At 67.6% G+C, this 228,457-nt stretch carries 205 protein-coding genes and 3 tRNA genes (2 of these 208 only partly in view); 96 read left to right on the top strand and 112 right to left on the bottom strand.

Features of this window, described 5'->3' with window-relative positions:
- Positions 1-101, bottom strand: partial view of a TonB-dependent receptor domain-containing protein gene (locus tag CAP40_RS08680; protein WP_086128974.1) — the 5' end (the start) only. Its footprint begins 2,578 nt before the window's first position; 101 of the gene's 2,679 nt are visible here — the first part of the coding sequence; its start codon is at positions 99-101; the stop codon falls past the left edge of the window.
- Between the two features lie 230 nt (positions 102-331).
- Between CAP40_RS08680 and folE the strand changes: the two genes are divergently transcribed.
- The 4 genes from folE (at position 332) to CAP40_RS08660 (ending at position 3,770) form a co-directional block, all read left to right on the top strand.
- The gene (folE, locus tag CAP40_RS08675) at positions 332-952 is read left to right on the top strand and encodes a GTP cyclohydrolase I FolE (protein WP_086128973.1); all 621 of its coding nucleotides are present in this window, start codon (positions 332-334) and stop codon (positions 950-952) included.
- The gene (locus tag CAP40_RS08670) at positions 952-1,716 is read left to right on the top strand and encodes an SDR family NAD(P)-dependent oxidoreductase (protein WP_086128972.1); all 765 of its coding nucleotides are present in this window, start codon (positions 952-954) and stop codon (positions 1,714-1,716) included. The genes folE and CAP40_RS08670 overlap by 1 nt, the downstream gene beginning before the upstream one ends.
- A complete protein-coding gene (locus CAP40_RS08665; RefSeq protein WP_086128971.1) occupies positions 1,709-2,059 on the top strand; it encodes a dihydroneopterin aldolase in 351 nt (116 codons plus the stop codon). Before CAP40_RS08670 ends, CAP40_RS08665 begins: the two co-directional genes overlap by 8 nt.
- 124 nt (positions 2,060-2,183) lie before the next feature.
- The gene (locus CAP40_RS08660) at positions 2,184-3,770 is read left to right on the top strand and encodes a hypothetical protein (protein WP_144034286.1); all 1,587 of its coding nucleotides are present in this window, start codon (positions 2,184-2,186) and stop codon (positions 3,768-3,770) included.
- Here the strand turns inward: CAP40_RS08660 and CAP40_RS08655 are convergent.
- From CAP40_RS08655 to CAP40_RS08640, 4 genes are all read right to left on the bottom strand, one after another.
- Complete coding sequence (locus CAP40_RS08655) at positions 3,767-4,324, bottom strand: hypothetical protein (RefSeq protein WP_086128969.1); 558 nt, start codon at positions 4,322-4,324, stop codon at positions 3,767-3,769. The two genes, CAP40_RS08660 and CAP40_RS08655, sit on opposite strands and share 4 nt — an antisense overlap.
- Positions 4,324-4,665, bottom strand: a complete 342-nt coding sequence (locus CAP40_RS08650; RefSeq protein WP_086128968.1) for a hypothetical protein — start codon at positions 4,663-4,665, stop codon at positions 4,324-4,326. Before CAP40_RS08650 ends, CAP40_RS08655 begins: the two co-directional genes overlap by 1 nt.
- Positions 4,666-4,760: 95 nt before the next feature.
- Entirely contained in the window at positions 4,761-6,419 is a 1,659-nt protein-coding gene (leuA, locus tag CAP40_RS08645; protein WP_086128967.1) for a 2-isopropylmalate synthase, read from the bottom strand.
- Positions 6,420-6,583: 164 nt separating this feature from the next.
- Positions 6,584-6,820: a hypothetical protein gene (locus CAP40_RS08640; protein WP_086128966.1), complete on the bottom strand. Its 237-nt coding sequence runs from the start codon at positions 6,818-6,820 to the stop codon at positions 6,584-6,586.
- Between the two features lie 283 nt (positions 6,821-7,103).
- Between CAP40_RS08640 and CAP40_RS08635 the strand changes: the two genes are divergently transcribed.
- The 4 genes from CAP40_RS08635 (at position 7,104) to CAP40_RS08620 (ending at position 10,472) form a co-directional block, all read left to right on the top strand.
- Positions 7,104-7,361: an SWIB/MDM2 domain-containing protein gene (locus CAP40_RS08635; RefSeq protein WP_086128965.1), complete on the top strand. Its 258-nt coding sequence runs from the start codon at positions 7,104-7,106 to the stop codon at positions 7,359-7,361.
- 87 nt (positions 7,362-7,448) lie between these two features.
- Positions 7,449-7,628 (top strand): hypothetical protein, encoded by a 180-nt coding sequence (locus tag CAP40_RS08630; protein ID WP_086128964.1) that lies wholly within the window; start codon positions 7,449-7,451, stop codon positions 7,626-7,628.
- A 53-nt stretch (positions 7,629-7,681) separates the two neighbouring features.
- A complete protein-coding gene (locus CAP40_RS08625) occupies positions 7,682-8,845 on the top strand; it encodes an NAD(P)/FAD-dependent oxidoreductase (RefSeq protein WP_086128963.1) in 1,164 nt (387 codons plus the stop codon).
- Positions 8,846-9,101: 256 nt separating this feature from the next.
- Positions 9,102-10,472 (top strand): methyl-accepting chemotaxis protein, encoded by a 1,371-nt coding sequence (locus CAP40_RS08620; protein ID WP_086128962.1) that lies wholly within the window; start codon positions 9,102-9,104, stop codon positions 10,470-10,472.
- 65 nt (positions 10,473-10,537) lie between these two features.
- Here the strand turns inward: CAP40_RS08620 and CAP40_RS08615 are convergent, their stop codons facing one another.
- The gene (locus tag CAP40_RS08615) at positions 10,538-10,930 is read right to left on the bottom strand and encodes a helix-turn-helix domain-containing protein (RefSeq protein WP_086128961.1); all 393 of its coding nucleotides are present in this window, start codon (positions 10,928-10,930) and stop codon (positions 10,538-10,540) included.
- An 80-nt stretch (positions 10,931-11,010) separates the two neighbouring features.
- Here CAP40_RS08615 and CAP40_RS08610 point away from each other — a divergent pair, with 80 nt between their 5' ends.
- The 5 genes from CAP40_RS08610 (at position 11,011) to CAP40_RS08590 (ending at position 17,819) form a co-directional block, all read left to right on the top strand.
- On the top strand, positions 11,011-11,856 hold the full coding sequence (locus CAP40_RS08610; protein ID WP_086128960.1) for an SDR family oxidoreductase: 846 nt from the start codon (positions 11,011-11,013) through the stop codon (positions 11,854-11,856).
- Between the two features lie 226 nt (positions 11,857-12,082).
- Entirely contained in the window at positions 12,083-13,783 is a 1,701-nt protein-coding gene (locus tag CAP40_RS20755; protein WP_256924088.1) for a DEAD/DEAH box helicase, read from the top strand.
- Entirely contained in the window at positions 13,780-14,238 is a 459-nt protein-coding gene (locus CAP40_RS20750; protein ID WP_256924087.1) for a YaiI/YqxD family protein, read from the top strand. The genes CAP40_RS20755 and CAP40_RS20750 overlap by 4 nt, the downstream gene beginning before the upstream one ends.
- Positions 14,239-14,289: 51 nt before the next feature.
- A complete protein-coding gene (locus CAP40_RS08595; protein ID WP_086128958.1) occupies positions 14,290-16,752 on the top strand; it encodes an aminotransferase class I/II-fold pyridoxal phosphate-dependent enzyme in 2,463 nt (820 codons plus the stop codon).
- Positions 16,749-17,819 carry a glycosyltransferase gene (locus CAP40_RS08590; protein WP_086128957.1) on the top strand — a complete coding sequence of 357 codons (1,071 nt, stop codon included), beginning with the start codon at positions 16,749-16,751 and terminating at the stop codon, positions 17,817-17,819. Before CAP40_RS08595 ends, CAP40_RS08590 begins: the two co-directional genes overlap by 4 nt.
- A 43-nt stretch (positions 17,820-17,862) precedes the next feature.
- Here the strand turns inward: CAP40_RS08590 and CAP40_RS08585 are convergent.
- The 4 genes from CAP40_RS08585 to CAP40_RS08570 all read right to left on the bottom strand — a co-directional run bounded on the left by CAP40_RS08585 (position 17,863) and on the right by CAP40_RS08570 (position 19,468).
- A tRNA-Arg gene (locus CAP40_RS08585) sits at positions 17,863-17,939 on the bottom strand.
- Positions 17,940-17,985: 46 nt separating this feature from the next.
- The gene (locus CAP40_RS08580; RefSeq protein ID WP_086128956.1) at positions 17,986-18,444 is read right to left on the bottom strand and encodes a DUF1178 family protein; all 459 of its coding nucleotides are present in this window, start codon (positions 18,442-18,444) and stop codon (positions 17,986-17,988) included.
- Positions 18,445-18,459: 15 nt separating this feature from the next.
- Positions 18,460-18,717 (bottom strand): glutaredoxin 3, encoded by a 258-nt coding sequence (grxC, locus tag CAP40_RS08575; RefSeq protein WP_086128955.1) that lies wholly within the window; start codon positions 18,715-18,717, stop codon positions 18,460-18,462.
- A gap of 34 nt (positions 18,718-18,751) precedes the next feature.
- Entirely contained in the window at positions 18,752-19,468 is a 717-nt protein-coding gene (locus CAP40_RS08570) for a ComF family protein (RefSeq protein WP_256924086.1), read from the bottom strand.
- A gap of 72 nt (positions 19,469-19,540) precedes the next feature.
- On the opposite strand from CAP40_RS08570, the gene CAP40_RS08565 reads away from it, so the two are divergent.
- Positions 19,541-20,392 (top strand): methyltransferase domain-containing protein, encoded by an 852-nt coding sequence (locus CAP40_RS08565; protein ID WP_086128954.1) that lies wholly within the window; start codon positions 19,541-19,543, stop codon positions 20,390-20,392.
- 73 nt (positions 20,393-20,465) lie between these two features.
- Here the strand turns inward: CAP40_RS08565 and CAP40_RS08560 are convergent, their stop codons facing one another.
- Positions 20,466-22,178 (bottom strand): right-handed parallel beta-helix repeat-containing protein, encoded by a 1,713-nt coding sequence (locus CAP40_RS08560; RefSeq protein WP_086128953.1) that lies wholly within the window; start codon positions 22,176-22,178, stop codon positions 20,466-20,468.
- Between the two features lie 60 nt (positions 22,179-22,238).
- On the bottom strand, positions 22,239-22,646 hold the full coding sequence (locus tag CAP40_RS08555; RefSeq protein ID WP_086128952.1) for a (deoxy)nucleoside triphosphate pyrophosphohydrolase: 408 nt from the start codon (positions 22,644-22,646) through the stop codon (positions 22,239-22,241).
- Between the two features lie 61 nt (positions 22,647-22,707).
- Between CAP40_RS08555 and CAP40_RS08550 the strand changes: the two genes are divergently transcribed.
- The 3 genes from CAP40_RS08550 to CAP40_RS20415 all read left to right on the top strand — a co-directional run bounded on the left by CAP40_RS08550 (position 22,708) and on the right by CAP40_RS20415 (position 23,598).
- Positions 22,708-22,896 (top strand): Flp family type IVb pilin, encoded by a 189-nt coding sequence (locus CAP40_RS08550; RefSeq protein WP_086128951.1) that lies wholly within the window; start codon positions 22,708-22,710, stop codon positions 22,894-22,896.
- Between the two features lie 131 nt (positions 22,897-23,027).
- Positions 23,028-23,195 carry a Flp family type IVb pilin gene (locus CAP40_RS08545; RefSeq protein ID WP_086128950.1) on the top strand — a complete coding sequence of 56 codons (168 nt, stop codon included), beginning with the start codon at positions 23,028-23,030 and terminating at the stop codon, positions 23,193-23,195.
- A 250-nt stretch (positions 23,196-23,445) separates the two neighbouring features.
- Entirely contained in the window at positions 23,446-23,598 is a 153-nt protein-coding gene (locus CAP40_RS20415; RefSeq protein WP_179187993.1) for a hypothetical protein, read from the top strand.
- A gap of 2 nt (positions 23,599-23,600) precedes the next feature.
- On the opposite strand, the gene CAP40_RS08540 is transcribed toward CAP40_RS20415, so the two are convergent.
- The 4 genes from CAP40_RS08540 to CAP40_RS20410 all read right to left on the bottom strand — a co-directional run bounded on the left by CAP40_RS08540 (position 23,601) and on the right by CAP40_RS20410 (position 27,498).
- Positions 23,601-24,548 (bottom strand): acetyl-CoA carboxylase carboxyltransferase subunit alpha, encoded by a 948-nt coding sequence (locus CAP40_RS08540; protein WP_086128949.1) that lies wholly within the window; start codon positions 24,546-24,548, stop codon positions 23,601-23,603.
- 112 nt (positions 24,549-24,660) lie between these two features.
- Complete coding sequence (locus CAP40_RS08535) at positions 24,661-25,566, bottom strand: tyrosine-type recombinase/integrase (RefSeq protein ID WP_256924085.1); 906 nt, start codon at positions 25,564-25,566, stop codon at positions 24,661-24,663.
- Complete coding sequence (locus CAP40_RS08530; protein WP_256924084.1) at positions 25,563-27,380, bottom strand: hypothetical protein; 1,818 nt, start codon at positions 27,378-27,380, stop codon at positions 25,563-25,565. The genes CAP40_RS08535 and CAP40_RS08530 overlap by 4 nt, the downstream gene beginning before the upstream one ends.
- A complete protein-coding gene (locus CAP40_RS20410; protein ID WP_167298226.1) occupies positions 27,361-27,498 on the bottom strand; it encodes a hypothetical protein in 138 nt (45 codons plus the stop codon). The genes CAP40_RS08530 and CAP40_RS20410 overlap by 20 nt, the downstream gene beginning before the upstream one ends.
- Before the next feature lie 75 nt (positions 27,499-27,573).
- On the opposite strand from CAP40_RS20410, the gene CAP40_RS08525 reads away from it, so the two are divergent.
- Positions 27,574-28,113: a shikimate kinase gene (locus tag CAP40_RS08525; RefSeq protein WP_086128948.1), complete on the top strand. Its 540-nt coding sequence runs from the start codon at positions 27,574-27,576 to the stop codon at positions 28,111-28,113.
- A complete protein-coding gene (gene aroB / locus CAP40_RS08520) occupies positions 28,110-29,198 on the top strand; it encodes a 3-dehydroquinate synthase (protein ID WP_086128947.1) in 1,089 nt (362 codons plus the stop codon). The genes CAP40_RS08525 and aroB overlap by 4 nt, the downstream gene beginning before the upstream one ends.
- Here the strand turns inward: aroB and CAP40_RS08515 are convergent.
- Positions 29,195-31,129, bottom strand: a complete 1,935-nt coding sequence (locus tag CAP40_RS08515) for a TonB-dependent siderophore receptor (RefSeq protein WP_086128946.1) — start codon at positions 31,127-31,129, stop codon at positions 29,195-29,197. The genes aroB and CAP40_RS08515 overlap by 4 nt on opposite strands.
- A gap of 133 nt (positions 31,130-31,262) precedes the next feature.
- Between CAP40_RS08515 and CAP40_RS08510 the strand changes: the two genes are divergently transcribed.
- The 3 genes from CAP40_RS08510 to CAP40_RS08500 all read left to right on the top strand — a co-directional run bounded on the left by CAP40_RS08510 (position 31,263) and on the right by CAP40_RS08500 (position 36,175).
- Positions 31,263-32,111, top strand: a complete 849-nt coding sequence (locus CAP40_RS08510; protein ID WP_086128945.1) for a LytTR family DNA-binding domain-containing protein — start codon at positions 31,263-31,265, stop codon at positions 32,109-32,111.
- Positions 32,112-32,262: 151 nt separating this feature from the next.
- Complete coding sequence (locus CAP40_RS08505; RefSeq protein WP_256924081.1) at positions 32,263-34,230, top strand: PAS domain-containing sensor histidine kinase; 1,968 nt, start codon at positions 32,263-32,265, stop codon at positions 34,228-34,230.
- A gap of 70 nt (positions 34,231-34,300) precedes the next feature.
- Positions 34,301-36,175, top strand: coding sequence for a M1 family metallopeptidase (locus CAP40_RS08500; RefSeq protein ID WP_086128943.1), 1,875 nt, complete (start codon positions 34,301-34,303; stop codon positions 36,173-36,175).
- Between the two features lie 33 nt (positions 36,176-36,208).
- Here the strand turns inward: CAP40_RS08500 and CAP40_RS08495 are convergent, their stop codons facing one another.
- From CAP40_RS08495 to radA, 10 genes are all read right to left on the bottom strand, one after another.
- Complete coding sequence (locus tag CAP40_RS08495) at positions 36,209-36,871, bottom strand: methyltransferase (RefSeq protein ID WP_179187991.1); 663 nt, start codon at positions 36,869-36,871, stop codon at positions 36,209-36,211.
- The gene (locus CAP40_RS08490) at positions 36,829-37,167 is read right to left on the bottom strand and encodes a DUF423 domain-containing protein (protein WP_086128942.1); all 339 of its coding nucleotides are present in this window, start codon (positions 37,165-37,167) and stop codon (positions 36,829-36,831) included. Before CAP40_RS08490 ends, CAP40_RS08495 begins: the two co-directional genes overlap by 43 nt.
- Positions 37,164-37,541: a diacylglycerol kinase gene (locus CAP40_RS08485; protein ID WP_086128941.1), complete on the bottom strand. Its 378-nt coding sequence runs from the start codon at positions 37,539-37,541 to the stop codon at positions 37,164-37,166. Before CAP40_RS08485 ends, CAP40_RS08490 begins: the two co-directional genes overlap by 4 nt.
- Entirely contained in the window at positions 37,538-39,322 is a 1,785-nt protein-coding gene (locus tag CAP40_RS08480) for a monovalent cation:proton antiporter-2 (CPA2) family protein (RefSeq protein WP_086128940.1), read from the bottom strand. The genes CAP40_RS08485 and CAP40_RS08480 overlap by 4 nt, the downstream gene beginning before the upstream one ends.
- Positions 39,322-39,747 (bottom strand): iron-sulfur cluster assembly scaffold protein, encoded by a 426-nt coding sequence (locus CAP40_RS08475; protein WP_086128939.1) that lies wholly within the window; start codon positions 39,745-39,747, stop codon positions 39,322-39,324. The genes CAP40_RS08480 and CAP40_RS08475 overlap by 1 nt, the downstream gene beginning before the upstream one ends.
- Positions 39,748-39,811: 64 nt before the next feature.
- Complete coding sequence (locus tag CAP40_RS08470) at positions 39,812-40,288, bottom strand: hypothetical protein (protein ID WP_086128938.1); 477 nt, start codon at positions 40,286-40,288, stop codon at positions 39,812-39,814.
- Positions 40,285-40,845 carry a CvpA family protein gene (locus CAP40_RS08465; protein WP_086128937.1) on the bottom strand — a complete coding sequence of 187 codons (561 nt, stop codon included), beginning with the start codon at positions 40,843-40,845 and terminating at the stop codon, positions 40,285-40,287. The genes CAP40_RS08470 and CAP40_RS08465 overlap by 4 nt, the downstream gene beginning before the upstream one ends.
- A gap of 62 nt (positions 40,846-40,907) precedes the next feature.
- Positions 40,908-41,471: a lipocalin family protein gene (locus CAP40_RS08460; RefSeq protein ID WP_086128936.1), complete on the bottom strand. Its 564-nt coding sequence runs from the start codon at positions 41,469-41,471 to the stop codon at positions 40,908-40,910.
- A 41-nt stretch (positions 41,472-41,512) separates the two neighbouring features.
- A complete protein-coding gene (locus CAP40_RS08455) occupies positions 41,513-42,064 on the bottom strand; it encodes a hypothetical protein (RefSeq protein WP_256924080.1) in 552 nt (183 codons plus the stop codon).
- A gap of 86 nt (positions 42,065-42,150) precedes the next feature.
- Positions 42,151-43,521: a DNA repair protein RadA gene (radA, locus tag CAP40_RS08450; protein ID WP_086128935.1), complete on the bottom strand. Its 1,371-nt coding sequence runs from the start codon at positions 43,519-43,521 to the stop codon at positions 42,151-42,153.
- Positions 43,522-43,701: 180 nt separating this feature from the next.
- Between radA and CAP40_RS08445 the strand changes: the two genes are divergently transcribed.
- Positions 43,702-44,853 carry a glycosyltransferase family 1 protein gene (locus tag CAP40_RS08445; protein WP_086128934.1) on the top strand — a complete coding sequence of 384 codons (1,152 nt, stop codon included), beginning with the start codon at positions 43,702-43,704 and terminating at the stop codon, positions 44,851-44,853.
- A gap of 29 nt (positions 44,854-44,882) precedes the next feature.
- Here the strand turns inward: CAP40_RS08445 and CAP40_RS08440 are convergent, their stop codons facing one another.
- Both CAP40_RS08440 and CAP40_RS08435 read right to left on the bottom strand, forming a co-directional pair.
- A complete protein-coding gene (locus tag CAP40_RS08440) occupies positions 44,883-45,200 on the bottom strand; it encodes a DUF2218 domain-containing protein (protein ID WP_373384893.1) in 318 nt (105 codons plus the stop codon).
- 77 nt (positions 45,201-45,277) lie between these two features.
- The gene (locus tag CAP40_RS08435; protein WP_373384887.1) at positions 45,278-45,874 is read right to left on the bottom strand and encodes a PadR family transcriptional regulator; all 597 of its coding nucleotides are present in this window, start codon (positions 45,872-45,874) and stop codon (positions 45,278-45,280) included.
- A gap of 252 nt (positions 45,875-46,126) precedes the next feature.
- On the opposite strand from CAP40_RS08435, the gene CAP40_RS08430 reads away from it, so the two are divergent.
- The 4 genes from CAP40_RS08430 to CAP40_RS08415 all read left to right on the top strand — a co-directional run bounded on the left by CAP40_RS08430 (position 46,127) and on the right by CAP40_RS08415 (position 49,186).
- Entirely contained in the window at positions 46,127-47,464 is a 1,338-nt protein-coding gene (locus tag CAP40_RS08430) for a replication-associated recombination protein A (protein ID WP_086128932.1), read from the top strand.
- Positions 47,461-47,808, top strand: coding sequence for a hypothetical protein (locus tag CAP40_RS08425; RefSeq protein WP_086128931.1), 348 nt, complete (start codon positions 47,461-47,463; stop codon positions 47,806-47,808). Before CAP40_RS08430 ends, CAP40_RS08425 begins: the two co-directional genes overlap by 4 nt.
- Before the next feature lie 29 nt (positions 47,809-47,837).
- Entirely contained in the window at positions 47,838-48,701 is an 864-nt protein-coding gene (locus CAP40_RS08420) for a hypothetical protein (protein ID WP_086128930.1), read from the top strand.
- A gap of 119 nt (positions 48,702-48,820) precedes the next feature.
- Positions 48,821-49,186, top strand: a complete 366-nt coding sequence (locus CAP40_RS08415) for a hypothetical protein (protein WP_086128929.1) — start codon at positions 48,821-48,823, stop codon at positions 49,184-49,186.
- A gap of 8 nt (positions 49,187-49,194) precedes the next feature.
- Here the strand turns inward: CAP40_RS08415 and CAP40_RS08410 are convergent, their stop codons facing one another.
- Both CAP40_RS08410 and CAP40_RS08405 read right to left on the bottom strand, forming a co-directional pair.
- Entirely contained in the window at positions 49,195-49,845 is a 651-nt protein-coding gene (locus CAP40_RS08410) for a DsbA family oxidoreductase (RefSeq protein ID WP_086128928.1), read from the bottom strand.
- Positions 49,846-49,905: 60 nt separating this feature from the next.
- The gene (locus CAP40_RS08405; RefSeq protein WP_086128927.1) at positions 49,906-50,235 is read right to left on the bottom strand and encodes a hypothetical protein; all 330 of its coding nucleotides are present in this window, start codon (positions 50,233-50,235) and stop codon (positions 49,906-49,908) included.
- 185 nt (positions 50,236-50,420) lie between these two features.
- Between CAP40_RS08405 and CAP40_RS08400 the strand changes: the two genes are divergently transcribed.
- The 5 genes from CAP40_RS08400 to CAP40_RS08380 all read left to right on the top strand — a co-directional run bounded on the left by CAP40_RS08400 (position 50,421) and on the right by CAP40_RS08380 (position 57,231).
- Positions 50,421-50,798 (top strand): BlaI/MecI/CopY family transcriptional regulator, encoded by a 378-nt coding sequence (locus CAP40_RS08400; protein WP_086128926.1) that lies wholly within the window; start codon positions 50,421-50,423, stop codon positions 50,796-50,798.
- A 2-nt stretch (positions 50,799-50,800) separates the two neighbouring features.
- The gene (locus CAP40_RS08395; RefSeq protein WP_086128925.1) at positions 50,801-52,546 is read left to right on the top strand and encodes a M56 family metallopeptidase; all 1,746 of its coding nucleotides are present in this window, start codon (positions 50,801-50,803) and stop codon (positions 52,544-52,546) included.
- Positions 52,547-52,636: 90 nt separating this feature from the next.
- Positions 52,637-53,581: a hypothetical protein gene (locus CAP40_RS08390; protein ID WP_086128924.1), complete on the top strand. Its 945-nt coding sequence runs from the start codon at positions 52,637-52,639 to the stop codon at positions 53,579-53,581.
- A 21-nt stretch (positions 53,582-53,602) separates the two neighbouring features.
- Positions 53,603-55,651: a TonB-dependent receptor plug domain-containing protein gene (locus CAP40_RS08385; protein WP_086128923.1), complete on the top strand. Its 2,049-nt coding sequence runs from the start codon at positions 53,603-53,605 to the stop codon at positions 55,649-55,651.
- Positions 55,651-57,231 carry a serine hydrolase gene (locus CAP40_RS08380; protein ID WP_086128922.1) on the top strand — a complete coding sequence of 527 codons (1,581 nt, stop codon included), beginning with the start codon at positions 55,651-55,653 and terminating at the stop codon, positions 57,229-57,231. Before CAP40_RS08385 ends, CAP40_RS08380 begins: the two co-directional genes overlap by 1 nt.
- A 25-nt stretch (positions 57,232-57,256) precedes the next feature.
- On the opposite strand, the gene CAP40_RS08375 is transcribed toward CAP40_RS08380, so the two are convergent.
- On the bottom strand, positions 57,257-58,003 hold the full coding sequence (locus CAP40_RS08375) for a siderophore-interacting protein (protein WP_086128921.1): 747 nt from the start codon (positions 58,001-58,003) through the stop codon (positions 57,257-57,259).
- Positions 58,004-58,166: 163 nt separating this feature from the next.
- On the opposite strand from CAP40_RS08375, the gene CAP40_RS08370 reads away from it, so the two are divergent.
- The 6 genes from CAP40_RS08370 to CAP40_RS08345 all read left to right on the top strand — a co-directional run bounded on the left by CAP40_RS08370 (position 58,167) and on the right by CAP40_RS08345 (position 63,472).
- Positions 58,167-58,979 carry a helix-turn-helix domain-containing protein gene (locus CAP40_RS08370; RefSeq protein WP_086128920.1) on the top strand — a complete coding sequence of 271 codons (813 nt, stop codon included), beginning with the start codon at positions 58,167-58,169 and terminating at the stop codon, positions 58,977-58,979.
- A gap of 146 nt (positions 58,980-59,125) precedes the next feature.
- Complete coding sequence (locus CAP40_RS08365; protein ID WP_306298556.1) at positions 59,126-59,479, top strand: YbaN family protein; 354 nt, start codon at positions 59,126-59,128, stop codon at positions 59,477-59,479.
- Between the two features lie 74 nt (positions 59,480-59,553).
- Positions 59,554-59,629, top strand: a tRNA-Thr gene (locus CAP40_RS08360).
- Between the two features lie 73 nt (positions 59,630-59,702).
- Positions 59,703-61,271, top strand: coding sequence for a toll/interleukin-1 receptor domain-containing protein (locus CAP40_RS08355; RefSeq protein ID WP_086128918.1), 1,569 nt, complete (start codon positions 59,703-59,705; stop codon positions 61,269-61,271).
- On the top strand, positions 61,268-61,873 hold the full coding sequence (locus CAP40_RS08350) for a nucleotide synthetase (RefSeq protein WP_086128917.1): 606 nt from the start codon (positions 61,268-61,270) through the stop codon (positions 61,871-61,873). The genes CAP40_RS08355 and CAP40_RS08350 overlap by 4 nt, the downstream gene beginning before the upstream one ends.
- Before the next feature lie 18 nt (positions 61,874-61,891).
- On the top strand, positions 61,892-63,472 hold the full coding sequence (locus CAP40_RS08345) for a tetratricopeptide repeat-containing protein (protein WP_086128916.1): 1,581 nt from the start codon (positions 61,892-61,894) through the stop codon (positions 63,470-63,472).
- Here CAP40_RS08345 and CAP40_RS08340 read toward each other — a convergent pair.
- The 9 genes from CAP40_RS08340 to CAP40_RS08305 form a co-directional block, all read right to left on the bottom strand.
- Positions 63,469-64,119, bottom strand: a complete 651-nt coding sequence (locus CAP40_RS08340) for a Crp/Fnr family transcriptional regulator (RefSeq protein WP_179187989.1) — start codon at positions 64,117-64,119, stop codon at positions 63,469-63,471. The two genes, CAP40_RS08345 and CAP40_RS08340, sit on opposite strands and share 4 nt — an antisense overlap.
- A 51-nt stretch (positions 64,120-64,170) precedes the next feature.
- Positions 64,171-64,854: a response regulator gene (locus CAP40_RS08335; protein ID WP_086128914.1), complete on the bottom strand. Its 684-nt coding sequence runs from the start codon at positions 64,852-64,854 to the stop codon at positions 64,171-64,173.
- Positions 64,851-67,511, bottom strand: a complete 2,661-nt coding sequence (locus tag CAP40_RS08330) for a sensor histidine kinase KdpD (RefSeq protein WP_086128913.1) — start codon at positions 67,509-67,511, stop codon at positions 64,851-64,853. The genes CAP40_RS08335 and CAP40_RS08330 overlap by 4 nt, the downstream gene beginning before the upstream one ends.
- The gene (gene kdpC / locus CAP40_RS08325; RefSeq protein WP_086128912.1) at positions 67,508-68,107 is read right to left on the bottom strand and encodes a potassium-transporting ATPase subunit KdpC; all 600 of its coding nucleotides are present in this window, start codon (positions 68,105-68,107) and stop codon (positions 67,508-67,510) included. Before kdpC ends, CAP40_RS08330 begins: the two co-directional genes overlap by 4 nt.
- Positions 68,108-68,230: 123 nt before the next feature.
- Positions 68,231-70,243: a potassium-transporting ATPase subunit KdpB gene (kdpB, locus tag CAP40_RS08320; protein WP_086128911.1), complete on the bottom strand. Its 2,013-nt coding sequence runs from the start codon at positions 70,241-70,243 to the stop codon at positions 68,231-68,233.
- Positions 70,244-70,254: 11 nt separating this feature from the next.
- A complete protein-coding gene (kdpA, locus tag CAP40_RS08315; protein ID WP_086128910.1) occupies positions 70,255-71,955 on the bottom strand; it encodes a potassium-transporting ATPase subunit KdpA in 1,701 nt (566 codons plus the stop codon).
- A 12-nt stretch (positions 71,956-71,967) separates the two neighbouring features.
- Positions 71,968-72,057, bottom strand: coding sequence for a K(+)-transporting ATPase subunit F (gene kdpF / locus CAP40_RS08310; protein WP_086128909.1), 90 nt, complete (start codon positions 72,055-72,057; stop codon positions 71,968-71,970).
- Positions 72,058-72,068: 11 nt separating this feature from the next.
- Entirely contained in the window at positions 72,069-72,206 is a 138-nt protein-coding gene (locus CAP40_RS20405; RefSeq protein WP_179187987.1) for a hypothetical protein, read from the bottom strand.
- Positions 72,166-72,459, bottom strand: coding sequence for a hypothetical protein (locus CAP40_RS08305; RefSeq protein ID WP_086128908.1), 294 nt, complete (start codon positions 72,457-72,459; stop codon positions 72,166-72,168). Before CAP40_RS08305 ends, CAP40_RS20405 begins: the two co-directional genes overlap by 41 nt.
- Positions 72,460-72,651: 192 nt before the next feature.
- Between CAP40_RS08305 and CAP40_RS08300 the strand changes: the two genes are divergently transcribed.
- Positions 72,652-74,550, top strand: coding sequence for a potassium transporter Kup (locus tag CAP40_RS08300; protein ID WP_086128907.1), 1,899 nt, complete (start codon positions 72,652-72,654; stop codon positions 74,548-74,550).
- Between the two features lie 195 nt (positions 74,551-74,745).
- Here CAP40_RS08300 and CAP40_RS08295 read toward each other — a convergent pair whose 3' ends face one another.
- From CAP40_RS08295 to CAP40_RS08245, 11 genes are all read right to left on the bottom strand, one after another.
- The gene (locus CAP40_RS08295; RefSeq protein ID WP_086129374.1) at positions 74,746-78,072 is read right to left on the bottom strand and encodes a TonB-dependent receptor domain-containing protein; all 3,327 of its coding nucleotides are present in this window, start codon (positions 78,070-78,072) and stop codon (positions 74,746-74,748) included.
- A gap of 676 nt (positions 78,073-78,748) precedes the next feature.
- The gene (locus CAP40_RS08290; RefSeq protein WP_086128906.1) at positions 78,749-79,783 is read right to left on the bottom strand and encodes a LacI family DNA-binding transcriptional regulator; all 1,035 of its coding nucleotides are present in this window, start codon (positions 79,781-79,783) and stop codon (positions 78,749-78,751) included.
- 82 nt (positions 79,784-79,865) lie between these two features.
- A complete protein-coding gene (locus CAP40_RS08285) occupies positions 79,866-81,434 on the bottom strand; it encodes a carboxylesterase/lipase family protein (protein ID WP_086128905.1) in 1,569 nt (522 codons plus the stop codon).
- Complete coding sequence (locus tag CAP40_RS08280; protein ID WP_086128904.1) at positions 81,431-82,759, bottom strand: methyl-accepting chemotaxis protein; 1,329 nt, start codon at positions 82,757-82,759, stop codon at positions 81,431-81,433. Before CAP40_RS08280 ends, CAP40_RS08285 begins: the two co-directional genes overlap by 4 nt.
- 45 nt (positions 82,760-82,804) lie before the next feature.
- Positions 82,805-83,812 carry a sugar kinase gene (locus tag CAP40_RS08275; protein ID WP_086128903.1) on the bottom strand — a complete coding sequence of 336 codons (1,008 nt, stop codon included), beginning with the start codon at positions 83,810-83,812 and terminating at the stop codon, positions 82,805-82,807.
- Complete coding sequence (gene kduD / locus CAP40_RS08270; protein WP_086128902.1) at positions 83,809-84,564, bottom strand: 2-dehydro-3-deoxy-D-gluconate 5-dehydrogenase KduD; 756 nt, start codon at positions 84,562-84,564, stop codon at positions 83,809-83,811. Before kduD ends, CAP40_RS08275 begins: the two co-directional genes overlap by 4 nt.
- Positions 84,565-84,704: 140 nt before the next feature.
- A complete protein-coding gene (kduI, locus tag CAP40_RS08265) occupies positions 84,705-85,547 on the bottom strand; it encodes a 5-dehydro-4-deoxy-D-glucuronate isomerase (RefSeq protein ID WP_086128901.1) in 843 nt (280 codons plus the stop codon).
- 15 nt (positions 85,548-85,562) lie between these two features.
- Entirely contained in the window at positions 85,563-87,011 is a 1,449-nt protein-coding gene (gene uxaC / locus CAP40_RS08260; RefSeq protein ID WP_086128900.1) for a glucuronate isomerase, read from the bottom strand.
- 16 nt (positions 87,012-87,027) lie between these two features.
- Positions 87,028-88,338: an MFS transporter gene (locus CAP40_RS08255; protein WP_086129373.1), complete on the bottom strand. Its 1,311-nt coding sequence runs from the start codon at positions 88,336-88,338 to the stop codon at positions 87,028-87,030.
- 44 nt (positions 88,339-88,382) lie between these two features.
- Positions 88,383-89,186, bottom strand: coding sequence for a 2-keto-4-pentenoate hydratase (locus tag CAP40_RS08250; RefSeq protein WP_306298555.1), 804 nt, complete (start codon positions 89,184-89,186; stop codon positions 88,383-88,385).
- A gap of 285 nt (positions 89,187-89,471) precedes the next feature.
- A complete protein-coding gene (locus tag CAP40_RS08245) occupies positions 89,472-90,887 on the bottom strand; it encodes a glycoside hydrolase family 28 protein (protein WP_256924079.1) in 1,416 nt (471 codons plus the stop codon).
- 198 nt (positions 90,888-91,085) lie between these two features.
- Between CAP40_RS08245 and CAP40_RS08240 the strand changes: the two genes are divergently transcribed.
- The 3 genes from CAP40_RS08240 to CAP40_RS08230 all read left to right on the top strand — a co-directional run bounded on the left by CAP40_RS08240 (position 91,086) and on the right by CAP40_RS08230 (position 99,344).
- The gene (locus CAP40_RS08240; protein WP_086128898.1) at positions 91,086-94,853 is read left to right on the top strand and encodes a LamG-like jellyroll fold domain-containing protein; all 3,768 of its coding nucleotides are present in this window, start codon (positions 91,086-91,088) and stop codon (positions 94,851-94,853) included.
- 14 nt (positions 94,854-94,867) lie between these two features.
- Positions 94,868-96,352 (top strand): DUF885 family protein, encoded by a 1,485-nt coding sequence (locus CAP40_RS08235; RefSeq protein ID WP_086128897.1) that lies wholly within the window; start codon positions 94,868-94,870, stop codon positions 96,350-96,352.
- A gap of 112 nt (positions 96,353-96,464) precedes the next feature.
- Positions 96,465-99,344, top strand: a complete 2,880-nt coding sequence (locus CAP40_RS08230) for a TonB-dependent receptor (protein WP_086128896.1) — start codon at positions 96,465-96,467, stop codon at positions 99,342-99,344.
- 62 nt (positions 99,345-99,406) lie between these two features.
- On the opposite strand, the gene CAP40_RS08225 is transcribed toward CAP40_RS08230, so the two are convergent.
- Both CAP40_RS08225 and CAP40_RS08220 read right to left on the bottom strand, forming a co-directional pair.
- Entirely contained in the window at positions 99,407-100,750 is a 1,344-nt protein-coding gene (locus CAP40_RS08225) for an MFS transporter (RefSeq protein WP_179187985.1), read from the bottom strand.
- Positions 100,751-100,790: 40 nt separating this feature from the next.
- A complete protein-coding gene (locus CAP40_RS08220) occupies positions 100,791-102,020 on the bottom strand; it encodes a TetR/AcrR family transcriptional regulator (protein WP_144034285.1) in 1,230 nt (409 codons plus the stop codon).
- 120 nt (positions 102,021-102,140) lie between these two features.
- On the opposite strand from CAP40_RS08220, the gene CAP40_RS08215 reads away from it, so the two are divergent.
- Both CAP40_RS08215 and CAP40_RS08210 read left to right on the top strand, forming a co-directional pair.
- Complete coding sequence (locus CAP40_RS08215; protein WP_256924078.1) at positions 102,141-104,438, top strand: TonB-dependent receptor; 2,298 nt, start codon at positions 102,141-102,143, stop codon at positions 104,436-104,438.
- A 12-nt stretch (positions 104,439-104,450) separates the two neighbouring features.
- The gene (locus CAP40_RS08210) at positions 104,451-105,320 is read left to right on the top strand and encodes a tyrosine-protein phosphatase (protein WP_086128892.1); all 870 of its coding nucleotides are present in this window, start codon (positions 104,451-104,453) and stop codon (positions 105,318-105,320) included.
- 61 nt (positions 105,321-105,381) lie between these two features.
- On the opposite strand, the gene CAP40_RS08205 is transcribed toward CAP40_RS08210, so the two are convergent.
- From CAP40_RS08205 to CAP40_RS08195, 3 genes are all read right to left on the bottom strand, one after another.
- Positions 105,382-105,467, bottom strand: a tRNA-Leu gene (locus CAP40_RS08205).
- 104 nt (positions 105,468-105,571) lie between these two features.
- Positions 105,572-106,204: a DUF1826 domain-containing protein gene (locus tag CAP40_RS08200; RefSeq protein ID WP_086128891.1), complete on the bottom strand. Its 633-nt coding sequence runs from the start codon at positions 106,202-106,204 to the stop codon at positions 105,572-105,574.
- A 3-nt stretch (positions 106,205-106,207) separates the two neighbouring features.
- Entirely contained in the window at positions 106,208-107,005 is a 798-nt protein-coding gene (locus CAP40_RS08195; RefSeq protein ID WP_086129371.1) for a phosphatase PAP2 family protein, read from the bottom strand.
- 201 nt (positions 107,006-107,206) lie between these two features.
- Between CAP40_RS08195 and CAP40_RS08190 the strand changes: the two genes are divergently transcribed.
- Complete coding sequence (locus CAP40_RS08190) at positions 107,207-109,234, top strand: S9 family peptidase (protein WP_086128890.1); 2,028 nt, start codon at positions 107,207-107,209, stop codon at positions 109,232-109,234.
- A gap of 105 nt (positions 109,235-109,339) precedes the next feature.
- On the opposite strand, the gene CAP40_RS08185 is transcribed toward CAP40_RS08190, so the two are convergent.
- The 3 genes from CAP40_RS08185 to CAP40_RS08175 all read right to left on the bottom strand — a co-directional run bounded on the left by CAP40_RS08185 (position 109,340) and on the right by CAP40_RS08175 (position 113,052).
- Complete coding sequence (locus CAP40_RS08185) at positions 109,340-109,774, bottom strand: DUF805 domain-containing protein (protein WP_086128889.1); 435 nt, start codon at positions 109,772-109,774, stop codon at positions 109,340-109,342.
- Positions 109,775-109,846: 72 nt separating this feature from the next.
- Positions 109,847-111,355: a YifB family Mg chelatase-like AAA ATPase gene (locus tag CAP40_RS08180; protein WP_086128888.1), complete on the bottom strand. Its 1,509-nt coding sequence runs from the start codon at positions 111,353-111,355 to the stop codon at positions 109,847-109,849.
- 98 nt (positions 111,356-111,453) lie between these two features.
- The gene (locus CAP40_RS08175; protein WP_179187983.1) at positions 111,454-113,052 is read right to left on the bottom strand and encodes a glycoside hydrolase family 18 protein; all 1,599 of its coding nucleotides are present in this window, start codon (positions 113,050-113,052) and stop codon (positions 111,454-111,456) included.
- Positions 113,053-113,197: 145 nt separating this feature from the next.
- On the opposite strand from CAP40_RS08175, the gene CAP40_RS08170 reads away from it, so the two are divergent.
- From CAP40_RS08170 to CAP40_RS08140, 7 genes are all read left to right on the top strand, one after another.
- Positions 113,198-113,521: a hypothetical protein gene (locus CAP40_RS08170; RefSeq protein WP_179187981.1), complete on the top strand. Its 324-nt coding sequence runs from the start codon at positions 113,198-113,200 to the stop codon at positions 113,519-113,521.
- An 87-nt stretch (positions 113,522-113,608) separates the two neighbouring features.
- Positions 113,609-113,743: a 50S ribosomal protein L34 gene (rpmH, locus tag CAP40_RS08165; protein WP_086128886.1), complete on the top strand. Its 135-nt coding sequence runs from the start codon at positions 113,609-113,611 to the stop codon at positions 113,741-113,743.
- A gap of 17 nt (positions 113,744-113,760) precedes the next feature.
- On the top strand, positions 113,761-114,093 hold the full coding sequence (gene rnpA / locus CAP40_RS08160; RefSeq protein WP_086128885.1) for a ribonuclease P protein component: 333 nt from the start codon (positions 113,761-113,763) through the stop codon (positions 114,091-114,093).
- Positions 114,094-114,172: 79 nt separating this feature from the next.
- Positions 114,173-114,385 carry a membrane protein insertion efficiency factor YidD gene (gene yidD, locus CAP40_RS08155; RefSeq protein ID WP_086129369.1) on the top strand — a complete coding sequence of 71 codons (213 nt, stop codon included), beginning with the start codon at positions 114,173-114,175 and terminating at the stop codon, positions 114,383-114,385.
- Positions 114,386-114,407: 22 nt separating this feature from the next.
- The gene (gene yidC, locus CAP40_RS08150) at positions 114,408-116,111 is read left to right on the top strand and encodes a membrane protein insertase YidC (protein ID WP_086128884.1); all 1,704 of its coding nucleotides are present in this window, start codon (positions 114,408-114,410) and stop codon (positions 116,109-116,111) included.
- Positions 116,112-116,128: 17 nt separating this feature from the next.
- Positions 116,129-116,746 (top strand): ribosome biogenesis GTP-binding protein YihA/YsxC, encoded by a 618-nt coding sequence (gene yihA / locus CAP40_RS08145; protein WP_086128883.1) that lies wholly within the window; start codon positions 116,129-116,131, stop codon positions 116,744-116,746.
- 13 nt (positions 116,747-116,759) lie between these two features.
- The gene (locus tag CAP40_RS08140; protein ID WP_086128882.1) at positions 116,760-117,098 is read left to right on the top strand and encodes a gamma-glutamylcyclotransferase family protein; all 339 of its coding nucleotides are present in this window, start codon (positions 116,760-116,762) and stop codon (positions 117,096-117,098) included.
- A 7-nt stretch (positions 117,099-117,105) separates the two neighbouring features.
- Here the strand turns inward: CAP40_RS08140 and CAP40_RS08135 are convergent, their stop codons facing one another.
- On the bottom strand, positions 117,106-117,879 hold the full coding sequence (locus CAP40_RS08135; RefSeq protein ID WP_086128881.1) for a hypothetical protein: 774 nt from the start codon (positions 117,877-117,879) through the stop codon (positions 117,106-117,108).
- 112 nt (positions 117,880-117,991) lie between these two features.
- Here CAP40_RS08135 and CAP40_RS08130 point away from each other — a divergent pair, with 112 nt between their 5' ends.
- Together CAP40_RS08130 and CAP40_RS08125 are read left to right on the top strand one after the other, a co-directional pair.
- Positions 117,992-119,128, top strand: coding sequence for an acyltransferase family protein (locus CAP40_RS08130; protein WP_256924077.1), 1,137 nt, complete (start codon positions 117,992-117,994; stop codon positions 119,126-119,128).
- 38 nt (positions 119,129-119,166) lie between these two features.
- On the top strand, positions 119,167-120,759 hold the full coding sequence (locus CAP40_RS08125; RefSeq protein ID WP_086128880.1) for a methyl-accepting chemotaxis protein: 1,593 nt from the start codon (positions 119,167-119,169) through the stop codon (positions 120,757-120,759).
- A gap of 231 nt (positions 120,760-120,990) precedes the next feature.
- On the opposite strand, the gene CAP40_RS08120 is transcribed toward CAP40_RS08125, so the two are convergent.
- Genes CAP40_RS08120 through CAP40_RS20395 form a run of 3 tightly spaced genes read right to left on the bottom strand, consistent with a single transcriptional unit; the run spans position 120,991 to position 124,369 of the window.
- On the bottom strand, positions 120,991-122,271 hold the full coding sequence (locus CAP40_RS08120; RefSeq protein ID WP_086128879.1) for an MFS transporter: 1,281 nt from the start codon (positions 122,269-122,271) through the stop codon (positions 120,991-120,993).
- Positions 122,268-122,711, bottom strand: a complete 444-nt coding sequence (locus tag CAP40_RS20400; RefSeq protein WP_179187979.1) for a MarR family winged helix-turn-helix transcriptional regulator — start codon at positions 122,709-122,711, stop codon at positions 122,268-122,270. Before CAP40_RS20400 ends, CAP40_RS08120 begins: the two co-directional genes overlap by 4 nt.
- Before the next feature lie 41 nt (positions 122,712-122,752).
- Positions 122,753-124,369 carry a hypothetical protein gene (locus CAP40_RS20395; protein WP_179187977.1) on the bottom strand — a complete coding sequence of 539 codons (1,617 nt, stop codon included), beginning with the start codon at positions 124,367-124,369 and terminating at the stop codon, positions 122,753-122,755.
- Positions 124,370-124,615: 246 nt separating this feature from the next.
- On the opposite strand from CAP40_RS20395, the gene CAP40_RS08110 reads away from it, so the two are divergent.
- Both CAP40_RS08110 and CAP40_RS08105 read left to right on the top strand, forming a co-directional pair.
- Complete coding sequence (locus tag CAP40_RS08110) at positions 124,616-125,278, top strand: glutathione S-transferase family protein (protein ID WP_086128877.1); 663 nt, start codon at positions 124,616-124,618, stop codon at positions 125,276-125,278.
- Between the two features lie 34 nt (positions 125,279-125,312).
- The gene (locus CAP40_RS08105) at positions 125,313-125,927 is read left to right on the top strand and encodes a glycoside hydrolase family 19 protein (protein WP_086128876.1); all 615 of its coding nucleotides are present in this window, start codon (positions 125,313-125,315) and stop codon (positions 125,925-125,927) included.
- 25 nt (positions 125,928-125,952) lie between these two features.
- Here CAP40_RS08105 and CAP40_RS08100 read toward each other — a convergent pair whose 3' ends face one another.
- Positions 125,953-126,402 (bottom strand): cupin domain-containing protein, encoded by a 450-nt coding sequence (locus CAP40_RS08100; protein WP_086129367.1) that lies wholly within the window; start codon positions 126,400-126,402, stop codon positions 125,953-125,955.
- A 14-nt stretch (positions 126,403-126,416) separates the two neighbouring features.
- Between CAP40_RS08100 and dapE the strand changes: the two genes are divergently transcribed.
- The gene (dapE, locus tag CAP40_RS08095) at positions 126,417-127,547 is read left to right on the top strand and encodes a succinyl-diaminopimelate desuccinylase (RefSeq protein ID WP_086128875.1); all 1,131 of its coding nucleotides are present in this window, start codon (positions 126,417-126,419) and stop codon (positions 127,545-127,547) included.
- Positions 127,548-127,584: 37 nt separating this feature from the next.
- Here the strand turns inward: dapE and CAP40_RS08090 are convergent, their stop codons facing one another.
- The 4 genes from CAP40_RS08090 to CAP40_RS08075 form a co-directional block, all read right to left on the bottom strand.
- Positions 127,585-129,261, bottom strand: a complete 1,677-nt coding sequence (locus CAP40_RS08090; protein WP_086128874.1) for a bifunctional diguanylate cyclase/phosphodiesterase — start codon at positions 129,259-129,261, stop codon at positions 127,585-127,587.
- A gap of 81 nt (positions 129,262-129,342) precedes the next feature.
- Positions 129,343-129,909 (bottom strand): Smr/MutS family protein, encoded by a 567-nt coding sequence (locus tag CAP40_RS08085; RefSeq protein ID WP_086128873.1) that lies wholly within the window; start codon positions 129,907-129,909, stop codon positions 129,343-129,345.
- Positions 129,906-131,240: a murein transglycosylase A gene (locus CAP40_RS08080; protein ID WP_086128872.1), complete on the bottom strand. Its 1,335-nt coding sequence runs from the start codon at positions 131,238-131,240 to the stop codon at positions 129,906-129,908. Before CAP40_RS08080 ends, CAP40_RS08085 begins: the two co-directional genes overlap by 4 nt.
- Positions 131,241-131,250: 10 nt before the next feature.
- Positions 131,251-131,895 (bottom strand): Tim44/TimA family putative adaptor protein, encoded by a 645-nt coding sequence (locus tag CAP40_RS08075; protein ID WP_144034284.1) that lies wholly within the window; start codon positions 131,893-131,895, stop codon positions 131,251-131,253.
- Positions 131,896-132,069: 174 nt separating this feature from the next.
- On the opposite strand from CAP40_RS08075, the gene secB reads away from it, so the two are divergent.
- Both secB and murJ read left to right on the top strand, forming a co-directional pair.
- A complete protein-coding gene (gene secB, locus CAP40_RS08070; RefSeq protein WP_086128871.1) occupies positions 132,070-132,582 on the top strand; it encodes a protein-export chaperone SecB in 513 nt (170 codons plus the stop codon).
- 64 nt (positions 132,583-132,646) lie between these two features.
- Positions 132,647-134,206 (top strand): murein biosynthesis integral membrane protein MurJ, encoded by a 1,560-nt coding sequence (gene murJ, locus CAP40_RS08065; protein ID WP_086128870.1) that lies wholly within the window; start codon positions 132,647-132,649, stop codon positions 134,204-134,206.
- Positions 134,207-134,209: 3 nt separating this feature from the next.
- On the opposite strand, the gene CAP40_RS08060 is transcribed toward murJ, so the two are convergent.
- On the bottom strand, positions 134,210-134,515 hold the full coding sequence (locus CAP40_RS08060; protein WP_144034283.1) for a hypothetical protein: 306 nt from the start codon (positions 134,513-134,515) through the stop codon (positions 134,210-134,212).
- A 173-nt stretch (positions 134,516-134,688) separates the two neighbouring features.
- On the opposite strand from CAP40_RS08060, the gene trpS reads away from it, so the two are divergent.
- The 3 genes from trpS (at position 134,689) to CAP40_RS08045 (ending at position 137,297) form a co-directional block, all read left to right on the top strand.
- Positions 134,689-135,678, top strand: a complete 990-nt coding sequence (gene trpS, locus CAP40_RS08055; RefSeq protein ID WP_086128868.1) for a tryptophan--tRNA ligase — start codon at positions 134,689-134,691, stop codon at positions 135,676-135,678.
- 232 nt (positions 135,679-135,910) lie between these two features.
- Positions 135,911-136,945, top strand: coding sequence for a CAP domain-containing protein (locus tag CAP40_RS08050; protein WP_179187975.1), 1,035 nt, complete (start codon positions 135,911-135,913; stop codon positions 136,943-136,945).
- A gap of 91 nt (positions 136,946-137,036) precedes the next feature.
- Positions 137,037-137,297 (top strand): hypothetical protein, encoded by a 261-nt coding sequence (locus tag CAP40_RS08045; RefSeq protein WP_086128866.1) that lies wholly within the window; start codon positions 137,037-137,039, stop codon positions 137,295-137,297.
- 141 nt (positions 137,298-137,438) lie between these two features.
- On the opposite strand, the gene dnaA is transcribed toward CAP40_RS08045, so the two are convergent.
- The 3 genes from dnaA to mutM all read right to left on the bottom strand — a co-directional run bounded on the left by dnaA (position 137,439) and on the right by mutM (position 140,435).
- The gene (gene dnaA, locus CAP40_RS08040; RefSeq protein ID WP_218822122.1) at positions 137,439-138,803 is read right to left on the bottom strand and encodes a chromosomal replication initiator protein DnaA; all 1,365 of its coding nucleotides are present in this window, start codon (positions 138,801-138,803) and stop codon (positions 137,439-137,441) included.
- Positions 138,804-139,261: 458 nt separating this feature from the next.
- Entirely contained in the window at positions 139,262-139,525 is a 264-nt protein-coding gene (gene rpsT, locus CAP40_RS08035) for a 30S ribosomal protein S20 (RefSeq protein WP_086128864.1), read from the bottom strand.
- A gap of 100 nt (positions 139,526-139,625) precedes the next feature.
- Positions 139,626-140,435 carry a bifunctional DNA-formamidopyrimidine glycosylase/DNA-(apurinic or apyrimidinic site) lyase gene (gene mutM, locus CAP40_RS08030; RefSeq protein ID WP_086128863.1) on the bottom strand — a complete coding sequence of 270 codons (810 nt, stop codon included), beginning with the start codon at positions 140,433-140,435 and terminating at the stop codon, positions 139,626-139,628.
- A 90-nt stretch (positions 140,436-140,525) separates the two neighbouring features.
- Here mutM and CAP40_RS08025 point away from each other — a divergent pair, with 90 nt between their 5' ends.
- The 11 genes from CAP40_RS08025 (at position 140,526) to CAP40_RS07975 (ending at position 150,505) form a co-directional block, all read left to right on the top strand.
- A complete protein-coding gene (locus CAP40_RS08025) occupies positions 140,526-141,257 on the top strand; it encodes a class I SAM-dependent methyltransferase (RefSeq protein WP_086128862.1) in 732 nt (243 codons plus the stop codon).
- 121 nt (positions 141,258-141,378) lie between these two features.
- Positions 141,379-142,914, top strand: coding sequence for a 2-polyprenylphenol 6-hydroxylase (ubiB, locus tag CAP40_RS08020; RefSeq protein ID WP_086128861.1), 1,536 nt, complete (start codon positions 141,379-141,381; stop codon positions 142,912-142,914).
- A complete protein-coding gene (locus CAP40_RS08015; RefSeq protein WP_086128860.1) occupies positions 142,911-144,026 on the top strand; it encodes a hypothetical protein in 1,116 nt (371 codons plus the stop codon). The genes ubiB and CAP40_RS08015 overlap by 4 nt, the downstream gene beginning before the upstream one ends.
- Positions 144,023-144,493, top strand: coding sequence for a hypothetical protein (locus CAP40_RS08010; RefSeq protein WP_086128859.1), 471 nt, complete (start codon positions 144,023-144,025; stop codon positions 144,491-144,493). The genes CAP40_RS08015 and CAP40_RS08010 overlap by 4 nt, the downstream gene beginning before the upstream one ends.
- The gene (gene coaBC, locus CAP40_RS08005) at positions 144,490-145,671 is read left to right on the top strand and encodes a bifunctional phosphopantothenoylcysteine decarboxylase/phosphopantothenate--cysteine ligase CoaBC (RefSeq protein WP_086128858.1); all 1,182 of its coding nucleotides are present in this window, start codon (positions 144,490-144,492) and stop codon (positions 145,669-145,671) included. Before CAP40_RS08010 ends, coaBC begins: the two co-directional genes overlap by 4 nt.
- Positions 145,661-146,473 carry an alpha/beta hydrolase gene (locus CAP40_RS08000; protein ID WP_256924076.1) on the top strand — a complete coding sequence of 271 codons (813 nt, stop codon included), beginning with the start codon at positions 145,661-145,663 and terminating at the stop codon, positions 146,471-146,473. Before coaBC ends, CAP40_RS08000 begins: the two co-directional genes overlap by 11 nt.
- Positions 146,473-146,919 carry a dUTP diphosphatase gene (dut, locus tag CAP40_RS07995; protein WP_086128857.1) on the top strand — a complete coding sequence of 149 codons (447 nt, stop codon included), beginning with the start codon at positions 146,473-146,475 and terminating at the stop codon, positions 146,917-146,919. The genes CAP40_RS08000 and dut overlap by 1 nt, the downstream gene beginning before the upstream one ends.
- Entirely contained in the window at positions 146,916-147,281 is a 366-nt protein-coding gene (locus CAP40_RS07990; RefSeq protein WP_086128856.1) for a hypothetical protein, read from the top strand. Before dut ends, CAP40_RS07990 begins: the two co-directional genes overlap by 4 nt.
- Positions 147,278-148,033, top strand: coding sequence for a molybdopterin-synthase adenylyltransferase MoeB (locus CAP40_RS07985; RefSeq protein ID WP_086128855.1), 756 nt, complete (start codon positions 147,278-147,280; stop codon positions 148,031-148,033). The genes CAP40_RS07990 and CAP40_RS07985 overlap by 4 nt, the downstream gene beginning before the upstream one ends.
- Positions 148,034-148,101: 68 nt before the next feature.
- Positions 148,102-149,100 carry an NAD-dependent epimerase/dehydratase family protein gene (locus CAP40_RS07980; protein WP_086128854.1) on the top strand — a complete coding sequence of 333 codons (999 nt, stop codon included), beginning with the start codon at positions 148,102-148,104 and terminating at the stop codon, positions 149,098-149,100.
- A 58-nt stretch (positions 149,101-149,158) separates the two neighbouring features.
- On the top strand, positions 149,159-150,505 hold the full coding sequence (locus CAP40_RS07975; RefSeq protein WP_086128853.1) for a nucleotide sugar dehydrogenase: 1,347 nt from the start codon (positions 149,159-149,161) through the stop codon (positions 150,503-150,505).
- A 111-nt stretch (positions 150,506-150,616) separates the two neighbouring features.
- Here the strand turns inward: CAP40_RS07975 and galU are convergent, their stop codons facing one another.
- From galU to CAP40_RS20745, 3 genes are all read right to left on the bottom strand, one after another.
- Positions 150,617-151,489: a UTP--glucose-1-phosphate uridylyltransferase GalU gene (gene galU, locus CAP40_RS07970; RefSeq protein ID WP_086128852.1), complete on the bottom strand. Its 873-nt coding sequence runs from the start codon at positions 151,487-151,489 to the stop codon at positions 150,617-150,619.
- Positions 151,490-151,569: 80 nt separating this feature from the next.
- Entirely contained in the window at positions 151,570-152,622 is a 1,053-nt protein-coding gene (locus CAP40_RS07965; protein ID WP_086128851.1) for a M48 family metallopeptidase, read from the bottom strand.
- Between the two features lie 10 nt (positions 152,623-152,632).
- Positions 152,633-152,761, bottom strand: coding sequence for a hypothetical protein (locus CAP40_RS20745; protein WP_256924075.1), 129 nt, complete (start codon positions 152,759-152,761; stop codon positions 152,633-152,635).
- 284 nt (positions 152,762-153,045) lie between these two features.
- Between CAP40_RS20745 and CAP40_RS07960 the strand changes: the two genes are divergently transcribed.
- Both CAP40_RS07960 and CAP40_RS07955 read left to right on the top strand, forming a co-directional pair.
- The gene (locus CAP40_RS07960; RefSeq protein WP_144034282.1) at positions 153,046-153,279 is read left to right on the top strand and encodes a hypothetical protein; all 234 of its coding nucleotides are present in this window, start codon (positions 153,046-153,048) and stop codon (positions 153,277-153,279) included.
- Between the two features lie 134 nt (positions 153,280-153,413).
- Positions 153,414-154,160, top strand: a complete 747-nt coding sequence (locus CAP40_RS07955) for a metallophosphoesterase family protein (RefSeq protein ID WP_086128849.1) — start codon at positions 153,414-153,416, stop codon at positions 154,158-154,160.
- Between the two features lie 14 nt (positions 154,161-154,174).
- Here CAP40_RS07955 and CAP40_RS07950 read toward each other — a convergent pair whose 3' ends face one another.
- Positions 154,175-155,584: a sorbosone dehydrogenase family protein gene (locus CAP40_RS07950; protein ID WP_144034281.1), complete on the bottom strand. Its 1,410-nt coding sequence runs from the start codon at positions 155,582-155,584 to the stop codon at positions 154,175-154,177.
- On the opposite strand from CAP40_RS07950, the gene CAP40_RS07945 reads away from it, so the two are divergent.
- Positions 155,568-157,232: a hypothetical protein gene (locus CAP40_RS07945; RefSeq protein WP_144034280.1), complete on the top strand. Its 1,665-nt coding sequence runs from the start codon at positions 155,568-155,570 to the stop codon at positions 157,230-157,232. The genes CAP40_RS07950 and CAP40_RS07945 overlap by 17 nt on opposite strands.
- Here CAP40_RS07945 and CAP40_RS07940 read toward each other — a convergent pair.
- The 4 genes from CAP40_RS07940 to CAP40_RS07925 form a co-directional block, all read right to left on the bottom strand.
- The gene (locus CAP40_RS07940; RefSeq protein WP_086129364.1) at positions 157,189-158,484 is read right to left on the bottom strand and encodes a glycosyltransferase family 4 protein; all 1,296 of its coding nucleotides are present in this window, start codon (positions 158,482-158,484) and stop codon (positions 157,189-157,191) included. The two genes, CAP40_RS07945 and CAP40_RS07940, sit on opposite strands and share 44 nt — an antisense overlap.
- Positions 158,484-160,124, bottom strand: coding sequence for a heparinase II/III family protein (locus CAP40_RS07935; protein ID WP_086128846.1), 1,641 nt, complete (start codon positions 160,122-160,124; stop codon positions 158,484-158,486). The genes CAP40_RS07940 and CAP40_RS07935 overlap by 1 nt, the downstream gene beginning before the upstream one ends.
- A gap of 27 nt (positions 160,125-160,151) precedes the next feature.
- Positions 160,152-161,438, bottom strand: coding sequence for a sugar transferase (locus tag CAP40_RS07930; protein WP_218822121.1), 1,287 nt, complete (start codon positions 161,436-161,438; stop codon positions 160,152-160,154).
- Positions 161,439-161,596: 158 nt separating this feature from the next.
- Positions 161,597-162,949 (bottom strand): lipopolysaccharide biosynthesis protein, encoded by a 1,353-nt coding sequence (locus CAP40_RS07925; RefSeq protein WP_086128845.1) that lies wholly within the window; start codon positions 162,947-162,949, stop codon positions 161,597-161,599.
- Positions 162,950-163,244: 295 nt separating this feature from the next.
- Between CAP40_RS07925 and pseI the strand changes: the two genes are divergently transcribed.
- Positions 163,245-164,291, top strand: a complete 1,047-nt coding sequence (pseI, locus tag CAP40_RS07920) for a pseudaminic acid synthase (RefSeq protein ID WP_086128844.1) — start codon at positions 163,245-163,247, stop codon at positions 164,289-164,291.
- A gap of 18 nt (positions 164,292-164,309) precedes the next feature.
- On the opposite strand, the gene pseG is transcribed toward pseI, so the two are convergent.
- From pseG to CAP40_RS07850, 14 genes are all read right to left on the bottom strand, one after another.
- Entirely contained in the window at positions 164,310-165,473 is a 1,164-nt protein-coding gene (gene pseG, locus CAP40_RS07915; RefSeq protein ID WP_086128843.1) for a UDP-2,4-diacetamido-2,4,6-trideoxy-beta-L-altropyranose hydrolase, read from the bottom strand.
- Positions 165,424-165,942 (bottom strand): UDP-4-amino-4,6-dideoxy-N-acetyl-beta-L-altrosamine N-acetyltransferase, encoded by a 519-nt coding sequence (gene pseH / locus CAP40_RS07910; RefSeq protein ID WP_218822120.1) that lies wholly within the window; start codon positions 165,940-165,942, stop codon positions 165,424-165,426. The genes pseG and pseH overlap by 50 nt, the downstream gene beginning before the upstream one ends.
- A 15-nt stretch (positions 165,943-165,957) precedes the next feature.
- A complete protein-coding gene (locus CAP40_RS07905) occupies positions 165,958-166,674 on the bottom strand; it encodes a cytidylyltransferase domain-containing protein (protein ID WP_144034279.1) in 717 nt (238 codons plus the stop codon).
- Positions 166,675-166,696: 22 nt separating this feature from the next.
- Entirely contained in the window at positions 166,697-168,025 is a 1,329-nt protein-coding gene (locus CAP40_RS07900) for a glutamate-1-semialdehyde 2,1-aminomutase (RefSeq protein ID WP_086128841.1), read from the bottom strand.
- A gap of 3 nt (positions 168,026-168,028) precedes the next feature.
- A complete protein-coding gene (locus CAP40_RS07895; protein WP_086128840.1) occupies positions 168,029-168,937 on the bottom strand; it encodes a Gfo/Idh/MocA family oxidoreductase in 909 nt (302 codons plus the stop codon).
- Between the two features lie 3 nt (positions 168,938-168,940).
- Entirely contained in the window at positions 168,941-169,798 is an 858-nt protein-coding gene (locus CAP40_RS07890) for an aldo/keto reductase (RefSeq protein WP_086128839.1), read from the bottom strand.
- The gene (gene pseC / locus CAP40_RS07885) at positions 169,795-170,961 is read right to left on the bottom strand and encodes a UDP-4-amino-4,6-dideoxy-N-acetyl-beta-L-altrosamine transaminase (RefSeq protein WP_086128838.1); all 1,167 of its coding nucleotides are present in this window, start codon (positions 170,959-170,961) and stop codon (positions 169,795-169,797) included. Before pseC ends, CAP40_RS07890 begins: the two co-directional genes overlap by 4 nt.
- On the bottom strand, positions 170,961-171,959 hold the full coding sequence (gene pseB / locus CAP40_RS07880) for a UDP-N-acetylglucosamine 4,6-dehydratase (inverting) (RefSeq protein ID WP_086129361.1): 999 nt from the start codon (positions 171,957-171,959) through the stop codon (positions 170,961-170,963). Before pseB ends, pseC begins: the two co-directional genes overlap by 1 nt.
- Before the next feature lie 61 nt (positions 171,960-172,020).
- Positions 172,021-173,271 (bottom strand): UDP-N-acetyl-D-mannosamine dehydrogenase, encoded by a 1,251-nt coding sequence (wecC, locus tag CAP40_RS07875; protein WP_086128837.1) that lies wholly within the window; start codon positions 173,269-173,271, stop codon positions 172,021-172,023.
- Positions 173,268-174,437 carry a non-hydrolyzing UDP-N-acetylglucosamine 2-epimerase gene (wecB, locus tag CAP40_RS07870; RefSeq protein WP_086128836.1) on the bottom strand — a complete coding sequence of 390 codons (1,170 nt, stop codon included), beginning with the start codon at positions 174,435-174,437 and terminating at the stop codon, positions 173,268-173,270. The genes wecC and wecB overlap by 4 nt, the downstream gene beginning before the upstream one ends.
- 104 nt (positions 174,438-174,541) lie before the next feature.
- Positions 174,542-176,704: a bi-domain-containing oxidoreductase gene (locus CAP40_RS07865; RefSeq protein ID WP_086128835.1), complete on the bottom strand. Its 2,163-nt coding sequence runs from the start codon at positions 176,702-176,704 to the stop codon at positions 174,542-174,544.
- A gap of 63 nt (positions 176,705-176,767) precedes the next feature.
- A complete protein-coding gene (locus CAP40_RS07860) occupies positions 176,768-177,541 on the bottom strand; it encodes an AglZ/HisF2 family acetamidino modification protein (protein WP_086128834.1) in 774 nt (257 codons plus the stop codon).
- 3 nt (positions 177,542-177,544) lie between these two features.
- Positions 177,545-178,153, bottom strand: coding sequence for an imidazole glycerol phosphate synthase subunit HisH (gene hisH / locus CAP40_RS07855; protein ID WP_086128833.1), 609 nt, complete (start codon positions 178,151-178,153; stop codon positions 177,545-177,547).
- Positions 178,150-179,283 carry an N-acetyl sugar amidotransferase gene (locus tag CAP40_RS07850; protein WP_086128832.1) on the bottom strand — a complete coding sequence of 378 codons (1,134 nt, stop codon included), beginning with the start codon at positions 179,281-179,283 and terminating at the stop codon, positions 178,150-178,152. The genes hisH and CAP40_RS07850 overlap by 4 nt, the downstream gene beginning before the upstream one ends.
- Before the next feature lie 299 nt (positions 179,284-179,582).
- On the opposite strand from CAP40_RS07850, the gene CAP40_RS07845 reads away from it, so the two are divergent.
- The gene (locus CAP40_RS07845; protein ID WP_179187971.1) at positions 179,583-180,692 is read left to right on the top strand and encodes a hypothetical protein; all 1,110 of its coding nucleotides are present in this window, start codon (positions 179,583-179,585) and stop codon (positions 180,690-180,692) included.
- Positions 180,685-181,719: an acyltransferase gene (locus tag CAP40_RS07840; RefSeq protein WP_086128830.1), complete on the top strand. Its 1,035-nt coding sequence runs from the start codon at positions 180,685-180,687 to the stop codon at positions 181,717-181,719. Before CAP40_RS07845 ends, CAP40_RS07840 begins: the two co-directional genes overlap by 8 nt.
- 2 nt (positions 181,720-181,721) lie before the next feature.
- Here the strand turns inward: CAP40_RS07840 and CAP40_RS07835 are convergent, their stop codons facing one another.
- From CAP40_RS07835 to CAP40_RS07800, 8 genes are all read right to left on the bottom strand, one after another.
- Positions 181,722-182,954 (bottom strand): hypothetical protein, encoded by a 1,233-nt coding sequence (locus CAP40_RS07835; protein ID WP_144034277.1) that lies wholly within the window; start codon positions 182,952-182,954, stop codon positions 181,722-181,724.
- 2 nt (positions 182,955-182,956) lie between these two features.
- Entirely contained in the window at positions 182,957-185,155 is a 2,199-nt protein-coding gene (locus CAP40_RS07830) for a polysaccharide biosynthesis tyrosine autokinase (protein WP_086129360.1), read from the bottom strand.
- Positions 185,156-185,196: 41 nt separating this feature from the next.
- Positions 185,197-185,883 carry a polysaccharide biosynthesis/export family protein gene (locus CAP40_RS07825; RefSeq protein ID WP_256924074.1) on the bottom strand — a complete coding sequence of 229 codons (687 nt, stop codon included), beginning with the start codon at positions 185,881-185,883 and terminating at the stop codon, positions 185,197-185,199.
- Between the two features lie 109 nt (positions 185,884-185,992).
- Complete coding sequence (locus CAP40_RS07820; protein WP_144034275.1) at positions 185,993-187,399, bottom strand: O-antigen ligase; 1,407 nt, start codon at positions 187,397-187,399, stop codon at positions 185,993-185,995.
- Between the two features lie 97 nt (positions 187,400-187,496).
- Positions 187,497-188,891 (bottom strand): hypothetical protein, encoded by a 1,395-nt coding sequence (locus CAP40_RS07815; RefSeq protein ID WP_144034273.1) that lies wholly within the window; start codon positions 188,889-188,891, stop codon positions 187,497-187,499.
- Between the two features lie 52 nt (positions 188,892-188,943).
- Positions 188,944-189,564, bottom strand: coding sequence for an FKBP-type peptidyl-prolyl cis-trans isomerase (locus CAP40_RS07810; protein WP_086128825.1), 621 nt, complete (start codon positions 189,562-189,564; stop codon positions 188,944-188,946).
- A gap of 93 nt (positions 189,565-189,657) precedes the next feature.
- The gene (rpsU, locus tag CAP40_RS07805; protein ID WP_010545388.1) at positions 189,658-189,864 is read right to left on the bottom strand and encodes a 30S ribosomal protein S21; all 207 of its coding nucleotides are present in this window, start codon (positions 189,862-189,864) and stop codon (positions 189,658-189,660) included.
- 146 nt (positions 189,865-190,010) lie between these two features.
- The gene (locus CAP40_RS07800; RefSeq protein WP_086128824.1) at positions 190,011-190,577 is read right to left on the bottom strand and encodes a DUF3617 family protein; all 567 of its coding nucleotides are present in this window, start codon (positions 190,575-190,577) and stop codon (positions 190,011-190,013) included.
- A gap of 89 nt (positions 190,578-190,666) precedes the next feature.
- On the opposite strand from CAP40_RS07800, the gene CAP40_RS07795 reads away from it, so the two are divergent.
- The 3 genes from CAP40_RS07795 (at position 190,667) to CAP40_RS07785 (ending at position 194,140) form a co-directional block, all read left to right on the top strand.
- Positions 190,667-191,953 carry an MFS transporter gene (locus tag CAP40_RS07795; protein WP_086128823.1) on the top strand — a complete coding sequence of 429 codons (1,287 nt, stop codon included), beginning with the start codon at positions 190,667-190,669 and terminating at the stop codon, positions 191,951-191,953.
- A 179-nt stretch (positions 191,954-192,132) separates the two neighbouring features.
- Positions 192,133-192,873, top strand: coding sequence for a response regulator (locus tag CAP40_RS07790; RefSeq protein WP_086128822.1), 741 nt, complete (start codon positions 192,133-192,135; stop codon positions 192,871-192,873).
- A gap of 4 nt (positions 192,874-192,877) precedes the next feature.
- The gene (locus CAP40_RS07785) at positions 192,878-194,140 is read left to right on the top strand and encodes an ATP-binding protein (protein ID WP_256924073.1); all 1,263 of its coding nucleotides are present in this window, start codon (positions 192,878-192,880) and stop codon (positions 194,138-194,140) included.
- 75 nt (positions 194,141-194,215) lie between these two features.
- Here the strand turns inward: CAP40_RS07785 and CAP40_RS07780 are convergent, their stop codons facing one another.
- From CAP40_RS07780 to CAP40_RS07770, 3 genes are all read right to left on the bottom strand, one after another.
- Positions 194,216-194,605: a response regulator gene (locus tag CAP40_RS07780; protein ID WP_086128821.1), complete on the bottom strand. Its 390-nt coding sequence runs from the start codon at positions 194,603-194,605 to the stop codon at positions 194,216-194,218.
- Between the two features lie 74 nt (positions 194,606-194,679).
- Entirely contained in the window at positions 194,680-197,139 is a 2,460-nt protein-coding gene (locus CAP40_RS07775) for an ATP-binding protein (RefSeq protein WP_086128820.1), read from the bottom strand.
- On the bottom strand, positions 197,139-198,476 hold the full coding sequence (locus CAP40_RS07770) for a bifunctional diguanylate cyclase/phosphodiesterase (protein ID WP_256924072.1): 1,338 nt from the start codon (positions 198,474-198,476) through the stop codon (positions 197,139-197,141). Before CAP40_RS07770 ends, CAP40_RS07775 begins: the two co-directional genes overlap by 1 nt.
- A 550-nt stretch (positions 198,477-199,026) precedes the next feature.
- On the opposite strand from CAP40_RS07770, the gene CAP40_RS07765 reads away from it, so the two are divergent.
- The 3 genes from CAP40_RS07765 to CAP40_RS07755 are packed head-to-tail and all read left to right on the top strand — an operon-like array spanning position 199,027 to position 202,563.
- Positions 199,027-200,343, top strand: coding sequence for a UDP-glucose/GDP-mannose dehydrogenase family protein (locus tag CAP40_RS07765; RefSeq protein ID WP_086128818.1), 1,317 nt, complete (start codon positions 199,027-199,029; stop codon positions 200,341-200,343).
- 25 nt (positions 200,344-200,368) lie between these two features.
- Positions 200,369-201,193, top strand: coding sequence for a carbon-nitrogen hydrolase family protein (locus CAP40_RS07760; protein WP_086128817.1), 825 nt, complete (start codon positions 200,369-200,371; stop codon positions 201,191-201,193).
- Positions 201,190-202,563, top strand: coding sequence for a glutamate--cysteine ligase (locus CAP40_RS07755; protein ID WP_086128816.1), 1,374 nt, complete (start codon positions 201,190-201,192; stop codon positions 202,561-202,563). The genes CAP40_RS07760 and CAP40_RS07755 overlap by 4 nt, the downstream gene beginning before the upstream one ends.
- Positions 202,564-202,609: 46 nt before the next feature.
- Here CAP40_RS07755 and CAP40_RS07750 read toward each other — a convergent pair whose 3' ends face one another.
- Positions 202,610-202,849: a hypothetical protein gene (locus tag CAP40_RS07750; RefSeq protein ID WP_086128815.1), complete on the bottom strand. Its 240-nt coding sequence runs from the start codon at positions 202,847-202,849 to the stop codon at positions 202,610-202,612.
- A 199-nt stretch (positions 202,850-203,048) separates the two neighbouring features.
- On the opposite strand from CAP40_RS07750, the gene CAP40_RS07745 reads away from it, so the two are divergent.
- The 4 genes from CAP40_RS07745 to nagA all read left to right on the top strand — a co-directional run bounded on the left by CAP40_RS07745 (position 203,049) and on the right by nagA (position 206,702).
- Positions 203,049-203,729: a LuxR C-terminal-related transcriptional regulator gene (locus tag CAP40_RS07745; protein WP_086128814.1), complete on the top strand. Its 681-nt coding sequence runs from the start codon at positions 203,049-203,051 to the stop codon at positions 203,727-203,729.
- Positions 203,730-203,813: 84 nt separating this feature from the next.
- Positions 203,814-204,707 (top strand): BadF/BadG/BcrA/BcrD ATPase family protein, encoded by an 894-nt coding sequence (locus CAP40_RS07740; protein WP_086128813.1) that lies wholly within the window; start codon positions 203,814-203,816, stop codon positions 204,705-204,707.
- A complete protein-coding gene (locus tag CAP40_RS07735; protein WP_086128812.1) occupies positions 204,697-205,578 on the top strand; it encodes an N-acetylmuramic acid 6-phosphate etherase in 882 nt (293 codons plus the stop codon). The genes CAP40_RS07740 and CAP40_RS07735 overlap by 11 nt, the downstream gene beginning before the upstream one ends.
- Positions 205,575-206,702: an N-acetylglucosamine-6-phosphate deacetylase gene (gene nagA, locus CAP40_RS07730; RefSeq protein WP_256924071.1), complete on the top strand. Its 1,128-nt coding sequence runs from the start codon at positions 205,575-205,577 to the stop codon at positions 206,700-206,702. The genes CAP40_RS07735 and nagA overlap by 4 nt, the downstream gene beginning before the upstream one ends.
- A 100-nt stretch (positions 206,703-206,802) precedes the next feature.
- Here the strand turns inward: nagA and rfbB are convergent, their stop codons facing one another.
- Both rfbB and rfbA read right to left on the bottom strand, forming a co-directional pair.
- On the bottom strand, positions 206,803-207,888 hold the full coding sequence (rfbB, locus tag CAP40_RS07725) for a dTDP-glucose 4,6-dehydratase (protein WP_086128810.1): 1,086 nt from the start codon (positions 207,886-207,888) through the stop codon (positions 206,803-206,805).
- The gene (rfbA, locus tag CAP40_RS07720; RefSeq protein WP_086128809.1) at positions 207,885-208,784 is read right to left on the bottom strand and encodes a glucose-1-phosphate thymidylyltransferase RfbA; all 900 of its coding nucleotides are present in this window, start codon (positions 208,782-208,784) and stop codon (positions 207,885-207,887) included. The genes rfbB and rfbA overlap by 4 nt, the downstream gene beginning before the upstream one ends.
- Before the next feature lie 170 nt (positions 208,785-208,954).
- Between rfbA and cysD the strand changes: the two genes are divergently transcribed.
- The 4 genes from cysD (at position 208,955) to CAP40_RS07700 (ending at position 214,004) form a co-directional block, all read left to right on the top strand.
- Positions 208,955-209,896, top strand: coding sequence for a sulfate adenylyltransferase subunit CysD (gene cysD, locus CAP40_RS07715; RefSeq protein WP_086129358.1), 942 nt, complete (start codon positions 208,955-208,957; stop codon positions 209,894-209,896).
- Positions 209,897-210,017: 121 nt separating this feature from the next.
- Entirely contained in the window at positions 210,018-211,931 is a 1,914-nt protein-coding gene (cysN, locus tag CAP40_RS07710) for a sulfate adenylyltransferase subunit CysN (RefSeq protein ID WP_086128808.1), read from the top strand.
- A complete protein-coding gene (locus tag CAP40_RS07705; protein ID WP_086128807.1) occupies positions 211,928-212,644 on the top strand; it encodes a 3'(2'),5'-bisphosphate nucleotidase CysQ in 717 nt (238 codons plus the stop codon). The genes cysN and CAP40_RS07705 overlap by 4 nt, the downstream gene beginning before the upstream one ends.
- 208 nt (positions 212,645-212,852) lie before the next feature.
- Positions 212,853-214,004: an SET domain-containing protein gene (locus tag CAP40_RS07700; RefSeq protein ID WP_086128806.1), complete on the top strand. Its 1,152-nt coding sequence runs from the start codon at positions 212,853-212,855 to the stop codon at positions 214,002-214,004.
- Positions 214,005-214,092: 88 nt separating this feature from the next.
- Here CAP40_RS07700 and CAP40_RS07695 read toward each other — a convergent pair whose 3' ends face one another.
- Both CAP40_RS07695 and CAP40_RS07690 read right to left on the bottom strand, forming a co-directional pair.
- A complete protein-coding gene (locus CAP40_RS07695; protein WP_086128805.1) occupies positions 214,093-215,943 on the bottom strand; it encodes a CHASE4 domain-containing protein in 1,851 nt (616 codons plus the stop codon).
- Positions 215,943-217,814 (bottom strand): EAL domain-containing protein, encoded by a 1,872-nt coding sequence (locus CAP40_RS07690; protein ID WP_373384876.1) that lies wholly within the window; start codon positions 217,812-217,814, stop codon positions 215,943-215,945. The genes CAP40_RS07695 and CAP40_RS07690 overlap by 1 nt, the downstream gene beginning before the upstream one ends.
- Positions 217,815-217,981: 167 nt before the next feature.
- Between CAP40_RS07690 and CAP40_RS07685 the strand changes: the two genes are divergently transcribed.
- The 3 genes from CAP40_RS07685 to CAP40_RS20390 all read left to right on the top strand — a co-directional run bounded on the left by CAP40_RS07685 (position 217,982) and on the right by CAP40_RS20390 (position 221,407).
- Positions 217,982-218,851 (top strand): CoA ester lyase, encoded by an 870-nt coding sequence (locus CAP40_RS07685; RefSeq protein ID WP_086128803.1) that lies wholly within the window; start codon positions 217,982-217,984, stop codon positions 218,849-218,851.
- A gap of 61 nt (positions 218,852-218,912) precedes the next feature.
- Positions 218,913-221,054, top strand: coding sequence for a PAS domain S-box protein (locus CAP40_RS07680; protein ID WP_086128802.1), 2,142 nt, complete (start codon positions 218,913-218,915; stop codon positions 221,052-221,054).
- Positions 221,051-221,407 carry a response regulator gene (locus CAP40_RS20390; RefSeq protein ID WP_179187937.1) on the top strand — a complete coding sequence of 119 codons (357 nt, stop codon included), beginning with the start codon at positions 221,051-221,053 and terminating at the stop codon, positions 221,405-221,407. Before CAP40_RS07680 ends, CAP40_RS20390 begins: the two co-directional genes overlap by 4 nt.
- Before the next feature lie 97 nt (positions 221,408-221,504).
- Here the strand turns inward: CAP40_RS20390 and CAP40_RS07670 are convergent, their stop codons facing one another.
- Positions 221,505-228,457, bottom strand: partial view of an Ig-like domain-containing protein gene (locus tag CAP40_RS07670; RefSeq protein ID WP_086128800.1) — the 3' portion only. 415 nt of this gene lie beyond the right edge of the window; the window shows 6,953 of its 7,368 coding nt (coding positions 416-7,368); its start codon lies beyond the right edge, outside the window — the gene reads right to left on this strand; the stop codon is at positions 221,505-221,507.

Raw genomic sequence — 228,457 nt, 5'->3', positions numbered from 1 at the left:
TCGTCCGGCGCGGGTGCCGCCGTCGTCTGCTGCTGGGCAAAGGCGGGCGTCGCGAGGAACAGCGTGAGCGCAGTCGCCGCGAGCAGGTCGAGCTTCTTCATCGGGTGCATCCCCCTCCTTGGGCGCCGGCCGGCTCCTACCGGTCACGGCGTTGCTTTTATCGCCAGCGAAACTAACGCTGCATTTTTCAGCCCGTCAACGGGGATAAGGGCGGGAACTCCGCAGTTTCCTGCCGTTTTTCTCGATGAGATACAGTTGAGCCACACCCGGTTTCTGCAAGAACCGCAGATGCCGTAGCGTAAAGACCGAAAGTCGCGAGGAAGAGAAGAAAATGGTGCATGATCACGAGGGGCCCGAAGATGGCGACATCGTTGCGCCGTCGGCCAAGATTCCGGTCCCCGCCGAGGTTTCGGACGCGATCCGCACGCTGATCCGCTGGGCCGGCGACGATCCCGGGCGCGAGGGACTGCTCGATACGCCGCAGCGCGTCGCCCGCGCCTGGAAGGAATATTGCCAGGGCTATGACGAGGACCCTGCCCATCACCTCAACCGCGTGTTCGAGGAAGTGGGGGGCTATGACGACATCGTGCTGCTGAACGGCATCCCGTTCCAGTCGCATTGCGAGCATCACCTGGCGCCGATCACCGGCAAGGCGTCGATCGCCTATCTGCCCAAGGACCGCGTCGTCGGCATTTCCAAGCTCGCCCGCGTGCTCCACGGCTTCGCCAGCCGGCTCCAGGTGCAGGAACGGCTCACCGCGCAGGTGGCGGACTGCATCTGGGACAAGCTGCGGCCCCAGGGCGTCGCCGTCGTGATCGAGGCGACGCATGGCTGCATGACCGCGCGCGGCGTGCGCACGCCCGGCGTCGGCATGGTCACCAGCCGGATGATGGGCGTGTTCCGCGACGACGAGCGCAGCCGCCAGGAAGTGCTCAAGCTGATGGGCTATTGATGCGGGTTCTCGTCACCGGCGGCGCAAGACGGATCGGCGCGGCGATCGCCCGCCGGCTGGCGCTGCGCGGCCATGCCGTGGCGATCCACCATCACCATGCCCCCGACGAGGCCGAGGCGCTGCGCGCGCAGATCGAAGCCGAGGGCGGCACCGCCTGCGTGGTGAGCGGCGAACTGGCCGAGGCGAAGACCGCTCCCGCGCTGATCGCGGCAGCCCGGCAAGGTCTGGGCGGCGCGGTGGAAGGGCTCGTCAACAACGCCTCCCAATTCGCCTGGGACGCCCTGCCCCTCGCCGATTTCGCGCTGCTCGACCGGCACATGCGCGTCAATTGCGGCGCCCCCGTCGCGCTCGCTTCGGCGCTGGCGGCGCAGGACGATCTCGACGAGGGCGCCGTGGTCAACCTGCTCGACCAGAAGCTCGCCAACCTCAATCCCGATTTCCTCACCTACACGCTCAGCAAGGCCGCGCTCGCCACCGCGACCGAGCTGCTCGCCCGCGGCCTCGCGCCGCGCATCCGGGTGAACGCGGTCTCGCCGGGCCTCACGCTCCCCAGCCTCGACCAGACCGCCGAGGAATTCGCCGGGCACGCCCGCCAGAACCTGCTCCAGCGCCCCGTCGCGCTTGCCGACATCGCGGCCACGGTCGAGCATCTGCTCACCGCCCGCAGCATCACCGGCCAGAATGTCTTCGTCGATTGCGGCCAGCGCTTCCTCCAGCGCGACGGCGACGTGATGTTCGAGGGGCGGGAGCGCCCGCATGGCTGAATATGCCATCCTGCTCGACGGGCTCGAAGTGGCGATGGGCCTGGGCATCCACCCCGAGGAACGCGCCGCGCCCCAGCGCGTGACGCTGCATGTCGCGATGACCTGCCGCTATCCCGCGCCGCCGGAGGACCGGATCGACGCGGTGGTGGATTACGACTTCCTGCGAACCGGCATCCGCAAGCTAGTGGAATCGCGGCATTTCGAGCTGCAGGAGACGCTTTGCGAGCAGATCGCGGCGCTGGCGCTCAAGGATCCGCGGGTGGTCCGCGTCACCGTCCGCTCGATGAAGCTCGACATCTATCCCGATGCGCGCATCGGCTGCGAGATCGTCCGGACACGCTAACCCCCGCCAACCGATAGCCTCGTTCCGGACCTAATTCCCGGAGCCTCTCCGTTTCGCGATCCCGTGCGCTTTGATAATCTCCATTGCGCGGGCCGTCTCCGGCGGCCCGCAAGGGGGAATCGCAATGCTATCCTGGTGCAAGCCGGCTTTGCCGCCGATCGCGGCCGCCCTGTCGCTCCTGTCGGCAAGCCCCGCGCATGCGGCGGGCAACCCGCAGCTCGAACTCTGCAACCAGTTGCCCCAGCATCTGGGCGAGCAGGAGAAATGGCGACTGAAACAGGCGCTGACCGAAAGCTTCCCCGTCCGCTTTTTCGACACGCTGTCGAAGGTCCGCATCGAGGAGACGGTCGACGAGTATCTGCTGGGCCCCCAGGCGCGCGCCCCGATCGGCGGGCAGGGAACGCCCAGGATCATCGTCCCGGCCGGCTTCCTTCCCCGGCAATGCCGAATGCTGCTCCTCCAGGCGTATCACCTGTCCGGCAACATGCGTGGCGAAGACACGGTAAGACCCGCCGCCCAGGCCTGTATCCGCCGTGGCGGAGGATGGTCCAGTTGCCTCGATGCAGCGGTGACCGCCCATCTCGCACAGGCCCGCCCGATGCCCTGGGAACCGAGCGACGCCGATGGATTGACGATCGAACAGTTCCTGACCGGCCTGCCCTGGCTGAGCGCGCAGTTTCTCATGGCGCACGAAGCGGCGCATCTCGTCCTGGGAAACCAGAACCAGAACACCGAGCTCGAGGCCGATCTGCTCGGGCTCCAGTCGGTGATCAGCAACGGCACTTTGCCGATCGGATTGCTGTCGAGCTTTGCCACGACTTCGCTGATCGATGAGGTCGTACCGGCCGATCTGCACGGGTCGAGTGCCTGCCGCGCGTCGCGCTCGCAGCAACTCACGCGCCGCCTGCTGCCCAAGGTCCTCCTGCTGTCCGTGGCACTGATCAAGCCGGACAAGTTCAAGGCCGCCCAGGCCAATTCCGATCTCAGCGATTCCACCAGCCTGTTGATGGTTCCCGTCGGGAATTGCACGCCCTATTCGCCCGGGCGCTTCGATGCGATGGAGCGGGATCTGGATGACCTGCTGGTGATATCCCGGCGATCCGTCGAGGCGGCCAATGCCGGCACCCCCTATTACCTTGCCGCGGCGCTCGATGCATTCTCCCCGCGCACGCCCGACGGGATGAAATGGAAGACCGTCATGCTGTTCGTGGGCGTGATGCGCGGGTCGATGACCGGCACCTTCGATATGGCGGCCGGGCGCCAGTATCTCGCGAAGATGGAACCGCTGTTCGGCAAGGTCGACCTGACCAGCCTTGCGCCCAACAACTATGCCGCTCTTGCATATCTGCGCGCGATGTCCTGGTACATGAACCGGCCTGCCGGGACGAGCGCGGTGGCCAATGCCCGCGAACTGGTGGTCCGGTTCAATGCCGCGCAACGATACCTGCCGCTGGACGGCACCGTCCTGGAGGTGGCCAAGATGGGTGTCGCCAACAAGGATATCCCCGCCATGGGGGTATTGATGGCCGCGCTGAGCTTCTCGCTGGCCCGGATCATCGCCGAAGGATGCGGCGACCCCGAAAGGATGATGAAGACCTTCGAGGCCATCAATCCCGCCATGGTCGGTTCGGATCGCGCCGCTGCCTGTGTCGAGCTCCGCAATTCCTCGATCGCGTCGCAAGTGAAGGACTTTGGCTGGACCGCGAATTAGTTCGGGCCGCATTTCCCGGCATAGGCCAACAGCGCTGCGCCATAGTTGTCGCCAAGGTTCTGCCGCAGCTCAGGCAGGCCGACCAGATAGACATGGCAGGCAAAGTCGTGGATGTCGCCCTTGAACCACAGATCTACCATCTGCGCGTCGCAAAGATTGTTGGTCGCACAACTCGCGATATCGGTATAATAATCCGTCAGCTTCTGCAGATCCGCGCGAACCTCTGGTGGAATGTCCTGGGCCGGATAGGGCTTGCCGGCGAGGCGTGCGACATATGCCTTGTCGTAAATGGCGCGCCCATCGGTGAAATATTTGTTCACGCGCTGCTGCGGCCCCCGCAGGGCTTCGTCATATTTCATCGCCAGAAGCGACGCGGTCATTTCCTGGCGCCGCATGTGCTCGGCATCGCTCCGCCCCGCGAAATAGATCCAGACCATCACGGCAACCGTCACCACCACGGCGACGTCGGCACCGATCCGGATCCAGTCGATCACCGGCGCCCAGCCGCGCCGTGCGGGCGGAGCATGCATCGCGCCGATCGGGGGAGTCGTCATCAGCGACGCCCCCCGCAGGGCGAGAGGTAGAGCGCAACCTTGCCCGGCCGCGAGAAGTCGGCGATCCCCGTATTCGGCCGACGCGCCTGCCTTAGGCATTTCAGCTCGGGAACGGTCAAGGGCAGGATGCGCTCGCCCGGCGGCACGGGATAGGAACCCTGCACCAGCGAGGGTGGGCAGGTGGTGAGGTCGATCACCACCTTTCCGGAGGCCAGGCGCACTTCGTCCAGATGCTGCATCAGGCACCGATAGGCGCGGCGCTCGAGCAGCACCGGCTGGGCACGACGCTGAACAACCGGCTCGCCGTCGCCCATCAGGGCAACAATCAACGTCAGGATCATTCATCCCCCCTTCGATCGCTGCCCTGATCCTAGTTCCGCCACGCGATTCGGGACAATCGCAAACCGTTGCCGATTCGGAACGAACCCCGGTGCGCTCAGGCCCGGTTCGCCGCGCTGAGCACCGCGCGCACCGATGCCGTCGCGATGTCGGCATCGATGCCGACGCCGAACACCGTGCGCCCCTCGGCGGTACGGCATTCGACATAGGCGGCGGCCTGCGCATCGGCGCCATGGCCGATCGCGTGCTCGCTATAGTCGACGACGTCGAGCGCCGGCCCGGTCGTGCCCGCCAGCGCGTCGATCACGCCCGAGATCAGGCCGTTGCCGCGGCCGGAGATCGAGCGCGCCTCCCCGTCCACCGCGATGCGACCGACGAACACGCGCTGCCCGGCGGCGCCGGTCTCCTCGTAGTCGACCAGCGCGAAGCGATCCCCGGCGCCCGGCAGATAGGTCTGCTCGAAGCGGCCCCAGATGTCGGCGGCATTGAGCTCGCGGCTGGTCTCGTCGGCCAGTGCCTGGACGTGGCGCGAGAAATCGGCCTGCATCCGCTTGGGAAGCTTCAGCCCCTTGTCCTGCTCGAGCACCCAGGCGACGCCGCCCTTGCCCGATTGCGAGTTGACGCGGATCACCGCCTCATAGTCGCGCCCCAGATCCTTGGGATCGATCGGCAGATAGGGCACGTCCCAGATCTCGTCATTGCGCGCTTCCTGCGCGGCGAAACCCTTTTTGATCGCGTCCTGATGGCTGCCAGAGAATGCCGTGAACACCAGGTCGCCGGCATAGGGGTGCCGCGGATGGACGGGGATCTGGTTGCAATATTCGACTGTCTGGATCACCTCGTCGATGTTCGAGAAATCCAGCCCCGGATCAACGCCTTGCGTATACATATTGAGCGCCAGCGTGACGATGTCGACATTGCCGGTACGCTCGCCGTTCCCGAACAGACAGCCCTCGACACGGTCCGCGCCCGCCAGCAGCCCCAATTCGGACGCGGCGACGCCGGTGCCGCGATCATTGTGCGTGTGCAGGCTGATCACCACCGTCTCGCGGCTTCGGATGTTTCGGCAGAACCACTCGATCTGGTCGGCATAGATGTTGGGCGTCGCCGCCTCGACCGTCGCCGGCAGGTTGAGGATCAGCGGGCGCTCGGTGGTCGGACGCAGCACGTCCATCACCGCCTCGCAGACCTCGACCGAGAAATCGAGCTCGGCGGTGGAGAAAGTCTCCGGGCTATACTCGAAATGCCAGTCGGTATCGGGCTGCTTGGCGGCCTCGTCGCGCAGCACCTTGGCGCCGGCGACCGCGATGCCCTTGATCTCTTCGCGGCTCATGCCGAACACGATGCGGCGCCATGCCGGCGAGACGGCGTTGTAGAGATGGACGATCGCCTGCTTGGCGCCCTTCAGGCTCTGGAAGCTGGTCTCGATCAGGTCCTGGCGCGACTGGGTGAGCACCTGGACGATCACATCGTCCGGGATCCTCTCCTGCCGAACCAGGCTCGAGATGAAATCGAACTCGGTGGCGCCGGCGCTCGGAAAGCCGACTTCGATCTCCTTCACGCCCACCTTGCAGAGCAGTTCGAAGAAGCGGGTCTTCTTCTCGGCGTCCATCGGGTCGATCAGCGCCTGGTTGCCGTCGCGCATGTCGGTCGACAGCCAGCGGGGCGCCTTGGTGATGGTGCGGCTCGGCCATTGGCGGCCGGGCAGGTTCACCTGGGGAAACGGACGGTATTTGATACTCGGATCGCGCAGCATGACAGCTCTCTCTCGGCTGGAGACTAGGGTTCAGACCTGTGAAATGCCCTTAGGGGCGTGCGCGTGCGCGTCCGGCCCCTAAGGGCGGATAAGTCGCAGTCCGAGAAGCGCGCGAGCCGTCATGATGGGTTCCCCTTAGACAAGCCCGCGCGGCCTTGTCCACCTCACATTGTGTTTGCGGCGGCCGTAGTATCGCTATTCGTCACTTCGTCCGCCGCGGCAGCGGCGGCATTGGCAACAGCGGCCGGCGTGGCTTCCTCCGCCGGCGTCTCGCTCGGCCTGGGGCTCGGCGTGGCGACGATCTCGGCCATGGGCGGCGGGTCGGAATAGTTGGTGCCGGTGGTTCCCCCGCCACCGCAGCCCGCCAGAATCAGCAACCCGCCGAGCACCAGACCGCGCATCCCGCTCTCCCCTTTCGCCGTGAAATCCCACGATAGCACGGCAATTTCCCCTCTCCTACCGGCCGTTTAACCCCAGTTATCCCCGAAATATCGCTCCCGGAGCCCGTCTCGGCGCATCTGCTCTCTAGACAGACGCGTTTTGTCACGATCAAAGGGTTGCAGGTGAGGACGAATGCTCTCACCGCGGTACATCGTAGGCACGAAAAGCGGCGAAAGGGTTCGCACACGCCGCTGGCGCCCACGAAGGCATAGCCCGTCCAGGGCAGGAACAGGAGAAGACTTTATGGCCGAGACCAAAGCACGCGGCGGTATCGCCAAGCCGGTGACCCCTTCGCCCGAGCTGGCCAAGATCACGGGCTCCGCGGACCTTCCGCGCAGCGAAGTCGTCAGCAAGCTGTGGGACTATATCAAGAAGAACAACCTGCAGAACCCGGCGAACAAGCGCGAGATCCTCGCCGATGACACGCTGCGTCCGATCTTCGGCACCGACAAGGTGACGATGTTCGAGATGAACAAGCACATCGCGAAGCACGTCAAGTAAGCCGGCCGGGGCCATGAGGCCCTGCCGCTGAACATGCGAAGGGCGGGTTCCCTGGGGGAGCCCGCCCTTTTGCTTCAGGAGATACCAATGGCCGAACGTTTCGAACGCCACCGCCAGCCCTGGCGCCCAGACGAGGTCCAGAAGCTCCACACGCTGGCCAAGAAGGGCATGGCGCTGAAGGCCATCGCCAAGGCGCTCACTCGCAGCGAGGAATCGGTGAAGGAGCGCGCCAAGCTCGACGGGCTCAACATCGCCAAGCTCCACTAGCCTGGGGAACGCCGCCGCTTGCCGCAGGCCGAACAACTGCTAGGCCCGCCGCAATGTACGACGCGATCATCCTGGGAGCCGGCGCCGCGGGGCTCATGTGTGCGCTCACCGCCGGCCAGCGGGGCAAGCGCGTGCTCCTCGTCGATCACGCCGATGCGCCGGGCAAGAAGATCCTGATCTCGGGCGGCGGCCGCTGCAACTTCACCAATCTCGGCACCGCGCCCGATCGCTATCTCTCGCAGAACCCGCATTTCATGAAGTCCGCGCTCGGCCGCTACACCGCGCAGGATTTCCTCGACCTGGTCGAGCGCCACCGCATCGCCTGGCACGAGAAGACACTGGGCCAGCTCTTCTGCGACGGTTCCGCACGCCAGATCGTCGACATGCTGCTCGACGAATGCGCGCGCGGCCAGGTGGAGATCCGGTTAGGCGACGCGCCACGGGTCGAGCATGCCGATGCCCGCTGGCAAGTCGCCTGCGGCAAGCGCATCGCCACGGCGCCCGCGCTGGTGCTCGCCACCGGCGGTCCCTCGATCCCCAAGCTGGGGGCGACCGGCTTCGCCTATGACTTCGCCCGCCGCTTCGGCCTCAAGGTCGTCGAGCCCCGCCCCGCCCTCGTCCCCCTCACGCTGAGCGGCGAGGAAGCGCTGTTCCGCGAGCTTTCGGGCGTCTCGACCGAAGTTGTCGCCGGCGCCGGCAAGGCGCGCTTCCGCGAGGCCGCGCTGTTCACCCATCGCGGCCTGTCCGGGCCCGCGATCCTCCAGGTCTCGAGCTATTGGCGCCACGGCGAGAGCATCGGCATCGATTTCCTGCCCGATGCCGCGCCCGGCTGGCTGCCCGCCGCCAAGCGCGCCCGCCCCCGCGCCACCCTGCGCAAGCTGCTCGGCGAGGCGCTGCCCACCCGCCTGGCCGAGGCGCTGGCCGAGAAGCTCGCCTTGCCCGGCGAACTCGCCAACACCGCCGATCGCAAGCTCGAGGACGCGGCCCGCCGCCTCGCCGACTGGCGCTTCGCCCCCAGCGGCACCGAGGGCTTTGCGAAAGCCGAAGTCACCATCGGCGGGATCAGCACCGCGGAACTCAGCTCGCAGACGATGGAAGCGCGCAAGGTGCCCGGCCTCTACGCGATCGGCGAAGCGGTGGACGTCACCGGCTGGCTCGGCGGCTATAACTTCCAATGGGCCTGGGCGAGCGGCCGCGCCGCGGGGCTCGCGCTCTAGCGCCCGGGAACCGGTTCGAGCGCTGCCGGAAAAGCCGCCCGGACATGATTTCCTCGCACACCCGGCACGTGACGCATGATCCCATCGATCATGTCGGAAATATTATGACGTTTCCCGGTGTCAAATTTCACAGACAAAATAATGTTTCCGCGATGTGTCTCCTACAAAGGGCTTGTCCGATCCCGCTTCCCGCGCGGCCGGTCGAGCAACTGGCCTCCCGGGCCGTATCTCCCGGAGGCCGTGTAGGAGGATTCCGATGCACTGGTTCCAGGCCATCGCGCCTATCCGTCTCAAGCTGTACGTCGCCTTTGGCTCGCTGATCGGCGTCATGGCGCTGGTCGCGCTCGTCGCCTTCGTCGCGCCTTTCCTGGTGGCGGCTCCGATCGTCGTGCTGCTGATCGGCGGCGCCGCGATCCAGTGCGTCCGCTATCGCGCCGCGATCGCCGATCCCTATGTCACCACCGTGGTCCGCATGGAGGCGCTCGCCGCCGGCGACCTCGCCAGCCCGATCCAGTTCGGCGATTATCGGGACTGTGTCGGCCGCATGACCAGGGCGATGGTGATCTTCCGCGACAACGCGGCCGAACAGGCCCGCCAGGCCGAGGAACAGTCGATCGCGGTCACCCATCTCGGCGCCAGCCTCGCGCGCCTCACCCATGGCGACCTCACCGCAGAGATCGGCCAAGGCTTCCCCACGGGCTATGCCGAGATCAAGACCAACTTCAACGCCGCGCTCGCCGCGTTGCGCGGGCTGATCGGCGCGGTCACGGAGAGCGCCGGTACCATCCAGACCGGCTCGAGCGAGATCGCCCAGGCCGCGGAGGACCTCGCCCGCCGGACCGAGGCCAATGCCGCCAGCCTGGAGGAGACTTCGGCCGCAGTCACCCAGATGGACCTGCGCCTCAAGGCCACCGCCGAGGCCGCCGGCCGTACCGTCACGCGCGCCGACGACGCCATCGCCACCGTTGCCGGCGGCCGCGGGATCGCCGACGAGGCGGTGCAGGCGATGACCCGGGTCAGCGACAGCGCAAAGGGCATCGACAGCGTGATCGAAGGCCTGGACAAGATCGCTTTCCAGACCCGCGTGCTCGCGATGAACGCCGCGGTCGAAGCGGGCCGTGCCGGCGAGGCGGGGCGCGGCTTCGCGGTCGTCGCCGACCTGGTCTCGGCGCTCGCCATGCGGGCGGAGGAAGAGGCCGGCCGCGCTCGCGAGCAGCTTACCGCCACCCAGGCCGATATCGGCACCGCCGTCGGAATGGTCCGCAAGGTCGACGGCGCGCTCGCCGACATTTCGGGCGATGTGGGCGAGGTCCATGCGCTGCTCGGCCAGATGGCGGGCGACAATCAGGCCCAGGCGGCCGCGATCACCCAGATCAGCACCGCCATCGGCGACATGGATCGCGGTACCCAGCAGAACGCCGCGATGGTCGAGCAAACTTCGGCGGCGGCACGCAACCTTACCGGCGAAGTCGCCGCGCTCGGCGAACAGGCGGCGAAGTTCGACGTCGGCGCTTCGCCGCGGGCCGGCCTGCCCGCGCGGGCCCGGACGCCGCCAAAACCTCATACCGGCGGCGCCTCCATCAGGCCGGCGCCGGCAGCGCCCGCCAATGACTGGGCGAGCTTCTGATCCAGCCGCGAGGGCGCCCGCACCCGGCGCCCTCGTTCCTGCCACCCTCGATCGGTCGCGGGGGGTTATTCCGCTGCCAGCCGCGCCGCGCGCTCCTGCGCGATCCGGGGCATGCTCGCCTCGATCCAATCGGCCAGGCCGCGCACCTGCGCCGCCGCCTCGCGTCCCATCGGGGTCAGGCTGTACTCGACGTGCGGCGGCACCACCGGATAGGCGACGCGATCGACCAGCCCGTCGCCCTCCAGCCATTGCAGCGTCTGCGCCAGCATCCGCTCGCTCACCCCGCCCACCTTGCGGCGCAGTTCGCTGAAGCGATGCGTGCCGCCTTCCAGCGCGATCAGGATCAGCACGCCCCATTGGCTGGTGATGTGCCGCAGCACCTCGCGCGAGGGGCAATCGGGCGACATCAGGTCGCCGCGCCGCACGCGAACCGAAAAGGGCTCAACGAGTTTTTCCATACTTACATTTATGTATGTACTTACGATTAGTAAGCAAGGTCAATATCTGGATGCCCGTCCCCAAGGAAGGAACGGATCCAATGACCATCGCCATCACCGGAGCCACCGGCCAGCTCGGCCGCATCGTCGTCGAGAAACTCAAGGAGAAGCTGCCCGCCGGCGAGATCGTCGCGCTTGCCCGCAATCCGGAAAGGGCCGGCGATCTCGGCGTCGAGGCGCGCCGCTTCGATTATGACCGGCCGGAGACGCTCGCCCCCGGGCTCGCCGGCGTCGACACGTTGCTGCTCATCTCGTCGAGCGAAGTGGGCAAGCGCGGGCCGCAGCATACGGCGATCGTCGCGGCCGCCCGGCAAGCCGGCGTCGGCCGCATCGTCTATACCAGCCTGTTGCGGGCCGACACCACGCCGCTGAGCCTGGGCACCGAGCATGCCGAGACCGAGCGGGCGATCGCCGCCTCGGGGATCCCGCACACCTTCCTGCGCAACGGCTGGTATCTCGAAAACTATGCCGCCTCGGTGCAGGGCGCGCTGGCGCACGGCACGCTGATCGGTGCCGCCGGCGAAGGCCGCATCGCCGCCGCGAGCCGCGCGGACTATGCCGATGCCGCGGTCGCCGTGCTGCTCGGCACCGGCCATGACGGCAAGACCTATGAGCTGGCCGGCGACACTGGCTTCACGCTCGCCGAACTCGCCGCCGAAGTCTCGCGCCAGGCCGGCCGCGACATTCCCTATCGCAACTTGCCCCAGGCCGATCATGCCGCCGCGCTGGCCGGCGCGGGCGTCCCTGCTCCCTTTGCCGAAATGCTCGCCGCCTGGGACATCGATATCGCGAACGGCGCGCTGTTCGACGATGGCCACCAGCTCTCGCGGCTGATCGGCCGGCCGACGACCGGCCTGGCGGACGGCGTGAAGGCGCTGATCGGCTGACCGCCCTCCTTGCGTCCCCGCTCCTTTTCCGTCGGCGCGCGCATGGGTGAGCGCCGACGGAGTCGGTATTCGCGAGTCGCCATATCCGCGGCCGACAACCGAAATCCGCGGAGAACCGCCATTTAGTTGCTCAACCGCTCGCCTGGACGACACAAAGCGACGCCGCCGGCGATCAACCCTCTTTTCCCTTGCGATGCGGGCCCGGCGAGCCCATGTGCGGGGCCTCATGTCATTTGCCGATCTCCCTGCGCTTCTCGCCGAAGCGCTCGCAGCGCGTGGTTATGCCGCGCCCACGGCCGTCCAGGCCGCCGTCATCGCTCCCGAGGCCGCGGGCCGCGACCTCATCGTTTCCGCCCAGACGGGATCGGGCAAGACCGTCGCCTTCGGCCTCGCCATGCATCCCGAGCTGCTCGGCGAGGACGGCCGCATCGAGCCGACCCGCGAACCGCACGCCCTGATCATCGCCCCCACCCGGGAGCTGGCACTCCAGGTAAGCCGCGAGCTCATCTGGCTCTATGGCCCCACCGGTGCGCGCATCGCCACCTGCGTCGGCGGGATGGACGCCTCCAAGGAGCGCCGCCAGCTGAGCTATGGCGCCCATGTCGTCGTCGGCACGCCGGGCCGCCTGCGCGACCATCTCGAACGCGGCGCGCTCGATCTCTCGGCGCTGCGCGCCGTCGTCCTCGACGAAGCCGACGAGATGCTCGACATGGGCTTTCGCGACGATCTGGAGGCGATCCTCGACGGCACGCCCGAGACGCGCCGCACGCTGCTCTTCTCGGCGACCATGCCCAAGCCGATCGTGGCGCTCGCCAAGCGCTACCAGAAGGACGCGCTACGTATCTCGACCGTCGGCGAGGATCGCGGGCACGGCGACATCAGCTATCAGGCGATGACCGTCAGCCCTTCGGACATCGAGCATGCAGTGATCAACCTGCTGCGCTTCCACGAGGCGGAGACGGCGATCCTGTTCTGTGCGACGCGCGACAATGTCCGCCACCTCCATGCCAGCCTCGTCGAGCGCGGTTTCGCGGCGGTCGCGCTGTCGGGCGAGCATAGCCAGAACGAGCGCAACCACGCGCTCCAGGCGCTGCGCGACCAGCGCGCGCGCGTCTGTGTCGCCACCGACGTGGCGGCGCGCGGCATCGACCTGCCCACGCTCACCCTGGTGGTGCATGTCGAGCTGCCGCGCGATGCCGAAACGCTCCAGCACCGCTCGGGCCGCACCGGCCGCGCCGGCAAGAAGGGCACCGCGGTGCTCATCGTCCCCTATCCGCGCCGGCGCCGCGTCGAGATGATGCTCAAGGGCGCGCGCATCCCGGTCGAATGGGTCGAGGTGCCGAGTGCCGAGGCGATCCGCGCGCAGGATCGCGAGCGGCTGATCGCCGCCCTGCTCGCGCCCGTGGAGATCGAGGAAGAGGATGCCGCCATCGCCGAGCGCCTGCTCGCCGAGCGCAGCCCCGAGGAACTCGCCGCCGCGCTGGTGCGCGCCCATCGCGCCGCGCTGCCCGCGCCCGAGGAACTCAGCGACCGCAGCCATTCGGACCGGCGCGAGGAGCGCCAGGCCGGCCAGCACCGCCCCGGCTTCGACGACGTCGCCTGGTTCCGCATGGATATCGGCCGCCGCCAGAACGCCGATCCGCGCTGGATATTGCCGCTGATCTGCCGCCGCGGCCACATCACCAAGGCCGAGGTAGGCGCGATCCGGATCGGGCCGAACGAAACCGCCTTCCAGATACCGCGCGCTCTGGCGGCCAAGTTCCTCAGCGCCGTGGCCCGTTCCGCCGAGGGCGACGACGATGTCCGCATCGAGCCGTCGGAAGGCCCGGTGCAGGGCGCCCGTCCACAGCGAAACGGCCCGAACCGCCCCAACTATCAGGCCAAGCCGCACCGCAAGGGCCCGCCCCGGGGTCACGCGCCCAGGTGAAGGTCCTCGTCGACGCCGATGCCTGCCCGGTGAAGGACGAGGTCTACAGGGTCGCCTGGCGGCACGAGGTGCCGGTGGTGATCGTGAGCAATGCATGGCTGCGCGTGCCCAAGCACCCGCTCGTCAGCCGCCAGGTGGTGAGCGACGGCTTCGATGCCGCCGACGACTGGATCGCCGAACGGGCCGGCGCGGACACGGTGGTGATCACCGCCGATATCCTGCTGGCCGACCGCGCGCTCAAGGCAGGATCGAAGGTGCTGGCCCCGAACGGCAAGCCATTCACCACCAGCTCCATCGGCGCGGCGATCGCGACCCGGGCGATCATGGCCGATCTGCGCGCCGGCGGCGACCAGATCGGCGGCCCCCGGCCCTTCTCCTCCGCCGACCGCTCGACCTTTCTCCAGGCGCTCGATCGCGAGTTGGTGGCGCTGAAGCGCACCCTTACGCAATATTAGGAGACCATCGCGCATAGCTTCGGCATCGGGATGAGGGACCTTGCCGGGGACATGCACGAATTTCCGCTGATCGCGCCGCGGCCACCGCGGCTGAGCAAGCTGACCGAGGCGCTGCGATCCATCGAGGCGCGCGGCGTCTACAGCAATGGCGGCCCGGTCGTCCGTGAATTCGAGAGCCGGGCAGTCGCCGAACTGTTCGGCGGCCAGGGCGCGGCGCTGGCGGTCAACAATGCCACGATCGGCCTGATCCTGGCCATCCGCCAGGCGGCGGAGGGCCGCAGGGGCAAATATGCCCTGATCCCGAGCTTCACGTTCGCCGCCACCGCACATGCCGCGATCTGGGCCGGGCTGACGCCGATCCTCATCGACAGCAACCCCGCCGACTGGGCGGCATGCGCCGAGGCCGAGGAAGCCGCGCTCGCCCGCCATGCCGGCGAGATCGCGGTGCTCGTCCCCTACGACACCTTCGGCACCTGCATCGACCTGGCCCGCTACGCCCGGCTTTCGGAACAGCATGATGTCGGCGTCGTGGTCGATGGCGCCGCCTCGCTCGGCAGCCTCGACGCCGCCGGCCGCGGCTTCGGCACCGGCGCCACCTTCGCCAGCGTCTTCTCGATGCACGCGACCAAGACCTTCGCAACCGCCGAGGGCGGGCTCGTCTATAGCGCCGACGCCGAGCGGATCGACGCGCTGCGCCGCATGCACAATTTCGGCTTCGGCCTCCCGCGCTCGGCGACCGAGCCGGGCACCAACGCCAAGCTGCCTGAAGTGCTTGGCCTGCTCGCGCTCGCCAAGCTCGACGAAATCGATGCGGTTGCCGAGCATCGCGCCGCGCTCGACCGCGCCTACCGCGCCTGTCTCGGCGACGCCGTCACGCTGCAGGCGACCAGCGCCGCCCGCCAGGTCGCGCAGTTCATGCCGATGCTCCTGCCGCGAGGCATCGATCGTGCCGCCGTGATCGCGGAACTCGCCGGCAAGGGCATCGGCAGCGGCCATTATTTCGCGCCGCACCTCGCCCAGCAGCCCTATTTCCAGCGCGAGAGCCTGCTGTATCCCACGCCCGTTGCCGACGATCTCGCCGCCCGGATGCTCTCGCTTCCGGTCACCGACGCCATGACCGAAGCCGGTGTCGCCACCGTCTGCGACGCCCTCCATGCCGCGCTCCGCAAGCCGCACATCGTCGTCCCCGCGCCGCAGCCCAAGGTTCTTTCCACGGTCCTGGTCGGCGGCGGCCCGGCCGGCATCGCCTTCCTCATCTCGGCGAGCAAGCGGGGCAAGCTGCGCGAACTCGGCGCCGGCCTTGCCGTGATCGAGCGCGGGCCAAGCCTCGGCGCCGGCCAGCTGCCCAACTATGCCATCACCTCGGACAGCACCGCCGAGACCTTCCTCAGCGCGGTGAAGGACAATCCCGAACCGGGCATCGCCGCGCTGATCGATCACCCCGCCGCACGCGAGATCGCCCGCTATGCCGGCAAGCTCGGCGTCCCCCTCCATCGCACCGGCCCCTTCCTGGAGGCGATGGGCCAGCGCATCGGCGCGATCCTGGCCGAGAGCGGCGGCCGCGTGCACACCGGCCACGAAGTGCTCGACAGCCGCCGTACCGCCGCCGGCCTGTGGCAGACCCGCATCCGCGATCTCGCCACCGGGGCCGAACGCGACCTGCTCTCCAAGAACATCGTCCTTGCCACCGGCGGATATCAGTCGGCCAGCGACATTGCCGCCGCCACGGTCGCCGGCGCGCAGCTGGGCGAGCAGGCCGGCGAACGGCTGATGCTGTGCGACGACATGCTGCGCACTGGCGGCATGGAGCGGCTGCGCGCCCGCATCGCCCATAGCCGTGCCCCGCGCATCGCGATCATCGGCGCCTCCACCTCGGCAATCGCCTCCGCCGTCCTCCTCCTCAAGTCCGACATCCCGTTCGGCGCCGAGAGCCTGAGCCTGCTCCACCGCGAGGCACTGCGCCCCTGGTATCCCAATGCCGAGGCGGCCCATGCCGACGGCTTCACCGATTTCGGCCCCGACGACATCTGCCCGCTTTCGGGTTTCGTCTATCGCCTGGCCGGCTTCCGGCTCGAAGCGCGCGAGCTGGTGCTGCGCATGCTCCGCATCGGCGGCCGTACCCCCGATCCCCGCGTCCGGCTCCACCAGCTTGCCGGCCCGGATCCCGCGGCCGCCCGCATCCTCGCCGAAGCCGATGTGATCGTCGCCGCGCTTGGCTATCGCCCGCACGCCCTGCCCTTGTTCGACGCGGCGGGCCAGCGCATCGCCCTTGCCGCCCACGCACCGGGCCGTCCGCGCCTGGCCGACCAGCTCTGCCGCGTCAGCGACGCGGACGGACAGCCGCTGCCCGGCGCCTATGGCATCGGCCTCGCCGCCGGCTTCGTCCCCGAAGGCAGGCTGGGCGGCGAGAAGAGCTTCAAGGGCAAGGCCAACGGCCTGTGGCAGTGGCAGAACGATGTCGGCCAGCTGATCGTCGACCAGCTGCTCGGCCAGGCCGTGAGTCTCGCCGCATGAACGGCCTGCCCGCCCCCGCGATCTCGGTCATCATGCCGGCCTATAACGGTGCGGCCTGGATCGGCGCGACGATCGACTCCGTCCTGGCCCAGGACTTTGCCGACTGGGAGCTGGTGATCGTCGACGACTGCTCGACCGACGACACCCGCGCCCTGCTCGCCACCTTCACCGATCCGCGCATCGCCATCCTCCATGCCGAAGCCAATGGCGGCCCCGTCCTCGCCCGCAACCAGGCCTTCGCCACGGCGCGCGGGCGCTACATCGCCGGGCTCGACCAGGACGATCTGTGCAAGCCCGGCCGCTTCGCCGCGCAGGTCGCCCATCTCGACGCCAATCCCGGCACCGTGCTCGTCGCCACCGCGGCCGAACTGCTCGAGGACGGCCGCCTCACGCCCTGGCCGGGCGATCGACCGCTCACCCCGGCGACCATCGACTGGCTGCTCCTCACCCAGAACCCGCTGGTCTGGTCCAGCGTCATGTTCCGCGCCGAGGCCGCGCGGCTGCTCGAGCCGTTCGAGCGCCCGCAGGTGCGCTACGCCGAGGATTTCGACCTCTATCACCGGCTCGGCCGCTTCGGGCAGATCGCCCGGCTCGACGAGGCCCAGCTCCTCTATCGCTGCCACCCCGGCGGCGCCTCGAAGCGCTATGCCGAGATGATGGCCGCCAGTGCCGCGCGCGTGCTCGCCGGGCGCTATGCCGGCGTGTTCGAGCCCGAGGCGGTGCAGGCCAATGCCGAGCTGGTGGTGCGCTATTTCATGGCGCGCGAGCCGGTGCCCGACCTCGGCACGCTGAGCCGCCTCTCGCGCATCCTCGCCGCGCTCCATGCCGACCATGTCGCCCGCACGCCGCTCACCCGGCAGGAGCGGATCGAAGTGGACGGCGAGCATGCCCGCCTCTGGTGGCTGGTCGCCCGCCCCGCGCTGCGCCAGGGCGCGGTGACGCTGCGCGAGGCGATGGGCGTGCTGCCCGATGGCGTGAACCTGCCGGCCAACGATCCGGACCGGCTGATCTCGCCGTTGATCGGCCGGGTGCGGGCGATCGGGCGCGGGCTCGGCGTGGCGCTGTAGGGCGAACGCGCGCCTGAGCTTGTGCGAAGGCCTTCCAACAAAATGGTGCCCCGGGAGAGACTCGAACTCCCGACCTGCGGTTTAGGAAACCGTTGCTCTGTCCTGCTGAGCTACCGGGGCACAATTGGGTTTCGGAGGCGCGTCGTATCGGGCCCGGCGCGGCCGGTCAATTGCAGGCCTCGGGCGGGACCACCGGTAGCGGCAGCGGGGCGACGGGGACGCCTTCCTCGATCAGCGCCTCGGCTTCGGCGCGGGAGGCCTGGCCGTGGATCGGCGCGGCCGGCGCCTCGCCCAGATGCATTGCGCGCGCCTTGTCGGCAAAGGCGGTGCCCACCCATTGCGAACCCTCGAGCAGCTTCGCCTGCGCGCCAGCCAGTGCAGCCATGGCGGCCTTGAGCATTTCGGGCGGGAGTGCCGGCTGCCCCCGCTCGGCCGGGGCGGGCGTCGGCACCTGGTTGCCCTTGGTGCCGACATTGGGCGCCATCACTGCCTTGGCGACCTCCGCGCTGCCGCACATCGGGCAGGCGACCAGCCCGGCGGCGCGCTGGCCTTCATAGGCCGCGCTCGACCCGAACCACGCCTCGAAGACATGGCCGGCGCCGCATTTGAGGTCGAAGACGATCACGGGCGCCCGATCCCGTCAGGCAGCGAGCAGCGGATCGAGCCCGCCCCGCGCGTCGAGCGCCGCCAGGTCGTCGGATCCGCCGATATGCTTGCCGGCAATGAAGATCTGGGGGACGGTGGTGCGGCCATGGGCGCGATCGACCATCTCGGCGCGGCGCGGGCCGCCCATCGAGATGTCGATCTCCTCATATTCCGCGTGCTTGCCGTCGAGCAGCGCCTTGGCGCGGTAGCAATAGGGGCAGAACGCCTTGGTGTAGATTTCGATCTTGGGCATTGCCGGATACACCTGTGGTCGTGCCGGGCGCTTGTCAATCCGCGCCCTCTCCTTCTGCCAGAACGCGCGCCCAGCACAGAAGGATCACCCGCGCCGCGCCGCCGCGCTTGAGCGCCCGAACACAGGCACCGGCGGTGGCGCCGCTGGTATGGACATCGTCGACCAGCATCACCGTCCTGCCGGCAAGGCGCGCGCGGGCATCCGGCGCGAGCGCGAAGGCACCGGCGACCGCTCTTGCACGGGCCGGCGCACCGAGACCGCGCAGCACCGGCGTGGCCTTTACCCGGCGCAGCAGATCGGGCGCGAACGGCACGCCATGCGCCCGGGAGAGGGAGGCTGCGATCAGCCCGGCCTGGTTGTAGCCGCGCGACCAGAGCCGCCAGCGATGGAGCGGCACCGGGACCAGCAGTTCGGCCTCAGCCGGCATCAGCCGGGCCATGGCGCGCGCCATGGTGGCGGCGCAGGCGAGCCGTCCCGAATATTTGAGCTTGAGCGCGATCGCCCGCGCCACCTCGCCATAGGCGACTGCGGCGCGCACGCCGTCATGCGGCGGCGGATCGGCGATGCAGGCGGCGCAGCACGCGCCTTCGCCCCGGTCGTGATCGAAGGGGGCGTGGCAGGCGGCGCACCAGGGCGGGCCGAGGAAGCGGAGGCTGGCCCAGCAGGCGGCGCAGAAGCGATGGTCCGCCGGCGTGATCGTGCCGCAGCCCGGGCAACGCGGCGGCAACGCGAGATCCGCGATGTGGCGCATGGGAGCGCAATAGTCGCGGAACCGGGCCATGCCTGCCTTGTCCCCGGCGGCGCGGCGGCGCACAAGCGCGCCATGCCCCATAATGGACCCAGCGATTCCTCCGAGATTTTCGACCGCGCCCTGCGCCGCAAGCGCCGGGACCGCGCCGCCCGCCACTATGAGGGGTTCGTGCGCGAGCACATGCTCGAGGGGATCCAGGACCGGCTGGCGGCGGTGACGCGCGCGTTCGGCGACGTGCTCGACCTGGGCAGCTTCGGCGGCGGCTTCGAACTGCCGGGCGCCCGCGTCACCCGGATCGATGCCGGTGCGCGTTTCGCCACGATGGCGGGCGGCATCCAGGCCGATGAGGACCGCCACCCCTTTCCCGAGGCGAGCTTCGATCTGGTCGTGAGCGTGGGCGTGCTCGATCAGATCAACGACGTGCCGGGTGCGCTCGCCCTGGCGCGCCGGGCGCTCCGGCCCGATGGGCTGTTCCTCGGCGCGTTCCTGGGTGCGGGCACGCTGGCGACTCTGCGCGGCGCCTTTCTCAAGGCCGAAGCGGAGCGGCCGGCCGCGCGCTTCCACCCGCAGATCGACGTGCGCGCCGCCGGCGACCTGCTCACCCGCGCCGGCTTCGCGCTGCCGGTCGCCGATGTCGAGACGCTGACGGTGCGCTATGGCAGCATGTTCTCGCTGCTCCGCGACTTGCGCGGCATGGCGGCGACCAACCTGTTGCCCGGCACCCCGCCCCTCACCCGCAATACGCTGGCCGGGGCCGCCCAGGCCTTTGCGGAGCGCGCCGATCCGGACGGCAGAACGGCGGAGCGCTTCGAGATCGTCTATCTGACCGGCTGGGCACCGGACGAATCACAACCCAAGCCGGCACGACGCGGCAGCGCGACGACGAGCCTGGCCGAGGCCTTGCGGGTGAAGCAGCAGGGCTGAGAGGGAGAACCATCTCGGCAGGGGAGGTAAGTCCGGCGCCGTCGGGCGCCGGACACAGTCCTTCAGACGCGCATCATCGCACCGACGCCTGCCAGCCGATGTTCAGCGTTCGGTTCGCTGCCACAGCCGCCAAAGCGTCGATCGAGAAGGAGAATCCGGTAGCGGTGACGTTGTACACGCTCACCGATACGGGCCGCTCGCCATCGGCAAGCGCATTTCCGTTCTGCAGACCGGCGATAACGACCGGCGCGTTCTCGAAGCGCAAGGGGAAAACCACGGTCCCGACGGCATTTCGGGCCGCACTTGCGATCGCTGCGCTTGCAGTCCCGACCTGCATCGACGGGAAATAGATATCGACACCGTAGATCGATCGATGCTCGATCCGGTTGCCTGTATTCTCCAGCAAAGCACCGGTAACGGACGAAGGATAGCTGTAGAGACCGAAAGCCTGAGTCTTCGTCCCCTGAATATCGTCGCAGATATTACCCTGAACCACATTATCCAGGCAATATTCCGCGAGCGCTATCCCGCCCCGATTGGAAATCGTCACCCCAGCTTGATTGTTGGCTATCGCGATATTGCCGCTGATCACGCCGGCCTGCTGCCGCACGAACATGAACCCATTCAACTGGCAGCCATCCGCCATGTTCCCGATGAAGCTGTTGTTGCGAGAAACGGCCTGGGGATAGGGTTGCACGCTCGTCAGATCGTCAAGAAAGCCATAGCCGCAGTCCTTGAAGAGGCAGCCGAGCACTTGGTTTCCGCTGGGCGCTGCCATGCCAGCGTGACGAAAGCGCATGCCAGCATTCGAGCAATGGATCGCCACGCAGCCCTTGAATCGGTGGCCCGTGCTCGGATTCACCGCGAAACCACTGCCCGAGGATTCAGCGCGGCTAGCGGCACCGATCGCGAAGCAATCCGTGAATTCGCAATAATTGGCGTTTACGTAGAAACCGTCATCGCTCCAGCGTGAAGCACGGCAATTCTCATAAGTGCCATAGTCGGTAGCGACGTAATAGCTGGTGAAGCAATTGTCAGAGATCGTGTCGCGCACCGTCGAACGATCGGTTGCCATCGTAATACCGCGCGGAGCGCCCGAATTCCCCGCCGCGTTCCACGACCGCGCGTTATAGGTAACGCAGCGCGCGATGAGATTGTTGTAATCTGCAACACCCGCCACCGTGCCGGCCATTACGATTCCCGTGGCGGTATCGGAAACCAGACAATCCTCGACCGAAGAGTTCCAGATGTTTATCAAGGAAATGCCGTTCTTCGCATAGTGACTCGCGCCATCCGCGATCGGCGTGGAATAGATGCCCCGCACCGTCATTCCGGCAACGCGCACATTTTCATATTCGCCGCCGCTCAGCGTCGTGACGATTCCGCCGGCCCCGACCATATCGTCCCAAGCAGCAACGGTTCCAATCTGGGTTATCGTCGTCTTGCGCATGCCCTTCCCGATCAGAGCCACCTTCGATTGAAGAAGGATCGGGGACCCTACCGCGTAATTCCGTGCATCGAGTGCCACCACGCCGCCGCCGGCCGCATTCGCCGCCGCAATGGCCGCATTGATCGCGGATGCATCGTCGGTGACCCCGTCACCCTGCGCGCCAAACTGCTCGGGCCGGATAGTGAAGCGCAACTCCTGCTGCACCTGGGTCGGGACGGCAGACAAGCCATCCTGCTCAAAACCGATTTGCGCAGCACCATTCGATGCAGCCAATTCCTCTACTGTGACATACGCCATATGTTTCTCCTGTCCCGACACGATCCGCCAAAGGAACATTTGGAGAACATATAGAATCCTACAATTCAACAGGGCCTATCCAGCCCCTGCCGCCAATCCTCAGCCCCTCCCCACCAGCGCTTCCACCAGCGGCACGTCGGCCGGCGGCATCGCCATTCCCCGCATCTCCGCCGGCGTCACCCAGCGCAGCGCGGTCGCGTGGTGGGCTGCGGGTTCGCCCTCCCATGCCCGCAGCGTGTAGAGCAGCAACAGCAGGTGCCGCCCTCCCAATGGCTCGCTGGCAAAGGCAAGCGGCGTCAGGCCGGATGGGTCGAGCGAAATCCCCAGTTCCTCGTGGAGCTCGCGCGCCAGCGCCGCTTCGGGGCGCTCGCCGGGCTCGATCTTGCCGCCCGGAAACTCCCAGAGTCCGGCCATCGGCTTGCCCGGCGGGCGCTGCTGGAGGAGCACGCGGCCGCGATCATCGATCAGGGCGGCTGCCACGACGAGCAACATATCAGAAGCAACCATCAGCTTTTCGTTAAGCCTCTTCGGCTAGATTGTTGCCATCATTGGAGAAGAAGCGCCCACAATGCGAGCCCTTGTACGAGCGATCCGCGATGTGATGCACGACCGCCGCGCAGCGACCGCAGTGGAATATGGCTTCATCCTCGCGCTCATCGTAATCGCAATGATGGCCAGCCTGATGAGCGTTGCCAACACCACCACGGACATGTGGAGCAACGTCAGCAACAAGGTGCAGGCGGCCACGCAATCCTGATCTTGGTTACGGCATCGTAACACTCGGTCTTAGCCGTTTCTTTACTTCCCCTCCGTAGTTTCAAGCTGCCGAACCGGAGTCTCCGGTGAGGCCGGGTGAATGAAGCAATCCTTGAACACTGGAGACCGGTTATGCAGAAGATTCGCAACTTCCTGAAGAATTCGAAGGGTGCGACCGCCATCGAGTACGGCCTGATCGCCGCTCTGATCGCCGTCGCCGCGATTGCCGCCATGCAGGGCCTCGGCAACTCGCTGAAGTCGACCTTCACCAACGTTTCGGCGAGCATGAAGGTCTCGTAAGCCTTCTGCCGAAGCGAACGAAAACGGGCGGCGGGACCTTGGTTCCGCCGCCCTTTTCTTGTGCGCGCGGCGTCGCGCGAGCGCACCATTCCTGCCGGAAGAGCCTCGTATAAGCTCGGGCGCGCGTTCGCGCTTGCGAACCCTGACGGGTTCGAGGCGGCGACCTTCGAGCATACCCTGGTAGTTTTCCTGAACCCCGGCGAACGGGCCGCTTCACCCGGCGTACAGCCGACTCTCCTATAAGGAAGGAATGAAGCAGCTTTCCTCCAAAAAGGCGGTGACGCGGATCGAGCTGGCGGTGGTCGCGTTCCTGGCGCTCTGCGCGGTGCTCGCGGTCGTCCAGGGCCTGGGCATGATCGGCGCGAGCATGGCCGCCGCCGAGCACATCGCCCCGGTCCGCTAGCGTCAGATCCGGCCCATCGCCAGGAACTTGGCACGGCGGGCCTGGCGCAGGCTCTCGGGCGACATGCCGTCGAGCTTCTTCAGCGATTCCTCGATCGCATCCCCCAGGGCATGGATGGCCACACCGGGCTCGCGGTGCGCACCGCCCAGCGGCTCGCCGACGATCCGATCGATCACCTTCAGTTCCTTCAGATGCTGCGCGGTGACCTTCATCGCCTCCGCCGCCTCCGCCGCCTTGTCGGCGGTGCGCCACAGGATCGAGGCGCAGCCTTCGGGCGAGATCACCGAATAGACCGCATGCTCCATCATCAGCACGGTGTTGCCCGCGGCGAGCGCGATCGCCCCGCCCGAGCCGCCCTCGCCGAGGATCGACGCGACCAGCGGCACGCCCAGATTGAGGCACGCCTCGGTCGAGCGTGCGATCGCCTCGGCCTGGCCGCGCTCCTCCGCCTGCACGCCCGGGAAGGCGCCCGAAGTGTCGACCAGGGTGATCACCGGCAGATGGAACTTGTCGGCAAGCGCCATCAGGCGGATGGCCTTGCGATAGCCCTCCGGCTTGCCCATGCCGAAATTATGCTTGAGGCGGCTGGCGGTGTCGTCGCCCTTCTCATGGCCGATCACCATCACGCGGCGCCCGCGAAAGCGGCCCAGGCCGCCCTGGATCGCATTGTCGTCGGCAAAGGCGCGGTCGCCTCCCAGCGGCATGAACTCCTCGATCAGGCCGGCGACATAATGCTTGAAGTGCGGGCGCTCGGGGTGGCGGGCGACCTGCGTCTTCTGCCACGGCGTGAGCCTGGCATAGGTGTCCTTGAGGAGCTTCTCGGCCTTGGCCTGGAGCGGAGCGATCTCCGCATCGATGTCGACGGCGCCGCCCTCCGCGGTCTGGCGCAGTTCGTCGATGCGGGTCTGAAGCTCGGCGATCGGCTTCTCGAAGTCGAGGAAAGTGGTCATCGCTGCGCGGGCTAACCTTGGCACGGAGCTACGTCAACGAGCGGCTGCGTTCGGCGATCCCGTTGTGAGGCGCCACACCTCCTCCATGGCCCGGCACAGCGGCAGTTGGCGGCTAGTCGCGCTTGCCCAGCGCTTCGCCCAGGGGATGGCGCTGGTTGACCAGGTCGACCAGCCGGCGGCTGTCGACATGGGTGTAGATCTCGGTCGTCGCGATATCGGCATGGCCCAGCATCGCCTGCAGCGCGCGCAGGTCCGCCCCGCCCTCCAGCAGATGGGTGGCGAAGGCATGGCGCAGGACGTGGGGGCTGACGCGGTCGGGCGGAATGCCCGCCTCCCCGGCCAGCGCACGAACGAGCTGGTAGAGCCGGACGCGCGAGAGATGGCCCTTGCCCGAAGGAAAAAGAAAGGGCCGGTCGGCCGCGACATGCGCGCGCCAGGCGGCAACGGCGGCGCGGGCGCGGTCCGAGATCGGCACCAGTCGCTCGCGCCCGCCCTTGCCCTTGAGGATCAGATAGGGCCGGTCGGGCGCCACGGCGTTGCGCGGCAGGGACACCAGCTCGGTGGCGCGCAGGCCGGAGCCATAGAGCAGCTCGATCAGCGCCTGGAGCCGCAGGTCGTTGGGATCGGGCGGCACGCGGGCGATGCGATCGGCGATCGCGGCGAACATCCGGTCGATGTCCTCGATGCTGAGCAGCTTGGGCAAGGCCCGGGCGGTGCCGGGGCGCGGCAGCGCGGCCGAGGGATCGTCCTTGCGAAGCCCCTCATCGGCAAGAAAGGCATAGAAACGGCGCAGCGCCGCCGATTTGCGGGCAACGGTGGCGCGCGCGAGCGGCTGCCACTCGGCGCCGAGCCGCTCCAGCTCGGGCCGTTCTGCGCCGCCGAGCCCGCCACCGAGGAACTCCGAGGCGAGGCGCAGATCGGTGCCATAAGCGGCAATTGTGTTGGCAGCGGCGCCCAGCTCCGCCTGCATCATCTCGAGGAAGCGCTCGATCAGCGCCCGGTCTTCGGACGCGCTCAAGCCGACCGCGTGACCGCCTCCACGGCGATCATCCGCGCATAGCTGGTCATTCCCGCGGCGCGCATCGCCGCGACGATGTGGAACAGCGCCTCGGGAGTCACATTGTCCCAGACGCGCGACTGCATGCCGACCGCGGCGAGCAGCGCGACCATCGCCGAATCGCCGCGCCGGCCAGCGGCGTCGATCGCACGGGTCCAGTCGTTCTGCGCGCCGATCTGCACTTCGAGCGCCTGGGCGCCGCGGCGCGCGTCGCTGCTCTCGAAACGGCCAAGGCCGGCGAGCCCGGCAAAGGCCAGCTGCGCGCGGCGCTGGCCGGCGGCATCCTTGAACGCATCGAAATCGCCATAGGCGACCGGCCCCTGCGCCCCCGGATCGCCAAGCGCGAGCAGGCCCCAGGCGATGCTGCCGCGCGGCACCACCTGGCGCCACTCCATCGCCTTCGATTCATAGCCGGCGGAAAGCATCGAGGCGATCAGCTTCTCGGGCTCCTCCACCTTGGCATCGGCCGGAATCCAGGAGGCGGCGCGCGCGGTGAGGATCAGCCGGGCATATTGGGTGCGCGGCGTGCTCGCCTCGGCCCAGAGCGTGCGGATCGCCTTGATCCGGTCCCCCACGTCGCCGTCGGTATAGGCGGTGCGCAAGTCGCGGGCGACGCCGCCCTCGGTGGTGTTCGCATCGTCGCCCTCCGCGATCTCGCTGTAGAGATCGACGAGGCCGGCGCTGGAGAACACGCCGGCGGTGGCGGCCAGCTCGGCGGCGGCGGCGCGCTGGCGCGGCGAAAGCTGTGGGGCGAGCGCCTGCCAGTAGCGGACCTGCGGGCCGGCGGTGCCGTAGAGCGAAGCGGGGACTTCCTGGCCGGTCGCGGTGGCCAGGCCCCAGCGCCAGGCGGTCAGCCGCGTGATGCCGCCCCATTCGAGCGTTACCGCGCGGCGCCCCTGCGCGCCGGTGCCGAGCACCTTCTCGGCCAGAAGATTGTCGATATCGCTGGCCGGCGTGCCGCCGCGCGCCTGGTCGAGCAACTGGCCCGCCTCGTTGGGCTTGCCGGCGAGCCCGGCGCACATCGCCCGGGCGAGCGCCCAGCCGCGCTGCTGGATATATTGGTTGCCGCGCTCGGCGATCGGGCAGATGCCGCCCGGATCGGCGGTGGCGAGCGAAACCTGCATCGCCACCTGGAGCATCCGCGTCGTGTAATTGTCGCCATCGACGTCGTTCACCACGGCGCGCGCGGCATTGGCCTCGCCCATGCGCAGCAGCAGCCAGGCGCGTTCGGCGGCGAAATCGGCGCCGTTGATGTGCCGCGGCGTGTCGAGCGGGGACATCAGCGCGCGGCGGAGCGCGATCGACGCCCAGCGCGAGGCCACCGGCGCGCGCAGGCGCTGCATCAGCACCGCAAGCGTGCGGCCATCGGCATTGCCGAAGCCCTTGGCGGGGAACGGCGTGTTGCCCGCCGCGAGCACGCCGACGCGGTTCAGCGAATGTTTCGCGAAGTCGGGCAGCTCGTAGCGCGAGAGATCGACCGGACCGGTGGCCGCCAGGTCCTCGACCGCGCTGGTGTTGGAGAGCGTGGTGTCGCCACCGGGCGCAGGCACGCTCGGGATCGGCGCGGCGCCGGACGCGCCGGGAGCCGTCGCGGCGGGCGCCGTCGCGGCCGGCGCGGGTGCGGGACGCGGCGCCGGCGTGGGCGCCGGCTCGTCGAAGCCAGGCGGCAGCAGCGATTCGGGCTTGTCCTGCTGCCCCAGCGCGGGCACCGCCGCGCCGGCCAGCAGCAACGCCCCGAAGGCGATGTGGCGGCGCTTAATTCGCGAGATTGTCAAGCGGGACCACCTTCTCCATGCGCACCGGCTCCTTCTTCGTCTCGCGGCCCGCGAGAAAGAAGAGGCCGCCGACCAGGACGACGAGAATGACGATCAGCGCAACGATCAAGCGGGACATGAAAACGGGTCCGGAAATTGTGACTTCGCGGGCCTTTTGCCCGAGACCCGCCCTCGCTGTATAGCCCTTCCGAACATGTTACAAACGCAGGCAGCGAATACCGCGTGGACGGGCAAGGCCATCGTCCTGATCGGCCTCATGGGTGCGGGCAAGACCACGGTCGGCCGGCGTCTGGCGCAACGCATGCGCCTGCCCTTCGTCGACGCCGACCATGAGATCGAGGCGGCCGCGGGCATGACCGTGGCCGACATCTTCGAGCGTTTCGGCGAAGCGCATTTCCGCGACGGGGAGCGGCGGGTGATCGCCCGGCTGGTCGATGGCGCCCCCAAGATCATCGCCACGGGCGGCGGCGCGTTCATGAACGAAAGCACGCGCGCGCTGATCCTGGAGCATGCGATCGCGGTGTGGCTCGATGCCGAACCGGCGGTGCTGGCCGACCGGGTCCGCCGCCGCGACACCCGCCCCCTGCTGCGCGGACGCGACCCCGAGGCGGTGCTCACCGAACTCGCCGCGATCCGCAATCCCTATTACGCGCTTGCGCCGATCCGGGTGCCCAGCATAGCAGCGCCGCACGACACCACCGTCGACGCGATCCTGAAGGCCCTGCACCTGTGACTATCGTCCCCGTCGCGCTCGGCGACCGCAGCTATGACGTCCGCATCGAAGCGGGGCTCCTCGGTCGCGCGGGCGAAGCGCTCGCTCCGTTCGACAGGGGTCGACGCCGCGTCGTCGTGACCGACCGGAACCTCCTGCCGCATCTCGCCACGCTGCAAGCGAGCCTGGGATCAAGCGAAGCGATCGTCCTGCCGCCCGGCGAGGGCACCAAGAGCTGGGGACAGCTGGAGGCGCTGCTCGACCGGCTGCTCGAGCTGGGGGTGGAGCGCGGCGACCATGTGATCGCGCTCGGCGGCGGGGTGATCGGCGACCTGGTCGGTTTCGCCACTTCGGTGCTCAAGCGCGGCTGCGGCTTCGTCCAGATCCCCACCACCCTGCTCGCCCAGGTCGACAGCTCGGTGGGCGGCAAGACCGCGATCAACACGCGCGCCGGCAAGAACCTGGTCGGCACCTTCCACCAGCCGGCCATGGTGCTGATCGACCCGCAGGTGCTCGACACGCTGCCGGCCCGCGACTTGCGCGCCGGCTATGCCGAAGTGGTGAAATACGGGCTGATCGACGATTTCGCCTTTTTCGAATGGTGCGAGGCCAACGCCGCCGCGCTGCTCGCGGGCGATCCGGCCGCGCGCGAACATGCCATCGCCCATTCGGTGGCGGCCAAGGCGCGGATCGTCGCGGCCGACGAGCGCGAGACCAGCGGCATGCGCGCGCTGCTCAACCTCGGCCACACCTTCGGCCATGCGCTGGAGGCCGAGGCCGGCTTTTCCGACCGGCTGCTGCACGGCGAGGGCGTGGCGGCGGGCATGGCGCTCGCCTTCGGCTTCTCCGCCACCAAGGGCATCTGCCCCGGCCAGGATGCCGAAAGGGTTGCCGCGCACCTGGCCGCGGTCGGCCTGCCGGATGGGCTGAAGGCGGCGGGGATCACCGCCTCCGGTGCGCGGCTCGTGGAGCACATGCTCCACGACAAGAAGATGAGCGCCGGCACCCTGCCCTTCCTGCTCGCGCGCGGGATCGGGCGGACGTACCTCGACAAGGATGTCGACCTTGCCGAAGTGGCGGCGTTCCTGGACGCGCAGGAGCGCTAAAGCTCGCTCGTCAGCGTCAGGGTCAGCGTGCGCGGGGCGATCGGCGTGATCAGCCCCGAACTGGCCGGATTCCAGGCGAAGCGATCGGTCAGGTTGGTCACGCGCGCGCGCAGCGTCATCGGATGGCCGCCGATCGCGAAGGCCTGGCGGAGCCCCAGGTTGAACAGCGCATAGCCGGGCAGCGCGACGCCGTTCTCGCGATCGGCATAGCGCGCGCCGCGAATGTTCACGCCGCCATCCACCGTCAGCCCCTCCACGCCGGGCACGCGCCAGGTGAGGTTGGCAAGCGCGGTCACGCGCGGGCGGCCGATCGGGCGGACGCCGATCACGCCGCGATCCACCAGCTCGCCGTCGATCCTGGCATCGAGCCAGGTCGCACCCAGCACCGCATTCAGCCGCGACGTGAGCGGCCCGGCCAGCGACAGCTCCACGCCGCGATGGCGCACCGTGCCGACGAAATCGAACGCGCCCGTGGCATCGATCCCCGGCGTCGGCTTGGACAGGTCGAACAGGCCGGCGATCAGCGTCGGCCCGCCGGCAAAGCCATATTTCAGCCCCAGCTCGGCCTGGCGCGAGATGGCGGCGGGCAGGACCGCGCCGCGATTGCTGGCATTGGCGGGCGCGACGCCGGCTTCCTCCAGCCCGCGCGCATAGCTGGCAAAGCCGGTGAGCCGCGAAGTGATCCCCACCGACAGCGCCCCGCCATAGAGCCAGGGCCGCGTCGTCTGCTCGGTCACCGCGCCGTCGAGTGCCCGGACGCGCTTGGCATATTCGACCCGCTGCGCGTCCAGGCGCAGCTCCGCCAGCGTGCCGATCGACAGTCGATAGCCAAGGCCGCCGGTCCATTGCCCGACATCGTCGCGCTTGCGGACCGTGCCGAGCGCGACCGCGGGCCGGGCGATACGCGGCCGATCGTTCACATCGGCATAGGTGCCGAGCGCAAAGGGCACGCCGGGATCGCTTTCCACCATCGAATCGCGCCGGCGGGCCATGGCGATGATGCGGTGGGTGAGATTTCCCGTGGCGAACTGCTTGGCCGCAGTGACTTCGGCAGAGATCGAGTGGCGCGTCTCGGCGCCGAACAGCAGCCCGCTCGCCACCGCCTCGCGGCCATTGCCTGTGAAGCGCAGCACGCTGTAGGCGCTGTGGTCATAGGGTAGCCCATTGTAGAACAGCGAAGCGCCGAACCGCCAACCCTTGCCCGCATCCACATCGGCAAAGGCGCCGATCAGGTCGGATTCGTTGCGCGCGCCCATCCAGCTCTGGGTGCGGTTGGTCCAGCGCTTCACTTCGCGCGGCGCGCCGGCCGGATTGGAATAATAGGTATCGCCTTCGCGGGGGAACCAGTTGTGGCTCCACACGCCGGTGATCCGCACGCCCGGCGCCGGCGACCAGCGCGGGACAAGGCCGATCGCAGTGAAGTCGCCGGTCGTGCCGTCGGTATATTGCTGGGCGGGCGTGAGCTGGAGGGCGCCCGCGATCGACCAGCGCCCATCGGCCGTACCCGCCGCGCCGCGCAGCATCGCCACCGGCCCCGAGCCGCCCCACCAGCCCGTCTCGATCGAGGCGCGCACGCCGGGCGCGGCCCCGGGCATCGTATATTGCACCACCCCCGAAGGAGCGGCGAAATCGGTCCGCAGGCCGTTGGCGCCGACACGGATCGCGGTGCCGCCGTTCAGCGGCTGGAGCATGCCGGCCACGCGGACATAATAATGATCCTCGATCCGATAGTTGCCGGCGGCCTGCAGGTCGAACCCGCGCACCTCGCTCTCCGAATAGAGCCCCACTTCCTCGATCCCGATCCGTCGGCCGAACGCATCGTCGGCGGCGCTGACCACATCGCCGCTCGCCGGCGGCTGCGGTGCCCGCACGGTCTGCGCATGAGCGGCGGGCGCCGCCAGAAGCGGCAGGCAGAATATCGAATGACGCATGACACGAACCCTCTTCCCAACCCGGCCGGATTGGCCGGCGCGGCGGCAGCGCGGGGAGCGGGCTGGGACGAATGGATCGCGGGCGTGACGAACGGCAGTTCGCGCGCGCGCGTTCGCGAGCTATCGTGCGTGCATGGAAGTGGCGGCGCGCGAGTCGATCTGGAACATCAGGATCCCGTTGAGCGCGGCGACGGCGTTCGCGCTGTTCGCCTTCCTGCTCGGCTATGGGATTGGCGGGCTGGAAGCGAATACGGGAAGCTTCGCCGCGGAGCATCCGGACGAGGCGCGGCTGGCGCGGCTGCTCGTCTGGGGCGCCATGCTCACCATCGCCTGGGCAAGCCGCAAGCCGATGGAAGAGATATTGCAGGCGCCGAAGCGATCGCCCCTGCTGCTCGGCGCATTCGCGTTCGTGCCGGTGATGCTCACCGAGTTCGCGGCATCGCGCTTCGCGATCGCCATTTCTCCCTATCAGCTTTGCGGCCCCCACGGACCGCCGCCGGTGCCGGTCGACAATTTCCTGCCCCGCGCGATCGCGCTGGGTTCGACTGCATGGCTGTCGCTGATGGCCTGGCGACGCCATCTCGCCAACCGGCAAGACCCCTATGAGGCGGATGCACCCTTCGCCGAGCCGCCGCTAGCGTCGCCCGCCCAGCCGAGTGCCGAACAATGGCTCAGCCTGCCCGAGGCGCCCTTCCTGCGCGTGCGTGCCTGCGACGTGGCGCAGATCCGTTCGGCGGGGAACTACAGCGAGATCCTGGCCCATGGCCGCGTGCACCTGGTCCGCGCGCCGCTTTCCGAACTGGCCGGGCGCTTCGCGGCGTTCGGCTTCATCCGCGTGCATCGCCAGATCGTGGTGAACCAGCACCACGTCTCGCAAATCTATCGCGAGGCGAGCGGCCGGCTCGCCGTACAGCTCAGCTGCGGCGCCATCGTCCCGCTCGGCCGCAGCTATCGCACTGCCCTCGCCGCTTTCGCGCAGTGAATCATCCCCAGCTTTTCGGGAGCCGAATGGCGCCTGCCGCGTTGACTTGACGGCGGACGGCGATTTCGTCCGCGCAACGAAACAGACACTCTCCGGGGGACGGATGGCCACCGCGATCTCTCCAGCCACCTCGCTAGCAGCCTTTGGAGAATTGGGCCGACTGACGGCCGCGATCGGCGACGAATCGCCACTGGGCCCCGCTGCCGGCTGGTCGAACGCGCTCCTCGCCTCGCTTCGCATGATGCTGCCCGCCCGCGCCGAGATCGTGATGTTCTGGGGCCCCGAATTCTGCGCACTCTACAACGAGGCCTATGCGCCGACGATCGGCGACAAGCACCCGTGCGCGCTCGGCCAGTCGGCGCTGATATGGTGGGGCGAGCTCTGGGACGATCTCGGCCCGCTGCTCCAGGGCGTGCGCGACACCGGCGAGACCTTCTGGGCCAAGGACCGCCCCTTCTATATCGAGCGCGACCAGGGGCGCGGCGAGACCACCTATTTCGACATCAGCTATTCGCCCGTGTTCGACGACGACGGCACGGTGGGCGGCGTGCTGTGCATCGTCAGCGAGACGACGGCCCGCGTGCTCGCCGAGCGCGAGGCGATCGCCGATCGCAACCGACTATGGACGCTGGCGCGCGATCCGTTCCTGATCGCGGACAGCCATGGCGTGTGGCGCAACGTCAGCCCCGCCTGGACCGAGATCCTCGGCTGGAATGCCGAAGAACTGGTAGGCCGTACCTCGGAATGGATGGAGCATCCCGACGACCGCAAGCGCACCCGCGCGGAGCTGACCGGGCTGCAGCAGGGCGCGCCCACCCTGCGCTTCGAGAACCGCTTCCGCGGCAAGGACGGCGACTATCACTGGTTCAGCTGGACGGCGGTGCCCGAAGGCGACCTGCTCTATTGCGTGGCGCGCGACATCACCGCCGAGCGCCAGGCGGCGGAGGCTCTCGCCGCGGCCGAGGCGGCGCTGCGCCAGTCCCAGAAGATGGAGACGGTGGGCCAGCTGACCGGCGGCGTCGCGCACGACTTCAACAACCTGCTCCAGATCGTCACCGGCAATCTCGACATTCTCCAGCGCAACCTGCCGCCCGATCAGCCCCGGCTGGCCCGCGCGGCCGGCGCAGCGATGAACGGGGCGCAGCGCGCGGCGGTGCTCACCCAGCGCCTGCTGGCATTCTCGCGCCGCCAGCCGCTCGCGCCGAAACGGGTCGATCCGAACCGGCTGATCGCCGGCATGTCCGACCTGCTCCATCGCAGCCTGGGCGAGATGATCGAAGTGGAGATCGTGCAGGCCGCGCGCGTCTGGCCGGCGGAAGTGGACGCGAACCAGCTGGAGAATGCGCTGCTCAACCTGGCCGTCAACGCGCGCGACGCGATGCCGCAGGGCGGCAAGCTGACCATCGAGACTGCCAATACCCATCTCGACAGCCATTATGCCGCGATCGACGCCGAAGTGGCACCCGGCCAATATGTGCTGATCTGCGTGTCCGACACCGGCACCGGCATGGATGCGGAAACGCTCGCCCATGCCTTCGAGCCCTTCTTCACCACCAAAGAAGTGGGACGCGGCACGGGCCTGGGCCTGTCGATGGTCTATGGCTTCATCAAGCAGTCGGGCGGGCATGTCCGCATCTATTCGGAGCGGGGGAGCGGCACGACCGTGAAGATCTACCTGCCCCGCTTCCACGGCACGGCCCGAGGCGCGGCGGCCCATGCTCCGGTGCTTCCCGCGCCGCAGGGCAATGTCGACGAGACGATCCTGGTATGCGAGGACGACGAGAATGTCCGCGCCTATACGGTCGAGGTGCTGCGCGAACTGGGCTACCGTGTGATCGAGGCGGGGGACGGCCCCGCCGCGCTCGCCGCGCTCGATGCCGAGCGGGAAGCGATCGACCTGCTGTTCACCGATGTCGTGCTGCCCGGCGGCATGACCGGCGCGGTGCTCGCCACCGAGGCGCATGCGAAGCGGCCCGATCTCAAGATCCTCTTCACGACCGGCTATGCCCGCAACGCGATCGTCCATCATGGCCGGCTCGACCCCGGCGTGCAGCTGCTGCCCAAGCCCTTCACCTATACCGACCTGGCGGCGAAGGTGCGCGACATGCTCGACCAGTGACTTCCCGCCGGGAAGAGAGAGAAGCAGCGCATCGGTTGCCGTTCGCCTTCGATCCGCCTAGCACATCGGCATGCGCATCCTCCCCGCTCTCGCCGCCGCGATCGTGATCGCCGCGCCCGCCGCCGCCCAGACCGGCAAGCCCGCCCCGATCCTGACCACGCCCGAGGCGAAGGACGCGTGGACCCATGCCGTGCCCGAAGTGGCGCGAGTGACGCACGTCGATCTGAACCTCGACGTCGACTTCGCCGGCAAGACGCTGTCCGGCGTCGCGACGCTCGACGTGCTCGCCGCTACCGGCGCGAAGGAGATCGTGCTGGACGTCGATGATCTCGACGTGATCTCGGTCACTTGCCCCAAGGGCAAGCCGCTCCCCTTCACCATCGGCCCGCGCGACAAGGAGCTGGGCTCGGCGCTCACCGTGCAGCTCGAGGGCAACAAGCAGATCCTGATCCGCTACAAGACACGGCCGGGCGCATCGGCGCTCCAGTGGCTCGCCCCGGAGCTCACCGCCGGGAAGCGCAAGCCCTATCTGTTCAGCCAGGGCCAGCCGATCAACAACCGCAGCTGGATCCCCACCCAGGACAGCCCCGGCATCCGCCAGACCTGGTCGGCGACGCTCACCGTGCCCGCCGGCTTCGTCGCGGTGATGAGCGGCGACCGGCTCGACGGCGAGAAGGGCCAGGCCGCGCCGGACGGCAAGCGCAGGTTCCGCTTCCGGATGGACAAGCCGGTGCCGCCCTATCTCGTGGCGATGGCCGTGGGCGACCTCGCCTTCAAGGCGACCGGCAAGCGCTCGGGCGTGTGGACCGAGCCTTCGATGCTCGATGCCGCGGCGTACGAGGTCGGCGATGTCGAGAAGATGATCGACGCGGCGCAGGCGCTCTACGGCCCCTATCGCTGGGGCCGCTACGACATGCTCGTGCTGCCGCCCAGCTTCCCCTATGGCGGCATGGAGAACCCCACCCTCACCTTCCTGACGCCGACGATCATCACCGGCGACCGCTCGAATACCGACGTCGTCGCGCACGAACTGGCGCATAGCTGGTCGGGCAACCTCGTCACCAACGCGACCTGGTCGGACAGCTGGCTCAACGAGGGCTTCACCACCTATTTCGAGAACCGGATCATGGAGGCGGTCTATGGCAAGGAGCGCGCCGCCATGTACGCCGATCTCGACTGGGACGGGCTGCAGCGCGACATCAAGGATGCCGGCGGCAGCGACGCCGCCACCACCCGCCTCCATGGCGATCCGGGGGCGACCTTCGGCCAGCTCGACTATTTCAAGGGCTCGACCTTCCTGCGCACGATCGAAGCGGCGGTGGGCCGGGCGAAATGGGACGCCTATCTGCGCGCCTATTTCGATCGCCATGCCTTCCAGCCACAGACCACCGCCGGCTTCCTGGCGGACCTGCGCGCCAATCTGATCAAGGGCGACAAGGCGCTCGAGGCGAAGCTGGAGCTCGATCGCTGGGCCTATCGGCCGGGACTCCCCGACAATGCCGTGCACGTGACGTCGGCAACGCTTGCCGCCGTGGACGCGAAGCTCGCGGCGTTCAACGCCGGCGGCCCGGCGAGCGCGGTGCAGCCGGCCGGCTGGGCGACCCAGCAATGGCTGCGCTTCCTGAACGGCATCCCGCGCCAGCAGACGCCGGCCCGCCTCGCCGAGCTCGACGGGGCGCTCGGCCTGTCCGCCTCGAACAACGCCTATGTCCGGTCGGCCTGGGCCGAACTGGCGATCGCCAACCGCTACGAGCCGGCGCTCCCGGGGATCGAGGAATTCGTGAAGCGTGTCGGCCGCGGCCTGCTGATCTACCCGATCTACAAGGACCTGATGGCCCAGGGCGACTGGGGCAAGCCGATCGCGCTTCGCTTCTACGAGGGCGCCAAGGCGGGCTATCATCCGAACGCGGCCGCCGGCGTGGCGAAGATCGTCGGGGAGGAATAGCTATCATTCCCCTCCCTTCCAGGGAGGAGAGTTTCAACCGAACGCGAACACCTCCGTTGCTCGCATCACGCCGCTATCCGTCTCCGCAAACGAATACTCCGCCAGCACCCGCAACCGCTCCAGCGGCAGCGGCGCGCGGCGGGGATCGCCCACCAGCACCTCCACCCCGGCCGCGTGGCAGCGCGCGAGGAAAGGCCCAACCCGCGCCGCCGGCTCCGGATCGTAGAACACGTCGCCGGCCAGGATCAGGTCCACCTCGGGCGCGGGCCCATCGGTCAGGTCGGCGTGCACCGCCTCGACCATGACGCCGTTCGCCGCCGCATTCAGCGCCGCGGCCGCCAGCGCATAGGGGTCGATATCCACCGCCAGCACCCTTGCCGCCCCGGCCTTCGCCGCGGCGATCGCCACCAGTCCCGAGCCGCAGCCCAGATCGAGCACCCGCCGCCCGGCCACGACCTCCGGCCGGTCGAGCACGAACCGCGCCAGCGCCAGTCCGCCCAGCCAGTAATAGGCCCAATAGGGCGAGCCGAAGTCCCGGTCCGCCGCCGCCAGCCGGCCGAGCCCGCTGGCGGGCACCGCCTTGTGCAGCGCGATCTCGGCAATGCCCGGCACCGGCAGCACGGGCAGCCGTGCCCGGATGAAGTCGCTCGGGTTCAGGCGGGCCGCCTCCACGCGCCCACCGCCAGGCAGAGCCATCCCGCGATCAGCGCCGCGCCGCCCAGCGGCGTCACTGCGCCCAGCCAGCGCGGGCCGCCCAGCGCCATCAGGTAGAGCGTCCCTGCGAACCCCGCGCCGCCGATCACGAACAGCCATGGCGAGATCCGCTCGCCCATCCGCACCGCGACCAGCGCCGCCACTGCATGGACCAGCTGGTAATGGCCGCCGGTCTTGAGCCATTCCGCCGCCTCGCCGCTCGCGCCGTGCGCGCCGAACGCCCCCGCCGCTACCGCCACCGCGCCCGAAAGCGCCGCCAGCACCGTCACGATCCTCACAGCCCGATCTCCTCCAGGAAATGCGGCCCGCTCGCCGCCACCATCGCCGCCGCCACGGCGAGTGCCGCGATGCTCATCACCAGCACCGCGCCCGCCAGCATGTCCTTCGCGGCCTTGATCGACGGATGGATGCCGGGATGCAGCAGGTCGATCACCGCTTCCATCGCCGAATTCACCAGCTCCAATGCCAGCACGATCGCGCAGCAGACCGCGACCAGCCCCCACCAGATGGGCGCCGGCCTGAGCAGGAGCAGCGCGACCAGGGCCAACGCCGCGAGGCGGGCCTGGCTGCGAAAGCTCGCCTCGCGCGCCCAGCCGGCGCGGATGCCGGCCAGCGCGAACCCCATCCGCGCGCGGAAGGGCCGCCCCTTCATCCCGAGGACTCGAGATCGATCTCGATCGCGGCCGCCCTGCTCGCATGGGTGACCATGCCGTCGCTTCCGGCCCGCAGGTCGCCGGTCTCGCGCTGCACGTCCAGCCGGGCGCTGTCGCGGCGGCGATACTCCGCTTCGGTCCTGTCGATCTCCATCTGGTCGACGCCCACGGCCTGCATCGCCTGGCGTGCCATCATCACCGCGCTTTCGAGCAACTCGCGCACCACGCCGCCCACCGGCGCGCCCTTCATCTTGATCACGCTGCGCCGGTCATAGGCGCGCACGAACACCGTCGCCTTGGGAAAGGCATGATGGACCGCTTCGAGGAACTCGGTGTCGATCTTGTCGCCATCGTTGCAGAACAGCACCAGTTCCGCTTCGGCCGCGCCCGCCTGGCGCAACATGTCGATGCGCAGGCCGTCGCCATAATAGACTTTCATGCCGAAATCATTCGCGGTCTGGATCATCTCCACATCGGTGTCGATGATGGTGACGGGGATGTCCTGCGAGAGCAGCATCTGCGCCACCGTCTGGCCGAAGCGGCCATAGCCCACCACCACGGCATTGGCGCCCTCGTGCTGCGGTCCCTCGACGCCTTCCGCGCTCGGCGCGGGCTCGGTCCGCAACCGCTTGGTCGCCATCATCAGGAACGGCGTGGTCGCCATCGACAGGGTTACGATCGCGCCGAAGATGCTCGCGGCCTGCCCCTCGATCAGCATCGCCGACTGGGCCTGGGCGAACAGCACGAAGCCGAACTCGCCACCCTGGCTGAGCAGCACGCCCAGCGCGAAGGCCTGGCGCCGCGGCATGCCGAACACCATGCCCAGCCCCATGATGATCGCGGCCTTGGCGGCGATCAGCGCCAGCGCCATGCCGACGACGAAGAACGGCCGCTCGGCGATCGCGTGGAGGTTCAGCGTCATGCCCACGGCGAGGAAGAACAGCCCGAGCAGGATCGAGCGGAACGGCTCGACATCCGCCTCCAGCTCGTGGCGATAGGGCGAATCGGCCAGCATCACGCCGGCGATGAAAGCGCCCAGCGCCGCGGAAAGCCCCAGCGCCTCCATGATCGCCGCGGCCGCGATCACCGTGAACAGCCCGGCAAAGATGAACATCTCGCGCTCGCCGAGATTGCCGATCAGCCGGAACAGCGGTCGCAGCAGATAACGGCCGGCCAGGATCAGGCCGATGATCGCCAGCACCGTATAGACGCCGAGCAGCCAGCCGGGCGTGCTGCTCTGATGCTGTGGATTGCGCGAGAGCGCGGCGACGATGGTGATCAGGGGAACGATCGAGAGGTCCTGGAACAACAGGATCGCGAAGGCGCGCTCGCCGAGCGGAGTGCGCAGGCGCCCCGCCGATTGCAGCATCGGCAGCACCTGCGCGGTCGACGACAGCGCCAGCGGCAGGCCGAGCGCGAGCGCCGCGCCGATCGAACTGCCGGTCGCCAGCCACACCATGCCCGCGATCACCAGGCCGCAGATCGCCACCTGGAGCAGGCCGAGCCCGAAGATGTCGCGCCGCATCCGCCACAATCGCGAGGGGCTGAGCTCCAGGCCGACGAGGAAGAGCAGTAGCGCGATGCCCAGTTCGGCGATGCCCATCTTGCTCTCGGCATCGCCGACCAGCCCGAGCACCTGCGGCCCGACGATCGCACCCGCGACCAGATAGCCGAGCGTGGCGCCGAGCCCGAAGCGGCGGAACACCAGCACGAAGACCAGCGCGAAACCGAGCAACGGCACATATTCGCCGAGCAGCGAAGCCTCGTTGGCGTGCTCCATCAGCCGCGCGCCCGCCGCGCGGCCTCGGCCGCCGCCTCGAAAGCGAGCCGGATCGCGGGATGGCGCCCGCGATGCTCGAGCGCCGGCGCGAACAGGTCGAGCCCGGGCCAGTCGGGCGGTGTGGCACGTGTGCCGGACAGCCAGGCGGCAAGATCGTCGCGCGCGGCTTCGAGCTCCTCCGGCGAACTGCCGACGGCATGCGCCTCCATCAGCGCCGCCGATGCCTGGCCGAGCGCGCAGGCGCGCACCACCATGCCGATCGCGGCGATCCGGCCGTCCTCGTCCAGGTTCACGTCGACGGTGACGCGGCTCCCGCAGACCGGGGAGCGTTTCTCGCAAGACGCCATCGCGTCTTCCAGGCGCGCCTCGAACGGCACGGAGGCCGCCAGGCGCAATATCTCGGTGTTGTAGAGCGGCGCGTTCATCTCGTCCCGACTTAGGGGAGAGGCGCGCGAAGTGCGACCCCCTGGTGAACGGAATTCGCCCGGTTCACATGTCGAATTCGAAGAACCAGACCGTGGCCAGCCCCTTCTCCACCCGCAGCGCCAGCGCTCCACCCCGCGGCGCCTGCGTCTCGATCCTCGCGCCCTCGGCATCGGCGGGCAGATGTGCCGGCCACCACGGCATGGGCCGCGACGGGGGGCCGCTTGCGCTCCCTTCGAATGGATCGCGTCCGGGTCGCAACGTTCCGCCACCCAGCACCGTGGCGGCAAATCGCCGGGCTTCCGCCTCGGGCAGTTCGAAACGCATCCAGTGCCGGCAATCCACGCCGCATTGCTCGTAATAATAAAGGTGCCGGGCTTCCGCCGGAAGCGCGCCGGGGCCGATGAAGCGGATCCGCGCGCGATCCGCATCGGCCACTTCGTCGGTCGGCGAGGCCTTGATGCACGCCCGGCAGAAATCGAGCGGCGAGTCGCAGCCCCCGAGCGACAGCAGCGCCAGCGCCGCGGCCGCCCGGCGGCTCATTGCGCGTTGCCGGCGGCTCCGGTGCCGTTGCCGGCCTCGTCCCCGAACACCGGCTCGCCCTTGCGGCGGCGATCGACGAAATCGGCGATGCTGGCGCTGGTGGCGTTGAGCAGCGGATAGGTGGTCGATTTGGTGATCCATTGCGGCCGGTTGGCCGGGCCGCCGCTCACCGTGTCGAACAGCAGCACGACCAGCAGGAAGCCGATGCTGACCAGGATCAGGCCCTTGAGCGCGCCGAAACCAAGGCCCAGGGCGCGGTCGATCGGGCCGAGGAAGCTCTCGCGGGTACGCGATCCGATCGCGCGGGCGAGCAGCCGCCCGCCGAAATAGGTGACGCCGGTCAGGATCACGAAAGCGAGCACTGCCCCGCCCTGCTCGGTGCCGACCACTCCGGCCAGCGCCGCGGCGAGCGGCGTGTGGAACAGCTTGAGCGCCAGCACGATCAGCAGCCAGGCGACCAGCGCCAGCACTTCGGTGACGAAGCCGCGCAGGAAGCCCAGCACGGCGGCGCCGCCGATCGCGAGCAGCACGATGATGTCGAGCCCGGTCAAAGTCATTGGAACACGTCCCTCCCGGGGACGGCCTATAGCGGAGGATGGATGGAAAACGGGAGAGGAAATCAGCCCTGCCGCGTGATCCGCAGCGCCCAGCGGTCATAGCCGAGTTCCTCGACCCGCTTCATGATCGCCTGCGCCAGCGCCGAGGAGGGCACCGCCTCGCGGCACAGCACCCATAGATAGCGCCCGCTCGGCTCGCCGACGATCGACCAGGTATATTCCTCGTCATGGTCGAGGATCCAATAGTCGCCGGTGTAGAGCGGGCCGAAGAACGAGACCTTGAGCTTGGCGTTGGTCGCCTCGTCGGCGACGACGGCCTTGCCCTCGGAGACGCTGCGATCGCCGTCCGGCCAGCCTTGCGTGCCGCTGTTGGTCACGCTGATCTTGCCGTCCTCGAGCAGCGCATATTCGGCGGTCACCGCGTCCAGGCCCTTCTCGAAGCGGTTCTCGTGCCGTGCCAGTTCGTACCATTTGCCGAGATAGCGCGCGAGATCGACCGGCCTGGCCGGCTCGGGCACCTTCCTGTTGATCACCGGCGGGCGGGTGGCCCGCGAATAGAGGAAGAGGCCGCCGATCGCGGCGACCGCGACTCCCGAGGCTATGGAAATGGCGGTGCTTCGCTTCATTCCGTCAATGTGGGGCGTAAGTCGCGGAAAGGATAGCCCTCTCAATGATAGGGCGTGCAGCTCCGTTCCCGGTTGTTCCACAGCGGAAGGATCCGCGCCCGGCGCTTGCCGTAATAGCTGAGGTCCATCGACACGCGCACCGGCACGCCCTTGCGCGTGTAGATGTCCTGGTCGCCCCACCGTTCGTTGCCGGTCTCGCAATGCATCCAGCCCCGCCGCTGCAGGGCCTCGACCAGCTTGTAGATCTCCTCCTGGCTCCCGTTCGCCCACAGGGTCAGGTGATCGAAGCCGCCGCGCCCGTCGCTGCCGATCAGGTCGAGGGCCGCCTCATAGGGGCCTTCGCCGGCCACCATCAGCCCGCCGCGGCGGCAGCGTGCGCGGAACGCGTCGATCTTGACACATTCGATGAAGCCGGCACGCCGCGCATCCGCCGCGCTGCCGCTCACCGGCAATCCTTCGAAGGCGAGCGATGGCGGCGGGGTACGGGCGGGCTCGGCGCCTGCCCACAGGATCGCCCCCATCAGCGCCACGGCGCAGGATGTCGGCACCAGCATCCCGGGGCGCGCCCATTCGCCGGCCAATTCTCGCAACATCGATCGCCCCGCCAATCTGTTCGCGACACGATGTTCCATAGCCTCGCAAGCGATTGCAACCCCTTGGCAATCAACGACGTAGCACCTCAGCGCCCCAGCAGATGATCGACGAACTGGCCGAGCGACTTGAACCCCGCCAGTTGCAGCCCCCCCTTGTCCTTCGCCTGCACGGCGGGGGCGAGCGCGCGGCCGAAGCCCAGCTTCGCCGCCTCGCGGCAGCGCAGCGCGCCATGTGCCACGGGGCGCACTTCGCCCGACAGCGCGATCTCGCCGAACACCACTGCGTCCGCCGGGATCGGCCGTTCGGCCAGCGCCGAGACGAGCGCCGCCGCCACCGCCAGGTCCGCCGCCGGATCCTGCACCCGGTAGCCGCCGGCGATGTTGAGATAGACTTCGCAGGTCGAGAAGCTGAGCCCGCACCGCGCCTCCAGCACCGCGAGGATCATCGCCAGCCGGCCGCTGTCCCAGCCGACCACCGCGCGCCGCGGCGTTGCCCCGCTCGCCAGCCGCACGGTGAGCGCCTGCACTTCGATCAGCACCGGCCGGGTGCCCTCCAGCGCAGGGAACACCACCGTGCCCGTCACATTCTCGTCGCGCGACGTGAGGAACAGGGACGAAGGGTTGGAGACCTCCTCCAGCCCCTCGGTCTGCATCGCGAACACGCCGATCTCGTCGGTGCCGCCGAAGCGGTTCTTCACCGCGCGCAGGATACGGTACTGGTGGCTGCGCTCGCCCTCGAACGCCAGCACCGTGTCGACCATGTGCTCGAGCACGCGCGGGCCGGCGATGCTGCCATCCTTGGTGACGTGGCCGACCAGCACCAGCGCGGTGCCGCGCTCCTTGGCGAAGCGGATCAGCTCGCCCGACGCGGCACGCACCTGGCTCACCGTGCCCGGGGCGCCTTCGATCAGGTCCGAATGCATCGTCTGGATCGAATCGATGATCAGCAGCGCGGGCGGCGCGCCCTCGCCCAGCGTGGTCAGGATATCGCGCACCGACGTCGCCGCGGCCAGCATCACCGGCGCCTTGCCCAGGCCCAGCCGCCGCGCACGCAGCCGCACCTGGTCCGCCGCCTCCTCGCCCGAGACATAGGCGACCGGCAGCCCGCGCGAGGCGATCTTCGCCGCCGCCTGGAGCAGCAGGGTCGACTTGCCGATGCCGGGATCGCCGCCGATCAGCGTGGCCGAGCCCTCGACGAAGCCGCCGCCCAGCGCGCGGTCGAACTCGGCGATGCCGGTCGAGGTGCGCTCGGGCAGCGCGATATCGGTGTTGAGCCCGGTCAGCTGGATCGCCCGCCCGCCGGACTGGAGGTTGTGGCGCGCCTGGAACGGCGTCACCACCGCCCCGGCATCCTCCACCATCTGGTTCCACTCGCCGCAATCGCCGCACTGCCCCGCCCATTGCGAGGAGACCGAGCCGCAGGCCTGGCAGACATAACGCTTCTTGAGTTTCGCCATGCGCCCGAGACTAGCGAGAGAACAAGATAGGAACAAGCCTGGAAACGCCCGTTCGCCTGGGGACAGGGGCCGGGATCGGGCCCCTGCACGCGATACCGACGGTTTCTCCACCCCTCCTCCACAAAGGAGAACTATGCGCCAAGGTTGCCCCTCGCGCCCGCGGGCGGTATCGCGCGCGCCATGAAGCCTACCGACCTCCGCGTCGCGCTGTTCAGCGGCAACTACAACTATGTCCGCGACGGTGCGAACCAGGCGCTCAACCTGCTCGTCGGCTATCTGCTCGATCAGGGCGTGAAGGTCCGCGTCTATTCGCCGACCACCGACACGCCCGCCTTCCCGCCGACGGGCGATCTGGTGAGCGTGCCGGCGCTGCCCGTGCCGGGCGGGCGCGACGAATACAAGTTCGCCAAGGGCATCAAGGCGGTGCTGCCGGACCTGGAGGCCTTCGCGCCCAATCTCGTCCATGTCTCCGCGCCCGAGATACTCGGCCACCGCGCAGTCACCTGGGCGCGCAGGAACAACATCGCCTCGGTCGCCTCGGTCCATACCCGGTTCGAGACCTATCCCGCTTATTATCATATCGGCTTCGTCACGCCGTTGCTGATCTGGACCCTCACGCGCTTCTACAACCGGTTCGACACCGTGATGCCCACCGGGCGCGGCATGGAAGAGCTGCTGCGCAGCTGGGGGGTCGACCGGCCGATGCGGATCTGGTCGCGCGGCGTGAATCACGATCGCTTCAATCCGGGCCGGCGCAGCCTCGAATGGCGGCGCGCCCTCGGCATCGCGGACGATGAAGTCGCCGTGAGCTTCCTCGGCCGGCTGGTGCTGGAAAAGGGGCTCGACATCTTTGCCGAAGTGGTCGGCGAACTGCAGCGACGCGGCGTGAAGCATCGCGTGCTCGTGATCGGCAAGGGCCCCGCGCAGCAATGGTTCGCCGATCGCGTGCCCGACGCGGTGTTCGCCGGCTTCCAGGCAGGCGACGATCTGGGGCGCGCGGTCGCCTCGATGGACGTGTTCTTCAATCCCTCCCTGACCGAGAGCTTCGGCAACGTCACGCTGGAGGCGATGGCCGCCGGCGTAGCCGTGGTCGCCGCCAATGCGGTCGGCCCGGTCGGCATGGTGGAGGAGAATGTGAGCGGCCTGCTGGTCGATCCCGGCAAGGGCGCGGTGGGCCGCTATGCCGACGCGATCCAGCATTATTGCGAGAACCATGCCGCGCGGAAAGCGGCGGGCACGGCCGGGCACGCGATCGCCGAGACCTATCAATGGGACGCGATCAACCAGAAGGTGCTCGACGCCTATCTCGAGGCGATCGCGAGCCGGGCCTGACGCCCCCTTCCCTTCAGGGGAGAGCGAGATTAGCGCCAATCATATTTCAGCCCGTCCTCACGAAAGGCGAACCGGTCGAGATGGCGCTCCACCGCGCCCTTCAACCCCTCGAGCTGCTCGGGCGAGCTGGCGTCCACGCGGATGTCGAGCCCGGTCTCGGCGACGTTGAAGGTCACCACCGCGTCGCCCGGATGGTTCGCGCCGCGCGCATCCCGGGGGAAGATCACCGTGCCGTTCTCCGGCGTGAACTCCACCTGGAGATTGTGCTGCCAGTGCTTGCACAGCTGCTGCAGATAGCGGCTGGCATGCTCGGTGGGGGCCAGCGTCTCGGCCGAGAACATCGTCATCGTCATGCACTTCGTCTCCATCGGCGGCGGCACGATCCCGAGCCGCCGCCTCAACATTTCAATGCGCGGCACCGGGCTCAGAGCCGCTCGATCTTGCGCGCCGCCTCGTCGAGGATCTCCGCGACGCCGTGCAGCATGTCGGCATCGACGCTTTCCCCCGCAAGACGTTCCTGCAACACGGCGCGCAGATTGCCCATCGCACGGCGGATCGGCCCGCCATGGGACCGCTCGCGCAGCCCCGCCAGCTGCTGAAGCCGCTCGAACAGCGCCGCCACTTCCTCGGTCCGCTCGGCGAGATGCGCCGTGCCGGCCTCGGTGATCGCGAACTGCTTCTTGGCGCCTTCGCTCTTGCTCTCCTCGATCAGGCCCATGTCGTCGAGCATGGTGAGGGTCGGATAGACCACGCCCGGGCTGGGGGCATAGGCGCCGCCCGAACGCTCCTCGATCTCGCGGATCAGATCATAGCCGTGGCGCGGCTGCTCCTCGATCAGCTTGAGGAGGATGAGGCGCAGCTCGGTGCCGTCGAACATGCGGCGGCGGCCGCCCCGTTCGCCGCGCTCGCCAAAGCCGCCGCGGCCCATGCCCCATCCGATGATGAAGTCCGGCGCGCCGCTGCCAAAGCCGCCACGGCGGCCGAAATGCATGCCGCGATGGCCGCAATGATGATGTCGCATAATATCTCCTGTACGACTCTTGATGGTTCTAAGATATATCTTAAACTAGTCTTTGCAAGCGCCGATGTTGACATTTTCCGATGTTCCCGTATTGTTCCCATATGCCCCCGGACCTAGACTTCTCCGCCGGCGCCCTGCGCGAACGAGCAAAGGGGCACCGAGCCATGCGCGACGATGCCATTGCTTTCGTGGCTTTCCGCCGCCGACATCGGCAGTGGGAAAACGGGCCCGCCGGCCCTATCTGTGCCGTCGATGGCTGATCTTTTCGCGACCGAGGAACAGGCGCCGCACGCCCCCGAAAGCGGCGCCGGCCCGCTGGCCGACAAGCTGCGCCCGCAGCGGCTCGAGGATGTCGTGGGGCAGGAGCATCTGACCGGCCCCGAGGGCGCGATCGGGCGGATGGTCGCGGCAGGCAAGCTCTCGTCGATCATCCTCTGGGGCCCGCCCGGCACAGGCAAGACCACGATCGCGCGCCTGCTCGCCGATGCGGTCGGCCTGCGCTTCGTCGCGATCAGCGCGGTCTTCTCGGGCGTCGCCGACCTGAAGAAGGTGTTCGCCGAGGCGAAGGAATATGCCCGGATCGGCCGGCGCACGCTCCTTTTCGTGGACGAGATCCACCGGTTCAACCGCTCGCAGCAGGACGGCTTCCTGCCCTATGTCGAGGACGGCACCGTCACCCTGGTCGGCGCGACCACCGAGAATCCGAGCTTCGAGCTCAACGCCGCGGTGCTCAGCCGCGCCCAGGTGCTGATCCTCCACCGGCTCGATCCCACCGCGCTGACTCGCCTGCTCGATCGGGCCGAGGCCGCCGAGGAGCGCCCCCTGCCCCTGACCCCCGATGCGCGCGACGCGCTGGTGGCGAGCGCGGACGGCGACGGGCGCTTCCTGCTCAACCAGGCCGAAACCCTGTTCGCCGTCCATTTCGAGCAGCCGCTCGATCCCGCCGGCCTGTCGAGCTTCCTCCAGCGCCGCGTCGCGGTCTACGACAAGGATCGCGAGGGGCATTACAACCTGATCTCCGCGCTGCACAAATCGGTGCGCGGCAGCGATCCCCAGGCGGCGCTCTATTATCTCGCGCGCATGCTCACCGCCGGCGAGGAACCGCTCTTCGTGCTGCGCCGGCTGGTGCGCATGGCGGTGGAGGATATCGGCCTCGCCGATCCCAACGCGCTGGTCCAGTGCCTCGCGGCCAAGGACACCTACGAGTTCCTCGGCTCGCCCGAGGGCGAGCTGGCGATCGCCCAGGCCTGTCTCTATGTCGCTACCGCGCCCAAATCGAACGCGGCCTATGTGGCGCAGAAGGCGGCATGGCGCGCGGCGAAGGAGACCGGCTCGCTGATGCCGCCGCAGAATATCCTCAATGCCCCCACCCGGCTGATGAAGGACATCGGCTATGGCAAGGGCTATACCTATGATCACGATGCCGAGGGCGGCTTCTCGGGCGACGATTACTGGCCCGAGGAGATGGCGCCGCAGACCTTCTACACCCCCACCGATCGCGGCCATGAGAAGCGCATCGCCGAGCGGCTCGCATGGTGGAACGAGATGCGGGAGCAGCGGCGGGACGACGGAAGGAAACCGGGCGAATGAAGGACTGGGAAGACGCCACTGCCTATGCCCGTACCCTGCCCGATGTGGTGATGGAGAAATGGTGGGGCACGCCCTGCCCGAAGATCAACGGCAAGGGGTTCATGTCGCCCGGCCGCGAGAAGGGCAGCTTCGCGCTGATGGTCACCAGCCCGGAGAAGGAGATATTGTTCGAGACCGATCCGGACACCTTCTGGCAGACCGCCCATTACGCCAATTATCCGATGCTGCTCGTGCGCTATGGCGGCGAAAGCCGCGAGCGGATCGAACTCTATATCCAGCGCGCCTGGTGGGACCGTGCGAAAAAGCCCCAGCGCATCGCGGCGGGAATGGCGGAGCGGCCGTGAGCGCTCTTCATTCCTCCCCGAGGAACTAAGTGCCCGTCTTCACCGATTTCATCGCGATCGACTGGTCGGGCCAGGCAGTCGAGCGGCCCAGGGGGCTCGCCGTGGCGCGCGCCGGGGCCGGCACCGACCCACCCGAACTGGTCGAGCGCGCCTGGTCGCGCCAGGACATTGCCGACTGGCTGGCCGAACTGGCAGGCGGCGGCACGCGGGCGCTGATCGGGCTGGACTTGTCCCCCGCCTTTCCGCTGGTCGACAAAGGCGCATATTTTCCCGGCTGGGGACGCTCCCCGCCCGACGGACCCGCCTTGTGGAAGCTGGTCGACGAGCTCTCCGCCGAAGACCCGCACCTCGCCGCCACCAGCTTCGTCGATCATCCGGATGCGCGCCGCCATTTCCGCCGGATGGGCGATTGCGGCGACCTGTTCCCGCCCGGCCGCGGCCGTTTCCGGGTGTGCGAGCATGGCCAGGCGGCGATGCGCCTGTCGCCCTATAGCTGCTTCAACCTGGTCGGCGCGAGCCAGGTCGGCAAGTCGAGCCTGACGGGCATGCGCGTGCTGCATCGCCTTCGCGGGCAGGTGCCGCTCTGGCCCTTCGATCCGCTGCCGGAGACGGGCCCGGTGCTGGTCGAGATCTACACCGCGCTCGCGGCCCGGACCGCGGGCATGCGCAAGGGCACCTCCAAGATCCGCGACGCCGCGACGCTGGACGGGATGCTGGCCGCACTCGGCTCCCGCGCCCATGCGCCGCTCACCCGCTACGACGATCACGCCACCGATGCGATGCTCAGCGCGGCCTGGCTGCGGCACGTCGCCGGCCGGCCGGGGCTCTGGGCGCCGGCCGGCCTCACGCCGGAACTGGCGCGCACCGAAGGCTGGACCTTCGGGGTCCCCTGAGCGGCCGTTGATCGCGGCCAGGCGCATTTTCGTCGCACGGGCGATGTGCGCGCCCGCCCGAGCCCGCAGCCTCTCCCGAAGGGCACCCATGGCGGGGCCGTTCTCCAGGGAGCATTTGCATGCAGGCCGTCCTCCTCATCCTCTCCTGCCTCGCGGCGGCGCCGCACCAGGCGCCGCAACAGGCGACCAGGCCGGCGCAACCGGCCGCCAAGGCGCCGCCCGCGCCGGCCGTGCTCAGACTGCGCACCGGCATGAAGGTCTATGCCTCGGACGGCGTGCTCGTCGCGGAGACGGCGCACATTCCCTCGCCGGTCGGCTTCTACGAGCCCAACGCGAGCTTCTTCACGGTGCAGGATCGGCCGTTCATGGAACGGCGCATCTATGCCCGCGAGGCCTGGCTGGACGGCGATGTCGTGCGGCTGCGGATGACCGCCGCCCAGTTCCGCGCGCGCGGCCAGAACCCGCCGGGCGCGCCGGGCTCGTAAGCGCCCGCCTAGGCGGGTTCCGCCGCGATCTGGCGGAGCGCCTGCTCGAAGGCCTCGGGCGGCTGGCCCCCCGAGATCAGCCATTTGTCGTCGATCACGATCGCGGGCACCGAATGGATGCCCCGCCCCTGCCAGAGCTGCTCGGCCTGGCGGACCTCCCCGGCATAGCGGCCCGAAGCGAGCACCTCGCGCGCCGCCGTGCCGTCCAGCCCGGCCTTCTCCGCCGCGGCGACGAGCACGTCATGGTTCGACGGGTCGCGCTGATCGGTGAAATAGGCTTCGAACAGCGCATGTTTCAGCGCCGCCTGGCGGCCCTCGATCGCCGCCCAGTGGAGCAGCCGGTGCGCATCGAAGGTGTTGTAGATGCGGCTGTCGGCCGAACCGTTCATCGTGAAGCCCAGCGCCGCCGCGCGGTCGCGGATCATCTGGCGGTTCGCTGCCGATTGTTCGGGCGTGGAGCCATATTTCCGCGCGATATGCTCGCCGATATTCTCGCCCTCGGGCGCCATGCCGGGGTTGAGCTCGAACGGCTGGAAATGGATCTGCGCGTCGACCAGGTCGCCGGTCCGCGCCAGGGCTTCTTCCAGGCCCTTCAGGCCGATGATGCACCAGGGGCAGGAAACGTCGGAGACGAAATCGATCTTGAGGGAGCGGGGCATCGGCAATCCTTGTGTCGGCATGTTGCGCCAAGATGGGAGCCGGGCGCCCCGATGCCAATGTCAGCCCCGCTTCAGCGCGTCCGCCCGCCGCAGATATTCGTCCGCCATCTCGAAGCGGATGCGCCGTACGCCGGGATCGTCGCTGTCCGCGGCCCGCGCGCGCTCCTCCCGCGCCCGGCGCTGCAGATAGGCGCGCTCGTCCTCCTCCACTTCCGGCTCCGCCACCTTCGCCGGCAGTTCGGCCACTGCCCCGCGCTTCGGCTCGGTGGCCAGCGCCTCGTACATCGCCGCCAGGGTCAGGTGCTGTTCGCGAGCGGAACCCGTCAGCTCCGCCGCCATTTCGCGCTGGAGCGCCGCGCGGGCCTGGTAATAGTCGTGCTGCTTGTTCATCGCTGTCCCCGCTGCGCGGGCGCAATTCTACGAAACCTTGCGCAAAAGCGAAGGTTTCCAGGCAGCAATGGTCGCTCGGGCGCGCCATTCCATCGCATATCCCGCCACCATGCGCACATCGCGGAAGGGGCTTGCACGCACTACAAATGTAGCGTAGGCTACAAATGTAGCGTAAAGGGATTCCCATGCTGAACAACCTGCCGCCCCGCGAACGCCAGATCGTCGACCTGCTCTACGAGCGGGGCGCGATGGCGGTGTCCGACGTCTGCGACGCCCTGCCCGACAGGCTCTCCGCCTCGGCGGTCCGCGCGATGCTGACCCGGCTCGAGCAGAAGGGCGCGGTGCGGCGCGACCAGAGCGAGCGCGGCTATCTGTTCTCGCCCGTCGAGGCCGAGAGCAAGGCGAGCGTCAATGCACTCGGCCATGTCGTGCGCACCTTCTTCAACGGTTCGACCACCCATGCCGCCAGCGCCCTGCTCGGCATGAGCGAGAAGCTGGACGAAAACGATCTCGACGAGCTGGAGGCGATGATCGCCGCAGCGCGCGCCAAGAAGGGAGCCTGATCATGACCGCGCTGCTCGGCCTCGTGCTCAAGTCGCTGGTGATCGCCGGCATCACCCTGATCCTGCTCCGCCTCACCCGCGGCCGCTCGGCGGCGGAACGCTCGCTGATCGCGCATCTCGGCCTGGCCGGGCTGGTGATCCTGCCGCTCGCCACGCTGGTGCTGCCGGCCATGCGCCTGCCGATGCCCGAGTTCGTCCAGAGCGGGTTCGAGGCGCCGGCCGCCCAGGTCACGCTCCTGCCGGCCGCGAATCCGTCGGCCACCGACGGGCCGCCTGCCGCCCCGCCGTCTTCCATCACCAGCGCCGCCGGCACCGCTGCCACCGCGACCGCGCAGCCCTGGATCACCCTGCCGCAGGGCTGGGAGCGCTATGCCTATGCGCTGCCCGTGCTGGCGCTGCTGCTGCTCACCATCGTCGCGCTGCTCCGCCTCGTCCGTCTGCGCGCCGATGCCGAAGTCCTGGTCGACCCGGTCTGGCTGAGCGCGCTCGCCCATGCCCAGCGTCGCATGGGGATGAAGAGCGGCACCGCGCTGCTGGTGAGCGATGCGCTGCCCTCGCCGATTTCCTGGGGCCTTGCCCGCCCCACCATCCTGCTCAGCGCCGATGCGCTTGCCGCCACCGACGAGGCCGAGGCGATCATCGCGCACGAGCTGGCGCACGTCTCCGCGCTCGACTGGGCCAAGCTGATGCTCGCCCGCGTCGCCACTGCGATCCACTGGTTCAACCCGCTCGCCTGGCGGCTGGCGCGCGAAGCGCACCAGCTGCGCGAGGAAGCCGCCGACGATGCCGTGCTCGCCGCGAACATCGATGCGCCCGACTATGCCCAGCTGCTCGTCCGCGTCGCCCGGCACGAGAGCAAGGGCCTGCTGCTCGGCGCGCATGGCGTCGCCCCCGGCAAGGGCAGCCTCAAGCGCCGTGTCGGCCGCGTCCTCGACGCGACGCTGCCGCGCGGCCGCGCCCAGGGCTCATGGATCGCCGGCTTCGGCGCGGGCATGCTGGTGATGGCCGCCCCGCTTGCCGCGCTGACCGTCGGCGCCGCCGAAAGCCATGACGCCGCCAAGGCAGTACGAGGGGGCGATGCCGGGGCAAGCCCGGACGTGGGCGCAAGCCCGGTCGCGGCGCCGGCCATGTCGCCAGCCGCCCATGCGGCCCCGACCCCGGCTCCGGCGACCACCGACCACGCCCCCGCCATTGCCGCGGCCACGCCTGCCCCGGCAGCCGTCCCCACGCCGGCCGATCCGCGCCAGGATCGCGACGCCCGGAACGACAATGGCCGCGACCGTGAGCTCAATGCGATCATCGGCGCTCGCGCGGTGGGCGTCACGCCCGAATATATCGAGGCGATCCGCCGCGCCGCGCCGCAGCTCGGCCCGATCAGCCTCGACGACGCGACCAGCATGCGCGCCGTCGGCGTGACGCCGGAATATGTCCAGGCGATGATGTCCACCGGCCTGCGCATCCGGTCGTTCGACGACATGGTCTCGGCCCGGGCGGTGGGGGTAAATCCCGACTATGTCCGCAGCCTGGTGTCGGCCGGCTTCCGCGGCCAGCTGGACGATTATGTCGCGCTCGCCGGCATGGGCGTGAGCGCCGACGATGTCCGCCGCCTGCGCGCCGCCGGCATGCCGGTCGAGATCGAGACTCTCGCGATCACCCGCAACGGCCGCAAGCGCGGTCCCAATCCCAACCCGAATCCGCGCCCCAATCCGAATCCGCATCCCGATCCGGATCCCAATCCCGACAACTAAGTCCGCCCTTCCACCTGCCCATTGCCGAAGCGCCAACGCCCCGTCTGGGGCGGACGCCCCCGGCTTGCCCGTTGCACTAGGAGAAATGCCATGAACCGCGTCCTTGCCGTCATCGCCTCCGTTACCCTGCTCGCCACCACCGCCATCGCCGGCGATCGTGCCCGCGACCCGGTCACCGCGTCCACGCCGATCAGCTTCAAGCTCCAGCTCGAGGCCAGCGGCTCCCGTTTCGAGCTGCGCCTGTCCATGGGACCGCGCAGCAACATGAGCACGCAGATCAGCCATGAGCAGATCGGGCTCGACAATCGCGCCCTCGAAGCCAATGGCCCGGTCCGCTTCGCCATCGCCCGGGAACCCGGCCGCCTCGACTGCGCGGGCGACGCCGACAGGCGGATCGCCACCGGCAACTGCACCTTCACGCCCGCTATCGAATTCGCGCGCTATCTCGCCGGCCGCGGCATCGGCGAACCGAGCTTCAAGGAATCGTTCGACCTGACCCTCGTCGGCGCCAACAAGGCGCTGGTCGAGGCGCTGGCCCAGGCCGATTATCCCAAGCCGACGATCAATCAGCTCGTCGCCCTTTCCGCGCTTCGCGTCACCCCGGCCTATGTCGCCGACCTTGCGCGCCAGGGCTTCCGCCCCGACAATCTCGAAGACCTCACCGCGTTCGCCGCGCTCGGCATCGATGCGGACTATGCCGGCAAGATGCTGCGCGCCGGGCTGGGCAAGCTGAGCGGCAAGAATCTGATCGAGCTCAAGGCGCTCGGCATCTCGCCCGAGTTCCTTTCGGACATGGCGGGCGCGGGGCTGCGCAACCTCACCGCCGACCAGGCCGTGCAGCTCAAGGCGATCGGCGTCACGCCCGCCTATGTTCGCGAGCTGGCCGCGATCGGCTATGCCGATCTGCCGGCGAACCGGCTGGTCGAGATGAAGGCGGTGGGCGTCACTGCCGAGGATGTGCGCCGCGCCCGCAAGATCGGGATCGCCCAGCCCACGCCCGATCAGCTCGTCCAGCTGCGCACGCTGCGCAACTGATCGCCGCATAGCGTCCCCCAGATGCGTCTAGCTGCGCTCCTTCTCGCCGGCGCCGCGCTCCTTCCCGTGAGCGCGGCCGCCCAGACCACCCCCCCGCCTCCCGCCGCCAAACAGGTCTTCGCTCCCGAGGACTTCGCCCATTTCGCCCCCCGCACCGCCTATGACATGCTCGTCCGGGTTCCCGGCTTCACCATCCGCAGCGCGGACCAGGAGCGCGGCCTCGGCCAGGCATCGGAGAATGTGCTGATCAATGGCGAGCGTATCGCCAACAAGACCGGCGGCGCGATCGCCGAGCTCCAGCGCGTCGTCGCCGCCAATGTCGAGCGGATCGAGATCGTCGACGCCTCCACCCTCGGCATCGCCGGGCTTGCCGGCCAGGTCGCCAACATCATCCTCAAACAGGCCCGCAAGGCCGGTGGCCAGTTCGAATGGCGGCCGGACTTCCGCGCCCATTATGCGCGCCCCAACCTGTTCCGCGGCAATGTCAGCTACACCGGCAAGACGAGCGGGATCGACTATACGCTCTCGCTCGAGGATCAGACCGGGCGCGGCGGGCTCGGCGGGCCGGAGCTGTTCCATGCCGCCGACGGATCGCTGATCGAGCGCCGCGAGGAAGTATTTCATTCGGAATCGGACACGCTCGTCGCCAAGCTCAGGCTCGGCTTCGACGGGCCGGGCGGTTCCAAGGGCCATCTCATCCTCAACTATTCGCCCTATTGGGGCCCGGTCTATGATTTCGAGCGGCGCTATCGCGCCGACGGCAATGACGGCACCCGCCTGCGCCGGAACCGGCTCGACGGCTGGATGTACGACGTCAACGCGGATTATGAATTCCCGCTCGGGCCCGGCCGGTTCAAGATCATCGGCCTGCGCCATTTCGACCATGAGCCGCTCATCTCCACCCAGGTGGACAGTTTCGCGAGCGGCGCGCCCGATCAGGGCACCCGTTTCGGGCGCAACTCGTACATCACCGAAACCATCGCCCGTGCCGAATATGGCTGGAAGATGGGTGGGAGCGACTGGCAGCTATCGCTCGAGCGCGCGGTCAACGGCCTCGATCAGCGCGGCTCGCTCGCCAGGCTCGATCCGCAGGGAAGCTTCGTGCCGGTTCCGTTCCCCGGCGGCAGCGGGATCGTGCGCGAAGTCCGCCACGAGGGCATGGTGACGTTCAGCCGCCCGCTCGGCGCGGGGATCAGCCTCCAGGTCGCCGGCGGCGGCGAGTTCAGCACGCTCGAACGCGTCGATGGCGACTTGCCCGCACGGCACTTCTTCCGGCCCAAGGGCAGCATCACGCTCGGCTGGCGGCCCGACAAGCAATGGGATCTCAGCCTCAAGCTGCGCCGCCGGGTCGGCCAGATCAGCTTCTACGACTTCCTGGCCCAGCCCAACCTCAAGTCCGAGCGGCAGAATGCCGGCAACGCGGAACTCGTCCCGCCGCAGAGCTGGGAAGCGGAAATGGAGGTCGGCCGCACGCTGGGTGCCGCGGGCAAGACCCGGCTGCGCGCCTATTATTACGCAGTCGAGGACATCGTCGACATCGTGCCGATCGGCGCGGACGGCGAAGGCGTCGGCAACCTGCCGCGGGCGACACGCTTCGGAATGGAGAGCACCAGCACGATCCAGTTCGCGCCGCTGGGCCTGCCCGGCGCCCGGCTCGACGCCACCTTGGGCTTCGAGATCGCCCGCGTCCGCGAGCCGCTCACCGGCGAGATGCGCCCGATCAGCGGGACGCAGGATCGCTGGGCCGAGCTCGATTTCCGCCACGACCTGCCGAACAGCGATTTCGCCTGGGGCATCACGGCCGGCCTCAATCACAATACGGCCTATTATTATCTCACCGAAGTGAACCGCGAGAACGAAGGCCCCTGGTTCACCAACGTCTTTGTCGAGCACAAGGACGTGTTCGGCCTCACCGTGCGCGCGCAGGTGGGCAATGTCCTCAACGGCAGGCACTATTATGATCGCCAGGTCTATGCCGGGCGACGCAATGCGACTCCGCTGGTGTTCCGGCAACGCAACGACCAGCTGATCGGGCCGATCTTCACCTTCACCATCCGCGGGAGCTTCTGATGCAATTGATAGACCGAGTCCTGCGCTCCCTCACGCCATTGGCCCTCCCTCTATCCGTCACCATCCCCGGTGCCGCCCTGGTCCTTCTCGCGACGGCCACCTCCGCCCAGGCCCAGGCCCAACAGGCCCCGCTGCTCACGCCCGAAACCGTGATGCTGACCATCGACATGGCGCCCGGCGAGCCGCCGCTCGTCGTGACGCTGGCAGAGCTGATGCAGGCCTTTCGCGTGCCGGGCATGAGCGTCGCGGTGGTGAAGGACAATCGCATCGCCTTCTCGGCCGGGTTCGGGGTGACCGAGGCCGGCGGCGCTACTGCGGTCACCCCCGCCACGCTGTTCCAGGCCGCTTCGATCAGCAAGCCGGTCACCGCGATGGGTGCGCTGTGGCTGGTGGAGCGGGGCAAGCTCTCGCTCGATGCCGATGTGAACACCCTGCTCAAAGGCTGGAAACTGCCGGAGAGCCCGCTCGCCGCCACCCGGAAAGTCACGCTGCGCCGGCTGATGAGCCACAATGCCGGCCTGAACGTCCATGGCTTTGCCGGCTATGCGCAGGGCATGGCGGTGCCGGGCATCGAGCAGATCCTCGACGGCAAGCCGCCCGCCAACAGCCCGGCGGTCCGCGTGACCGTGGAGCCCGGCACCCAATGCCTCTATTCGGGCGGCGGCGTGACGATCGAGGGACTGATGATCCGCGAGGCGGCGGACCAGTCGTTCGAGGATTTCATGGCCGCGCGGGTCCTGCGTCCGGCCGGGATGACGAGCAGCAGCTTCGCCCAGGCCCTGCCCCCGGAACTGGCCGCGCGCGCCGCCAGCGGCACCGGGCCCGACGGCGCCGTCACCCCGGGCAAATGGCATGTCTATCCCGAACTTGCTCCCGATGGCCTGTGGACCACCGCCGAGGACCTTGCCCGGCTGGGCATCGAAGTGTCGCTCTCCCGCGAAGGCAAGGCCAACCATGTCCTGTCGCAGGCGATGACGCGCGAGATGCTCACGCCCCACTGCCCAGACGATCCCGGCAAGCCCGGCGGCATCGGGCTGGGTTTCGGCGTCGGCTATGGCGACCATCCTGGCCAGTTCCGTCACAACGGCGCGAACGAAGGCTTCCAGGCGCTGATGTTCATGGATGCGGACAAGGGCTGGGGCATCGCCCTGCTCGGCAATTCGGACAGCTTCTCCGCCATCTACGAGCGCATCATGAAGGTCGTCGGCGATGCCCAGGGCTGGCAGTATCCGGTCCGCGCGCCCCGCGCCGGCGATCTGCTTCTCGTCGTCGCCGCCCGGCGGGGCGTGGATGCGGCGCTGGCGCACTATGATCGCACGCGGAACGGGAAGGACGATCCGTCGATCCTCAACCTGCTCGGCTACCGCCTGCTCCGCCAGAACCAGATCGCCGACGCGCTCCGCGTCTTCGAGCGCAACGCCGCGCTCTATCCGGGGGACGCCAATGCCTGGGACAGCCTGGGCGAAGGGCATGCCCGCGCCGGCAACCGGGAAGCCGCGATCCGCGACTATCGGCGATCGCTCGCGCTGGATCCGAACAACGCCAATGCGAAACGGCAGCTGGAGAAGCTCGAGCGCTAGGCACAACCCCGGTGCGCGCCGGGCGCTAGTCGAGCCCGGTCTTGCCCGGCGCCCAATAGGCCTTGGCCGCGATCCGGCTCGCCGGCACCGCCAGCCGCTTCAGCCGCTGGCGGAGCCGCTGGACGGTGCCCGCCTTGCCGGTCAGCACGAAGCCGGTGCCGCCGGCCGCCAGCGTCGCAAGCCGCACTTCCATCTCGCCGACATGCGCGTCGCCCGCCGCCCTTGCGAACAGCGCGACGCGGTCGAGGCCCAGTTGCTCGGCCACCCGGCAACTGCCCTCCACGTCGCCAACCTCGAAATAGCCGGCAACCATGCGCCCGGGGTCCTGATAGGCAAGCGCATGGGCAAGGCCGATCGAGGTCTCGTCGCCGAACACCGCCAGCGGGCCGTGCATCCGGCCGGCATCGAGCGAGCCGCGGGGCCCGAAAATGTCGCACATGTCGCCCGGCGCCGCGTCGCGCACCCATAAGCTGCCCGGCCCGTCGCCATGCACATGGCCCAGGATACAGGCACGCCCGGTCCCCGGGTTCCATTCGATCGGCGTGTAGGTCCGCGCCGTGAACGCCGAGCCCATGGCGATCTGGATCTTCTGCCCCGGCGTCCAGGCGACGCCTTCCAGCGCCGGCCCCTCCAGGGTGATCAGCCGGAAGCCCCGGGCGAGTCGCTCGCTGGCGGTCACGGTCGCGCGCTTCATCAGCAGCCGGATCAACGCCTGGCCAAGCCGGCCAGGCGCCTTGGCCACGGGACGTTCGGGCGATTCGATCGGCAGCATCACACGGTCCTCACGCTGAATTCCTGGTCACGGCCCCGCCGCTCGCGCCACCTTTCCGGGCTCGACGGGTTCGGAAACAACTGATAATGGCTCGCATTATTGTCGTCATTGCGAAGCATGGACAGAATATTATCGAATTCTGCCAATCAGCGCGGAGGCAGGCATGCCCATCCTGAATGAAATTGGCGACGATAACGGCTGGATGGATCCGGACGAGGTGCCTCGCCCGGTCGTCACCTATGGCTTCATCACCGAGGCGTTCGGCAGCTTCGAACTCGCCCCGCATCGCCATGCCAAGGGCCAGATCATCCTGGCCCAGCGCGGCGCGCTGAGCTGCGAGGTGGACGGCGGCCTGTGGATCGTCCCGCCGCGCAGCGCCATCTGGATTCCCGGCGGCGCCCTCCATTCGGTCAAGGCGACGGGGGCGCTGGAAGGCTATAACGCCTTTATCGCCCCGGACACCGAGGCGGGCCTCCCCGCAAGCTGCTGCGCCCTCTCGGTCAGCCCGCTGCTCCGCGAGCTGCTCGCCCGCGCCGCGGTCCTGCCCGTCCTCTACGAGGAGAGCGGCGCCAATGCCCGGCTGGTCTCGGTCCTGCTCGACGAGATCGCCGCGGCCCGGATCGAGGATCTTCACCTCCCCATGCCCACCGATGCCCGCCTCCGCCGGGTGGTCGACCTGATGATGGCCGCGCCGGCCGAGCGCGGGACGCTCGATGCCTGGGCCCGCCGCGCCGGCCTGGGCGAGCGCACGCTCGCCCGGCTGATCCATCGCGAGACCGGCATGAGCTTCGGCCGCTGGCGCCAGCAGCTGGGCGTGATGCTCGCGATCAAGTGGCTGGCGGGCGGCGCTTCGATCCAGCAGGTCGCGGCCGATCTCGGCTATGAGAGCGTGCCGAGTTTCGTGACCATGTTCCGCAAGGCACTGGGCACTTCGCCCGGCCGCTACATGGCGGAACGCCATGCCAGCCGCCACTGATACGCGCGGGGGCTGGACGCCGGCCCCGGCGCACGCCACCCTGCCGCCTCGCGCCAAGGAGAACCGCATGATTCCCGCCGCTGCCCGGGGCTCCCGCCATCTCGCCTGAGCCGCGCCTCGCCAGCCGCGCGGCGCGCCTGTTCTGGGTGGCGCTCGGCTTCTTCTTCGTCGCGCTGGGCGTGATCGGCGCATTGCTGCCCGTGATGCCGACCACGATCTTCCTGATCCTGGCGGCGGGCTGCTTCGCCCGCGGCTCCACCCGCCTCGAGGCCTGGCTGCTCGATCATCCCGGGATCGGCCCGCCGATCCGGCAATGGCGCGAGCAAGGCGCGATTCCGCGTCGCGGCAAGATCGCGGCCTTTGCCGGCATCGCACTGGGCTATGGGCTGTTCTGGATCTCGGTGCGCCCCCATGCCGGGCTGGCGCTCGGCGTCGCGGCGGCGATGGCCGCCTGCGCGCTGTGGATCGTCACTCGCCCCGCGCCCATCGGCTCGGCATAGTTCGGCCTTGACCGCCCGGGCGAAGCCGACCAAGGGGCGGGCGACCTGCGGATCGTCGCGGGTTTCGGGCAGGTGCCGGGTTAGCTCAGCTGGTAGAGCAGCGGTTTTGTAAACCGAAGGTCGCGGGTTCGATCCCTGCACTCGGCACCAGCACGGTCCAGTCCCCCGTTGACACGCCCTCCCGCTCTGGCAGCTTGGGATCGGGGTCGAGGGGGAACGCGGCATGACCGGGGAACGCTATCGCGCGTTCATCAGCTACAGCCATCGCGACGCGAAGATCGCGCGCTGGCTGCACCGGAAGCTCGAATCCTATCGCTTCCCCCGCCGGCTGATCGGCAGGCCGGGGCCGCTCGGCCCGGTTCCGGCGCGGCTCGGGCCGATCTTCCGCGATCGGGAGGAATTCGCCGCGGCGACCAGCCTCAGCGATGCCGTGACCCGGGCGATCGCGGCGTCCGAGGCGCTCATCGTCGTCTGCTCGCCCGCGGCGGCCGCCTCGCCCTGGGTCGCGCGCGAGATCGCCGCATTCCGCGCGGCGCATCCCCACGCGCCGCTCCTGCTCGCCCTTGTCGACGGTGAACCCGATGCGGCATTTCCCGCGCTCGCCCGGGCCGGCGACAATGAACCGCTGGCGGCGGACTTCCGCGCCCGGGGCGACGGGCGCCGGCTCGGCCTGCTCAAGCTGCTCGCCGGCCTGGCCGGCCTGCCGCTCGGCGAGCTCGTCCAACGCGATGCCCAGCGCCGGCTGCGGCGCGTGACGGCCGTCACGGTCGCGGCGCTGATCGCCCTGCTAGCGCTGACGGCGTCGAGCGTCGTTGCGATTCGCGCGCGGCACGAAGCGGAACAGCGGCGTCAGGCCGCGGAAGGGCTGGTCGAGTTCATGCAAACCGATCTCCGCGAGCGCTTGAAGGCGGTGAACCGCCTCGACGTGCTCACCGCCGCCAACCGGCGCACGCTGGCCTATTATTCCGCCCAGGATCTTGCCGAGCTGCCGCCCGATGCCCTGGCCCGGCGCGCCCGCATCCTGCACGCGATCGGCGAAGACGATCTCGACCGCAAGGACGATGCGGCCGCCGCCGCCGCATTCGCCGAAGCGCGTCGCACCACCGGCGCGCTGCTCGCGCGGATGCCGGACGATCCCGAGATGCTCTTCACTCATGCGCAGAGCGAGTTCTGGATCGGCGACCTGGCGATCAAGCGGCGAGATCCGGGTGGCGCGGAAGCCGCGTTCCAGGCCTATATCGCGCTCGCCGATCGGCTGGCGACCGTCGCGCCGGGCGATGCGCGCAGCCTGCAGGAAGTCGCCTACGCCAATGGCAGCCTGTGCAGTGCCCGCTACGACATGCGCCGCACCGACGGATTGCTCGACCTGTGCATGCGGGCGCTGCGGGCGATGGAGCGCGTCGCGGCGATGCGGCCCGGCGACGCCGACGCGCTGCGCGGCCTCGCCAACCGGCACGCCTGGGTCGCCGACGTCTATTTCCATCGCCTCCACGATCCCGCCGCGGCCCGGCGGCACCGCGACCGCGAGGCGGCGATCATCGAGGATCTGCTCCACGCGGACCCCGCCAATGCCCAGCTGCGCCGCAAGCGCATCTGGTCGCAGCGCGCGCTCGGCCTGATCGAACTGGAGACGGGCGCCGTCGCACGCGGCGAGGCGCGGCTGGCACAGGCGATCCACGATCTGGAGGCGATCGTCGCCGGGGACCCCGCCAATCGCAGCCTCGCGCAGACGCTGGCCGAAATGAAGCAGGAACTGAGTGAGGCGCGTACCAGAGAGGGAGAAAGACGATGAATTTCTTCGAACTACCGGAAGGCGATCCCGAACCCGACATCGCGCACGTCAAGAAGATATCCATTCAACTCGAAGCGATCACCGGCAAGGACGGCGCAACCGCGCCGGTGGTCCAGGCGCTGCAATTCGTTCCGCGATATTATGACGATGGCGAAGACGGCGCCGGCGCCAATGTCGGCGCGAGCCCGGAAGCGATACAGGCCGCGATAAGCGGCTTCATCGGGCGAAACCCGCCGGCGGTAGAGCCCGTGGACGGCCCGCTAGATTTCGGGCTCGTCTACAAATGCTATGTCGTCATCCGGCTCGAGGGGGAATTCTGGGAATTCGCGCGCGAGGACGCCGTCACGACCAAGCAGCAGCATGCCAATGCCCGCTACTATAATCTGCGAACCCATAGCCGCCACGGCGACGACCGGATCTCGGCGGTCTCCTTCTGCGCCCGGACGCCGCTCCGGCTATGGGACGCGAGCGGGATCGGCGTGAAGCATGGCTTCAATCTCCATGTCGACTTCGTCGAGCGTGCGCGGGACGGCACCGTCATCCGCCGCCTGCCGGTGATCATCGATCCCGATGTGGAGAATCGCGGAAACGGAGGCCGATAGCCCGATGCGCGCACCCATATGATGACGCCGACGCTGCTTTCGATCACGGCACTGGCGCGGTCCGGGGCGGAGGAGCTGGCATGGCGGCTCTTCCGCTCCGCGGGGCTCGATCGGGTCGGCGACGATCCGGCCGTGCTCGCCCTGCACGGCCGGCTGCGCAAGGACCGCGCGCTGGGCCTGGCCGGCGCGGCCCGGCGCGAGGCCGCCGCCCGCGCCGCGGACGCCTATGCCGCCGCCGCGCGGCTTCGCCCGGCAACCTACCCGCTGATCAACGCGGCGACGCTGTCGCTGATCGCGGGAGACCGCGATGCGGCCCGGCGCCTGGCGGACGAGGCGCTCGCGCTGCTCGATGCCGGCACCGGCGAGCCCGACACGCCCTATTATCTCGAAGCGACCCGTGCCGAGGCGCTGCTGCTCGGCGGCAAGCGCGCGGCGGCGGAGGCCGCGCTCCGCGCCGCCATCGGGCGGGCGCCGCGTGCCTGGGAGGATCATGCCTCCACGCTGCGCCAGTTCGCCACGATCCTCGCCGAGCTGGCGCTCGATCCCGCCTGGCTCGATGCCTATCGCCCGCCGCGCACGCTGCACTATGCCGGACAGATGCGGATCGACGACGCCGCCGCACAGGCAGCCACGATCGACAGCGTGCTGGCGGCCGAGAATATCGGCTTCGGCCATGGCTCGCTCGCCGCCGGGGCCGACATGCTGATCGCCGAGCGGCTGCTCGCGCGCGGCGCGGAACTGCACGTCACCCTGCCCTGCGATCGCACGACGTTTCTCCACCGGTCGGTCGAAGCCTTTGAAGGCGATGCCGGGCGCTTCGAAGCCATCTTGGCGCAGGCGGCAACGGTGCGCGAGATCGGCGAGGAGCGCGACGCCGACCCCGCGCTGACCGGCGAACTTGCCGACGCGCTCGCCATGGGCGGCGCGGTGATGCGCGCCCGGCAGTTGCAGACGCGGGCCGTGCAACTGATCGTCAGCGAGATATCGCAAGGCGCACCGGCGGCCCCGAACAGCGCACGCCTCGCGCGGAGCTGGGCGGCGACCGGCCGGCCGCAACATGTGCTGGACGCGGGCCGGGTCCCTGCCGGTGCCGCGGCACCGGACGGCACGACAGGCGCCCCGCAACTGGTCGCCATGGTCGCGATCAGCCTCTGCGGGCCGGACGACGAGACCGCGGCGGATCGGATCGCCGAACGGCTGGCGGCACTGCCCGAGCCGATCGGCCTGATCGCCCCGCCCGCCTGGCGCGCGGACGGCGTCGTGCTCCACTATGGATCTGCCCGCGAAGCCGCCGCCGACGCGGCCCGGCTCCGCACCGCACTCGCCGAAGCTGGCCCGGTGCGCATCGCCGGCGATCTCGGCGCCCTGCGGATCGTGCCCGCCCCCTTCGGAGGCGGCACGCTGGTGCTGGGCTCCGCAGCCCGCCGCATCGACCGGATACTCGATGTCACCCCTTCGACGGCGGTCTATTTCTCCGAGTTCCTCGGTGCGGCCCTTGCCGCGAGCACGGGGGCGGACGAGAGCACCCGCCTGGAGCCGATCGGAGAGCTGCCGGGAACCACCCTCTCCCTTCATGCCCTGCGCGGATACGGCCCCTAGATCACCATATCGGCCAGCCGCGCCGGGGCGACGATCACCAGGGCATCTGCGTCGCGCCGCACGATGCCGCGCCGTTCGAGCGCGCTGACGGCGCGCGACACCGTCTCGCGCGTGGTGTAGACGCGCGCGGCCAGTTCGGAGAGTATCGGCGCCGGCGCGATCGTCATGCCGTCCGCCGTTGCCGCCAGGCGAAGCAGTTCCTCGTGCACTCGCCCCGCCGCGGAGAGCGTCGCGCGCGACAGCATCTGCTCCGATACCCGCGCCAGCTGGCGGAGCAGCGCCCGCGAAAGCATGAGCCCCACACAGCTATGCGTCTCCAGCAGGCTCAGAAAGTCCGCGGCGCCGAAGATGGCGGAATCGAGATCCTCCAGCGCGGAGATCTCGCTGAAATGCTCCTGCGCCCCGGACAGCGCGCCGAACAGGTCGCCGGGCGCGAAGTCGTAGAAGCGGATCAGCAGGCCGTCGGGCGAGATGACGAAGGAGCGCGCCCGTCCCATCACCAGCAGATAGACGTCGTGGCAGCGTTCGCCCTGCCGGACGATCGCACTGCCCGCCGGATAGGCGCGCGGCCGGGCGCGCGCCTCGATCTGCCGCGCGGTCTCGGCGGAACAGGCGAAGACCCGCTCGATGAAGTCGTTAAGCGCCAAGGCACCCCCCGGTTCCCGTCCGGCCCACATTGGGCGGGTCCGGCCCCGGGTTCAAGCCATCAGGCGATAGCCCACGCCCGGCTCGTTGCGGATTACCGACGGTGCCGCCGCGTCGTCCTCCAGCTTGCGGCGAACGCCGCGCGCGGCGACGCGGAGATATTCGACGTCATGCTCGTGCCCCGGCCCCCAGACGGTCCGCAGCAGCTGGGCGTGGGTCACCACGCGCCCGGGATGCTTGGCAAGCTCCGCGAGAAAGCCGAATTCCTTGGGCGTCAGATGCACTTCCTCGCCGCCCTTGCGCACCAGCCGCGCGCCCAGGTCGATCTCGATCGCATCGATCCGCACCACCGGCATCTCGGCCTCCACCGAAAGGCGGTGGCGCAGCGCGGTGCGCACGCGAGCGAGCACTTCCTCGGTATCGAACGGCTTGGTGACATAGTCGTCCGCGCCCAGGTCGAGCGCCGTGACCTTCTGCTCGGTCGCATCGCGCGCGGAGACGACGAGCACGGATGCGCCCGCCGCCTTGAGCAGCGGCACCAGCTCCAGCCCGTCGCGATCGGGCAGGCCAAGATCGAGCAGCACAGCCTCGGGCTTGTCGATCTGCATGGCGATCAGCGCATCGCGCGCGCTCGCCGCCTCGACCACCCGGTAGCCGGCACGCCCCAGCCCCGCGCCGAGCAAGCGACGGATCGCCGGCTCGTCGTCCACCACCAGAATTTTCGCCTGCTGGCTCATTCGCCTGCATTTCCTTTCCGTAGCAAGGCTTCCGGGAAGCGGATGGTGAAGATCGCCCCGGCCCGGTCGGTGCGGTTCGCCGCGGAGACGCTCAGCCCCATCGCCTCGGCAAATCCCTTTACGATGGCCAGGCCGAGCCCGGTTCCCCCCTTGCGGTCGGAGCCCTCGATCCGGGTGAAGGTCTCGAAGATCCGCGCCTCGTCGCCCGGCGGCAGGCCGGGGCCCTCGTCCATCACGCTCAGCGTCATGCTGCCCGGCTGGCGGCGCGCGGTGAGCGTGATCGACGAGCCCGGATCGCCATATTTTCCGGCATTCTCGATCAGGTTGATCAGGCAGTGGTGGAAGAGCTGCGGATCGACCGAGGCGAAGGGGAGCTCGGGCGGCACGTCGAGCCGCACCGGATGGTCCTCCAGCACCCGCCGCAGGTCGTGCACGGCGGCGGCGACAGCCTCGGCCAGGTCGACCGGCTCGATCGACTGGTGGAGCGCCCCCGCTTCGATCCGCACCATGTCGAGCAGGTTGGCGACGAAGCGGTTGAGCCGCTCGGCCTCGGCGCGGGCAGCGGACAGCTGTTCCCCCTGCCCCTCGCTCGCCGGCCGCATCTCGCCCAGCATGCCGAGGATGGTGGTGAGCGGCGTGCGCAGGTCGTGGCTTACCGAGGAGAGCAGGGCCGCGCGCAGCCGGTCGCGCTCCTTGAGCTGGGTCACCATCGCCATCTCGCTCTCCAGCGCGATCCGCTCGAAGGCGAGCGCGGCCTGGTCGAGCAGGCTGAGCAGCAGCGGCAGCTGGTCCGAGCGCAGCGGATTGCCCGCGTCGATGCGGGCGACGCCCAATACCCCAAGCGCCCGCCCGCCCGCCGCAAGCGGATGGAACAGCCATTCCGAGGCGGTGAGCGTGTCCGAGCCGCGCCCGGCCGGGCTGTTGTGATCGAACGACCATTGCGCCGCCGCCTGCTCGATCATCTCGAGGCGATCCTCGGGCGGATAGGCCGCGCGCAGCCCCAGCTGGCCATGTTCGGGGAGCAGCAGTACCGCGCTCACGTCGAGCAGCCGCGCAACTTCGGCGCAGAGCGTCTGGCCGAGGTCCTCCTGCGTGCTCACCCCGGTCAGCAGCCGCGCGAAGCCGGCCAGCGTGCTGTTCTGCGCGGCGCTGCGCTGGGCCAGTTCCGCCTGTGCCCGCACGCGCGCGGCGAGCTGGCTGGAGACCACCGCCACGCCCATCAGCACCAGCACGGTGATGATGTTCTGCGGGTCCTGGATGGTGAAGGTCCGGGTCGGCGGGATGAAGAAGAAATTATAGGCGAGCGACGAGACCAGCCCGGTCACCACGCCCGGGCGCACGCCGTAGCGCGTCGCCGCAACCATTACCGGCAACAGGTAGAGCAGCCCGATATTGGTGATGTTGCCGAGCGAGAAGATCGTCGCCCCCAGCACGGTGACCGCGACGACCAGGCCGAGCGACACGACATAGTCGACCGGGGATCCCCATCGGCCGCGCGGGCGGGGATGCCGACCGCGTGCGGGCGCTTCGAGCATCGGCAGCACATGCACCGCGATGCCGGGAGTCTCGCGCACCAGCCGGTCGACCACCGAGCCGTGCCGCAGCTCGAACCAGCGCGAGCGCGCCGACTTGCCGACGATGAGCTGGGTGGCGCGCGCCTCGGCGGTGAAGCGCTTGAGGCCCTCCAGCACCGATTCCGCCGGCACCGTCGCCACCTGCCCGCCGAGCTGGCTGGCCAGGTGAAGCGTCGCGGCGACCTGGGCATTCTCCGCGTCGCTCAGCCGGGCGGTGCGCGGTGTTTCGATGTGCACCGCGGTCCAGGGCGCGCGCAGGCCGTCGGCGACGCGCTTGGCGGCGCGGACCAGCTCGGCCGAGCCGGGCAGCTCGCTCACCGCCACCACCAGCCGCTCGCTGGCCGCCCAGGTGCCGGCCAGCGCATGGGTGCGCAGATAGTCGAGCATCTGCGCGTCGACCGCCTGCGCGGCCCGGCGCAACGCCAGCTCGCGCAACGCGGTCAGGTTCGACTTGGAGAAGAAATGCCCCAGCGCGCGCGTCGCTTCCTCGGGGACATAGACCTTGCCCTCGCGCAGCCGCTCGATCAGCTCGTCGGGCGGCAGGTCGACGATCTCCAGGTCCGCCGCCTCGAGCACGCGGTCGGGAACGGTCTCGCGCACGCGCACCTTGGTGAAGGAGGCGACGACGTCGTTCAGGCTCTCGATGTGCTGGATGTTGACGGTGGAATAGACGTCTACCCCCGCCGCGAGCAGTTCCTCGATATCCTGGTAGCGCTTGTCGTGCCGGCTGCCCGGCGCGTTGGTATGGGCGAGCTCGTCGACCAGCACCAGCTGCGGCGCACGGGCGAGGATCGCGTCGATGTCCATCTCGGCGATGGTCCGGCCATGATATTCGACCGGGCGGCGCGGCACGATCTCCAGCCCCTGCACGAGTGCCTCGGTCTCGACGCGGCCATGCGTCTCGACCACGCCGATGACGACGTCGATGCCCGCCTTGCGCCGCGCCGCGGCCTCGGTGAGCATCTCATAGGTCTTGCCCACGCCCGGGGCGGCGCCGAGGAATACCTTCAGGCGGCCGACGCCCTCCTGCGCGGCGGCGCGCAGAAGGGCATCGGGATCGGGTCGCTGATCGTCGTCGCTCACTCGGCGGCTTTTGCGCCCTGCGCCGCCTGCTTGTCGAGATCGCGATTGAGCGCGAGCACGTTGACGCGCGGTTCGCCCAGGAAGCCGAGCAACGGCTGCTCCACATGCCTGCCCACGATCGCACGCACCTTGTCCACGCCCAATCCTCGCGCCCCGGCGACGCGGCCCACCTGGAAAAAGGCCGCCTCGGGGCTGATGTCAGGGTCGAGCCCCGAGGCGGAGGTGGTCACCAGATCGGCGGGAACCGAATTTCCTGGTGCGGAACGATTGGCGGCGGCGTCCTTGGCGATGCGATCGACGAGCGCCTGCGAAGTCGGGCCGAGGTTGGAACCGGAGGACGCGGTGGGGTCGTACCCATTGGTGCCGGCGGCCGAGGGGCGGCCGTGGAAATAGCGCGGGCTGGCAAATCCCTGGCCGAGCAGTTCGGAGCCGCGCACCTGGCCGCTCTCGACGATCAGGCTGCCATTCGCCTGGTGTGGGAAGGCGAGCTGGCCGATGCCGGTGAGCGCCGCCGGATAGGCGAGCCCGAGCAGGGCGGCGAACAGAAGCGTCAGGACGAGCGCCGGACGGAGAGCGGTGGTGAGGTCCTTCAACATTTCTTGTTCTTCCTTCTTTCCTCCCCCTCCCGCTTGCGGGAGGGGGCGGGGGGAGGGCCTGTGACGAGAGGTGGGGACAGGCCCTCCCCCAACCCCTCCCGCAAGCGGGAGGGGAGTTCTCGGTCACGCCAGCCCCAGCCCCGCCACGACCAGATCGATCAGCTTGATCCCCGCGAACGGCGCCAGCACCCCGCCCAGGCCATAGATCGCCAGGTTGCGCGCCAGCAGCGGCCCTGCCCCGATCGGGCGGTATTTCACGCCCTTGAGCGCAAGCGGCACCAGCGCAGGGATGATCAGCGCGTTGAAGATGATCGCGGAGAGGATCGCGCTTTGCGGGCTCGCCAGCTGCATCACGTTGAGCACGCCGAGCGACGGATAGAGCGCGACGAACATCGCCGGGATGATCGCGAAATATTTCGCGATGTCGTTGGCGACCGAGAAGGTGGTCAGCGCCCCGCGCGTCATCAGCAGCTGCTTGCCCAGGCCGACGATCTCGATGAGCTTGGTCGGATCGCTGTCGAGATCCACCATGTTGCCCGCCTCGCGCGCGGCCTGGGTGCCGGTGTTCATCGCCACGCCCACATCGGACTGGGCGAGCGCCGGCGCATCGTTGGTGCCGTCGCCGCACATCGCCACCAGGCGGCCGCCCTGCTGCTCCTTGCGGATCAGCGCGAGCTTGTCCTCCGGCGTGGCCTCGGCGAGGAAATCGTCCACCCCGGCCTCGGCGGCGATCGCCGCGGCGGTGAGCGGGTTGTCGCCGGTGATCATCACGGTGCGGATGCCCATGCGGCGCAGCTCGCCGAACCGTTCGCGCACCCCGGCCTTGACCACGTCCTTGAGCGCGATCACGCCGAACAGCCGGCCGTCCTCGGCCACCGCCAGCGGCGTCTGGCCCTGACGGGCGATCTCCTCGGCGATGCGGCGCAGGTCGCCGCCCGCCGCCGTCTCGCCCAGGCCCGGATTGGCGCGCAGCACCGCGTCGACCGCGCCCTTCTGGATCAGCGTGGAACCGATGCGGACGCCCGAGATGCGGGTCTGGGCAGTGAAGGGAATGACCTCGGCGGTCTTGGGCAGGCTGCGGATCTCGACTGCATATCTGCCCTGGGCGAGCGTCACGATCGAGCGGCCCTCGGGCGTCTCGTCGGCCAGGCTGGCGAGCAGGGCGGCCCGCGCCAGCTCGTCGGTGGTGACGCCGCCCAGCGGGCGGAACTCGCTCGCGGCACGGTCGCCGATCGTGATCGTGCCGGTCTTGTCGAGCAGCAGCACGTCGATATCGCCCGCCGCCTCGACCGCGCGGCCCGACTTGGCGAGCACGTTGAAGCGCACCAGCCGGTCCATGCCCGCGATGCCGATCGCGGAGAGCAGGGCGGCGATCGTGGTCGGGATCAGGGTGATCAGCAGCGCCGCCAGGATCGCCACCGGCACCTGCCCGCCCGCATAGGCGGCGAAGCCGGGAATGGTCGAGACGGCGATCAGGAAGATGATCGTCAGGCCGACCAGCAGGATGGTCAGCGCGATCTCGTTCGGGGTCTTCTGGCGCTCGGCCCCTTCCACGAGCGCGATCATCCGGTCGAGGAAACCCTGGCCCGGCTCCTGGGTGACGCGCACCTTGATCCGGTCCGAGATCACCCGCGTGCCGGCAGTCACCGCCGAGCGGTCGCCGCCCGCCTCGCGGATCACCGGCGCGCTCTCGCCGGTGATCGCGCTTTCATTGACCGAGGCGACTCCCTCGATCACTTCGCCATCGGCCGGGATCAGGTCGCCGGTCTCGACCAGGACGACATCGCCCTTCTTCAGCTGCGAGGCCGGAACGGTCTTGCCGTTCGGCAGCCGGGCGGTGAGCTCCGACTTGGTGGCGCGCAGCGACGCGGCCTGGGCGCGGCCCCGCCCCTCCGCCAGCGCCTCGGCAAAGGTGCCGAACAGCACGGTGAGCCACAGCCAGACGATGAGCTGGATCTGGAAGGCCAGGGAGAGGCTGGTGCCGCCGATGAAGAGCAACACGGTGAGGAGGAGCGCGACCACCGCGGTGGTGAAGAGCACGGGGTTCTTCACCAGCTGGCGCGGATCGAGCTTGGTGAACGCGTCGCCGATGGCGGGGCCGATCAGGGCGGGCGTGAACAGGGTTGCGGTCGTCATGGAAGGGGACCTCAGAAGAGCTGGCCGTGGATCATCGCGAGATGATCGGCGATGGGACCGAGCGCGAGGCTGGGCAGGAAAGTGAGCCCGCCCAGGATCAGGACGATGCCGACGAGCAGGCCGACCCAGAGCAGGCCGGTGGTCGGGAACGAGCCCGCACTTTCCGGGTGCACCTTCTTCGCGGCCAGGCTGCCGGCAATGGCGAGCGCGGGCACGATGATGAAGAAGCGGCCGACCCACATCGCGGCGCCCAGCATGCCGTTGTAGAAGGGCGTGTTCGCGCTCAGGCCGCCAAAGGCCGAACCATTGTTCGCAGTGGCCGAGGTGAAGGCGTAGAGGATCTCGGTGAAGCCGTGCGGCCCCTTGTTGAACGGCCCGGCAAGCCCCGCCGGCAGCACCGAGGCGAGCGCGGTGCCACCCAGGATCATCAACGGCAGCACCGCGATGGCGAGGACGGCGAGCTTGACCTCGCGGCTCTCGATCTTCTTGCCGACATATTCGGGCGTGCGGCCCACCATCAGCCCGGCGACGAACACCGCGAGGATGGCGAAGAGCAGGAAGCCGTAGATGCCCGCGCCGACGCCGCCGATCACGACTTCGCCGAGCTGCATGTTGAACAGCGGGATCATGCCGCCGAGCGGGGTCAGGCTGTCGTGCATCGCGTTGACCGCGCCGCACGAGGCCGCGGTGGTCACCACGCTGAACAGGGCGCTGGCCGCGATGCCGAAGCGGACCTCCTTGCCCTCCATGCTGCCCCCGGCGAGGCCGAGATGATGGAGCGCCGGATTGCCCGCGGCTTCCTGCCAATAGGTGACGGTGGTGCCGGCGACGAACATCACCAGCATCGCGGCGAGGATCACCCAGCCCTGACGGCTATTCCCCACCGCCCTGCCGAACGTGTGCGTCAGGCCCGTGCCGATCGCCAGGATCGACAGCATCTGGACGAAGTTGGTGAGCGCGCCCGGATTCTCGAAGGGATGCGCCGAATTGGCGTTGAAGAAGCCGCCGCCATTGGTGCCGAGCATCTTGATCGCTTCCTGGCTGGCCACCGGCCCCATCAGGATCGTCTGCCGGGCGCCTTCCAGCGTCGTCGCGTCGACCGAGGACAGGAAGGTCTGCGGTACGCCGCTCGCGATCAGGAACAGCGCATAGACGATGCATGCCGGCAGCAGCACGTAGAGCGTCACCCGGGTCATGTCGGCCCAGAAATTGCCGATCCCGCTCGCCTGGCGCCGCGCGAAGCCGCGGAACAGCGCGAAGGCGATCGCGATGCCGGTCGCCGCCGACAGGAAATTGTGGATGGCGAGGCCGAGCATCTGGCTCAGGATCGACAGGCTCTCGCCCGAATAGCTCTGCCAGTTGGTGTTGGTGGTGAAGCTCACCGCCGTGTTGAAGGCAAGGTCGGGCGACTGGCCGGCCAGCCCGCGCGGATTGAGCGGCAGCAGGTCCTGGAAGCGCAGGATGCAATAGGTGAAGGCGAAGGTCGCCAGCTGGAACGCCAGCATGTGCAGCGCATAGCGGCGCCAGCCCTGCTCGGCGTTCGGATCAACGCCGGCGAGCTTGTAGAAACCGCGCTCGACCGGGCCGAGCACGCGGTGGAGCGGCGTGCGCCGCCCTTCATAGATGGCGAAGAGCCAGCTCCCCATCGGCTTGGCCAGCGCGACGAGGAGGAGCAGGAAGACGAGGATCAGCATCCAGCCTTGTACGGTCATGGTGAAGTCCGATCAGAAGCGCTCGGGCCGGACGAGCACGGCCACGAGGTAGATGAGCAGGCCCAGGGCGGTGAGCCCGGCGAGCGCGAGCGGCAGCGGCATGGCGTTTCTCCTCAGGCCTGGTCGCAAAGGCGGACGCAGGCGAGCGTGAGCAGGAACAGCCCCGCGAGCGCTCCCAGCCAGATCAGGTCGTTCATGGTCTTCTTTCCCCTATTGGCGGCGATCGCGGCGCCGATTGTCGAAGCGGACATGGCGGGGCGGCACGGGGATCAGCCGGAACAGGCCCGGCCCCTCGATCAGCAGCGCCCAGCCCAGCGCCCAGGCGATGACGGAAAGCACGGCCTCGCCGAACTCGGCGGGGTCGGCATTGTGCAGCGGCGGGCGGTGGATCGAGGCGATGAGCGCCCACACCGCCAGCGCGCAGCCGCCGAGCAGCAGCGCGCCGCCCAGCCGCAGCCCGGCCTGTGCCGGCCAGCCCCCGGCTCCGCTTTCCAGACGGCGCATCAACGCACCCACGATGAATCTCCCGGACAGGATGTCGCGAGCGGCGATGTGGGGCGGAGGCCAGTTAAGGTTCCACGGGGAAGTTCGGGCCCCGCATAAAGATTCCATAAAATCGTTGGCAGCGGCCGAAACCTCTGAATACTAGGCGGGCTCGACGGCGCCGAAGGGGGAGCCGGCAGGGAAAGGTACGCCTTGAACGCGACGCAGACCGCCGAAACCGGCCATTCGCCCGGCCATCAGGATCGGCTCGGCACGCTCGCCGTCGGCGCGATCGGCGTGGTGTTCGGCGATATCGGCACCTCGCCGCTCTATTCGCTCAAGGAAAGCTTCATCGGCCATCATCCGCTGGCGGTGGACCGCGAACATATCTTCGGCGTGCTCTCGCTGGTCTTCTGGACGATGGTGCTGGTGGTGACGGTGAAGTACGTCATCATCATCCTGCGCGCGGACAACAAGGGCGAGGGCGGCAGCCTGGCGCTGCTCGCGCTGATCGCGCGCAAGCTGGGCGAGACGCGCTGGACGCCGTGGGTGACGATATTGGGCGTGATCGCCACCGCGCTCTTCTATGGCGACGCGATCATCACGCCCGCGGTATCCGTGCTGTCGGCGGTGGAAGGGCTCGCCACGGTCGAGGACTCGCTGTCGCAGCTGGTGCTGCCGATCAGCATCGCCATCCTGATCGGCCTCTTCATGATCCAGTCGCACGGCACCGCGCGGGTCGGCAGGCTGTTCGGCCCGGTGATGGTCTTCTATTTCACCGTCATCGCGGTGCTCGGCGTGATCGGGATCGCGCGGAGCCCCGACATCCTGTGGGCGCTCAACCCGTGGTACGCGCTCAACTTCTTCCTGCTCGACCCTATGCTCGCCTTCCTGGCGCTGGGATCGGTGGTGCTGGCCGTGACCGGGGCCGAGGCGCTCTATGCCGATATGGGCCATTTCGGCCGCAAGGCGATCATGGTCTCCTGGCTCTATATCGCCTTCCCCTGCCTGATGCTCAACTATCTCGGCCAGTCCGCGCTGCTGCTGAGCAACCCCGCCGCGGTGGAGAACCCGTTCTTCCTGCTGGCGCCGGACTGGGCCCGCCTCCCGCTCGTCATCCTCGCCACCATGGCGACGGTGATCGCCAGCCAGGCAGTGATCTCGGGCGCCTTCTCGGTGACGCAGCAGGCGGTGCAGCTCGGCTTCCTTCCGCGCCTGCGCATCCGCCATACCAGCGCCAAGGCGGCGGGGCAGATCTATGTCCCGCTCACCAACTGGCTGCTGCTGATCATGGTGATCCTGCTCGTCCTCGGCTTTCGCAGCTCGAGCAACCTGGCCGCCGCCTATGGCATCGCGGTGACCGGCACGATGTTCATCACCGCCTGCATGCTGGGCGTGCTCACCTTCGCGGTGTGGAAATGGCCGCCCGTGGTGGCCGGGCTGGTCACCGGCGGCTTCCTGCTGATCGACGGGCTCTATTTCGCCTCGAACGTCACCAAGATCCCCGATGGCGGCTGGTTCCCCCTGCTGGTGGCGGCGATCGTCTTCATCCTGCTCACCACCTGGGCAACCGGGCGCCGGCTGGTCCGCGCGCGGCTGCACGAAGGGGCGATGCCGATCCAGATCTTCATCCAGTCCGCCGGCCATTCGGTGCAGCGCGTGCCGGGCACCGCCGTGTTCCTCGCCAGCACCGACGACATCCCGCCCGCGCTGCTCCACAACCTCAAGCACAACAAGGTGCTGCACGATCGCGTGGTGATCCTCACCGTGGCGATCGAGCAGGTGCCGCACGTCGCCCCCGAAGCCCGTGCCGAAGTGAAGCCGCTCGGCGAGGGCTTCTACCGGATCGTCCTCCATTATGGCTTCATGGACGAGATCGACATCCCCGCCGCGCTCCATGCGCTGGGCGAGGCCGTGGGCGAGAAGTTCAAGGCAATGGAGACGAGCTATTTCCTCGCGCGGCAGACGCTGATCGCCTCGGCCCGGCCCGGCATGGCGATCTGGCGCGAGAAGCTGTTCGCCTGGATGGTCCGCAATGCCGAAAGCGCGATGGAGTTCTTCAAGCTGCCCACCAACCGCGTGGTCGAGCTGGGCAGCCAGGTGGAGATTTGAGCCGGCTCCCCTCCCTGGAAGGGAGGGGTTGGGGGTGGGCGATGCACGCAAGACGGCCAACCCACGCCACGCGACGCCAGTATCGCCAGGACGCCACCCACCCCCTGCCCCTCCCTTCCAGGGAGGGGAGCCAGACGCGAACCGCGCGGCGCCAGCCGGAAAGGGGGCGGATCGCCGCCCCCTCCCCCAAAAATGTCAGAAGCTCATGCGCAGGCCGGCGGTGATGATCCGCCCGGTGCTGGCATAGGTCTGGCTGACCGGGTTCGCCGCATACATGGTGCGATATTGCGGCGCGTTGGTCATGTTGCGGCCCTCGAGCGACAGCTTGGCGAACTTGGTCACCGCATAGGACATCGCGAAATCGATGTTCAGCTGGTTCTCGTTGTAGCCGAAGTCCGCGAACACCGGCGAGTTGCAGGGGCCGCCGCCGACGGTGGTGGTGCCCACCGAGCAGGTGCCCGTCGCCAGCGGGAAGCGGTTCACATAGCGCGCGCGCCACGCGCCCGAGACGCGGGCCGAGAACTTGCTGTCCTCGTAATAGAGCGTCGCGTTGAACGCGTCCGGCGAGGTGTTGAGGAACGGCCCCTCGGCATAGCTGTTCACCGCGGTGCCCGACACCGTCTGGCTGGTGCTCAGCGCCGTGCCCGTCAGGTAGCTCAGGCTCGAATCGATGTGCGTATAGTTCGCGATCACGCCGAAATGCTTGAGGAAACCGGGCAGGAAGAAGAAGTCGGTCTGCAGATTGACTTCCACGCCCTGGATATGGCCGCCGGGCGCATCCTTGAACTGGCGGATGCCCCAGGTGCCGCCCGCGGTGGTATAGCCGAGCAGCGCGGGGTTGGTGATGAAGGTCAGCACCTGCTGGTACACCTCGGGCTCGAACACCGCCGATAGCGGCGCCTCGAGCGCCACCTGCTGCGGGAAGGTGTCGATGTTCTTCTTGAACAGGTTCACCGCGATCAGGCCGTTGTTCGCGAAGTATTTCTCGAAGCTCAGGTCGAGATTGGTCGCGCGGAACGGGTTGAGATAGGGATTGCCCACCGTCAGCGTCGGCGCCGTGCCGTTCGCGTTCAGGCTGGTGGTGAAGGCAGTTGTGCCCGGCGTCAGGCTGGCGAGCTGCGGCCGCGACATCACCTTGGACGCGGCGAAGCGGACGAGGAAATTGTCGGCGACTTCCCAGTTCGCGTTCATCGCGGGCAGCCAGTCCCAATATTCGTTCTTCGCGGTTACGCCGAGGCCCGCGACGCCGTCGGCGCCGCCGACATTGCCCGAGCCAGAGACGCGGGTATTGGCGACGCGCATGCCGATATTGCCGCGCAGCGGCCGGCCGAGCAGGTTGACGTTATAGTCGACCTGGAAATAGGCCGACACGTCGTTCTCGGTCACGCCCGAGCGCTGCCGCCCGTCGACCACGGCGCGGAAATCGCCCCATTTGTTCACGCAGTTGCAGTTGATGCCGAACTGATTGATGAACTTCTTGATATCGGGCGCATAATAGCTGGTCGGCGTGCCCTGCGTCACGTTCAGCCCCTGGCCGAAGCCGATGGTCTGGCCAAGATCGGTGATGTTGAGCCGCGCTTCGGCCAGCGTCGGGTTGATCGCCTCGATCGACTGGTTGCGCCGCCCCTGGTCGCCCGAATAGGCGAACTGCTTCGCGGTCCCGCCGAAGCGGATCGACATCTCGGGCAGCGCTTCATAGGTGAAGTTCACCCGCGCCACCTTGAATTCATTGTCCACGGTGTTGGTGAAGTAGCGGATCGTCGACAGGCCCTTCACCAGCGTCCAGCTGTTCGGGTTCGCCACGTCGAAGCCCGGCTTGAAAACCGGCATCTTGCCGCCGGCGCGCTCGTCGAAGGTGTAGCCGTCCTGGTCGATCGCGTTGAACTCGGCAAGCAGGCCATAGGCGCGGAATTGCGATTTCGACCAGCCGCCCGTCGCATCGGCATAGAAGCCCGGCGCGAGTTCCTGATGGACGTTCAGCGTCACCTGCTTGAAATCGGTCCGGCCGAACTGGGTATCGGCGAAGCTGCGCCAGTCGACATCGTCGAGGACGAGATAATCGGCCTGGCCGGCGCTGTTGACGTGCGCCTCGCGGATCTTGGTGTTCGGGCGGCCGAGCAGTTCGTTGTAATAGCCGATCTGGTTGGCGGTCGCGACATAGCCCGGCGAGGCGGGGTTGTTGTAATAGTCGAACGGATTGAGGTTGTTCGGGTTCAGGCTGTTGAAATAGCCGGCGAGCGGGGCCTGGCCGACGCCGTTGCCCGCCTGGTCGCCGTTGCAGTCGATGATCGCGCTGGGCACGCAGTTCGCATAGAGCGCGACGCGGTCGGCATAGCCATTGGCGGTGCCGATCGCGCGCAACCCGTTGGCGCCCGTCCCCACCACGCGCGCATTGGTGCCGTTGCGGTTGAGGCCGATCGGCGTGATGCCGGTGTTGTTGCTGTTCTGGTCGTAGCGCGAGAAGACGCCGTCCAGCGTGATCTCGGTGCCCGGGCCCGGCTTCCACTGCATCGTCGCGGTGGCGCCGATCCGCTCATAATCCAGATATTGGCGCCCGACCGAGGGCAGGCCCGGGATGATCGTGGTCGGCGTGACCAGCGCATAGGCCGCCGGGTCCGAGCCGAAGGTGGCGCCGGTGCCCTGGTTGCTCGGGCGCGCGAAGCCGAAGACGTTCGGCGTCACGCCGGCGATCTGCGAGTTGCGATAGGTATATTCGAACACGCCGATGTTGCGGCGATAGGCGTCGATCTGCTGTTGCTGCTTCTGGTAGGCGCCCGAGACGAGGATGCCGAAATTGTCGGTCACCCGCACCGAGGCGAGGCCGGTGAAACGCGGATTCCACTTCTTGCCGTTCTCGCGATACTCGGCTTCCGCGCCCACGGCGAAGCGGTTCTTCTTGTACGAGAGCGGGCGGCCGGTCGTCAGGTCGATGATCGCGCCGAGCGACCCCTCGTCATTCTCCGCCGCGGTCGACTTGGTCACCTTGATGCCGCCGAACAGTTCGGAGGCGAAGGTATTGAAGTCGAAGCCGCGCGAGCGGTTCGCGCCGGCATCGGACTGGTTGCCGCCCGAGATGTTCTGCGCATCGGCGCCGTTCAGGCGGACCATCTGGAAGTCACCGCCCAGGCCGCGCACGGTGATCGTGCGTCCCTCGCCATTGTCGCGGTCGATCGAGACGCCGGGCAGCCGCTGGATCGATTCCGCCAGGTTCGCGTCGGGGAAGTCGGCAATGTCCTCGGCGGTGATCGCGTCGACGATCTGGTTCGAATTGCGCTTGATGTTGACCGAACTGGCCAGCGAAGCGCGGAAACCGGTGACAACGATCAGGTCGCCGCTTTCCGTCTGGTCCTGCGGCGCCGCCTGCGGATCGTCCTGCGCGACGGCAGTGACCGCAGCGGCGGTCTCGGTGGCCTGTGCCCAGGCCGGCGCCGCCGTCAGCAGCGCCATGCCGAGCGCGCCCAGCGCCGTCGTGCCGCGCAACGCCGAACGGCGCGCGGCAAGGGTGTCAGCGATAGAAAGCATGGATTCCTCCCCCAAAGTCTTCTCATCGACAAGCATGAATCGATGCGCCCGATGGAGCCTGGAATCAGGGTGCGACGCAGCATTGCGGAAAACGACGCAAGCCGCTCCGCAAGATCCAGCCATGTCGCGACTTGCCCCCTCCCACGCCCCTCTTGCGGATCTTCTCGTCCACTTGGGCGCAAGCGTATTCAGCCACGCTTGTTCACCCTATTGATCGCGCTACCATTCCCGCGTGTCAACCGGTGTCATTGAACAAAATGTCACAATCGGGCGATTGCGGCATTTCAGCAACATCGGGGAAATGCCGCCGTGCAGCGCGGGTTTTCGGGGAGGTTTTGTGCGCCCGCCGGTGCGAGGCGCAGCAGCGATGTGTCCCATCGCCCAATCGACATTCAACATTCCCCTCCGGAGTAGAAGCGGGATACCTGTCTGAATATCGACCTAACCTGGCGCGAAGCGACATTCAGCTCTGTCCCTTCCATTCCCGGTGGCGAGGAACGGAAGTTCAATGTCGAAGCCTCTCCCTTCCGTCATGCTGAACTTGTTTCAGCATCCAATTCTCCACCCGCGATATCGCCAGTGGCACGTTGGACCCTGAAACAAGTTCAGGGTGACGAAGGAGGTTGGCTCGACGTGTTCCGGCCCGCCAAGCCCTTAGCTTGACTGTCGATTGGTCCTACACCTCGCGCGGTGGCGCGACCGAGGCGCGGTGGATCAGCGTCGAGGGGAAGAGCGACGGCTCCTCCACGGCATTGCCGTCGTCCCCGAAAAAGTCCGCCAGCAGCTTCAGCGCCGCCGAGCGCGCCATCGAGATGATCGGCCAGTGCACCGTGGTGAGCGGCGGCCAGATGTGCGAGGCGATCGCGGTATCGTCGAAGCCGACGATCGACAGGTCCTCGGGCACGCTCATGCCCCGGCGGCGCGCGGCATGGAGGGTGGCGGCCGCCATCTCGTCGTTCGAGGCGAAGATCGCGGTGGGGCGCGGCGACAGGTCGAGCAGCCGGTCGGCGGCGGCCAGCCCCGTCTCGAACGTGTAGTTGCCGTCGGCGATCAGGCTGCGCGGCAGCTTGATCCCCGCTTCCTCCAGCGCATTCTCGAAGCCCTTGCGGCGCTCGCGCGCGGAGCGGAAGCCGTGCGGGCCGGCGATCAGGCCGATGCGGCGATGGCCGAGCGAGATCAGGTGGTTCACCGCCTCGGTCACCACGTCGCAATCGTTCGAGGCGACCATGTGCTCGGACGCATCGAGCGTCGCCGATCCCATGCGGACATAGCGGATGCCGAGCTCGCGGCAGAGCTCCGCCACCATCTCGTTCTCGGAGACCGGCGGCAGGAACATCACGCCATAGAGGCGCTGGCGCTCGAGGAAGTTGCGCACGTCCTCGAGCATGGTCGAGCTGCCCCGGTCGATCGGGCGGACGATCAGCTCGAACTCGGTGTCGCGCATCGCCTCGAGCATGCCGGCCTGGACGTTCATCACCATCTGCGCGTTGGGATTGTCGTGGATCAGGCCGATCAGGAAGTTGCGGCGCAGCGCCAGCGCGCGCGCCTGGACATTGGGGACATAGCCCAGCTCGCTGATCACCCGCTCGACCTTCGCGCGCGTGTCGCCATTGAGCAGCGGCGAGCGATTGATCACTCGGCTGACGGTCTTCTTCGAGACGCCGGCGATACGGGCGACGTCGTTGATCGTGGGCTTTCCGGTTCTCTCCATCCCGCGAACATAATGGCTTGCAGGACAAAGCGATACGATATTATCGACCAGCCGAATTGGCCACCGGTATCACCTTGCCGGCTCAACTCCCCGGCTGGACGTACGGCACCCGGCTCCACAGCTCGCGCTCCCATTTGCGCGGGTCGCCGGCCAGGCGGCTGGGCGCGTCGAACAGCATCGTCGCGCGGCCGGGCAAGGCATAGGGCGTCCAGGCGGGCAGGCCCTTCGCCACCGGCCTGCCGGTGCGGGCAAGCGCGGCGAAGGCGCCCATCACCTGGCCGCTCAGCTTCCGCGCCGCCGGCCCGGTGCCGGTATAGGATCCCGGCGCATCGAGCGTGCCAAAGGCGAGCGCGATGTCCATCGTATGCGGCGCGCCGCGCTCGGGCCGGGTCGGCGACCGGAAATCGACCTGATAGACCCAGGTGGCCCTGGCCCCCGCCGCCGCCCGCGCATCCGCCTCGAGCCATTGGCCCGGCCAACTCCGGCCGGCGGTGGTGGCGCGGTAGAAGAGCTGCTCGGGCGTATCGGCCGGGAAATGCGTGCGATATTGGGCGACCACCCATTCGGGCAGCAGGTCCATGCGCAGCTCGGGCGCCATGCGCGCGGCCACATTGTCCCAGGTCAGCCCCCGCACCTTCTCCGAACCGGGATCGATGAAGGCCCGTGTCTCGTCATGCGTGTTGCCCAGGATCATCGGGATCGCCAGGCTCTGCGGATTGGCATCTGGCCAGAAGGGGTGGCGGGTGAGCCACTTCATGTCGAGCACCGGCCCGAAATAGACGGCGCCGCCCAGGATCGGGTCGGTCGCATCCAGCGCGTCGACCAGCTTCTCGACCGGCATGTCGAGCAGGGGCTGGAGGTCGCCCTCGCGCACGCCCAGCCTGGCGAGATAGGCCTGGGCCCGCTTCGTCGCGTTGAGCGGGCCCGATGCGGTCACCTGCTGCCCGCTCATCGTCGCCGCCGAATGGAACAGCCCCCTGGCCGCCGGCATGCCCATCAGCGTCGCGATCTTGGCGCCGCCGCCCGACTGGCCGAACACGAAGACACGGCGCGGATCGCCGCCGAACGCCGCGATATTGTCCCGTACCCATTGCAGCGCGAGGATCAGGTCGAGCTGGCCGAGGTTGCCGCTGTCCGCGAAGCGCGGATCGAAGCGGGCGAGATAGAGATAGCCGAGCGCGTTGAGCCGGTGATTGACCGTCACCACCACCACATCCTCGGCCGCCGCCAGCGTCGCGCCATCGTTCAGCGGCACGGTGACGGTGCCGTTCGAATAGGCGCCGCCATGGATGTAGAGCATCACCGGGCGCTTCGCCGTGTCACTGGGGTCGGGCGTCCAGATGTTGAGGAACAGGCAGTCCTCGGAAGCACGCTGGTCGCCCCTGCCCTGCGGGCAGATCGGGCCGAACGTATCGGCACGGAAATCGGTCACGCGCGCGGCCCGGCGCGGGGCGCGGAAGCGATCGGCCACGCCGTAGCGGATCCCCAGAAATGCCCAGGGACCGCCCTGGTCTTCGGAATGGCCCATGCTGAGGAAACGGCCTGCCGGCGCATCGACCACCATGCTCACCGGAGTCGCACGGGCCACCAGCGGCGCCGCCGCCAGCGCCATGCCGCCCGCCACTACCGAACGCCGCGTTACCCCGCTCATTGCCCTGCTCCCGTCATGATATGTCCCGTCGCCTCCTCGATCCGGCCCAGCGCCGCGTCGGTCAGCGCCACCTGGCGCCCCGCTTCCTCGGCCTCCCCGGCCAGCCGCCCCACTTGCAGGCTGATCGTCGCGATCAGCCCCGCGATCTCGCGCGAGGAGACGGCGGTCTCGTCGATCGAGGCCAGGATCCCCGCCACCGTGGCCATCTGCGTCTCCATCGCGCCCGACACGGCGCGAACGCGCGCGAGCAGTTCGGTGACGACGCCCAGAATCGCGCGGTTGGTCTCGGCCATCGCGCCGCTCGCGGCCTGGGCCTCGCGGATCGTCCGGGTGACGCCGCCGGTCGCATCCGCCGCCTGGTCCGCCAACGTGCGCACTTCCTGCGCGACCACCGCGAAGCCGCGCCCGCTGTCGCCCGCGCGCGCCGCCTCGATGCTGGCGTTCAGCGCGAGCAGCTTGGTCTGGTGCGCGATGCCGGAGATCAGCGTGACGACGCTCTCGATCCGCGCCGTGTTGGCGGAGAGGCTTTCGGCGCTCTCCTTGCCCTTGAGCGCGATGGCATCGGCATTGCCGGCGACTTCCGCGGCGGCGGACGCGTCCTCGCGAGCACGCTCATAGGCGGTGATGAGCGCCGCGGCGCTGCGCGCGGACTCGCCCATCGCGATCGCCGCCTGATCCGCCGCCGACGCCACCTCCGCTGCCGGCGCCCGCAGCCCGAGCAGTTCGGCTGCCGTGCGCTCGGTGAACCGGGCGATCTCGCGGCTCGCCCGTGCGGTGCTGGCGATCGATTCCGTAAGCTCGCCGCGGACCTCGGCCAGTTCGCGCCGCCGGGCGGCCTGGGCACGCAGCCGGGCGATCTGGCGCAGCCGGCTGGCGATGATCTCGAACTCGATCACCGCCAGCTTCTGCGTCGCGCGGGTCAGCCGTTCGAGCTGCCCGGGATCGCGGCTCAGCGCGAAGAACAGCGCATGGATGTGCATCTGCGCGACTAGCATCGACGCGGCGACGGTGGAGAATTCCAGGCCGTCCTCGGCGATACGATCGGCTTCCGCAGTGACTCGGTCGACCCAGGCCTGGTCGATCGGGCGCGAGAGCTTGGCGCGGGCATAGTCGACGCGGCTCTCGACCAGCGCGTCGGGCACCGCGCCACCCGCGCGTCGCTCGAGCAGTTCGCGCGCCACGCCCGCTATGTGCGGCTCGACGAGGCGCCAGGCTTCGGTCAGCTCGCGCTCGAAGCCCGCGTCTATCCCATAGACCGCGCGCAGCTGCGCGGCGTCACGCCCTTCCGGAGCCGCCTCGGCGGTGCCGGCGAAATTCTCCCCCATTGGCCGTCCTCACCCATGCCGGGGCGATGTTTCGCCTCCGGTCGATCATCGGCGAACGTCGAGCCCGCCTTCGTCGAACGCCGCCAGGTCCGCGCGCGTGAACAGGCTCGCGTCGCCAGGCAGCGAATGCTTGAGCGCGGTGAGCGCCAGGCCGGCCCGCGCGGCCGCCTTCGCATCGCCGCCGCTCTCGATCAGGCCGTGCAGCACGCCCGCGGCGAACGCATCGCCCGCGCCGATGCGGTCGACGATGCCGGCGATCAGCACCTCGTCGGTCTGGTAGCCGCCGGCCCGCGTGTCGACCCGCGCCGAGACGCGGTGGCTATCGGCATCGTCGACATGGCGTGCGGTGTTGGCGATCGTCTGTAGCTTCGGGAAAGCCGCGAACGCCGCTTCCGCCGCCTCGCGCCGGCGATCGGCGCCGTCGCCCGAGAATTGGCGCCCGAGCAGCAGCGAGATGTCGCGATGGTTGCCGAACAGCAGGTCGGCATGGCCGATCAGCCGGGTCAGCACCGCCTTGGGGTCGCTGTCCCAGCTCTCCCACAGCTTCGCGCGGTAATTGCCGTCGAACGAGACCGGGATGCCCCTGGCGGCGGCCGCTTCGGCTGCGGCGATCGCGGCGGCGGCGGTGTTGTGGCCGAGCGCCGGGGTGATGCCCGACAAGTGCAGCCGCGTCGCGCCGTCGAGCAGCGCGTCCCAGTCCCAGCGCTCCGCCGGGCGCCGGGCGAACACGGAATATGCGCGGTCATAGACGACTTCGGACGCGCGCAGCCCCGCGCCGGGCGTCAGGAAATACAGGCCGAGCCGGCCGGGCTCCGAAACCACGGTCGAAGTGTCGACGCCGCGCCGCCGCAGCTCGCCGATCACCGCGCCGCCCAGCGGATTGTCCGCCACCGCGGAGATCATCCGCACCTTGTGGCCAAGGCATGCCAGCCCCGTGGCAACGTTCGCCTCGGCCCCGCCGACATTCACGTCCAGCTTCGGCGTCTGGAGCAGCAGCTCGCGCCCCGGCGGCGAGAGCCGCAGCATCAGCTCGCCGAAAAAGGCAATGCTCATCGCGCCAGCCACCCGCCATCGACCGCCAGGATATGGCCCTGGACATAATCCGCGGCCGAAGAGGCGAGGAACACCGCCGCGCCGCCCATGTCCGTCGGATCGCCCCAGCGGCCGGCCGGGATGCGCTCCATGATCGAGCGGTTGCGATCCGCATCCGCCTGCAGTGCGGCCGTGTTGTTGGTGGCGATATAGCCCGGCGCGATCGCGTTCACGTTGATGCCCTTGGCCGCCCATTCGTTGGCGAGCAGCTTGGTCAGCCCGCCGATGCCCGATTTCGACGCAGTATAGCTCGGCACGCGGATACCGCCCTGGAAGGTGAGCATCGAGGCGATGTTGATGATCTTGCCCCGGCCCTGCGCCACCATGTGCTTCGCTGCCGCCTGGCAGAGGAAGAACACCGACTTCAGGTTGGTATCGACCACCGCGTCCCAATCCGCCTCGGTGAAATCCAGGCTGTCGGCACGGCGGATGATGCCCGCATTGTTGACCAGGATGTCGAGCCCGCCCAACTTGTCCACAGTTTCGTCCACAACCCTGTCCACAGGCGCAATGGTCGAGAGATCGGCCGAGACGATCTCCGCTCTGCGGCCCAGCGCGCGGACCTTCTCCACGGTTTCCTGCGCGGGCGTGCGGCCCACCGCGGCGATGTCGGCACCGGCCGCGGCGAGCGCCATCGCGATGCCCTGGCCGATGCCGGTATTGGCGCCGGTAACGACCGCGACGCGGCCCGAAAGGTCGAAGGGATTGGTCATTCAAAGCTCCCGTCCCTCGCCAATTTCGCTCCCCTTCCGCTTGCGGGAGGGGTCGGGGGAGGGCCTGAAATAACGGGAGGGCATCGCGTGGGTGCTACGCCCTCCCCCAGCCCCTCCCGCAAGCGGAAGGGGAGCAACAATTACGCCAGCTGGCAGATGTCCAGCACGTTCATGTCGGTATAGTCCTGGTTCTCGCCCGCCATCGCCCAGATGAACGCGTACGCTTTCGTACCGGCGCCCATATGGATCGACCAGGGCGGGCTGATCACTGCCTCCTCGTTCTGCATCACGATGTGCCGGGTCGCCTCCCCTTCACCCATGTAATGGAACACACGGTCCTTCTCGAGATTGTCGAGCTCGAAATAGAGATAGATCTCGCTACGGCGCTCATGGATGTGCGGCGGCATGGTGTTCCACACGCTGCCGGGCTTGAGCACCGTCAGGCCCATGACGAGCTGCGCGCTGTCGCACACGCCCGGGATGACGAGCTGATAGATCGAACGCTCGTTCGATTCCTCCAGCGTGCCGCGGTCCAGTCGGTTGGCGTCGGCGATGCCGAGCTTGCGGGTCTGGAAACCCTTATGCGCCGGGCACGAGACCAGGTAGAAGCGCGCGCCATCGCCCGAGAACTGCACGTCCCTGGCGCCCATCGTCACGTAGAGGCAGTCCTTGTTGCCCAGCGTGAAGGCTTCGCCGTCCACGGTCACGATGCCTTCGACGCCGCTGATGTTCACCACCGCCAGCTCGCGGCGCTCGAGGAACGGGTGCCCCGCCGCCGAGGCCGGCTCGGTCTGGTCGGGCAGCTTCACCGCGCCGCTGGCCACGGCGACGCCGCCGATCACCATGCGATCGGCATGGGTATAGTTGAGCACGCACTCGCCGTCGCGGAACAGGTCCGTGATCAGATAGCGGTCGCGCAGTTCCTCGTTCGAGACGCACTCCATCATGTCGGGGTGCGTGGCGTAATAGGTCCGGTCGAACATGGGGGCTCCGTTGGGTTAGGCAGCGGCGGCGACGGGCGCCGGCGCGGGTTGATCGAGCTTGTACGCCTTGCGCACCAGCCCGTTGGTAAGTTCGTGCGCCAGCTCCGCCGCCTCCCAGTCGAGCAGCCGCCCCTCGGCCACCAGCCGCGCGAGGAAGGCGCAGTCGACGCGCCGGGCGACGTCGTGCCGGGCGGGGATCGAAAGAAAGGCGCGGGTGTCGTCGTTGAAGCCGACGGTGTTGTAGAAGCCGGCGGTCTCGGTCACTTGCTCGCGGAAGCGGCGCATGCCCTCCGGCGAATCATGGAACCACCAGCTGGGCCCCAGCTTCAGGCAGGGATAATGGCCGGCCAGCGGCGCCAGCTCGCGGGAATAAACCGTCTCGTCGAGCGTGAAGAGGATGATCGAAAGGTCGGTCGAGGTGCCGAACCGGTCGAGCAGCGGCTTCAACGCATGGACATAGTCGGTGCGCATCGGGATGTCTGCGCCCTTGTCGCGGCCATGGCTCGCGAACAGCCCGCCATTGTGGTTGCGGAAGGAGCCCGGATGGATCTGCATCACCATCCCGTCCTCGACGCTCATCGCCGCCATTTCGGTCAGCATCTGGGCGCGGAACAGCTCGGCGTCCTGCGGGGTCCAGCGATCGGACAGGATGGTGCGGAACAGCCGCTCGGCCTCGTCCTTGCCCAGGTTCGCGGTCGCCGCGGTCGGGTGGCCATGATCGGTGGCGGTGGCACCGGCGGCACGGAAATCGGCGCGGCGCTTGCGATGGGCGGCGAGATAGCCGTCCCAGCTGTACACATCCTCGCCCGTCTTCTCGGCGAAGGCCCGCATCGCCCCCGCGAACTGCTCATGCTCGACGTCGATCACCGCATCGGGGCGATAAGTGGTGACGACCCGCCCGCCCCAGCCCGAGGCATGGATCGCATGATGCGGCGCCAGGTCGTCCTGCGGCCCCTCGGTGGTGGCGAGGAAGCCGATGTTGAAGCGGTCGAACAGCGCCCGCGGCCTGAACGTGTCGGTCGCCAGCTTCGCGTTGATCGTGTCGTAATAATGATCGGCGGTGCCGGCATCTAGCGCCACGTCGAAGCCGAACACCTCGCCGAACACATGCCCCAGCCACATCGCCGAGGGCGTGCCGCGGAAGAGGTGGGTGTGCCCGGCAAAGGTCCGCCAGGCTTCGCGCGGATCGGTCGCCGGCATGCCCGCCTTGCTGGGCACGCGCAGCGCATCCAGCGCCACGCCCTGCGAATAGAGCATGCGATAGATGTAATGGTCCGGCGAGAGCAGCAATTCGGTTGCGTTCGACCAATTGGCGTTGGTCGAGAACCAGGTCGGGTCGGTGTGCCCGTGCGGGCTGATGATCGGCAGCCCGGCCACTTCGGCATAGAGCGCGCGGGCAATCTCCCGCGTGCGGTCCTCGGCCGGGAACAGCCGGTCGGGATCGAGCTTCAGGGGCCGGGCCATCGTCCAGTCCTTTCCGTTACGCGACGTCGGCGCGCGCCAGGCGCGGCGAAAGCAGGTGGATCGAAAGCAGCGCCAGGAAATAGGCCGCACCCGCGACGATGAAGAGCGGCGCGTAGCTGCCGATCGCGTCGAGCACATAACCCGCGTACTTCGAGAAGACCATGCCGCCGATCGCGCCGACGGTGCCGCCGATCCCGATCACCGAGCCCACCGCGAAGCGCGGCACGGTGTCCGAGGGAATGGTGTAGAGCGTCGCCGAGAAGCTCTGGTGCGCCGCCGCGGCCACGCCGACCACGAACACGCTGAGCCAGAGATTGCCGTAGAAGGTGGTGAACATCACCGGCAGCACGAAACAGGCCGAGATCAGCATGGTGAGCTTGCGCGCCTTGTTGACGCTCATGCCGGTGCTCATCAGCTTGCCCGAGAGCCAGCCGCCCGCGACCGAACCGACATCGGAGATCAGATAGATCGCACCCAGCGCGATCGCCGCGGTCGGCGAATCCCAGCTGGTCAGGTTCAGGCCATATTCCTTGCCCAGCCAGCTCGGCAGCCAGAACAGGTAGAACCACCAGATCGGATCGATGAAGAACTTGCCGAGCGCGAAGGCCCAGGTCTCCCGGGTGCGGAGCAGCTTGCCCCACAGGTTCTTCACCTTCACTTCGGGATCGGCCGGATCCTGGGTGATATAGGCCAGCTCCGCCGCACCCACCTTGGGGTGGTCCGCCGGCTTGTCGCGGAAGATGGCGAGCCAGGCGACCAGCCAGATCACGCCGAAGATGCCGGTGATCACGAAGGTCATGCGCCAGCCGAAGGCGGGCACCATCGCCCAGATCAGCAGCGGCGTCAGGATCGCGCCGACGTTCGACCCCGCATTGAACAGGCCCACCGCGAAGGCGCGCTCCTTGGCCGGGAACCAGTCCGCGACCGTCTTCACGCCGGCCGGGAAATTGCCCGATTCGCCGATGCCCAGGCCGAAGCGGGCCAGGGTGAACTGCATGACGGTGTGCACGCCGCCATGCGCTACGTGCGCGATCGTCCAGATCACCACCGCGATGGCATAGCCGAAGCGCGCGCCGATCGCGTCCACCACCTTGCCGAAGGCGAGATAGCCGATCGCATAGGCGGCCTGGAAGTAGAAGACGATGTTGGCATAGTCGGTCTCGGTCCAGCCGAGCTCCTTCGACAGGTCGGGCTTGAGCACCGCGATCATCTGCCGGTCGACATAGTTGATCGCGGTGGCGGCGAAGAGCAGCCCCACGATCACCCAGCGATAGCGCCCGACGCGCGAAACCGCGCCGGAGACTGCCGCCTCTCCCTTACTCGCCATCATCCTCTCCCTCGTCTCTCTTATCGCGTTCTGGCGACTCGTTCTCAGGCGTCGTGGATGCCGACGATACGGCACCGGACGCTGTAGTCATTCGCGAACCGCGCCTCCACCAGTTCGCCGACGCGGACGGGGTGGACGCCCGTGACCGCGCCGGTGGAGATCCACTGGCCCGGCGCGAGCGGCAGCTGCCGGTTGGCGGCAAGCTCGAACAGGAAGCGGACGGCGCCGAACGGGCCGTCGAGCATGGTGCTCGCGGTCGCCTCGCCGGCCACTTCATCTTCGATTGTTAGCGCTACCGGCCACTCGAGGAAATCCGTGCCGCGCGGAATTTCCGCGCCGATCACCAGGCCGTTGTTGTTGCCGAAATCCGAGACGGTCACGGCGGGGCCGTGCGCGTTGATTCCGGCAAAGGGCGAGCTGGCGACCTCGATGCCGACATGGACGGCGTCGACATATTCGGCGACTTCGGCATTGGTCCATGGCCGGTCGAAATCCGCGGGCAGCGCGCCCAGGCGGAGCAGATATTCGGCCTCGCCCGCGGCGAAGCCCCGCTCGAACACCGGCATCTCCGGCACTTCGCCATTGGCCGCGATCACCACCGAATCGGCGAAGATCGGCCCGGTCAGCCGGTTGGTGCCATAGGTCGCGTCGAGCGGCGCGGGGATCTTGCCCACTTTCCATCCCGCGATCCGGTCGCCGAACAGCGCGATCGCGCGCTCCTGGATGCCATAGGCTTCCTCGAGCGTGCCCGGCAGTTCGCCGGGATAGTCGGTCAGTGCATTTCCTGCCTGTCGGGCCGCAACAAATGCTTGGGCGATGGCCTCGGCCGGTTCCCGTCCTTCGATCAACTTGAAATTCCCCATGTTCCCGTCGCGTGAGGGCCGCCCGCCACGTTCGGCCCGCGCACGCGCAAGCCGTCGCCCGACATCGCCGTCCCATCCCGCTTCGCCTGCCCGGGAACCGCTCGCCTCCTGCGGTCCACGGGCGATGGGAGAAGACAGGCCGGAACCGGTGCCGGGCCATGTCGAGTAACTTGCGCGCGATCTCCTCTCCGAAGTCCTGCGTCCGGCTTTGCGCGGTTCCGCAGGTGTCGCGCTGATGCTACCGGTGTCAGATCGGCGCGTCAACGCACCTCAGGCGAGATGATCGACCAACGCGCCGTTCACCCTCACATTTTCCAGCCTCAGCCCCTCGGTATGCCGGATCACGCTGGGCTGGGTGACGCCGTCGAAGCTGCAGTCGCGCAGGGTGATCCCGGTCACCGGCGCGCCGGCCAGGCCCTGGCTGTCGAGCACCCGCACCGCATTCTTGGCCCGCAACCGCTCGATCACGACGTTGCGCAGCTTCGGCACGAACGGTCCGGCGGCGCCTTCCTCATAGTTGAAGTCGCAGGTCACCGCGGCGCGGCCCACCTGGCCCACCTCCAGGTTGCGATAGTGGAAATTCTCGAGCAGCCCGCCGCGCAGCGCGTTGTTCTTGAAGCGGATCGCATACCAGAGATCGGGCGAGTCCATCACGCAATCCTCGGCGAAGATCCAGCGCGCCCCGCCCGAGATCTGCGATCCGACGACTACGCCGCCATGCCCAGCCTTCATCCGGCAATTGCGGATCAGGATGTTCTGCGCGGGCGCGGCCAGGCGGCGGCCATCGGCATTGCGCCCGGAATTGACTGCGATGCAATCGTCGCCGGTGTCGAAGGCGCAGCGCTCGATCAGCGCGCCGTCGACCGATTCGGGATCGCAGCCGTCATTGTTCGGCCCGTGCCCCATTATGTCGAGCCCGCGCACGATCAGGTTGCGGCAGAGCACCGGATGCACCTGCCAGAAGGGTGCGCCGCGCAGGCGCACGCCCTCGATCAGCACATTCTCGCAGGCATAGGGCTGGACGAAGGCCGGGCGCAGGAAGTCGCCGTCCCCGAACACGCGCTTCTCCACCGGCACCTTGTCCTCGGCCATCCGGAACAGCCGCGCCCGCGCCTTGCGCTGGTCCGGCATGCCTTCGCGCCAGCCATGGTCGGTCGCGCCGCCCCAGGGGCCCTTCCATGCCCACCAGTGCCGGGCGCCGCCCTGCCCGTCGAGGATGCCCGCGCCGGTGAGCGCGATGTTCCGCTGCCCGCGCGCATAGACGAGCGGCGAATAGTTCATCAGCTCGATGCCTTCCCAGCGGGTGAAGACGATCGGATAATGGGCGGGATCGGTGCTGAAGAGCAGAGTCGCGTCGCGGGTGACGTGCAGGTTCACGTTGGACTTGAGATGCACCGCCCCGGTGAGGAAGCGCCCGGCCGGCACCACCACGCGGCCCCCGCCCGCAGCGGCGCACGCCGCGATGGCGGCGGCGATCGCTTCGGTGTTGAGCGTCGTCCCGTCGCCCTTCGCCCCGAACCGAGTGACGTCAAAGTCGCGCGCGGGGAAGATCGGCGCTCGCACGGCCCGCGCGATCGCGTCGGCGCGCGCCCAGGGGTCGGGGTCGGCCGCCAAGGCTAGTCGCGGCGCGAGCCCGAACGCGGCTCCCGCGCCGATATTGCGCAGCATGTCGCGGCGTACGATCATCGCCCTCTCCCCAATCTTGCCCCGGTTTTCCGCGGCGGCCGTTCCTGACACCGGTCACCAGAAGGCTGTCGCGCTTATGCTTCCCCGTCAAGCGGACACGCCCGCGAAACGAGAAAGATATTGTCACCGGTGTCAAGCATCGCCATGCTTGACGGAAGAGGCGGCGCAGACCGTCCTGTTCGTTCAGAGAGGCACGCCATGATCCGCACGTCCACCAGCATCGCCCTGGCCTGGGCGCTCGCGCTCGCCGCGAACCCCGCCGCGGCGCAGGGTACGGACGATCGCCTGCTCTTCCGCGCCTCGGGCGACAGCGGCGGCACGGCCGAGAAGGCCGGCGGCGACGCGGTCCCCAATTTCCAGACCAAGGTGACCAACGTGCCCGACGGCGCGATCGGCGGCGCCTTCCGCTGGGCCGATGACGGCTACATCGCCTGGAACGCGCCGGGCAACATCCAGGCGCAGCGCGGCACCCTCTCCTTCTTCTGGCGCTCGCGCGAGCCGGTGGGCGAGGCGCCCTTCGTGATCTTCCGCGTCGGCTATGCCGATCATTCGAGCTGGGACATGGCGTTCCTGCGCATCGACTGGAACGGCCATGGCTTCGACGCCTTCGTGACCGACGCGAACCTCTCGCGCGTCCGCGTCTCGTTCAGGCTGCCCGCCAATCCCGCGCCCGATGCCTGGCAGCACATCGCCTTCGCCTGGGACGAGAGCGTCGGCGTGCGGCTCTTCGTCGATGGCCGGGAAGTCGCGCGCAAGGACCAGAAGGCCGATCTCGATACCGGGCTCGACCAGTTCGGCATGGCCGGCCGCGTGATGGCGCCGCACCAGGTGCAGAGCCGCTACAATTTCATGCGCGGCAGCGACCTGGACGAGATCCGCGTCTATGATCGCATGCTCGACCCAGCCGGCATCGCCGCGCTCGCCGCCAAGGCCGAGCCCGCCTCCGTCCCGGCTGCCGACGAGGCGGGCAAGCGCGCCGCCTGGCTCCACCGCTTCGGCTGGGACGCCGCTTCCCCGCCGGTGCTCGCCGACAAGGTCACCGGCGTCCGCAAGGTAGAGTTCGCCGATGCGAAGGACCTGAAGGAATGGATGTGGAAGGGCGTGGACGGCATCGCCGAGACGACCTGGCCCGGCGTCTATAATCGTTCCAGGCTCCCCGGCCGCGACGATTATTTCGAGCTGCCCGACTGGAACGTCTATGTCGAAGGCGGCAAGACCTACACGCTGACCGTTCCCGCCGGCGAGAAGTTCAACCGCGTCGAGATCCGCGGCGCCGCCCATGGCGCGCTCGATTACAGCGCGGATGGCGCCGGCTTCCGCAACCTCGCGCAACGCCCCCGGGGCGTCGTCCGCAGCGTCACGTCTCTCGGCACCGCGCAAGGCGGCACGCTCCGCTTCACCAATGGGATGCAGGAGCAGCCGATCCAGGAAATCTGGGCCTATGACATCGGCCCGGCCAAGGAGCCCGAAGGAAGCTTCAAGCTCAGCTACACGGTGAATGCCCAGGTCTCCGCCGATCTCGCCGCGCTCACCCCGCTGAACAAGTTCATTCGCGGCCGCTATCCCGGCTACGAGCGCAACACCGTGCTCGCCCTGCCCCCCGGCGCCGGTTCGGCCGCGGCCGGCGCGGGCAGCGCCGCCGCGACCGGCGCCGCCGCGCATGTCGAGGGGGCGATGCCGATCGTCCATATCCTGATCCCTTCGGGCTTCGGCGACGCCTTCCCCGGCCGCGCGCTTGCCCGTGCCTGGAATTACGGCTGGGAGAACGGCCGCGACGGGCTCGACGGCATCGCGATCGACCTTCCCGCGCTCAAGGCGACTCCCGGCAAGGACGGGCTGATTCCGCTGAACATCCGGGTGAAGGACCCGATCTGGCCGGGCCGTGACATGATCGACCTGTCGGTCTCGGTCCGACCCGGCGAGGCACGCACGCTCTGGCTCGACCTGCGCGACCGCATCCTCACCAACGACAGCCTCTATCTCGCCATTGCCTCCGCCGCCCCCGATTTCGGCCCGGCCGCGCTCGACGGCATGAACATCCGCCTGGTGTTCAAGGACCGCGCCGCCGCGCTCCCCGAGCATATCGCCGACCGGTTCAACCAGGTGAAGGACAATTGGGGCTTCCTGGTCGAGGAGCACACCGCCTCGAAGCGCGCCGCCATGTATGCCCGCGTCTTCGCCGATGCGAGCGACCTGCTCCGCATCGATCCCGATCATGTCGAGGGCCGCCGCTATTGGGCGGACATCAGCTATGGCGCCCAGAACCTGCCCGCGTTCAAGCAGCCGGAAGCCCCCGCCGGCGTGCCGCTCTGGGCCTTCCGTCAGCTCGAGGATCTGAAGATCACCCGCCAGTTCGTGAACTGGTGGATCGACAATCGCCAGGTGCCGTACGGCGATTTCGGCGGCGGCATTTCCGACGATACCGACCTGACCCAGCAATGGCCGGGCCTGGCGCTGATGGGCGTCGACCCCGACAAGATCAATGGCTCGCTGCGTGCGCTGTCCGAGGCGGTGTACAAGAACGGCATGATGGTGAACGGCCTGGGCCATATCACCACCGACGAGCTCCACGCCTATGAGGAAGGCATGAACTCGGATGCCGAGCGGCTCTATCTCAACTGGGGCGAGCCGCGCGCGGTCGAGCGGCTGATGGCGACGGTGAAGGCGCTCAAGACCATCATCCTCCCCAACCCGGCCGGCCATCTCCACTTCGCGAGCAACTGGTACGGTGCGCGGAAGATATACCGCGAGGGGCCGTTCGAATGGCAGAAGCCCTATAGCTTCGTCGTCCTCCACGCGCCGACGCTGATCGGCCTCTATAACGGCAATCCCGATGCACGCGGCCTGGTCACCGGCGTCACCGACGGCCTGCTCGCCCATGGCAAGCGAGACGCGAAGGGCAATTGGAGCTGGCCGAACGAAATCAACTGGCGCACCGATGCCGAGCGCGCCGGCGATGGCGGCGGCGCTTCCACCCCGCTTCAGGCGGCCTGGGCCGCTTATCGCTTCAGCGGCGACGCGAAATACCTGGCCCCGATCCTCGCCCGGGCGGGCAAGAGCGGCCCCGCCTCGGTGCAGGACATCAACGAGAACGCGGTCAGGCTGCTCGGCGCCGACAAGGACTGGTCGAGGACGCTCGTCGACAGGGCGAAGAAGGGCGGCGCCTTCGAGCAATGGGCCGCATGGGACGCGACCGGCGACACCGGATATCTGGAATCGCTCCACGCCGCGGCGATCGCGGACAAGGCGCAGCGCCAATATATGTATACCGAAGGCCATTGGTGGTCCGACCGGGTCGACCAGCCGAACGAGATCCTTCAGCGCGAGCGGCTGGGCGGCATCGCCCTGCGCCGCAACCAGACCTGGCCGGGCAATGCGGTGAGCTGGCGCTTCGACGACCCCGAGGGCGCGCTGAAGACGGCGATCCTGGTGCCCGGCGCAACGCCGACCCATTTCAAGGTGATCGCCTACAACACCGGCGATACGCCGCAGGCCGCCGAGATGAGCACCTGGAACATTGCCGCCGGCGAATGGGAGATGGTGACGAACGGCACCACCACCGCGCTCCATCTCGAACGCAGCGCCGCGACCCGGGTAACCTTCGCACCGCATGCGACGACCGAGATCGAATTCACCCTGAAGACACCGGGCGAGGACGTCGCCACGCGCCCGGACCTGGGCATCGGCAGCGACGATGTCGCGGTGAAGGGCGGCAAGCTCGCGGTTACCGTCCACAGCCTCGGCGCGAAGGATGCGGCCGGCGGCACGCTCACGATCGAGGACGCGTCGGGCAAGCCGCTCGCCACCGCGCCGATCCCCGCCCTCGCCGCCCCGCTCGACCTCGTCCCCAGGGCCATAACCGTGACGCTCGACCTCCCCAGGGGCGCGGCGCGCGTCCGCGTGGCGCTTCCCGGCGACGCCCCCGAAGTGACCCGGCGCAACAATGTGGTGCAGCTGCCCCGCTGAACCGGAGGACCGCGATGCACCGCCGCCAGTTCCTCGCCGCCGCCGGTGTCGCCGCGCTTCCCCGCGCCGCGCTGGCCGCGCCGAACCGCGACGCCGATCTCCGCGCCGCGCTCGACGGCCTGGCGAAGCTGGGTACGCCCGCCGCCAGGCTCGCGCAGCTGAGGGGCTTCGATCCGGCGTCGCTCTCGCCCTCGGCCCGGATCGATCTGGAAACGGTGCGCGCCGGCCTCGCCGTCGATGCCGCGCTGCTCCGCAACCTGCCCGTGGGCCGGCTGGGCCGCTCGCCCTATGTCGTCGCTCCGAATGCCGGCGCCTGGCGCGAAAAGGCACCTGATCCCCATCATATCGAAGCCGAGAATGCGCGGATCGCAGCGGATGCCCGGCGCGGCGTGATCCTGCCGGCGCCACTGCTCGAAAAGACCCGTTCCGGCATTGCCGCCGCCGCCGACAAGGCGACGGGTCCCGCCGCGGCGGCGCTCGCCGGCCAGGCCCGGCTGCTCGGGGAGCTCGCCCCCCGCGCGCCGCGGGAGCCTGGCACCAGCCGCTTCCCCGGCGGCGCCCGCTATTTCGCGCTGCTGCTCGAGCGCCATTACGGCGCCGCCATCGCCCCGGCCGAGGCGCATCACCAGATGCTCGTCGTGGCGGAAGCGCTCACGGCCCGCGCCGATGCCGTGCTCAGGCGCCTGGGCTATTCCCAGGGTTCGGTCGGCGCCCGGATCAGCGCCGCGTTCAAGGATCCCCGCTTCCTCTACAGCGACGACGATGCCGGGCGGAATCGCGCGGTGGCCGATATGAACGCGGCGCTCGCCACCGTCCCCGCGCGCCTGCCCGCGCTGTTCGGGCCGTTGCCGCCCGAATGCCTGAACGTATCGGCGCTGCGGATGACGCCGCAGGAAGAGGCCGAGGGCAAGCAGGGCTATCGCACCATCCCCGCCCCCGGCATGGCGGGCGCTTATTTCCCCGACCTGGCGCGCATCCGCGACCGTCCTTCCTGGACGTTGCCCGCCGTCGTCCATCACGAGCTGCTGCCCGGACACATGATCCAGCTGCCCATCGAGGCGGCCGCGAACCCGCATCCGCTACGCATCGAATATGCCCCCACCTTCGCCGAGGGCTGGGCGATCTATGCCGAGCAACTGATGGCGGCCCAGGGCGCCTTTGCCGGCAACGACCATGCACTGCTCGGCCATCTGCACTGGCTGCTGTTCCGGATTGGCCGCGGACTAGTTGACACCGGTGTCCACATCGGACAAGAAACGCTGGCACAGACGAGCAGCAAGCTCGCGACATTGCAGGGAGAGGCGGCTTATTTCGCGCCGATGGCGCAGGATATCGAGCGAATCTGCATTGAACCCGCCATGCGCGCCGCGGAGGCGCTCACTTGGCTCGGGCTGACCCGTCTGGGGTCCATAGCGCAGCGCAACGGACCGGAATCGCTCAGGAAATTTCATCGCAGGCTGCTCGCCGACGGGCGCAGGCGCTTCGCGATGATCGGATAGCGGCGGGCAAGAGCCGGCCAAAAGCAACAGAGAGCTGGCGCAAGCCGGCCGGAATGCCGGGCGAGCCGCGGAGACGGCGCGGCCCGGAAACACTGATCATGGGAGAATTGGGATGCGTAAAGGGATTTTGAGGCGGAATCTGTGGTGCGCCGGCGTTTCGCTGGCCGTGATCGCCGCCACCGGCATCGTGACCCCGGCGCTGGCGCAGGAGGCGCAGGACACGCAGGCCGCACCCGCCGCCACCGGCGTGCAGGAGCAGGACCAGGGCACCGACGGCGCCATTGTTGTCACCGGTTTCCGCCAATCGCTCCAAAAGGCGCTCAACCTGAAGCGCGAGTCGGTATCGTCGGTCGACGCGATCGTCGCCGAGGACATCGCCAAGTTTCCCGACCAGAATCTCGCGGAATCGCTCCAGCGCATCCCTGGCATCTCGATCCAGCGCGACGCCGGCGAGGGCCGCGCGATCACCGTGCGCGGTCTCAGCGCGCAATTCACCCGCGTCCGCCTCAACGGTCTCGAGACGGTCGCCACTTCCACCGACGGCGCCTCGGCCAATCGCGACCGGGCATTCGACTTCAATGTCTTCGCTTCCGAACTGTTCACTTCGCTGGTCGTGCACAAGACCGCCGAAGCATCGCTCGATGAAGGTTCGCTGGGCGCGGTGGTCGATCTGAACACCGGCAACCCGCTCGCCGGCAAGGCCGGTTTCACCTTCGTCGGATCGGCCCAGGGCAGCTACAACGACCTGTCCAAGAACTGGGGCCCGCGCGCGGCCGGCCTGCTCTCGTGGAAGTCGCCCGACGGCACGCTCGGCGCCTCGGTCTCGGCCGCCTATTCGAAGACGGACAATGTCGAGCTCGGCAACAATTCGGTGCGCTGGGCCCAGGCCGCGTTCGATTCGGTCAACGGCACGCCGTGCTTCGCCACGCCCAATGCCGGCACCGGCTGGCTGGGCAATGCCGCCTGCACCAAGGCCGCCCTCGCCTTCCATCCGCGCATCCCGCGCTACGGCATCGTCGGGCATGATCGCGAGCGGCTCGGCGTGACCGGCAGCGTCCAATGGGCGCCGAGCGACGCCACCAAGATCTCGATCGACGGCCTCTATTCGCGGTTCAAGGAAACCCGTGAGGAGAAGTGGCTGGAGGTGCTGGCCCGCTCGAACGAGCGCGCGATGGACATCGTGAACCCGGTCTATGATGCCAACAACAACATGATCTCGGCGACGATCAACGACGCCTGGGTTCGTACCGAACATTATCTGCGCAAGTCCGACACCGAATTCTACCAGCTCGGCGGCACCTGGGACCAGGATCTCGGCGACAGCTTCCGCTTCACCCTGCTCGGCGGCTTCTCCAAGTCGAACGCCGACATCCCGGTCGAGACCACGCTGATCCTCGACGATCGCGACGCACAGAATTATCGCTACGACTATACGGACATGAAGCGCCCGGTGCTCACCTTCGGCACCAGCGTGACCGATCCCGCGAACTTCCAGCTCGCCGAGATCCGCGACCGTCCGTCGAACGTCACCAACAAGTTCCGCACCGCGCAGTTGCGCACCGAATGGGATGTGACCGAGGGCTTCCAGATCAAGTCGGGCGCGATGTATCGCCGCTTCGATTACGAGGTGAAGGCGTTCCAGCGCGATACAGCGGTGTGCGGCAATGGCGGCCTGGACCTGGTACTGCGCACGATCACCTGCTCGCCCAGCTCGGCCTTCGGGCCGAGCGCGGTCTATGGTTTCCAGGCCACGCCGGCGCTGACGGAGCTGGTCAATCTCGGCAATGCCGGTCAGCCGGCGGGCACCACCACCAGCTGGGTGGTCGCGAACATCGATGCGGCCGCCAAATATACCGGCCTCTACAATCGCGCGCTGGCGCTCGACGTCGGCAACAACCGCTCCGTCATCGAGGAAGTGAAGGGCGGCTATCTCCAGTTCGACGCCAAGGGAGAGCTGCTCGGGCTGCGCTACGCGCTCAACGCCGGCATCCGCTATGCCTCGACCTCGCAGACCGCCACCGGCATCAACGGCACCACGCCGGTCACGCTGAAGCGGACCTATGGCGACTGGCTGCCGGCGGCCAACCTCGCCCTGTTCCCGACGGAGAAGCTCATCCTGCGCGCCGCCATCGCCGATGTGATGACGCGCCCGACGCTGGGCAGCCTGACGCCGGGCGGTTCGGCGGACGGTTTCAACTATCGGGTCAATTTCGGCAACCCGAACCTCGACCCCTATCGCGCCACGTCCTACGACCTCGCGGCCGAATGGTATTTCGCGCCGCAGTCGATCTTCTCCGTCGCCCTGTTCAAGAAGGACGTGAAGAGCTTCCCGGTCAGCCGGACCCTCACCGAGCAGACCTTCCTGTCGACCGGCCTTCCCGCCAATGTGCTCGCGGCATCCTCGCCAGCGTTCCTGGATCAGGCCAGGCTCGCCATGCCGATCTGGACGGTGGTGACCACGATCAACGGCACCGGCGCTTCGCTCAAGGGCGCCGAAATCGCGATCCAGGCGCCGTTCCGCTTCCTGCCGGGCTTCCTCAAGAACTTCGGCGGCATCGCGAACGCGACGTTCATCGATTCGACCGCGACCTATATGCAGTCGGCGCCGGGGACCGCGGTCAGCGCCACCGGCACGATCGCGCTGCCGAACCAGCCCTTCAAGTCCACGCTCTACGGCGTGTCGAAACGGGCGTTCAACGCGACGCTCTATTATGAGGACAAGAAGTTCAGCGCACGCGCCTCGGTCAGCTATCGCGGGCCCTATGTCGATGCCGGCTCGGGCACCGGCAACGTGTTCGAAGGCTATAACGCGATCACCAATGTCGACGCCTCGGTCCGCTACAAGCTCACCGACTGGATCGAGCTGTCGGTCGAGGGCACCAACCTCACCGATGCCTATCGCGACCGCTACACCGACACCGCGGCGAACCGGAACTACGAATATAATCATTTCGGCCGCACGATCCTGTTCGGGGCGCGCCTGAAACTCTGATCGCCTCCGCGATCCCTGGGGGCCGTCGCATCCTTCGGTGCGGCGGCCCTTTCTTTTGGGGATCAGGCCGCCAGTGCCGCGTCGCGCCGTTCCGCCGGCCCGGCCGGGCGCGCTTCGCCGCTGCGGAACAGCAAGGCACAGGCAATGACCGCCGCGACCGTCGGCGGCAGCGCATAGGCGGCGCGCACCGCGAACAGGGCTTCGGCTTGTCCCGCCTCGTCCGGCGCGAAACCGGCCCAGCCCAGCGCCCCCAGCGCCGCGGCGACGCCCAGCCCCATCGCCAGCCGCAGCGTCACGTTGAACAGCGCATAGCGGCTCGATGCCCAGCGCTGCCCCAGTTCCACTTCGCGCCGGGTGATATCGCCCACCATCGCGCGCAGCAGCATGTAATCGACCCCGAAGACCAGGCTGCGCGCGACCAACCAAAGGACCAGGACAGCCAGCCCGCCCGCGGGCAGCAGCAGCGCCAGCGGCGCCACCAGCGCCTGCCAGCCATAGCCGGCGAGCAGCACTCGCCGCTTGCCGAAACGCCGGCTCATCCGCGCCCAGAAGGGCAGCAATGCGAGCGGCACCACCGCCTGGACGAGCATCAGCGTACTACCCCAGCCGGGCAGCGCGAGCGCCTGCTCGACGAAGAACAGGAAGGTGCCGGCCGCGGCGGCATCGGCCATGCCGACCAGTCCGTAGAGCATCAGGATGCGCCGCATCTCGCGCGCGCGCAGCATGCCGGCGAACAGCGAGAAAGGGTTGGCGACACGCGCGATCGAGGGCGCTTCCGGCTCGCGAATCCGCCGAATGACCAGCAATGCGGTGATCGGCGCGAGCAGCACGATCGCCGCGCCCAGCGCGCCCACCTGCGCCGCCCGGCCCAGCCCGAAACCGCGCTCGAGCAGGCTCGGCAGCACCAGGGTGACGATCATCCCGGCCATCGCCACCCAGATCTTGGCCCCCATCACCCGCACGCGCTCATGCGCATCGCGCGACAGCTCCAGCCCCCAGCCGCCATGGGGCGTGGCGATGAGCGTATAGCCGAGATGGAAGACCAGGCTCCAAGCCGCGAGCGTCGCGATGCCGGTGCCGGGCACCGCCCAGAACAGCCCCAGCGCGCCCAGGCTGACCAGCGGCGCGCCCACCGCCATCCATGGCCGGCGCAGGCCGAAGCGCGTCGGGAACCGGTCGCTCGCCCAGCCGATGCACGGATCGATCAACCCGTCGAACAGCCGCGCGGCGAGCAGCAGCATGCCCACCGCCGCGATCGGCAGCCCCAGCGTCGCGGCGAAGAAGGCGGGAAGATAGGTCCGCCAGGCAAGCTCGATCGCCTGGAACAGGATGACCGGGGAGGAGAAGACGAACAGGTCCACCCGGCTCAGCCGCTCGGTTCGACTCGATCGGATGTCCCCGCTCACCAATCCCCTCTGGCCCAGGGGGATGACAAATATGCGACCGTCAGCCGCCGCGCAGGAACGCGAGCAACGCCTCGGTCTCGGCCAGGCTCGCCGCCTGGCGCTCGCCGTCGGACAAGCCCCGGTGCGCATTGCCCTGCCCGATCGCGAAGCTCGAGAAGATCGCCGCGTCGAGCGCGCCGATCGGCCGGTCGCGACCGATCATCGCCTGCAGGAACAGCCGAGAGGTGCGCCCGCGCAGATAGCGCAGCTGCGCGGCAAAGGGCGCGAGCGCCGGATCGCGCATCGCCGCCATCATCAGTTCGGACGTGGCGAGGCGGAACTCCTCCGCCCCCGGCCGCTCGCCGAGCCTGTCGAGCATGGCCCGGCCGTCGCCGTCGGTCACCGCCGCGAGTTCGGCCTCGAGTTCGCCGGCCGGCACGTTGCGGCGATAGATCACTTCGAAGGCCGATCCGAGCAGCTCGGCGCTCGTCCGGAACTTGTGCGAGACCACGCCGAGCGTCAGCCCCGCCCCGGCCGCCACCGCGCGATGCGTCACGCCGGCCACCCCGCCCAGCGCGACGATCGCCGCCGCCGCTTCGGCGATCCGTTCGGCAGTCTCGTCGCGGGCCTCGGGCAAAGGTGCCGAACGTTGTGCACATGCGCGGCCGATGTCACGCCAGGGAGCGCCACCCGCCAGCGCGCCGCCCAGCCAATTGCCCCAGCCGCGGCACAGCTCGTCCAGCGCGGCACGGTCCACCGAGCGGCGCCAGCGCATCATGTGCAGGAAGCTCTCCCCGTCGAACAGCCGTTCGGTGATCGTCGCGGCACCCAGGATGCCGAGCCGGTCGCAGACATGGCGCCAGAACCCCGCCCAAAGCGTGCGCCAGCGCTGGGCGGCCGGCCCGTAGCGCGGATCGCGCGCGACCAGCAGCTGGCATTCGCGCCAGGCAAAGGCCAGCCCGCGCTGCCCCTCGCACCAATCGTCGATCAGCGTGGCGAGCAAGGCGGGCAGCGACTCGACGCCCGCCGGCACGTCCGCAAGCTGATCCAGCCGCGCGCCGCACCATTCCGCCGCCAGCGCCTGGGCATGTTCGTGCGCGCAGACATACAAACGTTCAAGGTCACCAAAATGGTGATAAATGGACGACGCCGGCAGCCCCGTGGTCTGCGCGAGCCCACGCGCGGAGACCGCGGCCTGACCGCTCACTTCCCAGGCACTTAGCACCGCCGCGATCCATTTCTCGGCGCTTCCGCTCGCCTTGCCGGCAGCAGCGATACCTCGACCGGACATCCCGCCCCTCCCTTTCCGCGCCCATGCCAATGCCGGAATGCACGACTCCATACAAGCGTCACAGAAGGTACATACAAACGTTCTAGTTGCCCGCTCGTCATCAGCCAGATGGGGGTCATCGTGAAACTGAACGTCAAGCACCGGCTGCGCCTGGCAGCCTTGTCCGGAGCCGCCGCCTCGGCGCTGCTCGTCGCCGCGCCCGCCTTCGCCCAACAGGCCGATACGACCAGCATGGTCGCGGCCGACGAACAGGATCAGAGCGGCGGCCTCGGCGAGATCGTCGTCACTGCCCAGCGCCGCGAGACCAATCTCCAGAAGACTCCGATCTCGATCGCGGTGCTGAACGGCGAAGCGCTCCAGAACCGTCACATCCAGACCCTCGCCGATCTGGCCGACGGTTCGGTCCCCGGCCTGCGCGTCGCCCCCTTCTTCTCGCGCACTTCCGCGCTGGTGATCGGCATTCGCGGCGTGGGCTTCCTGGGTGATGCCAACCAGCCGGCCCGTGAGCAGGGCGTCGGCGTCTATATGGACGGCATCTATCTCGGTCGCGCCCAGGGCCTGGGCACCGCCCTGTACGACATCGAGCGGATCGAAGTGCTCAAGGGTCCGCAAGGCACGCTGTTCGGCCGCAATACCGAAGGCGGCGCGATCAGCATCGTGACGAAGAAGCCCAGCGGCGAGTTCCGTCTCAGCGCCACGGCCGGGATCGCCAATTTCGGCGGCTACGAAACCGCGCTGCACCTCGATCTGCCGCGCGCGGGCAATATCAGCCTGAAGTTCGACGGCGTGATCCAGAAGCGTGGCGGCACGGTCGACAATCCGATGGCCGGCCAGCTCGACTTCAACAGCCATGACCGCCGAGGCGCGCACGTCGCCGCGCTGTGGGAACCCAGCGACAAGTTCAGCGCGCTCTGGCAGTTCGACGTCTCGCACGACGAAAGCTCGCCCAATTATCTCCAGCTGCTCCGCAAGGGCAGCCTGCCGCTCGCGCCGATCGTCAAGCTCCAGCCCGAGCGCGCCAAGGCCGGCAATGTCGGCGTGCCGCTCCAGCCGAGCGTCGGCGACACCACCGGCATGTCGCTCCATCTCGACTGGAAGCTGGGCGGCGGCCTCCGCGTCCGCTCCATCACCAGCTACCGCACGCTGACCCAGAGCCAGTATGACAATGGCTCGGCGATCCTCTCGGTGTTCGCCCCCAACGGCAATTTCGCGCGCTACAGCATCGCCAATTTCGGGCAGCGCCAGTTCAGCCAGGAAGTGCAGCTGCTCGGCGAGTTGCCCCGCCTCAGCTTCGTGGCCGGCGCCTTCTATTACAACGAGCATGTCGGCGATAACGCCTTCGCGCCCAACACGCTGAAGTTCAACGCGGACGGCACCGGCTATAGCGTGCTGCCCGCACCGGTCTCGGCCACGCCCTTCCCCGATCGCGCCAGCATCGCCCGGACGAACAGCGCGGCGGTGTTCGGCCAGTTCACCTACACCCCGGCATTGCTCGGCGACCGGCTGCACCTCACGCTTGGCGGCCGCTATTCGCACGACAAGAAGACCGGCGAACTCGACAAGGTCAACGGCCTGACCCCGACGGTCAACGGCGTCACCGCGGTGGTCCCGATGAACGTCACTTCGGACCGCGTCGATCCGCTGGCCAACCTGTCGCTCGACGTCGCCGACGGCGTGATGCTCTATGGCAAATGGAGCACCGGCTATAAGTCGGCCGGCGCCAATTCGCGCTCGCTCACCTATCGCGGCTTCGGCCCGGAATCGGTCTCGGTGTTCGAGGGCGGCGTGAAGGCCAGCTTCCTCGACAATCATGCCCGCCTGAACCTCGCCGCCTATACCGGCACCTACAAGGACGTGCAGATCGACTTCAACGCAGTCATCCCCGGCTCGAACCGCGGCACGCTGGAGACGACCAACACGGCCGGCAAGGGCCGGATCTCCGGCTTCGAGGCCGAGCTGACGGTGATGCCCGTCGCCAACCTCACTTTGTCGGGCAATTATACCCGCCAGCACATCCGCCTGCCCGCGGCACCGAATCCCTTCGTCGCCGGCAATCCGCTGGTGCCGGTCTATCAGATCTTCGCGCCGAAGAATTCGGCAAGCGGATCGATAGACTATCGCGTGCCGATGGGCGCGGCGACGTTCGTCGCCCACCTGGACGGCAACTATGCCTCGAGCCAGTACAGCTCGACCAGCGACCCGACGAAGAGCGACCCCTCGTTCATCGTCAACGGCCGCCTGGCGCTGACGGACATCGCGCTGGACGACAGCGCCGCGCGCCTCGAACTCTCGGTCTGGGCCCGCAACCTGTTCGACAAGCAGTATCTGTACCTGCGCAACACCAGCGCGGCGCTCGGCACCTATGGGATCTTCAACGATCCACGCACCTACGGCCTCACCGGCACGGTCCGCTTCTAAGGAGAATCCGACATGCGTATCCCCATTTCCTTCCGCGTGATCGGCCTCGCGGTGCTGGCGGCCGCCGCGGTGCCGCTCGCGGCCAACGCCCTCCAGCAACAGGCTCCGGCGGCACAGGGCGAGAATGCGCGGCTGCTCCCGCTCCAGGGCGGGCAGAATTTCCGCGACCTTGGCGGCTATCGCACCCGTACCGGCCGCACGGTGCGCTGGGGCATGCTCTATCGCTCGGGCTCGATGCACTTCCTGACGCGCGCGGATTTCGACTATCTCGCCAAGCGCGGCATCCGCACCGTCTGCGACTTCCGCAGCACCGGCGAGCGCAGCACCGAGCCGGTGGTCTGGCCGGCGGGCAAGGCCCCGCGCGTGCTTGCCGACGATTATGTGATGGACACCCGCGCACTCGCGCCCAAGCCCGATCGCCTGCCCAGCGCGGCCGAAGCCAGGGCGACGATGACCGCGACCTATCCGCAGCTGCTCAAGCAGTTCAACGGCCAGTATCGCCGCATGTTCGGCGAGCTGCTCGCCGGGCGGGCGCCGCTGGCGTTCAACTGCACCGCGGGCAAGGACCGCACCGGCGTGGCCGCCGCGCTGGTCCTCACGGCGCTCGACGTGCCGCGCGAGACGGTGATCCAGGACTATCTGCTGACCAACAGATATTTCGATCCGCGCAAGGTCGTGCAGGCGGACGACCAGGCCTCCCAGGCCTGGCGCAAGCTGCCGGCGGACGTGCTCAAGGCCTATATGGCGGCCGACCGCGACTATATCGACGCGGTGTTCGCCGTGATGGACAAGCATCGCGGCGGCGTCGCGGGCTATCTGAACGACGCGCTCGGCCTCAGCCCGGCGAAGCTGGCCCAGCTGCGCAAGGCCTATACGCGCTGACCGACATCCGGGCTGGCGGCGCCGCGTCGCCAGCCCGGGCTGCGCATCCTGCGAATTTCGATGGTACGGGTGGTCGGACTCGAACCGACATGTTGTTGCCAACGGCGGATTTTGAGTCCGCTGCGTCTACCATTCCGCCACACCCGCATGCCGATTGGCACCGGGGTAGCCAATGATCGACGTGCAGCCGCTATAGGCAGCACCGTATCCGATTTCCAGACCGTATTGCAGCCGCCCTTGATTTGCTCCGGCTAGGATCCGGCCGGATCGATCACCAGCAACAGCCGTGCGGCCCCGCTTGCCTGGATCGGTGGCGAGCGATGGACGATGCCGGTCGACCCGGGCCATCGGCGCCCCTTGAAGATGCCGACATCGCCTGCGCGGAGCTGGCGGATTTCGGCGGCGCGCGGCGCAATTCCGGCTTCGTGGCGCGCGGCCGCCTCGGCGTCGAGCCATTGCGTGCCGGGCCCGGAATAGGTGGTGATCAGCCGCGCGGCCACATAGTCGGCATGGAAGCGTCGACAGGCATCCCCGGCGACATGCTCCAGCCGGACCGCGACATCGCCGATTCCGAGCGTGCGGGCAAAGGCGCACGCCAGCAGCTGGGCATCCTCGGCAAGCGCCGCGCCGTCCCCCGCGATGCCCGCTTCCAGAAAGGCGCAGCGCAGTTCCTCGGCCACTCGGTCCGCCGGCGCTTCGAAGCGGAGGAACTCCACGCCGCCAAGGTCGGTTTGCCCGATCGCCGCGCGCAGTTCGGCGGCCGGCACGCGCTCCCAGATCGCAAGATCGACCGCATCCCGCTGGATGGCGTCGAGCGCATGGACATGCGCGCCTCGCCAGGCACGGACGGGCTCCCCGCGCACCTCCGGATCGTTCGTCGCCATCCCTCAGCGCCGCTGCGCCGGGCCGAAGATCGGCTGGGCGACGAGCGACGCCTCACGCGCGCACATCCCCGCATCGGGCGCGGCGCCGGTCCCTCGCAGCGCGGCCAGTTCGGCCCGCGCCGCAGCGAAATCGGCCTGGAATTGGGGCGAGGACGAAAGCGCCGCCAGGGTCGCCGTCGCCGAGAGCCTTCCGCCCTCGACCGCGCTCGCATTGTGCACGCCGCACACGATCCGGCTTTCACCATAAGCGCGGCCCCGCGCGAGAAGCTGCGTCGCGCGATCGGGCGCCAGCTCGGCCAGCAGCATCGCCCAGGTCCAGCCCAGCGTCGTGTGGCCGGAAGGATAGTCATAGCTGTCGAGCACGTCCTTTGCAGGCTGGCAGATCGCACCCTTGTCGATCAGGAAGGGACGGCTGCGCTTGTAATACCCCTTGGCGACATTGGTGCCGCGGCCGGTGTCGATCCGGGCGCGCGCGACGAGTGCCTCGGTGCGTGGCGCATTCTCCGGCGTCATCGTCACACCCAGCGCACAGCTGAAGTCACGCATCAGATCGGCTTGCCCCGTCGGAACGTCGCCGGTCGCCAAGTCCCAGCGCGGCGTGCCCACCAGCGCACGCGTCCCCCGGAAAATCCGCCGGTCGGCCTCATAACGGGGATCGCCCTTCACCGGCGCGGGCGGCAATATCGCGAGGATGTCGAGCGCTCCCGGCGCCAGATAGCCCTGCCTCTCCGCTTGCGCCCGGACCGCCACGACGCCGGCAAGCAAGACCACCGAGAGAGCGGACAGCCTGATCAATCCCATATCGACTTCCCTCGTCGCCGCGAACGCCGGCCGGAGCATCCGGTTGTACGCCGTGATACATTGTATCATAACTGAATTGCCTTATGCAGGAATCCACGGGCCTGACAAGCGCCTTGCCGGGCACCGCAGGTCACTCGCCTTGAGGCATGTCGTATCGAGTCATAAGCTAATCGCGCTTCATCATCGCTTTGGAGAACGGCAATGCGGACGCTTCACCTGATCGGACTTGGGTTGCTGGCTTTCGGGACGGGAGGCGCGGCGGCGCCGCAGGCCGATCCCGGCACGGTGCGCCTGATCGAGCGCAAGGATCTGTTCGGCAATCCGACCAAGACGCAGGCGCGCCTGAGCCCCGACGGCAAATGGCTGTCCTGGATCGCCCCGCGCGACGGCGTGCTCAACATCTGGGTCGCGCCCGCATCGGATCCCGGCCAGGCGCGCCCGCTCACTGCCGAGAAGACGCGCCCCATCCGCAGTCATTTCTGGGCGCCCGACAGCTCGCAGATCATGTTCATCAACGACAAGGGCGGCGACGAGAACTTCCTGCTCTATGGCGTGGCCCCCGCCGGCGGCGAGCCGAAGCTGCTCACCCCGTTCGAGAAGACCCGCGTCCAGATGGTCGGCACCAGCAACCACGTCACCGGCCGCATCCTGCTCGGCATCAACAATCGCGATGCGCGCTGGCACGATGTCTACAGCCTCGACCTCAAGACCGGCAAGCTGACGCTGGTGATGCGGAATGACGGCTATGCCGGCTTCCTCGCCGACGACCAGCTCAACCTGCGCATGGCCAGCAAGCAGCGCGACGACGGCGGCAGCGACTATTTCCGCGTGACCGGCGACAAGATCGAGGCGACGCCGCTGGTGACGATCGGGCTCGACGATTCGCTTACCACCGGCCCCGCCGGCTTCACCGCGGACGGCAAGACGCTCTACTGGATCGATTCGCGCGGGCGCGACACCGCGGCGCTGCTCGCGCAGGACGTCGCCACCGGCAAGATGACGACGGTCGCCGAGAGCCCGAAAGCCGATATCGGCGGGGTCATGGCCGATGCCGAGACGGGCCGCGTCCAGGCCTATTCGATCGACTATCTCAAGGAGGAATGGACCGCGATCGATCCCGGGATCGGGGCCGATCTCGACTGGCTGCGCAAGCAGCTGAAGGGCGAGCCGATCGTCGGCTCCCGCACGCGCGCCGACGATCGCTGGATCGTCGCGGTCGATCCGGTCGTGGCGCCGAGCACCACCTATCTGTTCGATCGCAAGGCGAAGAAGCTGAGCAAGCTCTACGTCTCGCGCCCCCAGCTCGAGGGCGCGCCGCTCGTCGCCATGTATCCGGAGGAGATCAAGGCGCGCGACGGGCTTACGCTCGTGTCGTACCTCACGCTCCCGGCCGGCACCGACCCGGATGGCGACGGCAAGCCGGACAAGCCGGTGCCGATGGTATTGTTCGTCCATGGCGGGCCCTGGGCGCGCGACGAATATGGGTATAGCAGCTATCACCAATGGCTCGCCAATCGCGGCTATGCGGTGCTGTCGGTCAATTATCGCGGCTCGACCGGTTTCGGAAAGAACTTCATCACCGCCGGCAACCTGCAATGGGGCCGCAAGATGCACGACGACCTGCTCGACGCGGTCGGCTGGGCGGTGGCGCGGGGCGTGACCACCCCGGACAAGGTCGCGATCATGGGCGGCTCATATGGCGGCTATGCCACCCTTGCCGGCGTCACCTTCACGCCGACGGCCTTTGCCTGCGGCGTCGACATCGTCGGCCCGTCCAATCTGCAGACGCTGCTCAAGACGATCCCGCCCTATTGGGAAGCGGGCAAGCAGCAATTCTACAAGCGGATGGGAGATCCGACGACCGAGGAAGGGCGCAAGCTCCTCGATGCCGCCTCGCCCCTCTACAAGGCCGACGCGATCGTCCGCCCGCTGCTGATCGGCCAGGGCGCCAACGACCCGCGGGTCAACAAGGCGGAATCGGACCAGATCGTCGCGGCGATGCGCGCGAAGAACATTCCCGTGACCTATGTCCTGTTCCCCGACGAGGGCCATGGCTTCGCCCGCCCGCAGAACAATATCGCCTTCAATGCGGTGGCCGAGAATTTCCTCGGCAAATGCCTTGGCGGCCGCGCCGAGCCGATCGGCGACTCGATCCGGGCGTCGACCGCACAGGTGCCGGAGGGCGCCGGGTTCGTGAACGGCCTCGCGGCGAGCCTGCCGGCCCGCTGACGCCGCACGACGGAGGTGCCTGGCGTTGCCGGGCACCTCCCGCCTTTCCGCACGACGGCGATCCGCCGAAGGCGGCTCGGCGCCGATCGTCGCGGGGCACGCGCCCTAGCTGAAGACGTCGGCCGCCTCCTCGGCGCCGAACGGATCCTTGGGATCGTCGCCAAAGCGGTTCTCGCCCTTGGTGCCGGGCAGCACCATGAACACCAGCACGATCAGCCCGCCGATATAGGGAATGAAGCTGAGCAGGCACAGCCAGCCCGTCTTGTCCTGATCGTGGAAGCGGCGCACCTGCACGGCCAGGACCGGGATCAGGATAGCCAGATAGAGGAGGCAGCCCAGCACCACCCAGGCCGTCTCGGCGCCGTTCATCTCCCGGGTCGCGTCGATGCCCTCCCCGGCCGCATCGCCGAGCAGGAAGAAGACGATCGCCCAGGCGATTGCCACGATGAACATGAACAGCGTGAACATCCAATATTCGAGCCGCCGCGAACGGCCCGAGAAATCGAAATAGCGCCTGAGCGGCATGATCATCCAGCGCATATATCCCCCCTTTTGAAAGCCCCCCGCGGGACTTCGGCATCAGTGCACAAGATCGGCCGGGATACAATCGGATCAGTTGCGCGGCGCCTGGCGGCGGTAGCTCAGCGCCTCGGCGACGTGCATGCGCCCCACGCCGTCCGCGCCCGCCAGGTCCGCGATCGTGCGGGCGACACGCAACACCCGGGTATAGCCCCGCGCCGAGAGCCGCATCGCCTCTGCCGCCTGCGCCAGCAGCTTGCGGCCGGCCTCGTCGGGCAGGGCGTGGTCGGTGAGCAGATCGCCGTCCGCCTCGGCATTGGTGCGCGCGGGAGCATTGCGATAGCGCGCGGACTGCGCCGCCCGCGCCTCGGCCACCCGCTCCGCCACCGCCGCCGAGCCCTCCGCCGGCCGATCCAGCACCAGATCCGCGGCGCACACCGGCTGCACTTCGACATGCAGGTCGATCCGGTCGAGCAGCGGCCCCGAGACCCTGGCCTGATAATCCGCGGCGCAGCGCGGCGCTCGGGCGCAGGCGAGCGCGGGGTCGCCCAGATGCCCGCAACGGCACGGATTCATCGCCGCGACCAGCTGGACCCGCGCGGGGAAGGTGACATGCGCATTCGCCCGCGCCACGCTCACCACGCCCGCCTCGATCGGCTGGCGCAGCGAATCGAGCACCGCCCGCTGGAACTCGGGCAGTTCGTCGAGGAACAGCACGCCGAGATGCGCCAGGCTCACTTCGCCCGGCTTCACCTTGAGCCCGCCGCCGGTGAGCGCCGCCATCGAGGCGGAGTGATGCGGACTGCGGAACGGCCGCGTCCGCGTCAGCCGCCCGCCCTGCAACGTCCCCGCCACCGAGGCGACCATCGACACCTCCAGCGCCTCGGCGGCGTCGAGCGGCGGCAGGATGCCCGGCAGGCAGGAGGCGAGCAGCGACTTGCCCGCCCCCGGCGGCCCGCACATCAACAGATTGTGCCCGCCCGCCGCCGCGATCTCGAGCGCGCGCCGCGCCGTCTCCTGCCCCTTCACCTGGGCGAGATCGGGCCCCGGCGCGGGCGGTTCGACCGTGCCGGCCATGGGCGCGGGCAGCAGCTGGTTGCCCTTGAAATGGTTGAGCAGCGCGATGAGATCGGGCGCGGCGATCACTTCCACCTGCCCGGCCCAGCTCGCTTCCGGCCCCTGGGCGGCGGGGCAGACCAGCCCCTTGCCCATCTCGGCGGCGTGGAGCGCCGCGAGCAGCACGCCGGGGCTCGGCGCGATCCGTCCGTCCAGCGCCAGCTCGCCGACCACGACATAGCCGGACAGCGTCTCGGCATCGACCACGCCCATCGCCCCCAGCAGCGCCAGCGCCACCGCCAGATCGAAATGCGAGCCTTCCTTGGGCAGGTCCGCGGGCGAGAGGTTGAGGATGATGTGCTTGGGCGGCAATGCGAGCCCGATCGCGGCCATGGCCGCACGGACGCGCTCGCGGCTCTCCGCCACTGCCTTGTCGGGCAGGCCGACCACCACGAACTTGGGCAGCCCGGCGACGAGGTTGCACTGCACCTCAACCGCGCGCGCCTCGAGTCCCAGATAGGCAACCGTCGATACGCTCGCGACCAAGCCCGTTTCCCCCCAACCGGAACCGGACGATAGCGGCGACGGCGCCCGATGCGCACCGGGATGTCCCCGGAACGGACCAATCGATCGGGGCGCAGCGGTCAGGGCGTGGCGGTGAGGAAGTTGCGCTTCACCGCCCCCAGCAGCGGGCTGGTGCCGTCGGGCAGATAGTCATAGTTGATCGCCCAGATGATCGCGCCGCCCAGCCCCGCCTGACGGACATAGCGCGCCTTGGCGGCGATCGAGAGGGGATCCTCATAGGACAGGAAGCCCGCCGGATTCCGGCCCGATCCCGTCGGGATATAGCCGCCATTCGCATAGCTGCGATATCCGACCTGCGCGATCTCGTCCCAATGATAGGTGCCATGGGACATGTACCCCATCCCGACCATCTCGGCATAGTTGAGCGCCACGTCGTCGGTCTCGTAGATCGGGTTGCGTTCGGTGTCCTGCCGCGGCCCGGTGATCGTGGGGCCGAAATAGATGCCGTAGAAGCCGATGCCGACACCGATCTTGCCACGCGGCACGCCGGTCCGCTCATAGGCCTCGACGCTGGTGTTGAGGTCGCGTGGCGTGACGCCGGTGGCGCCGTAGATCGGGCTGCTGAACCAGGACAGCCAGCCATTGCCGTTCCAGGTCGTCCCGATGCCGTAGCTCATCAGATTATACTGGTCGACGCTGTTCGCGAGATCGGCCTGCCATTGCTCCACCCTGCCCCCAGGTTCCAGATCGTTGATCGAGACCGTGTAGCCCGGCAGCGTGAGCAGCGCCGCCCGGCCCGCACCCTGATAGCGCGGCCGCCGGGCGAATTCGGCGCGGAGATCCGCAATCAGCGCGAAGGCGCGACGCTTGGCCTCGGCGCCGCTCACATGCGGCGTGATCTCGTCGCTGCCCTCGAACTTGTCCTCCCAGTCAAGGTCGAGCCCGTCATAGTCGTGCGCGACCATGTAATCGACGATCTTGCGCGCGAAGTCCTTCCGGCGGCCATCGGTGGTGGAGAGCAGGAAGCCGTTGCCGTCCGCCGCGCCGCCGATCATCAGCAGCGCCTTGCGCCCGGCATCGTGCGCCTTCTTGATCAGATAGTCCTCGATACTCCGCACCCCGTCGGGCGACAGGCCGGGATCGTGCGAATTGCCGCCGCCGAGCACGACATCGCCCGGATTGCCGTCCAGCGAGCCCCCGCCCGGCGCGACGCGGCCGAACACGAAATGCGTGAGCGCGGTCATATCGACCTGCGCCGGCGGATACATGGTGTGCGAGAAATAGCCGAGATAGTAGCCGGTCACCCAGGGCTTGTTGGTGACCGGAACGGTCACCGTCACTGCCGTGCTGGCGGAGCTGGCGGGATCGGCGACGCTCGTCGCCACGACGTGATAGGTGCCCGGGTTGGCCGGCGCGGCATAGATGCCGTCGGCCGACATCGCCCCGCCATTCGCCTCCTGCACCGACCAGGTGCAGCGCGTGTCGGTCGCGCCGGTGACGGTACAGGCGAAGTGGCGCGTCGCCTGGGTGGGCAGCGAGAAGGCCGCGGGGCCGACTTCGACGGTCACTGCGGAGCTGGGGCTCGGCGTGGGCGTCGGCGACGGAGACGGGCTGGGCGAAGGCGTGGGCACCGGCGTGACCACACCGCCATCGCCTCCCCCGCCGCTGCAGGCGGCAAGGAACAGCATCGGGGCGAACAGGCAGGAAGAGCGGATCATGGCCGCGCCTATGCCGATTCCCCTCCAAAGGGAGCGACGCGCGCGCGACCGGGGGCGACCGGTGGGCGACGAAACAAGGCTAAGCAGCGATGAACCACGGCCGACGTGTCTTGCACAGGCAACACACGCTCCCCATTTCGACCGCATGGCAAGCGCGCGCAGCCCGATCGTCCGCACCGCCCTGTTCGTCACGGGAGTGTTGGTGATCGCCGTCTCGCCGCTGGTCGGCATCCTTCCGGGCCCGGGCGGGATCTTCGTCTTCGCTGCCGGGCTCGTCCTGGTGCTGCGGAACTCGGCCTGGGCGCAAAGGGCCTTTTGCCGCGCCAAGCGGCGCTGGCCGCGATTCGGCCGCTATGCCGACATGGCGCTACGCCGCCGCAGCGCCCGCCGGCGCCGCCTGCGCGAAGGCACAGCGGAAATCGCGCGCGCGGAGGCCGAACTGCCCGGTTTGCGGAACGGAACGCGTTGACTCGGCCGGATCTCCCCACTATGGGCACCCGACACGCGGCCGCCCCTGTGGTGGCCCTTTTACGTTCTAGATACTTGAGGATGAGCGATGAAGCGGACCTTTCAGCCGAGCAACCTGGTGCGTGCGCGCCGGCACGGCTTCCGCAGCCGCATGGCGACCCCGGGCGGCCGCAACGTGATCCGTGCCCGCCGCGCCCGCGGCCGCAACAAGCTGTCGGCGTAATCGCCGACGGTGCGGCGGTGAGCCTTGGCCGGCTCACGCAGCGCAAGGACTATCTCGCGGCGAACGCGGGCAAGCGGGCTCCCATGCCCGGCTTTGTCCTGATCGTCCATGCGCGCAACGATGCCGATCCGGTCATGCGGGTCGGCATTACCGTATCCAAGAAAGTCGGCAACGCGGTGATCCGCAACCGGATGAAGCGCCGGTTCCGGGCACTCGCCCGCGAAGTGCTGCCCGAAGCCGGCCTGCCCGGCGCCGATCACGTGCTGATCGGCCGCAATGGCGGCATCGAGCGCCCGTTCGACGAGCTGCGGGCCGAACTGGTCAAGGCGCTGGGGAAGGTGAAGCGGTGAGCCTCCACCTCCCTTCGCGCCATTCACTCTATTCCCGTCATCCCCGCCTTTGCGGGGATGACGAATTGGGAGCATGGCAGTGCTCGCCAAACTCCTGATCCTGCTCGCCCGGGCCTGGCAGATCGGCCCATCGGCCGTGCTTCCGCCCAGCTGCCGCTACCAGCCCAGCTGTTCGGCCTATGCAATCGAGGCGCTTCGCCGCTATGGGGCTGTCAAAGGCAGTTGGCTCGCCATCCGGCGGATCGCCCGTTGCCACCCATGGGGCGGGCACGGCTACGACCCAGTGCCATAAGTTTTTCCGGGGAATCGGTTACGTGAAGGACGATCAGAAGAATTTCCTGCTGTTCGCGGTGATCGCGGGGCTGCTGCTGTTCGCATGGCCCTATGCCATGCACTGGTTCTTCCCGCAGCAGCCGGCCACCACGCAGATGGTGAACGGCAAGCAAGTGGCCAAGCCGCTGCCGACCGCGGATGCACCCGCGGCCCTGCGCGACCGCGCCGTCGTGCTGGCCGAGAACCCGCGCGTCGCGATCGAAACGCCTTCGCTCAAGGGCTCGATCAACCTCAAGGGCGCGCGGATCGACGACCTCGTCCTCGTCAAATATGACGAGACCACCGCGAAGAACTCGCCGCCGATCCACCTGCTCTCGCCCAATGGCACGCAGGGCGCCTATTTCGCCGAGTTTGGCTGGTCGGGCTCGGGCGTGCAGGCGCCGAACGCGAATACCGTGTGGCAGGCGAGCGGCACCCGGCTGACGCCGACCACCCCGGTGACGCTGACGACCAGGACCGCCACCGGCCAGATCTTCCGCATCGATCTCGCGGTCGACCAGGACTATATGTTCACGATCCGCCAGACGGTCGCGAATCTCGGCCAGGCGCCGGTCTCGGTCACGCCCTATGCCTCGGTCTCGCGCGCCGAGCGCTCGAAGGACGCCGGCCAATGGGCCGCCCGCGTCGGCCCGATCGCCGCCACGGCGGACGAAGCCCATTATCTCGGCTGGGCCGATGTCGAGGGCACGCCCAAGGAATTCAGGACCAAGGGCGGCTGGGCCGGCTTCACCGACCATTATTGGCTGACCACGCTGATCCCCGATCAGCGCCTGGGCGTCACCTTCGGCCAGCGCCAGAACCCCAGCAAGGCCTATCAGGCCGACTATCAGCTCGATCAGCCGCTCAACATCGCACCGGGCAAGCAGACCAGCTATTCCAGCCGCTTCTTCGCCGGCGCGAAGGAAGTGAAGCTGCTCGATTCCTATCAGGAAAAGCTCGGCATCACGCGGTTCAGCTATGCGATCGACTGGGGCTGGTTCGGCGTGATCGAACAGCCGATCTTCTACTATCTCGACATGCTGTTCCGCCTGGTCGGCAATTTCGGCGTGGCGATCATCCTGCTGACGATCACCATCCGCGGCCTGCTCTTCCCGATCGCGCACAAGCAGTTCGAATCGATGGCGCGCATGCGCGTCATCCAGCCGAAGATGAAGGCGCTGCAGGAACGCCACAAGGACGACAAGCAGCGCCAGCAGCAGGAGATCATGAAGCTGTACAAGGAAGAGAAGGTGAACCCGCTCGCGGGCTGCCTTCCGATCCTGCTCCAGATCCCGATCATGTTCGCGCTGTACAAGGTGCTGCTGCTCACGATCGAAATGCGCCACCAGCCCTTCGTGCTGTGGATCCGCGACCTTTCGGCGCCCGATCCCGCGACGATCATCAACCTGTTCGGCTATCTCCACTTCACGCCGCCTTCCTTCCTGGCGATCGGCGTGATCCCGGTGCTGCTGGGCGTGTCGATGTACTTCCAGATGAAGTTCAACCCGGCGCCGATGGACGAGATCCAGAAGCAGGTGTTCGCGATCATGCCGTGGATGCTGATGTTCCTGATGGCGCCGTTCGCGGTGGGCCTGCAGGTCTACTGGATCACCTCCAACGTGATCACCATCCTGCAGCAGCAGTGGCTCTATTCGCGCCACCCGGTGCTGAAACAGCCGGTGAAGAAGGAATCCCCAGCGAAGTGAGTGGGTTCGACGAAGATATGATCGAGGCCGCGCGAAAGACCTTCGCCGGCCCGGTCACGTTCCTCAAGTCCGCGCCGACGCTCGCCTTCCTGCCCGGTCAGGAAGTGCCCGAAGTCGCGTTCGCCGGCCGCTCCAACGTAGGCAAGTCGTCGCTGCTCAACGCGCTGACCGGGCGCAACGCCCTGGCGCGCACCTCGAACACGCCGGGCCGCACCCAGGAGCTGAACTTCTTCGACGTGGGCGAGCCGCTGCGCTTCCGCCTGGTCGACATGCCCGGCTATGGCTTCGCCAAGGCGCCCAAGGACATGGTCCGCAAGTGGCGCTACCTGGTGAACGACTATCTGCGCGGCCGCCAGGCGCTGAAGCGCGGGCTGGTGCTGATCGATGCGCGCCACGGGATCAAGGAAGTCGATCGCGAGATCCTCGACATGCTCGACGGCGCCGCGGTGAGCTACCGCATCGTCCTCACCAAGACGGACAAGATCAAGGCGACCGAGCTGATCGAAGTACGCGAGCGCACCGAGGCGGAGGCCCGCAAGCGCCCGGCCGCCCATCCGGACATCATCGCGACGTCGAGCGAGAAGGGCATGGGCATTCCCGAGCTGCGCGCCGCGGTGCTCGAGGCGATCGGGTGAGCGGCACCGCCGGATGAGCCAGGGCGCGCTGCTCTTCTCCTATGGCACGCTCCAGCTGGCCAGCGTGCAGCTGCGCCAGTCCGGCCGGCTGCTCGACGGCAGCGACGACATCCTCCACGGCTACAGGCAGATCGAGATCACGATCCGCGACCCGGACGTGCTGGAAGCCAGCGGCATCGCGGTGCATCTGGCCCTGGTTCCCGATGCCGACGCCCCGCCCATTCCCGGCAAGGTCTTCCGCCTGACATCCGAGGAACTGGCCGCAGCGGACGTGTACGAGAGCGAGAATTATGCCCGCATCGAGGCGCCGCTCGCCAGCGGCGCGACGGCCTGGGTGTATGTGAAGGCCTGACCTGACCTCAGAACAGCAGCGTCTTGCGGAACAGCGATCCGTCCGGCGCCTTCGCCTCCAGCTTGATGAACTGCTGCGTGCGCTTGGCATACCAGAAGCGCGACGGGTCCTTGCCGCTGTTATAGTCGCATTCGACGATCCAGCAGTCGATCGGCCGCCCGTCGGGCCCGGCCAGCTGCGCGTCCCCCGTCACCGTCCACAGATAGCGAGCCGGCGGCCCGCCGGCCGGATGGTAGAAGGGGATCGACACCTGATAGCCATGCGCCAGCGGCAGCGTGCCGAGCATCTCCATGTCGGTCTCGAAATTGAACATTGGTTCGGGGAAGGCGACATTGAAATCGGCGCGGCTATTGTCCGCCACGCCCGGCAGGCCGCTGATCCTGTCCGGGGCGAACAGGAAACCCTCCACCGTCTTCTTGTCCTCGACCGTCGTGACACGCAAATGGCTGGAGGGCCGCCATGTGCCCGGTTCGAACAGCGAATCGCGGGTGACCAGCGAGGGCTTCGCGCCCGTCCCGTCCCATCGCTGCACGATGCGCAGCTTCTGCGCGCCATCGACCGTCTCGAACCGCACTTCGCGCCGCCAGATGTCGCGCGCGACATGCGCGCCGTCCTTCTCGGCCGAGCGGAGATAGCTGTGCACGCCGGGCTTGAGCAGGTCGAAGCGCGCCAGCCGGTCGCCGACGGAAAGCCTGGCCGGCGCCGCCCTGGCCATCGCCGCGACCGGCGCCACCGCCGCGGCCGCAAGCACGCCCCGCCGGCTGATCTCCACTCCGCCCATCCCCGACTCCCACAGTATCGTGCTAGATCACTAACACACCGCGTTCCCGCCGCAAGCGCCGCGCTTTGACCGGGCGACCCAACCGATCCATGGTGCGGCGGGGAGGGACGCAATGACCGAAGGCAGGATGCAGGCAAGCGCACGGCTCGGCGGGCTCGACCTGTTCCGCGGGCTGACGGTGGCGTTCATGATCATCGTCAACACGCCGGGCAGCTGGGCGCATGTCTGGTGGCCGCTCGACCATGCCGAGTGGCACGGCTTCACGCCCACCGACCTCGTCTTCCCCGCCTTTCTTTGCGCGATGGGCGTGGCGCTGGGCCTGTCCTTCCCCCGCCGGGTCGACGCCCGGCTCTGGGGCCGTGTCGTCCGGCGCGCGCTGCTGCTGATCCTGATCGGCTGGGCGTGGCAGATGCTGGCCCGCCCCGGCCTGGCGGATTTCCGCGTCTTCGGCGTCCTGCCCCGCCTCGGCCTCTGCTACGGCCTCGCCGCCGCGCTGGCGATCCTCACCGCGCGAAGGGACGCGGACGGGCGCGCGCATCTCAGTGCCCCCGCGCTCGGCATCGCCAGCGCCGCGCTTCTGCTCGGCTATTGGGCGCTGCTGGCCTTCGTGCCCGTGCCCGGACACGGCGCCGGGGATCTCAGCCCCGCCGGCAACCTCGCCGGCTATGTCGACCGGATCGTGGTGAGCACGCATCACATGTACCGCCTCGGCACCGACGCGGCGGGCAACATCGTCTATGATCCCGAGGGGCTGCTCTCCACCCTCCCCGCGCTGGTCAACGTCCTGCTCGGCGCGCTCGCCGCCCTGCTCTGGAAGGCAGCGCCCGAACGCGCGACGATGCGCATCCTGCTCGCCGGCATCGCCCTCGCCGCGCTCGGCCTCCTGCTCGCACCCTGGCTCCCGCTCAACAAGAAGCTGTGGACCAGCAGCTTCGCGCTGCTCACCTCGGGCCTGTCGGCGATCCTGTTCGTCGGCTGCATCCTCGCCGCGCGCAGCGAAGCGGTCCGCAAGGCGCTGTGGCCGCTCGACGTGCTGGGGATGAACGCGATCCTGGGCTATCTGCTCTCGCTGCTGCTCTCGCTCGCGGCAATGCGCACGGGGTTCCAGGCCTGGGCGTGGCATGCGCTCGCCGCCCTCCTCCCCGGCAACCTCCTCCTCGCCTCGTTCCTCTTCGCGCTGGCGGCGCTGCTGCTGGTGCTGGCGCTGCTGATTCCGCTCCATCGCCGGGGCATCCACCTGCGACTGTAAACGCGATGGTAACCATGCCGGGCTAATCGCTGGCCAGGATGGCAGAGGCGAACGGAAACGCCCTGAAGCGGGCGATCTGGGACAGATGGGCGGCGCTCCCGCCGCCGCTGATGCGTGCCCATGCCTTCGCCATCCAGCGCGGCTATCCGCTTTCCTATGCCACCAGTGTCTTCGTCAGCATCGCGCTGACGCTGATGATCCACGCCCAAAGCTTCTGGTCGTGGCATATCGCCGCGCTGGCGCTGCACCTCGCGATCGGCACCGCGGTCCTGGTCCGCTGGCGTGACGGCAAACGGCGCGACTGGCGTGTGGACGATCCCCCCGGAACCCTGCGCGCCATGGTGATCGAGGCGGCGGCTTCCTCGCTCGGCTGGTTCCTGTTCCTCCTGACGATCGGCCTGGGCGCGACCGACCAGGAACTGATCGTCACCACCACCGCCATCGCCGGCGTCGTCGCGATCGGCGCGCTGCGCTATGCGCCGCTGCCGCCCGCCAGCCTGGCGTGGCTCGGCATCGCCGTGGCGATCTGCGCGCTCTATGCCGTCTTCGCCAACATCCCGGCGGGCGTGTTCGTCTTCCTTGCCGTCTTCGTCGCCTTGCTCGCCCGCACCGTGATGGGCCAGGCAGCGCTGGTCGGCGAACAGTTCGCGCAAGGCGAGGCGCTGGCCCGCGCCGCCGCCGAGCGCGACCTGCTGCGCGCCGCGGCCCAGCGCGACGAGCTGCAACAGGCCGCCCATGCCGCCGAATCGCGCCACCGCGCCCAGCTGGACGCCGAGCGCGACCGCCGCGCCGAGATCGCCCGCATCGCCGACCGGTTCGAGCGCCAGTTCGTCGCCGCGATCAGCGAGCTGGCCGCCGCGGCCGAGCAGACCCGCACTTCCGCCGGCAGCCTGGTCGGAACCGCCGCCGCCACGCGCGACGAGATTCGCGGCGTCGCCGATCGCGCCGCGCGCGCGGATACCGGCGCCGCGACATTGCTCGAGGAATCGGCCAACCTCGGACGCTCACTCGCCGCGGTCGAAGCCAGCCTCGACGCTCAGAGCGAGACCACCGCGCATCTCCATGGCCTTTCCCGCTCGGCCGATACCCGTTTCGCCACGCTGGTCGAGCACAGTGCCAGCGTCGGCACCATCGCCGACATGATCGCCGAGATCGCGGCACGCACCAATCTGCTCGCGCTCAACGCCAGCATCGAGGCGGCCCGCGCCGGCGAGGCCGGCCGCGGCTTCGCGATCGTCGCGCAGGAAGTGAAGAGCCTCGCCGCCCAGACGGCGCACGCCACGGACGACATCCGCGCCCAGCTCGCCCGGATGACCGGCGCGGTCCATGCCACTACCGCCATCGTCGGCGACATGCGCGACAGCTTCGACCGGATCGGCGAAGTCGGCGGTGCGGTGGGCCATGCGGTACGGCACCAGGGGGAAGTGATCCGCTCGATCCAGGCCTATGCGGGCACCGCCGCGACACTCACCGCCGATCTCCAGGCCGGCGCGGCAGGCGCCGAGAGCGCCACGGACGAAGCCGCGCGCACCGCGGCCGAGATGGATGCCGCCACCGACGAGCTCGTCAACCAGGCCCGCCGCTTGCTCGGCGAGATGCGCAGCTTCCTCGAGACGTTGCGGGCGGCCTAGGCCAGATCGACATTTAGGCTGAGAATGTGGCTTGGCGGGCCGGAACGCGTTGAGCCAACCTCTTTCGTCACCCTGAACTTGTTTCAGGGTCCAACGTGCCACTGGCGATATCGCTGGTGGAGAATTGGATGCTGAAACAAGTTCAGCATGACGGAAGGGAGAGGCTTCGACATTAGACCTCCGTCCCTCGCCACCGGGAACGGAAGGGAAAGAGCTGAACGTCGATCCTCCCTAGGCCAGCGCCGGCTGCGGTTCCTTCTCCGCCCGCGCCGCGAGGATCGCCACCGCCGCGACCAGCCCGAAGGCGCCCGCCACCAGGAAGGCCGGCGTATAGGTTCCCGTCCAGGCGCGCACCGCCCCCGCGCCGAACGCCGCGGTCGCCGCTCCGATCTGGTGCCCCACCATCACCCAGCCGAACACGATCGGCGCGTCGCGCTCGCCGAAATGGACATTGGCCAGCTTCACCGTGGGCGGCACGGTCGCGATCCAGTCGAGCCCATAGAAGATCGCGAACAGGAGCAGGCTGGAGGCGCTGAAGTCGAGGAACGGCAGTGCCAGCAACGAGAGGCCGCGCAGCCCGTAATAGACGAACAGCAGCTTGCGCGGATCATAGCGATCGGTCAGCCAGCCCGATGCGGTGGTGCCGATCAGGTCGAACAGCCCCATCAGGCTCAGCAGCCCCGCCGCCTGCACCGGCGCAATGCCGTGATCGCCGCAAAAGGCGATCAGGTGGGTGCCCACCAGCCCGTTGGTGGTGAGCCCGCAGACGAAGAAGGTTCCGAACAACAGCCAGAAGGTCATGCTCTTCGAAGCGCGGAACAGCGCGGTGAAGGCCAGCGCCGGCGTCGCCGCCTGCTTGAGCGGCGGCGGCGGCATGCTCGCCTCGGTCTCGCCGAAGCGGCGCACGCCCAGCTGCTGCGGATGCTCGGGCACGAACAGCAGCACCAGCGGGATCACCGCGGCACTGGCGATCGAAACGGCCAGCGCCACGGGCCGCCACGCCCCGCCCTCGGCCAGCCAGGCTAGCATCGGCAGGAAGACGAGCGCGCCGGTCGCGGTGCTCGCGGTCAGCATGCCCATCACCAGCCCCTGGCGCGTCGCGAACCAGCGATTGACCACCGCCGCGCCCAGCACCGAGGCGACCGCGCCGCTGCCCACGCCCGAGAACACGCCCCAGCTCAGCACATATTGCCAGGGCTCGGACATCCACAGGCTCGCGAAGGTGGCCAGTGACATCAGCACCAGCCCGCCCAGCATCGTTCGCCGGATCCCCACCGTCAGCATCAGCGCGGCGGCGAACGGGCCGACCAGCCCGTAGAGGAAGATGCCGATCGCCGCGGCGGCCGAGATGGTCGCGCGGTCCCAGCCGAAATGCTGCTCGAGCGGCAGCATCATCACGCCCGGCGCCGAGCGCAGGCCGGCAGAGACGAGCAGCGCGACGAACGTGATCGCGGCGACGATGCCGGCATAGCCGCGCGCGCCCACCGGCAGGCGGGAAAGCAGCGCGATCATGCCCGGCCTCCCGCACGCTCGAGGCTTTGCGTGAAGCCCTTGATCCCGGCCTTGAGCTCCCGCCACAGCGCCGGGCCCGCCTCCGCCTCCACCCGCCGCTGCATCGCCGCCCAGTCGGGCTCGGCAGCATGCAGCGCTTTCCGGCCCGCCGCGCTCAGCGATGCGCATTTGCTGCGGCCGGCCCCGGCGGTCACGCCCACCCAGCCGCGTTTCTCGATCGGCGCAAGCGCGCGGTAGAGCGAGCTGCGATCCATCTCGAGCTGCTCCGCCAGCCGGCTCAGCGCCAGCGGCTCGCCCCGGGCGACGTGCCGCAGGATCGCGAATTGCGCAGTCGTCATCCCGTGCCCGGCCAGCGCGGAGTCGTAGAGGCGGCCGGTAATGCGCGCGGCCTTGCGCAGCATCGTGCAGGCGCAGACGGAAGGGAGCGAATCGTCATGCATATGCATCGTGTGTATGCATGATGCATATGCATGATCAAGCCTCAACTCACCGGAGGCGCCTCCTGATCGGGTGCGTGGAGATCGGCGGGCGCCATGGGGTCGAACCCGTCGGGCAGGCGCTCGATGACCGTCATGGGCAGGATCCGGCCAACCTTCCCGGCCGCGGCGCGCACCTCCGGATCGGCGGCGATGCGCTTCTGGAACCGGTCCGAACGGCGCGACTCCTCGAAGGGGAGATTCACCCCGCTCGGCTGGATCCAGCGCAACGCCCAGCCGCGCCGATGTTCGTCGTTCAGGCTCTCGATCACCAGCGCCTTGCCGCCGGCGAAATCGTCGCGGCATGCATAGATGTCCATTGCCGGATCGGGCAGCCCCGTGCGCGCCATCAGCACATCGGCCACATCGCCGCCCGCCTGATCCGCCTTGCCGCCGCGGATCAGCGCGCAGGCACGCACCGCCTGCACGCCGATCAACGCCGCCTTGTTGATCTCCGCGCCCATGCGCCGCGCGATGACCAGCCATTCGCTCGCAGTGGCGCTCGCCTCGGCAAAGCGGCCGATCGTGAGATAGGTCTCCGCCAGGTTGCCGCTCAGGTTCAGCTTCTGCGCGGTATCTTCCGTGAAGGTCGCATCGACGCGCTTGAGCAGGGCGATGCCCTGTTCGGCCTGTCCCTGGCCCAGCATCGCCCGCGCCACGGGCGGCGCGAGATATTCCGCCCCGTCCTTGTCGAGTTTCAGGGCCTCCGGCGCCAGCAGCGGCAGGAAGAGCTGGGTCACCGCCGCATAGGCGCGCACGCCGTTCAGCGCCCGGGCGTAATCGGTCGCGCCCTCCAGGGTGTTGCTCGCATGCCAATCGCGGCGCAGCGCCTCGAGATAGAGCTTCTGGCCAAGCCCGAGGTCCTGGCCGCCCCAGCGGGCGATCGCCGGCCACAACGCCTCATAGCGGCGATCGAGATAGAGCTGCGCTAGGTCGCGCGTCACCAGCACGGACGGGACGAGCGCGGCCGCTTCCGCGATCTTCCCTTCGCCCATCCGCAGCCGGATCTGCGCCAGCGCGCCGTCCGAGGCGCGCGGCCCGGAATGGGTGGCAACCCCCACCTCCGCGATCCGCGCGGAGAGCGCGTCGGCGCGCTTGTTGTCGCCGATATCCCGCAGCCGCTCGCGCAGCGCATCCAGTTCATAGCCGCCAAGCCCGGCCGCGATCGCGGGATATTCGCGGCTCAGCGCAAGCCACAGGTCCGCCGCGCGCTGCGGCGCACCGGCGAAGATCATCACATGGACGGCGTAGAGCTTGACCGGCGGCACGCCGGGCGCGAGCCGGATCGCCTCCTCCTCCGCCGCGAGCGCTTCGGGGTGGCGATATTGGTCGAGCAGCATCGCGCCGCGCATCGACTGGACGATGCCCCGCAACTGGGTCGGCCGATCGAGCCTGGCGAGAAGCGCGTCGAGGGCGGCCAGCCTTTCCCTGGATTCCTTCTGCATCAGCGCCGTCGCCAGGTCGGGCAGCAATGCGCGCTCCGCAGGCTCGGCAAAGCGCCCGATCCCGACCTGGAGCGCATCGGCATCCTGCGCCTGCGGCACCACCTGGGCATGCACCGGCACGGCAGCCACCATCGCAGCCACCATCATCGCGAGCGCGATCCGACCCGATTTCAGCATGAACTCCCCCTTTTCGACCAGCTTAGCCTGTCGCTCCGCATTGGCAACCACGCGCCAGCTGCCGATTAAGCCATTGCACATAAACGATATTTCAGCGCTTCCCTACATATGCCGATGCTGCGTATGTTCTCTTTATGTTCCAGTCCACCCCCATTTCACTCCCATGCGCGCCCGCGAGGAGAGTCGAGCGAGTCGACATTTCGTGGCGGTTGCCAGCCCCCCTGCCCCGCCGCTATCCCTGGGTTCATGAAGCTCTATATCGGCAACAAAGCCTATTCCTCCTGGTCGCTGCGCGGCTGGCTCGCCTGCAAGCAGGCCGGCCTTCCCTTCGAGGAAGTGGTCGTGCCGCTGTACGACGAGGCATGGGAGAAGCGGCGCGAGGGCGACGAGTTCGCTCCCTCCTCGGGCAAGGTGCCGATCCTGTGGGACGGCGATGCCGTGGTGTGGGACAGCCTGGCGATCATCGAATATCTCAACGACAAGACCGGCAACACCCGGTTCTGGCCCACGGATCCGGCGGCACGCGCCATGGCCCGCTCGATGGCAGCCGAGATGCATTCGGGCTTCGCCAATCTGCGCCGAAAGCACACCATGAACGTGCGGCAGGTCTATCCGCCCAAGGCACCGGACAGCGATGTGCTGCAGGAGATCGGCCGGATCATGGAGCTCTGGGTCCAGGCTCGCGCCCGGTTCGGCGGCGAAGGCCAGTTCCTGTTCGGCGCGTTCGGCGCGGCGGACATCATGTTCGCGCCGGTGGTGACGCGCTTCGTCACCTATTCGCTGCCGGTGGCCCGCTTCGCGCCCGCCTATATGAACGCCGTGCTCCAGCATCCCTTCATGCAGGACTGGATCGCCGCGGCGCAGGAAGAGGATTGGGTGATCCAGCAGTTCGAGATGGATCCGGCCTGAGGCGGCCGCGCGCGGCCCGGCGGGGGCGCGCGCGATGCTGGAGGTGAGGAAGCTCCAGCAGCGGCTGGGCCTGGAGGCGGACGGACTGCTCGGCCAGGGCACGCTTGCCGCGCTGTTCGCTGCCTCGGGCGCGGCGCCGGCGGTGGCGGCCGAGCTCGGCCTGGCCGCCAACGTCCATTTTCGCAGCTATCGCATCCTGGCCAGCGGCCGGCGCCTCGCGCATTTCCTGGCCCATTGCGCGCACGAGAGCGGCGGATACCAGCACGCCAGGGAGGTCTGGGGCCCCACCGCGGCCCAGCGCGCCTATGAGGGCAGCGCCAAGCTCGGCAACGACCGGCCGGGCGACGGGAAGCGCTATCTCGGCCGCGGCCCCGGCCAGCTCACCGGCCGCGCCAACTACCGGCTCTATGGCCGCAAGCTCGGCATCGACCTGGAGCGCCGTCCCGAACTGCTCGAGGCCTGGTCGCTCGGGCTGCTTGCCTTCTGCACCTATTGGGACGCGTGCGGCCTCAATGCCTGGGCGGACCGGGACGATCTCAGGGCCGTCTCCAACGGCATCAATCGCGGCGACCCGCGCTCGGCGAAGGAGCCGAACGGATGGGCCGATCGCCGGGCGCGCCACGCCGCGATGAAGGCGCTGATCTTGTGAGGAACGCCCTCCTTCCGGATCGGCATCAGGAGAATCCGGTCCCATCCTTCCGGCGAAACCCCTGCCCCGCCGCCAGATGCATGTCGATGTCCGGATAGTGGCAGTCGCTCGCGGCGGGCCTGCCCACCGCGATGTAGACGCAGGGCGCGTCGCCGCGGTTCTGGAGGACGTGCCCGTTGCCGTCACCCTTGGGAAAGGCGGCGATATCGCCCGGCCGCATCGGCGTCTCGCCACCGTCGTCGACCAGCACCGCTTCGCCCGCCAGCATCACCACGAACTCGTCCTCGCCGGCATGCCAGTGCCGCTGGGAGGACCAGGCCCCCGGCTCGAGCGTCACATGGCTGAAGCCGAAATCGGTGACCCCGCTCGCGGGGGCGAGCCGGCGATACCAGCGCCCCCGCACCGGCTCGGCGAATTCGGGCGGATAGCCGGTCGCGTTGGTCTGCGGGATTGTATCGAGATCAAGCTTGGGCAATGCCACCTCCACCAATGCCGGAGACCATCTTGCCCGATCCCGTAGAACTCACCAAGGCGCTGATCGCCGCCGAGAGCATCACCCCGGCGCGCGGCGCCGTGTTCGACGTGCTGGAAGCGGCGCTGCTGCCGCTCGGCTTCCGGGTCGAGCGCTTCGTCGAGGGCGAGGCGCCCGAGGGGCCGGTCGAGAACCTGCTCGCGGTGCGGGACGGCGCCGGCCCGCATTTCGCCTTTGCCGGCCATCTCGACGTGGTGCCGCCCGGCCAGGGCTGGACGAGCGACGCCTTCACGCCCGAAGTCCGGGGCGACCTGCTGTACGGCCGCGGCGCCGTCGACATGAAGGGCGCCATCGCCGCCTTCGTCGCCGCGGCGGCGCGCGTGCCCGAGGGGATGGTCGGCCTGATCATCACCGGCGACGAGGAAGGCCCCGCCACCTATGGCACGCCGCGCCTCATCGAGCGGATGGCCGAGCGCGGCCTGACGCCGGACATGTGCCTGGTCGGCGAGCCCACGTCGCAGCACCGCCTGGGCGACATGATCAAGATCGGCCGGCGCGGCTCGACGGTGATCGACATCGCGATCCCCGGCAAACAGGGCCATGTCGCCTATCCGCACCTCGCCGACAATCCGGTCCCCCGGCTCGTCCGCGCCCTGGCGGAGATCGATGCCATCGAGCTGGACCAGGGCAATGCCTGGTTCCAATCCTCGAACATCGAGATCATCGACATGGCCGTCGGCAACCCGGCGACCAACGTGATCCCCGGCCATGCCGGCGCGCGGATCAGCATCCGCTTCAACGACCAGCAGCGCGGGCCGGACCTGATCGCCCGGATCGAGGAGATCGTGCAACGCCATGCTCCGTCGGGGATCGTCAAGGGCCGCGTCTATGGCGAGGCGTTCCTCACCGAGCCCGGCGCGCTTTCGGCGCTGGTCGCCGGGGCGATCCAGGCGAGGCTGGGGCTGGCGCCGGAGCTTTCGACCACCGGCGGCACCTCGGACGCGCGCTTCCTCTCGAAGCTCTGCCCGGTGGTGGAGTTCGGCCTGCTGAACGCCACGATGCACAAGCTCGACGAGGCGGTTGCCTTGGCCGATCTGGCCGCGCTGACGGATGTCTATGAAGAGGTGCTGCGGCGGGTGATGCAATAAACTCCTCCCCGAACTCGTCTCGGGGAGGAACGAACGCTTAGCCCGCGATCCGCCGCGGCGCGATGCCGCGCGCCCATTCGAGGAAGGCGCCCTCCTCCATCGGCGTCGCCACGGCATAGCCCTGGAGCACATCGCAGCCGATGACGCGCAGCACCGTGGCCTGGTCCTCGCTCTCGATCCCCTCGGCCACGGCTTCGCAGCCCAGGCCATGGATCAGCCCGATCACCGCCTGGGCGATGGTACGCGCGTCGGCGCTCTCGGCGACTTGCTCGATCAGGCTGCGGTCCAGCTTGATGCGGTCGATCGGCAACCTGCGGAGGCGGGCGATGTTCGAATAGCCGGTGCCGAAATCGTCGATGGCGATGGTGGCGCCGTCGGCCCGCAGCGTGGCGATCGCGTCGAGCACTTCGCTCGAGCAGTGCATCGCCAGCGTCTCGGTGATCTCGAGCTCGAGCAGGTTGGCCGGCGCGCTGGCCGCCAGCATCGCCTCGCGCAGCTTGCGGAAGAAGCTGGCATGGTCGAGCTGGCGCGGGCTGATATTGACCGCGAGCCGCTGCTGGATGCCCAGCCGGCCCCAGCGCGAGATCGTCTCGGCGACGCTCTCGACCACCCATTCGCCGATCTCGACGATCAGGCCGGTTTCCTCGGCACGCTGGATGAAGGTGCCGGGCATCTTGAGCCCGTCCGGATGGCGCCAGCGCAGCAGCGCCTCGGCGGCGACGATGCGGCCGTCGGCGGCGGAGACCTGGGGCTGGTAGACGAGCGTGAACTGGTCCTTGTCCACTGCTTCGCGCAGGTCGCTTTCCAGCCGGGCGCGCTCGGCGATCTCGGCGGCGAGGATTTCGGTGAAATGCTCGGCGCGGCCGCGGCCCATCGCCTTGGCGTGATACATGGCGGCATCGGCCGCGCGCATCAGGTCGTGCAGGGTGGTGCCGTGCTCGGGACGCAGTGCGATGCCGATCGAGGCGCCGATCGACACTTCCTGGTCGGCCAGGTCGAACGGCTCGGAAAGGGCGTAGAGGATGCCGCGCCCGATCCGCTCGGCTTCGCGCACATGGCGCAGCGCCGGGAAGAACATGGTGAACTCGTCGCCCGCCAGCCGCCCGATCAGCGGCGGCCGCGCATCGGCCTCGGCGGCGAAGCGGTCGGCGACGGCGCGCAGGCGATTGGCGACCATGCCGAGCAGCGCGTCGCCGGTGGCATGGCCCAGCGTGTCGTTGACGTGCTTGAACCGGTCGAGATCGATGAAATAGAGTACCGCGACATTGCCCGGCGGCAAATCCGCGAGCATGCGCTCGGCGGTACGGCGGAAATTGGTGCGATTGGGCAGCGACGTCACCGGATCGAACATCGCCAGCCGCTGGACGCTCTCCAGATTGGCATGGAGCTGGCGGAACAGGCCGTCCATCGCCCGCGCCAGCGTCGGTACCGATACATGCACCTGGGGCGGGATGCCGCTCTGCAGGTCGCCATTGGCCGCGCCCTGGAGGCGGGCGATCGCCGCGTCGATGGCTTCGGCGGTCGACGCGATGCTGCGCTCGGCCGAAGCCCAGCACATCACGCCGCAGACGATGGCCGCGATCAGCGCGCGGCCCGCCGTCTCGACGGTGATCATGCCGGGAGTGGAGGCCGCGGCCAGCGCCAGGATGAACGCCACGGCACCGGCGCACATCGCAAAGGCTATCGCACGGCTCTTGAGCGAAAATCCTTCCACTGCGCTCGCTCTTCCCCCCAGCAACCCGTCGCCGGACCGGCAGATACCGGCCTCGATCACCGGACACATCGCAGAGAGAAGTTAAGATTTTTCCCGGGGACGCCGGAGCACGATGTAGAGCGCACCGGCCCCGCCGTGGCGGGAATGCGCGGTCCTTACGGCAGCGATACGATCGGAATGGCGCGACGAAGCGAGCCAGTCGCCCACGGCCGCACGGATCGCGCCGCGGGCATGCGGGCGCTCGGATTCCCGCCGCGGCGGCTTGCCGGTGACGAGCAGCAGCACGCGGTCGCCCCGCCCGATCGCCGCCTCCAGCCCGAAATCGAGCCGGTCATAAGCCGAGGCGAGGCTGTGGCCATGCAGGTCGACGGTCGAATCCGGCGCGACCAGCCCGCGCGCCAGGCGCCGGTCCCAGGATCCGTCGAGCGTGTTGACGGCTTGCCCACGCACCGGTGCGGCCGGCGATGCCGCGGCGCGTGGCGGCAGCACCCGCCCCCTGGGCTTGGCGGGCAGGGGCTGGGCCGGTGCCGGTGCCGGTGCGGGTTCCTCGGGGAGCGCTACCGCGCGCGCAGCCCGCTTCTCGAGCGGAGTCACGCTGGCGATCACGCGTTTCCACAGCGCCGCTTCCTCGGGCGCGAGGCGCCTCACCGCTGGCGTTGCGGCGCCGGCACCGTGGCGATCGGCGCGCCGCCCAGCCGGCTGAGCGTTCCGGCCGGGAGCAGCAGCCAGGCGGTGCCGCGCGCATTCATGCCGCCCGCGATCGCACGTGCATCGTCGCCGGCCCCCCAGAAAGTATCGACCCGGTTGGGCCCCTTGATCGCGCCGCCGGTGTCCTGCGCGATCCACAGGCCGTTCGCCTCGGCACGGTCCATCGACAGGAACACCGGCGCGCCGAGCGGGATGAACTTGGGATCGACCGCGGCGCTCACCTGGCCGGTGACGGGCAGCCCGAGCGACCCGTTCGGCCCGGCGCCCTTCAATTCCTGGAAGAACACATAGCTCTTGTTCTCCCACATGATGTCCCGCCCCTCCTCGGGGTGATCGCGCAGATAGGCGATGATGCCCTGCATCGAGGCGCCGCCGGGCTTGAGCAGCCCACGGTCGCGCATCAGCGCGCCGATGCCGACATATTCGCGGCCGTTCTGGCCGGCGAAGCCGATGCGCATCAGCTGGCCGTCCGGCCCGCGCAATCGCCCCGATCCCTGGATCTGGAGGAAGAACAGCTCGATCGGATCGGCCGCCCAGGCGATCTCCAGCCCGCGCCCCTCCAGCGCGCCCTGATCAATCTCCTTGCGGTCGTAATAGGGAATGAAGGTCTTGCCGGCGACGCGGCCGCGGATCCGCTTGCCCTTCATGTCGGCCGAGAACTGGCCGAGATCGACTTCGATGATGTCGTCGGGCTTGGCGTAGACCGGCACTTCATAGCCGGGGCGGCGATGCCGCGACCCGGCGATCTCGGGCTCGTAATAGCCGGTCGCCTGCGCCTTGCCGTCGGCGACCTGCACCGTCTCGAACCAGCGCGCGAAGAAGCCGCGCGCGTCCCGCTCGTCCCAGGCTTTCGCGGCATCGCAGGAAGGCTGCCAGTCCCGTCCCTGGGTGAGCCCGCTCGCATCGGTGCGGCGCACCAGCGACGGACAGCTCAACCGATAGGCGACCAGCGCGCGCGCCGCCGCCGCATCGCTCAACGGCAGCGAATCCAGCACCGGCCCGGCAAGCAGTCCGGCCGAGGCGGCGGCGAGCGTGCCGGCCGGAGCGGCGGGTGCCGGGATGGCGGCGAGCGGCGTCGCGGGGATGGGCTGGCGGGCGGCGGGGTTGCCGTGCGGTTCCGAAACGCGCCCCGGCTCGCGCGGCATCTCTCGCGGACGTTCCCTCGGCGCTTCGCGCGGCGGCGTATAGCCCGGTTCCACCGAATGCGGCACCATGCCGCCCGAGCAAGCGCCCAGCAGCGCCGCAAGCGCGACTCCCCCCCAGATCCGCATAGTCGGCCCCTCAGGCTTCGTCGGTTTCGACGAGCTTCCAGTTGGGATCGTCGCTGCGGAGGCTCCGCGCGAAGGTCCAGATGTCGTGCGTCTCCACCGCGTCGCTCAGCGAACCGGCGATCACATTGCCATCGGCATCGCGCGTCACCGCCGCGATATCGGCGTCGAAGCGCACGGTGATGCGCGCGGCCTTGCCCTCCACCACCACATCCGAGATCAGCGCGCGCTCGATCGCGACCAGGCGATTCTCCAGCACATGGCCGGCGGCCTTGCGATCGGCGATCGCCTGGGCAAAGCCGGCGCGGACATCGTCCTCCACCAGCCAGGTCAGCGTCTCCTCGTCGCCCTTCCAGAAGGCCTCGAGGATCATCTTGTACGCACTCTTGGCGCCGTCGAGGAACTGCGCGACGTCGAAGCTCGCATCGGCGGCGATCACGGCCTTCAGGCCCGATTCCGCGCCCGTCCCGATCACTCGCGCGCCGATCTCGCGCATCTCGGGCGTCTGATCGATGGTGCGGGCCGCCGGCGACACCGCCACGCGCTCCTCGCTCGGCTTCGGCAACGCCTGCTCATGGCCGGTGCGCTTGCCAAGCACGGCATAGAGTCGGAGCGCCAGGAAACCGGCCACCATTGCGAACAGGATTATCGTGTACACTAAGCCTCCAAACGCTTCGCCGCTAACATAGGCCTAAGCGACGCTGGTTTCAAATATCCGGTTCCGCGCGTCGAATCCGGGGGCAATTGAAACGCGTGCGCCCGCCTGCTAGGCGCGCAATCGATCCAACGCGCAAACGGCGCCAATCTTTCCGGAAATAAAGAGGACATCGAAATGGCCGAGAACGACACGATCGCCGAATTCGGCGAGCCCGCTGCCAATGGCGCCGATACCGCCCCGGCCGCCGGCCTGCTGTCGCAATATGTGAAGGACCTCTCGTTCGAGAATCCGAACGCACCGGCCATCTTCCAGAACCCGACCGCGCCGGCCATCGACGTGCAGTTCAACATCGGCTCGGCCAAGGTCGCCGACGAGGTCTATGAGGTCGTCCTCAAGATCGAAGTGCGCGCCACCGCCGAGAGCCAGGCCGCCTTCATCGTCGACCTGTCCTATGCCGGCCTGTTCGGCATCCGCAACGTGCCCGAGGGCGAGGCGCTCGACGGCTTCCTGCTCGGCGAGGCGCCGCGCCTGCTCTTCCCGTTCGCCCGCCGCGTGCTGGCCGATGCGGTGCGCGACGGCGGCTTCCCGCCGCTGATGCTCGAGCCGATCGATTTCGGCGGCATCTACATCCAGCAGCGCGCGATGAACGAATCGGGCCTTACCGGCGAAGTCGCGGGCGAAGCCTGAAGGAGTATCCGGGGGTGATGGTTCCCAAATCCCCCCCGGGCTCGCCTCGGGGAGGATTCGAGCCGTGAAGCTCGCCCGCAGCCTCGGCTCGGTGGGCGGGCTCACGCTGGCCAGCCGCATTCTCGCGCTGGTCCGCGATTCGCTGCAGGCCCGCTATGTCGGCGCCAGCTTCGCGTCGGATGCGTTCACCATCGCCTTCCGCCTCCCCAACATGTTCCGCGCCCTGTTCGCCGAGGGTGCGTTCAACGCCGCCTTCATCCCGATGTTCAATCGGAAGGTGGGCGAGACCGGCGAGCTCTCGCAGGGCCTGGATTTCGCCGAGCGCGCGCTCTCGGTGCTGTTCCTCGCGCTCGCGGTGATGACCGGGGTGATGCTGGCCGCCGCCTGGCCGCTCACCTGGCTGCTCTCCGGCGGCTTCCACGACGTCGCGCCCGATCGCTTCGCCTTCGCCGTGGAGCTGAGCCGGATCACCATTCCCTATCTGCTGCTGATCAGCCTGGCCTCGCTGCTGGGCGGCATCCTGAATTCGCTCGACAAATTCTGGGTCAACGCCGCGGCGCCGATCCTGCTCAACATCGCGATGGTGGTGGCGCTCGCCGTGTTCAACGGCGATCCGTTCGAGACGGCGCGGGCCCAGGCGATCGCGGTGCCGATCGGCGGGGCCCTCCAGCTCGGCTGGCTGGCGCTGGCCTGCCGCCGTTCGGGCGTGTCGCTCAAGCCCCGCCTTCCCCGCCTCGATCCCGAGGTGAAGCGGCTGATGAAGCTGATCCTGCCCGCCGCCGCCGGCGCCGGCGCCTCGCAGATCAACCTGCTGATCTCGAGCGCGCTCGCCGGCGGACTGCTGGCCGCGGGCTCGCTCTCCTACATCTATTATGCCGATCGGCTGAACCAGCTGCCGCTCGGCATGATCGGCATCGGCCTGGGCACCATCCTGCTCCCCACCATCTCGCGCCTGCTGGGCGCCGGACGGGACGAGGAGGCGATGGAGACGCAGAATCGCGGCATCGAGCTCGCGCTGTTCCTGACCCTGCCCGCGATGGTCGCGCTGATCGTCGCGGCCGAGCCGATCGTGCGCGGCCTGTTCCAATATGGCCATTTCGGCCCCGAGGCGACGCGCGCCTGCGCGCTGGCGCTCGCGGGCTTCTCGGTCGGCCTGCCCGCCTATGTCCTCGTGAAGGTGCTCACGCCCGGCTATTATGCCCGCCACGACATGAAGACGCCCGTGCGCTACGCGATCGTCTCGGTTGGAGTGAACATTGTCCTGAATCTGGCGCTGATCCCGCTGATCGGCGCCAGCGGGCCGCCGCTCGCCACCGCGATCGCGTCGAGCGTCAACACCTTCATGCTCTATCGCACGCTGCACCGGCGCGGCCATTTCACCGCCGACGCGCAGCTCAAGCGCCGCCTGCCCCGCCTGGCGATCGCCGCCGCGATCATGGGCGGCGCGCTGTTCGCGTTCGATCATCTGCTCGACCCCTGGCTGAACGGCCATATGATCGAGCGCTATGGGGCGCTGGTGGTGCTCGTGGGTGCAGGCTGCATCGTCTACGGCATCGCCTGCTTCCTCACCCGCGCTTTCCTGGTCTCGGACATCAAGGCGCTGGTGCGGCGGCGACGCGCCTAGGCTCTAGTCGGCATCGGCTTCGGCCCGCCGGCCTTGGGCGGCCCGTCGCTGCGCGAGCAGATCCCGCATCGCGATTGCGACATGGACCACCAGCGCGGCCGCCACGGGCAGCAACTTCCACAGCCCGGCGTTGCTTTCCGGCGGGCGCACCAGCACCAGGGTGGTGAATAGCCCGGCGGCAAGAAGTACGATGCCGATGATCCGCAGGCGGCTGGGTGGCCAGTAGACATAGTCGAAGCTGACCATTTTCGCCGCGCTTCCCGTCACCATCAGCCAGTCGGCGGCCGGAACGGCGATTGCGGTGACCAACAGGGCGTATCCCGGCGGCATGCCGGTTCCCTATCATGGCATTGGACAGCGACAAACCGGCCCTCTACAGCCCGCTCCGTCCCTGACATCGCTGTGCGGCCGCGTCCCCGCCGTCTCGGACCCGCGGCCCGTCCAAAGGCCGAACGGTCAGCCCGGGCGCGGAGTACAGAATCATGCGCGTCGTCTCCGGCATCCAGACCACCGGCAATCTTCACCTCGGCAACTATCTCGGGGCGATCAAGCAATGGGTGGCGATGCAGGATCAGGGAGAATGCCTGTTCTTCCTCGCCGATCTCCATGCGCTGACCGGCAATATCTCGCCGCAGGAGCTCGCCAGATCCACGATCGAGATGGCCGCGACCCTGCTCGCCTCGGGCATCGACGATCGCGCGATCCTGTTCAACCAGGCGCGCGTTCCCGCGCATGCCGAGCTGTGCTGGATCCTCAACGGCACCGCGCGGATGGGCTGGCTCAACCGCATGACCCAGTGGAAGGACAAGGCGGGGAAGAACCGCGAGGGCGCCAGCGTCGGCCTGTTCGCATATCCGGTGCTCCAGGCGGCCGACGTGCTCGCCTACAAGGCGACGCACGTGCCGGTGGGCGAGGACCAGAAGCAGCATCTCGAGCTCGCCCGCGACATCGCGGCCAAGTTCAACACCGATTTCGAAGTCGAACTGTTCCCGCTGCCCGAGCCCTTCATCTCAAAGGCGGCCCCGCGGATCATGAGCCTGCGCGACGGCAGCGCGAAGATGTCCAAGTCCGATCCTTCGGACCTATCGCGCATCAACCTGTCGGACGATGACGACATGATCGCGCAGAAGCTCCGCAAGGCGAAGACCGATCCCGAGCCCCTGCCCGATTCGTTCGACGCGCTTGCCGAGCGGCCCGAGGCGAAGAATCTGGTGACCATCTTCGCCGCACTGTCGGATCGCGATCCCCAGTCGGTGGTGACGGAGTTCGCCGGCCAGGGCTTCGGCGCGTTCAAGCCGGCGCTGGCGGATCTCGCCATTGCGGTGCTCGGGCCCGTACGCGAGCGGCTGAACCGGCTGCTGGCGGACCGCGAGGCAGTGGGCCAGCAGCTCGCCAGGGGCGCCGAGCGTGCCAGCGCCCTCGCCGAACCCACGCTCAAGGCGGCGCAGAAGGCCGTCGGGCTGCAGATCTGATACCGGATCCACGGCACCCGCGCCGCCGCGGGTGCCGTGGCGGCATCGTCCGGGCCCGTTCGCTTTCGGGCGGCGCGCGATGCGCCATGGGCTTCGCATCGCACTCACATCACCCCGCCGGCCGACCCGTCTGCCGATAACTGCTGACAGCCCTTCCCCGGGCGCTATGCTCCAGGGAGGGGCTGGAGCCGCGCCATGCCCTTCGGGTTCTGCCAAGCGGGAGTGCATGCGGATGCGTAAGCTGGTTGCCCTATTGCTGCTCGGCAGCGCCCTGGCCGCGTGCAGCGGCGGCGGTTCGGGCGGAGGGGGCGGAACGGTCGTCACGCCCACCCCCACGCCATCGACGCCCACGCCCACCACGCCCACGCCCTCGCCCAGCCCGACGAGCACCGAGCCCGCCACCGGCTCGGATTTCCTGAGCTCGGTCGCACAGCTCTACAGCACGCCGCCCAACATCGCCGCCTGCCAGGCCGGAACGCTCAAGCCCGAGGTCGGGGCGCGGGTGCTGGCGACGCTCAACGACATCCGCGCGCACCACAATCTGCCCGCGGTCACCTATGCGCCGGCCGACGAGCCCGCTTCCCAGCAATCGGCGCTGATGATGGCCGCCAACGGCCAGCTCAGCCACAATCCGCCGGCGAGCTGGAACTGCTACACCTCCGCCGGCGCCACCGCGGCGGGGCAAAGCAACATCTATCTGGGCACGGGCGGGCTGCGCTATTCGCAGGATGCCGACCTGCTGATCGGCTGGCTCACCGATACCAACAATGTGGTGGCGAACAATATCGGCCATCGCCGCTGGCTGCTCTATCCGTTCCTCTCGACCATTGCCTATGGCCGGGTCGCCGGCGTCTGGCAGGGAAGCAACCGCGCGGACGGCGCCTCGATCAAGGTGATCAACACCACCCAGAACACCGCCGGCCCGCTGCCCGACTATGTCGCCTATCCGTTCGAGGAATATCCGGCGCGCTATTTCGATACGGCGGCGCTGCTCTCCTTCGGCGTGATCGCCAACAAGACCTCCAATTTCGGAGCGAACGCCGCGGTCAGCTTCGCCAACGCCACGATCGCCGTGCGCGCCCGGGGCGGCGCCGCGCTCACGGTGTCGAACGTGTCATGGGACAATGACGGCTATGGCCTGCCCAACAGCCTGCAATGGAAAGTCGCCGGGCTGGCCGCCAACACCATCTACGACGTGACGATCGGCAACGTCTTCGTCGGCGGCGCCCCCCGCAGCTACAGCTATTATTTCCGGCTGGTGCCCTGAGCGGCGCAAAGCACCATATCCGTCTCAGCTCCGCTGGGCCGTGCCGGCATCGCGGCCTAGCCTGCGCTTCCCACGACAAAGGGAGGCACCCATGCGCAAGAAGATCGGTTTCTCGCTCTCGCTCGCCGCCGCGGCCGGTTTCCAGGCCATCCTGGCCCAGCCGCTCCAGGCCCGGCCGAGCGTCGCCGAATGCGACAATCCGCCATCGGTCACCTGCACCAGCTACCGGGCCAGGGGCTTCGCCAGCTATGGCGACTGCGTGACCTACTACAGTGACTATTGCCCCTTGCTCGAAAGCGGCAATGGCGGCTGCGTCTACGACCCGCGGATCGGCCAGACCATCTGCTGGTAGCCATTATGTCTAGACAAAAAGGCCGGACCCGCATGGGCCCGGCCTTTCTGTTGATCAGGGTGGAGGCGTGACCGATCCGCGTTGCCCCGCTCTCAGCTCCTCCACCCCGCCCGCCCCTGAAAGAGGCGGGAATGTAGCTCCTTAGCCTTCCAGCGTGCGCATCAGCGTGCGCACGGCGGTATCGATCTCCACGTCCTTGCCGCGCAGCTCCTCGATGCGCTTCACGGCATGGATCACCGTCGAATGGTCGCGATTGCCGAACTTGCGGCCGATCTCGGGCAGCGAGCGCGTGGTCAGGCGCTTGGCAAGATACATCGCGATCTGGCGCGGCCGGGCGATCGCCACGGCGCGGCGCTCGGAGATCAGGTCGATCTGCTTCACTTCGAAATGCGCCGAGACCGCGCGCTGGATCTCGTCGATCGTGATGCGGCGCTGGGCCGAGCGCAGCACCTCGCCGAGCACGTTGGTCGCGAAGTCGATCGTGATCACTTCGCCGTTCAGCTGGGCATAGGCGACCAGGCGATTGAGCGCGCCCTCGAGCTCGCGGACATTGGTGGTGATCCGCGCGGCAAGCAGGTCCATGACTTCGTGCGGCATCGTCACTGCCGGCATGTCCAGCAGCTTGCGGCCGACGATCGCGCGGCGCAGCTCCAGCTCGGCCGGCTTGATGTCCGCCACCAGGCCCGAGGCCAGCCGGCCGGCCAGCCGCGGCTCGAAGCCCTCCAGCGCCTGCGGCGCGCGATCGGCCGCAATCACCAGCCGCTTGCCCGAGGACATGAACTCGTTGACGGTGTGGAAGAACTCCTGCTGCGTCGCATCCTTGCCGCCGATGAACTGCAGGTCGTCGATCATCAGCAGGTCGACCGAGCGCAGCCGCGCCTTGAAGGCGTGCGTGTCCTTGTTGCGCAGCGCCTGGACGAACTCGAACATGAAGCGCTCGGCGGTCACGTATATCGCGGTCGCTTCCGGATTCGCCTCGAGGAACGCATGGCCGATCGCGTGCATCAGGTGCGTCTTGCCCTGGCCCGTGCCGGCATGGAGATAGAGCGGGCTGAAGCGCGGCGCGCCCGGCTCGGCCATTGTCTTGGCCGCGTTGCACGCCACGCGATTCGTCGCGTCGATCACGAAGCGATCGAAGGTGAAGCGCATGTCGAACTGCGGGCGCTCGGCCGGCGAGGCCGTGGCAGCCGCGACGGGGGCCGAATCGGCCGCCACGGGCGCGGACGCCGTGCTCAGGACGCGCGCCGGCTCCTCCGCCAGCGTTTCGATCGATACGTTGCGCACCGCCGGGATCTGGCCGCGGAACTCGAGCAGCAGCCGCTCCGCATAGTGATTCTTCACCCACTGGGTCATGAACGCCGAGGGCAGGCCCAGACGCACGACCTCGGCATTGCTGCCTTCGATCAGGACGACCGGCTTGAGCCACTGGTCGAACAGGCGCTGGCCCGCAGAGCGACGCAGGTTCGCGCGCACATGCGACCAAGCCTTGGCAACCGCTGCTTCCATTCCGTCCCGTTCCAAGGCCTGCACCTGAGTCACCGTGACGCACCCCTCCTTCGCGGGAAGCAGCCGCTTCCCGTGCGCTAATTCGCTCCGACATGAGGCCCTTCGACACCGGACATCCCCGGTCCCTGTGCGACGGGCTTCGCTAAATGCCCTGGCGAGAACTCGCCTGGGAGGTCTGTTTTAGGAACCCCTTTCTGAGTCGATCAAGGGGGTCGAGTGTAAAGATACTGAAATAGTTTTGTTGACTCGCCGTAACCCGCGGAAAACCGTGGGGGCAACCTTACAAACTACTGAAAAGCTTGGCTTCTGCGAATTATTGCAAACCAAAGACACTGCGACTCGCGCGAATCTCAGGGTTCCATGGGCCAGGCTTGATTCGTTCCGCAAACCTTTGTCAGACACGACAAAAACCCCGCGGAATCGGAGTTCCGCGGGGTTTTATTACGAAAAAATTACGATTACGCCAGCGCTTCGACGCGCTTGTTGAGACGCGCGAACTTGCGCGAGGCGGTGTTCTTGTGGAGCACGCCCTTGGCGACGCCGCGCGCCATTTCCGGCTGCGCAGCGGCGAGCGCGGCAGCGGCCGCCGCCTTGTCGCCGGCCTCGAGGGCCGACTCGACCTTCTTCACGAAGGTGCGGATACGGCTCACGCGGGTGCCGTTGATCTCCGCGCGGCGCGCATTGCGCCGGATACGCTTCTTCGCTTGCGGCGTATTCGCCATGCCGTCTCGTTCCTAGCTCGAAATGTTTAGGGCGCGGGGAACATGCCTCCACGCCCGGAAAGACGGGCCCCTTAGCGCCACCGGCGATTCGGGTCAACCATTACGACTGGCATTTCGGGCACCAGAAGGTGGAGCGCCCCGAATCCACGCGCCGCTCGACCAGCCCTCCGCACCCGCACGGCTCCCCTTCCCGGCCATAGACTTGCCATTCCTTGGCGAAATAGCCCAGCTCGCCATCGGGCCGGGCATAGTCGCGGATCGTGGAGCCGCCGGCGCGGATCGCGCCTTCCAGCACCGCGCGAATCGCGGCGGCCAGCTTCGCCAGCCGCGCCTTCGCGATCGAACCGCCTTCGCGCATGGGTGCGATGCCGGCAATATAGAGCGCCTCGCACACATAGATGTTGCCCAGCCCCGCCACCGTGCGCTGGTCGAGCAGCAGCGCCTTTACCGGGGCGATCCGGTCCTTGAACACCCGCGCCAGATGGGCCGCGTCAAAGTCCGGCCCCAGCGGCTCCGGCCCGAGCGCCACGAAGGGCGCCCAGGCCGGGACTTCCGCCGTCGGCACCAGGTCGACCGAGCCGAATCGCCGCGGATCGTTCAGCGCCAGCCGATGGTGCTGCGTCTCCAGCACCAGGTGATCGTGCTTGCCGATCTCCCCGGGATCGATCCGCCAGCGCCCGGACATGCCGAGATGGAAGATCAGCGTGTCGCCGCGATCCGTCTCGATCAGCCCATATTTCGCGCGCCGCCCCAGCCCGGTGACGGTCGCGCCGGTCAGCCGCTGGCCGAGCCCCACGGGAAACGGCCGACGCAGGTCGCCGCGGTGCAGCGTGACGCGGGTGATCGTCTCGCCCTCGAGCACGGGCTCCAGGCCGCGGACGGTAGTCTCTACTTCGGGCAGTTCCGGCATGCCCCCGTCGTACCGTCCCCGCCGCTCCGGCGAAAGCCGGGATGATGCTAGGGCTTTAACCCGGCCATGCACCTCGCTAGAGCCCCTGGCATGACCGACACCGTCTCCTTCGGCTACGAAGACGTGGCCCCCGAGGAAAAGACCCGCCGCGTCGGCGAGGTCTTCTCCAATGTCGCTTCGAAATACGACCTGATGAACGACGCCATGTCGGGCGGTCTCCACCGCCTGTGGAAGGACAAGTTCGTCCGCCGCGTGAAGCCGCGCGCGGGCGAGCATATCCTCGACATGGCCGGCGGCACCGGCGACATCGCCTTCCGCATGGTCAAGTCCGGTGCGTCGGTCACCGTGGCGGACATCAATCCCGAGATGCTCGCCGTCGGCGTCGAGCGCGCCGCCGAGCGCGGAATTGACGGGCTGGTGTGGAGCGAGGCCAATGCCGAGCAACTGCAATGGCCCGACAAATTCTTCGATGCCTATACCATCGCCCTCGGCATCCGGAACGTGACCGACATCCCCAAGGCGCTCCGCGAGGCGCACCGCGTGCTCAAGCGCGGCGGCCGGCTGTTCGTGCTCGAATTCTCCACCACCCAGTGGCCCGGCTTCTCCGAGGTGTACGACGCCTATTCGCACCATCTCATCCCCAAGATCGGCCAGCTGCTCACCGGCGACGCGGACAGCTATCGCTACCTGGTCGAATCGATCCGCCGCTTCCCGCCCATGCCGGAGTTCGAGCGGATGATCCGCGAGGCCGGCTTCACCCAGACCAAGGTCGAGCCGCTGCTCGGCGGCCTGGTCGCGATCCATTCGGGCTGGAAGATTTGATGGCTTCTCTTCTTCTGCTCCCCTTCCGCTTGCGGGAGGGGTCGGGGGAGGGGCTGAGAAGAAGCCCGGCCCTTTGTGACATCCCCTCCCCTAACCCCTCCCGCAAGCGGAAGGGGAACTGGTGACCGCACCCGCCGTCCATCTCTGGCGCCTGCTCAAATGGGGGCGCATCCTTGCGCGTCATGGCGCGCTGCGCGGGATCGAGCGCGATCCCAACACGCCCAGGCCGGTCCGCCGGATCGCCCGGATCGCCCGCTTCGGCGCGCGTGTGCCCCAGGTGCCGCGCTATGCCGATGCCTTCCAGGCGATCGGCCCGGCGGCGATCAAGCTCGGCCAGACGCTCGCCACCCGCCCCGACCTGGTCGGCGACGAAGCCGCCCACGACCTGCTCCGCCTGCAGGACGCGCTGCCGCCCTTGCCCTTCCCGGTGATCCGCCAGCGGATCGAGAGCAGCTTCGGCCGTCCGCTCGAGACCTTCTTCGCCGCATTCGACGAGACGCCGATCGGGGCCGCCTCGATCGCGCAGGTCCACCGCGCGATCACCGCCGATGGCCGCCAGGTCGCGGTGAAGGTGCTGCGCCCGGGGATCGAGGCCGAGTTCGCCAGGGCGATCGACACCTATGAATGGGCCGCCGCCCAGGTCGAGAGCATGGGCGGCGAGGCATCGCGCCTGCGCCCCCGCCTCGTCATCGAGACCTTCAAGCGCTGGACCGCGCGCGAACTCGACCTGCGCCGCGAGGCCGCCTCCGCCTCGGAACTGGCCGAGGGCATGCAGGCCGAGCCCGATTTCATGGTCCCGCAGATCGACTGGCAGCGCACCACCGGCAAGGTGCTGACGCTCGAATGGATCGACGGCATCAAGCTCTCGCATCGCGACCGGATCGTCGCCGCGGGGCATGACCCGAGCCTGCTTGCCGGCCGGCTGATCCGCGCCTTCCTGCGCCAGGCGATCGCCGAGGGCTTCTTCCATGCCGACATGCATCAGGGGAACCTCTTCGCGCTCCCCGACGGCCGCATCGCCGCGATCGACTTCGGCATCATGGGCCGGATCGACCGGCGCGCCCGGGTCTGGCTGGCCGAGATCCTCTACGGACTGATCACCGGCAACTACAAGCGCGTCGCCGAGATCCATTTCGAGGCGGGCTATGTGCCCCCGCACCACAATGTCGCCGAGTTCGCCACGGCGCTGCGCGCGGTCGGCGAGCCGATGCGCGGGCTGCCGGTCAAGGACATGTCGATGGGCGCGATGCTCGACGGCCTGTTCTCGATCACCCGCGACTTCGACATGCAGACCCAGCCGCACCTCCTTCTCCTGCAGAAGACGATGGTGATGGTCGAGGGCGTGGCGCGGACGCTCGATCCCGACATCAACCTGTGGGACGTCTCGGCGCCGTTCGTGCGCGAATGGATCCGCACCGAGCTGGGTCCGGAGGCCAAGATCGCCGACCGGCTGGTCGAGGATATCCGCACCCTCGCCCGCCTGCCCGACCTGATCCGCAACATCGAGCGGCGCTTCCCGGCGCCCGGCGGCGCGCCGCCCGCGCCGCCGCTCCGGGAGATCGAGCGCATCCGCGTGGTCGGCGGCTGGCGCTATGCCGCGGTGGCCGTGCTCTCCGGTGCCGTGGGCGCGGCGATCATGATGTACCTGCTCTCGTGAAGCTGCCCGCGATCCGCTGGCTGGCCGAGCCGACGCGCTTCGCCGCGTTCGGCCGTTCCCGCGCCCGGATCGCGCTGGGCGCGCTCGGCCTGTTCCTGTTGCTCTCGCTGACCGCCCTGGTCACCGTCGGCCCGCCGCCGGTGAGCGGCGACCCCGCGAAGCGCGCCGACGACCAGAGCGACGTGGTTCTCTATGAGAGCATCGTCGCGGGTGTGCGCCATGGCGGCGGCTATTACGAAGTCGCCGCCGACGCGCTTCGCGCCGGCAACTATCCGCTGCGTCCCTTCGTCACGTTCCGCCTGCCCGGCCTGGCGATGGTCCAGGCGCATCTTCCCCGCCTGGCGACGATGGGCCTGCTCTATCTGCTCGTCGCATCGGTCTTCGCCGTCTGGGGCATGAAGCTGCGCGGCGCGATGACGCGCTGGCCGCCCGTGGCGATCGGCCTCGCCCTGCTCGCCGCTGGGCTGATGGCGTTCGTTCAGCCCGACCTCTGGGCGTTCCACGAGATCTGGGCGGGGCTGTTCGTCGCCCTTTCGCTCGGCATCTATCGGCCCGGCCGCTGGATCGAGGCAGTGGCGATCGCGCTGCTCGCCATGCTGATCCGCGAGACCGCCGCGCTGTTCGCGCTGGTCATGCTCGCCGCCGCCTGGTTCGAAGGCCGGAAGCGCGAGGCGATCGGCTGGGGCGTGGCGATCGCCTGCCTCGCCGCCGCGCTCGGCTTCCATGCCTGGGCGGTCGGCCAGGTCACCACCGCCGCCGATCCCGCCTCGCCCGGCTGGGCGGGGCTGCACGGCTATGGCTTCTTCGCCAAGTCGGTGGTGCTGTCCACCGCGCTCCGGCTCCTGCCGATGGCGCTGGCCGCGCCGCTCTTCACGCTGGCGCTGTTCGGCTGGATCGGCTGGAAGGACCCGGTTGCGGCACGCGTCGCCGGCACGCTCGCCGCCTTCGGCCTGGCGATCGCCCTGTTCGCGCGGCCGGACACTTTCTATTGGGCCCTCATGGTCGCCCCGCTCGCGCTGATCGGACTCGCCTTCGCGCCCGACGGCCTGCGGGACCTGTTCCGCCAGGCGCTCGACAGGCGTAGGATCACCGTGACAAAGGTGACGCGATGAACCGCGACGCTCCTGGCACGCGCAAACAGGGAAGCTGGCTGGTGGCCTGGCTCGGCGGCTCGCTGGTGGCGCTGGGCCTGACCCTGGCGGCGTTGCTGGCCTGGATGAGCGCGCGATCCAATTCCCAGCCGGCAGGTGGCGTCGGTGGCGATACCCCCCTGACAACGCTCTACGCGACACCCTATCTCGCGGTCGCCATGGGAGTCACCCTCTTCCTCCTCATCACCCTGGCCATGCTGGCCGAGCGCCGCGCATCCAGGCCACTCCTGTTCTGGCTCATGCTTGGCCTCGCAGCCACCACCCCGTTCGCGTTCGTCGTCTGGGCCTTGCAGCATCTGGGCGACTGTTTCGAGGATTGCCGCCAATCCAGTGAGCTTTGGACAATCCCGCCGGTGCTGGCCGCCTATGCCTTCGGAATGTCCGGTGCCGCGGCCGCTTTTCGCCTCCGTCATGGGAGTTGGCGATGACCAAGAAGATCCTCCTCATCGTCGGCGGCGGCATCGCGGCCTACAAGGCGTGCGAGCTGATCCGCCTGTGCCGCAAGGCCGGGATCGCAGTGAAGTGCGTGCTCACTGCCGGCGGCCAGCATTTCGTCACGCCGATGACGCTCGCGGCCCTGAGCGAGAACCAGGTCTATACGACGCTATGGGACCTCAAGGACGAGGCCGAGATGGGCCATATCCAGCTGAGCCGCGAGGCGGACCTGGTCGTGGTCGCGCCCGCCACCGCCGATCTGATGGCGAAGATGGCGGCCGGCATCGCCGACGATCTCGCCACCACCTTGCTGCTCGCCACCGACAAGCCGGTGCTCGCGGCCCCGGCAATGAACGTGCGGATGTGGCAGCACGCCGCCACGCGCCGCAACGTCGCCACCCTGCGCGCCGACGGCGTGACGGTGCTCGAGCCCGATGAGGGCCCGATGGCCTGCGGCGAATACGGCCCCGGCCGCCTGCCCGAGCCCGCGGCGATCCTGGCCGCGATCCAGCGCCATTTGGGCGGCGGCACCGGCGCCGTGCTCGCCGGCAAGCACATCCTCGTTACCGCCGGCCCCACCCATGAGCCGATCGATCCGGTGCGCTACATCGCCAATCGCTCCTCGGGGAAGCAGGGCTATGCCATTGCCGGGGCGCTCGCCGCCCTGGGCGCGCGCGTCACGCTCGTCTCGGGGCCGGTCGCCCTCGCCACGCCGCCGGGCGTCTCCCGCATCGACGTCGAGACCGCGCAGGACATGGCCAATGCCGTCGCCCAGGCGCTGCCCGCCGATGCCGCGGTGATGGTCGCGGCGGTGGGCGACTGGCGCACCGATGCAGCCGGCCAGAAGATCAAGAAGGAAGGCGGCACCCCGCCCAGCCTCCAGCTCTCCGAAAACCCCGACATCCTCGCCATGCTCGCCGCCAGCCCGCGCCGGCCGGCCCTGGTCGTGGGTTTCGCCGCGGAAACGGAGCGTGTCGTCGAACATGCCACCGCGAAACGCGCTCGCAAGGGCGCGGACTGGATTGTCGCCAACGATGTTTCGGGCGATGTGATGGGCGGTGAAGCCAATGCCATCCATCTCGTCACCGCCGACGGTGTCGAACATTGGGAAAGACTGCCCAAGGACGAAGTCGCCCGCCGGCTCGCGCAGCGTATCGCCGATGCGCTCTAGCCTCGCGCTGCTGCTCTGCGCCGGCCTTGTCGCCTGCGGCATGCCGGCCACGCGCCCGGATGCGCCGGCCGGCCCGCCGGGCACGGGCCTCTATACCCAGAGCTTCGGCAACACCCCGGCACGCCAGGTGCGCACGCTGATCGTGGTCCTGCACGGCGACGCCCCCGCCACCAAGCCGGACTATCACTATGCCTTCGCCCGCGCCGCCGCCGATGCCGTGCCGAACAGCATCGCGGTCGCCCTGCTCCGCCCCGGCTATGAGGATCCGCAGGGCCATCGCTCCCCGGGCGAGCGCGGCCAGACCACCGGCGACAACTACACGCCCGATCGCATCGCCGCCGTGGCCGAGACGATCCGCCATCTCCAGCACCGCTATGGCCAGGCCCGCACCGTGCTGGTCGGCCATTCCGGCGGCGCGGCGATCGCCGCCGACCTCGCCGCCACCTGGCCGAACCTGGTCGACGGCATCGTCCTCGTCTCCTGCCCCTGCGCCCTGCCCGAATGGCGCAAGCACATGAAGACGGTGGCGCCCACGCCGCTCTGGGATGCGCCGGTCGACAGCCTCGATCCGGTCAAGCTCGTCGGCGGCATGCCGCCCAGCCTGCGCGCCGCGGTGCTGGTGGGCGGCGACGACAAGACCACGCCGCTCCGCTTCTCGCGCCTCTATGCCGAAGCGCTGTCGCTGCGCGGGATCGCCACCGATTTCCGCATCGTCCCCGGCAAGGACCATGAGCTGCTTGGCGATCCCGAAGTGATTTCCGCGCTCCAGCGCCTCGCCGCCGCTCTTCCAGGAAAGTCTTGATGCTCGCTCCGATCCGTATCGCTCTCCAACGCCTGCCGCACGGAGCCGGCCTGCCGCTCCCCACCTATGCCACGGCGGGTGCGGCCGGGATGGACGTGGTCGCGGCCGAGGCGGTGGTGCTGGCTCCCGGCGCGCGCCATGCGGTGGCGACCGGCTTCGCCATGGCGATCCCGCCGGGCTATGAAGTCCAGGTCCGGCCGCGCTCCGGCCTCGCGCTCAAGCACGGCATCACCTGCCTGAACACGCCCGGCACGATCGACAGCGACTATCGCGGCGAGGTTAAGGTGATCCTCGCCAATCTCGGTGACGCGCCGTTCACCGTCGCGCGTGGAGACCGTATCGCACAGCTCGTGCCCGCACCGGTTCAGCATGCGGCGCTCGAGGAGGTGGGGACGCTCGACGAAACGGCGCGCGGCATCGGGGGCTTCGGATCGACGGGCACGTGATCGGATCGGTTATTCTGGCAGCGGCGCTCCAGGCGGCGCCGATCGATTGGGACGCGCTGCCGCCCCTGCCCTGGCGCACGCCTCCGGTCCTCACGCCGGACATGCAGGGCTTCGTCCAGCGCGAAGTGAAGCTGCGCAAATGCACCACGCCCAAGCCAGGCACGCTCGAAGTCTCGATCGCAGTGCTGGTCGACGAGAATGGCGCGATCCGCACCACCGTGCCGCGCGCGATCGCCTGCCCCTCGGTCGAGCAATATGCCGCGGCCCTCGCGGCGGGCTTCGCCCGGGGCAACCTGCTCCCGCGCCCCGGCGCGAGCGAGCAATGGTACAGCACGACCCTCACCTTCACCCTGCCGCAATGAACCTCTCCGACGCGGAGCTGGAACGCTATGCCCGCCACATCGTGCTGCGCGAGATCGGCGGCGGCGGACAGGTACGCCTGAAGGCTGCGCGCGTGCTGGTGATCGGCGCGGGCGGGATCGGCTCGCCGGCGATCGAATATCTGGCGGCCGCCGGCATCGGCACGCTCGGCACGATCGACGACGATCAGGTCTCGCTCTCCAACCTCCAGCGCCAGACGCTCTACGCCACCACGGACGTGGACCGCCCCAAGGTGGAGGCCGCGCGCGCCCGGGTCGCCGCGCTGAACCCGGAAGTGGCTTTCACCGGCTTCCGGCAGCGGATCGACGCGCGCAATGCCGACGCGCTGATCGCCGAGTTCCAGCCGGACGTCGTCCTCGACGGCTGCGACAATTTCGCCACCCGCCTCGCCGTTGCCGATGCCTGTCTTCGCCATCGCCTCCCGCTCGTCTCCGCCGCGGTGTCGGAATTCGAGGGGCAGCTCGGCGTGTTCCGCGGCTGGGAAGCGGACAAGCCCTGCTATCGCTGCTTCGTCGGCCAGGATCCCGAGCGGCCGGGCATCAGCTGTGCCGAACAGGGCGTGCTCGGCGCGCTGACCGGGGTGATGGGCAGCCTTGCCGCGCTGGAGACGATCCGCGCCATCGCTCCCTTCGGCGAGGATCCTGCCGGCAAGCTGCTGCTGGTCGACGCGCTCGCCTTCCGCTTCCGGACGCTGGCCTTGCCCAAGGACCCCGGTTGCCCGGCCTGCGGGTGACGATCCCGGGGGGAAGCCGGCAAGAGAGAAACTGGACTTCCCGGCGCCCTTGAGGCACCTGCCGCCCCATGACCCGCGTCCTCGTCACCGGCTCGGCCGGCTTCATCGGCTTTCACACGGCCAGCAAGCTGCTCCAGCGCGGTGCGACCGTGCTCGGCGTCGACAATTTCAGCGACTATTATGATCCCGCGCTCAAGGAAGCGCGCAACGACATCCTGTCGAACCACCCGAATTTCCGCGTCGCCCGGGTCTCGATCGACGACATGGCGGCGTTCGGCAGCGTCTGGGCCGAGTTCCAGCCGGACGTGGTGATCCACCTCGCGGCGCAGGCCGGCGTGCGTTATTCGATCGACGCGCCCGAAAGCTATGTCGCGGCCAATCTGATCGGCACGTTCAACGTGCTCGAGCTGGCCCGCCGCCATGCCACGAAGCATCTGCTCGCCGCCTCCACCAGCTCGGTCTACGGCGCGAACACAGACATGCCGTTCACCGAGACGCAGCGTACCGCCACGCCGCTCAGCTTCTACGCCGCCACCAAGGGCGCGACCGAGCTGATGGGACACAGCTACGCGCATCTCTACAAGACGCCGATGACCTTCTTCCGCTTCTTCACGGTCTATGGCCCATGGGGGCGGCCGGACATGGCGCTGTTCAAGTTCACCCGGGGCATCCTCGCCGGCGAGCCCATCGACATCTACAATAACGGCCAGATGGTCCGCGACTTCACCTATGTCGACGACCTGGCCGAAGCGATCGTCAAGCTCACCGAAGCCATTCCCGGCACCGTGCCGGTCGAGGGCGACAGCCTGTCCCCCGTCGCGCCCTTCCGCACCGTCAACATCGGCGCGGGCCGGCAGACCCAGCTGATGGACTATATCGGCGAGATCGAGCGCGCGCTGGGCAAGGAAGCCATCAGGAACTTCATGCCGATGCAGCAGGGCGACGTTCCGGCGACCGAAGCCAGCTCGGCCCTGCTCAAGGCCCTTACCGGCTATGCGCCCGCCACGCCGCCGAGCACGGGCGTTCCCGCCTTCATCGATTGGTATCTGGCGCATTATCGAAACTGAAACCCCTGTTCCGGCATGAAGGCGCGAAAGCGTACTTCCACCGTTATGGGGTTTCCCGATGAGCATCGAATGGCCCGCGCACGGGCTCAAGCTTCAGGCGCGGATCGAAGGCGGCACGGCGATCATCGGCGTGATCGGCATGGGCTATGTCGGCCTGCCCCTCGCCGTGGCATTCGGTGAAGCCGGTTGCCCCGTCCTCGCCTTCGACGTCGACCAGGCCAAGATCGACGCGCTCGAAGCCGGCAAGAGCTATATCAAGCATATCGACGCCGCCCGCATCGCGCCGCTGGCGAGGAACGGGAAGCTCAAGGCCACCGCCGATCTCGGCCGGCTGGACGAGGCGGACGTGGTGCTGATCTGCGTTCCCACCCCGCTCACCCGCCATCTCGAGCCCGACCTGAAATATGTCGAGAGCACCACCCGGGCGATCGCGAAGACGCTGCGCCGCGGCCAGCTCGTCATCCTCGAATCCACAACCTATCCGGGCACCACCGCCGAAGTGATGCAGCCGATCCTGGAAGAGGGCGGCCTCGTCGCCGGCAAGGATTTCTTCCTCGCCTATTCCCCCGAGCGCGAGGACCCCGGCAATCCCACCTATTCGACCACCAAGATCCCGAAGGTGGTCGGCGCCGACGACGGCGTCTCCGCCACCCTCGCGCTTTCGGTCTATCGCCACATCGTCCCCCAGGCGATCCAGGTCTCGTCCGCCGCGACGGCGGAAGCGGTGAAAATCACCGAGAACGTGTTCCGCGCCGTCAACATCGCGCTGGTCAACGAGCTCAAGCTCATCTTCACCGCGATGGACATCGACGTGTGGGAAGTGATCGACGCGGCGAAATCCAAGCCGTTCGGCTTCATGCCCTTCTATCCCGGCCCGGGCCTGGGCGGGCACTGCATCCCGATCGACCCCTTCTACCTCACCTGGAAGGCGCGCGAGTACAACCAGCATACCAAGTTCATCGAGCTCGCCGGACAGATCAACGCGGACATGCCGCAGCACGTCGTCCGCGTCCTCGCCGACACGATGGATGCGCGGTTCGGCCGGGGCCTGCGCGGCGCGCGCATCCTGGTATTGGGCGTAGCCTACAAGAAGAATGTCGAGGATATCCGGGAGAGCCCGTCGCTCCGCCTGATGGAGATGATCGAGGCGCGTGGCGCCATCGCCGATTTCCACGATCCGCACGTCGCCCAGATCGACAACACTCGCGAGCATCCGACGCTCAACTTCCGCCACGGGGTGGCGTGGGACGAGGCGGAGATCGCGAACTATGACGCGGTGCTGATCGCCACCGATCACGACGCGGTCGACTATGCCGGCCTGGCCGGGGCCGCGAAGCTGATCGTCGACACGCGCAACGCCTGCGGCAAGGCAGGTATCGTCTCGGACAAGGTGGTCCGGGCATGATTGCCCGCTAGCAAGGCGGGATCTCACCCGGCGTCGTCGCGCCGCGGCCTCGTGTCACTATACCCTGCCGGGTCGAAACTTCGCGTCTTTCCGTGGCACGCGACCTTCGGCTCAGCCGGGGCAGCGGCTGGCCATGAATTCGCGGATCGCCGGGGCGATGTCGTCCCGCTCCAGCGCCACGGCGATATTCGCCTGGATGAAGCCGGCCTTGTCGCCGCAATCATAGCGCGTCCCGTCGAAGGTGACGCCGTGGAAGCGCTGGCCACCGATCATCTGGGCCATTGCGTCGGTCAGCTGGATCTCGCCGCCGGCGCCCTTGCCCTGCTTCTCGAGCACCCGCATCACTTCGGGCTGCAGGATGTAACGGCCGATCACCGAGAGATTCGACGGCGCCGTGCCCGGTGCCGGCTTCTCGACCAGGCCCTTCACTTCGGTCAGCGCCCCCTTCTGCGTGCCGGGCGTGATGATGCCGTAACGGTGAGTCTGGTCGTCGGGCACGATCTCGGCGCAGATCAGGTTGCCGCCCACCTGATTATATGCATCGACCATCTGCTTCAGGCAGCCCGGATTGCCGAGCATGAAGTCGTCGGCGAGCAGCACCGCAAAGGGTTCGTCGCCCACGATGTCGCGCGCACACCAGACGGCGTGGCCCAGTCCCATCGGCTCCTGCTGGCGCACATAGGCGACGGCGCCGGGCTTCAACCGGGTCGCGTCGAGAATCTCGAGCGACTTGCCGCGCGCGGACATCGTCGTCTCCAGCTCATAGGCGATATCGAAATGGTCCTCGATCGCGCTCTTGCCGCGGCCGGTGACGAAGATCATCTGCTCGATGCCGGCTTCCAGCGCCTCGTCGACCGCATATTGGATCAGCGGGCGATCGACCACCGGCAGCATCTCCTTGGGCATCGCCTTGGTGGCGGGCAGGAAACGCGTCCCCAGGCCGCCGACGGGAAACACGGCCTTGCGCAACGGCTTGATGGTCATTCGAGAAACGCCTCTCTGGGTCAATCGGGCGCCCATAACGGTGGGTAAGCCGTTTCGCAATTACGTCCGAATCGATCTCATCAACGGCTGCGGATCAAGATGGATTGCCAGTCGCCGTCCAGCGGCTTGCCGCGCTCCGCCAAGCTCGCCGGAATGATCGGGCGCGCGGAAATCGCCTCCACCTTGAGAGCCTCCGCCGCCAAGGTGGCGATCCGATCGCGCCAGGCCGGGTGAGACCGGCTGCGCAAGACGCCGCCCGCCTTGCTCGGCCCGAAGCGTTGCCAGAAGGAAATTGGAGCGCGAACCGGATAGCCCGCATTGGCGAGCAGGTACACCGAAAGCAAATCGGCCTGCACCTCGGTCTGGCGGAAATACTTCACGTTGCCGCCAAAGCCGGCCAACAGACCATAGGCTACGCCCCGCGCCTCCAACCGCTCGCGGTGGTGCAGGATGTTGTGCGCGAACTCGTGCGCGATCACTGCGGCAAGTTGATCCTCCGGATAGTCGTCGAGAAGGCCGGATCCGACTTGTACCATCGATCCGTCGGCCGAAGCGCCAAAACCGCCATCGAGCTCCAGTTCGAAGCGGGACTTGCAAGCCGGCACCGGTCGGAAGCTGAGATGGACGGGCGCGCCGGCCCGAATCACCTCGACCGCAACGGGCGCGCCGATGGGGAGCGCGGCGATCGCCAGTTGGATGGCGACCAGTCGATCCGTCGTACCCGGCCGCCCCGCAAGCTTGGCGATCTCGATCGGGCCGATCCGCACGAGCGCATCATCGATCCGCAGGCCTGCCTGCGCCGCCGGGCCGTCTGCGACGACTCCTTCCACCGCAACGGGCGTCGAGAAACCAAAGTGCTTCCGCGCCGATTCGCGTTTGGCGGCATCGAACTGATCCAGCGTATGGAGTTGCATGCCGGTGCCGGCCTCGAGACGGTCGCAAAGCGGAGCATTCGAAACCGCGAGCTTCCATCCCATATTGGCCACCCGCAGGTCGGCCGCGCGTACCGCCTCGAAGAGCGGGCCGTCGTCCGCGCGAGCGGGCGCTTCCCAAAGAACAAATGGAGCGCAATAGCCGGCGGCCAACAGGCCAAGATAGGCGCAGCGCACGCGACCGAGGAACGGGAACTTCATGCCTACTCTCCTACGGCTCCGCGGCGGCAATGCCAAACCCCAGGATCTCCACTGAACCGTTTTCTCCAAGCACCGAAAGGAGCGGAATTTTTTGCAACGCACCCATGTCAAATAACGCGTAAAGCAACAAAAACGTCACACGAAATCCCTTCTAACCGCTGCGAAACAAGACCATTCGACAAAGACGCTTCATTAACCCCTTGGCGATATTGGTGCGGCGCGTTAAGGACGGGTCCGCAACCGCTTGGTGCGGGTCGCCCGGGTGCAAATTGAGGAGTCCGGAGACAACCGGACCGGTGTTGCTAATGGATCACGTCGAGAACTTTCTCGCCGGGGCCAGGTTTGAGGTGTTGCGACTGGATGGGTCCTGTGCCATAGGGCTTTCCGACGAGAGCACCAGAGCTCGAAAGAGGGAGAAAAAGAGTGTTCACTAAGCTTCTTACGGCTGCCGCTATCGCGTCGATGGCGACTGCCCCTGTTCTGGCCGCTCCGACGAGCGCGTCTAAGCTGTCTCTGTCGGGCGTTCGCGCCGCGACTGTCAGCAAGAAGAAGAGCGATCTGGCCCCGGCGGTCCTGATCGGCGTTCTCGCGACTGTCGCGATCATCGGTGGCGCGGTCATCCTGGCCGACAGCGACGACAAGCCCGATAGCCCGTAGTCTCTTCGAGTTTACGAGTTTACGAGTGGCGGCCTAACGGCCGCCACTTTTTTATGCCCGCTCCACACGGCATTTGAAGCAGTTGCCGGTCATCCGCGATTGCAATCCCTGCAGACGCCACGCACATCCAGCCGATGTTTCGCAAGCTCTTCAAGCCACCAGGCACCCCAGCCGGCACCATTCCCTCCGGGCAGCGCATCTATGCCGTGGGGGACATCCACGGCCGCCTCGATTTGCTCGACGCGCTCCTGACCCGGATCGACATCGATAGCCAGGCGCGCCCCGCAGCCGAAGAACAGGTCATTTTCCTTGGCGACCTGATCGACCGCGGCCCGCAATCCGCGCAGGTGGTCGAGAGGTTGATCGAGGTATCGAAGCGCCGGCCGGTCCGCTTCCTGCTCGGCAACCATGAAGAAGTCTTTCTGCTGGCGGTAGCAGGCGATGCCGAAGCCCTTCGTTTCTTCACGCGGATAGGCGGCAAGGAAACGATCCTCAGCTATGGGATCACGCCCGAGGAATATGACGCCCTCGACTATGACGAACTCATGGAGGCGCTCCAGGCGGCCGTGCCACAGGAGCATATTGCCTTCCTCAATTCCTTCGAGGACATGATCTGCGTCGGCGACTATGCCTTTGTCCACGCTGGCATTCGCCCCGAGGTTCCGCTCGACTCCCAGAAGGTCAAGGATCTGCGCTGGATTCGGCGCGACTTCCTCGATCACACCGCTCGCCTTGAGCGCGTTGTGGTCTATGGGCATACGATCAGCGAGGATGTGGATTGGGGCCCCAACCGCATCGGCATCGATACCGGCGCCTATGCATCGAACCGACTTACCGCGCTCGGCCTCCAGGAAGGCGAGCGCTGGCTGCTCCAGACCTGATCGATGCCCTCGCCTCAGCCGGGCATGACGACGAAAAGTTCGCCGTCATAATCGACGATATAGAGGTTCCCTCTCTGATCTTCCCCGAAGCTTGAGATATGGTCGATGCTGCCGGCGTCAGGCCGGAACGATGCCGTCAGTCGCAGCCCCGCACTGACGCCGTCGTTCCTGATTCCAAAGATCCTGCCGCTCGAATAGTCCCCCGCTATATAGATACCCTGCAGAGATTCGGCCGGCCCGCGATAAACGTAGCCGCCGACGATGGCGTTGGCATTATAGTCACCGTTGCCATGATTCCAAGTAAACCGGCTATAGCCTGCTCCGCGCAGATAGGAGATGTCGCTCACATGCACAACATCTCCTTCGAGGAGCGGCCAGTCGAACTGCTCATCCTGGTGATAGTTGTTTCCGACATAGGTATTCTTGATTTGCACTAGATCGACTTCTTCCTGCGCGCCCTGACCGATATCGCCTACCCAGAAATTGCGCGGAAAGGCGCGGTCGAAACTCGCCCGATAGGGGTTCCGAAAACCGCGCAGGATCGAGATGGAATCCCGGTTGGTCGCCGGCAAGCCGTAATTCCTGTCGACATCGTCGGGGAAATCATCCCTGGCGGGGTCGATTCGCAGCACCTTCCCCAAAAGGGCCGAGGCTTGCGCGTTGCACCTTGTGGCAACGGCGAGAGTGGTGACTCCGGTTCCGCAATCGTCGGCATCTCCGGTTGCAATATAGAGAAGCCCGTCATTGGGACTGAAGCCAAGCCAGCCGCCATAGTTGATATTGGATACCGCGTGGGGGATGCGCAGGACCAGCTTGACGGTGGCGGGATCCAGCTGGGAACGGTCCGCCGCAGGCGTAGCGTAGCGACGAATCTCGATGTCCCCGGCAGTATTCGACAGGAAGACATAGGCGACACCGCTCGTCGCGAAGTCCGGAGCCAATGCCAGGCCCAGCAAGCCGCGCTGACCGTCCGTCGAGACCTGCCCCGAGACATCGAGGAACGGCGTCTCCGCGATCACGCCGGAATCGGGGTCGACGACGCGGATCCGCCCCGCCTTCTGCACCACGAGCATCCGCCCCGAACCGTCCGTCATGCCCGTCGCATAAACGGGCTGCGTAAAGCCGCTGGCGACCCGGCGAACATGGTAAGAGCCGGTAGCAACGTCGGTCACGGTTACCGCCAGGATGAGCCCCTCCCCCAGCCCGGCGGGGTCATTGATCGTCAGCTCGACGATATATTTGTTATCCTTGTCCTTATCGGCGGGAACTTCGAAATCGACCGGATTCCTGAACGAGAGCTGCCCCGATGGCGTAATCTGGAAGAAGGCCGCATCGTCGCCGCCGGTGACCCGGAAGCTGACCGGATCGCCCTCCGGATCGATGCCAGTTGCCGTATAGAATATTGCGGTGCTGTTCTCGGGCACCGTCGCGACTTTCGCGGAAGTGAAATACGGCTTGGTATTCACCACTGGCGTGGGGGCAGGCGTGGGCGCCGGCCCTGGAGCCCCCGCTCCTCCGCTACAGGCCGAACCCGCCAGACATGCGAGCACGAGCGCACAGCGCGCCGACCTTATCCGAAGTACGCCCACCGCCCTCTCCCTCCAGACGCTTGCGCGCCGCGGACCGCACCGCGACCTCGATAGCCATACTCCAATGCGACGACAAAGCCATGGAGAGCTTTGGGTTGCGGCAGAACGCTGCTACGGCCGCCCTGAGCCCGGCACCGGATCCGATGCCGGAACGATATCGTTGTGCGACAAGGGGAACATGGTGATTTCTGCGGACACCGGGCAGGAGAACGCCCGTACGAGGACGATCCTGGCCTTCGATTGCTGGCTTCCCGGATTTACCTATGTCGCCGAACTGGCCAATGAGCCCGGGATATCCCTGGTCTTCGTGCACACGTCCTCGATGCAGACCGGAGAGCCGGCCAAGGAATATGAGTCTTTCCGGAAACAATATGATGCCCCGTCCTGGGTCCATGACTTCTCCGAGTTCGGCTATGATTTCCAAAGCATGTTCGAACGCATCAAGCCCGATGCGCTGCTCGTAACGTCATTGCACCATATCGAGGACCGGACCGCACTCTGCTACGCCACCAGCCGGAACGTCCCGACTTATTTCATCCCGCACGGCATCTTCCTGCTGCAGGACTCCCCCCAACCCGTGGAGAGCAAGAAAAAGAGTCTTGCCGGGAAATTTTCCGCATTTCTCTCCAAGCTACCTCGCGCAGGATATTACACACGCTTCTTCTGGAAGTTCCATTTCCAGATGATACGCAATGGCTCGCGCAAGAATGACCTTGGCAAGGCGCTTCGGGTCTATCGCTCGCTGATTGGGGATTATCAATCCTGGCAATGGCAGCCGAATGCCGCCGTACAACAATATTATGCGAGATCCATCGATACGCTAATTCTATACGATGCCAGTATCGCCAGTTACTTCGAGAAGAAATTCGGCGCCATCACGACCGGCGCAAGAATAGTCGAATCGGGCACGCTCGACGTTACGCGCTTGCTTCGCCAGCTGCGCAACGCGCCGCCGGCACGCCGCGCAACGGGGCACAAGGGCCAAGCCTATTTCATCTCCAGCCCCTATCCCGAGTATTTCTCCAATCCCGAGAGCCGGAAAGCCTGTGCCGAAATATTGACTCGATTGGCCGACCTGGTCCGCGAGACAGGTTTCGATGGCCTGGTCTATCGCCCGCACCCGGGCGAACCTGCGGAATTCACTGCGGAGATATGTCAGGCCTCGGGCGCACGGATCGACACGCGGCGTGATTTCACCGGGCTCGTCGAAGCCGATCTGATCATCGGGACATCGTCGTCGCTGCTCTATTCCGCAGTGCTGCTCCGCAAGCCGATCGCAATCTGGAGCACAGGACGCCTCAAGATCGACCCACCCTATTATGAGCCGCTGATCAGCTATCCCAAGATAGCGATCGATGCCGACAAGCCCCGCGACGTGGAAGCAATCGCCAAGCTGGCGACGATCGAGCCCCTGGAGGCCGAAATCGACCTTTCGGGACTCAAGGATCCAATCGCGGATCTGGCGCGGATGGTGCGGAACTAGCCTTTGCGCGACCGCGCCCGCGACCGCTTGCGGATACGACAACGAGAATGTCGAGCAGGCGGCCAGCCAGGGTCCGGCGCTCATATTGCGGAGCGGAGGCAATGCCCGCGGCCGAATATTTGCGGCACAACCCGGGGTCTTCGCGCATGGCGACGAGCCGTGCGGCAAGTTCCTCGCCGTTCTCCGGCGTGAAGGTCTCGCCCCCCCCCGAGCGGTTCAGAATGCCCGCCGCTTCGCCCCGCACGCCAAGCAGAATGGGAATTCCCATGGCAAGCGCCTCGAACATCTTCGACGGTATCACCGTCTCGAACAGTTCCGAAGCGCGCAGGTGGATGATCGAGGCATCGAGCAACGACCAATAGCGGCCGACCTGGTCCTTCGCCACCGGATCCAGGAAGATGAGATTGTCGAGGCCCCGCGCTTCGGCTTCCGCCTTGAGCGCCGCCTTACGGGCCCCGTCGCCAAGCAGCAGGATCACGATGTCGCGCCCCTTGGGGTCGCGCGCCAGGCGCCCGGCCGCGTCGAGCAGCGTCTCGAGCGCATGCGCCATGCCATGCGTGCCGATATAGCCCGCGACGAACCTGCCCTCGAGGTTCAGTTCCGTGAGGAGGGCCGCGTCCTTGGGCCGCGGCGCAAAATTGTCCAGATCGACACCATTGGTCACGACGTCGATCTTGGCGGGATCGATCCCGCGGCGCGCAAGCGTGTCGCGGAAAGAATACGTCACCGCGACAATCCGGTCCGACGCGCGATAGAGGAACATCTCGAGCCGCTCGAGCAGCCGAATCGCGATGCCGTCCTTGGCGGCACCGACGGTCTTGATCGATTCTGGCCAGATGTCCCGCAATTCGAAAACCCAGGGCCGCCGCTTGCAGAATGCCACCGTCCAAGCAGCTACCGCGGTGAAGAACTGGGGCGATGTGCCAACGATCACATCCGGCTTGCGTACGAACAGCGCACCGATCGTACCGGCGACCATATAGCTGAGATAGTCCAGGGTACGCTTCGCGAAACCGTCGTTCGCGGTGATGTAGCTCCAGACGCGGATCACGCGAATTCCCGCGATCTCCTCTTCCTGCCACAGCCGATTTCGATATCCGTTCATCAGCTTGCCGGCGGGGAAATTCGGCGCGCAGGTGACTACCGTCACCTGGTGGCCGGCCTCCACCCATTGACGGCAATGTTCGAAGGTCCGGCTCGCGGGAGCGTTCACTTCGGGAGGGAAATTGTCGGAGAGGAAAAGGATGTGCATCAGTGCCATTCGAACTCGACGCGCGAGCTCCCGTTATCGAGCGCGACCTCAAGGCAGCGCGTGGGCAGCCGCTCGCCGAAATGCGGCGAGTACCAGCCATCGGCGACCGCCGCACTGCCCCGCGCAATGCGAATCGTGGCAATCCGCCCGCCGTCCAGATCGATTTCGAAGCTGCCCGGGGCAATCGCAACCAGGTCGGTGCCGGGCGCGAGCAGGAAACGCGCCACCGCACTCCCGTGCCGTCCCGAGACATGGTCCTCCACCGTCAGCCCGGCTGGTGTGAAGGCCCAATGACGATGATGTACAGGCTTGCCCGGAAGGCGCCGATAGCCGTCATGTCCGCAACGCACTTCAAGCGGGGCGCCCGGGGTGATTTCGCGATCGACCGGATAAGCGCGCCGGGCCACGCGAAAGCCGCCCCAGACCTCCGAAGAGTCCGCGCCATCTACGACAACGGTGCTGTGCGCCGCGGTGCTGCGCTCGAAGAGGCGGACCGCGCCCGTGCCGTATTCCGATGTGCCTCCGTTGACGATGAGACGCCGATCCCCCAGCGACAGCTCGAACGACAAGGTATCGGCATGTGCGTGCCCAGGCAGATAGTCCGGCCCGACGCGCGCCAAATCGAGCAAGGCGGTAGCCGGACCGGCCGAGACGCGCACATAACCGCTGTCGGGGAACGACTGCGCCGCTTCCCCCCATGGCGGCGGCGGCGAAACCCCGAGCCGCGCTGCATAGGCCGCGATCGTGGCATAGGCCGGCGCGATTCCGATGGCGGCGTCATTGAAAAATCCGATTTCGCCGTCGGGATGCGCCATTCCTCGAAGGAACTTCAACATCGCGGGCAGCGCCTTCCGCCACGGCTCCACAGCCTCGATGGCGAGGGCGCCGTGCCAGTGCTCGGCGGCATTGATCAGGTCGAGCACATCTTCGGTGAAGATCGCGTGATACATCGGGCTAAGCTCGAAATGCCCGCCGTCGGGGAGCAGTTGCTCCGGGAACTCGCGCGCCAGGATCTCCAGCGCGGTTCGGCGCCATCCATCCGCTTCGTCGCCGGTGAAGAACAGGCCAGCGAGCAATAGCGCCTTTGCGTTGGCGAAGAGATGATTGCCTAGCAAATGCCATTCGAGGCGCCTGGAGAGCCAGCGGGCCTGCAGCGCGAGGCTATGGTCGAAACCCTCAGGCACGGCGTTGCCCGCAACCGCCCATTTGATCCAGTTCACGATCCGCAGCGAGGTCGGATAGGACTCCCAGCCCGTTCCGGCGCGCGGGGGATTCTCCGCGATCCAGCGCGCGATCCAGGCGCCATGCCAGGCCGCCGCGGCGCGATCCGGCGGAGCGATCAGATCATCGAAATAATGGAGATTGTAGCGCCGGAGCTTGTCGACGGCTTCGTCATCCCACCCTCCCCTTTCGGGAAGTCGATATTCGACGCCAAGGAGCAGGAAGCAGCGCTCGCCAAGCAGCGAGACCGGCCTTTCGACCGGTGCCTGCCATACGCCAGCAGGCACACGCCGAACCGGCGCCTGCCCCATGTCCTCGAGGTGCGGCTTGAAGCGAAAACGCAGCCTGCCCGCGATCTGGATCGGCTTCAGATAGCGCAGCGTGTTCCAATAACGGAGCACGTCACCGGTGAAACCCATTTCAGCTCCGTGAAAGAAGAACGGCCTTCACTTGGATCCAAAACCGGAAAGGACCGTATGGACCGTCCGGATTGTGATCAGCAAGTCGAGCCAAGCCGAGAAGTTCTTAATATAGTAGAAGTCGTAATAGAGCTTGGTATGCACGCTATCGAGGTCGGCGACATGGCCCTGGCTTACCTGAGCCCAGCCGGTGATTCCGGGGCGGACAATGTGCCGATAGCTGTAGAAAGGCAGTTCGCGCTCGTACCACTCGGAAAGCGGAATGGCTTCGGGACGCGGGCCGATGATGCTCATGTCCCCGAGCAGGACATTCCAGATCTGGGGCAGCTCGTCGATACGGGTACGGCGCAGGAAGCGGCCGATCTTGGTGATGCGGTGATCTTCCGATTGGGTAATCGCATCCTCGATCGCCGCCTCGACGCAAGCCACGGATGCGCGTGTGCGCATCGTACGGAATTTCAGCACTTCGAAATCATGGCCGCGATAGCCCATCCGCCGCTGGCGGAAGAGAACCGGCCCCGGTGAATCCAGCCGGATGGCAACGCTGAGTATCAGCATGGGCACCAGCAGCAGGGGGATCACGACCAGGGATACGAGTATATCGACGATGCGCTTGGTCTGCCTATACGCGCTGTTGGGAAGCAGCGACCCGAATCCGTTCTCCGACAGATGCTCGATCTCGACCTTTCCGGTCAGCGATTCACGCACCTGCTTGCTATGATAGACCGCGCGGCCCGAAATCGCCGCCGCCGCCAGCATTCGTTCCCATTCGGGCTCAAAATCATATCGCAGATCGGCCACGATCGGCGTACGGTCATCATTCTCGGGCAAAGTGGGATGCTTCAGCAGAAGCCAGTTCGCATCCTCGCTATCGACCAGCTCAAGCGCCTTGCCGAAGGGCACGACATAGAAGGACTGGCCGGCCCTTGCCCCCAGATGCATCATCATGAAGATGAACAACGTGCCGAGCAGGAACGCGGACATCAGCATAACGCTCGCATAGTCCACGCGGAGAAAGAGCAGCGCACCGATCGCGGAGCCGAAAGTTACCGAGAATGCCGGGATGATGTACGAAAAATGTCGCGTGCCGGGAAAGGAAGTTACCTTGCGGATCGCCAGCAGCGCGACGACAGCCGCGATGCATGAAGCGGCGACAGTGGCCAGCGTCTGCTCGCTGGTGATATCAGGCGTCTTCCCCGACAGATAGGAAATCGCGATCGGCAGCGCCGACCCCGTCAGCAGCAACCCCATCAGCTGCAGCACCAACGAGTTCGCGACGCTACGCGCGCGAGGCCGGATCAGGTCGCGGGTCATGAGCATTGAGGTGCCAACATGGTCAAAGCATCCGATTTTCCGGGCACTTGCGCCTGTGTATCTCTAGAGCCCCCTGGTCCGGCAGCTGCTATCGTCGAGACGGTATTATGTCCAGCCACATCGGCATTGCCTCTTCCATTTGGGAAGATCGCCATGCCTCAGGCGAGGAGCAGGCCGACGAGCTCACCCAATGCCAGCAGCGCCACCCCGGCCGCCGGCCCGTGCCAGAGCAGGCCCACCTTCCACTCGCGCCGCGCCCAGAACACGCCGCCGGCCATCTTCGCGATCATCATCAGCATGAAACCGACATAGGGGCCCAGTTCTCCGAGGGTGAGCGCCGCAGCGATCCAGAGCAGCAGACCCACGATGCTCGTACCGACGCTGATCTTCATCAGCAGCGCACCGCGCGCATGCGCGTAATAATAGTTCTGGACGTGATACCAGGGGATGTTGAGGACATAGGCTAGGAACAGGATCGCCGTCTCGCGTTCTATGCCCTGATAGTGTGCAAAACTGGCCCCGCCGATCCGCAGGGCCCAGGGCAGCAGGGCCAGAATCCCTCCCGCCGCCGCACCCAACGCCAGGCCCTGCAAAAGATAGAAGCGACGATTCTCCACTTCGACCTGTCGGGATGGAGCATCATGAATCAGGCGGAAAACCCGCGGATTCCAGGCCTGATTCAGCGAAGTCGCCACCAGGTGCATGATTGAGGAGAGCGTATAGGCAAATACGAAACGGGCAACCACGTCGGTCGAGAAGAATATCTTCACCAGATAGGTATTGCCGTAACCGGCAAACCAGTCGATCAGCGCTACCAGCAGGTAGGGCGCGAGATGCGCCGCCATGTAGCGGACATCCTCATCCCGCACGGACCGCGAGAAGCCGATCGCCGTCAGCATGGTCAGCGGAAGTGCGAGCAGGAGCCCGGCCGTCGAACCGACGAAGAAACCGACTGAACTGCCGAATATCAGATAGCCGGCCAGTCCGCCCAACAGGCCGATCAGCGGCGCGACCAGCCCCACCGACAGGGCCGCGCGATGGCGTTCGACGATCCGGGAGAGCTGGGACTGGATCGTATAGAAACCGATCAGCGCGCCGCTCGCCGCGGCGACCAGGAGCGCCCGTGTGTCGAACGCGTTCGTCCAGGAGAATCCGGCGATCGCCAGCAGGACACTCATTGTCGCGGTGCCGAGGAAGACGAGGTTCGCGCCGGCCAGCAGACGTCGTTGCCGTTCGGGGTCGCGCGCGACCTTCAGCCTTCCGATCGCCGTTTCGACGATCCCCGCCATCGCCAGTGCCGAAACGCCGCTTTGCAGCGCGTAGAGCAAGCCGAAGCGGGCATAGTCGCTGACCGACAGCTGATGGGCCAGCCAAAGGAAAAGGATGAACCCCACGCCCTTCTGCAGAACGGCGCTTCCGGCATAGGCGAATGCCAGCGCGAGCACGCTGTTCCGCATCGCGGCAAGCCGTGCCATCTGCGCATCGACGAAGGCGAGGCTTCGCTCAAGCATGTGCCGCGCTCCGGCCGAATCGCGCCTCGCCAACCCCCACTCCCCGACTGCCGGGAGCCGCCTCGTCCAGCATCTTCGCCATCGTCACCCGCTTCGTCCGCATTTGCTCGCAATATGCGCAGACGCCTCCTATTGGGAGCAGCAAATTCGGCGCATGCGCATGCAAAGCGCGACGCGCCCCGATGTCTTGGCATCGCGAAGTGTCACGCCCGCCCGGTCCGACAAAAGTGTGGACTATGCCGGAGTTTATACGCAGGGACACCCGCGCGACGCGGAGTCCAAGAGGATCGAAACAATGAGCTTTGCAATCGACGGACGCGAAATCGGGCCAGACGCCCCTCCCTATATCATCGCGGAGCTCTCGGCGAACCACAACGGCAAGCTGGAACGCGCGCTGGAGTCGATCGAAGTCGCCAAGCGCTGCGGGGCCGACGCGGTCAAGCTCCAGACCTACACCGCCGATACCATGACGATCGACAGCGACCGGCCCGAGTTCCTGATCAAAGGCGGGCTCTGGGACGGCTACAAGCTCTACGATCTCTATAATTGGGCGCAAACCCCCTATGAGTGGCACCAGGCGATGTTCGATCACGGACGCGCGCTGGGAATCACCGTGTTCTCGACGCCCTTCGATGAGACTGCCGTCGACCTTCTCGAGAAGCTGGGAGCACCGGCCTACAAGATTGCCTCGTTCGAAGTCACCGACCTGCCGCTGATCCGCTACGTCGCCTCGACCGGCAAGCCGATGATCATGTCGACCGGCATGGCCAATGAGCAGGAGATACAGGAAGCGGTCGATGCCGCGCACGGCGCCGGCGCGAAGGATCTCGTGCTTCTTCACTGCATCAGCAGCTACCCCGCGCCGATGGACCAGGCCAATCTGCGGCAGATCAACATATTGCGGGAGCGCTTCGGCACGCATGTGGGCCTGTCGGACCATACCATGGGCACCACCGCGGCGGTCGCCGCGACCGCGCTCGGCGCATGTGCCATCGAGAAGCACTTCACGCTGGATCGCAATGACAAGGGGCCGGACAGCGAGTTTTCGCTCGAGCCGGACGAACTCGCGCGGCTGTGCACCGACACCCGAAGCGCCTTCTCGGCGCTCGGCACCGGCGAGTTCAAGCGGCAGAAGGTGGAGGAAGCGAACCGCATCTTCCGCCGTTCCATCTACTTCATCAATGACCTCGAGGCCGGCGCGACGGTGAAGCCGGAGGACATGCGCCGTATCCGTCCCGGCATGGGCCTGGCGCCTTCGCAGTTCGACGCCATAGTCGGCAAGCGGCTCAAAGTCGCCGTGACTCGCGGAACGCCCACCAGCTGGGATCTGTTCGCGGACTAGCGGGCCGCCGCCGGGCGGTCACCCCGCCCGGCACAGCCCCTGGATATGCGCGACCACCCGATCGACTCCCTTGCCGTCGGTGACGGCGCTTGCCGCCCGGCTCATCGCGGCCAACGCCCCCGGTCGCGCGGCATCCTCGACCAAGGCCCCGAGGCGCGACACGACGTCCTCCACGCCACCGACCAGGCCCGCGGCGCCGGCATCCGCCAACGCTTTCGCGCCGGCAACCTGATTCTCCGCAATCGTGACGATGAGCGTCGGCAGCCCCAGGCAGCAACGCTCCCAGGCCGTCACGCCCGCACCTCCGATCGCCAGGTCGCTGCTCGCCATCAGCTCGGCCATATCGGTCACATCGACCAGCACCTCGGCCGATCCGCGCATTCCCGCCGCGGCCTTCCGCACCGCATCCAGCCAGGGCGCCCTGGAGCCGAGAACGATCGTGACCGAACAGGTGTCGGGCAGCGTGGAGGCATCGAGCGCATCGAGCACCCGCGTCGTCGCGTTGAATGCATCAACGCCCCCCATTGCCACCAGAATGCGGCGCAACGACGAATCTTCCCGCCGGACAAGGCTGCTTTCGCGGGCGGCGGCAAATTCGGCACGTAGTAGTGCATATTCCGCGCCGGCCAGCACCACGGTCCCAGGCCGCGCCACGGCAGCGTAGTCGGTCGGCCGCCGGCCGAGATTGGCATCGACGATCATCGCGCAGCTATGGGCGCGGTCAGCCAGGTCGTCGACGACCACGATCCGCTCGGGAACGATGCCGACCCCGGCTTCCCATCGCGCATCGAGCGCATAATGGTCGACCACCAGCAAATCGATACCAAGGGCGGCGACATGGCTCGCGGTCTGCCCGGCATCCGCTTCCCAAGTGCCGCCGAGCCACCCCGCATGCGGGGGATCGGCAGGAGAAACCGCCGCCGCCCCGCCCTCGGCATGGATCTCCAGGACCGGGAACCCGGCGGCCCGGACATAGGCGTTGAGGTTGCCGGCATGATCTTTCGAAATGAAGTGGACATCCGCCCCCTGGTCCGCCAGCGCCCTGGCAAGCGTGAGGCAGCGCATCACGTGCCCGGTTCCGATCGCGATCGACGCATCGACGCGGATTGCGACTTTCGACACCGTCAATCTCTCATTGCCTTGCGCGCCACTCTTCGGCGAGCAGGCCGAAGCAGCGAACATCCCGATAGACGCCATCTACCAGACGGTGCGCACGCAGGGTTCCTTCATCGCGGAACCCCAGGCGCGCGTGGAACCGCACGGACCGTTCATTACAGGCGAGCGCCTCTCCGCAGAGCTTGTGCAGCCGCAGCACGTCGAAGGCATGGCGCAGCGCGGCATCGCCCAGCAAGGCTCCCGTGCCTTGCGGCGATCCGGGCACGACATAGAAGCCCCAGCTCGCCACGCCGGGATGAAGCTCGGCGATGTTGACGAAGCCGATCGGCCCCGCGAGCGTCTCGGCAATCAGCGCGTGGCGCTTCGCATCCGCCTCAACCGCGGCGAACCAACGACGATGCTGATCGAGACCGATCTCGTCCTGATCGTACATGTAGCGACGGACCTCTGGGGCATTGCGCCAGAGAAGTACGCGCGCGCGATCCTCCTCGCGCATCGGGCGCACCGTTGCAGTCATCGCCTTGTTCTCGCCCATGACGGTAGTTCCGATTCAGCCGGGCAGGTGCATCGCATTGATCGCCGGAATTGCCGGGTTCGCCGCAACCAGATCGAGCGCATCCTGCAGCGTGAAACTGTCTTCCCGGCCAGGAAATGCTTCTATGATGGCCTTGAGGAGGTGATAGTCCTCCCGATAGTCGAGCGTCCAGCGGTGCGTGCGGAAATAGTTGATCGCCGATTCGAAATTGCGCACCCGCTGCCCTTCTTCCCAAAAGAAGGGGATCACATGCTCCCGCTGGAAACTCGTCCGCGCTTCGTGCCACGCGCGCTCCAGCGACGCGAACGGTATCACATCGACGTCCATGCCATCCGGGAAGGTAATGGGGTGGCGGTTGGTCAGCAGATCGAAACTGCCTGCCTCCTGCCGTGCTAGCCGAACCGCATTGTCCACGATCGCGGGATCGATGATCGGACAATCGGCGGTGACGCGCACGACATGGTCTGCTCCGAACCGCTGCGCCGCCCGATAATAGCGATCGAGCACGTCATGCTCGCTGCCGCGATAGCTCTCGACCCCGTTGGCGACGGCCCATTCCGCGATCGGATCGTCCTGAGGCAATGCGCTGGTGATGACATAGACCGCATCGAGCAGCTCGGCGCGGCGGAGCCGCTCGAACAGATGCGTGAGCAACGGCTTGCCTGCCGCTTCCATCAGCACCTTGCCCGGCAAGCGGCTCGAGCCCATGCGCGCCTGAACGAAACACTGCATCGCGATCTCCGGCAAGTCAGGATCAGTTGTACTTGCGGAAGACCGGCTTCACGGCGTCGCCCTGATAGGTCGAGACGACGTCCGCGCTGCTGCCGAGAACGCGTTCCACCTTCTCCATCCCGGCACGCAGCGCGTCGAAGGTCTGGTCGAGCTCCGCCTGGCCGTGCGCTGCCGTGATCGAGATCCAGGGAATCAGCACGCCATTGGCCACCACTTCCTCGTGGAAGCTCGTGTGCAATTCGGGCCAATAGGTGCCGTCCGCCTTGGTGCACAGGATCTGGGGATTGCAATCGAAACCAATAATCCGCACGTGATCCGACACGCCGACTGAGCCGGCGAGCGCCCGGAACCCCTCCTTCATCTGTTTCCCGAGCCGCCACACATGTGCGGAGACGTCCTCGGCTATGCATTTCCGCATCGTCGCCAGGCAGGCTGCCAGTCCCACCGTCTCCGAAGCATGGGTCTGCGACAGCAGGAAAACGCGCGGCTGGTCATGCTGCAGCCCGCCCAGCTTCATCAGTTCCCTGTCACCGATCAGGAACGAGAAGCTGAAGCCGTTGGAGACCGCCTTGCCGTAGGTCGCGAGATCCGGCTGCACTCCGTAGAGATGATGGGCCCCGAGCGGATGGAAACGCATCGCGGCAATCATCTCGTCGAACACGAGCACCGTCCCTTCGCGCTTGGTGACATCGCGAAGCCGCTGGAGGAAATCGTCCACCGGCTCGTCGTTCTTCACCGGCTCGAGGATCAGCGCGGCGATCTGGCCGGGATACCGGGCGAACAGGTCTTCGACCGACGCAATGTCGTTGTAGCGGAACTTGACCGTCCACCCGCTTTCCTCGGCCGGAACGCCCGCATCCATATTGGTGGAACCGATGAACCAGTCATGGGTCGAAAAGAAGGGATGATCCCCGCAAACCGCGACCAGCTTGCGGCCCGTCGCGGCGCGCGCCAGCTTGATCGCCGCGGTGGTGACGTCCGAACCATTCTTGCCGAATTTGACCATCCCCGCCCAGGGATGGAGACCGAGCAGATACTCCGCGACCTCGAGTTCCAGCAATCCGGGCCGCGTATAGTTCACGCCTTCATCGATGGCAGCCTTTACGGCATCGTTCACATCCTCGTCACCATGACCAAGAATGAAGACCCGATTGCCCATTGCCCAATCGAGAAAACGATTGCCATCCACATCAGTACAAAAGGCACCCTTTGCCGATTCTATCAGCTGCGGAGAATTATAGGGAAACTGATCCAGCCCCTTACTATAAGTATGGCCACCACCAGGAACCAGTTCATGCAATTGCGAAATGAGCTGATGCGATCTTTCGAAGCTGAATGAATTCCTGCTCATTGTTTACGATCGCCTTCCCAACTGAATGATTTCGACCACATCCAGCGTTTCCTGGCGGTCGATATTCGTCGCCTGTCCTCTTACCACCGCAAGGAAGCGGATCAAGGCAGCCTTGAACGCAGAAAAGGAATCGCGAAAAACCAGATCCGCATATCCGGAATCGCCCAGAATCCGGTATCCGATCGGCGAAAGCCCATCGCCCGTGCTGGTGAACCTGCCGACCATTCCATTCTCGGCGACGAGGCTCAACTGGTGGATCCCCTGGGATATGATGAGGTCGTGCTTCCGCGCCTTCGAAAGAGCGGGGAATGCCTGCAACACCGGTTCGATCGCGTGAACTGCATAGGTGTCCCAATATTTCGGGACCCAGGCGTCGATCATCCGCACCCGGCCGATCCGCGCAAGCTGCTCGGCGGTGGGCGCCAACTCAGCGGCGTAGCGCAGTGCCGTGCAGGAAAACAGGTGCCGGTCGCTCGCGGCCATGCCGATAAGCGCCTCCGCCTTGGCGCGCGCCAGCGCCAGCGGCTTGTCGATATAGATTGGAATGCCCGCGCGCAGGAACGGCTCGGCGAAGCGATGGTGATTGCCCGCATCGTCCCGCGCGAGCAGCACGGCATCGACGGCACCCACCATGTCCTCGGGACGCTCCACGATCGTCTCGATCAGGCTGGCATCGGCGATATGGCGCGAAAGCAGCGGATCCTGCGTCCAGACATGCGTTACCCGCGCGCCGGAGATGAAGTCGTCGGGATAGACGCGCTCGCCCAGATATTGGGGAATGCCCGGGAATGGGCAGCTCGCCATCGCGGCAACATCATAGCCGTTGATGATCGCCGCCCAGGAGAATGGGTGGCCATTGCCTTCGCTCATGCCGATGATGCCGAGCCGTAGCAGCGCCGCGTCATCCCGCATGGCTCAGGTCCAGCGTCCAGGCAGGAGAAGATCCAGGTCGTCCGTGGCCAGATTCGCTGGCAGGGGCGGCAAATCGCCCTCGGCCGCTTCCACGATCTCACGGAGCTGCGTGGCGGTCTCCACCCCTACCACCCCGCGTGCGATCGCCGGGTTGCCCAATACGAAGCGCAGGCACGCTGCAAGCTGGCTGATCCCCTGCTCCGCCGTCCATTGCCGGAGGCGAACGAAGAGCGGCCTCCACCGAGCAAAATAGGCCGGCAGCGTGTCAGCGCCGGCCAGCAGCAGGCCCTGCAGGAACAACGAGCGCGCATGCACCTGGGTACCGGCGTCGGCCAGGCGCGCCAACCAGCCGCTGGTCTCGATGCGCCGATCGAACAGGCTGTACGGACATTGCACGATATCGGGGCGCAGGATCGGCCAGATTCGATCGAGCTCATCGGGCGAATAGATGGAAACGCCGATTTGCCCGACCAGCCCGCTCGCCCTGGCCTGCGTCATGGCCGTCGCGAGCGCGGGGCCGTTCGCCTCCAGCAACTGCTCCGGACGATGGAGCAGCAACCCCTCGACCCGCTCCACGCCCAGGCGCGAGAATGACTTCGCCAGCTCGCCCGACATCCATGCCGCCGGATCTTCATTCGCCGAAAGCCCGGGCGGCAGCTTGGTGATGATGTTCCAATCGGCAACGCCCACCGCGCCGAGCACGGTCTCGCTGGTGCCATAGGCAATGGCCGTGTCGAGCGTATCGATCCCACTCGCGCGGGCCTCCGCAAGGATGCGGTGAACTTCTCCGGCGGAAACCTGCCCATTGCCCGTGACGCCGTAATCGAGCCCGAACTGAACCGTTCCCAGCGCGAGCTTCATCCGCGTAGGGCCCTATCCAGGCTGGCCACGACGCGCTCGACTGCCTCGTCGTCGATTTGGGGATACATAGGGATGCTGATTGCACGCGCGTAATAACGCTCGGCGGCGGGGAAATCGCCCGGCTGGAAGCCAAAAGCGCGATAATAGGGCTGCAGATGCACCGGGATATAGTGAAGGTTCACGCCGATCCCGTCGCCGCGCATCGCCTCGAACACAGTGCGATGATCGCGATTGGTCCGATCGCTGTCGAGCTGCACGACATAGAGGTGCAGCCCCGAATAGGACTCGGGAATGTTATACGGCACGATGACGGGAAGATCGGCGAGCAGCGTATCGTAGCACTGGGCGATGCGATGCCGTTGGGTGACGTAGTCGTCGATGCGCGCGAGCTGGCTCAGGCCGAGCGCCGCCTGCAGCTCGGTCAGGCGATAGTTGAAGCCGAGCTCGACCTGCTGGTAGTACCAGGGGCCGTCCGGCGCGTGAGTCATTTCCGCCGCGTCACGCGTGATACCGTGGCTGCGCAGCAGCTCCATCCGCCGCGCCAGCCCCGGATCGTTGGTGAGCGCCGCACCGCCCTCGGCAGTCGTGATGATCTTGACCGGGTGGAAGCTGAAGATGGTGACATCGCTGAATGCGCAGCTCCCGACCGGCTTGTCCCGATAGCGGCCGCCAACGGCGTGCGAGGCGTCCTCGATCACCTTGAAACCGTAGCGATCGGCAAGCGCGCGGATGGGCGCCATGTCGCAGGACTGGCCGCTGAGGTGCACGGGCACCACGATCTTCGGAAGCCTGCCCTGACGCTCCGCCTGCTCCAGCTTCGCGGCAAGCGCGTCGATGCTGATATTGCAGGTCGCGGGATCGATATCGACAAAATCCACCCGCGCTCCGCAATAGAGCGCGCAATTGGACGACGCGACGAAAGTGATCGGCGTCGTCCACAACCAGTCGCCCTCACCCAATCCCAGCGCCAGGCAAGCGATGTGGAGCGCGGAGGTCGCGCTATTCACCGCCACTGCGCGCGCTGCGCCGCAATAAGCGGCAAGCGCTTCCTCGAACGCCGGGACGCACGGTCCTTGCGTCAGGAAATCGGATTTCAGCACGGCCGTGACCGCAGCAATATCCTCGTCGGTGATGTGCTGCCGGCCGTACGGAATGAAATCCATCAGATCGCCCCGATCTTCTCGCGGTTGCGCTCGATCCAGGCCTGAAGCTCTTCCGGGGCCATCCATTCGGGATTGTTGTCGCTCGAATAGACGAAGTCCTCGGCTACCTTCTTGCCATCCTTGATTCGGTAGGGATCGACACTCCAGTTATGGATCGCCGGCAGGATCTTGAAGTGCTCGGGATACTCGTAGGTATAGAGCGCGTCCTCGGCACTGATCATCTGCTCGTGCAGCTTCTCGCCCGGACGGATACCGATAATCTCCTGCCGTGCCTCCGCATCTATCGCGCTGGCAACGTCGGTAACCTTCATGGACGGGATCTTCTTCACATAGATTTCCCCGCCCTGCATGTCGTCAAACGCATGCCAGACCAGTTCCACACCCTGCTCGAGCGAGATCATGAAGCGAGTCATCCGCGGATCGGTGATGGGCAGCACTCCCTTGTCCTTGATCGACAGGAAGAAGGGGATCACCGAGCCACGCGAGCCCATGACGTTGCCGTAACGCACCACCGCAAAGCGCGTATCCTGCCCGCCCGCATAGGAATTGCCCGAAACGAACAGCTTGTCGGACGCCAGCTTGGTTGCCCCATACAGATTGATCGGGCTGCTCGCCTTGTCGGTCGACAAGGCGACCACGCGCTTCACCTTCTTGTCGATGCAGGCATCGATCAGGTTCATGGCGCCGATGACGTTGGTCTTGACGCATTCGAAGGGATTGTATTCGGCAGTCGGCACGATCTTGGTGGCGGCCGCGTGGACCACATAGTCGACGCCGTCCAGCGCGCGATAGAGGCGTTCGCGATCGCGGACATCGCCGATGAAGAAGCGGACGCGATCGTCGTCCGCGAACTTCTTGGCCATATCCCACTGCTTCATCTCGTCACGCGAGTAGATGATGATCCTGCGCGGATTGTACTTGGCCAGAGTCATCGGCACGAAGGCGTTGCCGAACGACCCCGTTCCGCCAGTGACCAGAATTGACTTGTTTTCCAACATCATAATCTTTCCAGACTTGTTCGCCGACGCGATGGGGCGATGATGGGGCCGACAGCGCCGCTCAGGCGCTGTTCCGCAAGAAACCACAGGCGTCAAACAGCGCCTTGCCGGCGAATGCGTTCCCGGGCAGCTCACGGAAGGCTGAATGGTTGACCAGGAAGACGACGATATCCGCCTCGCTGACGGCCTGCGCGGCGGAAACGAGCATTGCCCTGCCCTCCAGGCGCGCGGGCAGCGCCTCGACATGCGGCTCAACGGCCAGCACATCGCAATCACCTGCCGAAGCCAGCGCGAGGCAGATGTCGAGCGCGGGGCTCTCGCGCAGGTCGTCGATATTGGGCTTGAAGGCCAGGCCCATGCACGCGACCTTCGCCCGGCCAGGCTGCGCGGCGACCAGGGCGCGAACCTTGTCGACCACCCAGTGCGGCTTGCCGTCATTGACCTCGCGCGCGGTGCGGATCAGGCGCGCGGCATCGGGAGAGCTGTGCACGATGAACCACGGGTCGACCGCGATGCAATGCCCCCCCACCCCGGGGCCGGGCTGGAGAATATTGACCCGCGGATGGCGATTGGCGAGGCGGATAAGCTCCCACACATCGACATCGATCTTGTCGCAGATCAGCGAAAGCTCGTTGGCGAACGCGATGTTGGCATCACGGAAACTATTCTCCGTGAGCTTGCACATCTCCGCGGTGCGAGCATCGGTGATCATGCACTCACCCTCGACGAAAATCCGGTACAGCGCGACTGCCTGCTCCGAGCAACGCTTGCTGAGCCCCCCGATCACGCGGTCATTCTGCACCAGTTCCCGGAGCACGTTCCCCGGCAGCACCCGCTCGGGGCAGTGCGCGACGCGGATATCGCTGTCGCCGCCGTGGGTCTCCGGAAAGGTCAGGTCGGGCCGCGCCGCCGCAAGCCAGCCGGCCATCGCCTCGGTCGCGCCGACGGGCGAGGTCGATTCGAGAATGACCAGATTGCCCGCCCGCAAAGCCGGCGCGATCGTGCGGCTGGCCGCCTCGATATAGCTGAGGTCGGGCACATGGCCGTCGCGGAACGGCGTGGGCACCGCGACGACGAAGACATCGGCCGGTTCGGCCTCGGTGGTCGCGCGTAGATACCCGTCCAGCACGGCAGTGCGCACGACCGCGTCGAGATCGGGCTCGACGATATGCGTCTCGCCGCGATTGATGCTCTCGACCACGGCCGCGTTCACGTCCAGGCCGATCACCTTCCGTCGCCGCGAGGCGATGATCGCAGCGGTGGGAAGGCCGATATACCCCAGGCCGACGACGCAAATAGTCTCGAAACTCATGCTCGCTCCAGATGCAGGCGCCCCTGCTCTCGCAATTCCTGCCCGTATGCCGCGAGCCGCTCCACGATCCGGCTGCAGGCCTTGCCGTCGCCATAGGGATTGTAGGCGCCGCTCATCCTGGCATAGGCCGCGCGATCGGTCAGCAATTCGCGCAGGCCGCCCGTGATACGCTCGATATCGGTGCCGACCAGGCGAACGGTCCCGGCGCTCACCGCCTCGAGCCGCTCGCTGGTGTCGCGCATCACCAGGACGGGCTTGCCGAGGGAGGGAGCCTCTTCCTGCACCCCGCCCGAATCGGTGAGAATCAAGTCGCAACGGTTCATCAGATAAATAAACGGGAGATAGTTGAGCGGCTCGATCAGATGGACGTTGGGCACGGCCGAGAGGTGGCGCATCACCGGCTCGCGCACATTCGGATTCAGATGCACCGGATAGACGATGTCGAGATCCGGGAACTCCCCGGCGGTCTGCGCCAGCGCTTCGCAGATCCGCTCAAAGCCCTGGCCGAAGCTTTCACGGCGATGCCCGGTCACCAGCAACAAGCGCGCGCCCTGGCGAAGCATGTCGAACTTCGCATCGAGCTCGGCTCGCGACGCCGCATCACCCTGCAAGCGCTCGACGACCGAGAGCAGGGCGTCGATCACCGTGTTGCCGGTAATATCGATCGCCGCGGGCGAAACGCCCTCGCGCAGCAAATTGTCGGCCGATGCCTGGGTCGGCGTGAAGTGGAGATTGGCCAGCGCCCCGGCAAGCTTGCGGTTCGCCTCTTCCGGCCAGGGGGAATAGAGGTTCCCGGTGCGCAGCCCCGCCTCGACATGGCCAATCGCGACCTGCTGATAATAGGCCGCGATGCTCACGGCCATCGTGGTCGCGGTATCGCCATGCACCAGCACGATATCCGGCCGCCATTGCCCGAAAACCTCGCGCATGCCCTGCAGGATCGCGCAAGTCACATCGGTCAGGTCCTGCCGCGGACGCATGATGTCCAGATCGAAATCGGGCCGGAGCGCGAACAGCTCGAGGACCTGGTCGAGCATCTCGCGATGCTGCGCGGTGACGCACAAGCGAGCCTCGAACCGCGGATCGCTGGCAAGCGCTGTACACAGGGGCGCCATCTTGATCGCCTCGGGGCGAGTCCCGACTACAGTGAGAATCCTGAGACTCATCTAAACCCCTGTGGCCAAAGCAACCGGAAATATCCGGGCCCTCGCCCCGCCTCCCCTGCAAGCGCGGCGCGGGCCTTGCCATAGTCGATAGGTGATTGCCACCCTTAAATCCCGTCCGCCGGCGCGCTGTCCCGCTGCTCGCGAAGCTGTCGGGCCACCTCGATCGTCGCGCGCGCGACTTCGAAGATCTCATCGGCCGGGATTGCAGGAACGCCGCCCGCAACGGCGGCAAGGAAGGCCGCGCAGCAATTCTCCTGCCCCTTGTCCTGGCGGCGCAGATTGAGCTTCGAGAAACCCGGCCAGGCAAAGCCCTTCATCCGGCGGAAATTGTCGATCTGGAGCGTGCGACCCGCGACGAACACCTCGATCCGCTCCTTGGGGAAGCTCTTGGCGCCGTTCGCGAGATACATCAGCGTCCCGAAGGATCCATCCGCGAAGCCGATCGTGATCGAGGCCTTGTCCTCCACCAACCCGTCACCCCCCGGCCGGCCCATCCGCCGCCCGCTGATGGAGACGATCGGGCTGTCGGCCAGGAAGCGCATCAGATCGATGAAGTGACAGGCCTCGCCGATGATCCGGCCACCGCCTCGGCCCAAGTCCTGCGTCCAGTGATCCGCAGGGATCGCGCCGGCGTTCATCAGCATCGCGAACGACTTGGGCTCCCGCGTGCCGGCAAGCAGCGCCTTCATCCTTACGATCTGGGGAGCGAAGCGACGGTTGAAGCCGACCATCAACTGCGGGCCTGCCCCGGCAGCATGCGCTTCGCGATAGGCTTGCTCGACCAGATCGACATCTTCCACCGTGATGCCAAGCGGCTTCTCGACGAAGACATGCTTGCCCGCGGCCAGCGCCTGTGCGGTGAGCCGCGCATGGCTATCGTGCCGCGTCGCGACCGTCACGATGTCAACGGCCGGGTCCACCATCGCCGCATCGGCGTCGCTCGATGCTCTGGCGAAGCCGAATTTACGGCCGGTGATCGCGCTCGAAAGGCCGCCGGCGCTGACGATGGTGTGCAGTTGCGCACCCGCCTTGCGAAAGGCCGGGATCAGCACGCGCGACGCATAGTTGCCGGCACCGATCACGGTCACCGAGGAACCGCCGCCGGCGAAGGCGCGCGGCGCGTCGAGAGCGACCGAGCGAGTCAGGCGCTCCTCCGCCGGCGCGGTATATTGCAGAAGCAGGCCCAGACCCGACTTGTCGGTGGTCAGCGCCTCATAGGCTTCGCCGGCCTGCTCGAACGGATAGCGCCGGGTGACCAGCGCATCGGTGACGAGCTGACCGCTTGCCATCATGTCGAGCACCGCTTCGAAATTGCGCCCTTCGGTCCAGCGAACGAAGGGAAGCGGATAGTCATGGCCCTGCTGCTCATAGGCCGCGTCGTAGCGCCCGGGGCCGTAGGAGCAGGAAACCTGGAAGGTCAGCTCCTTCTCGTAGAAGTCCGCGCGATTCAGCTCCAGGCCGGCGACTCCCACCAGCACGATGCGGCCACGCTTGCGCGACATGTGCGCCGCCTGGGTGACCGGGTCGTTCGAGCTGGTCGAAGCCGTGATGATCACGGCGTCCACGCCCTGGCCGCGGCTGAACGTCATCGCCGCCGCGACGGGATCCTCGCCCTTGCCGGGATTGCACGTCTCGGCGCCGAAGCGCCGCGCCAGCTCGAGCTTGGCGGGATCGAAGTCTATGGCCAGCACCCGGCAACCCTGGGCGCGCAGCAACTGGACGGTGAGCAGGCCGACGAGCCCGACGCCGGTGACCACCACCGTCTCTCCCAGCGTCGGCTGGGCGAGGCGAATGCCCTGCAATCCGATGCTCGCGACCACGGTGAAGGCCGCGGCCTCGTCGTCGACATTGTCCGGAATCTTTGCGCAGAGCATGTGTCCGACCGCGACGATGTCGGCATGGGGTCCATTGGAAGCGACCCGGTCGCCAACCGAAATGCCGGCCACACCCCGCCCCACCGCGATTACTTCGCCGACATTGCAATATCCGAGCGGGATTGGCTGATCGAGCTTCGAACGCACCGCGTCGATCGTCGTCATCAGCCCATCGGTCCTCACCTTCGCGAGCACTTCCTTCACGCGCTCGGGCTGCTGACGCGCCTTCTGGAGCATCGACGCCTTGCCGAAGCCGACCAGCATGCGCTCCGTCCCCGCCGAGATCAGCGTGTTGGTGGTCCTGATGAGCACCTGGCCTGCCCCGGCGATCGGGGCGGGCGCATCGACGATCTTCGTTTCACCGGTGTTGAAATACTGGACGATCTGTTTCATCTGATCCTCGAAAAAGCCTGGGTCCGGCCCGCGCCTGCTCCCCTTCGAACCCCGCGCAGCCTCTCAGGCGGCCACCTGCTCCTGCAACGCCCTTCTCTGCTCGCTCGAGAGATAGCTGATGAGCACCGCGCGATACGTGCCCTTGAAGACGAAGAAGCTACCGGCCGCGACACCCACCGTGCCGAGGGCGCGCACGGCGGCCTCCATGTCCGCGAGCGAGCCCGCGCCGCCCAGGATGGTCATCGGAACCTCGACCGCCGCGCGGACCTGCCTGGCCAGCGCGAGATCATAGCCGTCCATCATCCCGTCATGGTCGATCGAATTGATGACGATCTCGCCCGCCCCCAGGGCTTCGGCGCGCCGGGCGAACTCGACCGGGTCGAGCTTGACCGCACGGTTGCCATTGTGGGTCCGGAGCTGATGTCCGCCGAACGTCTTCTTCTTGACGTCCAGCACCACCACGACGCTCTGCCGTCCGACCTGCCTGGCGATTTCGCTGATGAGCTCCGGGCGTTCGATCGCCGCCGCGCTGATCGAGATTTTCTCCACGCCCAGGTCCATGATCCGCTTGGCCTGCTCGGCACTGGTCACGCCGCCGCCGTAACAAAGCGGCATCCGGCATTCCGCGGCGAGATTTTCGATCATCGCATAATTCGGCTCTGCGCCCTTCACCGTCGCATCGATATCCGCGACTATGAGTTCGTCGACTTCCTTCTCGTTGAAGATGCGCACCGCGTTGATCGGGTCGCCGACATATTTGTCGTCGCCAAATCGGCGCGTCTTGACGAGTCCGCCGTTGCGGACGAGCAGGCAGGGGACGACACGGGCGCGCAGCATGGCTTAGAGCTCTGCGAAATTCTTGAGGAGCCGCACACCATTGTGATGGCTCTTCTCGGGATGGAACTGAACGCCGAACACATTCCCGCGGTTCACGGCGCAGGTGAAGTTGCCGGCATATTCGGCGGTCGCGATGGCATCCGCCGCATCGGCGCAGCGGAAGCGATAGGAATGCAGAAAGTAGAAACCGAAGGCCTCGTCCATGCCCGCGAGGATGGGATTGTCTCCGGCACGGATCGTATTCCAGCCCATATGCGGCAACCGCCCGCCCTCCCCCTCGGGAAACCGAATCTTCTCCACCGTCCCCGAAACCCAGCCCAGGCCAGATTCCTCACCTTCTTCACTCATGTCCGCAAGCATCTGCATGCCGACGCATACGCCAAGAGCCGGCTTGCCACGGCCGATCACATGCTCTTGCAGCGGTTCGGCGAGGCCCGAAGCGCGCAGCCGCTGCATCGCGTGGTCGAAGGCGCCGACACCGGGGAGGATGATCTTGTCGGCCGCGCCCAATGCCTCCACATCATCCGCGATCAGATGCGGCACGTTGAGCTCGCGATAGATGTTGGCGAAGGCTCGGACATTGCCAAACCCGTAGCTGAGGATCGCAATCACCGTTTGACGGCCTTTTCCGCCCCGATCATCTGCAACAGGCGCGAACCGGTCTGGAAGATCCATTCCTGGTTCTTATAGTCACGGAAAGTCTTCTTCTCCATGGTAAAATAACCGCGAAGCTCCTCGCTGGAGACTTCCAGCTTGCGGGCAATGAAATCGAATTCGTGCTGGATCGTCTCAGGGTCGTAAGCCGGAATCTTGAGCTTCTCGATAGCATCCTCTCGCGTCATTTGCCCCGTGAGGATCAGGCTCGAATATTGCACTTTGCGCGTATCATAGCCGAAGCGCTCCGGCAGCCAATAACCCTCGAAGAAGCGGGTAAATCTCGATTCGAAATGCTTCTGCGGATAGGCCTTCCAGCCATAGCTGTCAGCCAGGGTCTGCTGCGCGTGCGCCTTTGTATAGGGCAGCCAGTCAAGCGGCTTCACCACACGCAAGCCGCGGATATAACGCAAATAGAACTTATGAAAGAAGATATTGCTGAAGGGATAGGTAGGCATCTCTACAGTCGAGAAGCGGCGCCGAATGTCATTGATCTGCGCCATGTCGGTGCCGTGGTACAACCATTCGAGCGGATTGCGAACACACTCGGTAGAGATGTTGCCCCCGTTCAGGATATACTTGATCCCATGCTTGTTCGCGAACTTGTATAGGGTCGCGACGAACGCATGATCCTGCGGGATATCGATGTGCGGAACGCCCGACTTGAAGAAGGCGAGTTGGAAGTCCCGCATCTCCTGCCAGTTGATCACCTCGGTATACAAGTCGAGGCCGAGCTTCTCGACCAGGACCTGGATATTGTTGACCGCGATATCGGTGTTCCATCCCCCATCGACATGGAACACCAGCGGGCGCAGGCCGAATTCCGTGACGACCAGATGCAGCATGTAGGAGCTGTCGAGCCCCCCGCTCATCCCGATGATACAGTCGAACTCGCGCCCTTTTCCATGCTCGCGTATCTGCTCGACGGTGCGGCGCAGCATTTCCCGACCGGTGTCGTCAGGATGCCATTTGGGAAGGACGTGCTCCTTGAAACCGCGGCAATGATCGCAAACGCCATGTGCATCGAATTCGATCTGCGTGTCCGTGGTGTCCATCACGCAGTTGCTGCAAACTTGGTATTCCCGCATGATAAATCCGTTCACCCGCTTCGCCGATCGGACGGCCCCTCCAATGTGGGCGGGCTCTAGACGCTAGTGTCGCGTTTTGCCAGTTGTCTTAGCATGTTCCAGCCTGGTTTTTTGTGCTGCAGCAACCCCAATCGTGCTGGTGACAGGCGGATGCATTTGCTCTAACGACGGCGCCGACCGGGGTTTCACCAGGGCAGATATGGCGGCGGCACCCTGCCTCGCTGACAAGCATTAAGAGCATGCGTCTCAGAATCGATCTTTCCGACTATCTTCAGCTGAAGACCTTGCTCCTCGCGGCGATGCTGATCCTCATGGTCACATCGGTCGCGCTGCAGTTCGTCGCGCTGCAGGCCGCCTTCATCCTGTACTGCTTCGGCCTTTTCGTTCTCTATAACAAAGAGATCGACTATCTCGGCACCGACGACAAGAACTACCTGGCCCTTGCTCTCGTCGCCACGGCGCTGATCCTGCCGATCAATGTTTTCCGGACGCCCACATCCGCGCTGCACTTCTCCATGGTGCTCGCGACGCTGGCGGGCGCGCTGGTGGCCGCGAAGTCGCCGCGCGCCTACGCCGCTGCGAGCCTCCTGGCATTGCTGCTCTCGCAAGGCGCCGTGCTCTGGTTCCTGCGCAAGGCGGGTCTCGACAATTTTCCGCTCGAGGACATGATCGAGGGCACGAGCAGCAACGGCATCACATCCTACATCGTCTGCCTCCAGATCAACTATTGCGTTGCCAACCTGCACGCCCGCGGCCGCGCGGCACCTCTGACGAGCGCGATCACCTTCTTCATCTGCGTGGTGGGCTATGGGCGCGGCTCGATCCTCGCGGGCACTGCGATCATGCTGATCTCCTTGCTCTTCGCCTTCCGCCCGCTGCCGCGCATCTACGCAATCGCCGCCACGGCGGTGCTGGCCCTGGGCTCAGCCTTCCTGATCGCCGAGAATTACCAGATCATCTACAATTTTGCCACAAACAACACCAAGCTTGGCACCGGGCTCTACGATGAACCCCGCGCCGCGATGATCGAAGAATATTGGAATCGCTTGAGCGGCCTCAATATCCTTTTCGGCGCAAGCTTCGACAATACGCTGATCGACCGGTTCTTCAACGGAAACCCCCACAATTCCTATATTCGTGGGCATCATTTCCTTGGCCTTTTCTATATCCTGCTGATGGGGCTGATGGCGCTCCGGCCGCTGTTCGCCCGCATTTCCCTCACCGAGAAGGCCTTCCATATGGCGATGCTCGCAACGCTGTTGCTGCGAGCATCGACCGAGCCGATTCTCTTCCCGACGCCATTCGACGTGATGTATTTCTCGATGTTCCTGCTGTTCGGCCGCCCGTCCCGGGCGCCTTTGGCGAAGAAGCGCGCCGCGCTGCCGTCACCGAAGCGCTCCTATGCCTAAGCTTGCTGCCCATTCGAACAATTTCAACCTGATCCGCCTGTGTGCCGCTGCCCAAGTCCTGGTGGTGCACGGCCTCAACCACTACGGGATCACCGGCTGGGGCGCGGACGTCTTCAAGGCGATCCCCGGCGTCCCCGTATTCTTCTTCATCAGCGGCTTCCTGATATCCACCTCCTATTTGCGGACCCGCGAGAACGGGCTGCGCGAGTTCTTTCGCAATCGCGTCCTTCGCATCTATCCGGCGCTGGTCGTTTGCGTGCTGCTCTCGACGGCAATGGTCGCCGCAACCGGCTATCTGGCCACCCAGTCCTTTTCGCCGGCGCATTTTGCCGGATGGGTATTGGGGCAGATGACATTCCTTCAGTTCTATAACCCCGATTTCATGCGGGGCTTTGGCGCAGGGGTGCTTAACGGCGCGCTGTGGACGATTACAGTCGAACTGCAATTCTATCTGCTCACCCCTCCGCTCATGTGGCTGATATCGCGCAAACCCCGTATCGCCGCCATGCTCTTCGCGGCATCGCTGGCAACCAATCTCTACCTGGGATGGGTGGGCGGCGGACGCTCCTTGCTCGACAAGCTGATCGCCGTCTCGTTCGTTCCCTGGGTGTACATGTTCATGATCGGCATGTTCGTTGCCCAGCGGCCGGGCCTGACGAAGGCACTGGCCAAGCCGAACTGGCTCTGGGGACTGCCATTCGCCTATATCGTCTCGATCTTCGCGCTCGGGGGATATGAGCACAACGCCCAGAATTCGATAAACCCGGTCTCTTTCTTGATCCTGGCGATACTGATCTTCAAGCTCGCCTATCTTCCGATATCGTTCGCCGGACGCGTACAGACATATATCGGGCGCAACGATTTCTCGTACGGCCTCTATCTATACCATATGCCGCTGATCAACCTGACGCTGTTTCTGGGCATGGCCCCGGTGGCAGGTATCCTCACGGCGGCAAGCGGAGCAATTCTCTCCGCGCTGCTATCCTGGTATCTCGTCGAGCGCCCTGCATTGAAGCGCAAGCACTGAGATCAGCGCACGGCGTCGATCCGGACTCTTTCGACGGTTCCATGCTGCCCCGACACGCTCTCAACAGAGTGTAGTTCGAGCCGCAGCCACTGGAACCCGCACCCGGCCGGAACCTCGAACGAGAGCCGGCTCTCCGCCAGCTTGTCCGAAGCTGGTCCGGCCGCCAGTTTCGCGATCGGCGCGCCCGTGCCCACGCAGGCCAGCGACCATTGCGGCGCCGCCGCCGGATCGGCCACGTCATGACGCATGCGTACCGTTAGAACATATTTGGCCGGTGCGAGCGCAAGCATCTGGGAAAGCACCTTGCCCAATCCGCCATTGCTTGCACCGAATTCCGCGCCCGACTGGCCAAGGCTCGCCTCCACGTCGGAGCCCCCGCCCGTCTCCCAACTGATCGGGGGATAGAGCGAAGCGTGCTCGAAGGCGCCATCGCGGACCAGGTCGCCCATATCACCCGCATAGAGACGGTAAAGCCGGAAGGCGGCCCCGGGTTGAGATCCGGCAAATTTGCCGATCAGCGCGCGCTTGCGGTCGTCGGTCCAGGTCCTTGGCGCGGTAGGTGGCACCACTGCGAAGACACCGCCCAGATTATCGACCTTGGCCGCTTCGAAGATGGTCCAATCGATAAATTCTCCGAGCCAGGGCGGGTCGCGCCGCAACATCCGCGCAATCTCCGCCGCCATGGCCGGATCGGATGCAGCCTCGCCCAGGGTGGAGAACAACCACGCCCGCGACTGCGGACTCGCGCGCAGGACCTTGTCATAATGGGCCAGCGTTCCCGGCACGTCGTCCGCGGCCACCTGCTCCTCAATCAGCAGCAGCTGCGTACCCAGGTCACGCCGCGAGAGCCGCTCCGCCAAACGGAGCAACGCAGCGGAACGCCCGGCGTCGTTGCGCAGGCCAGCGTCGATAGCCAGCAGCCGCACCGCTTCGGGATTGAGTGCCGTTCCCTCAAGCGACTGGCGCGCCACGGGCCCGATCCTGCCCGATTTGAGCGTCGTCTCTCCGTCCATCAGGAGCGAGTTGTCGATCTCGCGGGCCAGGGCCACCGGATCCTTCGGCGAAATCCGCAGCGCCGCCAGCGCATTAGTTCCACGAAAGACCCCCGTCATCGCCGAGGCAACGCTGCCGATCGCGAGCGCGAGTGCCGCCGCCGCCACGCTACCGCGATAGATATAAAGACCACTGCGCGAGGATCTTGGAGGAACCGCGTTTGGAGGAGGCGCCTCAGCCATGTTTATGCCGCCTTGCTGTCGTCCTGACCGCCATAGCCATAGCCATAGCCATAGCCATAGCCATAGCCCGCCTGACGGCGCTTGAGCTTGGTCAGGACTGCACCGAAGATATGCGCATGCACCGCCTGGACCCGGCCGAGCGAAGCCTTCACGCCACGCACGGCGACGCCTTCCGCCTCTATCACGAAGACCGTGCCTTCCACCGCACGCGACAGCAGCGGCGCGTCAGCAAGCCCCAGGATCGGCGGGGCGTCGATAACGACGTGATCGAACTCCTCAAGCAGCTTGGGCACCAGGGTCAGCATCCGATCGGTGCTCAGCAGTTCGGCCGCGCTCGGAGGCATGGGGCCGGCAGCCATCAGCGTGACATTCTTCACCGGAGTGGGCTGGAGCAGATCGGCAGCGTTATTCTCTCCCGACAGGAAGTTGCTGAGGCCCTTGCTCCCGCTGAGGGCGAGAAAACCATGAAGCGAAGGCGAGCGCATGTCAGCATCGACCAGCACCACTCGCTTGCCGGTCCGGCCGAGGACGGTAGCGAGTGCGAAGCTCGTAACGCTCTTGCCCTCTCCCGGCCGGGTACTCGTCACCATGATCGATCGCGGCATGCCGTGATCGGTCGAAAAGGCGAGGCTCGAGCGGATCGAGAGATAGGCCTCCGACACATCGGACTTCGCGTCCGCGAGCTTGGCAAGCATGTTCTCGTCGCCCGCGTCCGGCACGCTGCCGAGCAGCGGAACCTGGAGGATCCGATTGACCTGTGACGGTTCCCGAACCCCCTCATCGATCTGCTCGAGAGCGAACGTGGCCGCGCCGGCAAGAATTATACCAACGAACAGCGCAAGCGCGAGGTTCATGGGCAGCTTCGGAGCAGACGGCACATTCGGGGCCTTTGCCGCATCCACTACGGAAACGTTGTTCGCAGACACACCGGCGACGCCGATTTCCTTATAGCGCTGCAGCAGCGCGTCATAGAGCTGGCGATTGGTATCCGCCTCGCGCTGATAGATATTGTACTGGATGCTGTTGCCGCGCTGCTGCTCGAACTGCCGCTTGATCTGTTCGACCTGCGCGCGGAGCGCCTGCTCGCGCTTCAACGCATTGCTATACTCGTCCGACACCGCGCTACGGACGCGGCCTTCCTCGCGCGCAATGGCCCGGTCGAGCTCGCTCACCTGACCATGCAGCGCCTGTACCGGCGGATAACTCGGCTCGAACTGGACGAGCATCTTGGCATATTCTGCGGCAACTTCCGCACGACGCTGGCGCAGATTGGCGATCGCAATGTTGCTGACCGACTCCGAACTCACGCCATTGGCGGGAATGCCGGTCCGGCTCTGCGCGGCAATGCGTGCGGCGGTCGCATCGGCCAGGGCGCGATTGAGCGCTTCGAGATCCGCCTCGATAAGGGTGCGCCCGGCCTGAGTCCGCCCCCTTTCGTCGGTCGTCGCGCCAAAGGCGACGATTTCCTTGTCGCCGGCATAGCTGACGAGATCGCGTTCGGACTGTTCCAGCCGGGTGCGAAGCGCGGAAAGGCGCTGTTCGAGAAAGGTGCGCGCGTCCGCGGTGGAGGCATAGCGCCGATCGATGCTCGCCGCGATGAATTGCGCCGCCCAGGTGTTGGCGATCGTCGCGGCGAGATCCGACGAAGCCGAAGTATAAGTGATATCGACCAGACTCGACCGAAGGATAGGACGGATCGAGACATGGTCGCGCAGCACTCGCACGGCGAGATCGAAACGCGATTTACGCTGTGCGTCGGTCAGATTCTGTCGCGCCACGGGGAACAATACGGGGTTCACCTTGACGCCGTGCAGATCGAAGAAATCGCGCCGCTCGTCGAGCTTCAGCGTCTTGACCACTCGCTCGGCAAGCGAACGGGCACCAAGCAGCTCGTACTGCGTCTGATAGAATTCCTGATCCCGACCCACCTGTTCGGAGTCCACGCCCTGAACGTTGGTCACATTCTTCTGCTCGCGGCTGATTTCGAGCCGTACCGACGCCGTATATTGCGGAGTGGTGAGCAGCGTAACGACGAGGCCGGCGACCAGGGACAGGATGAGGATGGTCGCGATCACCCACTTCCAGCGCAGCACGATATGCCAAACCTGAAGCAACGACGGAATCGCGAGGCCGCGCGAAACGGACTCGTCCCGCGCATCGTTCAGCTGGCCCGGGAGGGAGGAGCTCGAGGTCTCTAGCATCATTTTCTCGATTTTCGAAAACGCAGGATCACCGACGCCGCTTACTTCAGCACCGCAACGGCAACATAGCTCAGGATGGTACCAGCGGCGAGAAGGTCCTTGAAGAGTCGACGCGCCTGCGAATCGCCGATGACCACGACATCATTGGCGTAGAGTTCAGGATCAGAATAGCTACCGCGGCGGATCGCGCGGAGATTATACAGCGCCGCCATCTTCTGCCCGTTCACGGTGCGGAACACCACGACATCGTCCATCCGCGCATATTCGCTCAGCCCCTTGGCAGTGGCGACCGCGCGCATCAGCGTCATGCGACCCACGACGGGATACAATCCGGGCTCGCGCACCTCGCCGTCGACCGTGATCACCTGGCTCACCGTTTCCTTGAGGTTCACGGTAACCTGCGGATTCTTCACGAAGCCGGCGCGCAGACGGGCTTCGATAAGCTCCGCCAGCTCGCCCGGGGTCTTGCCCGAAGCCTCGATCGTGCCGACCAGCGGAAACGACAGGCGCCCGCTCGCATCGATCTGCACTTCCTTCTGGCTGAGATCGGCAATGCCGAAAACGTCGATCGCCAACTTGTCGAAGGGGCCGATCAGATAGGGACGGTTCTGCTCGAACAGGTCAGCCTTGGTCGGCACCGGCAGTCCATCGCCGGGCATGACATGAACGTCCGCACCCCCGCTCAGTTGCGGACGCCCCATGCAGGACGCAAGCAGCAGCGCAGCCAAACAAATTGCAGCTCTCGACAACATCAAGCACCTTTTGCCGTATTTTGCGCCTGCTAGCGGAGACCACTCAGTGGCGCTATTGTTTTTTGGAAACGATACCGCGCGCCGTTCAACGCGCGCGATACGCCGCTTTCGATGGATTCCGCGACGAAGGATATGCACCCGCGCAAAGCCAGACGGCCGAAATCGCGAGCACGCCGGCGAGGAAGGGAGTCCGCAACGGATAGTCGGTGACGCTGGCAACGCCGAAGATAAGCATCAACACCGATGCGAGCCGGCCAAAGGCCACATCCTGCCCCTCGCGCAGCGGCCGGCGAAAGACGCGCCAGCTCGCCACCGCCCAGGCCAGCACGGCGACGAGCATCAAGGCGATGCCGAGAATTCCACCCGTCAACGCAACCTCGAGCAGCTCGTTATGGGCATGGTTGCCATAGGTTGGCCGCAGCGCCCAATCAGGCTCGTCGATCGGATAGACATCGGCGAAGGAGCCGAATCCCGATCCGAACGGGAAATACTTGCCGAGCATCGTCATCGACGTCTGCCATAGCGGCACACGCGCATCGTCACCGACGTTCCCGGCAAGAAGTCGCTGAACGGCGATGCCCCGCGAAGCGAAGACCGTAAACGCACCAAGGGCGACCACGGCAATGCCCCCGGCCGCATACCACCATCGCCGCGACGAGCGGGAGGATGCCGAACGATCCGGCTGCGGCGCGTAAAGAAAGGGGATCGAGGCAAGTCCGATCAAGCCGACGATCAAGCCGAGCCGGGAACCGGTCACCAGCAGGAGAGGCAGGAAAAGCAGACCCGCGCCCACGCACAACCAGAAGCGCGTGCGCCGATGCGCCAGCGTGAGGCCCGCCGGCGCCGAAGCGGCATAGACCGCCAGCATCGGAAACAGGCAGGCGAGATAGATTGCCTGATGATTCCGATTGGCGAACAGACCCACCGCAGATCCATTATTGGTAATGCGATAGAAATAGAGCGGCCCGTCAGGCGGGCCGATCACCTGCATCAGGCCCAGCACGCCGCCGAGCACGCCCATGCCGATCAGCAGCGGCAACACCAGAAAGCGCTGTTCGCGCCCCACGCCGATGCACAGCACCAATACACTCGCCGGCACGAGCAGCGAAAACAAGGCATTCCAGGTCTGGTAGGAGACCAGGCTGATCGGCCGCCAGAGCGCCGGCAACCCGGCCGCCCGATCGACATCGACCACGATGGCCCGCCCAGGCAATGCCTGCCATATGGCGGGCGGAAGCGGCACGAGCTGAATCGCGACCACCAACGCCACGGCGGCGACATAGGCCAGGAGGAAACGATATCGACGCGCCTCTTCGGGCGTCAGGAACCATAGCCCGAAGCCCAGCGCGAGCGCCGCCGCAGGCCGCAGCACCATCAGCGCCGGTATGTCCGCGCGCGCCCCCCCGCCGGTCAGGACCAGCAGGACCAGAAAACCCAGCAGGACCCAGAGATGAGCCGAGCGCAACAGTCGATCGGGAGGGAAGCGCGTCAAGGAAATGTTCCGCAATGCGATGGAGGTTGAGCGGAGGCTCGTAAAGAAGAGACCTGCAGAGAGATCGGAGCTGAGTCAACGTGGCACGCGCCAGCAGTCAGGCAGCCCCCTTCACATTGCCGCAATTATAGGCGCGACATCGCTTGAAGCCTTCCTCCGGTGAGAAGCCGCCGGACTTTGAGGCCGAATTGACCTGCGGAATATCGCGCAGGACATTGTCACAGATCACCACCTGACTCGCGGACCGGGGCGCGTTGACCAGGGCCGCATTGCATCGCTGGAAATAGGATCGCGAAATGACGGCACCTTCGCAGTTGGTCAGATCGAGAAAATGCGATGTCGTGCCATTCACGTTTTCGACGAAGCTCTGATCGAACGAGAAAGCCAGTGCCCGGGCGTTGCCCCCGCCATATCCGACCGCTCCGACGCATTTCTCGAAACGACAGTTGGAAACCGAAAGCCGGAACAACGTCGTCCCATTCCCCCGCCAGCGTATCGGCTGGCCGGTGAGCGCCTCGAAATTGGTTTCGCCGCCGATGGAAATGCTGTTGCTCGCCCCTTTGCAATCGATTCCCGTCTCGCCATGCATCAGCTGGCACCGCGCGACGATCAGGTTGTTGGCGTTGGCGCCCAGCGCGAGGTGAATTCGATTGTTCAGAAACCGGCAGCCGAGAATCTGCCACGAATAGGCGCCGTCAACGAGATCCAGGCCCGTTGCCAAATTGCGGAACTCGACATCGGCAAGACGGACATGCGCGAACCAATCGGCGGCAATGCCCGTCCCCGCGCCTTCCCGCTCGAGGGGAAGCAGGGAGAAACCGCTGAATTCCAGGTTGCTGACGGCGTCGTCCCGGACACCGACAAGCTGGATCGTCGGCGCGTTCGCTACGCCGCCATGACGGATCAGGAAGGTTGACTCCATCCCCGCCCCCTTGATGCCCACGGGGCCATCGATCCGAACCGTATCCGACACGAAATAGCTGCCGTTACCGAGCAGGATGGCCCTGCAGCGCATCGCCTTGCAGAAGGCAAGAGCATATCGGAAGGCAGCGAGCGAATCAGGGCGATCGGTCCAGGAAGCGCGCCCGCCGAACCATTCCAGGGGGACGTCCGGAAATCCGTCCAGAATGTCCGGTTCGCTCTTACGGAACGTCCAGCCGCCTTCGAAGATCCTGTCCAGCCCGGTGCTGTCGATCCTGCCATCGATTGTGAGCCTGGCCCCCGGTCGCGCCGGCGCGAGGCGCGCGCGCGGAGAAAAGATCAGCACCGCGGCTCGCGGGATTCTCAGGTCGCCGGCCCTGTAGACCTTCCCCGCCTCGAGCAGGACAACGCCTTCGGCAACCTTCGCGGCATCCAGCGCCCGCGCAAGCGCTTCCGTGTCGTCAGCCTTGCCATCGCCGAGCGCCCCGAAGGTCTCGGGCGAAATCGCCAGCGCCGAAGCCCCGACCAACCCGGCACCGACACCGAAGAACGTTCGACGCGATATCGACATCAGAGCCTTCCAGTGCGCTCGAGGCTCGGGACGTATCGGCCAAGCCCGGCGATTACCGCCCGGTTTCGCCCGCCTCGGGGCCACCCGGCGGAGGACCGCCCGGACCACCTGGAGCGCCACCCTGCTGCTGCTGCATCATCTGCTGCTGGAGCATCATCTGGCGCAGCTCGGCGGCCGGGATGATCTGCTTGATCTCGAGGTCGAACTGCAGGAGCTTGCCGTAGAGCGGATGCTGCGGGCCGGCCTTCTCATAGGCGAGGCTGGCCGGGATCCAGATGCGCAGCTTCGAATCCTTGCTCATCATCTTGAGCGCTTCGTCGAAGCCGGGGATCGCGCCGCCGACCGGCAGCCGGATTTCACCGGCCGGCTGGAAGACGGTGCCGTCGCGCAGCGTGCCGACGGTCCATACCGAAACCCCGTCGCCCTCCTGCGCCTTCGGGCCCGTACCCTCCTTCAGGACCTGATACTGAAGCCCCGAGTCCGTGGTGCGCACGCCGAGCTGGCCCTTGTTCCAGGCAAGGAACTGCGCGTCATTGCCCTTGACGGCGACGGGCGCGCGCGTGCCGGTCCAGGCCAGCGCCACCGCAATGGCGATCGCCAGCACCAGCCCGGCCCAGAGCCAGACCTTGTAGCTGCGCTTGACGGGCTGGAGCGGAACGGCGGTCACGGACATGCGATGAGCTCCAGGCGCGGGCAGCCAGCTACCCGAAAGTCAGAAAAGTCACGGCGGCACCGCGCGCTGGGCGCGCAATGCCGGGTCGCGAAATCAACGGGCGCTGTCGCGCTCCATGCGCTTGCGCTCGAGCTTGCGGGCGCGGCGAACCGCGGCGGCACGCTCGCGGGCACGCTTCTCGCTGGGCTTCTCGTAGTGACGGCGAAGCTTCATCTCGCGATAGACGCCCTCACGCTGCAGCTTCTTCTTGAGCGCGCGCAGCGCCTGGTCGACGTTGTTGTCGCGAACGATGATCTGCATAAACCGGTCAGTGCTCCGATCTTCAATTCAATAGAAAAGGGTTCGCCGGAACGCGGGGTTGCGGCGTCGTGGCGGCCACCTAACAGCGCAATTCCGATTTTTCAAGCGCGAACAGGCTCCGGCCCCGCAATGATGCGGCGAGCCGATCAGGCGGCCGGCTGGCCCTGGCAGAGCCCGAGCCGCTTGCCGTAGACCCGCAGCCGGATCGCGGCATAGCCGGGCTGGCCCTTCACGCCGCTCTTCTGATCGACCGTCACGTCATAGGCCTGCTTGCCCATGGTGCCGGCATAGAGAAGCGTGGTCTTCGCGCCGCTCGCCTGGGTGCACTGGATCTCGACGTCGAGCCTGCCCCCTTTCTGCACGAAGCGCGGGAACGTGCAGGTACCGGCGACCTTTTCGAGATTCTCGATGTCGAGCGGCTTGAGGTCGCTCGCCGTCTGACACTTCACGGCATGGCGCTCCTGCTTCTTCACCGCCGCCAGCTGGTCCGCCTTGTCCGGCCCGTCGGCGAACTCGGCGGAAACGACCTGCATGCCCGAATCCCAGGTGCCCGGCTGCATCAGCATCTTGGAATGCGCCGCTTTGGACAGGCCCGCGACCTCCTTCATCGAGGCATTCCGCACCTCGAACTCGCCCGTGGCGGCGGCTTCCCGCTCCGCGGCGGACTGGCAACCGGTGAGCACAAGGGCGCCGAAGAGCAGGATGGCACGCATATTCCGGAAATCCCTCTCCAAATTCGTGGCGCCACACAGCCGATATCGCAGCCAAAGACAAGCGCGATTCCTGACGGCATAGTGATGCGATGACAGCAGCCGATACCACCACGCCGCCCCGACACCGTCTGCGCTCGATCCTGGGGGGATCGGCCGGCAACCTGGTCGAATGGTACGACTGGTATGCCTATTCGGCCTTCACTCTCTATTTCGCGCCGCACTTCTTCCCCAAGGGCGACCAGACCGCGCAACTGCTCAATGCCGCGGCGGTGTTCGCGGTCGGCTTCCTGATGCGGCCGGTGGGCGGCTGGCTGATGGGCATCTATGGCGACCGCTATGGCCGCAAGGCGGGGCTCACCCTTTCGGTGACGCTGATGTGCGCCGGATCGCTGCTGATCGCCCTCACGCCCGGCTATGCGACGATCGGCGTGGCCGCGCCCGCGCTGCTGGTGCTCGCCCGGCTGATGCAGGGCATTTCGGTGGGCGGCGAATATGGCGCAAGCGCCACCTATCTCTCCGAAATGGCCGGCAAGCGGAATCGCGGCTTCTGGTCGAGCTTCCAGTACGTCACCCTGATCTCCGGCCAGCTGGTGGCGCTGCTCGTGCTGCTGGTGCTGCAATCCACGCTCAGCGAAGCCGATCTCGACGCCTGGGGCTGGCGCATCCCCTTCCTGATCGGTGGGGCGCTGGCGGTGATCGTCTTCTGGCTGCGGCGCCGGCTGGCCGAGACGGAAAGCTTCGAGAAGCGCGGCGGCGGCCAGTCGAGCATCTTCGCCCTGTTCCAGCACCATCCGCGCGAGGCCGCGCTGGTGATGCTGCTCACCGCGGGCGGCACGCTCGCCTTCTATGCCTATTCGATCTACCTGCAGAAGTTCCTGGTCAACACTTCGGGCTTCGACCGGGCCACCGCCTCCGAGATCAATGCCGCCGCCCTGTTCGGCTTCATGCTGATCCAGCCGCTGGCCGGCGCGCTTTCCGACCGGATCGGGCGCAAGCCGCTGATGATCGGCTTCGGCGTGCTCGGCGTGCTGCTCACCTGGCCGATCTTCACCACGCTGGAGAGCGTGCGCAGCCCGATGCTCGCCTTCCTGATCATGCTGGGCGCGCTCGTGATCGTGACCGGCTACACCTCGATCAACGCGGTGGTGAAGGCAGAGCTCTTCCCCGCGCATATCCGCACCCTGGGCGTCGCCCTGCCCTATGCCGTCGCCAATGCGCTGTTCGGCGGGACGGCGGAATATGTCGCCCTGTGGTTCAAGGACGCGGGCTGGGAAAGTGGCTTCTACTGGTACGTCACCGCAATGATCGGCGTGTCGCTGGTGACGTATCTGCGCATGCGCGACACTGCGAAACACTCGCGGATCCTCGAGGATTGAGAGTTATTGCTAATCATTAGCGCACGCCAAGCGGGACGGCGGCCCCCGGCACGAGGCCGGGGCGGCCAGCTGGATGGGACAAAAGCCTTTGCGGCTTTCCCCATCCCGCCCCGTCGATATGTTTCGGTGCATTGCAGCCCTGCAATACCAGCGTTAGGCTCGCACCCGATCACCAGTGGATGCTGCAAGCCGCACTAGCCTTGGACCTGGAAACCCGCCTGCTGATCGTCGACGACGATCCCGGTATCCGCGAACTGACCGCGGCCTTCCTGTCGCAGCACGGCTATGTGGTCGACACGGCCGCGGGCGCGATCGAGATGCGCACGCTCGCAGCGCGGCACGATTATGCGCTGATCGTCCTCGACGTGATGATGCCGGGCGAGGACGGGCTCGCCATCCTGCGCTCGATGGATCGCGAGACCGGGCCCGCGGTGATCCTCCATTCCGTGATCGGCGAGGATATCGACCGGATCGTCGGGCTGGAGATGGGCGCGGACGACTATGTGCCCAAGCCCGCCAATCCGCGCGAGTTGCTGGCGCGGATCCGCTCCGTGCTGCGCCGCAGCCAGGGCGACCGGGCCGCGCCGGCGGCGGCACCCAGCCGCGCCTTTCTGCGCTTCGCCGGCTGGCGGCTCGATCCGGTGGCCCGCCAGCTCTGGGATCCGGACGACGTGATCATCAATCTGTCCGACGGCGAATTCCGCCTGCTGCTCGCCCTGGTCGAGCGGCCGCGCCGGGTGCTGACCCGCGACATGCTGCTCGATTTCTCGCGCGGCCCCAATGCCGAGCATTTCGACCGCGCGATCGACGTGCAGATGAGCCGGCTGCGCAAGAAGCTCGCCCGGCCGGGCTCCGAGGACCTGATCCGCACCATCCGCAACGAAGGCTATATGTTCGTCGCCGAAGTCGCGGCCAAGTGATCCCGTGACTCGGCGTTCGATCACCGTTCCCATCGTACTGCTCGTCATTGCCGCCGCGCTGATCGCGACGACGACGCAGTTCACGATCATGTTCAACGGCCCGCCGCCCGGGCCGGGGCCGCTGCCGCTGGCCCGCGTCGCCGAGGCGCTGCGCACCGGCATCGTCCCGCCGACGTCCCGGGCGCGGATGACGGTGACGCGCACCAACGAGGACAAGTTCGGCCGCCAGGACGAGCGCCCCTCCCCGGCGCGCGACGCGGCGATAGCGCGCCTGATGGAAGTGCCCGCCGAACGCATCCATGGGCTGTACCAGCTCCCGGCGCGCGATCCCGAGCAGGATATGCGCGGCAGCTTCACCGTGGCGATGGAGGACGGGAATGGCTGGATCGTCGCATCCAGCGTGTACCGCCCGACCTTCACGCGCTGGCACCTCGCCCGGCTGCTGGGGATGCTCGGCACGCTGCTGGTGCTTTCCCTCCTCGCCTGGGCCGTGGCCCGCCGCATCTCGCGGCCGATCCGCGACCTGGCGGGCGCGGCGACCCGTGTGCGGCTGGGCGCGCGCCAGCCGATCCCCCAGAAGGGCCCGCGCGAAGTGCACGAGCTCGCCCGCGCGCTCGATTCGATGCAGGAGCGGATCCTGCTCGAGGCCGAGAATCGCAGCGCGATGCTGGGCGCGATCGCCCATGACCTGGGCACGCCCCTGTCGAGGATCGCCTTCTGGGTCGAGCAGCTTCCCGACGCGGCGCGGCTGCGCGCCGAGGCGGACATCGAGGAGATGCGCGCGATGCTGAAGGCCGCACTTGCCTTCACGCGCGACGGGCGGGACGGCACGCCGCATGCGAAGCTCGACCTGGGCAGCCTGATCGAGAGCCTGGTCGACGATCTCGCGGCCGCAGGCAAACCGGTTACCGTCGAGCCGGGCCCGCGCGCCGTGGTGCGCGGCGATTCCGCGGCGCTGCGACGGCTGTTCGCCAACCTCATCGAGAATGCGGTGCGCTATGGCGAGCGCGCCCGGCTGCGCTGGAGCCTGGGCGAAGCCACGGTGGACGCAGTGGTGGAGGATGACGGGCGCGGCTTCGACCTCGCCCGCGCCGAGGCGCTGTTCGCCCCCTTTGTGCGCGGCGAGGCCTCGCGCAGCCGCGAAACCGGAGGCACGGGACTGGGCCTCGCCATCGTCCGCTCGATCGCCGAGGCGCATGGCGGCACCGTGACGCTGGAGAATCGCCCGGGCGGCGGCGGGCGGGTGCGCGTGCGGCTGCCGACCTGAGCACCCGCCGGCCAATGGCGGCACGCGCGCGCCAACACGATTGAAGGGACGGCGGAGGAGAATTGGGTCCCCAGCCTAGAGGATCATGCCCCCGCCGCCGCGGATCGCGAGGACCCGGCCGATCGAATCGAACAGCGCGTCCATTGCCACCGGCTTGAACAGCACGTCGTCGGCACCGATCGCGAGGCAGCGCTCGCGCAGGTCCACGGCGGTATCGGCGGTGACGACGATGATCGGCAATTCCCCCTTCGCGTCGCCGCGCGCGCGAATGCGGCGGATCGTCTCGAACCCGTCCATGCCGGGCATGCGCAGATCGACCAGCACGACGTCGAACGATTCCGCGTCGAGCATCGCCAGGCCCTCTTCGGCCCAGCTCGCCTCCGCCATCGTCGCCCCCGCGACGTCGAGCATGTCCTTCACGACCCGACGGTTCATCGGATCGTCCTCAATGAAGAGGATGTTCATGCCCGTCCGCCCGTGGCGACCGGTTTCCCCGAGATGCGCGCGACCGTTTTTTTCATGTCCGGTGTGCTATCGTCCTAAGCCGCCCGAGATACAAGCGGGTCCCCCTCCCGCTTGCCGGAATTTTCTTCCGCTGACGGAATGATAGCATCGATCAGGCCGACGCCGGTAATGGGTTTTTCGATTATCTTGCAGTTGCTTGCCGCAATCAGCTGAGCAGCGGTCTCCGCATCGGGCTTGAGCCAGAGGACGGCATGAACCACGTCCTGCGCCGCCGCGCGCAAGCCGGCGAGCGCGGGGGCAGGGCCCTCCGCCTCGACCTTGAGCGTCGCTTCGTCGGCGAGGAGATGGCTGACACCGCCGGCCTCGAGCATCGGCAGCGCCTCCGCGGCGGAACCGGCGAAGCGCAGCCGGGCGACGCGCGGCTCCAGCAGCGTGCGCAGCATCGAGCGGGCGATCGGATTCCGGTCGAGCACGACCAGGTCGAGCCCCGCCGCGCTTTCGTCGGCCACGACGGCCTCGGGGGCTTCGGCGGGGACGAGCGGCAGGTCGACGATGAAGCGCGAGCCCCTGCCGTCCTCGCTCTCCACCATGATGTCGCCGCCCAGCGCACGGGCCAGGTTGCGGCAGATGGCCAGCCCGAGGCCGGTGCCGCCGAAGCGGCGCGTGGTGCTGGTGTCGACCTGGCGGAAGCTCTCGAATATCTCCTCGAACTTCTCGCGGGGGATGCCGATGCCGGTATCCTCGATGGCCAGCCTGAGCCGCCGGGCATCGCCCTCGCCCCCGGCCGCCGCGCGCAGCGTGACGCCGCCCTTCTCGGTGAACTTGATCGCGTTGGAGAGCAGGTTGAACACCAGCTGGCGCAGGCGGGCGGCGTCGCTGACGATCCAGTGCGGCGCATCGCCGAGCTCGAGCCGGAAGGCGAGCCCCTTGTCGCGCGCCTGCTCCTCCCAGAGGCGCGTGACGTCCTTCAGCATGGCGCACAGGTCCATCGGCGCGGCCTCGACGCTCAGATTGCCCGTCTCCATCTTGGCGACGTCGAGAATGTCATCGACCAGCGCGCGCATGGTGACGCCGGCGCCGTGGACGATGCCGATGCGCTCGCGCGTCTGCGCCTCGAGCTTCGGATCCGAGAGCATGACCTGGGTCATGCCCAGGATGCCGTTCAGCGGCGTGCGGATCTCGTGGCTGGTGGTCGCGAGGAACTCGGTCTTGGCCTTGAGCGCCTTTTCCAGCGCCACATTGGTCTCGCCCAGCACGACGTTCGCGGCGCGCACCTTGTTGCGGCTCCGGCGAACGGTGATGAGGCCCCAGCCGAGCGCGGCCATGACGATCACCGTCGCCGCGCCGATCAGCAGGAACAGGGTCTGCTGGTAGCGGACCCGGCGCTCGGCTTCCTGCGTCTGGAGCAGCAGGATCTGGTTCTGCTGCTTCGCCCAGTCGAACTTCGCCGCCATCAGCGCCGCACCGGCGGTTGCGGCCACCTTGGTCGATTCATCGTCGAGACGCTTCATCGCCTGAAGATGCTTCAGCGCCTCCCGCGTGTTCTCAGCCTTGTTGAATATCTGGTAGGCGTAGAAATGGTCGCTGCGGAATTCGACCGTGGTCTTTCCCAGGTCCATGCCGTCGAACGTGCCGTGAATGAACCGCAGCGCCTCCCCGATATTCCCCCGCTCGGAAGCCAGGGCGGCCGCCGTCGCGAGCAGGTGCCGCCGCAGCACATCGGCATCGGCGCCGCGGGCGAGCTCGAACCCGCGGGTGATCGTCCGGTTGGCGTCGTCATAGCGCTTCAGCGCCACCTGGCTGCGCGCGAGGTTGCTGAGCAGGCGCGCCTCGAGCAGCGGCTTGCTCATGCCGCGCGCGATGACGATCGCCGTCTCATATTCCTTGCTCGCCTCCGCATCCCGGCCGAGCTTGGCGAGCACATTGCCGCGGCTGTTGTGGAGCGAAAGCGAAAGCACCGGGTCGTCGGTGAACAGCACGGCGGCCTGGTGGAAATATTCCTCGGCGCGCGAATCGTCGTTGGCGACGCTGTAGAGCCCGCCGATGTTCTGCAGCGCGATCGCCTGGCTGCGCGGCTCCTTCACCTCGCCGAAGATGCGGAAGGCGTTCTGGTAGCTCTCAAGCGCCTGCACCGCCTGGTCGCGTGCCATGAAGAAGGCGCCCTGCGACATAAGCAGGTCGCCGCGCAGCTTGATCGGCTCCGGGATCGAACGGATCAGGTTCAGGCCGTCGGTGAGCAGCGGCGCGGCCTTGGCGGGCTCCTCGTTGCGGATATGCGCCTCGGCGGCCAGCCAGCGCGCTGTGGCCAGCGCCAGCGCCCGCCGCCGCTCGTCCCGCAGGCCGAGCGCCAGCCCGTCGATCGCGGCGGCGTGGCGGAGCGCCTCCGCCTGATCGGACATCATGCTTTCCTTGGCGCCCCGGATCTCGGCCTCGATCGCCGGCGGGAAATCGGAACGATGCGGCGCCTGGGCGAATGCGGGCGCGCCGGCGAACAGCGCTGCCATGGCAAGGAGAGAACCCAGCAGCGCGCGCATCAGGCGCGCTTCCAGAAGCTCTCGGGGCGGACGAACGATGCCGGATGGCCATTGGCATTGTCGAGATGGCCATCGTCCGCCAGGAACTTGCGGAACGCATCGAGCCCGAGCGGGCGAGAGATGAGGAAGCCCTGCACCATGTCGCAGCCCATCACGCTGAGCAGGGCGAGCGCGGACGGCGTCTCCACGCCCTCGGCGGTGACCTCCATCTCGAGCGCATGGGCGAGATCGATCGTCGAGCGCACGATCAGCGGATCGCGGTTGCTGCTGGTGAGCTGCATCACGAACATCTTGTCGATCTTGAGCTCGCGCGCGGGCAGCTTCTTCAGATAGGCGAGCGAGGAGAGCCCGGCACCATAATCGTCGATCGCGAGCGTCACGCCGCTGTCGGCGAAGAACTGGAGGTGGCGGATCGCGCTCTCCGGGTCGCGGATCACCGCGGTCTCGGTGATCTCGAAGCCGAGCTTCGCATCGGTGTTCGCCAGCATCTCGCACACTTCGTTGACGAAGGCGGGATCGGCGAGGAGCTGGCCCGAGATGTTGACGAAGAGCAGCATGTCGAAGCCGTCGGCGCGCAGCTTGCGCTGGTCCTCGATCACCTGGCGCAGGGTCCAGAGCGTGAGCGTCGAGATCTCGCCCGCCTGCTCCGCGACCGAGATGAAATCGCCCGGCAGGATCAGGCCGCGCGTGGGATGCTGCCAGCGGACCAGCGCCTCGGCGCTGGCGATCTCCTGCCGGCGGACATGGACCTTGGGCTGATATTGCAGGAACATCTCGCCATTGGCGATCGCGCGGGGCAGTTCGCGCATCAAGGTGAGCTTGTCGAAGGCGAGATCCGCGCGCGACAGGTCGAGCATCACCACCCGTCCGTCGGCCCGCGCCTGTTCGAGCGCGGATTCGGCGGCTTCGGCGAGCAGCACCTCGTCATCCTCGACCGACGGCGCGGCGGCGACGCCGAAATGCATCTGGAGATGGTACGGCTCGCCGTCGAGGTCGAGCGTACGCTGGAAGCTCTTGCGGATCCGATCGATATCGTCGGCGGCGGCTTCGGGCGTCTCCCGCTCGAAACAGATCTCGATCAGCGACCGGCCGGCGGCGGCGATCCGGATATCGGGCACCAGGCCGGAGATTCGCCGCGCCACGTCCAGCACCAGCGAATCGGCGCGCGCCCGGCCCAGATGGCGGCGCAGCGACGCGAAATTCGCGATCTCGCACAGGCCCAGGACGCTCCACAGGCGCCCCTCGACATGGCGATCGTTACTTGCCCGGTGCAGTTCGCGCTTGCCGCCACGTCCGCGAACGCCGGCGTCCGCACCGCCCGCCCGCGCACTGTGCACCTGCACGAATTCCCTCGCGATTCCCGCGTGTTCCGCGGTGATCGCGACGGCGCTCGTGGAAGCACCGACCAAGGTCGCCAAGGGCTCTCTGCGTGCCGACATGCCCCCTAGGCCTAGTCCCCGACCCTTGAAGGAACGGTTAAACCACGCGTTCGAAGCGCTTTTTGCGAAGCCAACTCCGCAGAAATCCGGATTGATTCATTGTTAAGAAGGCTTTAACCATCTGAATCGCGCACAAGTGCGCACCGATGGGAGACTATGAATGTTCGCGTTTTTCAGCCTGATGTTCCGTGACGGCGGCGGTAACGAAATCCGCCCGTTCTGAGGAACGTTCATCCGGGCCGGCGGTGGAGCGACCTCATGTGAGGCCGTGCTGACCGGCCCGGACGACAACTGGTAAAGGCGGCCGCGCGCCGCCTTTTTTATTGCCCGTTTCCTTGTCCGCGCTTTTCTTGCCGGCCGCGCCGGAGCGCGTCGCCAACCCGCCCCCTTGCCCCGCGCGCTGGCGTCGCTATCTGCGCAACAGACTTTCTTCCCAAGGGGATCCACGTTGCGCATAGCGATGATCGGCACGGGCTATGTCGGCCTGGTTTCCGGTGCCTGTTTCTCGGACTTCGGCCATGAAGTGGTCTGCGTCGACAAGGATGCGCGCAAGATCGAGCTGCTCCACCAGGGCGTGATGCCGATCTACGAGCCGGGGCTCGACGCACTGGTCGCCTCGAACGTGAAGGCCGGCCGGCTCTCCTTCACCACCGACCTGGCCGAAGGCGTGAAGGGTGCCGACGCGGTGTTCATCGCGGTCGGCACGCCCAGCCGCCGCGGCGATGGCCATGCCGATCTCAGCTATGTCTTCGCCGCCGCGCGCGAGATCGCCGAGAACCTGACCGGGCCGGCAGTGATCGTCACCAAGTCGACCGTGCCCGTCGGCACCGGCGACGAAGTGGAGCGGATCATGCGCGAAGTGGCCTCGGGTGCCGGCGCCAGGGTCGTCTCCAACCCCGAATTCCTGCGCGAAGGCGCGGCGATCGAGGATTTCAAGCGGCCCGACCGTGTGGTCGTCGGCACCGACGACGAGGAAGCGCGCGACGTGATGCGCGCGATCTACCGGCCGCTCTCGCTCAACCAGAGCGCGCCGATCCTGTTCACCGGCCGCCGCACCAGCGAGCTGATCAAATATGCCGCCAACGCATTCCTGGCGGTGAAGATCACCTTCATCAACGAAATCGCCGACCTGTGCGAGGAAGTGGGTGCCGACGTGCAGGAAGTGGCGCGCGGCATCGGGCTCGACAACCGGATCGGCAGCAAGTTCCTCCATGCCGGCCCCGGCTATGGCGGCTCCTGCTTCCCCAAGGACACGCTGGCGCTGCTCAAGACGGCGGGCGACAACGAGACTCCGCTGCGCATCGTCGAGGCCACGGTGCAGGTGAACGACGCCCGCAAGCGCGCCATGGGCCGCAAGGTGATCAAGGCGATGGGCGGCGACGTGCGCGGCAAGACCATCGGCATCCTGGGCCTTACCTTCAAGCCGAATACCGATGACATGCGCGACGCGCCCAGTCTTTCGATCGTCGCGGCGCTGGAGGATGCCGGCGCCACGGTGAAGGCCTATGATCCGGAAGGTTTCGAGCAGGCGCGTCCGCTGCTGCCGAACGTCGAGTTCAGCGAAAGCGCCTATGCCGCGGCGGACGGAGCCGACGCGCTGGTGATCGTGACGGAGTGGGACGCGTTCCGCGCACTCGATCTCGGCCGGATCAAGGCGGTGCTCAAGACGCCGCTGCTGGTCGACCTGCGCAACATCTATCCGCCGGCCGAGGCGGAGCGCGCCGGCCTGAAGCTGGTCGGCGTCGGCAAGCCGAAGCACGGCTGATCCCGGCCCTGAAGGGGAGGAAGCGATGAAGGCCAGCCTGCTGCAAATGACGAGCGGGATCGATCCGGCCGCCAATGCCCGTACCGTCATCGACGGTATCGCGCAGGCGGCGGCGGAGGGCAGCGCGATGCTGTTCACGCCCGAGATGTCCGGCCTGCTCGACGGCGATCGCGCGCGCGCGCGCCGCCACGTGGTGGCGGAGGCGGAGGATCCCGTCCTGGCCGCGACGCGCGAGGCCGCGGCGAAGCACGGCATCTGGGTGCATCTGGGCTCCCTGGCGCTCAAGGGCGAAGGCGAGAAGTTCCTGAACCGCGGCTTCGTCATCGACGGCACCGGCGCGATCCGGGCGCATTACGACAAGCTGCACCTGTTCGACGTCGACCTCGCCACCGGCGAGAGCTGGCGCGAATCCAACACCTATTGCCGGGGCGAACGCGCGATCCTGGTCGATACGCCGATCGGCAAGCTCGGCCTCGCGATCTGCTACGACATGCGCTTCCCGGACCTGTTCCGCGCGCTCAGCGATGCCGGCGCCACCGCCCTCGCCGTCCCCGCCGCCTTTACCCGTCCCACCGGCCAGGCGCATTGGCACGTGCTGCTGCGTGCCCGCGCGATCGAGGCCGGCGCCTATGTCATCGCCGCGGCGCAGACCGGGCTGCACGCGGACGGCCGCGCCACCTATGGCCACTCGCTGGTGATCGATCCCTGGGGCGAAGTGCTGCTCGACATGGGCGAGGAAGCCGGTCTCGGTTCCGCCGAGATCGACCTGGCGCGTGTCGAGGATATCCGTTCCCGCGTGCCGGTGCTGCGCCACCGCCGCCCCATCCCTCCCGTCGAGACCTTCGCATGAGCACCAAGACCGAAAGCAACAAGGTGTCGGCTCCGATCGAGGACCGCGCCCAGCTGATCGAGTATTTCGCCAGGGGCGAGAAGCCGAAGGATCGCTGGCGCATCGGCACCGAGCACGAGAAGTTCGTGTTCGCGACCAGGGACTTTCACGCTCCCAGCTATGACGAGCCGGGCGGCATCCGCGACCTGCTGGGCGAGCTGACCCAGTTCGGCTGGAAGCCGGTACTCGAAGGCGGCAACGTCATTGCACTCTCGGGGCCCGACGGCACGGTGAGCCTGGAGCCGGCCGGCCAGCTGGAGCTTTCGGGCGCGCCGCTGGAGAATCTCCACGAGACCTGTGGCGAGACCGGGCGGCACCTGGAACAGGTAAAGCAGGTCGGCGACAAGCTCGGCCTGAATTTCCTCGGCCTGGGCATGTGGCCCGACAAGACCCGCGCCGAGCTGCCGATCATGCCCAAGGGCCGCTACGGGATCATGCTGCGGCACATGCCGCGCGTGGGCAATCTCGGCCTCGACATGATGCTGCGCACCTGCACGATCCAGGTGAACCTCGACTATGCCTCCGAAGCGGACATGGCACAGAAATTCCGCGTCGGACTGGCGCTGCAGCCGCTGGCGACGGCGCTGTTCGCCAACTCGCCCTTCACCGAGGGCAAGCCCAATGGCTATCTGAGCTACCGCAGCCATATCTGGTCGGACACCGATCCGGCGCGGACGGGCATGCTGCCCTTCGTGTTCGAGGAAGGTTTCGGCTATGAGCGCTACGCCGAATATGCGCTCGATGTGCCGATGTACTTCGTCTATCGCGACGGCAAATATATCGACGCGGCGGGGCAGAGCTTCCGCGATTTCCTGAAGGGCGAGCTGCCCGCCTATCCCGGCCACAAGCCGACGATGGACGACTGGGCGGACCATCTCTCCACGGCCTTCCCCGAAGTGCGGCTGAAGACCTTCCTCGAGATGCGCGGCGCCGATGGCGGGCGCTGGGGGCGGATCTGCGCCCTCCCCGCCCTCTGGGTGGGCCTGCTCTACGACCAGGGCGCCCTCGATGCCGGCTGGGACCTGGTCAAGGGCTGGTCGATGGAAGCGCGCGAGGAGCTGCGCAGCTCGGTGCCGAAGCTCGCCCTCGATGCGCCGCTGCCGGGCGGCGGCAAGCTGAGGGACATCGCCGGCGAGGTGCTCGACATCGCCGCGGCGGGGCTCAATGCACGGGCGCAGCTCAATGCCTCGGGCGACAATGAGTCCGGCTTCCTCGATCCGCTGCGCGAAGTGGTGCGCACCGGCAAGGTGCCGGCGCAGGTGCTGCTCGACCGCTTCAACGGCGATTGGCAGGGCGACATCCGCCGCGTCTATGAGGAAGCGCGCTTCTAGCCTTCCCGGCCCGGGGGAGTGCCACCGGGAAGGCCAGGTCCCCCGCCTACCCCCGCAGCGCCCGCTCCACTTCCTGGAGCCGTCCGTCGATCGCGGCCACTTCGTCGTCGTCGCCCTTGCGGATCGCGGCGACGATCAGGTCGACCAGCTGCTGCGCCGCGGAAGCGCCGAAGCGCAGGACCAGTTCCTCGCCGGAAAACATCGCCACATCCCGGAGCGCCACGCGCCCGCCCGGAACGGCGTCCTGTTCGAGATCGGGGTCCTTGCGCTTCGCATTCGCTGGCATGGTCGTTTCGTCTCACTGGTCTCGGGCGAAGCCTGCGCCCCGCGAGCGGGAGGGAAAACTCGTAAATTTACGTGTTTCCGGCGAGCCACGGAGGGGCTCCCATCACCCTTGCCCTCGGGTTAACCGAGGGCCACACAGGAACCGTGACGTCTGGGAAACGTTCTCCGGCGGAACACGACAAGATTGTGGTTGGAGGGTTATGACATCTGGGGAAAGCGCCGAGCCCCGCCCCGACGAAGACTTTGAACTGCGCCTGAGGGCCCTGGAGGTAGGGCTATGGGACTATGACATCGATGCCGACCTGCTCGTCTGCGACGCGCGCTGGTATCAGATCACCGGGCTGCAGCCCAACATGGTGCGCAGCCTTGCCGATTTCCGGCCCTTCATTCATCCCGAAGACGAAGCACTGGCCACGACGATAGACCTGGCCATGGTGGTGGAGCTGATCGCGCGCGACCTGCGCTATCATGTCGATTTCCGATTGATCCGGCCCGATGGGCAGACGCGCTGGATCCGCTCGGTCGCCTGCCTGCTGCTCGATGCCGGATCGGGCCATCACAAGGCAGTGGGATGCATCACCGACAATACCGATTTCGCGCTGATCGCCGCCGCGCGCGCCTTTACCCGCCCTGCGACGCGCAGCGACCCGGACATTCCCGATCCCGCCGCGGCGATCGGGGCGGCGGGCGCCGCGCTGAGCGAGCGCGAGATCGAATGCCTGCGCTGGGTGAGCCTGGGCAAGACCGCCTGGGAAACCGCGACGATCATGGGCCGCAGCCAGCGGACGGTGGAGTTCCACTTGGTCAATGCCACGCGCAAGCTCTCCGCATCGAACAAGATCCACGCGGCGGTGATCGCGGTGCGCAAGGGCCTGATCTGACCGACAACGGCCATATCCGCGGATTATGGCCCCCTGGGCGGTTCGGCATGGCAAAATGCGCGCCGGCTGCTGTAGGGAGCGAGCATGGCCTATTTCCTCGGTATTGATGCGGGCGGCAGCCATTGCCGCAGCCGGCTGACGGACGAGCGCGGAACGATCCTCGGCACCGGCGAGAGCGGCCCGGCCAATACGCGGATCGGCATCGAGCGGCTCCACGCCGTGCTGCGCGACGTCGCCGGCCAGGCGATCTCGGCCTCAGGGCTCGACGAAGCGGAGGTTGCGACGATCCGGGCCGGCATGGGCATCGCGGGCATCTCGCGCCCCGGGATGCGCGAGCAGCTCGCCGCGCTCCCCTTCCCCTTCGCCGCGATCGAGTTCGTCACCGACGCGGCGATCGCCAATCTCGGCGCGCATGCGGGCGTCGAGGGCGCGACGCTGATCATCGGCACCGGCAGCGTGGCCGAAGTGCGGGTGGGCACCACCAGCTTCACGATCGGCGGCTATGGCTTCCCGATCTCGGACGAGGGCAGCGGCGCCGCGCTGGGCCTCAGCGCGATGCGCCATGCGCTCCGGGCGCTCGACGGGCGCAGCGAAGTGACGCCGCTCAGCCACGCCGTCACCGCCGGCTTCGGGCACGACACGGCCCGCGCAGTCGCCTGGATGGATGCCGCCACCCCCAAGGACTATGCCGCCTTCGCGCCGCTGGTGATGGATTATGCCGAGAACAACGACGCGATCGCCCGCTCGATCGTGGAGGACGCGGCGCAGCATATCGAGCGGTTCATCGAGACGATCTTCGCGCGTGGCGCGGTCCGCTGCGCGCTCGCCGGGGGCCTCGCCATGCGGATAAGGCCCTGGCTGCGCGCGCGCACCGTCGCACGGCTCGTCGATGCGGTCTCCGATCCGCTCGACGGGGCGCTGCTGCTCGCCGGCCTGCCCGCCACTGCCCTCCCGACCCGGAAGCCCGATGCCGACTGAAGCCGCAGACCCCCGCTACCGCGCGATCGACCGCTGGCCCACCGAGGCGGCGGTGGAAGCGATGCTCGAAGCCCAGCTAGCGGCGATCGCGGCGCTGAAGAGCCAGACCGGCGCGATGGCGGCGGCGATCGACGCGGCAGCGGAGCGGCTGCGGCGCGGCGGGCGCATCGCCTATGCCGGCGCGGGCACGTCGGGCCGGATCGGCGTGCAGGACGGGGTGGAACTCACCCCCACCTTCAACTGGCCGGTCGAGCGGCTGGCCTTCCTGATCGCGGGCGGGCCGGCCGCGCTGACGCGGACGCAGGAAGGCGCGGAGGACAGCCGCGAGGCCGCGCTGGCAGCCGTGGCGATCGAGGAGATCGGCGCGGACGACGTGCTGATCGGCGTCGCGGCGAGCGGGCGCACCCCCTATGTGATCGCCGCGCTCGAGGCGGCCCGCGCCGCGGGCGCGCTGACGATCGCTCTTGCCAACAATGCCGGCACCCCGGTCCTGGCGGCGGCCGAGCATGCGATCCTCGCCGATACCGGCAGCGAAGTGGTGGCGGGCTCCACGCGGATGAAGGCGGGCACCGCGCAGAAGGTCGCGCTCAATCTTCTCTCCACCGGGATCATGTTGCGGCTCGGGCTCGTTCATGAGGGGCTGATGGTCAACATGCAGGTCTCGAACGCCAAGCTGCGCGCCCGTGCGATCCGCATGGTCGGCACGCTGGCGGGCGTGGACGGGGCCGCGGCCGAGGCGGCACTCGATGCCGGCGGGCGCGACATCAAGCGCGCGGTGCTGATCGCGCATGGCCTGGCCCCGGCGGACGCCGAGGCGCGGCTGGCCGCGGCAGGGGGCAGCCTGGGCACGGTGCTGGACAGGCTGTCGTGAGGGCGCTGGTCAATGGGCGCATGCTGCTGGCCGAAGGCTGGCGCGACGATGCCTGTGTGGTGATCGAAGGCGACCGGATCGCGGCGGTCCTCCCCGAACCGCCGATCGGCGCCGAGACGATCGACCTCGCCGGGCAGACCCTGCTCCCCGGCTTCATCGACGTGCAGGTGAATGGCGGCGGCGGCCGGCTGTTCAACGACGATCCGAGCGTGGAGACGATCCGCGTGATCGCCGAGACGCATCGGCGCTACGGCACCACCGGGCTGCTGCCGACCCTGATCAGCGACGACCTGTCGGTGGTCGAGGCCGGCATCCGTGCGGTGGACGCCGCGATCGCGGCGGGCGTCCCCGGCGTGCTCGGCATCCATATCGAGGGGCCGTTCCTCAATCCCGTGCGGCGGGGGATCCACAGCGAGAGCAAGATCCAGCCGCTGCGCGACGAATTCCTGGGACTGCTGGAGTCGGGCAGGCACGGCAGGACGCTGGTGACGCTGGCACCCGAGGCGGCGACGCCCGAGCAAGTCGCCCGGCTGGTCGCGGCGGGCGTGATCGTCTCGGCCGGGCATTCCGATGCACGCTACGAGACGGTGCGCGACGCGATCGACAATGGGCTGACCGGCTTCACCCATGTCTTCAACGCCATGTCTCCCCTGCTCAACCGCGCGCCGGGCATGGTGGGCGCGGCGCTCGAGGATCCGGACGTCTATGCCGGGATCATCGCCGATGGCCATCACCTCCATCCGGCGACGCTCCGCGTGGCGCTGCGGGCGAAAGGGCCCGAGCGGCTGATGCTGGTGACCGACGCGATGCCGAGCGTCGGCAGCGACGAGACCGTGTTCCTGATCCATGGCCGCGAGATCCACCGCGACGGCGACCGGCTGCTCGGCGCGGACAACACGCTGGCGGGCTCGACGCTCACCATGGCGGGCGCGGTGAGGGGAATGATGGCACAGGGCCGGGTCGGACTGGACGTCGCCGCCCGCATGGCCTCGGCTACCCCGGCCGCGTTCCTGGGGCTGGGCGGGCAACTGGGACGGATCGCGCCAGGTTTCCGGGCGGACCTGGTGCTGGTGGACGCGGAGCTGGAAGTGCTGCGCAGCTGGATTTCCGGAGTCTCGCGCTAACTTTTGTCATGCTGAACTTGCTTCAGCATCCGGCCTTCCGCCAGCGATCCCGCTTGAGGCACGTTGGACCCTGAAACGCGTTCAGGGTGTTGGGGCGAAGCTACAGAACCCCCAGCCGCTCGCCCCTATAGGCACCGCTGCGGATCGGCTCCCACCAGTCCCGATTGGCGAGATACCAATCCACCGTCTTCGCCAGCCCGGTCTCGAACGTCTCGCGCGGTGCCCAGCCCAGCTCGGCTTCGATCTTCGACGGATCGATCGCATAGCGGCGGTCGTGCCCGGGCCGGTCGGCGACGAAGCGGATCAGATCGCGGTGGCGCCGCTGCCCGACGCGCGCATCGAGCAGATCGCAGATCGCCTCGACCACCTGCAGGTTGGTCCGCTCCTGCCGCCCTCCGATCAGATAGGTCTCGCCGGCCTTGCCTCGCGTCAGCACCCGTTCCAGCGCCTCGGCATGATCGTCGACATGGAGCCAGTCGCGCACGTTCGCGCCCTTGCCGTAGACGGGCAGCTCCCTGCCTTCGAGCGCATTGAGGATGACGAGCGGGATCAGCTTCTCGGGGAAGTGATGCGGCCCGTAATTGTTCGAGCAGTTGGAGAGCACCACCGGCAGGCCATAGGTTTCGTGCCAGGCGCGCACGAAATGGTCCGACGCCGCCTTGCTCGCCGAATAGGGCGAGGACGGCGCATAGGGGGTCTCCTCGGTGAACACGCCGCGATCGAACGGCAGGTCGCCGAACACCTCGTCGGTCGAGATATGGTGGAAGCGGAACTCCCGCTGCCGCGCTTCCGGCAACCCGCGCCAATGCTCGAGCGTGGCATCGAGCAGGCGGACGGTGCCGAGGACATTGGTCTCGACAAAGGCGGCCGGGCTGTCGATCGAGCGATCGACATGCGTCTCGGCGGCGAGGTGCATCACGCCCTCGATCCGCTCGTCCCGCATCAGGCGATGGAGGTGCGCCGCATCGCCGATATCCGCGGCAACGAAACGGAAATTGGGCTTGCCCAGGATGCTGCCCAGGGAAGCCAGATTGCCGGCATAGGTCAGCTTGTCGACACAGACGACGTGATAGCGCCTCGCCACCAGCAAACGGCACACCGCCGAGCCGATGAACCCGGCCCCGCCGGTGACGAGGACGCGGCGGATGCGCGGCGCCGGCGTGCCGATCGGCTCGAGGAAGCTCATGCGGCCGCCGCCTCCACGCAGCGGCGGAGATAGGCGGCATAGTCGGTCTTGCCGAGCGTCGCCGCGCGGGCAAGCACCGTGTCCGCATCGAGATAGCCAAGATCGAAGGCGATCTCCTCGGGGCAGGCGATCTTGATGCCCTGGCGGTTCTCGATCGTGCGCACGAAGCTGGCCGCATCGTGCAGGCTGTCATGCGTGCCGGTGTCCAGCCAGGCATAGCCGCGACCGAGCCGGTTCACGTTGAGTTCGCCGCGATGGAGATAGGCGGAGATCACGTCGGTGATCTCCAGCTCGCCGCGCGGACTGGGCTTCAGCGTGCGGGCGATGTCCGCCACTCGGTCGTCGAAGAAGTAGAGGCCGGTCACCGCCCAGTTGGACTTGGGCTCGGCCGGCTTCTCGACGATGCTCGTCGCCTTGCCGGTCTCGGGATCGAAGGTGGCGACGCCGTAGCGCTCGGGATCGTCGACCTGATAGGCGAAGACCGTCGACTGGCCCTGTGCGGCCGCTTCGGCGGCGGCGCGGCCCTTGGCGGCAAGGCCGTCGCCATGGAAGATGTTGTCGCCCAGGATCAGCGCGGCCGGACCGCCTTCGAGGAACTGCTCCCCGATCAGAAAGGCCTGGGCCAGCCCGTCCGGGCTCGGCTGCTCGGCATATTCGAAATTGATGCCGAAGGCCGATCCGTCCCCCAGCAACAGGCGGAACATCGGCAAGTCGCGCGGGCTGGAGATGATGAGGATGTCGCGAATGCCGGCAAGCATCAGCACCGAGAGCGGATAATAGATCATCGGCTTGTCGAACACCGGCAGCAATTGCTTCGAGATCGACAATGTCGCAGGATAGAGGCGTGTGCCGGCCCCACCCGCGAGGATGATCCCCTTAGCGCCAGCCTTGCCCATGGGTTTGCAGCCCTCCCCTGTGGCGCCAGATGCGCCCCCGCCCTTGATGCACCGCAATTGGTTCAAGAACCGCTAACCCTGGGCGCGGCGGTATGCGCGGCTAAACATAAACTAGATCGCGCCTTTCCCGGCGGCTTCCTAAATCCCCCGCCATGCTGCATTCCGGGAACATGACGGAGACACAGGCGATCGGCGCGACCCGGGGGATTTCGCCCGCGCGGCTGACGCATCTCCAGCGGCTGGAGGCCGAGAGCATCCACATCCTGCGCGAGGTTGTCGCCGAGGCCGAACGGCCGGTGATGCTCTATTCGATCGGCAAGGACAGCGCAGTGATGCTGCACCTGGCGCGCAAGGCCTTCTATCCGGCGCCGCCGCCCTTCCCGCTCCTCCATGTCGATACGACGTGGAAGTTCCGCGCGATGTACGCCCTGCGCGACAAGGCGGCGCGCGATGCGGGGATGGAGTTGCTCGTCCACAAGAACCCGGAGGCCGAAGCGCTGGGGATCAACCCGTTCGACCATGGCGGCCGCCACACCGACATGTGGAAGACGGAGGGGCTGAAGCAGGCGCTCGACCACCATGGCTTCGACGCGGCGTTCGGCGGCGCGCGGCGTGACGAGGAGAAGAGCCGGGCCAAGGAGCGCGTCTTCTCCTTCCGCACCGCCTCGCATCGCTGGGACCCGAAGAACCAGCGTCCCGAGCTGTGGCGCCTCTACAATGCCCGCAAGCACAAGGGCGAGAGCATCCGCGTGTTCCCGCTCTCCAACTGGACCGAACTCGACATCTGGCAATATATCCTCGCCGAGGGGATCGAGATCGTGCCGCTCTATTTCGCCGCGCCGCGCCCGACGGTGGAGCGCGACGGGCTGATCCTGATGGTCGACGACGATCGCTTCCGGCTGCATCCGGGCGAAGTGCCGGTGGAGCGATCGGTGCGCTTCCGCACGCTCGGCTGCTACCCGCTGACCGGCGCGGTGGAGAGCGAGGCGGATACGCTGGAAGCAGTGATCCAGGAGATGCTGCTCACCACCACGAGCGAACGCCAGGGCCGCGCGATCGACCACGATCAGGCGGCGAGCATGGAGAAGAAGAAGCAGGAGGGCTACTTCTGATGGCCCATCTTATCCTTCCTCGTCACCCTGAACTTGTTTCAGGGTCCAACCCTCCGCAAGCGAAGGCATCCGTTGTTGCGCCTTGGATGCTGAAACAAGTTCAGCATGACGGAGTGCGGGCATGACCTCCTACCGCCCCGACGCCCTGATCGCGTCCGACATCTCCGCCTATCTCCAGCTCCACCAGAACAAGTCGCTGCTGCGCTTCATCACCTGCGGCAGCGTGGACGACGGCAAGTCCACGCTGATCGGACGGCTGCTCTATGATTCGAAGATGATCTTCGAGGACCAGCTCGCCAGCCTCGAGGCCGACAGCAAGCGCCTGGGCACCCAGGGGCAGGAGATCGACTTCGCGCTGCTGGTCGACGGCCTCGCCGCCGAGCGCGAGCAGGGCATCACCATCGACGTCGCCTATCGCTTCTTCGCGACGGAGAAGCGCAAGTTCATCGTCGCCGACACGCCCGGCCACGAGCAATATACCCGCAACATGGTGACGGGCGCCTCGACGGCCGATCTCGCCGTGATCCTGATCGACGCGCGCAAGGGCGCGCTCACCCAGACGCGGCGCCACTCGTATCTCTGCCACTTGCTCGGCATCCGCCACATCGTGCTGGCGGTGAACAAGATGGACCTGATCGGCTATGATCAGGCCGCCTATGACGCGATCGTGGCCGATTATCGCGCCTTCGCGGAGAGCATCGGCATCGCCGGCTTCACTCCGATCCCGATCTCGGGCTTCAAGGGCGACAATATCGCGGGCCCGAGCGCGAACATGCCCTGGTATGCGGGCCCGGCGCTGCTCGAGCATCTGGAAAGCGTGCAGATCGATGCCGATGCCGATGCCGCGCGGCCCTTCCGCCTGCCCGTGCAATGGGTGAACCGCCCCAATCTCGATTTCCGGGGTTTCGCCGGCATGATCGCGGCGGGCAGCGTGAAACCCGGAGACGCGGTGCGCATCCTGCCTTCCGGCCAGACCACCAGGGTCGCGCGGATCGTTGCGTTCGGCGGGGATCGGAGCGCGGCAGTGGCGGGCGAGAGCGTGACGATCACGCTGGCCGACGAAGTCGATTGCTCGCGCGGCGACGTGATCGCCGCCGCCGCCGCACCGCCCCAGGTCGCCGACCAGTTCCAGGCGACGATCGTGTGGATGGACCAGGCGGAGATGCTTCCCGGCCGCGCCTATTGGCTCAAGCTCGGGACCCAGACGGTGAGCGCCACGGTGCAGCCGCCGCGCCATGCCGTATGCGTCAACACCATGGCCGAGCTGAGCGTGAAGACGCTCGGGCTGAACGATATCGGCGTGGCCGAGGTCTATACCGATCGCGGCGTGGTCTTCGAGCCCTATGCCGAGAGCAAGGACCTGGGCGGCTTCATCCTGGTCGACAAGGCGACCAACGCCACCGTTGCCGCCGGCATGCTCAACTTCGCGCTGCGCCGGGCGCAGAACGTCCATTGGCAGGCCGTGGAGATCAACCGCGAGGCGCATGCCCGGCAGAAGCACCAGGCACCCCGGCTGCTCTGGTTCACCGGGCTCTCCGGCTCGGGCAAGTCGACCATCGCCAACATGGTCGAGAAGCGGCTCCACGCGCTCGGCAAGCACAGCTTCCTGCTCGACGGCGACAATATCCGCCACGGGCTCAACCGGGATCTGGGCTTCACCGATGCCGACCGGATCGAGAATATCCGCCGCGTGGGCGAAGTCGCCCGGCTGATGACCGATGCGGGGCTGATCGTGCTCACCGCCTTCATCTCGCCCTTCCGCGCCGAACGCGAGCTGGTGCGCAAGCTGCTGCCCGAAGGCGAGTTCTTCGAGATATTCGTCGACACGCCGCTGGAGGTTGCCGAGGCGCGCGACGTGAAGGGCCTCTACAAGAAGGCGCGCGCCGGCCAGATCGCCAACTTCACCGGCATCTCGAGCCCCTATGAAGCGCCGCAGAATCCGGAGATCCGCGTGGACACGACCCGGGAGACGCCCGAAGCAGCGGCGGAGCGGATCGTGGAGGCGATCATGGGCACCTGGAGTCCCGTGATTTGACCGACGCGCAACTGGCCCGGGCAATCGCCGAGGAAGCGGGCGCGCTGCTGCTGCGCATTCAGGACGAATGCGCGGGCGGCGACCGCGGCGACCGCGAAGCCAATGACCTCATCCTCGCCCGGCTGCGCTCGGCCAGGCCCGACGACGCGATCCTCTCGGAGGAATCCGCCGACGATCCGGCCCGGCTGTCGGCCCGGCGGGTATGGATCGTCGACCCGCTGGACGGCACGCGCGAGTTCGCCGAGCGACGCGAGGACTGGGCGGTGCATGTCGCCCTGGCCATCGACGGCCGTGCCGCGTTGGGCGCGGTCGCCTTGCCCCGGCTCGGCTGCACGCTCTCCAGCGACCAGCCGCCCGCGCTGCCCGAGGGCGAGCTGCCGCCACGCATGCTGGTGAGCCGCAGCCGGCCGAGCCAGCTCTGCGCGGGCGTGGGCGAACGGATCGGCGCGGTGCATATCGGCATGGGCTCGGCCGGCGCCAAGGCCATGGCGGTGGTGCGTGGCGAGGCCGAGATCTATCTCCATTCGGGCGGCCAGCATCAGTGGGACAATTGCGCGCCGGTGGCGGTCGCGCTGGCAGCAGGGCTCCATGCTTCGCGGATCGACGGTTCGCCGATCGTCTACAACCAGGCCAGCACGAGCATCCCCGACCTGCTGATCTGCCGCCGGGAATGGGCGCCGATCGTGCTCGAGGCCGTGCAGGATTGCCAATAGCGTCATCCCGGCGAAAGCCGGGATCTCGTGCGGCGCTTTCCCCGTGCCTTCGCCTGGGATCCCGGCTTGTGCCGGGATGACGGAATATGTGAAATCCGCCCCGTAAGTGACTCCCAACGATTCCCCGCGACTCGTGGAGTTACCGCGAGTCGCGCGTAGACGGCGAATCCTGGACATGGTAAACGCTCCGTTTGGGAGGGAGCGTATTTTGACCGCCGATATCTGGTTCCTGCTGGCGATCGGATTCAGCTTTGCGGGCTATGCGACCTATCTGATCGGGCTGCGCCGCGAGCTGGTGGAACCGAACCGCGCGTCCTGGCTGATCTGGAGCGCGGCGACTTCGCTCGAGGCGCTGACCTATGCCGCGGTGAACCCCGGCGCGCCGCAGGGTTGGGTATTCGCCCTCTCCTCGATCGCCTGCATCGTGGTGACGATCGGCATCTGGCGGCGCTCGTCCTGGGCCCCACCCTCGCCCACCGAGACCTTCTGCATCGCGGCCAGCCTGAGCGCGCTGATGCTCTGGCTCGTCTTCCGCGAGGCGTTCTGGGCGCACATGCTGGTGGTGCTCGCCGTCCCGGTGAGCTTCTGGCCGACCTGGGCGAGCGTATGGACCGATCGCGGCCGCGAGCGCTCGCCGGCCTGGGGGCTGTGGACCTTCGGCGACCTCGCCACCCTGCTGGTCGCGGTGCGTGCGACCGAGCCGGGCGTGGCCGAGCTCGCCTATGTGATCGTCGAGTTCCTCTGCCATGCCAGCATATGGTTCCTGATCGGCCTGGCGACGATCAACCCGCTGCGTTCCTTCGGCACCCGCCGCGGCAGGCTGCTCTGGTTCGATCGCTATCGTCCCTCGAACAATCTGTTCAAGGTGGGCGACAACCATCTGGGCAAGGCCGTGTTCGCCACAGGCGCCTTTGCCGAGGGCGATGTGCTGATCGAATTCACCGGCCGCCGTTTCCGTGCCGATCAGATCCCCAGCCTGATGCGCGGCCGCGGTGACCGTTTCGTGCAGGTGACGCCGGACCATTATATGGGCCCCTCGGGCCGGATCGACGACCTGGTGAATCACAGCTGCGCGCCCAATGCCGGCCTGCGCTTCACCGATGCGGGCGTATTCCTGGTCGCGGTGCGCGCGATCCAGCCGGGCGAGGAGGTCGCCTGGGACTATTCGACAACCCTCAGGGAATCGAACTGGCACATGATCTGCCAGTGCCGCGCCCCCGAATGCCGACGGGTGATCGGCAATTTCGACAGCCTCGATCCGGACCGGCAGGAATGGTTCCGGGCGCGGAACCTGGTCGCGCCCTATCTGCGGCGCAAGGACGAGGTGGCGGGCAAGCGGAAGGCCGTGGGGCGGGGATAGGCCTGTCCGAAACGGATGAGGTCCGATCCGAATTGGCGGCGAGAGGCATAAGCTCCTTTCCCCCGCTCCCCTGAAGGAGAGAGGGAGGTCAGGCCGCCAGATCGCCCGCCTGCACCAGCCGGGCGGTGCCCAGCGTCAGGATCGCCTTGGCGCCGGTCCCCTTGCCGTCGCTGACGAGGTCGAGCTTCCCTTCCATCGTCAGCATCGAATTGGCGCACCAGTGGAGCCCCAGGCCGCCCGACTTGTGCGCCCGGGTGGAGTAGCCGCGCTGGAAGAGCGTCGGCGCCGTGGCCGGGTCGAAACCCTCGCCATCGTCACGGATATGGATCTCGGTGGTGTCGCCCTTGTCCCGGATCGTCACCGAGATCGAGCCGCTGCCGCGCCCGGTCGCGGCGATCGCCTCGGCCGCGTTGGCGAAGAGATTGCCGACGACCTGGCTGAGGATCACCCGGTTGGCCATCACCCAATGCGGTTTGGACGGGAAGCTGAAGGCAATCGAATTCTCGCCCGAATAGCGCGCGATGGTGGCGTTCTGGGCGACGATGTCGGTGATGTCGCAGGCGTCGAGCGGCGGCCGCTCGTGCGCGGCTTCCTGCTGCTGGCCGATGATCTCCAGTACATGGTGCAGCGCCTCGCGGCCGATCGCGATCTGCGCGCGGCGATCGGCCCGCTCCTGCTCCACGCTCTCGATTGCGGCGGCAAGGAAGGCGACGAGCTTCTGGCGGCGCGCCGCGGGAATCGCCTCGCCGGCCAACTCGCCGAGCGCGCGGTCGAACAGCGCGCGGTCCATCGGTGCGCCGGTGCCCAGCCCCTGGCTCAGCACGGTGCTGATCGGGTTCAGCGCATTGCGGACATTGTGCATCACTGCGACCGCGCTCTCGCTGCGGCCCAAGGTGAAGCTCTGCACCTCCAGCTGCTCGCGCAGGTCCTTGAGCTGCCGGAGCATCGAATTGAAGCTGGTGACGAGGCTGCCGATCTCGTCGTCGCGCGGCTTGTCGGTGAGCAGGCCGAGCGTGCCCGAGGCACGGACGACGCCCATGTGGCGCTCGACACGCTTCAAGGGGGCAAGGACGAGGCGGGCGATCATCCGGCGCAGGACCAGCAGCACGATCGCCAGCAGGATCGACGATCCGACCACGGCGAGGACGAGCATCCGGGTGCCGAGCGTAGAGAGATCGCGCGGCACGGTATAGGTGGCCGTGGCGACGGGGCGGCCGTCCGGGCCCGGGATCGGCACGGCGATGCGGGTACGGGTGGCGCCCGGGGTCTTGGTGACCGCGGCGACCGGGTGGTCGAGCGCCAGGCTCGCCTCGAGCTGGAGCAGGGTGCTGAGCTGCGCCGCGGTGACGGTGCGGGCCATCAGCACATAGCCGCGCGGCGCGCCGCTGCCGTCGCTCCTGCGCACCTGCGCGATGCCGATAGCGGCAAGCTGGTCTCCCAGGCGGATGAAGAAGCCGGCCGAACTCTGCCCGTGCAGCATCCGCGCGAAATCGAACCGGGCGATGGCGTCGGCGAGGCGCGCGCGCATCGCGGGCACATCGGCCTGCTTCTCGAGATCGAGCCAGCGCGCGATCACGATTCCGCGGTCGGGCCGCACATAGGCCATGCCGTTGACGTCGAGATTGACCATGGCCAGCGTGGAGAAGCTCTCGTCCTCGAACGCCTTGGTCGGATGCGCCATATAGTCGTAGGACGAGTTCCAGTCGCCATAGTCGCGCACGGCATTCTCGACCTTGGCCGACACGTCATGGACAACCGCCTGGGTGCGCGCGACATGCGCGTCGACCGCGTCGCGTTCGAGCCGGTTGAAGCTCGGCGTGATGACGGTAGCGAGCATCAGCGTCAGCGCAGCGGCGCCGATGACGCCGACGCCGGTGAGGATCAGGACCAGTTTCGCGCCGAGCGAGGCCGGCGCCTTGAGGCGCCTTGCACGGGGCATCAGCCGTGCGTCCCGTTGCCCAGCTCGACTTCGGCGGGCTCCGCATCGCCGATATGTCCCTTCCGCGCGAGCACCAGCGCGTCCTCGGCATCCATCGGGCGCGCGAGATAATAGCCCTGGAGATGGCTGCAGCCGGCGAGGCGGAGCGCCTGGAGCTGCGCCTCGGTCTCCACGCCCTCGGCGACCACTTCCATGCCCAGCGCCCGGCCGAGATGGATGATCGAATGGACGATCGCCGCGCTCTCGCGCTCCCGGCCCATGCCGTCGACGAAGCTGCGGTCGATCTTCAGGCAATCGAGCGCGAAGCGGCGGATGTTGTAGAGGCTCGAATAGCCGGTGCCGAAATCGTCCAGCGCGATGCGGAAGCCCATCTGGCGGAGCTTGAACAGCGTCTCGGCGGCGCGCTCGACATCGTCGAAGATCGCAGTCTCGGTGATCTCGATCTGGAAGCGGCCGGGCTCCACGCCGGCGTTCACCACGCGCTCCATCACATGGCCGACGAAATTGTGGCGGCGGAACTGGCGCGGCGAGAAGTTGACCGAGACATATTGGCCCGGCCAGGTCTTGAGCGTCTCCACCGCCTGGTCGATCACCCAGTCGCCCAGTTCGTGGATCAGGTTCGATTCCTCGGCGATCGGGATGAACATGCCCGGCGAGACCATGCCATATTCCGGGCTGCACCAGCGGATCAGCGCTTCGAAACCGGTGATCTCCAGCTCGTCGCGCCCGGCGATCGGCTGGAAGACCAGCTTGAGCTCGCCCTTGGCGATCGCTTCGGAGAGCCCGCCCTCGATCTGGCGGCGGAAGCGGATCGATTCGTCCATCACTTCGTCGAACAGGCGGACGATGCCGCGGCCATTGTGCTTGGCTTCGTTGAGCGCGAGATCGGCGCGGCGCATCACGTCGATCGGATCGTGGATCGTGCGCGGCTGGACGACCATCAGGCCGACCGAGGCACCGCCCTGGACCGAATGCCCGAATACCTTGAAGCTGATCGACACGGCCTTGAGCATCCGCTCGGCGATCATCGTCGCCTCGTCCTCGCCGGTCACCGGATAGAGCATCGCGAACTCGTCGCCGCCCAGGCGCGCGACGAAACCATGGTCGGGCACCTGCTGGCGCAGTATCTCGCAGACCATGCGGATCAGTTCGTCACCGGCGAGATGGCCGAGCGTGTCGTTGACGATCTTGAACCGGTCGAGGTCCATCATCGCCATGGCAAAGCATTGCTCGCCCTTCACCGCCTTGCCGAGCATCTGCAGGAAGGCGAGGCGATTGGGTGCATCGGTGAGCGAATCATGGTTCGCCATGTGCACGGCGCGCGATTCATTGGCGGCGAGCTCGAGCTTCTGTTCCTCGAGCAGGGTGATCGCGCTGCGTAGCTTGGCGTCCGCCTCCCAGCGATGCGCGAGCGCAGTGGCGGTCTGGATCACCTCTTCGGCCTGGAAGGGCTTGGCGATGTAGAAGATCTTGTCGGCCGGGCCGGCGGCGCGGCTGATGTCGAGGGGCGAGAAATCCGAATAGCCGGTGACGATGACGAGGTTGATGTCGGGATCGAGCGCGCGGATGCGCCGCGCGGTCTCCTTGCCGTCGATCCCCGGCGGCATGCGCACGTCGATGAAGGCGACGGAGAAACGCTTGCCGGTCTCGAGCGAGTCCTTGATCGCCTCGACCGCGTCGAGGCCCTGGTTGAAGTGCGCGCATTGGAAATCGATCGCGTCGTTGGCCGGCTCGGGCGCCCCATCGTCGTCGCCGAACAGCTCGGCCGCCATCGCGTTCAGCGCGCTGGCATTGCCTGTGCTGCGGGCCCCGAACACCTGGCGATATGATTCGTGCATCGCCGGTTCGTCGTCCACGATCAGAATGCGCACGTTCGAAATCCCCTCGCTCATCCCCAAACGAGGTAAGCGGACAGCGTTAAGGAGGGGTAAAATCCGGCAGCTGCACAGAGCGAAAACCGTCGCCAAGGGTTAAGGACTGCACGCGGTTTACCCGCCGGTCCCCGCGCGATAGCAAGTCCTCCACAATAGGAGGATGCATGACCGACCCGCTGGCCGCCCGATCGCTGTTGTTCGCGCCGGGCGATTCCGAGCGCAAGCTCGCCAAGGCAGGCGCGAGCGAAGCCGATCTGGTGCTGCTCGACCTCGAGGACGCCGTGGCCGAGGCCAACAAGCCCGCCGCCCGCGCATTGGTCGCCGGGCATCTGAAGGCCGCCGCGCGTGCCCAGCCGCAATGGGTGCGGATCAACCCGCTCGACACGCCGCACGCGCTGCTCGACCTCGCCGCCATCGTGCCGGGGGCGCCCGACGGGATCATGCTGCCCAAGGCGACCCGGGCCGAGGCCGAACTGCTCCACCATTATCTCACCGCGCTCGAGGCCGCCCACGGCCTGCCCCAGGGCGGGATCCGCACGATCGTGGTGGCGACGGAAACCGCGCCGGCCATCTTCGGCCTGGGCGATTATGCCGGCTGCCCGCGCCTCGCCGCGCTCACCTGGGGGGCGGAGGACAGCGCCACTGCGCTGGGCGCCACCCATAATCGCGACGAGACCGGCGAATATGACTTTCCCTACCAGGTCTTCCGCGCCCTGGCCCTTGCCGGGGCCGCCGCCGCGGCCGTGACGCCGATCGAGACGATCCATGGCGACTTCCGCGACCTCGAGGGGCTAGAGAAGGTTGCAACCAAGGCACGCCGCGCGGGTTTCCGCGGGATGCTCGCCATCCATCCCGATCAGGTGCCGGTGATCAACCGCGCCTTCTCGCCCTCCTCCATGGAGATCGATCGCGCCGAGCGGATCGTCGCGGCCTTCGCCGCGGCCCCCGGCGCCGGCACGATCGGTCTGGACGGCGAGATGCTCGACATGCCGCACCTGAAGCGCGCACGGGCGGTGCTTGCGATGCGCCGGTGACGAGCCTTGATCTACCTTGGCGCAAGGCTAGGAAATTGCTGATGCTTTCCATCGGCCCCCGATGACCGACGCACCGGCAGAACCGCTTCCGGTGGGCGAGGACGAGTTCCGCATGATCGCGGACAGCGCCCCCGTCGCCGTTTGGGTGACTCGGCTGGATCGCAAGCGCAGCTTCGTCAATCGCGCCTATGTCGCGTTCCTCGGCGTCTCCTATCAGGAGGCGCTCGACTTCGACTGGCGGCGGATCATCCATCCGGACGATGCCGCGCAGGTCCTTGCGCAATCGGTCGCCGGCGAGGCGAGCCTCGGCACTTTCGAGCTCGAGGGGCGCTATCGCAACGTCCATGGCGAGTGGCGCTGGCTCCACTCCACCTCGCAGCCGCGCTGGGATGCGCAAGGGCACCATATCGGCTTCATCGGCGTCGCCCATGACGTGACCGAGGCCAAGACCGCCGAACTCGCGCTGCGCGAGCGGGAGGCGCAGCTTTCGGCGTTCATCAGCCAGACCACGGCCGGCTTCGCCCAGGTGGACATCGCGGGCCGCTTCACGCTGGTCAACGATCGCTTCTGCGAGATCGCCGGCTGGAGCCGCGAGGCGCTGATGGGCGGCATGACGATGCAGCAGATCACCCATCCGGACGATCTCGCCCGCAACCTGCCGCTGTTCGAGCAGGTGGTGCGGGACGGCACGCCCTATACCCATGAGAAACGCTATGTCCGCCAGGACGGCGGCGTGGTCTGGGTGAACAATTCGGTCGCGGTGATCCGCCGGCCCTCCGGCGAGCCCTTCGGGGTGCTCTCGGTGACGCTGGACGTCACCCAGCGGCGGGCGGACGAGGATGCGCTGCGCAAGAGCGAGGAGACGCTGCGCCTGGCCACCGAGGCGGCCGGCATGGCCACCTGGGAGCTGGATCTCGACACGATGGAGGGCGCCTGGTCGCCCAACCGCTTCGACCTGCTCGGCATGCCGCGCCGTGCCGATCCGCGCGGCAGCTTCGACGAGTGGATCGCGCGCGCGCATCCCGACGACCGGACGATGGTGCACGACGCCGCGATGCGTTGTTTCACTGCGGGCGAGCCCTATGCGATCACTTATCGCATAGTGCGTGCCGTGGACGGCGCCGAGCGCTGGCTGCAGAGCCATGGCAGCCGGATCGACTATGGCGACGGCCGGCCGAGCCGCTTCGTCGGCGTCTCGTTCGACGTCACCGACCGCAAGCGCGCCGAACAGGAATTGCGCGAGAGCGAGGCGCGCTTCCGCACGATCTTCGAACAGGCCAACGACTTCCTGATCACCACCACGCTCGACAATCGGGTGACCTCGGTGAATCCGGCGGTGGTGGAGGCGATAGGCTATCGCGAGGACGAGATCCTCGGCCGTTCGATCCGCGATTTCATGGACGAGGACCAGTTCGCGATCAGCATGGATGCGTTCAACCGCAAGCTGCAGCATGGCGGCTCGACCCGGCTGACGCTGAAATTGCGCGCCAAGGATGGACGCGAGCTGATCTGGGAAGTCAATTCGCGGCTGAACCTCGATGCGCAGGGCCGCCCGGTGGCGCTGCACGCCATCGGGCGCGACATGACCGAGGCGAAGCGCGCGGAAGCGCATCTCCGCCTGCTGATCGACGAGCTGAACCACCGGGTGAAGAACACGCTGGCGATCGTGCAGGGCATCGCCCGGCAGAGCTTCAAGGACGACGTGCCCCCGCCCCAGGCCCGTGCCGCGTTCGAGGGCCGGCTCGCCGCGCTTTCCGAAGCGCACAATCTGTTGACGCGCGAGCATTGGGGCCTGGTCTCGATGCGCCGGATCATCGAGGACGCCCTGCGCCCGCACGGCGAGCCGAGCCGCTTCGCGCTCGACGGCCCGGACCTGTCGATCCAGCCCAAGACCGCGATCAGCCTGGCGCTGGCCATCCACGAGCTGGCGACCAACGCCGTGAAGCATGGCGCCCTGTCATGGCCCGAGGGGCGGATCACCGTCCATTGGCAGCGCGCGCACCTCGGCGGCCTCGCCAGGCTCGCGCTGCGCTGGGAGGAAGCGGGCGGCCCGCCGGTCGTGGCGCCGACACGGCGCGGCTTCGGCACGCGGATGATCGAACGCGGCCTCGCCGCCGAACTGGGCGGCACGGTGCGCATCGAATTCCGCCCGGAGGGGCTGGTCTGCATCGTCGACGCCCCGCTGCCCGAGGGCGCCGCGTGAGCGGGCTCCGGGGCCTGCGCGTGCTCGTCGTCGAGGACGAGCCGGTCGTCGCCATGTATCTCGAGGATCTGCTCGAAGCGCTGGGTTGCGAAACGATCGGCCCGGCGAGCCGGCTGGCCGACGGGCTGGCGCTGGCCGAGGGCGGCGGCTTCGACGTGGCGATCCTCGACATAAACCTGAGCGGAGAACGCAGCACCCCGATCGCGGAGGCGTTGCGCGCGCGCGGCGTGCCCTTCGCCTTTGCCAGCGGCTATGGCGCCCCGCCGGAAGGGTTCGGCAAGAAGGTGCCGATGATCGAGAAACCCTATCGCGAAGCCCAGCTGGCCGACGCGCTCGCAAGGCTGCTATCCTAGGCGAGCCCCAGGCCGGAACCCGGTGCTCGCCGCCTTGGCGATAAAGGCCCGACCGGGAACAGGCCCGGGATGGCGCAGCCGCCCCGGGCCCCTTTCCTCACCAGCGCTTCGACAGGCGGAGCTGAAGCGTCCCGGCCTTCTCGCCCCGGGCTGCGCGCAACCCGGTCTCGAAGTCGAACGACCAGCCGCTGGACAGGATGTCGAAGCGGGTGCCGAAGCTGAGCTGGAGCTGTTCGCGCTTCCAGCCATTGCCCGCCAGCGCATAGATCGCGGCGCCCGGAATATCGGCGTAATCGAGCCACTGCGCATCGACATCGGCGAACTCGTGGTTCCACTCCGCGCGCAGGCGCGGCGTGATCGAACCGAAGCCCGTCTTCTGGCGATACTCCAGGCGGCCGCCGATCGTGCCGGTGATCGAGCGGACCTTGCGGGCATCGAAGCGCAGGTTGTAGCGACCGGCACCGCTCTCCGCATAGGCGTCGAGCTCCGCGTCCATATACTCGCCGCGGCCGTAGATCGACCATTGCAGCGGCCCGCCCGCGCGATCGATCCCCAGCGAGATCGCCGCGATGGTGTAGTTGCCGTCGCGGCTGCCATGGGCCGTCGCGTTCACCGCCTGGGCGATGCGCCGGGTGGTGAAGTCGAGCTGGCCGCGGCCGAGCATGCCGTCGATGAAGGTCCCGCTGGCGGGCTGGATGCTCGCATAGGCCGCATAGATCGTGCTGGTCCCGCGCACCTGCGCCGCGGTGCCGATCCGGCTCAGATCATTGCCATAGCCGCCGCCCAGGCCGACCAGCACGCCCTCGGAGAGCTTTATGTCGGCACCGGCGCTGAGGCCCGCGGTGGTGGCGGTGATCTTGCTGCGGTCGGTTCGCCGGTCGCGCGTGCCGATGTCGATCGCGCCGCCCGCCCAGGTGGCCAGCGAGCCGATCCGGCGATTGCCGTCCTCGTCCACCGCGCCCTTGCCCGGTGCGCCCGAGCCGTCACCCGCCGCGCCGTCCGCCCCGCCGGTGTCGGCGATCGTGCGGCCATAGCCGAGCTGGTCGGTGCGCCCGAGCCGCGACTGCGGGTTGTTGGCAAGTCGGCCGATCGCCGGATCCTCGCCCGAGACGCGCATCCGCTCGGTGATCGCCAGGCCCCAGTTCTTGTCGTCGGGCCGCTGCATCGGCGCCGAACCGTCGCGCGAGGCCAGCGTCACGCCCATCGCCAGGCCGGTGGCGCCGCCGCCATTGTGGAGCTGCTCGGTGCGCCGCATGAAGTTGGACACCTGCGCCCGGGCGAAGCGGCGCGTCGTCTCGGCCTGGGCATCGCTGATCGCGGCGATATCCGGATCGTTGCGCGGATCCGGGCGCGCCTGGACGGTGAGCGTAACCGTGGACGGAGCCGAGGCGCCGAAGACGTTGCTCAGCGTATAGGCGACGACGATCTGCCCGCCGAAGCGGTTGTTCGGGGTCACGTCGAGGCGATAGGCGCCGTTGCCGGCGGCCGCGATCGCCGTGGTCGCCGAATTGGCCGGCGTTACGCTCACCACGTTCGCGCCGGTGAACGGCCCGCGCACCGCACCGTCGGTGAGCATCACCGAGACCATCTGGCCGTCGCCCGCCGACGCGGTCTTGGGCGCCGCGACCGGCACCTGGCCGACCACGGTGATCGTCACCGTGCCCGGTGCCGAGGTGCCGCCCGGGCCGACCGCCACATAAGTGAAGCTGTCGGTGCCGGCAAAATTGGCGGCCGGCGTATAGGTCGCGATGTACGGCGAGGTCGCCGCCACCGCCACGGGGGTCAGGCTGGGCCCGGCGCCGCCGCTCAGCGTCACCGTGCCATGCGCCGGCTGGCTGGCGAGCTGGATCGAGTCATAGACGCCCGTCACCAGCGCGGAGAGGTTGATCTGGACGCTCGTTCCCGCCGTCGTGGTGCTGCCCGCGACCGTGGAGGTGCCCGGCCCCGCGTTCGGCGGCGGCGGGTTGGCCACGGTGAGGCTTACCGTCGCCGCGGCGGACGTGCCGCCCGGACCGGTGACGGTGTAGGTGAAGCTGTCCGCGCCGAAATAGCCGCTGGTGGGCACATAGGTGACCACATCGCCATTGACCGTGGTGGTGCCGTGCGCCGGCGCCGTGGCAACCGTGAGCATGCTGTGCACGCCGGTGACCGAAGGCGCCAGGTCGATCGGCGTGCCGCCGCTGTTATAGCCGACGGCCACGCCGGTCTTGTTGGCCGCGGTCGGCGCTGCCGGCGTTGCCACGGTGAGGCTCACCGTCGCCGGGGCCGAGGTGCCGCCAGGGCCCGTCGCCGTATAGGTGAAGCTGTCCGCCCCGTAATAGGTCGCCGCCGGCGTATAGGTGACCACCTCGCCCGCGATCGTCACCGTGCCGTGCGCCGGCGCCGTGCCGATCGCGATGCTGCCGCGCACGCCGCTGATCGAGCCCGACAGGTCGATCGCGGTGCCGGTGCTCGCATAGGGCACCGCCACCCCGCTCTTGTCCGCCACCGTCGGCGCGGGCGGCGTCGCCACCGTCAGGCTCACCGTCGCCGGGGCCGAGGTGCCGCCGGGGCCGGTCGCCGTATAGGTGAAGCTGTCCGCCCCGTAATAGGTCGCCGGGCTCGGGGTGTAGGTCACCACGTCCCCCGCCACGCTCACGGTTCCGTGCTGCGGCCCGGTGCCGATCGCGATGCTCGAATGGACGCCGGTGACCGAAGCCGACAGGTCGATCGCCGTCCCGGTGCTCGCATAGGGCACCGCCACGCCGCTCTTGTTCGCCGCGACCGGTGCGGCCGGCGTCGCCACCGTCAGGGTCACCGTCGCCGGGGCCGAGGTGCCGCCGGGGCCGGTTGCCGTATAGGTGAAGCTGTCCGCGCCATAATAAGTCGCCGGGTTCGGGGTGTAGGTGACCACATCGCCCGCGATCGTCACCGTGCCATGCGCCGGCGCCGTGCCGATCGCGATGCTCGAATGGACGCCGGTGACCGAAGCCGACAGGTCGATCGCCGTCCCGGTGCTCGCATAGGGCACGCCCACGCCGCTCTTGTCCGCCGCGACCGGCGCGGGCGGCGTCGCGACCGTCAGGGCCACCGTGCCGGGTGCCGAGGTGCCGCCGGGGCCGGTTGCCGTATAGGTGAAGCTGTCCGGACCATAATAGTTGGCGGTCGGCGTATAGGTGACCACGGCGCCCGCGATGCTCACCGTGCCGTGCGTCGGGGCCGTACCGATCGCCACGGTCGAATAGACGCCACCGATCGACGGCGCGAGGTCGATGGCGGTGCCGGTGCTGTTATAGGGAATCGCGGCATTCTTGTCGGCGGCCGTCGGTGCCGTCGGCGTCGCCACCGTGAGGCTCACCGTCGCGACGTTCGAAGTGCCGCCGGCCCCGGTCGCCGTATAGGTGAAGCTGTCCGTGCCGAAATAGCCGGCCGTCGGCGTATAGGTCACCACATCGCCGGCAATGCTGGTCGTGCCGTGCGCAGCCGCCGTGCCGATCGCGATGCTGCTGTGCGGACCGCCGGTGATCGAGGTCGACAGGTCGATCGCCGTGCCCGTGCTGTTATAGGGCACCGCCACGCCCGGCTTGTTCGCCGCGATCGGCTTGTCAATGAAGGTATAGGCCACGGAATTCGTGCTGGTCTGGCCGTTGACGGTGACCGTCAGGTTGACCGGGCCCGAGCCCGTCCCCGGCGTGGTGACGGTGAGCGAAGTCGCGCTCGCCGCGGTTACCGTGCCGTTGCCCGCCGAACCGAAGGTCACGGTGTTGCTGCCCGGCGTCGTGCTGAAGCCGGTGCCGCTGACGGTCACCACCTGGCTGACCGGGCCCGAAGGCGGCGAGACGCCGGTCACCGTCGGGACGACGGCGATGCTGCCGCTATTGGTCGCGCCGGTGGTCGGATAGCCGCTGGGCGTGAACGCCCCGAGCACGAAGCCCGAGGTCGAACCCGGGGTGGTGCCGGTATAGCCGAGCGTGACCGTGCAGGTGCCCGGTGCAACGGAGAAGGGATTGAACTGGTAGTTCGCGCCCGAATCCGCTCCGCTGGCGCCACAGCTTCCGCCCGGCGCACCGCTCACGCGGCTGAGCAGCGCGCTGCCGCCGAGCAGCGGTGCGATGCTCGGCGTGGCCGAGCTGTTGGGATTGGTCAGCGTGATCGTCAGCGTTCCTGTCGATCCGACGCCCAGCGAGGCCGAGGAGAAGCTGAGCGAGGCAGTGACCGCGCCCGCCGCGCCGACGGTGAAGCTCTGCTGCACCTGGGCCGCCGGGTTCCAGTTGGTATCGCCCGCCTGGTCGGCGTTGATCGTGCAGGTGCCCGTGCCGACCATCGACACGATGTTGCCGCTGATCGTGCAGACCGCCGTCGTCGCCGAGCTGAAGGCAACCACAAGCGACGACGGCGTCGTCGCGCTCACCGCATAGGTGGCGCCGCCCACCGTCGCGCCGCTCGGCGCGGTCGAGGCGAAGGTGATCGCCTGGTTGCCCTTGGCGATCGTGACCGTGACGATCGAGCCGATCGCGGTAACCGGCGTGCCCTGGCCGTCGGTCACCTTGATCCGGTAGCTGAACGAACCCGCAACCGTCGCGCTGCCGCTGACGGTGCCGTCGGAGCCGAGCGTCGTTCCCGGCACGAAGGCGCCCGCATCGAGGCTGTAGGTATAGGGCGTGAGGCCGCCCGAGGCGGTATTGGCCTGGCTGTAGCTCCCGCCGACGATCAGGCCCGAAGCCGAGCCGGTGGCGAGCACCAGATTGGCCGGAGTGACGGTGAAGCTGTGCGAGACGTCACTCGCCGCCGTCCAATTGGCGTCGCCCGCCTGGCTCGCCGTGATCGAACAGGTGCCGATCTGGAGGAGCGTGAGCGAGGTGCCCGAGACGGTGCAGACGCTCGTGGTGGTCGAGGCGAAGGCGACCGTCAGACCCGAGGTCGCGGTGGCCGACAAGGTCAGCGGCGAAGCCGAGAGCGAGGCATTGGGCAATGCCGCGAAGCTGATCGTCTGCCCGCCCGAGACCACGGTGATGCTGTAGGATTGCATCCTGGTATAGGGGCCGCCGCTGCCGACCGACGAGCCGTCGGTGACGGTGACGTCGAAATTGGACGGGCCGGTGGCGGTCGGGGTGCCGGTGAGGGCGCCGGCCGCGCTCAGCGTCAGGCCCGTCGGCAGGGCGCCGCCGGTGATGGCGAAGGTGTAGCCCGGCGTGCCGCCGCCGCCGGTGAAGCTCTGCGAATAGCTGGTGCCGACTGTGGCGCCCGGCAGCGCGCCGGCGGCCGGGGACAGGGTCACCGTGGGGGCCGCGATGTTCAGCGTGAGCGAGCCGGTCGCCTGGGTGAAGGGGCCGGTGCCGAGCGAGCTGTCCGTCACATTGGCGGTGAAGGTGAAGTTGCCGCTCGCCGCCGGCGTGCCGGTGACGGTGCAATCGGGGTTGAGCTGCGTGCCCAGCGGCAGCGCCCCCGAAGCCAGCAGGGTCGAGCAGCTATAGGTCGCCCTGCCGCCACTCGTGTTGATCTGCACGCCCGACAACGCGATGCCGCGCGTGCCGCTGCCGGCAAGGGTCGACGCCAATGCCGGGTTGCTCACCGGCACCGTGACCGTCGCCGGGGCCGACGTGCCGCCCAGATTGGTCGCGGTGAAGGTGAAGCTGTCATTGCCCCGGAAACCGGTGGGTGCGTCATAGGTGACGAGCCCCGCCGCATTGACCGAGACCGAGCCGCCCTGGGCCGTGGTCGCCGAACCGACCGCGAAGTTGGTCGGGCTGTTCGTCGCATGGCCGGCGATGCTGAAGCTCGCCCCGGTGGCGTTGTAGGCGATCGCGGACGCGGTGAAGGAACTGGCGACCGGCGGGGCCACATAGGTGTATTGATCGGCCGCGGTGGTCGCGCTCGTGCCGCCCGGGGTGGCGACCGTGACGTCATAGGTGCCAGCCGGGCTCGCCGGACTGTTGTTCACGGTGATCTGGGTGTTGCTGTTGATCGTGTAGGTCGCGATCGTCGCGCCGAACTTCACCGCTCCCGTCGGGTTCGCCGCCGAAAAGCCGGTACCGGTGATCGTCACCGTGGTGCCGCCGCTGGTCGGGCCGGCAGTCGGCGAGATCGACGTGACCGTCGGTGCCGCCACATAGGTGAACTGATCCGAGGCGCTGATCGCGCTGGTGCCACCGGGCGTGGTGACCGTGACGTCGTACGTGTTCGCAGCATTCGCCGGCGACGTCGCGGTGATCTGCGTGTCGCTGTTGACCGTATAGGTCGCGATGGCGGCGCCGAACTTCACCGCCCCCGTCGGGTTCGCCGCCGAGAAGCCGGTGCCGGTGATCGTCACCGTGGTATTGCCGCCGGTCGGGCCGGCTATGGGCGAGACCGCGGTAACCGTCGGCGCGGCGACATAGGTGAAGCGGTCCGCCGCGCTGGTCAGGCTGGTGCCGCCCGGATTGGTGACGGTGATGTCCACCGTGCCCGCGCTGCCGGCCGGCGAGGTCGCAGTGATCTGGGTGTTGCTGTCGATCGTATAGGTCGCGGGATTCGCGCCGAACAGCACCGCCCCCGTGTTGTTCGCGATCGAGAAGCCGGTGCCGGTGATCGTCACCGTGGTATTGCCCCCGATCGGGCCGGCAGTCGGCGAGACGCCGCTGACGGTGGGCGGCGGCGGGTTGACGGTCAGTGCGAAAGTCTTGGACGACGTGCCCGTCCCCTGATGGCTCACGGTGACGGTGAAGGTCGTGGCGGCGATCGTGGCGGTCGGCGTTCCGGTGATGGCGCCGGTGCCGGTGTTGAACGAAAGGCCGCTCGGGAGCGTGCCGCCGCTCAGCGCATAGCTATAGGTCCCGTGGCCGAAGGACGCGGTGACCGGCGTGAAGTTCATCGCCGTGCCCACGGTGCCCGTGGCCGACGCGATGGCCTGGTTGGCCCGGACGCCGCAATAGACCGTCCAGGTCACCGTGCCGCCGGGGCCGGCGCCCGGAATCGTACCGGAGGGGGTTACGGCGCGGGAGTCCACCGGCAGGGTGAAGGACCCGCTGCCGCCGGTCGATGTGTTGGACACGATGTCGATGCCGAGCCCGCTCAGCCCCGAATAGGTCAGCC

Source organism: Sphingomonas sp. IBVSS2 (genome assembly GCF_002127225.1).
GTDB lineage: Bacteria > Pseudomonadota > Alphaproteobacteria > Sphingomonadales > Sphingomonadaceae > Sphingomonas.
Note: the sequence above shows the minus strand (reverse complement) of the source record. Positions and strands in the feature narration are given on the sequence as shown.

What these genes read in the sequence shown, in the direction of transcription:
- folE (WP_086128973.1), top strand. Translation starts at nt 332, where the DNA reads ATGGTGCATGATCACGAGGGGCCCGAAGATGGCGACATCGTTGCGCCG.
- CAP40_RS08670 (WP_086128972.1), top strand. Translation starts at nt 952, where the DNA reads ATGCGGGTTCTCGTCACCGGCGGCGCAAGACGGATCGGCGCGGCGATC.
- CAP40_RS08665 (WP_086128971.1), top strand. Translation starts at nt 1,709, where the DNA reads ATGGCTGAATATGCCATCCTGCTCGACGGGCTCGAAGTGGCGATGGGC.
- CAP40_RS08660 (WP_144034286.1), top strand. Translation starts at nt 2,184, where the DNA reads ATGCTATCCTGGTGCAAGCCGGCTTTGCCGCCGATCGCGGCCGCCCTG.
- CAP40_RS08655 (WP_086128969.1), bottom strand. Translation starts at nt 4,324, where the DNA reads ATGACGACTCCCCCGATCGGCGCGATGCATGCTCCGCCCGCACGGCGC.
- CAP40_RS08650 (WP_086128968.1), bottom strand. Translation starts at nt 4,665, where the DNA reads ATGATCCTGACGTTGATTGTTGCCCTGATGGGCGACGGCGAGCCGGTT.
- leuA (WP_086128967.1), bottom strand. Translation starts at nt 6,419, where the DNA reads ATGCTGCGCGATCCGAGTATCAAATACCGTCCGTTTCCCCAGGTGAAC.
- CAP40_RS08640 (WP_086128966.1), bottom strand. Translation starts at nt 6,820, where the DNA reads ATGCGCGGTCTGGTGCTCGGCGGGTTGCTGATTCTGGCGGGCTGCGGT.
- CAP40_RS08635 (WP_086128965.1), top strand. Translation starts at nt 7,104, where the DNA reads ATGGCCGAGACCAAAGCACGCGGCGGTATCGCCAAGCCGGTGACCCCT.
- CAP40_RS08630 (WP_086128964.1), top strand. Translation starts at nt 7,449, where the DNA reads ATGGCCGAACGTTTCGAACGCCACCGCCAGCCCTGGCGCCCAGACGAG.
- CAP40_RS08625 (WP_086128963.1), top strand. Translation starts at nt 7,682, where the DNA reads ATGTACGACGCGATCATCCTGGGAGCCGGCGCCGCGGGGCTCATGTGT.
- CAP40_RS08620 (WP_086128962.1), top strand. Translation starts at nt 9,102, where the DNA reads ATGCACTGGTTCCAGGCCATCGCGCCTATCCGTCTCAAGCTGTACGTC.
- CAP40_RS08615 (WP_086128961.1), bottom strand. Translation starts at nt 10,930, where the DNA reads ATGGAAAAACTCGTTGAGCCCTTTTCGGTTCGCGTGCGGCGCGGCGAC.
- CAP40_RS08610 (WP_086128960.1), top strand. Translation starts at nt 11,011, where the DNA reads ATGACCATCGCCATCACCGGAGCCACCGGCCAGCTCGGCCGCATCGTC.
- CAP40_RS20755 (WP_256924088.1), top strand. Translation starts at nt 12,083, where the DNA reads ATGTCATTTGCCGATCTCCCTGCGCTTCTCGCCGAAGCGCTCGCAGCG.
- CAP40_RS08595 (WP_086128958.1), top strand. Translation starts at nt 14,290, where the DNA reads ATGCACGAATTTCCGCTGATCGCGCCGCGGCCACCGCGGCTGAGCAAG.
- CAP40_RS08590 (WP_086128957.1), top strand. Translation starts at nt 16,749, where the DNA reads ATGAACGGCCTGCCCGCCCCCGCGATCTCGGTCATCATGCCGGCCTAT.
- grxC (WP_086128955.1), bottom strand. Translation starts at nt 18,717, where the DNA reads ATGCCCAAGATCGAAATCTACACCAAGGCGTTCTGCCCCTATTGCTAC.
- CAP40_RS08570 (WP_256924086.1), bottom strand. Translation starts at nt 19,468, where the DNA reads ATGCGCCACATCGCGGATCTCGCGTTGCCGCCGCGTTGCCCGGGCTGC.
- CAP40_RS08565 (WP_086128954.1), top strand. Translation starts at nt 19,541, where the DNA reads ATGCCCCATAATGGACCCAGCGATTCCTCCGAGATTTTCGACCGCGCC.
- CAP40_RS08560 (WP_086128953.1), bottom strand. Translation starts at nt 22,178, where the DNA reads ATGTTCCTTTGGCGGATCGTGTCGGGACAGGAGAAACATATGGCGTAT.
- CAP40_RS08555 (WP_086128952.1), bottom strand. Translation starts at nt 22,646, where the DNA reads ATGGTTGCTTCTGATATGTTGCTCGTCGTGGCAGCCGCCCTGATCGAT.
- CAP40_RS08550 (WP_086128951.1), top strand. Translation starts at nt 22,708, where the DNA reads ATGCGAGCCCTTGTACGAGCGATCCGCGATGTGATGCACGACCGCCGC.
- CAP40_RS08545 (WP_086128950.1), top strand. Translation starts at nt 23,028, where the DNA reads ATGCAGAAGATTCGCAACTTCCTGAAGAATTCGAAGGGTGCGACCGCC.
- CAP40_RS20415 (WP_179187993.1), top strand. Translation starts at nt 23,446, where the DNA reads ATGAAGCAGCTTTCCTCCAAAAAGGCGGTGACGCGGATCGAGCTGGCG.
- CAP40_RS08540 (WP_086128949.1), bottom strand. Translation starts at nt 24,548, where the DNA reads ATGACCACTTTCCTCGACTTCGAGAAGCCGATCGCCGAGCTTCAGACC.
- CAP40_RS20410 (WP_167298226.1), bottom strand. Translation starts at nt 27,498, where the DNA reads ATGTCCCGCTTGATCGTTGCGCTGATCGTCATTCTCGTCGTCCTGGTC.
- CAP40_RS08525 (WP_086128948.1), top strand. Translation starts at nt 27,574, where the DNA reads ATGTTACAAACGCAGGCAGCGAATACCGCGTGGACGGGCAAGGCCATC.
- CAP40_RS08515 (WP_086128946.1), bottom strand. Translation starts at nt 31,129, where the DNA reads ATGCGTCATTCGATATTCTGCCTGCCGCTTCTGGCGGCGCCCGCCGCT.
- CAP40_RS08510 (WP_086128945.1), top strand. Translation starts at nt 31,263, where the DNA reads ATGGAAGTGGCGGCGCGCGAGTCGATCTGGAACATCAGGATCCCGTTG.
- CAP40_RS08500 (WP_086128943.1), top strand. Translation starts at nt 34,301, where the DNA reads ATGCGCATCCTCCCCGCTCTCGCCGCCGCGATCGTGATCGCCGCGCCC.
- CAP40_RS08495 (WP_179187991.1), bottom strand. Translation starts at nt 36,871, where the DNA reads ATGGCTCTGCCTGGCGGTGGGCGCGTGGAGGCGGCCCGCCTGAACCCG.
- CAP40_RS08485 (WP_086128941.1), bottom strand. Translation starts at nt 37,541, where the DNA reads ATGAAGGGGCGGCCCTTCCGCGCGCGGATGGGGTTCGCGCTGGCCGGC.
- CAP40_RS08480 (WP_086128940.1), bottom strand. Translation starts at nt 39,322, where the DNA reads ATGGAGCACGCCAACGAGGCTTCGCTGCTCGGCGAATATGTGCCGTTG.
- CAP40_RS08475 (WP_086128939.1), bottom strand. Translation starts at nt 39,747, where the DNA reads ATGAACGCGCCGCTCTACAACACCGAGATATTGCGCCTGGCGGCCTCC.
- CAP40_RS08470 (WP_086128938.1), bottom strand. Translation starts at nt 40,288, where the DNA reads ATGAGCCGCCGGGCGGCCGCGGCGCTGGCGCTGCTGTCGCTCGGGGGC.
- CAP40_RS08465 (WP_086128937.1), bottom strand. Translation starts at nt 40,845, where the DNA reads ATGACTTTGACCGGGCTCGACATCATCGTGCTGCTCGCGATCGGCGGC.
- CAP40_RS08460 (WP_086128936.1), bottom strand. Translation starts at nt 41,471, where the DNA reads ATGAAGCGAAGCACCGCCATTTCCATAGCCTCGGGAGTCGCGGTCGCC.
- CAP40_RS08455 (WP_256924080.1), bottom strand. Translation starts at nt 42,064, where the DNA reads ATGTTGCGAGAATTGGCCGGCGAATGGGCGCGCCCCGGGATGCTGGTG.
- radA (WP_086128935.1), bottom strand. Translation starts at nt 43,521, where the DNA reads ATGGCGAAACTCAAGAAGCGTTATGTCTGCCAGGCCTGCGGCTCGGTC.
- CAP40_RS08445 (WP_086128934.1), top strand. Translation starts at nt 43,702, where the DNA reads ATGAAGCCTACCGACCTCCGCGTCGCGCTGTTCAGCGGCAACTACAAC.
- CAP40_RS08440 (WP_373384893.1), bottom strand. Translation starts at nt 45,200, where the DNA reads ATGACGATGTTCTCGGCCGAGACGCTGGCCCCCACCGAGCATGCCAGC.
- CAP40_RS08435 (WP_373384887.1), bottom strand. Translation starts at nt 45,874, where the DNA reads ATGCGACATCATCATTGCGGCCATCGCGGCATGCATTTCGGCCGCCGT.
- CAP40_RS08430 (WP_086128932.1), top strand. Translation starts at nt 46,127, where the DNA reads ATGGCTGATCTTTTCGCGACCGAGGAACAGGCGCCGCACGCCCCCGAA.
- CAP40_RS08425 (WP_086128931.1), top strand. Translation starts at nt 47,461, where the DNA reads ATGAAGGACTGGGAAGACGCCACTGCCTATGCCCGTACCCTGCCCGAT.
- CAP40_RS08415 (WP_086128929.1), top strand. Translation starts at nt 48,821, where the DNA reads ATGCAGGCCGTCCTCCTCATCCTCTCCTGCCTCGCGGCGGCGCCGCAC.
- CAP40_RS08410 (WP_086128928.1), bottom strand. Translation starts at nt 49,845, where the DNA reads ATGCCCCGCTCCCTCAAGATCGATTTCGTCTCCGACGTTTCCTGCCCC.
- CAP40_RS08405 (WP_086128927.1), bottom strand. Translation starts at nt 50,235, where the DNA reads ATGAACAAGCAGCACGACTATTACCAGGCCCGCGCGGCGCTCCAGCGC.
- CAP40_RS08400 (WP_086128926.1), top strand. Translation starts at nt 50,421, where the DNA reads ATGCTGAACAACCTGCCGCCCCGCGAACGCCAGATCGTCGACCTGCTC.
- CAP40_RS08395 (WP_086128925.1), top strand. Translation starts at nt 50,801, where the DNA reads ATGACCGCGCTGCTCGGCCTCGTGCTCAAGTCGCTGGTGATCGCCGGC.
- CAP40_RS08390 (WP_086128924.1), top strand. Translation starts at nt 52,637, where the DNA reads ATGAACCGCGTCCTTGCCGTCATCGCCTCCGTTACCCTGCTCGCCACC.
- CAP40_RS08385 (WP_086128923.1), top strand. Translation starts at nt 53,603, where the DNA reads ATGCGTCTAGCTGCGCTCCTTCTCGCCGGCGCCGCGCTCCTTCCCGTG.
- CAP40_RS08380 (WP_086128922.1), top strand. Translation starts at nt 55,651, where the DNA reads ATGCAATTGATAGACCGAGTCCTGCGCTCCCTCACGCCATTGGCCCTC.
- CAP40_RS08375 (WP_086128921.1), bottom strand. Translation starts at nt 58,003, where the DNA reads ATGCTGCCGATCGAATCGCCCGAACGTCCCGTGGCCAAGGCGCCTGGC.
- CAP40_RS08370 (WP_086128920.1), top strand. Translation starts at nt 58,167, where the DNA reads ATGCCCATCCTGAATGAAATTGGCGACGATAACGGCTGGATGGATCCG.
- CAP40_RS08355 (WP_086128918.1), top strand. Translation starts at nt 59,703, where the DNA reads ATGACCGGGGAACGCTATCGCGCGTTCATCAGCTACAGCCATCGCGAC.
- CAP40_RS08350 (WP_086128917.1), top strand. Translation starts at nt 61,268, where the DNA reads ATGAATTTCTTCGAACTACCGGAAGGCGATCCCGAACCCGACATCGCG.
- CAP40_RS08345 (WP_086128916.1), top strand. Translation starts at nt 61,892, where the DNA reads ATGATGACGCCGACGCTGCTTTCGATCACGGCACTGGCGCGGTCCGGG.
- CAP40_RS08335 (WP_086128914.1), bottom strand. Translation starts at nt 64,854, where the DNA reads ATGAGCCAGCAGGCGAAAATTCTGGTGGTGGACGACGAGCCGGCGATC.
- kdpC (WP_086128912.1), bottom strand. Translation starts at nt 68,107, where the DNA reads ATGTTGAAGGACCTCACCACCGCTCTCCGTCCGGCGCTCGTCCTGACG.
- kdpB (WP_086128911.1), bottom strand. Translation starts at nt 70,243, where the DNA reads ATGACGACCGCAACCCTGTTCACGCCCGCCCTGATCGGCCCCGCCATC.
- kdpA (WP_086128910.1), bottom strand. Translation starts at nt 71,955, where the DNA reads ATGACCGTACAAGGCTGGATGCTGATCCTCGTCTTCCTGCTCCTCCTC.
- kdpF (WP_086128909.1), bottom strand. Translation starts at nt 72,057, where the DNA reads ATGCCGCTGCCGCTCGCGCTCGCCGGGCTCACCGCCCTGGGCCTGCTC.
- CAP40_RS20405 (WP_179187987.1), bottom strand. Translation starts at nt 72,206, where the DNA reads ATGTCCGCTTCGACAATCGGCGCCGCGATCGCCGCCAATAGGGGAAAG.
- CAP40_RS08305 (WP_086128908.1), bottom strand. Translation starts at nt 72,459, where the DNA reads ATGCGCCGTCTGGAAAGCGGAGCCGGGGGCTGGCCGGCACAGGCCGGG.
- CAP40_RS08295 (WP_086129374.1), bottom strand. Translation starts at nt 78,072, where the DNA reads ATGCTTTCTATCGCTGACACCCTTGCCGCGCGCCGTTCGGCGTTGCGC.
- CAP40_RS08290 (WP_086128906.1), bottom strand. Translation starts at nt 79,783, where the DNA reads ATGGAGAGAACCGGAAAGCCCACGATCAACGACGTCGCCCGTATCGCC.
- CAP40_RS08285 (WP_086128905.1), bottom strand. Translation starts at nt 81,434, where the DNA reads ATGAGCGGGGTAACGCGGCGTTCGGTAGTGGCGGGCGGCATGGCGCTG.
- CAP40_RS08280 (WP_086128904.1), bottom strand. Translation starts at nt 82,759, where the DNA reads ATGGGGGAGAATTTCGCCGGCACCGCCGAGGCGGCTCCGGAAGGGCGT.
- CAP40_RS08275 (WP_086128903.1), bottom strand. Translation starts at nt 83,812, where the DNA reads ATGAGCATTGCCTTTTTCGGCGAGCTGATGCTGCGGCTCTCGCCGCCG.
- kduD (WP_086128902.1), bottom strand. Translation starts at nt 84,564, where the DNA reads ATGACCAATCCCTTCGACCTTTCGGGCCGCGTCGCGGTCGTTACCGGC.
- kduI (WP_086128901.1), bottom strand. Translation starts at nt 85,547, where the DNA reads ATGTTCGACCGGACCTATTACGCCACGCACCCCGACATGATGGAGTGC.
- uxaC (WP_086128900.1), bottom strand. Translation starts at nt 87,011, where the DNA reads ATGGCCCGGCCCCTGAAGCTCGATCCCGACCGGCTGTTCCCGGCCGAG.
- CAP40_RS08255 (WP_086129373.1), bottom strand. Translation starts at nt 88,338, where the DNA reads ATGGCGAGTAAGGGAGAGGCGGCAGTCTCCGGCGCGGTTTCGCGCGTC.
- CAP40_RS08245 (WP_256924079.1), bottom strand. Translation starts at nt 90,887, where the DNA reads ATGATCGTACGCCGCGACATGCTGCGCAATATCGGCGCGGGAGCCGCG.
- CAP40_RS08240 (WP_086128898.1), top strand. Translation starts at nt 91,086, where the DNA reads ATGATCCGCACGTCCACCAGCATCGCCCTGGCCTGGGCGCTCGCGCTC.
- CAP40_RS08235 (WP_086128897.1), top strand. Translation starts at nt 94,868, where the DNA reads ATGCACCGCCGCCAGTTCCTCGCCGCCGCCGGTGTCGCCGCGCTTCCC.
- CAP40_RS08230 (WP_086128896.1), top strand. Translation starts at nt 96,465, where the DNA reads ATGCGTAAAGGGATTTTGAGGCGGAATCTGTGGTGCGCCGGCGTTTCG.
- CAP40_RS08220 (WP_144034285.1), bottom strand. Translation starts at nt 102,020, where the DNA reads ATGTCCGGTCGAGGTATCGCTGCTGCCGGCAAGGCGAGCGGAAGCGCC.
- CAP40_RS08210 (WP_086128892.1), top strand. Translation starts at nt 104,451, where the DNA reads ATGCGTATCCCCATTTCCTTCCGCGTGATCGGCCTCGCGGTGCTGGCG.
- CAP40_RS08200 (WP_086128891.1), bottom strand. Translation starts at nt 106,204, where the DNA reads ATGGCGACGAACGATCCGGAGGTGCGCGGGGAGCCCGTCCGTGCCTGG.
- CAP40_RS08195 (WP_086129371.1), bottom strand. Translation starts at nt 107,005, where the DNA reads ATGGGATTGATCAGGCTGTCCGCTCTCTCGGTGGTCTTGCTTGCCGGC.
- CAP40_RS08190 (WP_086128890.1), top strand. Translation starts at nt 107,207, where the DNA reads ATGCGGACGCTTCACCTGATCGGACTTGGGTTGCTGGCTTTCGGGACG.
- CAP40_RS08185 (WP_086128889.1), bottom strand. Translation starts at nt 109,774, where the DNA reads ATGCGCTGGATGATCATGCCGCTCAGGCGCTATTTCGATTTCTCGGGC.
- CAP40_RS08175 (WP_179187983.1), bottom strand. Translation starts at nt 113,052, where the DNA reads ATGATCCGCTCTTCCTGCCTGTTCGCCCCGATGCTGTTCCTTGCCGCC.
- CAP40_RS08170 (WP_179187981.1), top strand. Translation starts at nt 113,198, where the DNA reads ATGGCAAGCGCGCGCAGCCCGATCGTCCGCACCGCCCTGTTCGTCACG.
- rpmH (WP_086128886.1), top strand. Translation starts at nt 113,609, where the DNA reads ATGAAGCGGACCTTTCAGCCGAGCAACCTGGTGCGTGCGCGCCGGCAC.
- yihA (WP_086128883.1), top strand. Translation starts at nt 116,129, where the DNA reads ATGATCGAGGCCGCGCGAAAGACCTTCGCCGGCCCGGTCACGTTCCTC.
- CAP40_RS08140 (WP_086128882.1), top strand. Translation starts at nt 116,760, where the DNA reads ATGAGCCAGGGCGCGCTGCTCTTCTCCTATGGCACGCTCCAGCTGGCC.
- CAP40_RS08135 (WP_086128881.1), bottom strand. Translation starts at nt 117,879, where the DNA reads ATGGGCGGAGTGGAGATCAGCCGGCGGGGCGTGCTTGCGGCCGCGGCG.
- CAP40_RS08130 (WP_256924077.1), top strand. Translation starts at nt 117,992, where the DNA reads ATGACCGAAGGCAGGATGCAGGCAAGCGCACGGCTCGGCGGGCTCGAC.
- CAP40_RS08125 (WP_086128880.1), top strand. Translation starts at nt 119,167, where the DNA reads ATGGCAGAGGCGAACGGAAACGCCCTGAAGCGGGCGATCTGGGACAGA.
- CAP40_RS08120 (WP_086128879.1), bottom strand. Translation starts at nt 122,271, where the DNA reads ATGATCGCGCTGCTTTCCCGCCTGCCGGTGGGCGCGCGCGGCTATGCC.
- CAP40_RS20400 (WP_179187979.1), bottom strand. Translation starts at nt 122,711, where the DNA reads ATGCATGACGATTCGCTCCCTTCCGTCTGCGCCTGCACGATGCTGCGC.
- CAP40_RS20395 (WP_179187977.1), bottom strand. Translation starts at nt 124,369, where the DNA reads ATGCTGAAATCGGGTCGGATCGCGCTCGCGATGATGGTGGCTGCGATG.
- CAP40_RS08110 (WP_086128877.1), top strand. Translation starts at nt 124,616, where the DNA reads ATGAAGCTCTATATCGGCAACAAAGCCTATTCCTCCTGGTCGCTGCGC.
- CAP40_RS08105 (WP_086128876.1), top strand. Translation starts at nt 125,313, where the DNA reads ATGCTGGAGGTGAGGAAGCTCCAGCAGCGGCTGGGCCTGGAGGCGGAC.
- dapE (WP_086128875.1), top strand. Translation starts at nt 126,417, where the DNA reads ATGCCGGAGACCATCTTGCCCGATCCCGTAGAACTCACCAAGGCGCTG.
- CAP40_RS08080 (WP_086128872.1), bottom strand. Translation starts at nt 131,240, where the DNA reads ATGCGGATCTGGGGGGGAGTCGCGCTTGCGGCGCTGCTGGGCGCTTGC.
- secB (WP_086128871.1), top strand. Translation starts at nt 132,070, where the DNA reads ATGGCCGAGAACGACACGATCGCCGAATTCGGCGAGCCCGCTGCCAAT.
- trpS (WP_086128868.1), top strand. Translation starts at nt 134,689, where the DNA reads ATGCGCGTCGTCTCCGGCATCCAGACCACCGGCAATCTTCACCTCGGC.
- CAP40_RS08050 (WP_179187975.1), top strand. Translation starts at nt 135,911, where the DNA reads ATGCGTAAGCTGGTTGCCCTATTGCTGCTCGGCAGCGCCCTGGCCGCG.
- CAP40_RS08045 (WP_086128866.1), top strand. Translation starts at nt 137,037, where the DNA reads ATGCGCAAGAAGATCGGTTTCTCGCTCTCGCTCGCCGCCGCGGCCGGT.
- dnaA (WP_218822122.1), bottom strand. Translation starts at nt 138,803, where the DNA reads ATGGAAGCAGCGGTTGCCAAGGCTTGGTCGCATGTGCGCGCGAACCTG.
- rpsT (WP_086128864.1), bottom strand. Translation starts at nt 139,525, where the DNA reads ATGGCGAATACGCCGCAAGCGAAGAAGCGTATCCGGCGCAATGCGCGC.
- mutM (WP_086128863.1), bottom strand. Translation starts at nt 140,435, where the DNA reads ATGCCGGAACTGCCCGAAGTAGAGACTACCGTCCGCGGCCTGGAGCCC.
- CAP40_RS08025 (WP_086128862.1), top strand. Translation starts at nt 140,526, where the DNA reads ATGACCGACACCGTCTCCTTCGGCTACGAAGACGTGGCCCCCGAGGAA.
- CAP40_RS08010 (WP_086128859.1), top strand. Translation starts at nt 144,023, where the DNA reads ATGAACCGCGACGCTCCTGGCACGCGCAAACAGGGAAGCTGGCTGGTG.
- coaBC (WP_086128858.1), top strand. Translation starts at nt 144,490, where the DNA reads ATGACCAAGAAGATCCTCCTCATCGTCGGCGGCGGCATCGCGGCCTAC.
- CAP40_RS08000 (WP_256924076.1), top strand. Translation starts at nt 145,661, where the DNA reads ATGCGCTCTAGCCTCGCGCTGCTGCTCTGCGCCGGCCTTGTCGCCTGC.
- dut (WP_086128857.1), top strand. Translation starts at nt 146,473, where the DNA reads ATGCTCGCTCCGATCCGTATCGCTCTCCAACGCCTGCCGCACGGAGCC.
- CAP40_RS07985 (WP_086128855.1), top strand. Translation starts at nt 147,278, where the DNA reads ATGAACCTCTCCGACGCGGAGCTGGAACGCTATGCCCGCCACATCGTG.
- CAP40_RS07980 (WP_086128854.1), top strand. Translation starts at nt 148,102, where the DNA reads ATGACCCGCGTCCTCGTCACCGGCTCGGCCGGCTTCATCGGCTTTCAC.
- CAP40_RS07975 (WP_086128853.1), top strand. Translation starts at nt 149,159, where the DNA reads ATGAGCATCGAATGGCCCGCGCACGGGCTCAAGCTTCAGGCGCGGATC.
- galU (WP_086128852.1), bottom strand. Translation starts at nt 151,489, where the DNA reads ATGACCATCAAGCCGTTGCGCAAGGCCGTGTTTCCCGTCGGCGGCCTG.
- CAP40_RS07965 (WP_086128851.1), bottom strand. Translation starts at nt 152,622, where the DNA reads ATGAAGTTCCCGTTCCTCGGTCGCGTGCGCTGCGCCTATCTTGGCCTG.
- CAP40_RS07955 (WP_086128849.1), top strand. Translation starts at nt 153,414, where the DNA reads ATGTTTCGCAAGCTCTTCAAGCCACCAGGCACCCCAGCCGGCACCATT.
- CAP40_RS07940 (WP_086129364.1), bottom strand. Translation starts at nt 158,484, where the DNA reads ATGCACATCCTTTTCCTCTCCGACAATTTCCCTCCCGAAGTGAACGCT.
- CAP40_RS07935 (WP_086128846.1), bottom strand. Translation starts at nt 160,124, where the DNA reads ATGGGTTTCACCGGTGACGTGCTCCGTTATTGGAACACGCTGCGCTAT.
- CAP40_RS07930 (WP_218822121.1), bottom strand. Translation starts at nt 161,438, where the DNA reads ATGACCCGCGACCTGATCCGGCCTCGCGCGCGTAGCGTCGCGAACTCG.
- CAP40_RS07925 (WP_086128845.1), bottom strand. Translation starts at nt 162,949, where the DNA reads ATGCTTGAGCGAAGCCTCGCCTTCGTCGATGCGCAGATGGCACGGCTT.
- pseI (WP_086128844.1), top strand. Translation starts at nt 163,245, where the DNA reads ATGAGCTTTGCAATCGACGGACGCGAAATCGGGCCAGACGCCCCTCCC.
- pseG (WP_086128843.1), bottom strand. Translation starts at nt 165,473, where the DNA reads ATGTTCGCTGCTTCGGCCTGCTCGCCGAAGAGTGGCGCGCAAGGCAAT.
- pseH (WP_218822120.1), bottom strand. Translation starts at nt 165,942, where the DNA reads ATGGGCGAGAACAAGGCGATGACTGCAACGGTGCGCCCGATGCGCGAG.
- CAP40_RS07905 (WP_144034279.1), bottom strand. Translation starts at nt 166,674, where the DNA reads ATGCAGTGTTTCGTTCAGGCGCGCATGGGCTCGAGCCGCTTGCCGGGC.
- CAP40_RS07900 (WP_086128841.1), bottom strand. Translation starts at nt 168,025, where the DNA reads ATGAGCAGGAATTCATTCAGCTTCGAAAGATCGCATCAGCTCATTTCG.
- CAP40_RS07895 (WP_086128840.1), bottom strand. Translation starts at nt 168,937, where the DNA reads ATGCGGGATGACGCGGCGCTGCTACGGCTCGGCATCATCGGCATGAGC.
- CAP40_RS07890 (WP_086128839.1), bottom strand. Translation starts at nt 169,798, where the DNA reads ATGAAGCTCGCGCTGGGAACGGTTCAGTTCGGGCTCGATTACGGCGTC.
- pseC (WP_086128838.1), bottom strand. Translation starts at nt 170,961, where the DNA reads ATGGATTTCATTCCGTACGGCCGGCAGCACATCACCGACGAGGATATT.
- pseB (WP_086129361.1), bottom strand. Translation starts at nt 171,959, where the DNA reads ATGTTGGAAAACAAGTCAATTCTGGTCACTGGCGGAACGGGGTCGTTC.
- wecC (WP_086128837.1), bottom strand. Translation starts at nt 173,271, where the DNA reads ATGAGTTTCGAGACTATTTGCGTCGTCGGCCTGGGGTATATCGGCCTT.
- wecB (WP_086128836.1), bottom strand. Translation starts at nt 174,437, where the DNA reads ATGAGTCTCAGGATTCTCACTGTAGTCGGGACTCGCCCCGAGGCGATC.
- CAP40_RS07865 (WP_086128835.1), bottom strand. Translation starts at nt 176,704, where the DNA reads ATGAAACAGATCGTCCAGTATTTCAACACCGGTGAAACGAAGATCGTC.
- CAP40_RS07860 (WP_086128834.1), bottom strand. Translation starts at nt 177,541, where the DNA reads ATGCTGCGCGCCCGTGTCGTCCCCTGCCTGCTCGTCCGCAACGGCGGA.
- CAP40_RS07850 (WP_086128832.1), bottom strand. Translation starts at nt 179,283, where the DNA reads ATGCGGGAATACCAAGTTTGCAGCAACTGCGTGATGGACACCACGGAC.
- CAP40_RS07845 (WP_179187971.1), top strand. Translation starts at nt 179,583, where the DNA reads ATGCTGATCCTCATGGTCACATCGGTCGCGCTGCAGTTCGTCGCGCTG.
- CAP40_RS07840 (WP_086128830.1), top strand. Translation starts at nt 180,685, where the DNA reads ATGCCTAAGCTTGCTGCCCATTCGAACAATTTCAACCTGATCCGCCTG.
- CAP40_RS07835 (WP_144034277.1), bottom strand. Translation starts at nt 182,954, where the DNA reads ATGGCTGAGGCGCCTCCTCCAAACGCGGTTCCTCCAAGATCCTCGCGC.
- CAP40_RS07830 (WP_086129360.1), bottom strand. Translation starts at nt 185,155, where the DNA reads ATGCTAGAGACCTCGAGCTCCTCCCTCCCGGGCCAGCTGAACGATGCG.
- CAP40_RS07815 (WP_144034273.1), bottom strand. Translation starts at nt 188,891, where the DNA reads ATGTCGATATCGCGTCGAACGTTCTTCGGTGTCGGTGCCGGGTTGGTC.
- CAP40_RS07810 (WP_086128825.1), bottom strand. Translation starts at nt 189,564, where the DNA reads ATGTCCGTGACCGCCGTTCCGCTCCAGCCCGTCAAGCGCAGCTACAAG.
- rpsU (WP_010545388.1), bottom strand. Translation starts at nt 189,864, where the DNA reads ATGCAGATCATCGTTCGCGACAACAACGTCGACCAGGCGCTGCGCGCG.
- CAP40_RS07800 (WP_086128824.1), bottom strand. Translation starts at nt 190,577, where the DNA reads ATGCGTGCCATCCTGCTCTTCGGCGCCCTTGTGCTCACCGGTTGCCAG.
- CAP40_RS07795 (WP_086128823.1), top strand. Translation starts at nt 190,667, where the DNA reads ATGACAGCAGCCGATACCACCACGCCGCCCCGACACCGTCTGCGCTCG.
- CAP40_RS07790 (WP_086128822.1), top strand. Translation starts at nt 192,133, where the DNA reads ATGCTGCAAGCCGCACTAGCCTTGGACCTGGAAACCCGCCTGCTGATC.
- CAP40_RS07780 (WP_086128821.1), bottom strand. Translation starts at nt 194,605, where the DNA reads ATGAACATCCTCTTCATTGAGGACGATCCGATGAACCGTCGGGTCGTG.
- CAP40_RS07775 (WP_086128820.1), bottom strand. Translation starts at nt 197,139, where the DNA reads ATGCGCGCGCTGCTGGGTTCTCTCCTTGCCATGGCAGCGCTGTTCGCC.
- CAP40_RS07760 (WP_086128817.1), top strand. Translation starts at nt 200,369, where the DNA reads ATGAAGGCCAGCCTGCTGCAAATGACGAGCGGGATCGATCCGGCCGCC.
- CAP40_RS07755 (WP_086128816.1), top strand. Translation starts at nt 201,190, where the DNA reads ATGAGCACCAAGACCGAAAGCAACAAGGTGTCGGCTCCGATCGAGGAC.
- CAP40_RS07750 (WP_086128815.1), bottom strand. Translation starts at nt 202,849, where the DNA reads ATGCCAGCGAATGCGAAGCGCAAGGACCCCGATCTCGAACAGGACGCC.
- CAP40_RS07745 (WP_086128814.1), top strand. Translation starts at nt 203,049, where the DNA reads ATGACATCTGGGGAAAGCGCCGAGCCCCGCCCCGACGAAGACTTTGAA.
- CAP40_RS07740 (WP_086128813.1), top strand. Translation starts at nt 203,814, where the DNA reads ATGGCCTATTTCCTCGGTATTGATGCGGGCGGCAGCCATTGCCGCAGC.
- CAP40_RS07735 (WP_086128812.1), top strand. Translation starts at nt 204,697, where the DNA reads ATGCCGACTGAAGCCGCAGACCCCCGCTACCGCGCGATCGACCGCTGG.
- rfbB (WP_086128810.1), bottom strand. Translation starts at nt 207,888, where the DNA reads ATGAGCTTCCTCGAGCCGATCGGCACGCCGGCGCCGCGCATCCGCCGC.
- rfbA (WP_086128809.1), bottom strand. Translation starts at nt 208,784, where the DNA reads ATGGGCAAGGCTGGCGCTAAGGGGATCATCCTCGCGGGTGGGGCCGGC.
- cysD (WP_086129358.1), top strand. Translation starts at nt 208,955, where the DNA reads ATGACGGAGACACAGGCGATCGGCGCGACCCGGGGGATTTCGCCCGCG.
- cysN (WP_086128808.1), top strand. Translation starts at nt 210,018, where the DNA reads ATGACCTCCTACCGCCCCGACGCCCTGATCGCGTCCGACATCTCCGCC.
- CAP40_RS07695 (WP_086128805.1), bottom strand. Translation starts at nt 215,943, where the DNA reads ATGCCCCGTGCAAGGCGCCTCAAGGCGCCGGCCTCGCTCGGCGCGAAA.
- CAP40_RS07685 (WP_086128803.1), top strand. Translation starts at nt 217,982, where the DNA reads ATGACCGACCCGCTGGCCGCCCGATCGCTGTTGTTCGCGCCGGGCGAT.
- CAP40_RS07680 (WP_086128802.1), top strand. Translation starts at nt 218,913, where the DNA reads ATGACCGACGCACCGGCAGAACCGCTTCCGGTGGGCGAGGACGAGTTC.